General features: G+C 70.3%; 174 protein-coding genes, 3 tRNA genes and 1 pseudogene (1 of these 178 cut by a window edge). 108 read left to right on the forward strand and 70 right to left on the reverse strand.

The window, feature by feature from the left end:
* Positions 1 to 439 carry the beginning of a tannase/feruloyl esterase family alpha/beta hydrolase gene (locus tag WG922_RS13875; protein ID WP_340283288.1) on the reverse strand. It extends 941 nt beyond the left edge of the window, so the window shows 439 of its 1,380 coding nt (coding positions 1-439); the start codon lies at positions 437 to 439; its stop codon lies beyond the left edge, outside the window.
* 143 nt (positions 440 to 582) lie between these two features.
* Here WG922_RS13875 and WG922_RS13880 point away from each other — a divergent pair, with 143 nt between their 5' ends.
* The gene (locus WG922_RS13880; protein ID WP_340283289.1) at positions 583 to 1,041 is read left to right on the forward strand and encodes an SRPBCC domain-containing protein; all 459 of its coding nucleotides are present in this window, start codon (positions 583 to 585) and stop codon (positions 1,039 to 1,041) included.
* Positions 1,042 to 1,184: 143 nt separating this feature from the next.
* Here the strand turns inward: WG922_RS13880 and WG922_RS13885 are convergent, their stop codons facing one another.
* From WG922_RS13885 to WG922_RS13945, 13 genes are all read right to left on the reverse strand, one after another.
* Positions 1,185 to 2,021, reverse strand: a complete 837-nt coding sequence (locus WG922_RS13885) for a class I SAM-dependent methyltransferase (protein WP_340283290.1) — start codon at positions 2,019 to 2,021, stop codon at positions 1,185 to 1,187.
* A 100-nt stretch (positions 2,022 to 2,121) separates the two neighbouring features.
* Positions 2,122 to 3,543 (reverse strand): amidohydrolase family protein, encoded by a 1,422-nt coding sequence (locus tag WG922_RS13890; protein ID WP_340283291.1) that lies wholly within the window; start codon positions 3,541 to 3,543, stop codon positions 2,122 to 2,124.
* Positions 3,540 to 4,589: an aromatic ring-hydroxylating dioxygenase subunit alpha gene (locus WG922_RS13895; protein ID WP_340283292.1), complete on the reverse strand. Its 1,050-nt coding sequence runs from the start codon at positions 4,587 to 4,589 to the stop codon at positions 3,540 to 3,542. Before WG922_RS13895 ends, WG922_RS13890 begins: the two co-directional genes overlap by 4 nt.
* Positions 4,583 to 5,635 carry an aromatic ring-hydroxylating dioxygenase subunit alpha gene (locus WG922_RS13900; RefSeq protein ID WP_340283293.1) on the reverse strand — a complete coding sequence of 351 codons (1,053 nt, stop codon included), beginning with the start codon at positions 5,633 to 5,635 and terminating at the stop codon, positions 4,583 to 4,585. The genes WG922_RS13895 and WG922_RS13900 overlap by 7 nt, the downstream gene beginning before the upstream one ends.
* A gap of 20 nt (positions 5,636 to 5,655) precedes the next feature.
* Positions 5,656 to 6,618 (reverse strand): ABC transporter substrate-binding protein, encoded by a 963-nt coding sequence (locus tag WG922_RS13905; protein WP_340283295.1) that lies wholly within the window; start codon positions 6,616 to 6,618, stop codon positions 5,656 to 5,658.
* Positions 6,619 to 6,723: 105 nt separating this feature from the next.
* Complete coding sequence (locus WG922_RS13910) at positions 6,724 to 7,161, reverse strand: RidA family protein (RefSeq protein ID WP_340283484.1); 438 nt, start codon at positions 7,159 to 7,161, stop codon at positions 6,724 to 6,726.
* A gap of 47 nt (positions 7,162 to 7,208) precedes the next feature.
* Complete coding sequence (locus WG922_RS13915; RefSeq protein WP_340283297.1) at positions 7,209 to 8,576, reverse strand: FAD-binding oxidoreductase; 1,368 nt, start codon at positions 8,574 to 8,576, stop codon at positions 7,209 to 7,211.
* Positions 8,577 to 8,714: 138 nt separating this feature from the next.
* Positions 8,715 to 9,536, reverse strand: a complete 822-nt coding sequence (locus WG922_RS13920; protein WP_340283298.1) for an ABC transporter permease — start codon at positions 9,534 to 9,536, stop codon at positions 8,715 to 8,717.
* On the reverse strand, positions 9,536 to 10,351 hold the full coding sequence (locus WG922_RS13925) for an ABC transporter ATP-binding protein (RefSeq protein ID WP_340283300.1): 816 nt from the start codon (positions 10,349 to 10,351) through the stop codon (positions 9,536 to 9,538). The genes WG922_RS13920 and WG922_RS13925 overlap by 1 nt, the downstream gene beginning before the upstream one ends.
* On the reverse strand, positions 10,351 to 11,334 hold the full coding sequence (locus WG922_RS13930; protein ID WP_340283302.1) for an ABC transporter substrate-binding protein: 984 nt from the start codon (positions 11,332 to 11,334) through the stop codon (positions 10,351 to 10,353). Before WG922_RS13930 ends, WG922_RS13925 begins: the two co-directional genes overlap by 1 nt.
* Before the next feature lie 109 nt (positions 11,335 to 11,443).
* On the reverse strand, positions 11,444 to 12,301 hold the full coding sequence (locus tag WG922_RS13935; protein ID WP_340283303.1) for a creatininase family protein: 858 nt from the start codon (positions 12,299 to 12,301) through the stop codon (positions 11,444 to 11,446).
* Between the two features lie 78 nt (positions 12,302 to 12,379).
* On the reverse strand, positions 12,380 to 13,540 hold the full coding sequence (locus WG922_RS13940; protein ID WP_340283304.1) for a sensor histidine kinase: 1,161 nt from the start codon (positions 13,538 to 13,540) through the stop codon (positions 12,380 to 12,382).
* A 103-nt stretch (positions 13,541 to 13,643) separates the two neighbouring features.
* Complete coding sequence (locus WG922_RS13945; RefSeq protein ID WP_340283305.1) at positions 13,644 to 14,600, reverse strand: hypothetical protein; 957 nt, start codon at positions 14,598 to 14,600, stop codon at positions 13,644 to 13,646.
* Between the two features lie 155 nt (positions 14,601 to 14,755).
* Between WG922_RS13945 and WG922_RS13950 the strand changes: the two genes are divergently transcribed.
* Entirely contained in the window at positions 14,756 to 15,541 is a 786-nt protein-coding gene (locus WG922_RS13950; protein ID WP_340283306.1) for a metallophosphoesterase family protein, read from the forward strand.
* 18 nt (positions 15,542 to 15,559) lie between these two features.
* Here WG922_RS13950 and WG922_RS13955 read toward each other — a convergent pair whose 3' ends face one another.
* Positions 15,560 to 15,919 carry a winged helix-turn-helix domain-containing protein gene (locus tag WG922_RS13955; protein WP_340283307.1) on the reverse strand — a complete coding sequence of 120 codons (360 nt, stop codon included), beginning with the start codon at positions 15,917 to 15,919 and terminating at the stop codon, positions 15,560 to 15,562.
* A 114-nt stretch (positions 15,920 to 16,033) separates the two neighbouring features.
* Here WG922_RS13955 and WG922_RS13960 point away from each other — a divergent pair, with 114 nt between their 5' ends.
* Positions 16,034 to 16,579, forward strand: coding sequence for a hypothetical protein (locus tag WG922_RS13960; protein ID WP_340283308.1), 546 nt, complete (start codon positions 16,034 to 16,036; stop codon positions 16,577 to 16,579).
* 165 nt (positions 16,580 to 16,744) lie between these two features.
* On the opposite strand, the gene WG922_RS13965 is transcribed toward WG922_RS13960, so the two are convergent.
* A complete protein-coding gene (locus WG922_RS13965; RefSeq protein WP_340283309.1) occupies positions 16,745 to 17,584 on the reverse strand; it encodes an IclR family transcriptional regulator in 840 nt (279 codons plus the stop codon).
* Positions 17,585 to 17,813: 229 nt separating this feature from the next.
* Here WG922_RS13965 and WG922_RS13970 point away from each other — a divergent pair, with 229 nt between their 5' ends.
* The 12 genes from WG922_RS13970 (at position 17,814) to WG922_RS14025 (ending at position 31,325) form a co-directional block, all read left to right on the forward strand.
* Positions 17,814 to 19,046: an aromatic ring-hydroxylating oxygenase subunit alpha gene (locus WG922_RS13970; RefSeq protein WP_340283310.1), complete on the forward strand. Its 1,233-nt coding sequence runs from the start codon at positions 17,814 to 17,816 to the stop codon at positions 19,044 to 19,046.
* A gap of 12 nt (positions 19,047 to 19,058) precedes the next feature.
* Entirely contained in the window at positions 19,059 to 19,520 is a 462-nt protein-coding gene (locus WG922_RS13975; RefSeq protein ID WP_340283311.1) for an aromatic-ring-hydroxylating dioxygenase subunit beta, read from the forward strand.
* Entirely contained in the window at positions 19,517 to 20,518 is a 1,002-nt protein-coding gene (locus WG922_RS13980) for a PdxA family dehydrogenase (RefSeq protein WP_340283312.1), read from the forward strand. The genes WG922_RS13975 and WG922_RS13980 overlap by 4 nt, the downstream gene beginning before the upstream one ends.
* Complete coding sequence (locus WG922_RS13985; protein ID WP_340283314.1) at positions 20,515 to 22,149, forward strand: thiamine pyrophosphate-dependent enzyme; 1,635 nt, start codon at positions 20,515 to 20,517, stop codon at positions 22,147 to 22,149. The genes WG922_RS13980 and WG922_RS13985 overlap by 4 nt, the downstream gene beginning before the upstream one ends.
* 212 nt (positions 22,150 to 22,361) lie before the next feature.
* Positions 22,362 to 23,183 carry an enoyl-CoA hydratase/isomerase family protein gene (locus WG922_RS13990; protein WP_340283315.1) on the forward strand — a complete coding sequence of 274 codons (822 nt, stop codon included), beginning with the start codon at positions 22,362 to 22,364 and terminating at the stop codon, positions 23,181 to 23,183.
* Between the two features lie 197 nt (positions 23,184 to 23,380).
* Complete coding sequence (locus WG922_RS13995; protein WP_340283316.1) at positions 23,381 to 24,580, forward strand: thiolase family protein; 1,200 nt, start codon at positions 23,381 to 23,383, stop codon at positions 24,578 to 24,580.
* A complete protein-coding gene (locus tag WG922_RS14000; RefSeq protein WP_340283317.1) occupies positions 24,577 to 25,044 on the forward strand; it encodes a Zn-ribbon domain-containing OB-fold protein in 468 nt (155 codons plus the stop codon). The genes WG922_RS13995 and WG922_RS14000 overlap by 4 nt, the downstream gene beginning before the upstream one ends.
* 75 nt (positions 25,045 to 25,119) lie before the next feature.
* Positions 25,120 to 26,121: a Bug family tripartite tricarboxylate transporter substrate binding protein gene (locus tag WG922_RS14005; protein WP_340283318.1), complete on the forward strand. Its 1,002-nt coding sequence runs from the start codon at positions 25,120 to 25,122 to the stop codon at positions 26,119 to 26,121.
* A 27-nt stretch (positions 26,122 to 26,148) separates the two neighbouring features.
* Positions 26,149 to 27,831, forward strand: coding sequence for a long-chain-fatty-acid--CoA ligase (locus WG922_RS14010; RefSeq protein WP_340283319.1), 1,683 nt, complete (start codon positions 26,149 to 26,151; stop codon positions 27,829 to 27,831).
* A gap of 82 nt (positions 27,832 to 27,913) precedes the next feature.
* On the forward strand, positions 27,914 to 28,681 hold the full coding sequence (locus tag WG922_RS14015) for a class II aldolase/adducin family protein (protein ID WP_340283485.1): 768 nt from the start codon (positions 27,914 to 27,916) through the stop codon (positions 28,679 to 28,681).
* Between the two features lie 4 nt (positions 28,682 to 28,685).
* On the forward strand, positions 28,686 to 29,921 hold the full coding sequence (locus WG922_RS14020) for an NAD(P)/FAD-dependent oxidoreductase (RefSeq protein ID WP_340283321.1): 1,236 nt from the start codon (positions 28,686 to 28,688) through the stop codon (positions 29,919 to 29,921).
* Positions 29,922 to 30,047: 126 nt separating this feature from the next.
* Positions 30,048 to 31,325, forward strand: coding sequence for an MFS transporter (locus tag WG922_RS14025; RefSeq protein ID WP_340283322.1), 1,278 nt, complete (start codon positions 30,048 to 30,050; stop codon positions 31,323 to 31,325).
* Positions 31,326 to 31,355: 30 nt separating this feature from the next.
* Here WG922_RS14025 and serA read toward each other — a convergent pair whose 3' ends face one another.
* Entirely contained in the window at positions 31,356 to 32,591 is a 1,236-nt protein-coding gene (gene serA / locus WG922_RS14030; protein WP_340283324.1) for a phosphoglycerate dehydrogenase, read from the reverse strand.
* Between the two features lie 231 nt (positions 32,592 to 32,822).
* Here serA and WG922_RS14035 point away from each other — a divergent pair, with 231 nt between their 5' ends.
* From WG922_RS14035 to WG922_RS14055, 5 genes are all read left to right on the forward strand, one after another.
* Positions 32,823 to 34,094, forward strand: coding sequence for a Bcr/CflA family efflux MFS transporter (locus WG922_RS14035; protein ID WP_340283325.1), 1,272 nt, complete (start codon positions 32,823 to 32,825; stop codon positions 34,092 to 34,094).
* Positions 34,095 to 34,106: 12 nt separating this feature from the next.
* Entirely contained in the window at positions 34,107 to 34,385 is a 279-nt protein-coding gene (locus WG922_RS14040; protein WP_340283326.1) for a hypothetical protein, read from the forward strand.
* 67 nt (positions 34,386 to 34,452) lie between these two features.
* The gene (locus tag WG922_RS14045) at positions 34,453 to 35,673 is read left to right on the forward strand and encodes an ABC transporter substrate-binding protein (RefSeq protein WP_340283327.1); all 1,221 of its coding nucleotides are present in this window, start codon (positions 34,453 to 34,455) and stop codon (positions 35,671 to 35,673) included.
* Positions 35,649 to 37,373, forward strand: coding sequence for an ABC transporter permease (locus WG922_RS14050; protein ID WP_340283328.1), 1,725 nt, complete (start codon positions 35,649 to 35,651; stop codon positions 37,371 to 37,373). The genes WG922_RS14045 and WG922_RS14050 overlap by 25 nt, the downstream gene beginning before the upstream one ends.
* Before the next feature lie 58 nt (positions 37,374 to 37,431).
* Positions 37,432 to 38,064, forward strand: coding sequence for an ATP-binding cassette domain-containing protein (locus WG922_RS14055; protein ID WP_340283329.1), 633 nt, complete (start codon positions 37,432 to 37,434; stop codon positions 38,062 to 38,064).
* A 17-nt stretch (positions 38,065 to 38,081) separates the two neighbouring features.
* Here WG922_RS14055 and WG922_RS14060 read toward each other — a convergent pair whose 3' ends face one another.
* Both WG922_RS14060 and WG922_RS14065 read right to left on the reverse strand, forming a co-directional pair.
* On the reverse strand, positions 38,082 to 38,621 hold the full coding sequence (locus tag WG922_RS14060; protein ID WP_340283330.1) for a hypothetical protein: 540 nt from the start codon (positions 38,619 to 38,621) through the stop codon (positions 38,082 to 38,084).
* Between the two features lie 59 nt (positions 38,622 to 38,680).
* On the reverse strand, positions 38,681 to 39,301 hold the full coding sequence (locus WG922_RS14065) for a hypothetical protein (protein ID WP_340283332.1): 621 nt from the start codon (positions 39,299 to 39,301) through the stop codon (positions 38,681 to 38,683).
* Between the two features lie 20 nt (positions 39,302 to 39,321).
* Here WG922_RS14065 and WG922_RS14070 point away from each other — a divergent pair, with 20 nt between their 5' ends.
* Entirely contained in the window at positions 39,322 to 40,002 is a 681-nt protein-coding gene (locus WG922_RS14070) for a TIGR04283 family arsenosugar biosynthesis glycosyltransferase (protein WP_340283334.1), read from the forward strand.
* Between the two features lie 8 nt (positions 40,003 to 40,010).
* On the opposite strand, the gene WG922_RS14075 is transcribed toward WG922_RS14070, so the two are convergent.
* The 6 genes from WG922_RS14075 to WG922_RS14100 all read right to left on the reverse strand — a co-directional run bounded on the left by WG922_RS14075 (position 40,011) and on the right by WG922_RS14100 (position 45,981).
* Entirely contained in the window at positions 40,011 to 40,751 is a 741-nt protein-coding gene (locus tag WG922_RS14075; protein WP_340283335.1) for a sterol desaturase family protein, read from the reverse strand.
* A complete protein-coding gene (locus WG922_RS14080) occupies positions 40,748 to 41,299 on the reverse strand; it encodes a vitamin K epoxide reductase family protein (protein WP_340283336.1) in 552 nt (183 codons plus the stop codon). The genes WG922_RS14075 and WG922_RS14080 overlap by 4 nt, the downstream gene beginning before the upstream one ends.
* Positions 41,300 to 41,385: 86 nt before the next feature.
* Entirely contained in the window at positions 41,386 to 42,402 is a 1,017-nt protein-coding gene (locus WG922_RS14085) for an SDR family oxidoreductase (RefSeq protein WP_340283337.1), read from the reverse strand.
* Between the two features lie 170 nt (positions 42,403 to 42,572).
* Entirely contained in the window at positions 42,573 to 43,553 is a 981-nt protein-coding gene (locus tag WG922_RS14090; RefSeq protein ID WP_340283338.1) for a nucleoside hydrolase, read from the reverse strand.
* Positions 43,550 to 44,896 carry a TIGR04283 family arsenosugar biosynthesis glycosyltransferase gene (locus tag WG922_RS14095; protein WP_340283339.1) on the reverse strand — a complete coding sequence of 449 codons (1,347 nt, stop codon included), beginning with the start codon at positions 44,894 to 44,896 and terminating at the stop codon, positions 43,550 to 43,552. The genes WG922_RS14090 and WG922_RS14095 overlap by 4 nt, the downstream gene beginning before the upstream one ends.
* Positions 44,893 to 45,981 carry a phosphotransferase gene (locus WG922_RS14100; protein WP_340283340.1) on the reverse strand — a complete coding sequence of 363 codons (1,089 nt, stop codon included), beginning with the start codon at positions 45,979 to 45,981 and terminating at the stop codon, positions 44,893 to 44,895. Before WG922_RS14100 ends, WG922_RS14095 begins: the two co-directional genes overlap by 4 nt.
* Positions 45,982 to 46,057: 76 nt before the next feature.
* Here WG922_RS14100 and WG922_RS14105 point away from each other — a divergent pair, with 76 nt between their 5' ends.
* From WG922_RS14105 to WG922_RS14120, 4 genes are all read left to right on the forward strand, one after another.
* Entirely contained in the window at positions 46,058 to 48,220 is a 2,163-nt protein-coding gene (locus WG922_RS14105) for an FAD-dependent oxidoreductase (protein ID WP_340283341.1), read from the forward strand.
* 190 nt (positions 48,221 to 48,410) lie between these two features.
* Complete coding sequence (locus tag WG922_RS14110; protein ID WP_340283342.1) at positions 48,411 to 48,566, forward strand: hypothetical protein; 156 nt, start codon at positions 48,411 to 48,413, stop codon at positions 48,564 to 48,566.
* 14 nt (positions 48,567 to 48,580) lie between these two features.
* Positions 48,581 to 49,468 carry an NAD(P)-dependent oxidoreductase gene (locus tag WG922_RS14115; protein ID WP_340283343.1) on the forward strand — a complete coding sequence of 296 codons (888 nt, stop codon included), beginning with the start codon at positions 48,581 to 48,583 and terminating at the stop codon, positions 49,466 to 49,468.
* On the forward strand, positions 49,465 to 50,535 hold the full coding sequence (locus WG922_RS14120; protein ID WP_340283344.1) for a maleylacetate reductase: 1,071 nt from the start codon (positions 49,465 to 49,467) through the stop codon (positions 50,533 to 50,535). Before WG922_RS14115 ends, WG922_RS14120 begins: the two co-directional genes overlap by 4 nt.
* Positions 50,536 to 50,654: 119 nt before the next feature.
* Here WG922_RS14120 and WG922_RS14125 read toward each other — a convergent pair whose 3' ends face one another.
* Together WG922_RS14125 and WG922_RS14130 are read right to left on the reverse strand one after the other, a co-directional pair.
* Positions 50,655 to 52,316 carry an FAD-dependent oxidoreductase gene (locus tag WG922_RS14125; protein WP_340283345.1) on the reverse strand — a complete coding sequence of 554 codons (1,662 nt, stop codon included), beginning with the start codon at positions 52,314 to 52,316 and terminating at the stop codon, positions 50,655 to 50,657.
* Positions 52,306 to 53,244 carry a LysR family transcriptional regulator gene (locus tag WG922_RS14130; protein ID WP_340283346.1) on the reverse strand — a complete coding sequence of 313 codons (939 nt, stop codon included), beginning with the start codon at positions 53,242 to 53,244 and terminating at the stop codon, positions 52,306 to 52,308. Before WG922_RS14130 ends, WG922_RS14125 begins: the two co-directional genes overlap by 11 nt.
* Before the next feature lie 106 nt (positions 53,245 to 53,350).
* Between WG922_RS14130 and WG922_RS14135 the strand changes: the two are divergent.
* From WG922_RS14135 to WG922_RS14150, 4 genes and pseudogenes are all read left to right on the forward strand, one after another.
* Positions 53,351 to 53,599 (forward strand): annotated as a pseudogene (locus WG922_RS14135) (YciI family protein); the annotation flags it as partial.
* Positions 53,600 to 53,650: 51 nt separating this feature from the next.
* Positions 53,651 to 53,953, forward strand: a complete 303-nt coding sequence (locus tag WG922_RS14140; RefSeq protein WP_445322835.1) for a Dabb family protein — start codon at positions 53,651 to 53,653, stop codon at positions 53,951 to 53,953.
* Positions 53,954 to 53,983: 30 nt separating this feature from the next.
* The gene (locus WG922_RS14145) at positions 53,984 to 54,595 is read left to right on the forward strand and encodes a nuclear transport factor 2 family protein (RefSeq protein ID WP_340283347.1); all 612 of its coding nucleotides are present in this window, start codon (positions 53,984 to 53,986) and stop codon (positions 54,593 to 54,595) included.
* A 1-nt stretch (position 54,596) separates the two neighbouring features.
* Positions 54,597 to 55,580: a Bug family tripartite tricarboxylate transporter substrate binding protein gene (locus WG922_RS14150; protein WP_340283348.1), complete on the forward strand. Its 984-nt coding sequence runs from the start codon at positions 54,597 to 54,599 to the stop codon at positions 55,578 to 55,580.
* A 52-nt stretch (positions 55,581 to 55,632) separates the two neighbouring features.
* Here the strand turns inward: WG922_RS14150 and WG922_RS14155 are convergent, their stop codons facing one another.
* Positions 55,633 to 56,517 carry a LysR substrate-binding domain-containing protein gene (locus tag WG922_RS14155; protein ID WP_340283349.1) on the reverse strand — a complete coding sequence of 295 codons (885 nt, stop codon included), beginning with the start codon at positions 56,515 to 56,517 and terminating at the stop codon, positions 55,633 to 55,635.
* Positions 56,518 to 56,641: 124 nt separating this feature from the next.
* Here WG922_RS14155 and WG922_RS14160 point away from each other — a divergent pair, with 124 nt between their 5' ends.
* The 15 genes from WG922_RS14160 (at position 56,642) to WG922_RS14230 (ending at position 72,099) form a co-directional block, all read left to right on the forward strand.
* The gene (locus WG922_RS14160; protein WP_340283350.1) at positions 56,642 to 57,535 is read left to right on the forward strand and encodes an intradiol ring-cleavage dioxygenase; all 894 of its coding nucleotides are present in this window, start codon (positions 56,642 to 56,644) and stop codon (positions 57,533 to 57,535) included.
* A 28-nt stretch (positions 57,536 to 57,563) separates the two neighbouring features.
* Positions 57,564 to 58,382, forward strand: coding sequence for a citryl-CoA lyase (locus WG922_RS14165; protein ID WP_340283352.1), 819 nt, complete (start codon positions 57,564 to 57,566; stop codon positions 58,380 to 58,382).
* Positions 58,379 to 59,536 (forward strand): CaiB/BaiF CoA transferase family protein, encoded by a 1,158-nt coding sequence (locus WG922_RS14170; protein WP_340283353.1) that lies wholly within the window; start codon positions 58,379 to 58,381, stop codon positions 59,534 to 59,536. Before WG922_RS14165 ends, WG922_RS14170 begins: the two co-directional genes overlap by 4 nt.
* The gene (locus WG922_RS14175) at positions 59,533 to 60,522 is read left to right on the forward strand and encodes a Bug family tripartite tricarboxylate transporter substrate binding protein (protein ID WP_340283354.1); all 990 of its coding nucleotides are present in this window, start codon (positions 59,533 to 59,535) and stop codon (positions 60,520 to 60,522) included. Before WG922_RS14170 ends, WG922_RS14175 begins: the two co-directional genes overlap by 4 nt.
* Positions 60,523 to 60,539: 17 nt before the next feature.
* The gene (locus tag WG922_RS14180) at positions 60,540 to 61,532 is read left to right on the forward strand and encodes a Bug family tripartite tricarboxylate transporter substrate binding protein (protein WP_340283355.1); all 993 of its coding nucleotides are present in this window, start codon (positions 60,540 to 60,542) and stop codon (positions 61,530 to 61,532) included.
* Between the two features lie 55 nt (positions 61,533 to 61,587).
* Entirely contained in the window at positions 61,588 to 62,784 is a 1,197-nt protein-coding gene (locus WG922_RS14185) for an amino acid ABC transporter substrate-binding protein (protein ID WP_340283356.1), read from the forward strand.
* 13 nt (positions 62,785 to 62,797) lie between these two features.
* Positions 62,798 to 63,658, forward strand: coding sequence for a branched-chain amino acid ABC transporter permease (locus WG922_RS14190; protein WP_340283357.1), 861 nt, complete (start codon positions 62,798 to 62,800; stop codon positions 63,656 to 63,658).
* Positions 63,659 to 63,667: 9 nt separating this feature from the next.
* Entirely contained in the window at positions 63,668 to 65,461 is a 1,794-nt protein-coding gene (locus WG922_RS14195; protein WP_340283358.1) for a branched-chain amino acid ABC transporter ATP-binding protein/permease, read from the forward strand.
* Entirely contained in the window at positions 65,454 to 66,167 is a 714-nt protein-coding gene (locus WG922_RS14200; RefSeq protein WP_340283359.1) for an ABC transporter ATP-binding protein, read from the forward strand. The genes WG922_RS14195 and WG922_RS14200 overlap by 8 nt, the downstream gene beginning before the upstream one ends.
* Before the next feature lie 145 nt (positions 66,168 to 66,312).
* On the forward strand, positions 66,313 to 66,789 hold the full coding sequence (locus tag WG922_RS14205; RefSeq protein WP_340283360.1) for a YqaA family protein: 477 nt from the start codon (positions 66,313 to 66,315) through the stop codon (positions 66,787 to 66,789).
* Between the two features lie 154 nt (positions 66,790 to 66,943).
* The gene (gene dusB / locus WG922_RS14210; protein ID WP_340283361.1) at positions 66,944 to 68,005 is read left to right on the forward strand and encodes a tRNA dihydrouridine synthase DusB; all 1,062 of its coding nucleotides are present in this window, start codon (positions 66,944 to 66,946) and stop codon (positions 68,003 to 68,005) included.
* A complete protein-coding gene (locus tag WG922_RS14215) occupies positions 68,002 to 68,238 on the forward strand; it encodes a Fis family transcriptional regulator (RefSeq protein ID WP_340283362.1) in 237 nt (78 codons plus the stop codon). The genes dusB and WG922_RS14215 overlap by 4 nt, the downstream gene beginning before the upstream one ends.
* 7 nt (positions 68,239 to 68,245) lie before the next feature.
* On the forward strand, positions 68,246 to 69,832 hold the full coding sequence (gene purH, locus WG922_RS14220) for a bifunctional phosphoribosylaminoimidazolecarboxamide formyltransferase/IMP cyclohydrolase (protein WP_340283363.1): 1,587 nt from the start codon (positions 68,246 to 68,248) through the stop codon (positions 69,830 to 69,832).
* 40 nt (positions 69,833 to 69,872) lie between these two features.
* Positions 69,873 to 70,652 (forward strand): exodeoxyribonuclease III, encoded by a 780-nt coding sequence (locus tag WG922_RS14225; protein ID WP_340283364.1) that lies wholly within the window; start codon positions 69,873 to 69,875, stop codon positions 70,650 to 70,652.
* A 181-nt stretch (positions 70,653 to 70,833) separates the two neighbouring features.
* On the forward strand, positions 70,834 to 72,099 hold the full coding sequence (locus tag WG922_RS14230; RefSeq protein ID WP_340283365.1) for an MFS transporter: 1,266 nt from the start codon (positions 70,834 to 70,836) through the stop codon (positions 72,097 to 72,099).
* Here the strand turns inward: WG922_RS14230 and WG922_RS14235 are convergent.
* Genes WG922_RS14235 through thiD form a run of 3 tightly spaced genes read right to left on the reverse strand, consistent with a single transcriptional unit; the run spans position 72,080 to position 76,758 of the window.
* On the reverse strand, positions 72,080 to 74,479 hold the full coding sequence (locus WG922_RS14235; protein ID WP_340283366.1) for a hybrid sensor histidine kinase/response regulator: 2,400 nt from the start codon (positions 74,477 to 74,479) through the stop codon (positions 72,080 to 72,082). The genes WG922_RS14230 and WG922_RS14235 overlap by 20 nt on opposite strands.
* A gap of 43 nt (positions 74,480 to 74,522) precedes the next feature.
* A complete protein-coding gene (gene hemL / locus WG922_RS14240) occupies positions 74,523 to 75,833 on the reverse strand; it encodes a glutamate-1-semialdehyde 2,1-aminomutase (protein WP_340283367.1) in 1,311 nt (436 codons plus the stop codon).
* Positions 75,817 to 76,758 (reverse strand): bifunctional hydroxymethylpyrimidine kinase/phosphomethylpyrimidine kinase, encoded by a 942-nt coding sequence (thiD, locus tag WG922_RS14245; RefSeq protein WP_340283368.1) that lies wholly within the window; start codon positions 76,756 to 76,758, stop codon positions 75,817 to 75,819. The genes hemL and thiD overlap by 17 nt, the downstream gene beginning before the upstream one ends.
* Before the next feature lie 117 nt (positions 76,759 to 76,875).
* Between thiD and WG922_RS14250 the strand changes: the two genes are divergently transcribed.
* From WG922_RS14250 to WG922_RS14275, 6 genes are read left to right on the forward strand one after another with little or no spacing between them, the layout of a single operon-like run.
* A complete protein-coding gene (locus WG922_RS14250; RefSeq protein WP_340283487.1) occupies positions 76,876 to 77,028 on the forward strand; it encodes a rubredoxin in 153 nt (50 codons plus the stop codon).
* 57 nt (positions 77,029 to 77,085) lie between these two features.
* The gene (locus tag WG922_RS14255; RefSeq protein WP_340283369.1) at positions 77,086 to 77,478 is read left to right on the forward strand and encodes a response regulator; all 393 of its coding nucleotides are present in this window, start codon (positions 77,086 to 77,088) and stop codon (positions 77,476 to 77,478) included.
* Between the two features lie 5 nt (positions 77,479 to 77,483).
* Positions 77,484 to 77,849, forward strand: a complete 366-nt coding sequence (locus WG922_RS14260; protein ID WP_340283370.1) for a response regulator transcription factor — start codon at positions 77,484 to 77,486, stop codon at positions 77,847 to 77,849.
* A gap of 18 nt (positions 77,850 to 77,867) precedes the next feature.
* The gene (locus WG922_RS14265) at positions 77,868 to 78,401 is read left to right on the forward strand and encodes a chemotaxis protein CheW (RefSeq protein WP_340283371.1); all 534 of its coding nucleotides are present in this window, start codon (positions 77,868 to 77,870) and stop codon (positions 78,399 to 78,401) included.
* A gap of 12 nt (positions 78,402 to 78,413) precedes the next feature.
* On the forward strand, positions 78,414 to 80,576 hold the full coding sequence (locus tag WG922_RS14270) for a methyl-accepting chemotaxis protein (protein WP_340283372.1): 2,163 nt from the start codon (positions 78,414 to 78,416) through the stop codon (positions 80,574 to 80,576).
* Between the two features lie 58 nt (positions 80,577 to 80,634).
* Positions 80,635 to 87,447, forward strand: a complete 6,813-nt coding sequence (locus tag WG922_RS14275) for a hybrid sensor histidine kinase/response regulator (protein ID WP_340283373.1) — start codon at positions 80,635 to 80,637, stop codon at positions 87,445 to 87,447.
* Between the two features lie 85 nt (positions 87,448 to 87,532).
* Here WG922_RS14275 and WG922_RS14280 read toward each other — a convergent pair whose 3' ends face one another.
* Positions 87,533 to 89,041: a cryptochrome/photolyase family protein gene (locus WG922_RS14280; RefSeq protein ID WP_340283374.1), complete on the reverse strand. Its 1,509-nt coding sequence runs from the start codon at positions 89,039 to 89,041 to the stop codon at positions 87,533 to 87,535.
* Between the two features lie 48 nt (positions 89,042 to 89,089).
* Here WG922_RS14280 and WG922_RS14285 point away from each other — a divergent pair, with 48 nt between their 5' ends.
* The 6 genes from WG922_RS14285 (at position 89,090) to WG922_RS14310 (ending at position 94,151) form a co-directional block, all read left to right on the forward strand.
* The gene (locus WG922_RS14285) at positions 89,090 to 89,689 is read left to right on the forward strand and encodes a YqgE/AlgH family protein (protein ID WP_340283375.1); all 600 of its coding nucleotides are present in this window, start codon (positions 89,090 to 89,092) and stop codon (positions 89,687 to 89,689) included.
* 214 nt (positions 89,690 to 89,903) lie between these two features.
* Positions 89,904 to 90,344, forward strand: a complete 441-nt coding sequence (ruvX, locus tag WG922_RS14290; protein WP_340283488.1) for a Holliday junction resolvase RuvX — start codon at positions 89,904 to 89,906, stop codon at positions 90,342 to 90,344.
* Positions 90,341 to 90,856 (forward strand): bifunctional pyr operon transcriptional regulator/uracil phosphoribosyltransferase PyrR, encoded by a 516-nt coding sequence (gene pyrR / locus WG922_RS14295; protein ID WP_340283376.1) that lies wholly within the window; start codon positions 90,341 to 90,343, stop codon positions 90,854 to 90,856. Before ruvX ends, pyrR begins: the two co-directional genes overlap by 4 nt.
* Positions 90,857 to 90,858: 2 nt before the next feature.
* Complete coding sequence (locus WG922_RS14300) at positions 90,859 to 91,821, forward strand: aspartate carbamoyltransferase catalytic subunit (RefSeq protein WP_340283377.1); 963 nt, start codon at positions 90,859 to 90,861, stop codon at positions 91,819 to 91,821.
* Positions 91,822 to 91,933: 112 nt separating this feature from the next.
* Positions 91,934 to 93,238, forward strand: coding sequence for a dihydroorotase (locus WG922_RS14305; protein WP_340283378.1), 1,305 nt, complete (start codon positions 91,934 to 91,936; stop codon positions 93,236 to 93,238).
* Between the two features lie 64 nt (positions 93,239 to 93,302).
* Positions 93,303 to 94,151, forward strand: coding sequence for a lysophospholipid acyltransferase family protein (locus WG922_RS14310; RefSeq protein WP_340283379.1), 849 nt, complete (start codon positions 93,303 to 93,305; stop codon positions 94,149 to 94,151).
* A 234-nt stretch (positions 94,152 to 94,385) separates the two neighbouring features.
* Here the strand turns inward: WG922_RS14310 and WG922_RS14315 are convergent, their stop codons facing one another.
* On the reverse strand, positions 94,386 to 95,543 hold the full coding sequence (locus tag WG922_RS14315) for an ABC transporter ATP-binding protein (RefSeq protein WP_340283380.1): 1,158 nt from the start codon (positions 95,541 to 95,543) through the stop codon (positions 94,386 to 94,388).
* Positions 95,544 to 95,608: 65 nt separating this feature from the next.
* On the opposite strand from WG922_RS14315, the gene WG922_RS14320 reads away from it, so the two are divergent.
* The gene (locus WG922_RS14320; protein ID WP_340283381.1) at positions 95,609 to 97,222 is read left to right on the forward strand and encodes an ABC transporter permease; all 1,614 of its coding nucleotides are present in this window, start codon (positions 95,609 to 95,611) and stop codon (positions 97,220 to 97,222) included.
* Positions 97,223 to 97,384: 162 nt separating this feature from the next.
* Here the strand turns inward: WG922_RS14320 and WG922_RS14325 are convergent, their stop codons facing one another.
* The gene (locus WG922_RS14325) at positions 97,385 to 97,612 is read right to left on the reverse strand and encodes a hypothetical protein (RefSeq protein WP_340283382.1); all 228 of its coding nucleotides are present in this window, start codon (positions 97,610 to 97,612) and stop codon (positions 97,385 to 97,387) included.
* Positions 97,613 to 97,909: 297 nt separating this feature from the next.
* Here WG922_RS14325 and WG922_RS14330 point away from each other — a divergent pair, with 297 nt between their 5' ends.
* The 5 genes from WG922_RS14330 to WG922_RS14350 all read left to right on the forward strand — a co-directional run bounded on the left by WG922_RS14330 (position 97,910) and on the right by WG922_RS14350 (position 102,640).
* Positions 97,910 to 99,964 (forward strand): hybrid sensor histidine kinase/response regulator, encoded by a 2,055-nt coding sequence (locus tag WG922_RS14330; RefSeq protein WP_340283383.1) that lies wholly within the window; start codon positions 97,910 to 97,912, stop codon positions 99,962 to 99,964.
* Positions 99,957 to 100,445 carry a Mut7-C RNAse domain-containing protein gene (locus WG922_RS14335; RefSeq protein WP_340283384.1) on the forward strand — a complete coding sequence of 163 codons (489 nt, stop codon included), beginning with the start codon at positions 99,957 to 99,959 and terminating at the stop codon, positions 100,443 to 100,445. The genes WG922_RS14330 and WG922_RS14335 overlap by 8 nt, the downstream gene beginning before the upstream one ends.
* A gap of 287 nt (positions 100,446 to 100,732) precedes the next feature.
* Positions 100,733 to 101,059, forward strand: coding sequence for a BON domain-containing protein (locus WG922_RS14340; protein WP_340283385.1), 327 nt, complete (start codon positions 100,733 to 100,735; stop codon positions 101,057 to 101,059).
* 222 nt (positions 101,060 to 101,281) lie between these two features.
* Positions 101,282 to 102,379: a transporter gene (locus WG922_RS14345; protein WP_340283386.1), complete on the forward strand. Its 1,098-nt coding sequence runs from the start codon at positions 101,282 to 101,284 to the stop codon at positions 102,377 to 102,379.
* Between the two features lie 186 nt (positions 102,380 to 102,565).
* Positions 102,566 to 102,640 (forward strand) — tRNA-Arg (locus WG922_RS14350).
* 85 nt (positions 102,641 to 102,725) lie between these two features.
* On the opposite strand, the gene WG922_RS14355 is transcribed toward WG922_RS14350, so the two are convergent.
* Positions 102,726 to 102,908 carry a hypothetical protein gene (locus WG922_RS14355; RefSeq protein WP_340283387.1) on the reverse strand — a complete coding sequence of 61 codons (183 nt, stop codon included), beginning with the start codon at positions 102,906 to 102,908 and terminating at the stop codon, positions 102,726 to 102,728.
* Between the two features lie 414 nt (positions 102,909 to 103,322).
* Between WG922_RS14355 and WG922_RS14360 the strand changes: the two genes are divergently transcribed.
* Entirely contained in the window at positions 103,323 to 104,501 is a 1,179-nt protein-coding gene (locus WG922_RS14360; protein WP_340283388.1) for a hypothetical protein, read from the forward strand.
* A gap of 499 nt (positions 104,502 to 105,000) precedes the next feature.
* On the opposite strand, the gene WG922_RS14365 is transcribed toward WG922_RS14360, so the two are convergent.
* The 3 genes from WG922_RS14365 to WG922_RS14375 are packed head-to-tail and all read right to left on the reverse strand — an operon-like array spanning position 105,001 to position 107,696.
* Positions 105,001 to 106,191: a vWA domain-containing protein gene (locus tag WG922_RS14365; protein ID WP_340283389.1), complete on the reverse strand. Its 1,191-nt coding sequence runs from the start codon at positions 106,189 to 106,191 to the stop codon at positions 105,001 to 105,003.
* Between the two features lie 16 nt (positions 106,192 to 106,207).
* The gene (locus WG922_RS14370; RefSeq protein ID WP_340283390.1) at positions 106,208 to 106,801 is read right to left on the reverse strand and encodes a GNAT family N-acetyltransferase; all 594 of its coding nucleotides are present in this window, start codon (positions 106,799 to 106,801) and stop codon (positions 106,208 to 106,210) included.
* Between the two features lie 52 nt (positions 106,802 to 106,853).
* Positions 106,854 to 107,696, reverse strand: coding sequence for an AAA family ATPase (locus WG922_RS14375; protein ID WP_340283391.1), 843 nt, complete (start codon positions 107,694 to 107,696; stop codon positions 106,854 to 106,856).
* A 74-nt stretch (positions 107,697 to 107,770) separates the two neighbouring features.
* Between WG922_RS14375 and WG922_RS14380 the strand changes: the two genes are divergently transcribed.
* A complete protein-coding gene (locus tag WG922_RS14380) occupies positions 107,771 to 108,496 on the forward strand; it encodes a c-type cytochrome (RefSeq protein ID WP_340283392.1) in 726 nt (241 codons plus the stop codon).
* A 225-nt stretch (positions 108,497 to 108,721) separates the two neighbouring features.
* Here WG922_RS14380 and WG922_RS14385 read toward each other — a convergent pair whose 3' ends face one another.
* Positions 108,722 to 109,171 (reverse strand): DUF1841 family protein, encoded by a 450-nt coding sequence (locus WG922_RS14385; RefSeq protein ID WP_340283394.1) that lies wholly within the window; start codon positions 109,169 to 109,171, stop codon positions 108,722 to 108,724.
* Positions 109,172 to 109,265: 94 nt separating this feature from the next.
* On the opposite strand from WG922_RS14385, the gene WG922_RS14390 reads away from it, so the two are divergent.
* The 4 genes from WG922_RS14390 to WG922_RS14405 all read left to right on the forward strand — a co-directional run bounded on the left by WG922_RS14390 (position 109,266) and on the right by WG922_RS14405 (position 112,913).
* The gene (locus WG922_RS14390) at positions 109,266 to 109,967 is read left to right on the forward strand and encodes a 3-oxoacid CoA-transferase subunit A (protein WP_340283395.1); all 702 of its coding nucleotides are present in this window, start codon (positions 109,266 to 109,268) and stop codon (positions 109,965 to 109,967) included.
* Positions 109,968 to 109,989: 22 nt separating this feature from the next.
* The gene (locus WG922_RS14395) at positions 109,990 to 110,634 is read left to right on the forward strand and encodes a 3-oxoacid CoA-transferase subunit B (protein ID WP_340283396.1); all 645 of its coding nucleotides are present in this window, start codon (positions 109,990 to 109,992) and stop codon (positions 110,632 to 110,634) included.
* Positions 110,635 to 110,655: 21 nt separating this feature from the next.
* Complete coding sequence (gene pcaF / locus WG922_RS14400) at positions 110,656 to 111,864, forward strand: 3-oxoadipyl-CoA thiolase (RefSeq protein WP_340283397.1); 1,209 nt, start codon at positions 110,656 to 110,658, stop codon at positions 111,862 to 111,864.
* A 290-nt stretch (positions 111,865 to 112,154) separates the two neighbouring features.
* Positions 112,155 to 112,913 (forward strand): sulfite exporter TauE/SafE family protein, encoded by a 759-nt coding sequence (locus tag WG922_RS14405; RefSeq protein ID WP_340283489.1) that lies wholly within the window; start codon positions 112,155 to 112,157, stop codon positions 112,911 to 112,913.
* A gap of 234 nt (positions 112,914 to 113,147) precedes the next feature.
* On the opposite strand, the gene WG922_RS14410 is transcribed toward WG922_RS14405, so the two are convergent.
* The 3 genes from WG922_RS14410 to kefC form a co-directional block, all read right to left on the reverse strand.
* On the reverse strand, positions 113,148 to 113,603 hold the full coding sequence (locus WG922_RS14410) for a universal stress protein (RefSeq protein ID WP_340283398.1): 456 nt from the start codon (positions 113,601 to 113,603) through the stop codon (positions 113,148 to 113,150).
* A 20-nt stretch (positions 113,604 to 113,623) separates the two neighbouring features.
* Positions 113,624 to 114,631 (reverse strand): ribose-phosphate diphosphokinase, encoded by a 1,008-nt coding sequence (locus tag WG922_RS14415; protein WP_340283399.1) that lies wholly within the window; start codon positions 114,629 to 114,631, stop codon positions 113,624 to 113,626.
* Between the two features lie 282 nt (positions 114,632 to 114,913).
* Complete coding sequence (gene kefC, locus WG922_RS14420) at positions 114,914 to 116,764, reverse strand: glutathione-regulated potassium-efflux system protein KefC (RefSeq protein WP_340283490.1); 1,851 nt, start codon at positions 116,762 to 116,764, stop codon at positions 114,914 to 114,916.
* A 99-nt stretch (positions 116,765 to 116,863) separates the two neighbouring features.
* Between kefC and WG922_RS14425 the strand changes: the two genes are divergently transcribed.
* Positions 116,864 to 117,331 (forward strand): MaoC family dehydratase, encoded by a 468-nt coding sequence (locus tag WG922_RS14425; protein WP_340283400.1) that lies wholly within the window; start codon positions 116,864 to 116,866, stop codon positions 117,329 to 117,331.
* A 12-nt stretch (positions 117,332 to 117,343) separates the two neighbouring features.
* Here WG922_RS14425 and WG922_RS14430 read toward each other — a convergent pair whose 3' ends face one another.
* The gene (locus WG922_RS14430; protein ID WP_340283401.1) at positions 117,344 to 117,814 is read right to left on the reverse strand and encodes a tRNA (cytidine(34)-2'-O)-methyltransferase; all 471 of its coding nucleotides are present in this window, start codon (positions 117,812 to 117,814) and stop codon (positions 117,344 to 117,346) included.
* Between the two features lie 81 nt (positions 117,815 to 117,895).
* Complete coding sequence (locus WG922_RS14435) at positions 117,896 to 118,603, reverse strand: ComF family protein (protein WP_340283402.1); 708 nt, start codon at positions 118,601 to 118,603, stop codon at positions 117,896 to 117,898.
* Positions 118,604 to 118,676: 73 nt separating this feature from the next.
* Between WG922_RS14435 and WG922_RS14440 the strand changes: the two genes are divergently transcribed.
* From WG922_RS14440 to WG922_RS14475, 8 genes are all read left to right on the forward strand, one after another.
* Positions 118,677 to 119,576 carry a biotin synthase gene (locus WG922_RS14440; RefSeq protein ID WP_340283403.1) on the forward strand — a complete coding sequence of 300 codons (900 nt, stop codon included), beginning with the start codon at positions 118,677 to 118,679 and terminating at the stop codon, positions 119,574 to 119,576.
* A 140-nt stretch (positions 119,577 to 119,716) separates the two neighbouring features.
* Positions 119,717 to 120,190: a DUF2244 domain-containing protein gene (locus WG922_RS14445; protein ID WP_340283404.1), complete on the forward strand. Its 474-nt coding sequence runs from the start codon at positions 119,717 to 119,719 to the stop codon at positions 120,188 to 120,190.
* A 151-nt stretch (positions 120,191 to 120,341) separates the two neighbouring features.
* The gene (gene coxB / locus WG922_RS14450; RefSeq protein ID WP_340283405.1) at positions 120,342 to 121,502 is read left to right on the forward strand and encodes a cytochrome c oxidase subunit II; all 1,161 of its coding nucleotides are present in this window, start codon (positions 120,342 to 120,344) and stop codon (positions 121,500 to 121,502) included.
* A gap of 18 nt (positions 121,503 to 121,520) precedes the next feature.
* A complete protein-coding gene (gene ctaD, locus WG922_RS14455) occupies positions 121,521 to 123,203 on the forward strand; it encodes a cytochrome c oxidase subunit I (RefSeq protein WP_340283406.1) in 1,683 nt (560 codons plus the stop codon).
* Positions 123,204 to 123,239: 36 nt separating this feature from the next.
* Positions 123,240 to 123,368, forward strand: a complete 129-nt coding sequence (locus WG922_RS14460; protein ID WP_340283407.1) for a cytochrome oxidase small assembly protein — start codon at positions 123,240 to 123,242, stop codon at positions 123,366 to 123,368.
* A gap of 10 nt (positions 123,369 to 123,378) precedes the next feature.
* A complete protein-coding gene (locus WG922_RS14465) occupies positions 123,379 to 123,957 on the forward strand; it encodes a cytochrome c oxidase assembly protein (protein WP_340283408.1) in 579 nt (192 codons plus the stop codon).
* A gap of 11 nt (positions 123,958 to 123,968) precedes the next feature.
* Positions 123,969 to 124,178 (forward strand): DUF2970 domain-containing protein, encoded by a 210-nt coding sequence (locus WG922_RS14470; RefSeq protein WP_340283409.1) that lies wholly within the window; start codon positions 123,969 to 123,971, stop codon positions 124,176 to 124,178.
* A gap of 48 nt (positions 124,179 to 124,226) precedes the next feature.
* A complete protein-coding gene (locus WG922_RS14475) occupies positions 124,227 to 125,108 on the forward strand; it encodes a cytochrome c oxidase subunit 3 (protein WP_340283411.1) in 882 nt (293 codons plus the stop codon).
* Between the two features lie 338 nt (positions 125,109 to 125,446).
* Here WG922_RS14475 and WG922_RS14480 read toward each other — a convergent pair whose 3' ends face one another.
* The gene (locus tag WG922_RS14480; RefSeq protein WP_340283413.1) at positions 125,447 to 125,671 is read right to left on the reverse strand and encodes a twin transmembrane helix small protein; all 225 of its coding nucleotides are present in this window, start codon (positions 125,669 to 125,671) and stop codon (positions 125,447 to 125,449) included.
* Between the two features lie 24 nt (positions 125,672 to 125,695).
* On the opposite strand from WG922_RS14480, the gene WG922_RS14485 reads away from it, so the two are divergent.
* From WG922_RS14485 to WG922_RS14505, 5 genes are read left to right on the forward strand one after another with little or no spacing between them, the layout of a single operon-like run.
* Positions 125,696 to 126,418 carry an SURF1 family protein gene (locus WG922_RS14485; RefSeq protein ID WP_340283491.1) on the forward strand — a complete coding sequence of 241 codons (723 nt, stop codon included), beginning with the start codon at positions 125,696 to 125,698 and terminating at the stop codon, positions 126,416 to 126,418.
* Positions 126,366 to 127,091 (forward strand): SCO family protein, encoded by a 726-nt coding sequence (locus WG922_RS14490; RefSeq protein ID WP_340283414.1) that lies wholly within the window; start codon positions 126,366 to 126,368, stop codon positions 127,089 to 127,091. The genes WG922_RS14485 and WG922_RS14490 overlap by 53 nt, the downstream gene beginning before the upstream one ends.
* Complete coding sequence (locus tag WG922_RS14495) at positions 127,088 to 128,239, forward strand: COX15/CtaA family protein (protein ID WP_340283415.1); 1,152 nt, start codon at positions 127,088 to 127,090, stop codon at positions 128,237 to 128,239. The genes WG922_RS14490 and WG922_RS14495 overlap by 4 nt, the downstream gene beginning before the upstream one ends.
* A complete protein-coding gene (cyoE, locus tag WG922_RS14500; protein WP_340283416.1) occupies positions 128,236 to 129,105 on the forward strand; it encodes a heme o synthase in 870 nt (289 codons plus the stop codon). Before WG922_RS14495 ends, cyoE begins: the two co-directional genes overlap by 4 nt.
* Positions 129,106 to 129,107: 2 nt before the next feature.
* Complete coding sequence (locus WG922_RS14505) at positions 129,108 to 129,698, forward strand: SCO family protein (RefSeq protein ID WP_340283417.1); 591 nt, start codon at positions 129,108 to 129,110, stop codon at positions 129,696 to 129,698.
* 95 nt (positions 129,699 to 129,793) lie between these two features.
* On the opposite strand, the gene WG922_RS14510 is transcribed toward WG922_RS14505, so the two are convergent.
* Complete coding sequence (locus WG922_RS14510; protein ID WP_340283418.1) at positions 129,794 to 131,515, reverse strand: sensor domain-containing diguanylate cyclase; 1,722 nt, start codon at positions 131,513 to 131,515, stop codon at positions 129,794 to 129,796.
* Positions 131,516 to 131,577: 62 nt separating this feature from the next.
* Positions 131,578 to 132,510 carry an RNA polymerase sigma factor RpoH gene (rpoH, locus tag WG922_RS14515; protein WP_340283419.1) on the reverse strand — a complete coding sequence of 311 codons (933 nt, stop codon included), beginning with the start codon at positions 132,508 to 132,510 and terminating at the stop codon, positions 131,578 to 131,580.
* A gap of 158 nt (positions 132,511 to 132,668) precedes the next feature.
* On the opposite strand from rpoH, the gene cutA reads away from it, so the two are divergent.
* Entirely contained in the window at positions 132,669 to 133,046 is a 378-nt protein-coding gene (gene cutA, locus WG922_RS14520) for a divalent-cation tolerance protein CutA (protein WP_340283421.1), read from the forward strand.
* Between the two features lie 40 nt (positions 133,047 to 133,086).
* Here the strand turns inward: cutA and selD are convergent, their stop codons facing one another.
* Together selD and senB are read right to left on the reverse strand one after the other, a co-directional pair.
* Complete coding sequence (selD, locus tag WG922_RS14525) at positions 133,087 to 134,163, reverse strand: selenide, water dikinase SelD (protein WP_340283422.1); 1,077 nt, start codon at positions 134,161 to 134,163, stop codon at positions 133,087 to 133,089.
* Positions 134,160 to 135,158, reverse strand: a complete 999-nt coding sequence (gene senB, locus WG922_RS14530) for a selenoneine biosynthesis selenosugar synthase SenB (RefSeq protein ID WP_340283423.1) — start codon at positions 135,156 to 135,158, stop codon at positions 134,160 to 134,162. The genes selD and senB overlap by 4 nt, the downstream gene beginning before the upstream one ends.
* On the opposite strand from senB, the gene WG922_RS14535 reads away from it, so the two are divergent.
* The 5 genes from WG922_RS14535 (at position 135,143) to phnE (ending at position 139,942) form a co-directional block, all read left to right on the forward strand.
* Positions 135,143 to 136,429, forward strand: coding sequence for an SUMF1/EgtB/PvdO family nonheme iron enzyme (locus WG922_RS14535; RefSeq protein WP_340283424.1), 1,287 nt, complete (start codon positions 135,143 to 135,145; stop codon positions 136,427 to 136,429). The genes senB and WG922_RS14535 overlap by 16 nt on opposite strands.
* A gap of 61 nt (positions 136,430 to 136,490) precedes the next feature.
* Positions 136,491 to 137,366 carry a putative selenate ABC transporter substrate-binding protein gene (locus WG922_RS14540; RefSeq protein WP_340283426.1) on the forward strand — a complete coding sequence of 292 codons (876 nt, stop codon included), beginning with the start codon at positions 136,491 to 136,493 and terminating at the stop codon, positions 137,364 to 137,366.
* 13 nt (positions 137,367 to 137,379) lie between these two features.
* Complete coding sequence (locus WG922_RS14545) at positions 137,380 to 138,219, forward strand: phosphonate ABC transporter ATP-binding protein (RefSeq protein ID WP_340283427.1); 840 nt, start codon at positions 137,380 to 137,382, stop codon at positions 138,217 to 138,219.
* A 15-nt stretch (positions 138,220 to 138,234) separates the two neighbouring features.
* Positions 138,235 to 139,086: a PhnE/PtxC family ABC transporter permease gene (locus WG922_RS14550; RefSeq protein ID WP_340283428.1), complete on the forward strand. Its 852-nt coding sequence runs from the start codon at positions 138,235 to 138,237 to the stop codon at positions 139,084 to 139,086.
* 22 nt (positions 139,087 to 139,108) lie between these two features.
* Positions 139,109 to 139,942, forward strand: coding sequence for a phosphonate ABC transporter, permease protein PhnE (gene phnE / locus WG922_RS14555; RefSeq protein ID WP_340283429.1), 834 nt, complete (start codon positions 139,109 to 139,111; stop codon positions 139,940 to 139,942).
* A gap of 193 nt (positions 139,943 to 140,135) precedes the next feature.
* On the opposite strand, the gene ftsY is transcribed toward phnE, so the two are convergent.
* The gene (gene ftsY, locus WG922_RS14560; RefSeq protein ID WP_445322836.1) at positions 140,136 to 141,560 is read right to left on the reverse strand and encodes a signal recognition particle-docking protein FtsY; all 1,425 of its coding nucleotides are present in this window, start codon (positions 141,558 to 141,560) and stop codon (positions 140,136 to 140,138) included.
* 29 nt (positions 141,561 to 141,589) lie between these two features.
* Here ftsY and WG922_RS14565 point away from each other — a divergent pair, with 29 nt between their 5' ends.
* The 5 genes from WG922_RS14565 to WG922_RS14585 all read left to right on the forward strand — a co-directional run bounded on the left by WG922_RS14565 (position 141,590) and on the right by WG922_RS14585 (position 147,020).
* Positions 141,590 to 143,041, forward strand: a complete 1,452-nt coding sequence (locus WG922_RS14565) for a M16 family metallopeptidase (protein ID WP_340283430.1) — start codon at positions 141,590 to 141,592, stop codon at positions 143,039 to 143,041.
* A gap of 56 nt (positions 143,042 to 143,097) precedes the next feature.
* Positions 143,098 to 144,510: a M16 family metallopeptidase gene (locus WG922_RS14570; RefSeq protein ID WP_340283431.1), complete on the forward strand. Its 1,413-nt coding sequence runs from the start codon at positions 143,098 to 143,100 to the stop codon at positions 144,508 to 144,510.
* Between the two features lie 350 nt (positions 144,511 to 144,860).
* On the forward strand, positions 144,861 to 145,490 hold the full coding sequence (gene rsmD, locus WG922_RS14575; protein ID WP_340283432.1) for a 16S rRNA (guanine(966)-N(2))-methyltransferase RsmD: 630 nt from the start codon (positions 144,861 to 144,863) through the stop codon (positions 145,488 to 145,490).
* A gap of 56 nt (positions 145,491 to 145,546) precedes the next feature.
* A complete protein-coding gene (coaD, locus tag WG922_RS14580) occupies positions 145,547 to 146,053 on the forward strand; it encodes a pantetheine-phosphate adenylyltransferase (protein ID WP_340283433.1) in 507 nt (168 codons plus the stop codon).
* 211 nt (positions 146,054 to 146,264) lie between these two features.
* Positions 146,265 to 147,020, forward strand: coding sequence for a hypothetical protein (locus tag WG922_RS14585; RefSeq protein WP_340283435.1), 756 nt, complete (start codon positions 146,265 to 146,267; stop codon positions 147,018 to 147,020).
* 44 nt (positions 147,021 to 147,064) lie between these two features.
* On the opposite strand, the gene WG922_RS14590 is transcribed toward WG922_RS14585, so the two are convergent.
* The 8 genes from WG922_RS14590 to WG922_RS14625 all read right to left on the reverse strand — a co-directional run bounded on the left by WG922_RS14590 (position 147,065) and on the right by WG922_RS14625 (position 155,933).
* Complete coding sequence (locus tag WG922_RS14590; protein WP_340283436.1) at positions 147,065 to 147,784, reverse strand: alpha/beta fold hydrolase; 720 nt, start codon at positions 147,782 to 147,784, stop codon at positions 147,065 to 147,067.
* Positions 147,781 to 149,112 carry a tetratricopeptide repeat protein gene (locus tag WG922_RS14595; protein WP_340283437.1) on the reverse strand — a complete coding sequence of 444 codons (1,332 nt, stop codon included), beginning with the start codon at positions 149,110 to 149,112 and terminating at the stop codon, positions 147,781 to 147,783. Before WG922_RS14595 ends, WG922_RS14590 begins: the two co-directional genes overlap by 4 nt.
* Positions 149,113 to 149,114: 2 nt before the next feature.
* A complete protein-coding gene (locus WG922_RS14600; protein ID WP_340283439.1) occupies positions 149,115 to 150,518 on the reverse strand; it encodes an amidase in 1,404 nt (467 codons plus the stop codon).
* A 59-nt stretch (positions 150,519 to 150,577) separates the two neighbouring features.
* On the reverse strand, positions 150,578 to 152,068 hold the full coding sequence (locus tag WG922_RS14605) for an ABC transporter substrate-binding protein (protein ID WP_340283441.1): 1,491 nt from the start codon (positions 152,066 to 152,068) through the stop codon (positions 150,578 to 150,580).
* A 114-nt stretch (positions 152,069 to 152,182) separates the two neighbouring features.
* Positions 152,183 to 153,007 carry an ATP-binding cassette domain-containing protein gene (locus tag WG922_RS14610; RefSeq protein ID WP_340283442.1) on the reverse strand — a complete coding sequence of 275 codons (825 nt, stop codon included), beginning with the start codon at positions 153,005 to 153,007 and terminating at the stop codon, positions 152,183 to 152,185.
* A gap of 55 nt (positions 153,008 to 153,062) precedes the next feature.
* The gene (locus tag WG922_RS14615; RefSeq protein ID WP_340283444.1) at positions 153,063 to 154,058 is read right to left on the reverse strand and encodes an ABC transporter ATP-binding protein; all 996 of its coding nucleotides are present in this window, start codon (positions 154,056 to 154,058) and stop codon (positions 153,063 to 153,065) included.
* 1 nt (position 154,059) lies between these two features.
* The gene (locus WG922_RS14620; protein ID WP_340283445.1) at positions 154,060 to 154,986 is read right to left on the reverse strand and encodes an ABC transporter permease; all 927 of its coding nucleotides are present in this window, start codon (positions 154,984 to 154,986) and stop codon (positions 154,060 to 154,062) included.
* Positions 154,983 to 155,933: an ABC transporter permease gene (locus tag WG922_RS14625; protein ID WP_340283446.1), complete on the reverse strand. Its 951-nt coding sequence runs from the start codon at positions 155,931 to 155,933 to the stop codon at positions 154,983 to 154,985. The genes WG922_RS14620 and WG922_RS14625 overlap by 4 nt, the downstream gene beginning before the upstream one ends.
* 43 nt (positions 155,934 to 155,976) lie before the next feature.
* Between WG922_RS14625 and WG922_RS14630 the strand changes: the two genes are divergently transcribed.
* Positions 155,977 to 156,261, forward strand: a complete 285-nt coding sequence (locus WG922_RS14630) for a YfhL family 4Fe-4S dicluster ferredoxin (RefSeq protein WP_340283447.1) — start codon at positions 155,977 to 155,979, stop codon at positions 156,259 to 156,261.
* An 80-nt stretch (positions 156,262 to 156,341) separates the two neighbouring features.
* On the opposite strand, the gene WG922_RS14635 is transcribed toward WG922_RS14630, so the two are convergent.
* From WG922_RS14635 to WG922_RS14675, 9 genes are all read right to left on the reverse strand, one after another.
* A complete protein-coding gene (locus WG922_RS14635; RefSeq protein WP_340283448.1) occupies positions 156,342 to 156,845 on the reverse strand; it encodes a hypothetical protein in 504 nt (167 codons plus the stop codon).
* Between the two features lie 27 nt (positions 156,846 to 156,872).
* Positions 156,873 to 157,316, reverse strand: coding sequence for a hypothetical protein (locus WG922_RS14640; RefSeq protein WP_340283449.1), 444 nt, complete (start codon positions 157,314 to 157,316; stop codon positions 156,873 to 156,875).
* Positions 157,317 to 157,361: 45 nt separating this feature from the next.
* Positions 157,362 to 157,970, reverse strand: a complete 609-nt coding sequence (pth, locus tag WG922_RS14645; protein WP_340283450.1) for an aminoacyl-tRNA hydrolase — start codon at positions 157,968 to 157,970, stop codon at positions 157,362 to 157,364.
* A gap of 184 nt (positions 157,971 to 158,154) precedes the next feature.
* Positions 158,155 to 158,787: a 50S ribosomal protein L25/general stress protein Ctc gene (locus WG922_RS14650; protein ID WP_340283451.1), complete on the reverse strand. Its 633-nt coding sequence runs from the start codon at positions 158,785 to 158,787 to the stop codon at positions 158,155 to 158,157.
* 194 nt (positions 158,788 to 158,981) lie between these two features.
* Positions 158,982 to 159,959 carry a ribose-phosphate pyrophosphokinase gene (locus WG922_RS14655; RefSeq protein WP_340283452.1) on the reverse strand — a complete coding sequence of 326 codons (978 nt, stop codon included), beginning with the start codon at positions 159,957 to 159,959 and terminating at the stop codon, positions 158,982 to 158,984.
* An 80-nt stretch (positions 159,960 to 160,039) separates the two neighbouring features.
* Positions 160,040 to 160,116: transfer RNA gene (locus tag WG922_RS14660), tRNA-Gln, on the reverse strand.
* Positions 160,117 to 160,146: 30 nt separating this feature from the next.
* Positions 160,147 to 160,992: a 4-(cytidine 5'-diphospho)-2-C-methyl-D-erythritol kinase gene (ispE, locus tag WG922_RS14665; RefSeq protein ID WP_340283453.1), complete on the reverse strand. Its 846-nt coding sequence runs from the start codon at positions 160,990 to 160,992 to the stop codon at positions 160,147 to 160,149.
* Positions 160,989 to 161,516: a lipoprotein insertase outer membrane protein LolB gene (locus WG922_RS14670; protein ID WP_340283454.1), complete on the reverse strand. Its 528-nt coding sequence runs from the start codon at positions 161,514 to 161,516 to the stop codon at positions 160,989 to 160,991. The genes ispE and WG922_RS14670 overlap by 4 nt, the downstream gene beginning before the upstream one ends.
* Positions 161,513 to 163,276, reverse strand: a complete 1,764-nt coding sequence (locus WG922_RS14675; RefSeq protein ID WP_340283455.1) for a tetratricopeptide repeat protein — start codon at positions 163,274 to 163,276, stop codon at positions 161,513 to 161,515. Before WG922_RS14675 ends, WG922_RS14670 begins: the two co-directional genes overlap by 4 nt.
* Before the next feature lie 30 nt (positions 163,277 to 163,306).
* On the opposite strand from WG922_RS14675, the gene mutM reads away from it, so the two are divergent.
* The 4 genes from mutM to mutY all read left to right on the forward strand — a co-directional run bounded on the left by mutM (position 163,307) and on the right by mutY (position 167,635).
* Positions 163,307 to 164,119 carry a bifunctional DNA-formamidopyrimidine glycosylase/DNA-(apurinic or apyrimidinic site) lyase gene (gene mutM / locus WG922_RS14680; protein ID WP_340283456.1) on the forward strand — a complete coding sequence of 271 codons (813 nt, stop codon included), beginning with the start codon at positions 163,307 to 163,309 and terminating at the stop codon, positions 164,117 to 164,119.
* Between the two features lie 94 nt (positions 164,120 to 164,213).
* On the forward strand, positions 164,214 to 164,582 hold the full coding sequence (locus tag WG922_RS14685; protein ID WP_340283457.1) for a type III secretion system chaperone: 369 nt from the start codon (positions 164,214 to 164,216) through the stop codon (positions 164,580 to 164,582).
* 45 nt (positions 164,583 to 164,627) lie between these two features.
* Positions 164,628 to 166,595, forward strand: coding sequence for a dynamin family protein (locus tag WG922_RS14690; RefSeq protein ID WP_340283458.1), 1,968 nt, complete (start codon positions 164,628 to 164,630; stop codon positions 166,593 to 166,595).
* The gene (gene mutY, locus WG922_RS14695; protein ID WP_340283459.1) at positions 166,592 to 167,635 is read left to right on the forward strand and encodes an A/G-specific adenine glycosylase; all 1,044 of its coding nucleotides are present in this window, start codon (positions 166,592 to 166,594) and stop codon (positions 167,633 to 167,635) included. Before WG922_RS14690 ends, mutY begins: the two co-directional genes overlap by 4 nt.
* Positions 167,636 to 167,814: 179 nt before the next feature.
* On the opposite strand, the gene rapZ is transcribed toward mutY, so the two are convergent.
* From rapZ to WG922_RS14710, 3 genes are read right to left on the reverse strand one after another with little or no spacing between them, the layout of a single operon-like run.
* Positions 167,815 to 168,708: an RNase adapter RapZ gene (gene rapZ / locus WG922_RS14700; protein ID WP_340283460.1), complete on the reverse strand. Its 894-nt coding sequence runs from the start codon at positions 168,706 to 168,708 to the stop codon at positions 167,815 to 167,817.
* A 22-nt stretch (positions 168,709 to 168,730) separates the two neighbouring features.
* Positions 168,731 to 170,392, reverse strand: a complete 1,662-nt coding sequence (gene recN / locus WG922_RS14705; protein ID WP_340283461.1) for a DNA repair protein RecN — start codon at positions 170,390 to 170,392, stop codon at positions 168,731 to 168,733.
* On the reverse strand, positions 170,389 to 171,285 hold the full coding sequence (locus WG922_RS14710) for an NAD kinase (protein WP_340283462.1): 897 nt from the start codon (positions 171,283 to 171,285) through the stop codon (positions 170,389 to 170,391). The genes recN and WG922_RS14710 overlap by 4 nt, the downstream gene beginning before the upstream one ends.
* A gap of 44 nt (positions 171,286 to 171,329) precedes the next feature.
* On the opposite strand from WG922_RS14710, the gene hrcA reads away from it, so the two are divergent.
* From hrcA to WG922_RS14760, 10 genes are all read left to right on the forward strand, one after another.
* Positions 171,330 to 172,337, forward strand: a complete 1,008-nt coding sequence (hrcA, locus tag WG922_RS14715) for a heat-inducible transcriptional repressor HrcA (RefSeq protein WP_340283463.1) — start codon at positions 171,330 to 171,332, stop codon at positions 172,335 to 172,337.
* A 62-nt stretch (positions 172,338 to 172,399) separates the two neighbouring features.
* Positions 172,400 to 172,476, forward strand: a tRNA-Ile gene (locus tag WG922_RS14720).
* 95 nt (positions 172,477 to 172,571) lie between these two features.
* Complete coding sequence (locus WG922_RS14725) at positions 172,572 to 173,381, forward strand: class I SAM-dependent methyltransferase (protein ID WP_340283464.1); 810 nt, start codon at positions 172,572 to 172,574, stop codon at positions 173,379 to 173,381.
* Between the two features lie 314 nt (positions 173,382 to 173,695).
* The gene (locus WG922_RS14730) at positions 173,696 to 175,318 is read left to right on the forward strand and encodes a hypothetical protein (protein ID WP_340283465.1); all 1,623 of its coding nucleotides are present in this window, start codon (positions 173,696 to 173,698) and stop codon (positions 175,316 to 175,318) included.
* A gap of 407 nt (positions 175,319 to 175,725) precedes the next feature.
* Positions 175,726 to 179,496 carry a hydantoinase B/oxoprolinase family protein gene (locus WG922_RS14735; protein WP_340283466.1) on the forward strand — a complete coding sequence of 1,257 codons (3,771 nt, stop codon included), beginning with the start codon at positions 175,726 to 175,728 and terminating at the stop codon, positions 179,494 to 179,496.
* A 41-nt stretch (positions 179,497 to 179,537) separates the two neighbouring features.
* Positions 179,538 to 180,164, forward strand: a complete 627-nt coding sequence (locus tag WG922_RS14740; protein ID WP_340283467.1) for a GntR family transcriptional regulator — start codon at positions 179,538 to 179,540, stop codon at positions 180,162 to 180,164.
* Between the two features lie 12 nt (positions 180,165 to 180,176).
* Complete coding sequence (locus WG922_RS14745) at positions 180,177 to 181,154, forward strand: Bug family tripartite tricarboxylate transporter substrate binding protein (RefSeq protein WP_340283469.1); 978 nt, start codon at positions 180,177 to 180,179, stop codon at positions 181,152 to 181,154.
* A 13-nt stretch (positions 181,155 to 181,167) separates the two neighbouring features.
* The gene (locus WG922_RS14750; RefSeq protein ID WP_340283471.1) at positions 181,168 to 182,457 is read left to right on the forward strand and encodes an NAD(P)/FAD-dependent oxidoreductase; all 1,290 of its coding nucleotides are present in this window, start codon (positions 181,168 to 181,170) and stop codon (positions 182,455 to 182,457) included.
* Positions 182,458 to 182,689: 232 nt separating this feature from the next.
* The gene (locus WG922_RS14755; protein ID WP_340283473.1) at positions 182,690 to 184,489 is read left to right on the forward strand and encodes a ShlB/FhaC/HecB family hemolysin secretion/activation protein; all 1,800 of its coding nucleotides are present in this window, start codon (positions 182,690 to 182,692) and stop codon (positions 184,487 to 184,489) included.
* A gap of 348 nt (positions 184,490 to 184,837) precedes the next feature.
* The coding region (locus tag WG922_RS14760) for a two-partner secretion domain-containing protein (protein ID WP_340283475.1) at positions 184,838 to 191,158 on the forward strand (6,321 nt) is incomplete at its 3' end.

A 191,158-nucleotide genomic window follows, 5' to 3' on the forward strand; every position in this document is an offset into this window, starting at 1 on the left:
AGTCGCTGATCAGGTAATCGTTGGCGTACTGGCGGCGTACGCCGGGGGCCCCCGTGATCACCAGCTTGCCGTTCCACTGCTCGGGCAGGCGGATGACGAACTGCGCGTCGTGGTTCCAGCCGCGGTAGGTGTTCGCGGTGGAGGTGTCGGGGAAATAGCCGTCGAGCTGGACGCCCGGCACGGCGTCGGGCGGGTTGCGCGTGGCGACCGAGTGCAGCGGCAGCCAGTCGCTCGCGTCGGTGTGGCCGGTCGCCACCAGGTAGCGCGTGGAGAGGTCGGCCAGGCAGGCGGCGACCTGCATCTGTGCGCCCGGCACGCGCAGGGCGTCCATGCCGGCGCATCCGGTGGCCTGCGCAGTCGCGCCGACGGCCGTGCCCGCCAGCATCAGCGCGGCGCCCATGCGGCGCATCCATCGCAGCGTGCAATCCCCTGTGGCCATGGCGTCTCCCTTTGCGTTTCTTGTGTCGGTGCCGCGGTGATACCAGCGGCCGCGGCGTGTCCGCGTCGGTGCCCGGCGCACGAGGAGGTCAGCCGGCGGCGCTAAGCTCGGCCGTCATCACATCCGAAGAGGAAACCAGAACGATGCGGCACGCCCTTCGCACCGAAATCGACGTCGATGCCAGCCCCGCCCGCGTGTGGGAAGTGCTGCTGGACTTCCCGGCTTATCCGGCCTGGAACCCGTTCATCCGCTCGATCAGCGGCGATCCCCGCCCCGGCGCGCGCCTGGAGATCGTGGTGCAGCCGCCCGGGGGCAAGTCGATGGCCTTCAAGCCCCGGGTGCTGGTCGCACGGCCTGCCGCCGAACTGCGCTGGCTGGGCCGCCTCGGCGTCCCCGGCCTGTTCGACGGAGAGCACGCCTTCGAGCTCGCGCCGCTGGGCGGCGACCGCACGCGCCTGGTGCATTCCGAGCGGTTCTCCGGGCTGCTCGTGCCGCTGCTGCGCGCCAGCCTCGATGCAGGCACCCGCGCCGGTTTCGAGGCGATGAACCGGGCGCTTAAGCTGCGGGCCGAAGGCGCGCCAGCCCAGGAAGCGCGCGGCTGAGACCGCTCAGCGCCCGTTGCCCGAGCACCCGCTCAGAACAGCCAGAACAGGCCCAGGAGGGCCAGCGTGAGCAGCAGAGAGACCAGCAGGGAGCCGAGGCAGCCAAGGCGGTTGGAGAAGAACAGGAACATCGTCCCCGCAGGCTAGCGCACCCGTACGGTCACGAGCAGGAAGGTGGCGGGAATCACCGTTTGTTGCGCATCACCGCTGGTGTTCTGCGCCTCGAACAGCGCCTGCAATTCGCGCTGCAGATCCTCGCTGCGGCCCTGCTGCCCGGCCGCCGCGAAGGCGTTCATGGTGGGCCCGTAGTACTCGCGAAAGAGGTCCAGGAAGCTCGACGGCGAACCGGGGTGGCGGAAGGTATACGTGCGGCGCTGCAGCTCGATGTCCTCGCGCGCGACGCCCGCCGCGCCGAAGCGCTCGACGATGTGGCTCTCCACACCCCAGGTCATGGGGCTCACGAAGCCTTCCGGCGGCGGCGGTGAATACGCGGCGCTGATGCGCAGGATCTGCGCCACCAGGGTGGGATCGTTCGGGATCCAGTTGCCCATGTGCACCTGCCCGCCGGGTTTGGTCACGCGCACCATCTCGCGCGCCACGTCGCCCGGGCGCGGCGCGAACATCGCGCCGAAGATGCTCACCACCCGGTCGAAGCGGTCGTTCTCGAGGCCCTCCAGCCGGCTCGCGTCGCCCTCCTGGAACTGCAGCCGGTCGGCCAGGCCGGCCTCCTGCGCACGGCGCTGCCCGGCCGCGACCAGGTTGCCCGCGATATCGACGCCCAGCACCTGCGCACCACGGCGCGCAGCCGGCAGTGCCGTGGTGCCGTCGCCGCAGCCGAGGTCCAGCACCTGCTCGCTGGGGCCGATGCCGAGTTCCTCGACCAGCGCTTCGCCGCTCTCGCGCATGGTCGCGGCGATGCGGGTGAAGTCGCCCTTTTCCCAGAGGGCCTTGTTGGGGTTGGGTGGGGGGGTGGAACTCATGGTGCACTCCTGAGGAACGGAATGCCCATTGCACGGCCGCCGCGCGGCTGCGGGAATGGGAGCTTTGTCCCGGGGCGGCGCCTTCTAGGTAAATGCAGGCTCAGCAGCGCGCCAGCAACGCCTGCACGGCCTCGCGGCTGCTGCGGCCCAGCTCCGCCAGGTCCAGCCCCGGGATGCGCCCCTCGCGCACCACCTCGCGCCCGCCCACCAGCAGCAGGCGCAGGTCGGCGGCGCCGCCGCTGGCGACGGGGCCGATGGCGGGGTCGTGCAGGCCGAAGTAGCGCGGGTCGCGGTCGATGCCGTAGATGGCCAGGTCGGCCGCCATGCCGGGTGCGAGCGTGCCCACGGCATCGAGGCCCAGCACGCCGGCGCCGCCCGCACTGCCCCAGCGCACCACGTCTTCCACCGTGGTCGCGGCGGCGTCGCCCTCGCCGCCCCCGCCGCGGTGCACCGCCAGCGCGTCCTGCCCCGCGCGGGCGCGCTGCATCAGCCAGGCGGCGTGGGTCTCGCTGATCATGTCGGCGGCCTCGTTGGAGGCCGCACCGTCCACGCCGATGGAGACCTGCGCGCCGGCGGCCTCGAGCTGCCGCACCGGCGCGATGCCGCTGCCCAGGCGCCCGTTGCTCTGCGGGCAGTGCGCGATGCCGGTGCGGGTGGCGCCCAGCAGCGCGATCTCGTCCTCGTCGAGCTTGACCAGGTGCGCGAACCAGACGTCCGGGCCCAGCCAGCCGATCGATTCGCAGAAATGCACCGGCTTCATGCCGTGCTGCTGGTGGACCATGTCGTGGTAGTGCACCGTCTCGGACAGGTGCGAGTGCAGGCGCAGGCCGAGCGCGCGGGCGGCCTGGGCGGTCTCGCGCAGCTCCTGCGGCCGCATCGAGTGCGGCGGCGTGGTGGGCGCCGCCACCACCCGGCGCATGGCGTCGGGCGCAGGGTCGTGCCACTCGCGCACCAGCCGCTCCAGGTCGCCCAGGAAACCTTCCAGCGTCTCGGGGCGCGAGGCCGCCGGCAGTCCCTCGGCCGGCGCGCGCGCCAGCGTGCCGCCGCCGCGGCACAGCACGAACCGCAGGCCCAGGCGCTGTGCCTCCTCGAACAGGATGGCCGAGCTGTCGTAGGGCATGTCGGGCCAGTAGTGGTAGTTGTGGTCGGCGACCGTGCTGCAGCCGGACAGCGCAAGTTCCACCAGGCCCACCCGCGCCGCGAGCCGGAACTCGTGCGCGTTCATGCGCGGGCGCAGGCGCATGGGCGTAGCCACCAGCCACGGCGAGAGCGTGGCGTTGAGCCCCTGCGGGTCGCCCTTGAGCAGCGACTGGAACAGGTGGTGGTGGGTGTTGACCCAGCCGGGGTAGACCACGCAGCCGGTCGCATCGAGCTGGCGCTCGCCGGGCTCGGGCGCGAGCGCGCCCAGCGCGGCGATGCGGCCGCCGCGCACCCGCAGGTCGCCGCCGACAGCGCGGCCCGCCGCGCCGGGCAGGCCGGTGAGGATGGCGCTCGCGTTGCGAATGAGCAGGTCCTGTGTCATGCCGTGACCTTTCGCGCGGCGGCCGGTGTTCCGCGGTGCACTTCCTGTTCGCCGTGGGCGCGCAGCAGGTCCATGAGCTGCTTGCGGATCACCAGGCCGGGCCTGTCCGAGGCCATGTGGAACTCGGCGCGCCGCGCGATGTCCACGCAGGCGTCCGGATCGGTTGCCTCCAGGATGTCGCGGTCCTCGGCGGTGATCGCCGCGTCCCAGTCGATCAGCGCCTGGGTACTGCACGCCTCCTCGCTGTCGTTGCGGTAGAGCCACTGCACCAGCATCATGCGGTCGTCGTCGATCGGGGTCGCGCAGTTGTAGATGATGTGGCCGGTGCCGCTTGCGGGGTAGGTGCAGCCGAAGCGCCGCGCGAACGGCAGGTAGTAGCGGTTCACCAGGTGCCGTTCGGTAATGGGCTCGGTGGTGCCGGTGACGGCGTGGCTTTGCGGCGGATTGCGGATCGGCACGGTGGTGATGGCCTCGAAGCCGTAGTCGGTTTCCTCGAAGCTGTAGGGCGCGGGCCTGGGCTGCTCGAGGATGCCGAAGTTCGCCTTGTGCACGAAGGAGAAGTGCGAGTTGTCGAAGGAGTTCTCCATCATGCGCAGCGGGCTGGTCTTCCATTCTTCGTAGAACTGGAAGATGCGGCGCCAGCCGGGCTGGCCGTCTTCCGGGAAGTCGGGGATCGGCCGCAGCGGCTCGTCGAGCGCGACCCAGACATAGCCGTATTTCTCCTGGGCGCGGTAGGCCGGGATCCGGGCGTTGGCAGGCGGCGGCGCGTCGGGGGCCTGCGGGATGCGCACGCAGGCGCCGGTGCAGTCGTAGGTCCAGCCGTGGTAGCCGCACACGATGTTGCCGTTCTCCACGTACCCCTTGGACAGCTTCGCGGTGCGGTGGCAGCAGCGGTCGGCGGTGGCCGCGGGCGTGCCGTCGGCCTGCTTCCAGAGCACGAGGTCCTCGCCCATGAGGCGAAAGGACTTGGGGCCCTGGTCCAGGAAGGACATCGGCATGAGCGCGTACCAGAAGCGGCGCAGCACCTTCTGTCGGGTGGTCAGCATGCGGCGGCCTCCTCGCGGACGTGGCGGATCGGGACCCAGCCGTGCACCTCGCTCTCGCCGTGGGTGCGCAGCAGCGCGAGCAGCCGCTTGCGCATGATCATGCCGGGGCGGTCGCTGGCCATGCTCTGCTCGTCGCGCCGGGCCACGTCGATCGGCGCGTCGGCGTTCACCGACTCGAGGATCTCCTTGTCCTCCAGGACCACGCGGGTGTCCCACGCGTTGAGCAGGTCGGCGGGGCAGTCGGCCTCGCTGTCGTTGCGGTAGAGCCATTGCAGCAGCCGCACGCGGTGGTCGTCGATGGGCGTGGCGCAGGTGTAGATCACGTGCTCCACGCCGCTCGGGTAGGACAGCCCCAGCCGGCGCAGGAAGGGCAGGTGCCACTGGTTCGAGAAGCGCCGCTCGGTGGTCGGCTCGGTGCTGCCGGTGATGCGGTGCGACTCGGGCGGGTTGTTGATCGGAATGACCATGGAGGCCTCGAAGCCGTAGTCGGTCTCGTCGATGCGGAAGTGGCTCGGCTTGGGCTGCTCGCCCTGGCCGAAGGTGCCCTTGTGCACGAAGGCGAAGTGGGCGCTGTCGAAGGAGTTCTCCATCAGCCGCAGCGCGCCGGTGTTCCAGGTCTCGTCGAACTGGTGCACGCGCCTCCAGCCCTGCGCTTCCTCGGCCGGTGCGGGCAGCGGCGTGAGCGGCTCGTCCAGCGCCACCCAGGCGTAGCCGAAGCGCTCCTGGCAGTGGTAGGCCGGCACGCGCGCGCCGGCGGGCACCGGCAGGCCGGGCTGCTGCGGGATCTTCACGCAGGTGCCGGCGCAGTCGTAGGTCCAGCCGTGGTAGCCGCACACGATGTGGCCGTCCTCGACGAAGCCCTTGGAGAGTTTGGCCGTGCGGTGGCAGCAGCGGTCGCGCAGGGCCGCGGGCGTGCCGTCGGCCTGCTTCCACAGCACGATGTCCTCGCCGAGCAGGGTGAAGGGCTGGGGGCCTGCGTCGAGGCGGGCCAGGGGCATGACGGCGTACCAGAAACGCCGCAGCACGGGTTGTTGCGTCACGAGCATTCGGTGGTCCTCGCGCGCGCTCAGGGCATGACCTTCAGGTCCTTGACGAACTGCAGGGTGTAGGCCTGCTGCCACTGCGGATTCGGCTTGAGCTGCCCGCTGGAGACCATGAAATCGTAGGTGGCCTTCCAGCGTGCGTCGGTCATGCTGCCGGCGCCCAGGCGCGCCGCGTCGCCTCCGTCGAAGAACTTCAGCTCCTTCATCTTGCGGTGGGCGTACGCCAGCATCTCGTCGTCCATCTTGGGGTTGTCCTGCTTGATCAGGGCGTTGCCGGCGGCGGGGTTGTCCATGTAGCTCTTCCACCCTTCCAGCGTGGCCTTGACGAAGCGCTGCACCAGTTCGGGCCGGTCCTTCACGGTCTTGTGCATGGTGACGATGGTGTTGCCGTAGGGCGGATAGCCGTCGTCGGCGAACAGGAAGAACTTCACCTTCTGGCCGGCCTTTTCCGCGGTGAACGGCTCGGAGCTCGGGAAACCCTGCTGCGCCATCGTCTTGTCGGCGAAGAAGGGCTGCATGTTGGAGGTGTAGGGCCGCGTCTGGTCGTCCTTGAAGCCGTACTTCAGCTTGAGCCAGGGCCACCAGGTGCTGCGGCCGCTGGTGGCCACCAGGATGGTGCGGTCCTTGAGGTCGGCCAGGCTGTTCACGTCGGGGTGCGTGACCATGCCCTGGGGCTCCTTCTGGAACACGGCGGCCACGGTGGTGAGCGGCACGCCCTGCTCGATGCCGCTGAGCACCTGGAAGTCCTTGCCCATCATGAAGTCGGCCTGGCCGGCGGCCAGCAGCTGCACGCCGTTGATCTGCGGGCCGCCCATCTTCACGGTGACGTCGAGGCCGTGCTTCTTGTAGATGCCGGTGGCGACGGCCTGGTAGTAGCCGCCGTGTTCGGCCTGGGCATACCAGGAGGTGAGGAAGGTGACCTTGTCCTGCGCCTGGGCGAGGGCGGCGATGGCGGTGAGGGTGAGGGCGGTGATTGCGCGTTTCATGGGTTCTCCGGTTCGTGTGGACACCAGAGCAATGACCCGTGGCCGGTGCGGCCACTGCCAGCTTCTACTCTGCGGACAGTGCACCGATCGCGAAAAGCCGCGCCTTCATGCGGGAAGGTGGATCGTGGCTTCCACTTCGATCAGGGCACCGTCTCCAGGCAGGAACCGTGCCACTTCGACGACCGTGCTGGCGGGCGGCTCGCCCGGGTAGAACAGGCCGCGCACGCGGTTGTAGAAGGGGTAGTGGCGCAGGTCGCGGAAGTACTGCACCAGCTTCACCGCCTGCGCCATGTCGGCGCCGTGTTCGCGCGCGATGGTGCGGATGCGATCGAGCACGAACCAGCTCTGGGCCACGGGCGGCGCCTCGAACAGATCGACCGTCATCTGCCCGGTGTCGTAGCCCAGCGTGCGCAGCTGCTCGCGTGCGTGTGCGGGCAGGTCGCCGTAGTCGCGCAGCACGCGCGCGCCCACCGGGTCCACCGCCACCACGCCGCTGACGAACAGCAGGTCGCCGGCGCGCCGGGCGGCGGCGTAGCGGGCCATCGGCTGCCCGATGCCGGCGCCCTGCGTGCCCTGCTCCCCGGGGCGGGTCACGCGTGCACCGTTTGCGCCCACGCGCGCACCTTTCCGGGGTTCAGCAGCCCGAGCGGATCGAAGCGCCGCTTGGCCGCCAGCACGTCGGGCGCAAGCGCACCGCCGGCCTTGCCGTCCTCGACCACGAAGACATGCGGATCGTTGATGCGCACGCCGTGCGCGCGGTGCAGCGCCATGATCTCCTGCAGCCGCTCCTCGGTGCTGAACTTCACGATCTGCAGCGCGCTGCAGGTGACCTGGCCGTCCAGCGTGCGGATGAACTCCGCGTGCATCTGCACCTCGGGATGCAGCAGCGCGTGCATCGCGCGCACCTGCTCCAGGTGGCGCCCGGCTGCGAACGCGCTTTGCAGGTAGGTGATGGACCTGTCCACCTTCAGGGCGACCAGCGTGGTGTGGTTCCAGGTGTACTCGAGCAGCGTGCGGTTGCTGCGCGCGACCTCTTCGGCGGTCTTGGCGTAGGTGAGCTCGCCGCGCCACTGCGCCGCCAGCTCGCGCACCGCGGCGTCGCTGGCCGCCCCGGTCGCGAGGATCACGGCGTGGCAGCCGGCGGGCAGGTGCTCCGCCAGCGGCGTGAGGTAGCCGGGAATGGGGTCGGCCAGCAGCGCGACCTCGCGCTTGTGGATGCCCGGCGCGCAGGCCACCGCATTGCCGAATTCCAGCGCGTCGTCGAAGGAGCCGAACACCACCAGCTGTTCGTGCCAGTCCACGGCCGGCGCCATGGCCAGCTCGACCTCCAGCACCAGTCCGTTGGTGCCCCACAGGTGGTGCATGGCCAGCGCCTCGGGGCCGCGCAGCTCCACCAGGCGCGGCACCTCCTCGACGGTCAGCGCCAGCACGCCCAGCACGTTGCCACGGGCGGCGAGCGGGCCGTGGTTGATCGACCCCACGCCGCCGAAGCCGCCACCGAAGAGGCCGCCGAGCGTGGCGCTGCGAAACGTGGACGGCATGCAGCGCAGCTCCAGGCCGGCGTTCGCGCGCGCCTGCTTCTCGAACTCGGCCAGGCGGATGCCGGCCTGCGCGCGGGCGGCGCCTGCGCGGGCCCACAGGAACTGGTTGAAGCCGCTCATGTCCAGCACCAGGCCGCCGTGCAGCGGAACGCACTGGCCGTAGTTGCCCGTGCCCGCGCCGCGGACGGTGATGGGGATGCGCAGCCGCGCGCACTGCGCCACCACGCGCGTGATCTCGTCGAGGTTGCGGGGCCGTGCGACGGCCTGCGCGGACTTGCCGGCGAGCTGCCGGGAAAGCACCGGGCTGAACCAGGAGAAGTCCTGCGACAGGCGTGCGATGCGGCTGGCCTCGGTGATCCAGTCGATGTCGGGCAGGGCGAGTTGCAGCTGTTCGACGGGGTGGACGGGCGCGTTCAAGGTGTTCCTTTCGAGTGCGGTGCAAGACGGTGCCCATCGACGCCGCGTCGGGCGCGTCGAGGGGTGGCTGGTGAGCCACGCGGGCCGGTGCGGTGCGAGGCGCTGCGGGTGCGCGGCCGCGCACTGGTCCCGCGGCGCTCAGTCGCGCGAGAGTTCGCTCGCGTGCCAGGAGCCCAGCGCCACCTTCGACAGCCAGGCCATCGCCACGAACAGGGCCACGCCGGTGAGCGAGATCAGCAGCAGCGCGGCGAACATGCGCGGGATGTTCAGCTGGTATCCGGCGAAGAGGATCTGGTAGGCCAGCCCCGTGTTGTTGCCGCCGGTGCCGGCGACGAACTCGGCCACCACGGCGCCGATCAGCGCCAGGCCGCTGGAGATGCGCAGTCCGCCGAAGAAGTAGGGCAGCGCACTCGGGATGCGCAGGCGCAGCAGCGTCTGGCCGCGGCTGGCGCGGTTCATCGCGAAATAGCTCTGCAGGTCCGGGTCGATGCTGCGCAGGCCCAGCGTCGTGTTCGAGATGATGGGGAACAGCGCCACGAGCGCGGCGCACAGCACCAGCGAGGCGGTGGGGTCCTTGACCCAGATGATGATCAGCGGGGCCACCGCCACGATGGGCGTGACCTGCAGCAGCACGGCATAGGGGAAGAGCGCGGTCTCGATGGTGCGGCTCTGCACGAACAGGAACGACACCAGCACGCCCACGACGATCGCCACCGCGAACGACAGCAGCGTGATCTTGAGCGTGAAGAGCAGCGCCGACCCGAGCATCTGCCAGTCGGTGACCAGCGTCTCGAACATGAGCACCGGCGAGGGCACCAGGTAGGCCGGCAGCGCGAAGCCGGTGACCGCACCCTGCCAGAGGCCCAGCAGGACGAGCGCGACCAGCGCCGGGTAGAGCACCTTGTCGCGGTGCGGACGCGCGCGGGCGCGGGTGGAAGTGGATGCGGCGGACACGGACATCAGGGGTTCTCCTCGTCGGTGGACACGCTGGCGCGCATCAGGCTGTCCTGCAGGTGCTTGGCATAGGCCGCGAAGCGCGGCGTGACCATGAAGTCGGGGGTGCGCGGGTAGGGCTCGTCGATCGCCACCTCCTCGACGATGCGGCCCGGTCGCGCGGCCATCATGATCACGCGCGTCGAGAGGAACACCGCTTCGTGGATCGAGTGCGTCACGAAGATGACGGTGAGCTTCTTGGCGCGCCACAGGGCGAGCAGGTCCGAGTCGAGCTTGTGGCGGGTGATCTCGTCGAGTGCGCCGAAGGGTTCGTCCATCAGCAACAGGTCGGGCTGCACGACCAGGCTGCGGGCGATCGACACGCGCATCTGCATGCCGCCCGACAGCGCCCGAGGCAGCGCCTTGGCGAATTTCGCGAGCCCGACGAGTGCCAGCGCGTCGAGCACGCGCGTCTCGGCTTCGGCGCGCGGCACGCAGGCCAGGTCCAGCGGCAGTCGCACGTTGTCCGCCACGCTCGCCCACGGCATCAGCGTGGGGGCCTGGAACACGAAAGCCATGCGCTTGCGCGCTTCCTCCAGGCGCGCCACCGGCTTGCGCCACAGCAGCAGCCGGCCGTCGGTGGGCTCCAGCAGGCCGGCGACCATCTTGAGCAAAGTGCTCTTGCCGCAGCCCGAGGGGCCGAGCAGGGTGATGAACTCGCCTTCGGCTACGTGCAGGTCCACCGGCTGCAGGGCCACGGTGCCATCGGGGTAGGTCTTGTGCGCCGACAGGACTTCGACCGCGGGCGCCGGCGGCACCAGCACGTTGGGGGGTTCGCGCATCACGGCAGCACCTTCGTCGATTGGATGAAGTCGAGCTTGAACGCGTCTTCCGGCTTCAGCTTGCCGGCGTCCACCAGCTTGTTCTCCACCAGGAAGGCGAAGTTCTGGCGCACCCGGTTCGCGTCGATGGTGCCGATGCCCTGCGTCTTCGCCTCGCCTGCGGTGACCATGCCCATCTCCTTGAGCTTGCCCACGCTGTAGGCGATCTGCTCGTCGGTCATGTTGGGGTTGTCCTTCTTGATCAGGGCGGCGCCCGGCGCCGGATCGGCGAGGAAGCTTTTCCAGCCTTCCATCGTGGCCTTCACGAAGGCGTCCACTGCCGAGGCGCGCGTCTTCACCGTGTCTTCCATGCAGGAGATGGTGGTGGCGTACGAGGTCCAGCCGTGGTCGGCGAACAGGAAGGTGTTCGCCTTCACGCCGGCCTTCTGGATGGCGAAGGGCTCGGAGGTGAGGTAGCCCTGCTGCACGGTGTTGCGGTCGGCGACGAAGGGCTGGATGTTGAAGGTGTAGGGGCGGGCCTGGCTGTCCTGCAGCCCGTACTTCTTCTTGAGCCACAGCCAGTAGCCTCGCTGGGCGGCCGGAGCGATCAGGATGTTCTTGTCCTTCATGTCCTCGAAGGACTTCACGTGTTCGTGCGCGATGAAGACCTGCGGGTCCTTCTGGAAGATGGCGGCGACGGTGACGACGGGCAGCCCGCCCGCGCGCGCCACCATCATCTGCATGTCGCTCGAACCCATGATGCAGTCGGTCTGGCCCGCGGCCATGAGCTGCAGGATGTTGACCTGCGGTCCGCCCATCCTGATGGTCACGTCCAGGCCGTGCTTTTTGTACAGGCCGGTGGCCACCGCCTGGTAGAAGCCGCCGTGTTCGGCCTGCGCGTACCAGTTGGTCATGTAGGTGAACTTTTCCTGCGCGTGCGCGCCGGAGCCGAGGAGCAGGCCGGCGGCAACGGCGGCCAGGGTGCGGGAAATCGTGCTTGTCATGGGACCTCGCGGGAGGGATGGGGAATGGGCAGGGTGGGCGTCGGTGTGCCGGTCATTGCAAGTTGCGGGCCTGCCGGCGTCCGGCTGCGGGCCCGCGCACGGCGCAGTGCTAGGCGGTGCGGGATTCGATGTGCCCGTGCTGGTGCGCATGGCCCCAGGTCGGCGCATCGCGCACCACCCAGCGCATCTCGAACAGCTCGGTGATCGCCTGGGCCCAGCTCGCGGCGAGGGTGGCGAGGATGTCCTCGCCTTGCGCGCGCGTCGCTCCGCGCGGATCGCCAATGACGCCGCTCGGACCGAAGTCGCGCGCGGTCCAGGCGCAGGCGGGCCGCCCGTCCGGCGACAGCAGCTTCGAGGGAAACACCGGGGGAAAGTTGGGCTCGGCGCGCTCCATGCGCACCGTCTCGGGTGCCAGCGCGAGCATCAGTGCGGTCTCGGAGTGGCCGGCGTGCATGGCCTGGCGCTTCTCCTGCTCGTGGATGTACTTGCCCGACGCATTGGGCAGACGTGAGACGTGGTAGGGCACGACCACGTAGTCGCCATGGCGCAGCCGCAGCTCGCGCGCGGCCATCTCCAGCACCTGGGGCTGGCCGCCATGGCCGTTGGCCAGCAGCAGCTTGCGAAAGCCGGCGCGGTAGACCGACTCGCCCAGCTCGGTGACCACCGCCAGCAGCGTGGGCCCGGTCAGCGTCATGGTGCCGGGGAAGTGCAGGTGCTCGTCGGACTTGCCGTAGGTCAGCGGCGCCAGGCCGAACGCGCGCACCGCCTCGGGCAGCAGTGCCAGCGCGTGGCCCATCACACCCGCGGCGATCACGCTGTCGACGGCGCAGGGCAGGTGCGGCCCGTGCTGCTCGGTCGCGCCGACCGGCAGCACGATCACGGTGTTCTCGCGGTCGGGCAGCGCGTCGATGTCGGTCCAGCTCAGGTAGGGAAGGAAGCGGTGCGGAGGGAAGGTGCCGTGCAGCATGGGGGTGCGCCTCGAATGGCGGGTCGGGTCCGTGGTGGACCGGACTACGCAAATGCCATGCCAGTGGCGCAGCCGCGCCTAGCCTGGGCGCACGGCGCGCGGGTCGAACCCCTCCGTGCCGGGGTCCTGCACGCGCGGGCCCGCCGAGGGCAGCACGATGTCGAAGCGCGTGCCATCGCCGATCCCCCGGCTCAGCGCGCTGACCGAACCACCGTGCAGTTGCACGAGGCGGCGCACCAGGGACAGCCCGAGCCCCAGCCCCTGACCGCCGCTGTGGACCTGCATGAACGTCGCGAAGACGGAGTCGAGCCTGGACGGATCGATCCCCTCGCCCGTGTCGATGACGCTGATGCGCACGCCGGTAGGGCCCGCCGGCGCTGCTTCGAGCCGGATGAGGGATGCCTCGCGCGAAAAGCGCGAGGCATTGGACAGCAGGTTGGTGATCACCTGGTTCATGCGCGCGGGATCGACCATCAGCAGCGGCAGGTCCGGTGGGGCCGACAGCTCGCAGTGCTGCCCCCGGGCGCGCAAGGCCGGTTCGACCGCTTCCAGGGCCGCACTGAGCATGTCTGCCACCGACGTGGGTTCCAGCCGCAACGAAATCTTGCCCTGCTGGATGCGCGCGGCGTCCATCAGGTCTTCGGCCAGGCGGTTCATGTACTCGGTCTGGCGCGCCAGGGTGGCGATCGCACGCCTTCTCGTCTCGGCGCTCGGGTTGTCCGCGTCGAGCAGTGCGGTGGCGGTCTGGACGGCGCTGAGCGGACTTCGCAACTCGTGCGCCAGGGTGGCGAGCAACTCGGACTTCTGGGCATCGGCGGCGGCGAGCCGCTCGATCAGGCGCCTGGCCGCCCTGCGGGACTTGGTGGCGCGGTGGTTCACGTACAGCAGCACGGCAACGAGGAACCAGTAGAAGGTGCCTTGGAGAGCCTTCTCCGCCGAGAGGACGTCTAGCGTGTAGCGCGGCTCGACGAAGAAATAGTCGGCCCACAGAAAGGAGACGAGCGCGCACAGCAGGCCGGCACGCCATGTGCCGTACCAGGCTGCGAATGCGACCGCCGCGAATGCCGGCGTGAACGCCTGCTGCGAGCCCATCAGCGGATCGGCGGCAAACCGGATGGCCATCGCGCCGAGGGAGCAGCCCACTGCGATGCCGGCCTGCGTCCGCAGCGACGGTTCGGGCTCCCGCAGACGCAGGGCCGGTTCCGAGGCAATGGCAGGTGGAGGTGGCGTGCCGGGCACGCCTCACGTTAGCAGAAACACCGTGGCGAGGCGCTGCGACACGCGCGTGCCCCGCGCAGGGCCGGTGGCCTGCACCGTTTAGGTGCGGGCCAGGCGGCGGCGCTCAGGTGGTCGTGCCCGCGGCCCTCGCATCGGCTTTCGCCGATAGCTCGTCGGTATTCGCAGCGTGCGTCGCACGAGCGCGCAGCTCGGCCGATTCAGGCTCGACGGCATCCGGTCCACCCGCGCCCTGCCGCGCAGGAATGGCCTCGGTCCACACGGCCACGTCCTGCGGCGTCATGGTGCTGGCGGGCGTGAGGCGGCCGTCCACGTAGCCCATCCGCTCGACGTCGTGCAGGTACTGCTCGCGCGACAGCAGCGTGCCGGCGCAGACATGCGGGTCCTCCTGCGGCGGCTGGCGGATTTCCGCGTCGAGGCGCTGCATGAGTTCGTCCATGACAGGGATCGGCACCCGATGGCGCTCGCCCGGGTAGATGAATCCGAACAGCGTGAGGTGCGCGAGCAGCACGCGCCAGTGCGGGCCGAAGCGCGCGAGCAGCACGTCCCAGTCGATGCGTTCGGCGTTGGCCTGCAACAGGTGGGCCACGTCGGCGCCGTCATAGCGCTCGCGCTCCATGATGAAGGACTTGGACGTGATCCCGTCCTCCAGGCTCGCCACCTGCACGGGCACGCCGAGCACATCGACGCGCAGGTTGCCCGGGCGGAACCAGCTGTCGTCCACCGGCATCAGGCCGTTGCCCGAGTTGAAGATCAGGTCGATGAAATCGTCGCCGGCGTATACCTTGGCGAGCCAGTGCGGATAGGTGAGTTCGGCGCGCCAGCCGCAATCCCGCATCGACGTGGCGACCCGCTCCCAGTCCGCCCGACGGATGAACAGGTCGAGGTCCTTGGTCGGGCGGCGGATGCCCGTGAAGCAGGCCTGCGCGAAGGCGCCCCCGACCAGGAACGGCACCCCTTCCTCGTTCAGCTTGCACAGCGCGCGGCGGAAGAAGGCGGCGGTTTCCGGCGAGACCTCTTCCGCAATAAGAGGCGCGGTGGCGGTGGAGCAGTCGGTGTTCACGAAGGCTGGCCCATGATCGACGGGAGCGTGAGGGTACGCCCGGGCCATGGCTGCGCGGCGGGAGATTGCGCGCCTCGCAGCGTCGGCGCCGACCTACAGTTCCGGCGGCCGATGGACGATGCGGCACGCCCGCTGCCGGTGGCAGGCTCGGGTGCATGGGCAAGTCCACCAGCACAATCCGCTTCGCCGCCGTCGGCGACCTCCACGTCACCCGCGAATCGGCCGGATCCTTGCGCAGCTTCTTTGCGCAGGCGTCCGAAGCGGCCGATGCCGTGCTCCTGTGCGGAGACCTGACCGACTACGGCACCGCCGAGGAGGCGCAGGTGCTGGCAGACGAACTGGGCGCGGTGTCGGTGCCGATCGTCGCCGTCCTGGGCAACCACGACTTCGAATCGGGCACGCCGCAGGTGGTCGTGGACATCCTGGCCGGCGCCGGCGTGCGCGTGCTCGATGGCGAGGCCTGCGAGGTCGAGGGCGTTGGCATCGCCGGCATCAAAGGCTTCGCCGGAGGTTTCGGTCGCGCGTCCCTGGGGGCCTGGGGCGAGCCGGCAATCAAGCAGTTCGTGCAGGAGGCGCTGCACGAGGCGATGAAGCTGGAGTCGGCGCTGGCGAAGCTGCGCACCCCGCGCCGCATCGCGCTGCTGCACTATGCGCCCGTCGCGGCGACGGTGGAGGGTGAGCCGCCGGAGATCTTTCCCTTCCTGGGCAGCAGCCGGCTGGAGGAGCCGCTGCTGCGCTATCCGGTCGATGCCGTGTTCCACGGCCACGCACACCGCGGCGCGATGGAGGGCCGCACGATGAACGGGGTGCCGGTGTTCAACGTGGCGCGGCCGCTGCTCAAGCGCAGTCGCCCGGACGTGCCGCCCTTCAGGCTGTTCGAGCTGCCGCGGGAGACCGAGCCGCAGCAGTCAGGACAGCGGCCGCAGGGCGCGAGCGCCTGAGGGCCACGCCTGCTCGCTTCAGGAGGCGACGCGGGTGGCCTGGACCATGCACTGCGACAGGCGCGCGAGGTGCTGCAGGGCCGGCTTGGTCAACTCGATCTGCTTGCGCCGCGCGTCTTCGGTGTCGGCCAGCATGATCCAGCCCTTCTCGCGCATGGACTTGAGCCGCCCGTGGATGGTGGCTGGGGCGCCGAGGTCGTCGCGCCGCATCATGTCGCGCACGGAGAGCCTCGCCTGCGCCTGCCGCGCCTGGGCGACGAGGGCGAGGATGCGCTCTTCGAGTGGGTCGAGCGGTGGCAAGGCGGGAAGGCCCCGGATGGCCTCCGACAACTGCAGGAATCGCAGGTACACCTCGGCCCCGGGGCGTGGCTTTTTCAATGCGTCATCCTCTAATTTGAACTGCTCACGGGGTGTGCTAGAACCTTGCCTTCATCGACGATATGCCGACTCTGGCGGCACGCCGCGCATCCTAACAAGAACACGGAGAGACCGGTGATCTGGCCGATCCAAGCTGCATTCATACTCGCCACGTGCCTGCTTTTCCTGGCCGCGCTCGTGGTGAACACCTGGCTGTTCCAGGCCCTGGAGTTCGTTCCTGGCATCAACTGGGTCTACCTGCCGGCCGGCGTGCGCCTGCTGTGCACCTTGCTGTTCGCGGAGGCCGGTGCCATCGGGCTGGTGCTCGTCTCCATCGCCGTGAGCGCGCTGTATTTCTTTCCGCACGACCTCGAGCGCGCGCTCGTCGGTGGGGTGATCGGCGGGCTGGCGCCGTGGCTGGTATACCGCGCGGCGCGGCATTTCGGTGGGCTGTCCAGCTCACTGGCCAACCTGAGTAGCGCGCGTCTGCTGGCCCTGTGCGTCGCCTACGCCTTGGGCAATTCGCTGCTGCACCACGTGTATTTCGCCCTCGACGGGCAGACCGGGCTCGCCGAGGGGTTTGTGGCCATGTTCGTGGGCGACCTGAACGGCAGCCTGCTCGTGCTCTATGGCGTCAAGGCCCTGCTGGTGCTGCTGGCGCCTGCGCCGCGCGGCGCCTAGCCGCTTGACGCTGTCCGTGGCGCCTCGAGAGGCGTTGCGGATCGCTCGCGCCGGCCGGGCGCGGCGTCGCCCCGATCTATCGACGTCCGCGTCATCGGTGCCTCACCCCCGCAACCGCACCGCCAGCAGCCCAGCGACGCGCGCGCCGCGGAACACCGGACGGCATCAGCGCGCGCGGACCCGGGGGCGCGGCTTCTCGACCGCCCAGGCGCTGGACCGCAGTTCGGCAGAGATCGCCGCTGCAGCCCGCTGCACCTGTCGTAGGAGGGCCGCCGGCGGTGGATCGGTGACCAGCGTATGCGAGCCGATCACGCCCACCGAGGCCACGACGCGGTCGCGCTCGTCGAACACCGGGGCCGCGAGCGCCGACACGCCGGGCAGCCGCTCGTTGCTCGCGACGGCCCACCATTCGCACCGCACGGCGTTCAGCAGCTCCCGCAGCCGCCGCCGTGCGCCCGGAGAGCCTGGGGCGGGGTCGTCATCCTCAGGGCTGCCGGCCGCCGCCTCGGGCGCGAAGGCCAGGATGGCGCGCCCCAGCGCCGACGTGGCCGCCGGAATCACCGAGCCCGAACGCACCGTGATCGCCACCGCGCCGGCGCTCTGGATCGCATCGATCACCGCGATGTCCCGGCCCGCCGGTGCGGCCAGCGCCACGGTCTGGCCGCTGTCCTGATGCAGCCGCAGCAGGTGCGGCTGGGCGAGCTTGCGCAGGCCGAAGTTCTCTCCGACGTTGAGGCTCAGGCGCCAGGCACGCCAGCCGAGGCGGTAGGCCGATGACGCGTCCTGCTCGACGAATCCGAGCTCGCGCAGGGTCGCGAGGTGACGGTGCACGCGCGCCTTGGTCTGGTCGAGGCGCCGCGCGAGTTCGCTGGTGCCGACGGCCTCCGCAGACTGCGCGAGCGCCTCCAGTACCTCGAAAGCCATGCCGACCGACTGCACCGCGGCCGCAGGGGGTGCCGCGGCGGAGTCGTCGGTCGAAACAGGAGGCGCGTCGGTGCGGGGCACAGGTGTCGAGGAGCTTGGTGGCGCAGGCGCAGCGCGCGCCTGCCGGGTTTGACATGCAGCGCCGGGGCATCCTATCATTTGTCGCACACCGATACGGACGTATCGTCCTGCGAGACGCCATGTTGCCGCCGACCCCGCTCGCACGCGAGCGAATCATGGGTTTCGACCTGCCGGCTGCGAGCGGCTTGCAGCGCTGCAGGCCCGCACCCCAATCACCTGAAACACAGCCATGCTCCAACCTCCCGTTTCCTGGGCCCCCGACACCGTCAGCCGGGTGCCGTATGCGCTGTTCCAGCGCACCGACGTGCTCGCGCTGGAACAGCAGCGCGTCTTCGAGGGACCGGTCTGGAACTTCCTCGGGCTGGAAGCAGAGATTCCGGCGGCGCACGACTTCAAGACCACGCAGGTCGGGCGCATGCCGGTGGTCGTGACCCGCGATGCCGACGGCGAGCTCTACGCCTTCGAGAACCGCTGCGCGCACCGCGGCGCACTGATCCAGCTGCAGGACTACGGCAATGCGAAGGAGCACACCTGCGTCTACCACGCATGGCGCTACGACCTTGCGGGCAATCTGCAGGGGGTCGCCTTCGAGCAGGGCGTGCAGGGCAAGGGCGGCATGCCCGCGGGCTTCCGGCGCGAAGACCTCGGCCCGCGCAAGCTGCGTGTCACCTCGCTGTGCGGCCTGATCTTCGGAAGCCTCAGCGAGGACGTGCCGCCCATCGAGGAGTACCTCGGCGAGGAAGTCACCGCACGCCTGGAGCGCGTGCTGCGCAAGCCGGTGGAGGTCATCGGGCGGTTCACCCAGGTCCTGCCCAACAACTGGAAGCTGTACGCCGAGAACGTGCGCGACACCTACCACGCGAGCCTGCTGCACACCTTCTTCACCACCTTCGGCATCACCCGCCTCACGCAGGAGGGCGGCGTCTATATCAGCCCCGACGGCGGCCACCACGCGAGCGCCTCGTACAGCCGCGTGGTGCAGGGCACCGAGGCGGCCTACGCCGAGCAGGCGATCCGCACCGACAACCAGGCGCTGCAGATCGGCGACCTGTCCATGCTGCGCAGCGTGGACGAGATTGGCGACGGCATCGTGCTGCAGATGCTCAGCGTGTTCCCCGGCTTCGTGCTCCAGCAGATCCACAACAGCATCGCCGTGCGCCAGGTGGTCCCCACCGCCCCAGGCAGCACCGATCTCGAGTGGACGTACCTCGGCTATGTCGATGACACGCCCGAGCTGCGCTCGCTGCGCCTGAAGCAGTCCAACCTGGTCGGTCCGGCCGGCTTCGTCTCGATGGAGGACGGCGCCGTCGGCGGCTTCGTGCAGCGCGGCATCGAGGCCGCGGGCCACCTGGAGTCGATCATCGAGCTGGGCGGCCACGACACCAAGAGCCAGGACTTCCGCGCCACCGAATCGTCGGTGCGGGGCTTCTGGCGCGCCTACCGCACCCACATGGCTCTCTGAGGTCGCACGCCCATGCTCGACAAGCTCATCGCACTGAACGCCGACTGCGCGGCCGCACTCGACGACGACCGGCTGGAGGACTGGCCGGGGTACTTCACCGAAGACGCCTTCTACCGCGTCACCACCGCCCAGAACCATGCCCGCGGTTTGCCGGCGGGCCTGATCTATGCCGACTCGCGCCAGATGCTGCGCGACCGCGTGCTCTCGCTGCGCAAGGCCAACGTCTACGAGGCGCAGCGCTATCGCCACCTGCTGAGCGTGCCGCGCCTGCGCGGCGAAGCCGGCGGGCGCATGCAGGTCGAGACCGGCTTTGCCGTGCTGCGCATCGTGCGCGGCGGCGCCACCGACATCTTTGCGAGTGGCCGCTACCTCGACGAGGTCGTCGCCGGCCCGGACGGACAGCTGCTGCTGCAGCGGCGCGACGTGGTCTGCGACAGCTCGCGCATCGACACCCTGCTGGCGATCCCGCTGTGACGCGCGTGCAGGCAGGCGACGCGGGCAGCGACGCCCCGGTGATCGGCATCGCGGTCGGCGATCCGCAGGGAATCGGCCCGGAGATCGCGGTGCGGGCGGCGCTCGGCGTGCAGCGCACGCGCGGCGTGCGGACCCTGCTGTTCGCGGACGACTTCGTCGTCACAGCCGTGTGCGACCAGCTGGGCCTCGGGCCGGCCGAGCGCGCCGGACTGCAGGTCCAGCACGTGGGTGCGCTCACGCCATCGCAGTGGCAGCCGGGCCAGGTGGCGGCCCATGCCGGCGCCGCCACGGTGGCGTACGTGCGCGCCGGGGTCGCCGCGGCGCAGGCGGGCCGCATCGCCGCACTGGCCGCTGCCCCGCACAGCGAGACCGCGGTCAATGCGGCGGGCATCCCCTTTTCCGGCTATGGCGGCCTGCTGGCCGATCTCACCGGCACCCCGCGCGACCGCGTGTTCCTGCTGCTGCAGGCGCAGGGCCTGCGGGTGGTGCACTGCACCCTGCACGAGTCCGTGGTCGCAGCCGTGGCGCGCATCACGCCCGAGCTGGTGCAGGCCGCCGCACGCGCCGGCGTGGAGACGCTGCGCCGCATGGGCCTGCGCGAGCCGAGCGTGTGCGTGCTGGGCATCAACCCGCACGCCGGCGAGGGCGGCCTGTTCGGCGACGAGGACGAGCGCGTCACCCGCGTGGCCGTCGCAGCGCTGTCCGCCAGCGGCGTGCAGGTGCACGGCCCGCTGGGCGCCGACCTCGCGCTGTCCGAGCGTCGCCACGACCTGTACGTGGCCATGCTGCACGACCAGGGCCACATCGCCACGAAGATGCTCAGCCCCAAGGGCGCAAGCGCGCTGGTCGCCGGCCTGCCGCTGCTGTTCGCCAGTGTCGGCCACGGGGCCGCCTTCGACATCGCCGGCCGCGGCGTCGCCGATGCCGGCGCGATGCTGGACACCCTCACCCTGCTGGCCGACGCGGCCGCCTCAAACCCTTCCGCAGCATCCGCATGAACGCTCCCTTGCGCAGCACCGCCGAAAACACCGTGGCCGGGCTCATCGCCCACGGCATCGACACCCTCTACTGCCTGCCCGGTGTCCAGAACGACCACCTGTTCAACGCGCTCTACGACGCGCAGGACCGCATCCGCATCGTGCACACGCGCCACGAACAGGGCGCCGCCTACATGGCGCTCGGGCACGCCATGGCGAGCGGGCGGCCCTCGGCTTTCTGCGTGGTGCCCGGCCCGGGGGTGCTCAACACGACTGCTGCGCTGTCCACCGCCTATGCGCTCAACGTGCCGGTGCTGGCCCTCACCGGCCAGATCCCGCAGCGGCACATCGGCCGCGGCTACGGCCTGCTGCACGAGCTACCCGACCAGCTGGGGGTGCTGCGCTCGCTCACCAAATGGGCCGCGCGCATTCCCGATGCGCAGTCGGCCCGCGGCCTGGTGGACGAGGCTTTCCGCCAGCTGCAGGGCGGCCGGCCTCGCCCGGTGGCGCTGGAGTGCGCCATCGATGTGTGGGGCCGGCGCGCGCCCGCCGTGCCGGCGCCCGCGCCCGCCGCCGTGCGGGCTGCGAACGTCGATGAGGCGGTCCTGGAGCGCGCCGTCGATTGCCTGCTGGCGGCGCGGCGGCCGCTGATCCTGCTGGGCGGCGGCGCACAGGACGCCGGAGCCTCGGTACAAGCGATCGCCGAAGCGCTGCAGGCTCCGGTCTCGTCCGCGCGCATGGGTCGCGGCGTACTCGACGTGCGCCACGCGCTGTGCATCACGCCGCCGGTCGCGCACCGCATGTGGCCGCAGGTCGATCTGGTGCTGGCGATCGGCACGCGCATGCAGACGCAGTACATGGTCTGGGGCATGGACTCCGGCATCCGCGTGGTGCGCGTCGAGGTCGATCCCGAGGAAATCGAGCGCCACGGCCCGCCCGAGGTCGCGCTGCAGGGCCGCGCCGAGGAGGTGCTGCCGCAACTGCTGGAGCGGCTGCGGGCGCGCCTCGCAGGGGCCGTGCGCGAAGCGCCCGCAGAGCTTGCGGGCCACCGCCGCGCGGTCGAGGAGCAGGTCGCCACGCTCGGTCCGCAGCTCGAGCTGCTGCGCGCCATCCGCCGCGTGCTGCCCGAAGACGGCATCTTCGTGGAAGACATGACGCAGGTCGGCTACACCGCGCGCTTCGCCTTCCCCGTCTGGCGGCCGCGCACCTACCTGTGCACCGGCTACCAGGGCACGCTGGGCTGGGGCTATGCCACCGCGCTGGGCGCCAAGGTGGCGCGGCCCGAGGCAGCCGTGGTCAGCGTCTGCGGCGACGGCGGCTTCATGTTCAACGTGCAGGAGCTCGCCACCGCGGCGCAGCACGGCATCGGGGTGGTGTCGCTGGTCTTCGACGACGGCGCCTTCGGCAACGTGCGCCGCCTGCAGCAGGCGCAGTTTCCCGGCCGCAACATTGCCGACTCCCTGGCCAACCCCGATTTCGTGCAGCTGGCGCGCTCCTTCGGCATCTCCGCCTGGCGCGCCGACGGCGCGGCGCAGCTCGAAGACATGCTGGGTCAGGCGCTCGCGGCCGGGCGTCCGGCGCTGATCCATGTGCCCGTGGGAGACATGCCCGATCCGTGGCGATTCCTGAACATGCCGCGCCTGCGCGGCTGACCCGGCACTCGCGCGGCAAACGACCGCACTGAAAGCCGGCGGCGGGGACCATGGGTGCTGGTGCTGGTGCTGGTGCTGGTGCTGGTGCTGGTGCCTGGGGCCGTTGCGATGCGGTTGCGGTTGCGGTTGCGGTTGCGTGGCACCAGATCCGGGAGGCTGTTTCCCGAATTCGCGCCTTCCCTTGCATCGGTGCGGGCACTACGCTCACAGCCATGTCAGAACCTCACGCAACGCCGTCTGACGGCACCACCGACATCGTGGTCACCCGGGGCGCGCAGTGGATCGAGATCGAGATCCGCCGCCCGGAGAAATTCAACGCCCTGCGCGAGCAGACCGCCACCGAGATCATGGACGCCATGGCCGAGGCCGAGGCCGACGACAGCGTGGCCGCGGTGCTGCTCGCGGGCGATGCCAAGGCGTTCTGCTCGGGCATCGACACCGTCGAGTTCCAGGTGCCCGAGGGCAAGTACTTCGACTTCTACCGCAAGCGCAAGCGCACCAAGCGCTTCGCGCGGCTGTTCCGCGATCTGCCGCAGTACACCAAGCCGGTCCTCTGCGCGGTGGAAGGCGTGGCCCTGGGGGGCGGCCTCGAGCTCGCGCTGGCCGCGGACATCGTGGTGGCCGGCGCCAACGCCCGCTTCGGTTTTCCCGAGACGGGGATCGGCATCATGCCGGGCGCGGGCGGCACGCAGACCCTGCCGCGGCTGGTCGGCAAGGCGCTGGCGAAGGAGCTGATCTGGACCGGCCGCCGCATCGGTGCCGACGAGGCGCTGGCCATGCGCCTGGTCAACCACGTCGTCGCTGCCGGTGGAGCCCTGGACAAGGCCCGCGAGATCGCGGCCGCCATCGCACGCAACGCGCCCCTGGCCGTGATGCAGAGCAAGGCGGTGATCGAGCGCGGCTTCGACCTGCCGCTGGCCGACGCCATGGCCATGGAGTCCGATGCGGTGTTCATGCTCTATTTCAGCGAAGACCGGCGCGAAGGGCTGCAGGCGTTTCGCGAGAAGCGGCCCGCGCGTTTTCGCGGCGCGTGAGCGGCCGCCGAGCGGCGCGACGGCGAAGCAGCGGGTGCTTGCGCTGCGGGGCGACGCGGCGCAAATCCGGGACGGTGTTTCCCGCTTCTGCGCCTATGCGGGTCCGGGGCCTTCCCCTATCATGAAACCACGACCTCCCGCCGTCGGCGTCGGCGCATGGCGCTACAGCGACGGGGGTGGTCACCACAAGGAGATCCATGGCGACGATCAGCTCCGGCGCATCGGCCCGATCCGCGGACGGGCCGGCCATCGCCGGTTTTGCGGAGATTCCGAACCGACTGCGCACCGGCCGCAGCGCCTACGACCTCGCCGGCGAGGCACTCGCTGCCTTGCTCGAGCGCATGGACCTGCAGCTCGCGGACATCGACGGCCTCGCGGTCACGACCGCGCTCAGCGAAGGCACCAACCCGTTCTACGCGGCCTACATGTGCGAGGCCCTGGGCCTCACGCCCACCTGGCTGCACCTCTCGGGCCTGGGTGGCTGCTCGGCGCTCAGCGGCGTGATGCGCGCCGTGTCGGCAGTGCGCGAAGGCGAGTGCCGCATCGCGGTGGTGCTCTCGGCCGACGCGCCCAGCACCGTCTACCGCGCCGATTTCGGCGCGCAGCGCCCCGAGTTCCAGGAGCCCCAGGCTGCGGCGCGCCCGCCTGCCGCGTTCGGTCTCCTGATGAGCCGCTACGCCCACCAGTGGCACATCGATCCGCGCGCGCTCGGCAAGATCGCACAGGTTCAGCGCACGCACGCCATGCGCAACGAGAACGCCTTGCCCAAGCTGCGCGCGCCGCTCGGCATGGACGACTACCTGGGCTCGCGCATCATCGCCGACCCGCTGCGCCTGCTCGACAGCGTCATGTTCTGCGACGGCGCCAACGCCCTGCTCGTCACCTCGCGCGAGGAGGCGGCCCGACGCGGCTGGCGCCGGCTGGCGGTGCCGGTCTCGTATGCCGAGGCCACCAACCACAACGGTCGCGATCCGCTGGCCGACATCACCGAAACCGGCTTCTCCGCCATCGCCCAGCGCCTGTTCGCCCGCGCCGGCATCGGGCCGCAGCAGGTGCGCATGTTCCAGCCCTACGACGACTTCACCATCGCGGTGCAGATGCAGCTCGAACAGCTCGGCTTCTGCGCGCGCGGCGAGGGCGCCCGCTTCATCCTCGACACCGACCTCTCGTTCGAGGGCACGCTGCCGCTGAACACCGGCGGGGGCCAGATTTCGGCGGGGCAGCCGGGGCTCGCCGGCGGCGCGCTCAACCTGGTCGAAGCCGTGCGGCAGCTGTTCGGCGAGGGCGGCGAGCGCCAGGTGCGCGATCCCCGCAACGCGCTGGTCACCGGCATCGGCGTCATTCCCTACGGCCGCAACTGGTCCACCAGCGCGGCCATGATCCTGGAGCCCGCATGAGCCAAGAGCGTTCGCAGCCGCAGTCGCAGTCGCAGTCGCAGCAGCAGCAGCCCGCGCAGCCGCCACGTCCCGCGCTGCCGCCGGAGAGCGGCTTCACCGACACCGCGCCGTTCTGGCAGGGCACGCGCGACAAGCGCCTGCTGCTGCAGGTGTGCACCGAAACGGGCAGGTTCCAGCACTTCCCCCGTCCGCTCAGCCTTGCCACCGGGCGCCGCACGCTGGGCTGGAAGGAGGCCTCGGGGCTCGGACGCATCTATGCCCACACGGTGCTGCGCACCCCGGGGCTGGGTGCGGACGGCCGGCTGCCCCTGCCGCTGGCCCTGATCGAGCTGGACGAGGGCGTGCGCATCCTGGCCAACCTGCTGAACGTCGAGCCCGCCGGCGTGCGCATCGGCGACCGCGTCCGCCTCGCATGGGACGAGCGCGGCGGCGACGCCCGGTATCCTGCCTTCGAGCCGGCCTAGCGAACAAACGGGATCCCGGTCCCCCGCGCGGCCCGGACAGCACCAGACAGACAACCACAGCAACAGGAGACAAGCATGAGAACACGACGTCACTTCATCGCCACCTCGGCGGCCGCCGCCGTCGCAGCCCTCGGCGCGAGCCCGGGCGCACTCGCGCAGGTCGCCTCGGCGGGCGACTACCCGAGCCGGCCGATCCGCTTCTACGCGGGTTTCCCGCCTGGGGGCGTGGCAGACATCGTCGCGCGCATCATCGCGCAGCCGCTGTCCACGCGGCTGGGCCAGCCCGTGCTGGTGGACAACCGCTCCGGCGCGGGCGGCGCCATCGCCGTCGATACGGTGGCCAAGGCCCCGCCGGACGGCTACACCGTGGGCTTCGGCGTCTCGGGTGCGCTGACCTCCAGCGTCACGCTCAACCCCAAGCTGCCCTACGACCCGCGCCGCGACATCGAGCCGGTCTCCACCGTCGTCATGAACCCCATCGTGCTGGTGGTGCCTGCCGACAGCGGCATCAACAACCTCAAGGAATTCATCGCTGCGGCGAAGTCCTCGCCGACCCGCTTCAACTACGGCACGCCCGGCCCGGGCACGGCCATGAACCTGGCGGGCGAGCTGCTCAAGGAACTGACCGGCATCCAGATGTCGCACGTGCCGTACAAGGGCAGCAGCCCGGCCGCGACCGACCTGCTGGGCGGACACCTGAAGGCGGCCATCATCGACTACACCACGGCCAAGCCGCACATCCAGAGCGGCCGCCTGCGCGCGCTCGGCCAGACCGCGGCGACCCGTTCGGCCGTGGCGCCCGACATTCCCACCATCGCTGAAGCGGGCGTGCCCGGCTACGAGTTCAACTCCTGGTTCGGTCTGGTGATGCCCGCCGGCACGCCGCCAGCGATCCTGGCGCGCGTGCACAAGGAACTCGACGCGGTGCTGCGCGACCCCGCCGTGCGCCAGCAGCTGATCGAAGCCGGCAGCGACCCGGCGCCGAGCACGCCCGAGGCGATGCGCTCGCGCATCGCCCGCGAGATCGGTATGACGGCCAAGCTGATCAAGGATGCCAACATCACCTTGCAACAGTAGCGCGCACCCCGCACGCGTCCCGCAGCCTTGACCACCAGCACCGAACGCCCTGCCGCCTTCTGGCCGCGGCACCTGCCGCGCCAGCTCGACGCGCCCGACAACACGCTGAGCGACAACCTCGCCATCTCCGCGCGCCGTTTCGGGCAGCGGCCCGCCATCGCATCCTTCGGCCGCAATCTCAGCTATGCCGAGCTGGCCGACGAGGTCGACCGCTTCGCCGGCTGGTTGACGCGGCGGGCCGGCGTGCGGCGCGGCGACCGCGTGCTGCTGTACCTGCAGAACAGCGCGCAGTGGGTGATCGCCTACCACGGCATCCTGCGCGCCGACGCCGTGGTGGTGCCGGTCAACCCCATGAACCGCGCAGGCGAGGTCGCGCACTACCTGCGCGACAGCGGCGCCTGCGTGGCCGTGTGCGCACAGGACCTGCTGGGCGAGCTGGAAACGGCGGCGGGGGGCGGCACCGGGCTGCGGGAGGTCGTCGTGGCCACCTACAGCGACTACATCGACCCGGCCACCGACGACCCGCTGCCCGAGTGGATGCGTGCGGCGCGCGCACCCACGGGCGGGCACACGGCCTGGGCCGAGGTGCTGGCCGCCAACGAGCGCCCCGAGCCCGCGCAGGCGCGCCCCGACGACCTCTGCGGGCTGCCCTACACCTCCGGCTCCACGGGCGTGCCGCGTGCGTGCATGCACACGCACCGCAGCTTCATGCACAACACCGCCGGCATGGCGCTGTGGCACTGGACCGCGCCGGCGACGGCTTTCCTGTGCGTCGCGCCGATGTACCACGTGGCGGGCCTGTCGCATTCGCTGCACCTGCCCATCTACGTCGGCGGCACGCTGGTGGTGCTGCCGCGGTGGGACCGCGAGCTGGCCCTGCGCCTGATCGCGCGGCACCGCATCGGCCATGCGGCCATTCCGCCCACGGCCGTGATCGACCTGCTCGGCCACCCCGACCTGGACCGCTACGACCTGCGCTGCCTGCGTCGCATCACGGCCGGCGGCGCCTCCATGCCGCAGGAAGTGTGGAGCCGCTTGCGCGAGCGCCTGGGCCTGGACTTCATCGAGGGCTACGGCATGACCGAGACCGCGGCCACCACGCACAACAACCCCATCGAGCGCCCCAAGCGCCAGTGCCTGGGCGTGCCCTTCTTCGACACCCATTCGCTGGTGGTCGATCCCGCCACGCTGGCACCGCTCGCAGCGGGCGAGCAGGGCGAGATCCTGGTGAGCGGGCCGCAGCTGTTTCGCGGCTACTGGAACCGGCCAGCGGAGACCGAGGCTGCATTCGTCGAGGTACAGGGGCGGCGCTACCTGCGCACCGGCGACATCGGCATGGCCGACGAAGAAGGCTACTTCTTCATGACCGACCGGGCCAAGCGCATGATCAATGCGTCGGGCTACAAGGTGTGGCCCGCTGAAATCGAATCGGTCCTCTACCAGCATCCCGACGTGCGCGAGGTATGCGTGGTCGGAACGCACGACCCGTATCGCGGCGAGACCGTGAAGGCCCTGGTGGTGCTGCAGCCGCAGGCGCGCGGCACGCTGGATGCGCAGGCGCTGATCGCCTGGTCGCGCGAGCGCATGGCGGCCTACAAGTACCCGCGCATCGTCGAATTCACCGACAGCCTGCCCAAGTCGCCCGTGGGCAAGATCCTTTGGCGCGAACTGCAGGACGCCGAGCAGCGGGCGCAGGCGGGATCGGCGTGATGCGCGGGACCTCGCTCCGGTGCGCATCCACCACCCGGGTGGCCGCGTGAGCGCCGCCGCGCAGGGCGGCTCCGACGCCGGCATGCCCGACGCCGAATGGGTGGCGCGCGTCGAGCTCGCCGCCTGCTACCGGCTGGTGGCGCGCGCCGGCATGGACAGCCTGATCTACAACCACATCACCGCGCGCGTGCCGGGCAGCGCGCACCATTTCCTGATCAACCCCTACGGCATGCTGTACGGCGAGATCACGGCCAGCAGCCTGCTCAAGGTGGACCTGGAAGGGCGCGTGCTCACGCAGCCGGACGCGCGCTACGGCATCAACCACGCCGGCTTCATCATCCACAGCGCCATCCATGCGGCGCGCCCCGACGTCGCCTGCGTGCTGCACACCCACACCCGCGCCGGGATCGGCGTCGCCTGCCAGCGCCCCGGCCTGCTGCCGCTCACGCAGAACGCGCTGCGGTTCCTGCACCGGGTGGCCTACCACGACTTCGAGGGGCCGGCGGTCGAGCCGGACGAGCGCACACGACTGGTCGCCGACCTCGGCACGCTCGACGTGCTGGTGCTGCGCAGTCACGGGCTGCTGACCTGCGGCCGCTCGGTGCCCGAGGCCTTCCTGCTGATGCACACGCTGGAGTTCGCCTGCCGGCTGCAGATGGACCTGCTGGCAAGCGGCGCCGAGCTGGTGCCGATCCCGCCCGAGGTGCAGGAGAAGACCGCCCGTGTGCTGGGCGGGCCGGGCGTCGCGCGCAGCGACAACGAGGCCCGCCTGGGCGACTGGAACGGCCGGCGCGAGTGGGAGGCACTGCTGCGCCAGCTCGATCGCGAAGACCCTTCGTACCGGAACTGACGCCATGCACCTCGTCGTCCTCGGCACCGGCATCGTGGGCACCTGCGCGGCCGCCTGGCTGCAGCGCGACGGCCACCGCATCAGCTTCGTCTCGCCGGTGCCGCCGGGCGAGGCCTGCTCCTTCGGCAATGCCGGCTCGCTCTCGCCCAGCGCCTGCCTGCCGGTGGGCATGCCCGGCATGTGGAAGCAGGTGCCGGCCTGGCTGCGCGACCCCGATGGTCCGCTGCGCATCCGGCCCGGCTACCTGCCCCAGGTGGCGCCCTGGCTGCTGCGGTTCCTGCGCGCGTCGCGGCGCAGCGAGGTCGAGCGCATCGCCGCGGCACTGCGCGGGCTGCTGGCGCCCATCTTCGAGAGCTACGCGCCTCTGATCGAGCGCGCCGGTGCGCAGGACCTGGTGCGGCGCAGCGGCTGCCTGTACGTCTACAGCGCGCAGGCGGCCGCGGCGCGCTGGCGCTGGGGCATGGACCTGCGCCGCCGCCTCGGCGTCGATCTGCGCGACGTCGGCGAGGACGAGCTCGCCGCGCTCGAGCCCGACCTGCGCGGGCGCTTCCGCTTCGGCATCCTGGCGCCCGAGAACGGCTCCACGCGCGATCCCTCGGCGCTGGTCAAGGCGCTGCACGCGCAGTGCCTGGCCGACGGTGCCACGCAGCGCATGGCCGCTGCCCGGGGCTTCGTGCGCCAAGGCGATACGGTGCACGGCGTGCGCCTGGACGGCGGCGAGGTGCTGGAGTGCGACGGCGTGGTGGTGGCGGCCGGGGCCTGGTCCAGGCCGCTCGCCGCCGACCTGGGGCTGCGCGTGCCGCTCGAGACCCAGCGTGGCTACCACGTCACCGTAGCCAGCAACAACCTGGCGCTGCGACACACCGTCATGGCGCCCGAGAACAATCTCATGGTCAACCCGATGGCGATGGGCCTGCGGCTGGCCGGCAGCGTCGAATTCGCCGGGCTGCAGGCGCCGCCCGATTACGCCCGCGCCGACGTGCTGCTGGCCAAGGGCCGCGAAATGTTCCCGCACCTCGATGCCTCGCGCACCACACGATGGATGGGCCACCGGCCCTGCCTGCCCGACAGCCTGCCCGTGATCGGGCGCGCGCCGCGGCTGGCCAACGCGTGGCTCGCGTTCGGGCACGGCCATGTGGGCATGTGCGGCGCAGCGAGCACCGGCCGCGAAATCGCGCATCTGGTGGCCGGTCGGCCGACCCAGGTGGACCTGCAGCCGTTCCGGGCGGATCGCTTCTGAGCCCGCACGCCGCCTGCGCCCCGGACGCTCGATCCACCTGCGCGCAGTGGGTTTGTGCGCGCGCCGCGGCCGGCGAGCGGCGGCGCGTCCTATAGTTCCGCGGCCGCCTCACGAGAGCTCCTGTCCATGCAGTCCAGTCACTCCCCTTCGCAAGCCCGACGCGTTCCCGCCTGGGGCTCCTGGTACTACGGCTGGAACATCGTTGCCGTGGCGGGCTTCACGACCCTGCTGTCGGTGGGCATGCGCCTGGCGATCGGTCCGTTTTTCCTGCCCATGTCCGAAGACCTGGGCTTCAGCCGCAGCCTGCTGGCGGGCATCATCGCAGTGGGCATGATCTGCTATGGCCTGGCCATGCCGCTCGCGGGCTGGCTGGTCGAGCGCTGGGGCACCCGCACGGTCCTCAGCATCGGCGTCGTCACCGTTGCGCTGTCGGTCGCCTGGACGGTGCAGTCGCGCGACGCGCTCAATCTGCTGCTGTCCTTCGGCGTGCTGATGTCCTTGGGGCTGGGCTTCGTCAGCCCGGTTGCCTTCACGCCGGTCATCAGCCGCTGGTTCACGCGCCAGCGCGGCATGGCGCTGTTCTTCCTGTCCACCGGCTCGATGGCCGGCATGGCCCTCATGACGCCGGTGCTGACCTGGGCCATCCACCTGTGGGGTTGGCAAGGCGCGCTGGTGGCCTATTCCGTGACGCTGCTGGCCTTCACCCTCCCAGCGGCATGGCTCGTGTTGCGGGACCAGGCGCCCGAGCACACCGATCTGCTGCCCGACGAGGTGGCGCTGCGCAAGGCCCGCCCGGCCGGCGCCACCGTGGCCGCGCCCAGCATGCGCCAGGCCTTGAGCACGGCGCCGTTCTGGAAGGTGTTCCTGGGCCTGTTCGCCTGCGGCTTCAGCATGAACCTGCTGGGCACGCACGGCATGCCCATGCTGATGGACCACGGCTTCAGCCCGGGCTCGAGCTCGCTCGGCATCGGGCTGATCGGCTTCGTTGCCATCTTCGGCACGCTGTTCCTGGGCCGCATGGCCGACCGCCTGCCGCGCCGCAAGCTGCTGGCCTCCATCTACGCGGTGCGCGGCCTGGGCTTCTTCGCCCTGGTCGTGGTGGGTACGCACTGGGAGCTCTACCTCGCCGCGACCATCGGGGGCATCGTCTGGGCCGGCAGCATCGCCTTGTCTTCGGCCATCCTGGCCGACGTCTACGGCGTGCGCCTGGTCGGCGTGCTGTATGGGCTGACCTACGTGGGGCACCAGGTCGGGGGCATGGTGAGCTCGTGGCTGGGCGGCTGGGGCTACGAAGCCTTCGGCACCCACTGGATCGCCTTCGGCTCGGCCGGCGTACTGCTGCTGGCGGCCGCGGTCATCTCGCTGCAGCTGCCCCGTTCGGGCATGCAGCTCCAGCCCGCCTGAGCCGTCCGCCCGGCGCCCGCGTGCGCCGCCTCAGTACAGCACGCGGCAGCGGATGGTGCCCGGGATGCCGCACAGGTGGTCCAGCGCCACCTTGCTCGCTTCGCTATCGACGTCGATCACCACGTAGCCGACCTCGTCGTTGGTGCGCAGGTACTGGGCCGCGATGTTGACGCCGGCCTGCGAGAAGCGCTCGTTGACCTGCGCCATCATCCCCGGCACGTTGTGGTGGATGTGCAGCAGCCGGGAGCGGCCCGCGTGCCCCGGAAGCGAGACCTCGGGGAAGTTCACCGCCGTCACGGTGGAGCCGTTGTCCGAATAGCGCACCAGCTTGGCCGCCACCTCGCGGCCGATGTTCTCCTGCGCCTCGGCGGTGGAGCCGCCGATGTGCGGCGTGAGCAGCACGTTGTCGAAGCGCGCCAGCGGCGATTCGAAGCGTGCGTCGTTGCCCTGCGGCTCGAGCGGAAACACGTCGATGGCGGCGCCGCCCAGGTGGCCGCGCTCCAGTGCCTCGGCCAGCGCGTCGATATCGACCACGGTGCCGCGCGAGGCGTTGATCAGGTGGCCGCCCGGCTTCATGCGGGCCAGCTGCGCTGGGCCGATCATCTTCATGGTCTCGGCCGTCTCGGGCACGTGCAGGCTCACGACGTCGGCCGTCTGCAGCACGGCGTCGAGCGAGGGCAGCTGCCGTGCGTTGCCCAGCGGCAGCTTGGCCTCGATATCGACGAACACCACCTGCATGCCCAGCTGCTCGGCCAGCACGCCGATCTGCGTGCCGATGTGGCCGTAGCCGACGATGCCCAGGGTCTTGCCCCGCACCTCGTAGGAGCCGGCGGCGCTCTTGACCCAGCCATTGCGGTGCAGCACCGCGTTCTTGTGCGGGATGCCCCGCATCAGCATGATGATTTCGGCCAGCACCAGCTCGGCGACGCTGCGGGTGTTCGAGAACGGGGCGTTGAACACGGGCACGCCCCGGCGCATCGCCGCGCGCAGATCGATCTGGTTGGTGCCGATGCAGAAGGCGCCGATGGCGGTGAGCTTGGTCGCGCGGGCCAGCACCTCTTCGGTGAGCTGCGTGCGCGAGCGGATACCCACGAAATGCGCGTCGGCGATGGCCGCGACGAGCTCCTCGCCGGCCAAGGCCTTGAGCGCGGTCACGATCTGGGTGTAGCCGTCGGCCTGCAGCGTGTTCACCGCCGAGGCATGGATGCCCTCGAGGAGGACGAACTTGATCTTTTCCTTGGGGACGGAGAGGCGGGGTGCGTTCATGGCGGCGGGTGGGAAACGGTGGCGCGGTGCCTGCCGGAGCGGCAGGCCAGATGCTGCCCATGATGCCACCCGGCACGGGCCGCGGGGCGGTGCGCCCATCGACGAGCCCGCAGCCGGCGCGGGCATTGGCGCCGAGCCCCCCGAAGATCGAGAGTGCGGTCGCTACACTCGGGCGCTTGCCCGGGCAGGCCGACCCGCCGCCCCCGGGCACCGTGCCCGCACTCCCCCACGATGACCGCTCCCACCGCTGCGCCTGCGCGGCCTCCCTGGCTCACGCTCAACCTCGTCGCGCAGTTCGCGTTCGGCTTGGTGGCCATGACCATCTGCCTGCCTTCCATGCAGGAGTGGCCCGCCATCTTCGGCAGCAGCCAGGCTACGGTGCAGCTCACCTTCAGCGCCTACGTGGCGGCGTACGGCGGCCTGCAGCTTCTCTACGGGCCGCTGTCGGACCGGCGCGGGCGCAAGGTGGTGCTGATGGCCGGCCTGGCGCTGGCCTTCGTCGGCTCGGTGCTGGCGGCGCTGGCCCCCAGCCTCGAACTGCTGATCGCCGCCCGGGCCATCCAGGGCGCGGGCAGCGCAGCCTGCATGGTGATCGGGCGCGCGCTGGTGCAGGACCTGTTCGCCCCCGGCGAGCGCACGCGGGTCATGGCCTTCGTCGGCATGATGCTCGGGCTGTGTCCACCCGCGGCCACGCTGCTGGGCGGACAACTGCACGTGCGCCTCGGCTGGCAGGCCAACTTCGTGCTGATGGCGGTCCTCGCGCTGCTGCTGATGGTCGCCGCCTGGAAGGGGCTGCCCGCCGCGAGCGCCCGCCCCGACCCGCAGCGCAGCGGGGGCGGGTGGTCCGAGCTGGTGTCGGGATACCGGCAGCTGGCCCGCGTGCCCGCCTTCCTGGCCTACGTCGCCATCCTGGGCATGACCACCGCCACCTTCTATACCTTCCTCGCCGGCGCGCCCGTGGTGCTCGGCGGCTACGGCATCCCGCCCGAGCACATCGGCTGGTACATCATGTGCATTCCGCTGGCCTACATCGTGGGCAACGTGCTGACCAGCCGCCTGGTCGGAAGGCTGGGCGAGCGCCGCATCATGCAGGCCGGCCAGGCCCTCACCGTGCTGGGGCTGCTGATCACGCTCGCGGCCGGGCTGGCCGGGCTGCACTCCCCCTGGGCGCTGGCGCTGCCGCTGATGGTGCTGGGCGTCGGGCACGGCCTGCTGGTGCCGCCCACCCTGGTCGGTACCGTCGGGCTCGTGCCGGCACTGGCCGGCTCGGCAGCGGCCGTCGCCGGCCTGATGCAGCAGCTCGGCGGTTCGGTGGCCGGCTTCGTCGTCGGACTGGTCAGCCACCAGGGCTCGGTCAACCTGGCGCTGTTCATGCTGGCGTGGGCGCTTGGCGGGGTCGCCGCGCAGGGCCTGCTGCAGTGGCTCGGCAGCCCCCCGGGCACGCCCGCGCCCGGCGGGCCCGGCCGGGGGCCTGCCGATGCCGGCCGCACCTCCTCCCGCTGAGGCGTGAGCGACATGTCACCAGGCGTCGAGATCGCCGCAGCCATCGCTGTCGCCGTCCTCTTCGTGGCCGCATGGATCGCGCTGGACCGCTGGGCCGACCGCGCGCGCAGCCGCCTGCCCGAAGACCTCCGCGAGCGCGGCCTGCTGCGCTGGATGTGGGGGCGGTGGTTTGCGGGCCGCAAAGACACAAGCGCGGCCGGCGGCAGCCGCAAGCGCGGGGGTGGGGGCGCGCGGCGCCGGCGCGGTGATCGGCGCGAGGGCGGTCCCGGGCGGCATTTCCGGGAGGACTGATCCAGGCGGCGGCCCGGAAAAGAGGGGTGTGCACCACGTAGGGCGCCAACTTGGCGACACTCGCGCCATGCAGCACTTCACGAGAGACCGCCGCCAGGCCTTGCGCATCCTCGCGGCGGCCGCGACTGCACCCCTGCTTTCCGGCGCCCGGGCACAGGCAGCGCCGGCGTCGTGGCCCGACATCGAGGCGCGCGCGCGCGGCCAGAAGGTCTTCTTCAACGCCTGGGGCGGCAGCGAGCGCACCAATGCCTACCTGCAGTGGGCAGCCGACGAGGTGGACCGCCGCTGGGGCATTGCGCTGCAGCACGTGAAGGTGACCGACACCGCGGAGGCGGTGCGGCGGGTGCGCAGTGAAAAGCAGGCCGGCCGCACCAGCGGCGGCAGCGTCGACATGGTGTGGATCAACGGCGAGAACTTCCTCACCATGAAGCGCGAGGGCCTGCTCTTCGGGCCTTTCGCGGAGCGGCTGCCGCACTACCGCTGGGTCGATACACAAGGCAAGCCCACCACCCGCATCGACTTCTCGGAGCCGGTGGAGGGCATGGAAGCGCCCTGGGGCATGGCGCAGTTCACCTTCTTCGCCGATGCGCAGCGCGTTGCGCAGCCGCCCCGCAGCATGGCGGCCCTGCTGGAGTTCGCCCGGTCCCGTCCGGGCCGCGTCACGTATCCGCGTCCGCCCAACTTCCACGGCACCACCTTCCTCAAGCAGGCCCTGCTGGAGGTGGGCGGCGACCGCGCCGTCTTCTCGCGGCCGTATGCGGGCGCGGCCTTCGCCGACGCCACGGCGCCGCTGTGGGCCTGGCTCGATGCGCTGCACCCGCACCTGTGGCGCGCAGGGCGGCAGTTCCCGGCCAACGCGGCCGCGATCCGCCAGATGATGGCCGACGGCGAGCTGCACCTGGCGATGACCTTCAACCCCAACGAGGCCGCCAACGAGATCGCGGCCGGCCGCCTGCCGCGCAGCGTGGTGAGCTGGCAGAACGACGGCGGCAGCGTCGGCAACACCCACTTCCTCGCGATTCCGTTCAACGCGCGCGCTCCCGAGGCGGCGCAGGTGGTGATCGATTTCCTGCTCTCGCCGCAGGCCCAGGCGCGCAAGGCCGACATCGCGGTCTGGGGCGATGGCACGGTGCTCGCGGTCGAGCGACTGCCCGAGCCGGAGCGCTCGCTGTTTGCCGCGGCCCGCGCGCCGGGCCAGGTGGAGCGCCCGGCGCCGGTGCTGCTGGAGCCGCACGGCAGCTGGGTGGAGCCCCTGGAGCGTGAGTGGCTGCGGCGCTACGGCCAGTAAGCACCCCCTGGGGCGCGGGCGCCGACCGGCCGATCGCCCTGCTGCTGGCGGCGCTGCTGCTGGTGCCGCTGCTGTGGGCCGCGGCCAGCGCCGTGTCGGCGGGGTTGCAGCCCCGCGTGTGGGCCGAGCTGGGCGCGCAGCCCCGCCTCGCGCGCGCACTCGCCCTGTCGCTGTTCACCGGGCTGGCCTCCACGCTGCTGTCGGTCGCCATCGCCGCCGCGTTGCTCGGATGCGCGTTCGCGAGCCGGCCCTGGCCCCTGCTCAACCGCGTGCTGGCGCCCATGCTGGCCATGCCGCACGCCGCCTTCGCCATCGGCCTGGCCTTCCTGGTGGCGCCCAGCGGATGGATCCTGCGGGCGCTCTCGCCCTGGGCCACCGGCTTCGAGGCGCCGCCGCCGTGGATCACCACGCAGGATCCCTGGGGACTGGCGCTGGTGGCCGCCCTCGTGGGCAAGGAGCTGCCCTTCCTGCTGTGGGTCGGGGCGACGCAGCTGCAGCGCGCCGACGTGGGCGCGCGCTGGGCGGCCGAGCTGCAGCTGGCCCGCACCCTGGGCTACAGCCGCGCGGCGGCATGGTGGCGGGTGGTCTGGCCCCAGCTGTGGCCCCGGCTGGGCGCGCCGCTCGCGGCGGTGCTGGCCTACAGCCTCACGGTGGTCGATATGGCCCTGGTGATCGGCCCGGCCGCGCCGCCTACCGCCGCGTTGCTGGCCTGGGAATGGCTGCTGGACGCGGACCCGCAGGCCAACGCGCGCGGTGCCGCGCTGGCCTGGCTGCTCGCGCTCGTCGTGGCCGCGCTGGGCGCCTCGGCATGGGCGCTGCGGTCACGGCTCGTGCGGCGCGGCCGCTGGGTGCGCGGCAGCCGCGGCCGCGCCGATCCGCCCGGCTGGACCGGCTGGCTTCCGGTCGGCGCGCTCGCGCTGCTGTACGCGGCGGTGCTGCTGGCGCTGGCGGTGGGCAGCGTCGCGGGCGTCTGGGCCTTCCCGGCGCTGTGGCCGCAGAACCTCAGCTTCTCGGGGTGGCGGTCCGTCGCCTCGAGCGCGCACACGCTGTGGACGTCCCTCAGCCTCGCCACCGCGAGCGCCGCCTGCGCGCTGGCCTGGGCGGTGGCATGGCTGGAGACCGCGCCGCCCGCCTGGGACCGGCCGCTGCGAAGGCTGGTGTTCCTGCCGTTGCTGCTGCCGTCCATCGTCTGGGTGATCGGCGTGCACCGGCTGGCCCTGGCCTGGGAGCTGGACGCCCGCTGGAGCGGCCTGTGGCTGGCGCACACCCTGGCGGCGCTTCCGTATGCCCTGATCGCGCTCAGTCCGTCCTACCTCGGCTTCGACGCGCGCTACGGCCAGCTCGCCGCCAGCCTGGGCCACGGGCGCGTCGCGTTCCTGCTGCGCATCAAGTGGCCGCTGCTGCGCGCCGGCCTGGCGGGCGCCTTCGCAGTGGCCTTCGCGGTCAGCATCGCGCAGTACCTGCCGACCTTGTTCGTCGGCGCGGGGCGCTTCGCCACCGTCACTACCGAGGCGGTCGGACTGGCCAGCGGCGGCCAGCGCTCCCTGCTCGCCGCCTACGCCTGGCTGCAGTGGCTGCTGCCGGCGCTGGTGTTCGCGCTCGCCGCCTGGGCGGGGCGGGCCCGGCGCGTCGGCGTGAGCCCTGGGGCCGCTCCTGCGACGAGGGGCGCCGCGATGCGCAGCACGGAGGCAGTCCGGTGAGCCGCTGGGCCGCTTTCAGGCAGAACGGCCGCGCCCGGCGCGGCGCGGAGGCCCTGCGGTGACGCTGGACGTGCAGATCGACGAGCTGGCCGTGGGCGGGCGCGTCCTGGTGCGGGCGCTCGCGCTGCGGGTCCGGGGGGGCGACGTGCACACGCTCATGGGAGCGAGCGGCTGCGGCAAATCGAGCCTGCTGGCGGTCGTCTGCGGCATCGCGCCCGACGCGGTGCGCTTCGCCGGCACCGTGCACCTGGACGGCACGCGCGTAGACGCGCTGCCCACCCGGCGGCGCGGCATCGGCATCCTGTTCCAGGACGATCTGCTGTTCGCGCACATGACGGTGCGCGAGAACCTGCTGTTCGCCGTGCCGCCCGGTGCGCGCGCGGCACGCGAGCAGGCGGTGGCGCAGGCGCTGGCCGAAGTGGAGATGGCGGACTTCCTGCGCGCGGATCCGGCGACGCTCTCGGGCGGCCAGCGTGCCCGCGTCGCGCTGGCGCGGGCCCTGCTCGCGCGGCCGCGTGCCCTGCTGCTGGACGAGCCCTTCGCCCGGCTCGACGCCGACCTGCGCGGCCGTATGCGCGCGCTGGTCTTCGACACCTTGCGCGCCCGTGGCATCCCCGCGCTGCTGGTCACGCACGACCAGGCCGACGTAGCCGACGCGCAGTGCCTCACGCGTCTTCAGCCGCCCGGGTAGGCCGGGCCGCACCGCCCTCAGCCCACGCGTGCGCGCGGCACGCGGCGGCCGCGCATGCCGATGTACAGCCCGGCGGTCAGCAGGCCGAAGACCATGAATCCGATCGCCATGACCCAGGTGCGCAGGCCCACGAACCAGGGCAGCATGGCCGGCGCGATCAGGTAGAACTGCAGGGCATACAGGGCGACCCCCACCGCCAAGCCGACCAGCAGCGCGGGGCCCAGGTCCATGCGGTGCACGAGCCATCCGATCAGCAGGCCGTACAGGGCCGACAGCGCGAGCTGGATCGCCGCACCCACGATCACGATGGTGCCGGTGGTGGGCGAGGCTGCCGGCAGGGCGCCCGGCCCCATGACGATGACCGCATTGGCGTGCAGGGGCGACCAGAAGCTGATGCCGTAGACGAAGCCCAGCAGGAGCATCTCCAGCACCAGCGCGACTGCGCCGGCGACGAGGCCGGCCAGGGCCGCCGCGCCCCAGCGCGTGCGGGAGGGCACCAGGGTGCCTGCGGGCGTCGCGTCGTCCACGGTGCGGCGGTTCTCGTCGGGATGGGCCATGTCGTACTCCTTGGGAAGTGAAAAAACGCGAGCGGTGTGGTGCCGGGCGATGCGGCGGTTCAGGGCACCTGCGGGTCGGGCGACAGCGCCAGCCGCGTGGCGATGGCCGTCCGGTAGTGCGGCGCATCGCCGGCCAGGCATGCGAGTTCGGCCAGGCCGGCGTCCAGCAGGTCGGCCGCCAGCGCGGTGTAGGCCAGCCGCGCAGGGGCGAGCGCCTGTGCGGGATCGGATACCAGGCGGCCGATCCAGCGTTCGCCGAGCTGGTGGTGCGCGTCTTCCTGGCGCAGCACCAGCAGCCGCAGCGGCACCAGCCGGTCGGCCAGCCGTGCCAGTTCGCCTGGCGGCGGCTCCAGGGCCACGCAGGCCAGCGACTCCAGCACGCCCTGCAGACCGACCAGCGTGCCGGCCAGCTCGGCGCGGTCGAGGTCGCGCTCCAGCCGCACCCGGAAAGCCTGCAGCGCGCGCTCGACGCGCGGCGGACAGCGCGCCCCGCCCGGCAGGGCGGCCGCGGCGGCGCCGAACAGCGTGGCATGGGCGGCCTCCTGCCGTGCCTGCTGCGCGAGAGCGCGCGCCAGCGGCGCCGGTGCGAGCCGCGACTGGCGCAGCGCCACGTCGCGCGAGATCGCCTCGGCCCGCGCGATGGCCGCGAGCAGCGGGCCGAGGTCGCTGGCGCTCAGCATGGCGCTCCTATGATGGCCGCGTGATCAGCGTCGTCGTCCCGGTGCGCAACGAGGCAGCCCTGGTGCAGGGGGCGCTCGCCGCGCTGCGCGCGCAGGCGTGCAGCGTTCCGGTCGAGCTGATCGTGGTGGACGGCGGCAGCACCGACGCGACGGCCGCGCGCGCGGCGCAGGTGCCCGGCGTGCGCTGCCTGCATGCGGCGCCGGGACGGGCGCGCCAGATGAATGCCGGTGCGGCCGCAGCGCGCGGCGAGCTGCTGCTGTTCCTGCATGTGGACACCCGACTCGCGCCCGGCGCCTTGCAGATGCTCGCCGCCGCGACCGCCCAGGGGCTGCGCGCCGGGGCCTTCCGCCACCGCTTCTCCCATCCCGACTGGCGGCTGCGCCTGATCTCCCGGGGCCACAACCTCAAGTGCCGGCTGACCGGCATCTACTACGGCGACCACGGCATGTTCGTCGCGCGTGAGCTGTTCGAGTCGCTGGGCGGCTTCCCCGAAGTGGACATCCTGGAGGACGTGATCTTCTGCGAGCGCCTGCGCCGGCACGCGCGCGGGCGGCTGCTCGAAGCCGAAGCCGTGACCGACGCGCGGCGCTTCCTGCAGCAGGGCATCTGGCGCACCACCGCGCGCGGCCTGCTGATCCTCGCGCGCCACCGCCTCGGGCTCACGCCGGGCGGCCGCGGCTTCTCGCAGGAAGTGCGCTGAGCGCAGCATCAGGGCTGCCGCGCCAGCGCGTGCGCGGCCTCCTCGCGGGGAAGTCCGATGGTCACCCGATCCGGCTGCTCCACGCGCAGGTAGGTGCCGTGCAGCCGGTCCCACACCGTGAGGCCGCTGGAGAGGTTGGCGTGCTGCAGCCGCTCGCGGTCCGCGTGGTGTACCCCGTGCAGCGCCGGCGTGACCACCAGCCAGCCGAGCGCGCGCTCCAGCGGGGGAGCCAGGCGCAGGTTGCTGTGGTGGAACATCACCTCCGCCCCGGTGAGCTGGCTCCACAGCTTCAGCTGGCGGGGCGTGACGCCGATCAGCAGCACCTGCGCTGCGCGCCAGGGCAGCGACCACAGCAGCTCCATGGCATGGAAGCGCAGCGCGGTGGAGGTGTCCAGGTCGCGGTCGGCATGGTGGAACCGGTGCCAGCGCCACAGGGCGCGGTGCAGCAGCACATGCCAGAGGTAGAGCGTGTAGTCGAGCAGCACCAGCGCGAGCAGCGTCGCGCCGGCGGGTGAAAGCCCCAGGCGCGGCACCAGCCCGAGCCGGTGCTTCTCGACCCGAAGCGCCAGCGGCTGTACCAGCGGCGTCTGCGTCACCGCCACCGTCAGCGCCGCGGCGGCGCCCGCCAGCAGGTTGCCCGGCACGCGCGCCGCGTCGGGCTGCACCGGGCGCCGCAGCGGCCGGCGCCGCTCCGCCCACAGCAGCAGCAGGAAGCCGGCGCCGAGCGCGAGCGTGGCGCCGCCTTTCACCGGTTCTCCAGCAGCGGGCGCTTGCCGCTGCTCAGGTGCTTGATGGCTGCCGCACTCTCCGGCAGCGTGAGGGCGACGGTCGCGAAGTGCGTCAGCGCATCGACGATGCAGTAAGGACACCAGGCCTTGTCGATCTTGGGCATCTGCCAGAACAGGTAGCGCGCGGCGGTGACGGCCTGCGCGCCGGCGAAGACGGTGGCCAGCAGCGGCAGCCAGGGGTGCCGCGTGCTGCGCTCGGCTCCGCCCATGGAGGCCAGCACCATGTTCACGCCGTGCGTGGTGATGGCGATCGGGCTGTCGGGGCCGCCGTAGCTGTAGGCCTCCTCGGAGGAGTTGACCTGCTTGGTGTGGAAGTTGCCGCGGCGCGGATCGGGCAGGTTGCGCACCACGCCCGTCTGCAGCAGCGTCGTGGCGGCCATCGCGGCGATGCCGATCAGCGACACGACCACGGCCCCGCGCCGCAGGGTCAGGTGCTCGTCCGAGCCCTCCTGCATGTACTGCCGCAGCGCGGAGGGGTCTTCGCCCAGTAGCTTGCTGATCGATGGCATGGCGTGGATCTCCTTGGGGTGTGGGGGTGTTCTGGGGGCTTCTGGGCCGGCGATAGAGCGACTGCGCGCGCCCTCGTGCGCCGGGCTCAGCGGCGCAGTCCCTTGCGGCCGGCGCCGGCGGCCACGGCGCCGACGGCGAGCAGCGCCGCGGTGGACGCCAGCAGCCAGTTGCGGTGCAGGTTGAGCCACAAGGTGGCGCTGGCGGGCTTGGCCTGCTCGTCGAAGCGCCCGTGGGCGCCCCAGGGGCCGGGAACCGGCTCGAACAGGTTGTCCTTGCGATCGGGCGCGACCCGCTCGCGCATCTGCTGGCCGGGGTAGGCCGTGCGCGCGAGGAAGCGGTCCAGCAGGCGCGGAATCAACTTGTCGCCCCAGATCGCATTGGCGCTGGAGATGGTCACGAACAGCTCGCGCCGGTGGCCTTCGGCGGCGTAGAGCACCGCATCGGCGATCAGCTCCGGCTGGTAGATCGTCCCCATCGGCCGGGGATGGCCGGCCATCCTGGTGCGGCACCACTCGAACTGCGGCGTATTCACCGCCGGCAGCTGCACCATCGCCAGGTGGATGGCGCTGCCTTCCTGGATCAGCTCGCTGCGCAGGGCGTCGGTGAAGCCCAGCATCGCGTGCTTGGCGCCGCAGTAGGCGGCCTGCAGCGGAATCGGGCGGTAGCTGAGCGCCGAGCCCACCTGCACGATGCTGCCGCGGTTGCGCCCGCGCATGCGGCGCAGTGCCGCCATCGTTCCCCACACCGCTCCGTGGTAGGTGACCTCGGTCACCCGCCGCAGCTCCTCGGGCGTGGTCTCGCTGACGGGTGCGACCAGCGTCACCATCGCGTTGTTGACCCAGACGTCGATGGGGCCGAGTTCTCGCTCGATGCGGTCGCAGGCGGCCTCGACCTGCGCTTCGTCGGCCACGTCCGTGGGGATCGCGAGCACCTGCTCGGCGCCCAGTGCCAGCAGGGCGCTGCGGGTCTGCTCCAGGCGCTGCGGCTCGCGGGCGAGCACCGCGACCTTGGCGCCGCGGCGCGCGCACGCGTCCGCGATGGCCCTGCCGACCCCGGCACTGCCGCCGGTCACCACCACCACGGTGCCTGGTCCGATTTTCATGTCCACTGCGTCGTCCTTCTGCTTGCGTGCGGGTCCATGGCACGGCCCGGCCGACCCTGCCTACGCACAAGGCTCCCACACACCCTGTGTAAGGCAGGACCGCAAGCGCGGCGAGCACCGGCAACTTGGGCAACCGGATGTTGTGGCCGCGCTGCCCGGGCGCAGCAACCTCAGCGTTCGAGCCGGCGGAAGAGGTCGTTGAAGATCGCGTCGCGCTCGACGGCCCAGCCCTCGCGCATGAGGTGTCGCGCGGGCGCTGCAATCCAGCGCCGGTCGTCCTGCAGCCGGGGGGCGCGCACCAGCATGCTGGGCACCCAGCGCGGCTCGAGCACCCAGGCGACGCAGATCAGGTCCCAGATCACCCAGCTGTGATGGCCTGTGGGCGCGCCGCCCGAGAGGCACCACAGCGGGTTGTCGCAAAACAGGTTCCACAGCAGCTCGCCGATCGCGCCGCGCCCGGGCAAGGTGCGCTCGGCCTCGGCCCGCGACAGGCGCAGCTGCGCGCCGATGTGATAGCCGGGCAGGTAGACCATCGGCACGCCACTGTCGAACAGCACGCGCGAGGCGTGCAGGTCCTGCTCGAGGTTGAAGGAATCGTTGGGGTGCGGCGCGTGGGTGGGAAAGCCGCTGGTCCAGACCACCACGATACGTTCGGCGATGTCCGGCGCCAGCAGCAGCGCGCTGGCGACGTTGGTGGGACAGCCCAGCACCAGCACGTAGAGCGGCTCGTCCCGCGGCGCCGCGCGCGCCCGCGCCACCAGGTGCCCGGCGGCCGGGCTGTGCAGCGGCACGTTCGCAGCCGGCAGGTACCCGGTGCTGCCGGGGAACACGCGGCCCTGCGCCGGCTCGCCCAGTGCGTCGAGCACGCGCAGGATCTCGTCGTGGCTGCGCTGCATGCCGACCTCGGGTGGCGCGAAGGGCGGGGCGTCCGGCGGTGCGTCGGGCCATGCGGCGCGCCGGTGCGCGAACGAGAAAGGCGCCGCGTACAGCGCCTCGACGCGCAGCCGCTCGGGTGCACGCAGCGCCCAGGCCAGGGCGAACTGGTCATCGATTTCGTTGGCCGTGTCGGTGTCGATCACCACCGGCAGCGGGCCACGGCCGGGCTCGGCCAGGCGCAGGCGGTACCAGTCGTCGTCCCGCGTCGTGTTCATGCGAAGCTGCCTCCGGTGGGGGGCGTGGCGGTGGCGGTGAGTTGCTGCAGGCGTTGCCAGTCCCGCGCGTCGTCGATGTCCCACAGCGCGTCGAGCTCGCACCAGCGCGCACCGCTTGCGCGCAGGCGCTCGCGCGTGCACCGGGCCACCTCGGGGCTGCTCCAGGGCATGCCGGCCGAAAACAGCTGCGGCATCGGACGCGCCAGGCCGAGCAGCACGTAGCCGCCGTCCTCGGCCGGAATCATCACCGCGTCGTGATCTCGCAGGAGCGCCGCCGCGGCCTGGAGATGGCCCGGGGCGAGCACCGCGCAGTCGGTGCCGATGAGAAGCAACGGCAGCTCGGGCCGGTGCAGGAAATGCGATCGCATGGCCGCACCCAGCCGCTCCCCGAGGTCGCCCGGGGGCTGCGCATGCAGCGTTACGCCGCCGTGCCGTGCCAGGGCGCGGAACAGCCGGTGGTGCGCGTCCGGGGCGCACCAGAGCGCCACCGGGCCGAGCGCGGCCGAGCGCACCGCGTGCAGCGCGCCGAGGGTCATGCGCCGCTGCGCCCGGGCCGCCGCCCGGGCTCCGATGGCAGGTGCGAGCCGCGTCTTGGCGAAGCCGGCCACCGGCGCCTTCGCGAGCATCGCCACCACGGCGGACGCAGGGGCCGGCGCGGCGCCATAGCCGTAGCGCCGGGCCAGCCGGTTCGCGTCGGCGCCCAGCGCGAATTGCGCGCGCAGCAGCCACATCAGGCCGACGGTGCGCGCCACGCCGTGGCGCTCCCAGCGGCGCCCCGAGGTCTCCACCGGCTGGCGCAGGCAGGCCGGCGGACCCGCTGCCCGGCACAGGCGCGTGCTCAGCTCGACGTCTTCCATCAGCGCGAGCGGCGCGAAGCCGCCGAGCTTCCGGAACACGTGCGCTGTCACGAACATCGCCTGGTCGCCGGTCGCAATTCCGCTCAGGCGCGAGCGCAGGTTGATGGCGCGCTGCACCACCGGCAGCAGCGGATGGGTGCCGGTGATGCGCAGATCGAAGCGGCCCCAGGAGCGGTCCTGCCCGAGCGCGGCGCGCAGCAGCCGGTCGGCATCCGGCGGCGGCAGGGTGTCGGCGTGCAGGAACAGCAGCGCCTCGCCGCTGAATCCCTCGGCGCCCGCGTTCATCTGGCTGGCCCGGCCCCGCGGGGCCAGCAGCACGCGGTCGGCGTGGGCACAGGCCAGGGCCCAGCTGGTGTCGGTGCTGCCGCCGTCCACCACCACCACTTCGGCGCCGCGCGCGCGCATCGGCGCCAGCGCCCGCAGAAGGGCGGGCAGCCGGCCGGCCTCGTTCAGCACCGGCACGACGATGCGCAGCCAGGCGCTCATCGCAGCGCCTCGTCGAGGGCGTCGAACTCCTCGGTCAGGCGCAGGACGACCTCGGGCGAGAGATAGTGATCGACCCGCTCGCGCACGTGGTCCACCAGCGCCCGCGAACTGCGCTCGGCCGACCAGTCCTCGCCGCTCGGCCGCGGGTCGGGCGCGCGCGCCGAGGCGACCCGCCACTTGGCGCACCAGCTCACCGACCACAGCCACATGGCGCGGCGCAGCAGCGTGTGCCAGGGCCGCGCCGCATCGGCCAGTTCGCATCCGGCGCGCGCCTCCCACTGCCGGTAGAAGGCCAGCACCGCGCCGGGCGCGAGTACCGCACAGCTGTCGCGGTCCCAGGTGGTGGAGGTGTAGAGGGAGGCATGCGCGAGGTCCAGGCCCGGGGTGCCGTAGCGGCACTTCTCCAGATCGACCAGGACCGCGCTGCCGTCGGCGCGCAGCAGGAAGTTGCCCGGATGGGCGTCGAACGCGATCAGCCGCTGGGGCGGTCGCGCCGGCCGCTCCAGCGCCACACGCAGCCGCTCGAGCTGGCGTGCGATGGCGCGACGCGCGGCCGGATCGACGCCGGCGGCGTCGAAGTGCAGGGCTTGCGTGGCGATCTCGTCCCACTGCGCGAGCAGCGCATCGGGGGGGCTGCTCAGCGGGGCGCGCGCCGCGGCCTCGGGCAGCGGCAGCCGGTGCAGCCGGGCCAGCGCATCGGCCAGCGCGGGCAGGTCGGCAGGCAGCCGCGCCGGCTGGCCCGCCACCTCCTCGACCAGCAGGGCGCCGCGCGGCAGTGCAGCCGACACCGGCAGCCAGCCCGCCAGGCGCGGCGTGTGCGCACTGGCGTAGGCGCGCTCGAAGCAGGCGCGCTGATAGCGCAGGTTGCCCTCGGCATCGAGGCCCATCTGGCTTTGCTTGGGGATCCGCGCGAGCAGGCCGGTGCCCTCCAGCCGCACGTGGTCGTGCGCGAGGCCCTTGTCGGGCATCCAGGTGAGCGGCGCGCTGCGCCAGGGCGAGCCTGCCTGCGCCAGGGCGGCGGCGAGCGCGCCCAGCAGCGCGCCGGCGGGCGGGTGGTCGGGGGATCGCGCGGATGCCGTGCTCATGCGGGCCATTGCAGGGGATGTGGCCGAGAGGTTACCCCCTCGCTAAGCTGCGCGGTGTCCACCACGATCGCACCGCATGCCCCCCAAGAAAACCGCTCTCCTGCTGCTGCTCGTTCTCGCGGTGGTGCTGTTCTTCACGTTCGACACGCACCGTCTGCTGAGCCTGGAGGCGCTGCGCGAGCGCCAGCTGCAGCTGCAGCAACTCGCGGCCGAGCGGCCGCTGCGGGTGGGGGCGGCGTACGTGGGCGTGTACCTGCTGGTGACGGGGCTCTCGCTGCCCGGTGCGGCCGTGCTGACGCTTGCCGGCGGCGCATTGTTCGGGCTGGGCTGGGGTACTTTGATCGTCTCTTTCGCCTCCAGCGTCGGCGCGCTGCTGGCTTTCCTCCTTGCCCGCTCCTTGCTGCGGGACAACGTGCGCGCGCGCTTCGGCGCCCGGCTGCGGGAGGTCGATCGTGGCCTGCAGCGCGACGGCGCGCTCTACCTGTTCTCGCTGCGGCTGGTGCCGCTGGTGCCGTTCTTCGTGGTGAACCTGGTGATGGGCCTCACCGGCATGCGCGCGGCCACCTTCTATGCGGTGAGCCAGATCGGGATGCTGCCGGCCACGCTCGTGTACGTGAACGCCGGTACGCAGCTCGCCGCGGTGGATTCGCTGTCGGGGCTGCTGAGCCCCTCGGTGCTGGGCGCCTTCGTGCTGCTGGCGCTGCTGCCCTGGATCGCGCGCGGCATCGCCCGCCTCGCGCAGCGGCGCCGCGTCTACGCGCGCTGGCGCGGTCGGCGCCCGCGCCGCTTCGACCGCAACCTGGTGGTGATCGGCGCCGGCTCGGCCGGGCTGGTGTCGGCCTATCTCGGCGCGGCCTTGCGCGCGAAGGTGACGCTGGTCGAGTCGCACCGCATGGGCGGTGACTGTCTGAACACCGGCTGCGTTCCCAGCAAGGCGCTGATCCGCAGCGCCCGGCTGGCGCACCAGATGCGCCACGCCGCGCGCTGGGGCGGTACCCCCGTGGAACCCGACTTTCCTTTCGCCGAGGTCATGCGCCGCGTGCGCGAGGTGGTGCGCGCCATCGAGCCGCACGACAGCGTCGAGCGTTTCACCGGGCTGGGGGTGGACGTGGTCGCGGGGCACGCCAGGCTGCTCGATCCCTGGACGGTGGAGATCGCACGCAACGACGGCGGCATCCAGCGGCTGACGACCCGCAGCGTGGTCATCGCTGCCGGCGCGCGCCCGATCGTGCCGCCGCTGCCGGGCCTGCAGGAGCTCGGCTGCCTCACCAGCGACACGCTGTGGGACGCGTTCGCGCAGCTCGACACGGCGCCCGCGCGGCTGCTGATCCTGGGAGGCGGTCCGATCGGCTGCGAGCTGGCGCAGGCCTTCGCGCGTCTGGGCTCGCAGGTCACCCAGGTCGAGCTGGCGCCGCGATTGCTGGCGCGCGAGGACGCCGAGGTGTCCGAGCTCGTGCGCGCTTCGCTGGAAGCGGACGGCGTGCGGGTGCTGACCGGCCACGAAGCGCTGCGCTGCGAGCGCGAAGGCGCCGACAAGGTGCTGGTCGCGCGTGCCGACGGTCGCGAGCAGCGCATCGCCTACGACGCGCTGGTCTGCGCCGTGGGCCGGCGCGCCCGCCTGGAAGGCTACGGCCTGGAGGAGCTGGGCATCGTGGCCGAACGCACGGTGGGCACCAACGCCTGGCTGGAGACGCTCTATCCCAACATCTACGCGGCCGGCGACGTGGCCGGGCCGTGGCAGTTCACGCACACCGCCGCGCACCAGGCCTGGTACGCCACGCTGAACGCGCTGTTCGGGACCGTGCGGCGTTTCAAGGTCGATGCCCGCGCCATTCCGTCGGCGACCTTCGTCGATCCCGAGGTGGCGCGCGTCGGCCTGAACGAGCAGGAGGCGCGCGAGCAGGGCATCGACTGCGAGGTCACGTGCTTTCCGCTGCACGAGCTGGACCGCGCCATTGCCGACAGCGACACGCAGGGCTTCGTCAAGGTGCTCACGGTGCCGGGGCGCGACCGCATCCTGGGCGTCACGCTGGTGGGCGAGCAGGCGGCCGAGCTGCTGGCCGAATGGGTGCTGGCCATGCAGCACGGCCTGGGCCTGAGCAAGGTGCTGGGCACGGTGCACACCTATCCCACGCGCGCCGAAGCCAACAAGTACGCGGCCGGGCAGTGGCGCCGCTCCCACCAGCCCGCCTGGGCGCTGGGCCTGCTGGGCCGCTGGCACGCCTGGCGGCGGGGCTGAAGTCGAAGGAGCGCTGCGCACCCCCCATCCGCGCGGACCCTGCTTGTTGCGGGCCGAGGAAAACTGTATTCCCGGTTGGGGGATTGATCCCGCCCGGCCGCAACGCGGACACTGCGCCACGATGCTGCCGCGCCTCGCGGCGTGCGCCGCGATGGAGAGTCCATCGAGAGTTCATCGAGAGGAGCCCCGCATGAGCAACCACGCCGAGTGGATCGGCTTCGGTCCTTCCCGCCTGCTGGCCGAGGACCGTGATCGGCCCAGCCCCGGCCGCCCGCCGCACGCGCGGCCGACCTGGCGCGACGAAGCCGCCCTACGGCGCCGCGCAGGCAGCGCCCGGGCGTGGTGATGCAGGGGCGGCAGATGCGTGTCCACGTCGTCGGCGTCGGGAAGATGGGGCTTCCCATGGCGCGCCACCTGGGCACAGGCGGCCACTCCGTGGGCGTGAGCGACCCCGACCCGCAGCGCCTGGCGCTGGCCGGTGAGGCCGGCCTGGCGCAGCGGCCCTGGAGCGAGGCGGCGCTGGCCGGTGTGGACGTGGTCCTGTCTTCGCTGCCGCACGACCAGGCCTTGCGGCAGGTCGGCGACGCGGTCGCCCGGTGGGGCCGACCGGGGCTGCTCTTCATCGACACCAGCACCGTGTCGCCGCAGGCGTCGGCCGAGGTGGCTCGCAGCTGCGAGGCCGCCGGCGTCGCGCACCTGCGTTGCACCGTCTCGGGCAACAACCAGATGGCCGAGGCGGCGCAGCTGACGGTGATGGGGTCCGGCCCGGCGTCCGCCTGGGAACGCGCCTTGCCGCTGCTGCGGCTGCTCGGGCCGACGCAGCTGTACCTGGGCGAGGGTGAGCAGGCGCGGCTGATGAAGCTGGTGGTGAACCTCATGATCGCGCAGACCAGCGCCATGCTGGCCGAGGCGCTCGCGCTGGGCCGCAAGGGCGGCCTGGAAGGCGAGGCGATGTGGCGCGTGTTCACCGCCAGCGCGGTGGCCTCGCCGATCCTGCGGGCCAAGGCCGATGCCCTGGCCGCGCGCGATTTCACGCCCACCTTCACGGTGCACCAGATGATCAAGGACCTCGACCTGATCCTCGGCGCCGCGCAGGCCCTGCAGGTGCCGCTGGCGCAGACCGCGCTCACGCGCCAGTGGATGTCGGCGGCCGTCGCGCAGGGCGACGGCGGCGAGGACTACGCGGCCATCCTCAAGGTGGTCGAACGCAGCGCCGGGCTCGGCGCGGACGGGACAATCGCGCCATGAAGGACTTCCTCTACATCGGTCGGCCCGCACGCGTCCTCTTCGGCGCCGGCAGCCTCCAGCATCTGCAGCGCGAGATCGACACCATCGGCGCATCCCGCGCACTGGTGCTGTGCACGCCGCAGCAGCGCGAAGCCGGCGAGCAGGTGGCGGCCATCCTGGGTGCGCGCTGTGCCGGCCTGTTCGACCAGGCGGCCATGCACGTTCCCATCGAGACCGCCCGCGAGGCCCGCGAGACGGCGCGCCGGCTGGGTGCGGACTGCGCGGTGGCCATCGGCGGCGGCTCGACCATCGGGCTGGGCAAGGCGATCGCGCTGGAATCGCCCCTGCCGATCCTGGCCATTCCCACCACCTACGCCGGCTCGGAGATGACCACCGTGTTCGGCATCACCGAGGGCGGCGTGAAGAAGACCGGCCGCGACGAGCGCGTGCTGCCGCGCACCGTGATCTACGACCCCGAGCTGAGCGCGGGCCTGCCGCGCGCCATGAGCGTGGCCAGCGGCATGAACGCCATCGCGCACGCCGCCGAAGGTTTCTATTCGGTCAACACCAATCCCATCATCGATTTGCTGGCCGAGGAGGGCATCGCCGCTTTCGGCCGCGCGCTGCCCGTCATCGCGCACGGCGAGGCCGGCAGCGAGGCTTTGCGCCAGGCCCGATACGACGCGCTGTACGGCGCCTGGCTGTGCGGCACCGTGCTGGCCACCGTGGACATGGCGCTGCACCACAAGCTGTGCCACACGCTGGGCGGCAGCTTCGGGCTGCCGCATGCCGAGACGCACACCGTGGTGCTGCCCCAGGCGCTCGCCTACAACGCGCCGGCGGCGCCCGAGGCGATGCGGCGGGTGGCGCGGGCGCTGGGCGGCGCCTCGGCGCCGCGGGCGGTGTTCGACCTGGCGCAGGCCAACGGCGCGCCGACCTCGCTGCGCGAACTGGGGCTGAAGGCGAGCGACCTCGACCGCGCCTGCGATCTCGCCATGAGCAACCAGTACCCGAACCCGCGGCCGCTGGAGCGCGCGGCGATCCGGCAGCTGCTGCAGGACGCGTTCGAGGGAACGCGGCCGGCGTAGGCGCAGTCGATGCGCGCTGCGTGCAGCCTGTTGTGAGCGCAAGGAGCTAGCCGCGCACGCCCCGCGTCACTGCGTCACTGCGTCACTGCGTCACCGCGTCGCGCTCCGCACGGACTGTCTTACCGCTGCGCGCCGCTTGCCTGGCGCAGGATGTCGCGCGCCGCGTGGTCGTCGCGGCCGCGCCAGGCGACGATCTGGTCGGGTCGGATCAGCACCAGCGGCGCGTCGTACAGCGCACGCAAGGAAGGCGTAGCATGGTGGACGACCGCCAGGGACAGCCCGCACGCTGCCGCGGCCTCGGCGAAAGCCGCGCCCTGCGGCGCGTCGGCGCCAAGGCGCAGCAGCGTCCACTCGGGGCCGAAGCTGTCGTAGAGCGATCGGCCGTCTTCCAGCCAGGCGTGCGGCGGCCGCCCGCCCGGGCAGGCGCTGGGCTCGTAGGCGCTGGGCTGGTCGGGCGGAGGGCGGGTGCCGTCCGGCACGATGAGCGGCGAGCCGTCGTAGCGCCCGCCGAAGGTCACGCCGGGGATGTTGAATTCGAGCCGCACGTGCGCATCGAGCGCGGCGCCGGCTCCGGCACGCGCCGCGCGCCCGGCTTCGCTGTCGTCCTCCAGCGCCGGCGACGCGCGCAGCAGGCCGACCGAATCGGCGAACTGCCGCGCATAGCCGGTGTTGCGGATCGCCAGCGGCCGCCGTTCGGCCTCGTAGCTCGCGAGCAGTGCGGGCGCGCTCACCCCGCGCGCCACCTGCGCCAGCTTCCAGCCCAGGTTCACCGCGTCCTCGACCGCGGTGTTGTAGCCCAGGCCGCCGGTCGGGGTGAACAGGTGGGCGGCATCGCCGCCGATCCACACGCGGCCACGCCCGAACGATTGCGCCACCAGCGAGTGGCCGGCGGTCCAGGTGCCGCAGGAGAGCACCTCGATCGGGATCTCCCGGCCCATGGCTTCGGCGAACACGCGACGCGCCTGCGCCTCGCCCCAGGCGTCGGCGGCCTCGCCCTCGTGCACGGCGGCATGGAAGGCGAACTCGCTGCGGCCATCGACGCTCGCCATGAACGCGCGCCGCTGGGCGTTGAACGACACCATCATCCACGCCCGGGCGTGCGGGAAGGCGTCGTAGAAGGTCGGGGCGCGCAGGTAGACGGCGAACATCTGGCCGCCCATGAAATCGCGGCGCACTCCGGTGGCCCCGCCCCAGGGGATGCCCAGCGCCTGGCGCACCGGGCTGCGCGCGCCGTCGGCACCGATCAGCCAGCGTGCGCGCACGGTGCGCGCGGCACCGCCGTCCACCGGCGCGATGCGGGCGGTCACGCCGGTGGCGTCTTCCGCGAAGTCCAGCAGGCGCCAGCCATAGCGCAGCGTGTTGCCGGCGGGCTGGCGCGCGTGGCGCAGCAGCGTGGCTTCGACGAACTTCTGGGACACCCGGTGCGGCAGCTCGGCCGCGCTCCAGGAGCCGCCCAGCGCGCGTACACGCGCCACCGCCTCGGCCGCCGTGGGCAGCGACAGGCGCGCCAGCTCGTGGCCGGTGTAGCGGGTGAAGTAGGCGATGTCGGTGGGGTGGTCGCCGGGCAGCCCCTGCGCGCGGATCTCGTCGGCGAAGCCCAGGCGCCGGAAATGCTCCATGGTGCGCGCCTGGGTGGCATTGGCCTGCGGGTTGAAGGCCGTGCCGGGCTTGGGATCGACGAGCCACAGCGGAACGCCCCGGCGGCCGAGTTCGATGGCGAGCATCAGCCCGAACGGGCCGCCGCCCGCGACCAGCACTTCGGTATCGACGTCAGCTTGCATGGGAGGCGATCCAGCGGCCGGTCCACTTGCGGCTGTAGTCCATGCGCTCGAAGTGCTCGGCCATGAAGTCGATGAAGCTGCGCACCTTGGCCGACAGGTGCTTGCGGCTCGGGTAGGCCATGTTGATGGTCAGACGCGGCAGGTCCCAGTCGTCGAGCACCGGCGTGAGGCGGCCGGCCACGATGTCTTCGTAGAGGATGTAGGTGGGCTGCACCAGGATGCCCATGCCGGCGAGCGCCGCCGCGCGCAGCACCTGGCCGTCGTTGGATTCGAGCAGGCTGCCCACGGTGAGCGCGCGCTGCTCGCCGCCGCGGGTGAAGCGCAGCTCGTGGGGGTTGTTGGCGTGCGTGTAGATCAGCATCTGGTGCTGCTGCAGATCGTCCAGCGTGCCGGGCGTGCCGTGCGCCTGCAGGTAGGCGGGGGAGGCGGCAAGGATGCGCCGCGTCTCGCCGAGGCGGCGGATCGTGACGTTCGAGTCCGGCTCGAACTCGCGGGTGCGGATGGCCACGTCGATGTTGTTGTCGATGATGTCGAAGTAGCGGTTGGCCACCTCGACGTGCACCGCCACGTTGGGATAGCGCCGCGTGTATTCCTTGAGCAGCGGCGCGATGTGCTGCACCGAAAAGGACAGCGAAGCGGTCACCCGAAGGATGCCGGTGGGGTTGAGCGCGGCGGCGTTGACGGTCTCTTCGGCGTCCCGCAGGTCGGCCAGGATGCCGCGCGCGCGGCCGAAGAACTCGCGCCCGGTTTCGGTGAGGAACAGACGGCGCGTGTTGCGCTCGACCAGCCGCACCCCCAGCCGCGCCTCGAGGGCCGCGAGGTGGCGGCTCGCCGCCGCGTTGGACAGGGCCAGCGCCTCCGCGGCGCGGCTCAGGCTGCCGGTCTCGGCCACCTGCACGAACAGCTCGATTTCGGTCCAGCGGTCCACCTGCGTGTGTCTCCTCGTGTCGTTCGCTCTGTCTTTCCGCTGGGCGCAAAACTCATTTGCAGCGGCGCATCTGTTGCCGATTGTGGCCTGCTTCTACAGTGCTCCGATGCTCTACACGCTCCACCTGCTGGACCGCCCGGATGCTGCCGCGCTGCGCGCCGAACTGAGGCCGCGACACAAGGCCTACCTCGCCCAGGTGGCGCAGCGCATCGCCCTGGCCGGGCCCCTGCTGGCCGACGACGGCAGCACCATGGTGGGCAGCCTGCTGGTCATCGATTTCGACTCGCGCGAGGCGGCCGAGCAATGGCTGGCGCAGGAGCCGTTCACGGCCGCCGGGCTCTACGCACAGCGGCACGTCCATGCGTTCAGCAACCTCTGGCCCCAGCAGGCGGGGCATGCGCCCAGCGTGCGCCACATCGTGATGTGGGATGTGCGCGGCGACACGCCCGCCGAGCGCCAGGCCAACCTCGAGCGGCTGCGCAGCAGCTTCGAGAGCCTGCGCGGGCGCATTCCGGGGCTGCTGCGGCTGGAGGTGGGAATCGACACCAGCGGTGTCGATTACGCCTGCCACGCGGTGCTGTTCTCGGAGTTCGCCAGCCAGGACGCGCTCGACGCGTATGCGCAGCATCCCGAGCACCTGCGCGTGAAGCAGGAGCTCGGTGCGTTGCGCATCGCGCGCCACCAGGTCGATTACGCGGTCGCGCCCTGAGGCCCCGCACATTCTTTTTTGCAGCACATCATGAACACTCCCGACTCCCTCGACGACGAACTGCGCATCCGCCGGATGATCGAACGCTGGGCCGTGTGGCGCGATGCCGGCGACTGGGATCGCTTCGCCACCGTGTGGCACCCCGACGGCGTGATGATGGCCACCTGGTTCCAGGGGCCCTGGGCCGACTTCATCCGCGTGACGCGCGAGGGCTGGGACAAGGGCGTGAGCATCCTGCACTTCCTGGGCGGCTCGGCCATCGAGGTGCAGGGCGAGCGCGCCATCGCCCAGACCAAGATGACCATCTCGCAGCGCGGCAATGTCGAGGGCGTGCCCTGCGACGTGGTCTGCACCGGGCGCTTCTACGATTTCGTGCAGAAGCACGAAGGCCAGTGGAAGCTGCTGCACCGCCAGCCCATCTACGAGAAGGACCGCATCGACCCCATCGATCCGGCCGCGCGGCTGGAGCTCGATGCAAGCGCGCTGGCCCAGTTCCCCGACGGCTATCGCCACCTCGCCTACATCCAGACGCGCATCGGCTACCAGGTCAAGCGGGACATGCCGATGCTCAAGGGCGCGGTGGTCGAAGAGCTCTATCGCCGCGGTGCGCGCTGGCTCGCCGGACAACCCCTGGAGCGCTGACATGATCCTCTTGAACCGCCGCAGCTTCGCGGCCGCAACCCTGGGCTGCGTGCTCGCCGTGCCGGCCTGGGCGCAGGCTCCCGCAGCCTGGCCGAACAGGCCGATCAAGGTGGTGGTGCCGCAGCCTCCGGGCGGCGGCTTCGATTTCGTCGGCCGGCTGCTGGCCGATCGGCTGTCCAAGGCAGTGAATCAACCCGTGGTGGTGGAAAACCGGCCCGGCTCGGGCACGCTGGTCGGCACCGACGCGGTGGCCAAGGCGGCGCCCGACGGCTACACGCTGCTGGTGGGGTCGATCTCCAACATCGCGCTCAACCCGGGGCTGTACCGCAACCTGCCGTACGACAGCCTGCGCGACTTCGAGCCGGTGGGGCTGGCGGCGAGCTACAGCTATACGCTGATCGCCCGCAAGGACCTGCCCTTCAAGAACCTGCGGGAGGTGGTGGACTACGCGCGGGCCAACCCCGGCAAGCTCAGCTACGCCTCGGGCGGCAACGGCTCGGGCCAGCACGTGCTGGCCGCCGTGCTGTGGAAGCAGGCCGGCGTGGACGTGACCCACGTGCCCTACCGCGGCGCGCAGGCGGCCTACCAGGACCTGCTGGGCGGGCGGGTCGATCTGTTCTTCGATTTGAGCTCCACGGCCAGGCCGCAGGTCGAGGCCGGCAATGTGCGCGCGCTGGCGGTCTCCGGCGGCGAACGCAGCCCGCTGCACCCGGACGTGCCCACCGTGAAGGAGACCGGGGTCGCCGACGTCGAGCTCGAATCGTGGTTCGGCCTGTTCGCTCCGGCTGCCACGCCGCCCGAGGTGCTGGCGCGGCTGCGCGCCGAGCTGGCGAAGGTGATCGCCTCGCCCGACGTGGTGGAGGCATTCCGCAAGGCGGGCGGCAAGCCCCTGAGCCTGGGCGCGGCCGAGACGCGTGAGCTGGTGCAGCGCGACGTCACGCGGTGGACGCGGCTGGTGCAGGACGCCGGCATCCGGGCCGACTAGGCGCGAGGCAACTGCACGGCACACCGGCGCACCGCACCGCATGCGCTCGCCCTCAACCCGCCTGCCCCACCGCGTCACGAATGATGGTGGCCAGCTGCCGCACGGTGGGCGAGCCGGTGGCCCCGCGCTTCCACAGCAGGCCCGGCGTACGGATGGGGGTGGGGTCCTCCAGCGGAATGCTGCGCAGGTCGGCCGCGGGATGGACAGCGGTCTCCGCAATGATGCCGGCGAGGTCGGTCTGGCGGATCAGCTCGATCATCGGCGCGATGGAGTTGAGCTGCGCCACCACCGTGGGCTGCGCGCCCGCCGCCTCGAAGCAGTCGTCGAGCAGGGCGCGCGTGGCCATGCTGCGCGGCAGCAGCACCATGCGCAGGCGGTGCAGCTCGGCCATGCGCACGCGGCGCCTGCGCGCCAGCGGATGAGTGGCCGCCACCACCAGCCGCAGCTCCTCGTTGTAGAGCGGCTCGAACCAGAGCTCGGCATCGTCGGCCGGCTGGTAGGACACCGCGAGGTCGAGCGAGCCGTCGGCCAGCCCGCGCGCGATGTCGGCGGCCGGGCGCTCCTCCACGGTGAGCTCGTGCCCCGGATGCTGGCTGAGAAAGCGCGAGACGCAGCGCGGGACCATGCGGGTGTTGAAGCTGGCGGTGGTGCCCAGGCGGATGTGCGCGGTGGGCGCGAGGCCGGTGCCGCGCAGCGCCTGCAGACCGCGATCGATCTGTGCGAGCGCCGGCGTCATGTAGCTGCGCAGCATCTCGCCGGCTTCGGTCATGCGCACCTTGCGCCCGCTGCGGTCGAACAGCGCCACGCCCAGCTCGTCCTCCATCTGCCGGATCTGGTGCGACAGCGTCGATTGGGTCACGTGCAGGCGCTGCGCGGCGCGCGTGAAATTGAGCGTTTCCGCAATCGCGTCGAAGTAGCGCACGTGCCGCAATTCCATGGGTTTACCCGCAGTACGAAGTCATCGATGGGATCGATCATATGACTCGAAAAAAGTCACTTTCCATCGGGAAAAGCCCAACCTAGACTGCCCGCGGACAGCACGAAGACAAGGAGACAACGCCATGGCCGAATACGCCGCCCAGGATCTCGCGCAAGCCGTCATCGACCGCATGGCCGATGCGCCCAATCCCCGCTTCAAGGAGGTGATGAGCGCGCTGGTCAAGCATGCCCATGCCTTCGTGCGCGAGGTGCAGCTCACGCCCGACGAATGGATGCAGGGCATCCAGTTCCTCACGCAGGTGGGCCAGATGTGCGACGAGAAGCGCCAGGAGTTCATCCTGCTGTCCGACACGCTGGGCATCTCGATGCTGGTGGTCGCGATCGACCAGGCCCGCGGCGCGGCCGCCCGCACGCCCGCACCCGACGAGCAGCCTCCCACCGAGGCCACGGTGCTGGGCCCGTTCTACTGGGAAGGCGCCCCGGAGCTCGCGGCCGGCGCCGACATCGCCGAAGGCGCGGCCGGCGAGCCCGCCTGGTACCACGGGCGTGTGACCGACACCGCCGGGCGCCCGGTAGCCAACGCGGCGCTCGACGTGTGGTCGGGCGACGCCGAGGGCTTCTACGACCTGCAGAAAGGCGCCGACGCGCCCATGCAGCTGCGCGCGCGCTTTCGCACCGATGCCGACGGCCGCTACAGCTTCTGGTCGATCAAGCCCACCTACTATCCGGTGCCGGCCGACGGCCCGGTGGGCAAGATGCTGCGCGGCATGGGCCGCCACCCGAACCGCCCCGGCCACATGCACACCATGCTGCAGGCCGAGGGCCACCAGACGCTGGTCACGCACCTGTTCGACGCGGACAGCCCCTACATCGATTCCGACGCCGTCTTCGGCGTGCGCAACAGCCTCATCGTCGATTTCGGCAAGCACGCCCCGGGCACCGCGCCCGACGGCCGTGTGCTGAACAAGACCTGGTACGACTGCGCGTACGACTTCCGCCTGGTGCCCGCCGCGTGAGCGGGCCCGTTTCCTCAGGAGCTACTTCATGAAAATCGGCAAGGCGACCGCGCCTCGCTCGGCCATCTGCGCCTCGGACGAAGACCGCATCGTCGTGCGCGGTGCCGACCTGTCCGAAGAGCTGATCGGCAAGATCAACTTCGGCGACTACTTCCACCTGCTGGTCACCGGCCGCCGCGCCGATGCCGCGGCCAGCGAGGTGCTCAATGCCACGCTGGTGGCAATCGCCGAGCACGGCCTGGTGCCCAGCGTGCAGGCCGCGCGCATGACGATGGCGGCTGCGCCCGACGCCATGCAGGGCGCTGTGGCCGCCGGCATCCTCGGTTCGGGTTCGGTGATCCTGGGCGCCTCCGAGACGGCGGGCCGCCTGTACCTCGCCGTCGAAAAGGCGGCCGAGCAGCACGGGGGCGACCTGCGCGCCGCGGCGCACGCGGTCATCAGCGACCTGCGCGCGCGCCGCCAGCCGATCGCCGGCTATGGCCATCCCGAACACAAGAAGCGCGACCCGCGCGTCGGCGCGCTCTTCGACGTGTCGCTGCGCGCGGGCGGTGGTCAGCGGTATGTCGAGATCGCGAAGCTGGTCGAAGAGGTCATCCCCGCCATCGTCGGCAAGGAGCTCAAGCTCAACGTGTCCGGCGCCATTCCGGCCGTGCTGCTGGGCGTGGGCTTTCCGGTGAACGCGCTCAAGGGCGTGCCCATGCTGGCGCGCACCGCCAGCCTCATCGGCCACCTCAACGAAGAGCTGGAGGACCCGATCGGTTTTGCGCTCTCCTACCAGGCGACGCGCGAGTACGAGTACACCGGTCCCATGCCTGCGGCCGCGCCGAAACGGGGGGGCTCCGAATGACGCTGCCCCTGCAGGACGTGCGCGTCGTCGAGCACGGCACCTTCATCACCGGACCGGCGGCCTCCATGCTGCTGGCCGACCTCGGCGCCGACGTCGTCAAGGTCGAACTCCCCGGCTCGGGCGATCCGTTCCGGGCCTTCAAGGGCGGGCTCTACAGCCCGCACTTCCAGACCTACAACCGCAACAAGCGCAGCATCGCGCTGGACACGCGCAAGCCCGAGGACCTCGCGGCATTCGATGCGCTGGTCAAGGACGCGGACGTCTACATCCAGAACTTCCGCCCGGGTTTTGCCGAACAGATCGGCGCGGGTGAAGAGCGGCTGCGCGGCCTCAACGCGCGCCTGATCTACTGCGCCATCAGCGGCTTCGGCCCCGACGGCCCGTATCGCGACCGCCCGAGCTACGACACCGTGGCGCAGGCCGCGAGCGGCTTCCTGCGCCTGCTGGTCAACCCCGAGAACCCGCGCGTGGTGGGCCCGGCGCTGGCCGATGCGCTGACCGGCTTCTACGCGGCCTACGGCGTGCTCGGCGCGCTGCACCAGCGCAATGCCACCGGCGCCGGCAAGCGGGTCGAGGTCTCGATGTTCGAGGCCATGACGCACTTCAACCTCGATGCGTTCACGCACCTGTTCTCCGAGCGCGAGGTGATGGATCCGTACAGCCGCCCGCGCGTGTCGCAGTCGTATGCGCTGGAGTGCGCCGACGGCAAGTGGATCGCGCTGCACATGTCCTCGCCCGAGAAGTTCTGGCAGGGGCTGGCCACGGCCATGGAGCGCAAGGACATCTTCGACGACCCCCGATTCGCCACGCGCATGGCGCGCGTGCAGCACCACGAGGAGCTGATTCCGGTGCTGCAGGAGGTGTTCCGCAGGCACGACCGCGACGAGTGGTCGCGGCGCCTGCTGGCGCAGGACGTGCCGCACGCGCCGATGTACCGCACCGACGAGGTGCCCGAAGACCCGCAGGCGCAGCACCTGCAGCTGTTCGTGGACACCCACCACCCGGTGATGGGCGACTCGCGCACCGTGCGATCGCCCGTGTCCTTCGATGGCCGGCGTTCGCTGCAGGTGGACGCGCCGCCGACGCTCGGCGAACACGACGATCAACTACGCCACGGCTGGACGCCGCGCACCGCACGCAAGGAAGCACCATGAAGAACACCAACACCGCCCGTTCGCGACGCCTGCTGCTGCAGGCCCTGGGGCTGGGCGCCGTGGCGCTGCCGGCCCTCTCCTTTGCCCAGCAGGACTTCCCCAGCCGGCCGCTGCGCATGGTGGTGCCCTTCGGTGCCGGCACCACCACCGACATCGTCAGCCGCGTCATCGCCGAAGGCATGTCGCGCCCGCTCGGGCAGTCGGTGATCGTCGAGAACCGCGCGGGCGCCGGCGGCTCGATCGGCTCGGACCTGATCGCCAAGGGCGCGGCCGACGGCTACGGCATGGTCATGGGTACGGTGGGCACGCACGCGATCAACGCCACCCTGTTCAAGCGGCTGCCCTACGACCCGCTGCGCGACTTTGCGCCCATCGCCTTCGCCGGCTACACGCCGACGCTGCTGGTCGTGCCAGCCAACTCGCCGGCCAAGGACCTCAAGGGGCTCGCCGAGATGGCGCGCACCGGCCAGGTGAGCTTCGCCTCGGCCGGCAACGGCACCTCGGGCCATCTGGCGGGTGAGCTGCTCAAGGCGCGCCTGGGCGGCGAGATGGTGCACGTGCCCTACAAGGAAGGTGGCCTCGCCATGAGCGACGTCATGTCGGGCCAGGTGCAGTTCATGTTCTATCACCCGGCGGCCGTGATGCCCCACATCCGCAGCGGCAAGCTGCGCGCGCTCGGCGTATCCAGCGCGCGGCGCAGCGCCGCCGCGCCGGACGTGCCGACCATCCAGGAGCAGGGCTACGGCGACTTCGACCTCGTCGCCTGGTTCATGCTGTATGCGCACGCGAACACGCCGCCGGCGCAGCTGGCCAAGCTGCGCGACGCGGCCGCCCAGAGCCTGGCCGCGCCCGAGGTGGTGTCCAAGCTCAACGCGCAAGGGCTGGAGCTGCGCACCATGAAGCCCGACGAACTCGCGGCCTTCAACCGCAGCGAGATCGCCAAGTGGGCCGAGCTGGTCAAGCGCTCCGGCGCGCAAGTGGATTGAAACGGGGAGCACACGACATGACGAATCGCAGACACCTCCTGCACGCCGCCGGCGCGCTCGCACTGGCCGCCGCCGCCTTGCCGGCAGCGGCCCAGGCGCCGGCGTCCGGAACCTTCCCGACCAAGCCGATCCGCATCATCGTGCCCTACGCGCCCGGCGGCACCACCGACATCGTCGGACGGCGCATGGGCCAGCGCATGTCCGAGCTGCTCGGGCAGCCCGTGGTGGTCGAGAACCGCTCCGGCGCCAACACCGCCATCGGTGCCGAGGCAGTAGCCAAGGCGCCGGCCGACGGCTACACGCTGCTGTTCACCAACGACGCCACCTTCGTCGCCAACCCGGTGCTCTATCCCAAGCTGCCCTACGACGTGCAGCGCGACTTCACGCCGGTGGCGCCGGTCACCTACGTCGCGCTGGCACTGGTGGTGAACGCCAACGCGCCGGCCAAGGACATGAAGGAGCTCGCCGCGCTGCTGAAGACGCGCAAGGACCTGAGCTACGGCTCCTTCGGCGCCGGCAGCCAGCCGCACCTGATGGGCGAGATGCTCAAGACGCTGACCGGCTCCGACATGGTCCACGTGCCCTACAAGGGCGCAGGCCCGGCGGTGACCGACGTGCTGGGCGGCCAGATCCTGCTCACCTTCCCGGCCTTTCCCACCATCCAGGGCCACGTGAGCTCCGGCAAGCTCAGGGTGCTGGCCGTGAGCGGCGACAAGCGCGTGCCGCTGGTGCCCGACGTGCCGACCTTCACCGAAGCCGGCTTCAAGGAGATGGACATGGGCGCGTGGTACGGCTTCCTGGCGCCGGCGGGCACGCCCGCCGACGTGGTGGCCAAGCTCAATGCCACGGTGAACACCATCCTGGCCGACCGCGAGTTCGTCGAGAAGAACATGACCAGCCAGGGCATGGTCCCGATGACCTCGACACCGCAGCAGATGGCGGCCCTGATGCGCTCGGAGCTGCAGCGCACGGCCGACTACGTCAAGAAGTCCGGCGCCAAGGTGGAGTAGGGCGCGCCGGCCGACGCACGGGTTTTCAGCACAACGATTTCAACAGGAGACAAGCATGAACCACTCTCGTCGCGACCTTCTGGGCCTGGCCGCCGGCACGGCCGCCCTCGCGGTGCTGCCCGCCGCAGCACAGCAGCCGCCGATCCGCATCGGCAGCACCCTGGCGCTCACCGGCCCGCTGTCGCAGACGGCGATGGTCCACAAGCTGGTGGGCGACATCTATGTCGAGCAGCTCAATGCGCGCGGCGGCCTGCTCGGGCGCAAGGTGGAGTGGATCGTGAAGGACGACCAGTCCAAGCCCGACCTGGCCCGCACCTTGTACGAGCAGCTGGTCACCTCGGACAAGGTCGATCTGCTGATGGGTCCCTATGCCACCGGCGCCATCCTGTCCGCCATGGGGGTCGCACAGCGCCACGGCAAGGTGCTGGTGCACCACACGTTCGGCATCCCGTCGATGGCCAAGTACGAGCGGCAGTTTCCCGCCTGGTCGCTGGGGCCGAAGCCGCAGGAGACGGTGCCCAACACCCTGTTCGACGCGCTGGCTGCCTCGCCCAAGCCGCCCAAGACCATCGCCATCGTCACCAGCAAGTTCCCCTCCATCCACTACATGTCCCTGGGCGGGCGCGAGGTGGCCAAGAAGCGCGGGCTGCAGGAGGTGCTGTTCCTCGAGTGGGAGTTCGGCAACCGCGACTTCGGCCCCATCGCCGCGCGCGTGAAGGACGCCAAGCCCGACCTCGTGTGGATGGGCGACATCGGGCTGGAAGGCAACATGCTGCTCGATGCGATGAAGAAGATCGACTACACGCCGCCGCTGCACTTCCACCTCTATCCGGCGCCCGGCCCCATGAGCAAGGCGGCCGATGGCAACAACGCGCTGGCCGTGACCATCTTCGAGGAGCACCCGCCCTTTACCAGCAACCCGACGGCCGCCAACTTCGTCAAGGCGTTCAACGAGCGCGCCACGCAGGCCAAGCTGCCGGAGACCAGCGTCGAGGTGCAGGCCGCGGCCTCGTACTCGGCCTGGCAGATCCTGGAGGCGGGCGTGCGCGGCGCCAACAGCCTGGAGGACAAGGCCATCGCCGACTGGCTGAACAAGAACAAGGTGGACACCATCCAGGGCACCCTGCGCTTCGACGGTCCCGGCAACTACGGCGACGACCTCATGAAGATCAAGCAGGTGCAGGATGGCAAATGGGTCGTGGTCTGGCCCAAGGCCGCCGCCGCTCCCGGTGCCTCGCTGAAGGTCAACTGAGGACGCGCCCCCGATGACCCTGCCCAGCCTGAACCTGCTGCTGCAGTCCATCCTGTCCGGCATCTTCATCGGCAGCCTGTACGGCCTCATCGGCCTCGGGCTGGGCCTGACCTGGGGCCTGCTGCGCCAGATCAACCTGGCGCACTTCGGGCTGCTGTTCCTGGCGGCCTACCTCAGCTACCACATGGCCAGCGCCTGGGGCATCGACCCGCTGGTGGGGCTGCTGGTGCTGCCGCCGCTGTTCTTCGTACTGGGCGCCGGCATGCAGTGGGTGCTCGCGCGCTTCGACATCACGCCGTTCAATTCGCTGCTGGTCACCTTCGGCGTGACGGTGGTCCTCGAGAGCGCCATCCAGGGCGTCTGGACAGCCGATTTCCGCAAGCTGGAGTCGCGCTACGCCGAAATGAAGTTCACCGTCGGCGGCCTCTACGTGCCGGTGCCCGAACTCCTCACGCTGGTGCTGGCCGTGTCGATCTCCCTGGCGGTGTGGGCGGCCATGCGCTACACCGACCTGGGCAAGGCGCTGCGCGCCATGGCCGAAGACCCGCGCATCGCCGCCGCGTACGGCGTCAACGAGCGCGTGCTCTCGCTGATCCTGGCGGGCCTGGTGGCGGCGCTCGCGGCGGTCGCCGGGGTCTGCCTCGCGCTGAGCTTCGCGCTCACGCCTTCGCAGATCTTCGCCTGGGTCGGCGTGGTGTTCGCGGCGGTGATGATCGGCGGGCTGGGCAGTGCGCTGGGCCCGCTGCTCGCGGGCATGCTGATCGGCGTGAGCGAGGCCATCACCATGGCCGTGACCTCCCCCTCGTGGGCGCCGATCGTCTCCTTCTCGCTGCTGATCGCGCTGCTGCTGCTGCGCCCCAACCGCCTGCGCTGAGCCTCGCCGATGTCCGCTTCCACGAACCGTCCGGTCGTCCTGCTGCTCGCCGCCGGCGCGCTACTGGCCACGCTGCCCTGGCTGGGCCTGCCGGCTTTCTACGAGTCGCTGCTCTACCTGGTGTGCCACTGGGTGGTGCTGGCGATGTCCTGGAACATCCTGTCCGGCTACTCGGGCTATTTCTCCTTCGGCCACGGCGCGTTCTTCGGCGTAGGCATGTATACGACCGCGGTGCTGTCGGCCAAGGGCGGATGGCCGTTCCTGGCCACGCTGCCGCTGGCGTTCGCGGTGCCCGCGCTGCTGGGCGTGGCGCTGGGCGCGGTGGTGTTCCGGGTCAAGTCGGTGCGCGGCGAGCTGTTCGCGCTGCTCACACTGGCGGTGACCTTCGTGGTAGCCACCATCATCATCAACACGCCGATCGACGGCGGGCCCGGCGTGTACCTCAACGCGGTGGACGTGCCCGCACTGGGGCCGAACGCCTCCTCCTCGCTGTACCTGCTGGCGCTGGCGGCGGCCGTGGGCACGGCGATCGTCGCGCTGCGCGTGCAGCGCTCCAAGCTGGGCACGGGCCTGTTCGCCATCCACGACGACGAGGACGTAGCCGAAGTGATGGGGGTGCCCACCTACCGGTACAAGCTGCTCGCCGTCGCCATCTCGAGTGGCCTGGCCGGCATCGCCGGCGGCATCCACGCGCTGTTCATCCAGTACGTCACCGTCAGCGAGACCTTCAACATCACGGTGCCGCTCACGGTGGTCCTCATGAGCGTGCTCGGCGGCAGCCGCCACTGGGCGGGGCCGGCACTCGGCGCGGTGTTCATCACCGGGCTGCTGTACTACTTCACCGCGGGCAACAGCCCGCTGCTGGGGAAGGCGGCGGTGGGCGCCATCCTGGTGCTGGTGATCCTGTTCATGCCCAACGGCATCATGGGCGCGGTGGCCAAGCGCTGGCCGGCGCGGCGCTCGCCGATCCCGCAGCAGGCCGCGGCGGTACGCGCGGTGGCGCAGCCGGTGTCGCAGGCAGGCGCGGCTGCCGGTGCGCCGCTGCTGGAGGTCAGCGGCCTGTCCAAGGCCTTCCGCGGCGTCCAGGCCCTCGACGGCGTCACGCTCGAGGTGCGTCGCGGCGAGATCCTGGGCCTGCTGGGCCCGAACGGTTCGGGCAAATCGACTTTCATCAACGTGGTGAGCGGGCATTTCGCGCCCACGGCAGGCGAAGTGAAATTCGAAGGCCGCAGCCTCGCCGGCCTCGACGCGCACCAGATCGCGCGCAGCGGCATCGCCCGCACCTACCAGATCCCGCGGCCCTTCGCGCACATGACGGTGCTGCAGAACGTCGCGCTGGTGGCGCATTTCGGCAGCGCCGGGCTGACGCGCGAGCAGGCCGAGCACGAGGCCTGGACCTGGCTCGAGTTCACCGGGCTCAAGGACAAGGCGCACGCGCTGCCCGACGACATCAACCTGCACCAGCGCAAGTTCCTCGAGCTGGCGCGCGCGCTGGCCGCGCGGCCGCGGCTGGTGCTGCTCGACGAGGTGCTCTCGGGCCTCACGCCCGGCGAGATCAACGAGGCCATCGAGCTGATCCGCCGCATCCGCGACCAGGGCTCCACCATCGTCTTCGTCGAGCACGTCATGCGTGCCGTGATGGCACTGGCCGACCGGGTCGCGGTGTTCAACCACGGCAAGCTGCTGGCCATCGGCGACAAGCAGGCCGTCATGACCGACCCCGAGGTGGTGAAGGCCTATCTCGGGTCCGCGCCGGCCGAATCGCAGGCCGAGGCCGCGGGCGTGGGAGCCGAGCATGCTTGAGGTCAGCCACATTTCGGCGCGCTACGGCGCCGCGGCGGCACTGTGGGACGTGAGCCTGCAGGTGGGGGAAGGGGAGCTGGTCTGCGTCGTGGGCCCGAACGGCGCCGGCAAGACCACGCTGATCAACGCGATCGCCGGCCTGCACCCGGTGCACGAAGGCCGCATCCGCTTCGCCGGGCGGGACATCACCCAGCTGGCGGGCCACCGCTTCTGCGAGGCGGGCATCGCCATCGTGCCGGAGGGGCGGCGCCTGTTCACCGGCATGAGCGTGCGCGACAACCTCGAGCTGGGAAGCTACATCCCGCGCGCCAAGGCCCGTCGCCGCGACACATTCGACCGGGTGCTGGCGCTGTTCCCCGTGCTCGAAGCCAAGCTGCACCAGCAGGCGGGCGCGCTCTCGGGCGGGCAGCAGCAGATGGTGGCGATCGGCCGCGCCCTCATGGCCTGTCCGCAGATGCTGCTGCTGGACGAGCCGTCGCTGGGCCTGTCGCCGCTGGTGGTGCAGGACATGTTCCGTGCGATCCGCGAAGTGAACGCGCAGGGCACCTCCGTCCTGCTGGTCGAGCAGAACGTGCACATGGCCATGTCGCTCGCGCGCCGCGCCTACGTGGTGGAAGAGGGGCGCATCGTCGCGCAGGGGCCGGCTGCCGAACTGCTCGAGCGTCCCGAGATCCAGCGCGCCTACCTGGGGCTGGAAACCCAGTGACGCGTGCGCCTCGGTCCGAGGCTTCCCGGCCGCACGCTGCTGCCTGAATCGCTTCGCTGAGCACACTCGCGGCCTGCGGCCTGCGGCACGCGCCCGCACGGGCAGCGCGCCAACGCGCCCACAGCCGTCCCTATACTGCCGGGCGATGGAAGCGTGGTTGCAAGCAGCGATGGCCTGGCTGGCCCTGCCCCAGTTCGGGCTCAGCACGCTTTTTCTGGTGTCGTTCCTCTCGGCGACGCTGCTGCCCATGGGCTCCGAGCCGGCGCTTTTCGGGCTGCTCAAGCTCAATCCCGATCTGTTCTGGGTGGCGATCCTGGTGGCGACCGCCGGCAACACCCTGGGCGGCATGCTCGACTGGTGGCTCGGCTACGGCACGCACCAGGTGGTCGACAAGTGGAAACATTCGAGCGTGCACGTGCGCGCGCTCGATTGGCTCGAGCGGCTCGGTCCCAAGGCCTGCCTGCTGTCGTGGCTGCCGCTGGTGGGCGATCCGCTGTGCGCGGTGGCCGGCTGGCTCAAGCTGCCGTTCTGGCCGTGCACCTTCTACATGATGGTCGGCAAGTTCCTGCGCTACCTCACGATGACCTGGGTGCTGCTGCAGTTCTTCCCCGGCCAGATCTGAGCCGCCGCCGCCCGCCCCGCGCACGGGCCTGCGAGTCGACCCGCCCATCCGTCGCCAAACAGCGACAAAAGCCGCAGAACATTTCGCGTCCCAAAAAGCGCAGCGCCTACAATCGTGCCTCTTTTTTCAGCAGTGCCAGGCTTCCCCCCACCCCATGCAGATCGGCCCGTACACACTGGCGAACTCCCTGTTCGTGGCCCCCATGGCGGGGGTGACCGACCGGCCCTTCCGGCAGCTGTGCCGCCGCCTCGGAGCGGGCTACGCGGTCAGCGAGATGGTGACTTCCCGGCGCGAGTTGTGGAACAGCCTGAAGACCTCGCGCCGGGCCGACCACGCCGGAGAGCCGGGGCCGATCGCGGTGCAGATCGCCGGCACCGACGCGGCGATGATGGCCGAGGCCGCGGTCTACAACGTGCAGCGCGGCGCCCAGATCATCGACATCAACATGGGCTGCCCGGCCAAGAAGGTCTGCAACAAATGGGCGGGTTCGGCCCTGATGCAGGACGAGGCGCTGGCCGTGTCCATCGCCCGCGCGGTGGTCGAGGCCTGCGCGCCCGAGGGCGTGCCGGTGACGCTGAAGATGCGCACCGGCTGGTGCCGGGCGCAGCGCAACGCCGTCGCGCTGGCCCGCGCGTTCGAGGACGTGGGCATCCGCATGCTCACCGTGCACGGACGCACCCGCGAGCAGGGTTACCGCGGCGAGGCCGAGCACGAGACCGTGGCGGCCGTGAAGGCCGCCGTGCGCATTCCGGTGGTCGCCAACGGCGACATCGATTCGCCGCAGCGCGCGCGCGACGTGCTCGCGGCTACCGGCGCCGACGCGATCATGATCGGCCGCGCGGCGCAGGGGCGCCCCTGGATCTTTCGTGAGATCGGGCATTTCCTGGCCACCGGCACGCTGCTGGCACCCCCACTCGTCGGCGAGGTCAAGCGGCTGCTGCTCGAACACCTGCAGGACCACTACGGCCTGTACGGCGAGTTCACCGGCGTGCGCAGCGCCCGCAAGCACATCGGTTGGTACGTGCGCTCGCTGCCCGGCGGCGAGGAGCTGCGAGAGGCCATCAACCGGGTGGAGGACTGCACCTCCCAGTCGCGCATGGTGGCCGACTACTTCGACCAGCTCGCCCTCGTGACGGACCGCCTGCCCGAACTCGGTCCGCAGGACGAGGGCGACCACGATGAACAACGCGCCCATTCCAGCGCAGAAGACGCATGAGCAAGAAACACATCGAGGAGTGCGTGCGCACCAGCCTGGAGGGCTACTTCCGGGACCTGCGCGGCATCGAGCCCAACGACATGTACGAGATGCTGGTGAAGGTGGTCGAGAAGCCCCTGCTCGAAGTCGTCATGGCCAAGGCCGACCAGAACCAGTCGCGCGCGGCCGAGTGGCTGGGCCTGAACCGCAACACGCTGCGCAAGAAGCTCCTGGAGCACAAGCTCCTGAAATAACAACACCATGAACGCACTCCTTTCCGTCTCCGACAAGACCGGCGTCGTCGATTTCGCGCGCGCACTGCACGCCCTGGGCATCCGCCTCATCTCCACCGGCGGCACGGCGCGCCTGCTGCAGGACGCCGGGTTGCCGGTCACCGAGGTGGCCGAGCTCACGGGCTTCCCGGAGATGCTGGACGGCCGCGTCAAGACCCTGCACCCGAAGGTGCACGGCGGCCTGCTGGCGCGGCGCGACCTGCCGGAGCACCGGGCGGCGCTGCAGGCGCATGGAATCGAAGCCATCGACCTGCTGGTGGTGAACCTGTATCCGTTCGAGGCCACCGTGGCAAAGCCAGGATGCACGCTGGAGGACGCCATCGAGAACATCGACATCGGCGGCCCGGCCATGGTCCGAAGCGCCGCCAAGAACTGGAAGGATGTCGGCGTGCTCACCGATGCGTCGCAGTACGCGCCGGTGCTGCAGGAGCTGCAGACTTCCAGCGCCCTGTCGGACAGGACGCGCTTCGCGCTTTCGGTGGCCGCCTTCAACCGCATCAGCAATTACGACGCCGCGATCAGCGACTATCTCTCCAGTCTGCAGTGGAGCGAAGACGGCAGTGCTGCCACGCGCGCGATGTTCCCGGCCCAGGCCAATGGCCGCTTCGTCAAGCTGCAGGATCTGCGCTATGGCGAGAACCCGCACCAGCAGGCCGCCTACTACCGCGACCTGCACCCGGCTCCGGGCTCGCTGGTCACCGGCGTGCAGCTGCAAGGCAAGGAGCTTTCCTACAACAACATCGCCGACGCCGACGCGGCCTGGGAGTGCGTCAAGGGCTTCGACGTGCCGGCCTGCGTGATCGTCAAGCACGCCAACCCCTGCGGCGTGGCGATCGGCGAGAGCGCCCTGCAGGCCTATGACAAGGCCTTCAAGACCGACCCCACCTCGGCCTTCGGCGGCATCATCGCCTTCAACCGTCCGCTCGACGGCGCGGCAGCGCAGGCCGTGGCCCGGCAGTTCGTCGAGGTGCTGATCGCGACCGACTTCACGCCCGAGGCGCTGGAGGTGTTCAAGGCCAAGGCCAACGTGCGCCTGATGAAGATCGCACTGCCCCCGGGCGGCGCCACCGACTGGGCGCGCGGGCAGAACCTGATGGACATCAAGCGCGTGGGCTCGGGGCTGCTGATGCAGACGGCCGACAATCACGCGCTGCAGCCGTCCGAGCTGAAGGTGGTGAGCCGCGCGCAGCCCACGCCGCAGCAGCTGCAGGACCTGCTCTTCGCATGGAAGGTGGCCAAGTACGTCAAGTCCAACGCCATCGTCTTCTGCAAGGACGGCATGACCATGGGCGTGGGCGCCGGGCAGATGTCGCGGCTCGATTCGGCCCGCATCGCCAGCATCAAGGCGCAGCACGCCGGGCTGTCGCTGCAGGACACGGCGGTGGCGAGCGACGCCTTCTTCCCCTTCCGCGACGGCCTCGACGTGGTGGTGGACGCCGGTGCGCGCTGTGTCATCCAGCCGGGAGGATCGATGCGCGACGCCGAGGTGATCGCCGCGGCCGACGAGCGCGGCGTGGTGATGGTGTTCTCCGGCGTGCGGCACTTCCGCCACTGAACGAGCGCGCAGCGCACCGCGCCCAGCTGCTGCGGCTCGCATGCGCATCGCCACCTGGAACATCAACGACGTCCGGACGCGGCTCGCGTTGCTGCTGGCATGGCTGGAGGCCACGCGGCCCGACGTCGTGGCGCTGCAGGAGATCAAGTGCACCGACGCGCAGTTTCCGCGCGAGGCCCTGCGTGCCGCCGGCTACGGGGCACTGGTGGTGGGCCAGCGCACCTGGCACGGCGTGGCCCTGCTGGCGCGTGGGGCGGAGCCGCTGGAGATCCGCCGCGTCCTGCCCGGCGATCCGGAGGACCGCGAAGCGCGCTATCTCGAAGCCGCGGTGCACGGGATGGTCGTCGCCTCGCTGTATCTGCCCAATGGCAATCCCTGTCCCGGCCCACGCTTCGACTACAAGCTCGCGTGGTTCGAGCGCCTGATCGCGCACGCGCGGAGCCTGTGGCGCAGCGGCCATCCGGTGGTGCTTGCCGGCGACTTCAACGTGGTGCCGACCGATGCCGACATCTACGCGCCCGCGACCTGGCGCGACAACGCGCTGCTGCAGCCGCAGGCGCGGACGGCCTACGCGCGCCTGCTGCGACAGGGCTGGTGGGACGTGCTGCGGCGGCTGCATCCGCAGGGGGCGCCCTTCACCTTCTGGGATTACCGCCGCAACCGGTGGGAGCGCAATGCCGGCCTGCGCATCGACCACCTGCTGGTCAGCCGCGGCCTGCGCGAGCGGCTGGCGGACGCGGGGGTCGATCGCGAGGTGCGCGGCATCGAAGGCGCGAGCGACCATGCGCCGGTGTGGCTCCAGCTGGACGCGCTCGCGTAGGGCGGCCAGTCCGCGCGGCGCCGCCAGCGGCGTTCACCGTTGGCAGGGGAGCACGGCGCGCGTCGAGGGACTGACGATCCGGCCAGATCCCGATCAGCGGACGCACCCCTCCTCGCTGGCGTGGAGGCGCCGCGCCGTGCCTGTCTCCCGGCGCCTCGCCATCGGTGCTTCAATGCGGCCCATGGCTTCCACCGTTCCCCTGGCACTTAGCCACAACGCAACGCGCGGCGTCGAATCCCCTTACGCCTGGCTGCGTCTGTGCGTCTCGCTGCTGCTGATGACCATCGGAGGTGTCGGCATGTACTCGGTGCCGGTGGTGTTGCCGGCCATCGAGGCCGAGTTCGGGCTGGCGCGCGGCACGGCGGCGCTGCCCTACACGCTCACGATGATCGGTTTCGGCCTGGGCGGTGTGCTGATGGGGCGGCTTGCCGATCGATTCGGCGTGATGGTGCCGGTGGCGATCGGCGGGCTGGCGCTGGGCGCCGGGTTCATCGCCGCCGGCCACGCGCCGGGGCTGTGGACCTTCTGTCTCGCGCAGGGGCTGCTGGTGGGGCTTCTGGGCACCTCGGCCACCTTCGCGCCGCTGGTGGCCGACACGTCGCTGTGGTTCGAGCGGCGCCGCGGCATCGCGCTGGCCATCTGCATGAGCGGCAACTATCTCGCCGGCGCGCTGTGGCCGCCGGTGATCCAGCACTTCGTGGAGGGTGCCGGCTGGCGCCAGACCTACGTCGGCATCGGCATCTTCTGCATCGCGGCCGTGCTGCCGCTGGCTTGCTGGCTGCGGCCGCGCCCTCCGGCAGGCGCGGCCGGCGTCGCCGCAGCGCCGGCCACGGTCGGGGCGGGAGCCGCCGGGCTGCGGCCGATGGGTCTGCGGCCGCGCACCGCGCAGGCGCTGCTGTGTGTCGCCGGGGTGTCGTGCTGCGTCGCCATGGCGATGCCGCAGGTCCACATCGTCGCCTACTGCACCGACCTCGGCCTGGGCGCCGCGCGCGGGGCCGAGATGCTGGCCCTGATGCTCGGGATGGGGGTGGTCAGCCGGCTGTTCTTCGGCTGGCTGTCCGACCGCATCGGCGGGCTGCGCACGCTGCTGCTCGGCTCCTTGCTGCAGGGGCTCGCGCTCACCATGTTCCTGCCGTGGGACGGTCTGGTCTCGCTCTACCTCGTATCGGCCCTGTTCGGGCTGTTCCAGGGCGGCATCGTGCCGGCGTACGCCCTGGTCGTGCGGCAGCACTTCGCACCGTCGGAAGCCGGTGCACGGGTGGGCACGGTGCTCATGGCCACCCTGTTCGGCATGGCGCTGGGCGGCTGGATGTCCGGCGCGGTGTTCGACTGGACCGGCTCGTACCGCGCCGCCTTCATCAACGGCATCGCGTGGAACGGGCTGAACCTGGCGGTGGTGCTGTTCCTGCTGCACCGGGTGAGCCGGCTCAGCGCCCGGGCGGCGTGACCGATGCGCCTCGGCTGTCGTGCTCGAGTTCGTGCAAGGTCTGCAGCAGGCGCTCGCGTTCCACCGGCTTGACCAGGAACCGGTCGGCGCCCGCCTGGCGGGCACGCGCCATCGCCTCCTCGGTGTCGTTGCCCGAGAGCATCACCACGCCGCAGCGGGGGAGGGCGTGCACCGCTTCGTGCCTGCGCACCCAGCGCACGGTCTCGATGCCATCCATGACCGGCATCTCCATGTCCAGCAGCAGCAGCTGCGGCCAGTGGCGCAGCATGATCTCGGTGGCGGCCTGGCCGTGCGCCGCCACCTCCACCCGGAAGGGCGGATCGGGCAACAGCTGCCGTGTGACGAAGCGCGAAAACTCGTCGTCGTCCACCAGCAGCACGTGCCGCAGCGGCAGCTCGTCGATGCTCGCCTGCGCCGCCGGCTGGCGGGGCGCCGCCGGCACCCGGGGCGATGGCGCTTCGCGCAGCGCCGGAAGCGTCAGGGTGAAGGTGGTGCCCTCGGCCTCGCCGGTGCGCATCACCAGGTCGCCGCGCTGGGTGCGCGCCATCAGGCGGGCGGAGTAGGCACCCAGACCGGTGCCTGCCCGCTTGCCGGCGGTCACGTACTTCTGGAACATGCGCGCGGCGATGTCGGGCACCACTGCGTCGGGGTTGTGGATCGTCAGGGACACCGGGTCGCCGGCGCCGAAGCTGATGGTCACCCGGCCTGCGGAGTCGGTGGCCTCGATGGCGTTCTTCACCACGTTGGCGACGATGGAGTAGCACAGCAGCTCCTCGCCACGCACCTGCACCGGCGCGCCGGCGCCCTCGCCGTCTTCGACGTGCAGCAGCACGCCCTTGGCCTCGGCGAACGAATGCAGGTCCACCAGCACCCGTGCCACCACGCCCCGCAGATCGACCGCCTCGGGCCGGAACGGATAGGAGCCGGTTTCCATCTTGTACAGGCCCAGCGACAGGTTGACCATCTCGACCATCCGCAGCGCGGCACGCTGCAGCACGCCCACGAGCTCCTGCTGCGGCGGCGACAGGCTCGGGTCGTCGCGCAGCAGGCGGGCGGCTCCGAGGATGCTGTTCAGCGGGGTTTTCAGGTCGTGGCGCGAGATGCGCTCGACGTCTTCGCGCAGTCGCGCGTTCTCCTCGAGGGTGCGGCTGCGTTCTTCGGCGTTGAGCGCGTGGCTCATGCGCCGGGCGATCACCACCGCCGGGGACAGCAGGAACAGCGCGAAGCCCAGCGGACCGAACTTCTGATCGGGATGGGTGCCGTCCAGCAGGAGCAGATCGAGCAACAACGCGGCCACCACCGCCAGCATGCCCGCCAGCAGCGCGCGGGCGTCGGCAGGTGCTCGGCGCTGGGCCCGCAGCATCGCCGTGAGCAGGTAGGCGCCGACCACCACGGCACCCGCCTGACCGGGCAGCACGATGTAGGAGAACCGGGACGTCGGCAGCGCCAGCACCGCCACCGCGGCGGCGACCAGCAGCGCCAGCGCCGCGCGGGTCACCCTGCGCGAGACCTCGTGCGGGAACAGGCCGCGCAGGGTGAGGAGGAACAGGCCCATGCCGACGATCCAGGCGAGGTACTCGGCTCGGGCGAAGGTGCGCCACGGCGTGGTGTCGGTGAAGGGCCGCAGCAGCAGGCGCGCTCCGATGAGGTCGGTATACAGCGCCATCGCAAGGCAGAAAAGTCCGAACACGAGCGGCACCCGCTCGCGCCGGCGCACGGCGAAGAAGATGAGCGCGACGACGCCGGTGAGCAGGTAGGCGGACAGCAGCGCGGCCCGCTCCACCAGGCGCGCCTCTCGCCAGCGCGCCAGCGCATCGGGCGAGCCGGCGGCCAGGGCGCGCACGAAGCCGCCGGCACGGTGGTCGAAGTTGGAGATGTGCAGCGTCAGGCGCAGCGGGCAGGCGAACTCACGGCTGATCGACAAGCGGCTCGGCACCTGCGCGCGGCTGGAGTCGGCCGACGCACCGGCGGTGCCGTGCGCGGCGACCAGCTCGCCGTTGACGTACAGCTGCGAGGCGGTGCGCTGCATCGGCGCCTCGAGCGCCATGGACTGGCCGCTGGGGCAGTTCAGCAGCAGTGCATAGCTGCCCCAGCCTTCCTCGCCCTCGGGCTTGCCGTCGGCGCGCAAGGCGTTCCAGGGCTCGGGCACGGGGGCGAAGCCGCGGGTGGGCAGCTGCTGCCAGCCGGGATCGACGAAGTGCTGCCAGCTGAAGCCCCATTCGCCCAGGAGCAGGACGGGGCCTGCGGTCGGCACGGCCGGCAGTTCCAGCCGCCCCGCGACGGCGCGCGGCGCGGGCGTGTGCTCGGCCGCCACCGGCAGCACCGCCGCCAGCAGCAGCAGCACGAGCGCGATGGCGCGAAAAAACCGGACGAGTTGCATCGAGACGCGTGTGCGCGGCGCCGCCTGGCGGCCCGTGGGCAGGTCAGGCCCGCATCGATGCGAAGACCTCGCGCGCCGCTTCGAGCGTGGTGGCGATGTCGTCGTCGGTGTGGGCCGCGCTCACGAAGCCGGCCTCGTAGAGCGCCGGCGCGATGTACACGCCGCGTTCGAGCAGCCCGTGGAACAGGGCGTTGAAGCGGGCGGCGTCGGTGCGCATCACGCTGCGGTAGTCCTGCGGCAACTCGGGCAACAGGAAGAAGCCGAACATGCCGCCTTCGCAGTCGGCGCTGAACTCGATGCCCTCGGACCGCGCGACGACGGCCAGGCCGTCGGCCAGGGCCCGCGTGCGCGCCGCAAGCGCTTCGTAGAAGCCGGGCCGCGTGACCTGTTCGAGCGTGGCGAGTCCGCAGGCGGTGGCTACCGGGTTTCCCGACAGCGTGCCCGCCTGGTAGACGGGGCCCATCGGCGCGAGCTGCTCCATGACAGCGCGAGGGCCACCGAACGCGGCCAGCGGCATGCCGCCGCCGATCACTTTGCCCAGCACGGTGAGATCGGGGCGGAAGCCGGGGATCTGGCGGGCGTAGAGGCTTTGCGCGCCGCCGAGCGCGACCCGGAAGCCGGTCATCACTTCGTCGAAGACGAGGAGCGCACCGTGCTGGTCGCACAGCTCGCGGCAGCGGCGCATGAAGGGCACGCTCGCGCGCACGAAGTTCATGTTGCCGGCGATGGGCTCGATCATCAGGCAGGCGATGTCGCTGCCGTGCAGCGCGAACGCTTCCTCGAGCTGGCCGATGTGGTTGTATTCGAGCACCACGGTGTGCTGCGCCACTTCGGGCGGCACGCCGGCGCTGGTGGGGTTGCCGAACGTGGCCAAGCCCGAGCCGGCCTTCACCAGCAGCGCGTCGGCGTGGCCGTGGTAGCAGCCCTCGAACTTGATGATGCGTTTGCGGCCGGTGGCGCCTCGCGCGAGGCGCAGGGCGCTCATGGCCGCTTCGGTGCCCGAGCTGACCAGCCGCACCATGTCCATGCTGGGCATCAGGTGCACGATGGCTTCTGCGAGCTGCACCTCGCGCTCGGTGGGCGCGCCGAAGGAGAAGCCGTCCAGCACGGCCTGCTGGACCGCTTCGACCACGGCAGGGTGGCCGTGGCCCAGGATCATGGGACCCCACGAGCCGATGTAGTCGATGTAGCGCTGGCCGTTCGCGTCCCAGAAGTGCGCCCCCTGTGCGCGCTGCACGAAGCGCGGCGTGCCGCCGACCGCGCGGAACGCGCGCACCGGCGAATTCACTCCGCCGGGAATGCGCTGGCGCGCGCGTTCGAAGAGTTCCTCGTTGCGATCAGTGTTTGGTGTCATGTGCGGGCATGTCGAAGACCTGCAGGGCCTGCGCCTCTTCTTCGGTCACGGGTTCGCTTTCACCGCTTTCGGGCAGGGCCCAGAACAGGCGGTCTGGCACCACATGGCCCATGCCGGGGCGGAAGCCGCCGTTCAGGCATTGGTCCAGGTAGGCAAGTGCTTCGCCGAAGGCGCCGGCCAGGTCGGTGCCGTTGGCCAGCAGCGCGGCCAGCGCCGCGCTGAGGGTCTCGCCGGCGCCCGAGAAGACGGCTTCGAAGCGTTCGAAGCGCTGGCTGGCGAGGACCGCCTGCGGGGAGGCGAGCACGTTGTCGATGAACTGGTCCGGCAGCGGAACGCCGGTAACCACGGTGTAGCTCACGCCGCACTCGCCGGCGGCCATGGCGATGTCACGCGCGGTGGGGCTGCGCTCGCCGGTCCAGTCGGGAAGCAACCAGCGCCAGAGCGTGCTGTGGTTTCCCACCAACACGGTTGTCTGCGGCAGCATCAGCTCGCGGAAGGCGTCGAGGTACAGATCGATCTGGGTCTCGTCCCACCAGGACAGGTTGGGCATGTACGCCACCACAGGCACGTCCGCGTAGTCGGAGGCGATCCCGGCGATGGTGCTGATCGCCTCGGGGCTTCCGACGAAACCCACCTTGAACACCTGCACCGGCACGTCTTCCAGGATGACGCGGGCCTGCTCGGCGATCGCTTCCTCGTCGAAGGCGAAGTGCTCGAAGATGTCCGCGGTGTCGCGCGCGTAGGCGCCGCAGGTGACGGGCAGGGCGTGTGCGCCGACCGACACCATCGCGGCCACGTCCGCGCCCAGACCGGCGGCGCCGCTCGCGTCTCCTGCGTTGAAGGTCATCACGCACGGCGGGCCTGCGGCGAGGTCGTCTTCGTCGTCGTCGCTCGTCTCGGGAGGGCTCGGGGGTGTGGGCGTCATCATGGGCCTGCCAGCATCAGGCGTGTGCGCTAGTTGCGTATCGCTCAGAGGCGCATCGATACAATCGTTGCATTCTATTGGAAGCCACTTTAAGCTGTGACTGAAGCAAAAACCTGGATGTGTCTGATCTGCGGATGGATCTACGACGAGGCGGCCGGCGCCCCTGATCACGGTATCGCGCCAGGCACCTTGTGGGCTGATGTCCCGATGAACTGGACCTGCCCCGAATGCGGCGCCCGCAAGGAAGATTTCGAGATGGTCCAGATTTGACGGGGCACGCGTCACGCCTTCGATGATGCGCCCCACGTTTGAGGAGGAGCCGCATCAGTGAGCGACGCGAACGCGCCTTTGAAGGTGCTGGTGATCGATGACAGCAACACCATCCGCCGCAGTGCCGAGATTTTTCTGAAGCAGGGCGGCCATGAAGTGATGCTGGCCGAGGACGGCTTCGACGCGCTGGCCAAGGTCAACGATTACCAGCCCCACCTGATCTTCTGCGACATCCTCATGCCGCGCCTGGACGGCTACCAGACCTGCGCCATCATCAAGCGCAACGCCCGCTTTGCCGGCGTTCCGGTCGTGATGCTCTCGTCCAAGGACGGCGTGTTCGACAAGGCCCGCGGCCGCATGGTCGGCTCGCAGGACTACCTCACCAAGCCTTTCACCAAAGACCAGCTGCTGCAGACCGTGCGCCAGCTCGGTGCCGCCGCTCCGGAGTGATCCCTATGCCCGTCTCCAAAGTCCTCGTCGTGGACGACTCGAAAACCGAGCTGATGTTCATGACCGATCTCCTGCAAAAAAGCGGCTACTCGGTGCGCACGGCCGAGAACGCCGACGACGCGTTCCGGCGCCTGGACGAAGAGCGTCCCGACCTGATCCTGATGGATGTCGTGATGCCCGGCCAGAACGGCTTCCAGCTGACGCGATCGATCACGCGCGACCCTCGCTTCGAAGGCGTGCCGATCATCATGTGCACCAGCAAGAGCCAGGAGACCGACCGCGTCTGGGGCATGCGCCAGGGCGCGCGCGACTACATCACCAAGCCGGTCGATCCCGGTGAGCTGATCGCCAAGATCAAGGCCCTGGGCTGACCCGCAGCGCCGCCCCCCATGGCCAACCGAGACGCACTGCGAGAACTTCAGGCACGACTGGCCGGGCGGCTGCAGGCAGCACGCACCGATGACGTCCAGGCCGCCTGGCTGGCCGTGGTCGCGGCGCAGGCGCACTACCTCTTTCCGCTCGCCCAGTCGGGCGAAATATTCCCCTTCGCCCCGCTGCAGCGGGTGCCGTACACCCAACCCTGGTTCCTGGGCGTAGCCAACCTGCGCGGCGGGCTCTGGGGCGTCGTCGATCTGTGCGGCCTGCTGGGCGGCGAACGCCCGCCGCGTGCAGCGGCAGACGCCAGCCGCGCGCAGTCCCGCCTGGTGGCACTCAACCCGATGCTCGAGGTGAACTGCGCCTTTCTGATCGACCGGCTGGCCGGCTTGCGCAGCCTCGACGCGTTCACCGTTTCGCACCCGCCTGCGCCCGACGCCCCGGCGTGGTTCGGCAGCGTCTACACCGATCCGCAAGGGACGCGCTGGCAGGAGCTGAACCTGCAGGCGCTGTCCCGGCAACCGCAGTTCCTGAGCATCAGCGTCTAAACGAGAGAGTCCATGCCCATCGTCGATCAACTCAAGAACCTGTTCGCCACCCGGCGCGGCGCTTCGCCGGCGGATGCGCAGCCCGCCGTCGAAGCCGTCGGAGAAGGCGACACCGTCTCCATTCCCCTCCTCGGGCGCAAGCCGGTGGAGGTGCACCAGCGGCGCCTGTTCCTGCTGCTTGCGGCTTCGCTTGCGGTGCTGGGCGCGGTGGGTGTGCTCGCGGTGCGGCAGGCCGACCAGGCGGCGCAGCAGGTGGCCGGCACCGGGCAGTCCCTGATGCAGTCGCAGCGCCTTGCCAAGTCGGTGTCCCAGGCGCTGGTGGGCAGTGAACAGGCCTTCCCTGACGTGCGCGAGAGCGCGGACGTCCTGGCCCGCACGGTGCGCGGCCTCCACAGCGGCGACGATGCCTTGCGCCTGCGGCCGGTCGCGGCTGCCTCCGCCGGCGAACTCGCCACCATCCTGCCCTTGATGGAGCGGGCCGAACAGAACGCCGCCGTCGTGATGGCACAGCAGGAGATCCTCACGCGCGTCGGCGCAGCCCTGCGCACGATCAACCGGCAGTCCTCCGACCTCCTGGAGATCGCCGAGACGGTGTCGGCGCTCAAGCTGCAGCAGGGCGCCGCGCCCGCCGAAATCTCCGCCGCGGGGCAGCTGGTCATGCTGACCCAGCGCATCGGCAAGTCGGCCAACGAGTTCCTGACGCTGGAAGGCGTCAGCCCCGAGGCCGTATTCCTGCTGGGCAAGGACCTCAACTCCTTCCGCGCCATCGCCCGTGGCCTGCTCGATGGCAGCCCCGAGTTGCGCCTGCCGGGCACGCGCGACGCGCAGACCCGCGAGCAGCTGCAGGCGCTGCTGGCGCTGTACGACAGCACCCGCAGCGAGGCGGGCGCCATCCTGGGAAACCTGCAGGGTCTGGTCGCTGCGCGCGAGGCGCAGCTGGCCATCGTCGCCGACAGCGAACCCCTGCGCCGCTCGCTCGAGACGCTGCAGCTGCAGCTGTCCGCCCAGACCGGGCTCGGCGCAGCGGCCCTGGCGGCCCTGCTGCTGGCTGCGGCGGGCGCCATCGCCTGCTCGGTGGGGCTGGCGCTGGTGCAGCTGCAGGACAGCCGTCGCCGACAGGCCGTCTCCGAGCAGCAGCGCCTCGAAGCCGAGCGCCAGCAGCAGGAGGCCAAGCGCGTGAACGACGCCAACCAGGCGGCCATCCTGCGGCTGATGAACGAGCTGCAGACCGTCGCGGAAGGCGACCTGACGCAGGAGGCCACCGTCACCGAGGACATCACCGGCGCCATCGCCGACTCGGTCAACTACACCGTCGAGGAGCTGCGCCAGCTGGTGGGCAACGTGCAGACCACGGTCGCGCGCGTGGCCCAGACCACGGCGCTGGTGGAGAACACCTCCACCGAGCTGCTGGCGGCATCGACGGAGCAGCTGCGCGAGATCCGCGAGACCGGCCAGTCCGTGCTCGACATGGCAGGGCGCATCAACCGCGTGTCGGGCCAGGCGCAGGAGTCGGCGCAGGTGGCACGCCAGTCGCTGCAAGCGGCCGAGTCCGGGCTGCAGGCGGTGCAGAACGCGATCGGCGGCATGAACTCCATCCGCGAGCAGATCCAGGAAACCTCCAAGCGCATCAAGCGGCTGGGCGAGTCGTCGCAGGAGATCGGCGAGATCACCGAGCTGATCTCCGACATCACCGAGCAGACCAACGTCCTGGCGCTGAACGCGGCTATCCAGGCGGCCTCGGCCGGCGAAGCCGGGCGAGGCTTCTCGGTGGTGGCCGAGGAGGTGCAGCGACTGGCCGAGCGCTCGGCCGACGCCACCCGCCAGATCGCTGCGCTGGTCAAGACCATCCAGACCGACACCCAGGACGCGGTCGCCGCGATGGAGCGATCGACCCAGGGAGTGGTCGAGGGCGCCAAGCTGTCGGACAACGCCGGCACCGCCCTGACCCAGATCGACCAGGTCTCGCGCCGGCTGGCCGAGCTGATCGAGGAAATCTCCGCCTCGGCCTCCAAGGAAGCCGAATCGGCCAACTTCGTGGCGGGCAACATTCAGCACATCTTCGCCGTGACCGAGCAGACCGGCGAGGGCACGCGCTCGACGGCGCAACAGGTGCGCGAACTCTCCCGCATGGCCGACGAACTGCGCCAGTCGGTCGCCCGGTTCAAGATCGCCTGAGGCCTCCAGCGCCTCCGCCGTCGTCACCGCCCCATCACCGAACGCCGCTTCGCGCTTCATGCACGCCCTAGACCACGACAACGACCTCGTCGTCAACGACCTGGGCCCCCTTGCCTGGGTGCTCGAGGAATTGCGCAAGTCGCTGGACGCGTCCTCCTCCGCGCTGCGCCGCTACCTGCGCGAAGCTGCGGTAGCCGCGGGCGAGGAAGCCGGCCCCGCGGACGACGCGCAACTGCGCATCGGACGCCAGCACCTGCACCAGGCGCTCGGCGCACTGGAAATGGTCGGCCTGAACGGGCCGGCCCAGCTGCTGCGCGCCATGGAGGCTGCGGTGCAGGCATTCGTGCAGCGTCCGCAGTCGTGCGACGAGCTGGCGGCAGGCAAGGTCGAACGCGCCGGATTCGCGCTCCTTGAATTCCTGGAGGCCTTGCTGCAGGGGCAGCGGTTTTCTGCGGTGGCCCTTTTCCCCCAGTACCGCGAAGTGCAGTCGCTCAGCGGTGCCGAGCGCGTGCATCCGGCAGACCTGTGGTCGCGAGACTGGGGCTGGCGCGAGCCGCGCACGCCGGCGCCGACGCAGCCGCTGCCTTACGCACCCGCCGTGCGATCGCGGATGGACCAGGCCGTGCTGCGCATCGTGAAGTCCGGCGACGCGGCCGCGGCGCATGAGCTCAGTCGCATCTGCCACGGCTTGTCCGCCGCCGGTCCGAGCCGGCAGGCTGCAACCTTCTGGCAGGTGTGCGCCGGCACCTTCGAAGCGCTCGCGCTGGGCCTGCTCGCGCCGGACCTGTACGTCAAGCGCGCCGCTTCGCGGGTGCTGGTGCAATACGCGCAGCTGTCCAAGGGCGAGGCGATCATCTCCGAGCGCCTGCTGCACGACCTGGTCTTCTTCTGCGCCCAGGCGCGGCCCGCCCATGCGGCGCAGGCGCCTCTGTTGCAATCGGTGCGCGAGGCATGGGGTCTGCTGCAGTTCGCTGCCATCGACTACCACCGCGAACAGTTCGGGCGCTTCGACCCGGCGCTGCTCATGCAGGTGCGCAAGCGTCTCGCCAGCTGCAAGGACCTGTGGTCGCAGCTGGCCGGCGGTGACGTGGCGCGGCTGCGCAGCTGCGGCGATCATTTCCGCCAGGCCGCCGAGGCCCTCGTGCGCCTGCATCCGGCCACCGCACTGCTCGCGCAGGCGCTGGTGGAGTGCGGCGAAGAGCTCACCCGCGGCGCCGTGCTGCCGCAGCCCGAACTGGCCATGGAAGTGGCCACCGCCATCCTCTACCTCGAAGCCGCCTTCCAGCACCTCGACGCCGACGCCGAGAAGCTCGAGATGCGCTCCCGTCACATGGCGCAGCGCCTGCAGCGGGCCCGTACCCTGGGCGCACCCGAGCCGCTGGAGCCCTGGATGGAGGAGCTGTACCGCCGGGTCAGCGACCGCCAGACCATGGGCAGCGTCGTCGGCGAACTGCGCCAGAGCCTGGCCGAGCTGGAAAAGGACCTGGACAGCTGGGTGCGCAACCCGACCGATCCCCGGCCGCTGCAGGCCTCGCCACCGCGGCTGGGCCAGATGCGCGGGGTGCTGTCGGTCCTGGGGCTGGACCAGGCGGCGCAGGCCGTGCAGCACATGCGCCAGTCCGTCGAGGAGATGGCGACGCGGGTCTCCGACGGCGCTGGCGATACGCCGGCGGTCGAGAGCCTGGGCAACAACCTTGGCGCGCTGGGCTTTCTCATCGACATGCTGAACTACCAGCCCGCGCTGGCCAAGAAGCTGTTCGTGTTCGAGGAGGCCACGGGCGAATTGCGGCCCCTGATGGGCCGGGCCGCGGCCGGGCCGGCAGACGCGCCGGCCGAGAGCGTCAGCGGCGATCTGTCGGCCCCTGAGGCGACCACCGCGTCCGCTGCGCCTTACGCCGGTGCCAACGAGCCGCCGAACACCTCGTTCGCGGGCGCTGCGCCCGTGCATCCTGTAACTGCCGAAGTGCGCTCGCCTGGCGCGCCCGAGGTGCCGGCTTGTGCCGATGCAGCCGATGCAGCCGATGCAGCCGATGCGGCTGGCGAACGCAGCCGCGCCGATGCCGATGCCGACGCCGACGCCGACGCCGACAGTGTGTCCGCCCCCACGGTCGTCCTCGGCCCAGCCTGGGACCGCACCCAACCAGCGCCGACCCGACCCGCGGAAGCGCTCGACATTGCCGCGGATCCGCAAGCACGGCAGTTCGAGCACCACGACGGTCCCGCAGATCTTCCCGACATCGATCTGCGAACCCGCTCCGAAGATGCCGCCATCAAGTCGCTGCCGGAGATTGCCTGGTCGTTCGATGCGGGCGCGCCCGCGGCACCGTCGGTGCAACCGTCTCCGGACGGCCTGCTGGACATGTCGCCGCCGTCGGAGCGAGCGCAGGCGGCGCCAGCCGGCATCGATCTGCTGCAGCCCGACGGGCGATCCGATTTCGAACCGGTCGCCGCCACGACTCCGATGCCCTGGCCTGCCGCCAGCGCTCCCGTGTCTGACGGTGACCCGCAGGACGAACTGCTCGACATCTTCCTGGAGGAGGTCCGCGAGGTGGTGCAGACCGCGCGCGGGGCCCTGGTGGTACTTGCCGCGCAGCCCGGCGACCTGGCCGAGCTCACCACGTTGCGCCGCGCCTTCCACACCCTCAAGGGCAGCTCGCGCATGGTCGGCTTGGTCGAGTTCGGGGAGGCGGCCTGGGCGCTCGAGCAGGTGGTCAACGTCTGGCTGGCGGAAAACCGGCCTGCATCGGACGGCCTCCTGGGCCTGGCCGGGGCTGCGATCGAAGGCTTCGCACGGTGGGCCGAGGACATTTCCCGCGGCGCGGCAATCGCCTGGCACGCCGACCTGTTCCGCCCTGCAGCGCTTGCATTCCGCGCCACGGGCGCGGTGCAGCCGCTGCTCCTGCCGGACGCAGCGCGCGCCGCGCCGCCCGGCCCGAATGCCGGCGAGCCGCGCGACGCTGCCGAAGACCTTGCCGCGCCCTCCGTCGCAGCGTCCGAAGCCGCCGGAACCGTTGCTCTCGCCGGCGATCAAGCCTCCGACGAGGTCGCTGGCGGCACGAACGCTCTTACGCGGAACGCTGTCGCACGCGATGAAGACGGGTTCAGCGCCTGGAGCCCGGCGGGCAAGGATGCCCGGGCTGCTGATGTGACGCTCGATCCGGTGCCGCCTGCAGAGGGCTTGCCGGTGCAAGCACCCGTTGATCGGGCCCATGCTGCCGCCGAAGCCGAAGCCGAAGCAGAAGCAGAAGCAGAAGCAGAAGCAGAAGCAGAAGCCGAAGCCGAAGCCGAGGCAGAAGCAGAAGCAGAAGCAGAAGCAGAAGCAGAAGCAGAAGCAGAAGCAGAAGCAGAAGCCGAGGCAGCAGAAGCAGACGCCGACGCCGCCGACGCTGCCGCTGCCGCTGCCGACGCCGCGCTCGAAGCGAGCGCCGAAGCGCTCCCCGCGCCTGCGATTGCCAGCGACGATTCCTCGGTTCCTGCGGGTGCGGGTAGTGAGGTCGCGGCAAGCGCGCGGCTCGGACAGCCGCTGCCCTTCACCGGGCCGGCAGAGTCGCCGCCAAGCCTGGGGTCGCCACCCTTCGACGGGCAGCACGACGTGCCAGAGGCGGTGTCGCCGCAGGCGGCTGTCGCGTCCGCCGCCGATGCGGCGCCCGAGGCACGTGCGCCGGACGGATCGCCTGGCGACGCGGACCTGGACCTGGTGTCCGCCGCGCCCGATGCGCCGGCACCTGGCGCGGCGCCTTCTCCAGCGGACCTCGCCTGGACGAGCGGTCACTCGCAGCCCGGGCATGCAGCGCCGGCCGAGGCCGTCCAGCCGGCCGTGGACGCCTTCCAGGTTCAGCCCGAAGTGGACGCTTTGCCCCCCGAGCCGCAAGCGGACGACGTCACAGCCCTGCACGAGCAGGACGATCACCTTTCCACCCTCGCGCCCACCGTGGTGTCCTTGCTCGACGCGCCGAAGGCCGAGCGGGACGACGAGCAGGTCCGGATCATCGGCGACCTGCGCATCGGAATACCGCTGTACAACGTCTACCTGAACGAAGCCGACGAATGGTCGCGGCGCCTGCAGGTGGAGCTTTCCGAGTGGGCGCTGGAATTGATCCAGCCGGTCTCGGAAAACGCCGTCGGCTTCGCCCATTCGCTCGCCGGCAGTTCGGCCACCATCGGCTTCGATGCGCTGTCGCGCATCGCCCGCCTGCTCGAAGACGCACTGGTGCGCAGCCAGTCCCTGCCGCAAGCCGGCCTCGCCGAGCACGGCCGGGTCTTCAACGCCGCGGCCGAGGACATCCGCCGCTTGCTTCACCAGTTTGCGGCCGGGTTCCTGAAGGAGCCGGACCCGCGCGTGCTGCAGGCCCTGTCGCAACTGGGCGCGGCCTCAAGCGCGGCTCCCGCTGCGTCCGCTGCGACAGCGCGGCCCCCGGTGCGGGACGCTGCGCCCGACCCTGCCGCACGCGCGCTCCGTACGCCGGTGGCCAGCCTGGACGACATGCGCGAGGGCATCGATGTCCTCGACGCGATCGATGTCGATCTGTTCCCGGTGTTCGAAGAAGAGGCTGCCGAGCTGATGCCGCAACTCGGCGGCGCACTGCGCCAGTGGCACGCGCGTCCCGAGAACGGCAGTGCGCGCGACGCGGTGCTTCGCATGCTGCACACGCTCAAGGGCAGCGCCCGCCTCGCCGGTGCCCTGCGCCTGGGCGAGATGGCGCACCGCATGGAGTCCCTGGTGGAGCAGATCGCGCCACAGGCGCAGGCGGCGATCGAGATCGAGCCGCTGCTGCAGCGTTTCGACCTCATGCAGGCCAGCTGCGAGGCGCTGCGCGCCGGGCTGGACGAAGCTGCGCAGGTGCCCCCTTCGGACAGCGCGCCCACGGGCGCTGCCGATGCTGCCGGGGCAAGTGCCCTCGACGACTCCGCCGAGCGCACCGGCGAGGCGCAACCGCCACGCTCCGAAGCCCCGGCAAGCACTTCCCGGGCGCTGCTCGCCGCGCCCGTGGCGACCAGCTTCGCCGTGCAGCGCGCGGCGGCAGGGCAAGCGGTTCGGGTGCGCTCGCAGCTGCTGGACCGGCTGATGAACCAGGCCGGCGAGGTGATGATCTCGCGCTCGCGCATGGAAGACGAGCTGCGGCAGCTGCGCGGCTCGCTCAAGGACCTCACGGGCAACCTGGAGCGGCTGCGCGGGCAGCTGCGCGACGTCGAGCTGCAGGCCGAAATGCAGATGCAGTCGCGCATGGCACAGACCCGCGACGCGCCCGCCGCCTTCGATCCGCTCGAGTTCGACCGCTTCACGCGCGTGCAGGAGCTCACGCGCATGATGGCCGAGTCGGTGAACGACGTCGCCACCCTGCAGCGCAACCTGCAGCGCACCGTCGATGCCACCGAAGACGAGCTGGCGGCGCAGGCGCGCCAGACGCGTGAGCTGCAGCGCGATCTGCTGCGCACGCGCATGGTCGAATTCGAGGCCATCGCCGACCGCCTCTACCGGGTGGTGCGCCAGGCCTCGAAGGACACCGGTCGCCAGGTCAAGCTCGACATCGAAGGCGGCTCCATCGAGATGGACCGCGGCGTGCTGGACCGGATGACACCGGCGTTCGAGCATCTGCTGCGCAACTGCGTGGCCCACGGGATCGAGGACCCGGCCGTGCGCAGCGCCATGGGCAAGGAGCCGGTCGGCCGCATTCGCGTCGTGCTCGGACACGAGGGCAATGACGTCGTGGTCGAGTTCCGCGACGACGGCGCCGGCCTCGACCTCGCCCGCATCCGCCAGCGCGCCGTACAACTGGGTCTGGTGCGGCCGGGGCACACGCTGACCGACCAGGAGGCGGCAGCCCTGATCTTCACTGCCGGGTTCAGCACGGCGACCCAGGTCACCGACTTTGCCGGCCGGGGCATCGGCATGGACGTGGTGCGCTCCGAGGTGGTCGGCCTCGGCGGACGCATCGAGACCGACACGCTTGCCGGCCGGGGCACCACCTTCCGCCTCGTGCTGCCGCTGACCACCGCGGTCACGCAGGTCGTGATGATCCGAAGCGGCACCCTTTCGGTGGGCGTTCCGGCCCACCTGGTCGAAGTCGTGCGCCGCGCGTCCGCCCGCGACCTTCAGCAGGCCTACAACGCCGGGCAGTTGGAGCACGCGGGTGAACAGGTCCCCTTCTTCTGGTCGGGCGCCCTGCTGCAGTCTTCGCGCCACAGCGACGAGCCGCAGGGACGCTCGTTGCCGGTGGTGGTTTTCCGAAGCGCATCGCAGCGCCTGGCCATGCACGTCGATGAGGTGCTGGGCAGCCGCGAGGTGGTGGTCAAGAACCTCGGCCCGCAACTCGCGCGTCTGCCGGGCCTGGCGGGCATGTCCGTGCTGCCGTCGGGCGCGGTGGTCCTCATCTACAACCCGGTGGCCCTGGCTGCCGTGCACGGCGAGCAGGCCCGCGCGCTCAGCGCAGACCGCGCGCAGCCCGAGATGCTCGGACAGGGCGGCGCGCAGGCGCCGGCCAACGCCGAGCCGCGCGTGCCGCTGGTGCTGGTGGTCGATGACTCCATCACCGTGCGCCGCGTCACGCAGCGCTTGTTGCAGCGCGAGGGCTATCGCGTGGTGCTGGCGGCCGACGGGTTGCAGGCACTGGAACGCATGGCCGAGGAAACTCCCATGCTGGTCCTCTCCGACATCGAGATGCCGCGGATGGACGGGTTCGATCTCGCACGCAACATCCGTGGCGATGCCCGCTGGTCGCAGCTGCCCATCGTCATGATCACCTCGCGCATCGCGCAGAAGCACCGCGACCACGCGCAGCAGCTCGGCGTGAACCACTACCTGGGCAAGCCGTACGTCGATGAGGAGCTGCTGGGGCTGGTGCGCCGCTACTGCACGGTCGCCGCGCAGTGAGCAGCTCCGGGCGCGTGCGCGCCACACGCCGCGTGGCCGGTGCGCAGCAGCTTGCGATCCGGCGCAGTGCGTGAGGCGGGCGGGGTCAGGGCGCCAGTCCCGGTGCTCCCGGTTCCTGTTTGCCGACCACCGCGTAGCGACGCAGCGTGCGATCACGCGCCTGCGCGTGATCGACGACTGGCCGGGGATAGTCGGCGCCCAGGCGCAGCCCCGCCTCGGCCAGCTCCGCGGCGCTGGCGGTCCAGGGGGCGTGCAGGGCTGCGCCGCGCAGGCCCGCGAGCTGCGGCAGGTAGCGCAGGATGAAGCGGCCGTCCGGATCGAAGCGCCGGCTCTGTGTCACGGGATTGAAGATGCGAAACCACGGCTGCGCGTCGCAACCCGACGAACTCGCCCACTGCCAGCCGCCGTTGTTGGCCGACAGGTCGTAGTCGTTGAGCTGCTGCGCGAAGTAGCGCTCGCCGCGGCGCCAGTCGATGCCCAGGTCCTTGCTGAGGAAGCTGGCCGTCACCATGCGCAGTCGGTTGTGCATGTAGCCGGTCCCGTTGAGCTGTGCCATCGCGGCGTCCACCAGGGGGTAGCCGGTGCGACCGGTGCACCAGGCGTCGAACAGGGCGTCGGCATGCGGCCCTGTCTCCCAGGCGATGGCGTCGTACTCGGAGCGAAAGCTCGCCGCCCGGCCTTGCGCATCGGCGACATTCGGATAGTTGGCGAGCACCTGGACGTAGAAGTCGCGCCAGGCCAGTTCGCTGCGCCACACGGCCGCACCCGGGCTGCCGGCTTCGGCGCGGGCATGCGCCTCGCGCATCAGTTCGCGGATGGACACCGTGCCGAAGCGCAGGTGCACGCCGAGATAGCTGGGGCCGCGCTGCGCGGGGAAGTCGCGCGTGTCGGCGTAGCGATCGATGCGCGTCAGGAAGTCGCACAGCAGCGCGTGCCCACCAGCGGTTCCGGGCGGCAGCGCTTGGCGGTCGAGGTTGCTGGGTGCGAAGCCGAGCTCCTGCAGCGTCGGCACGGCGCGCCGGTACTCCGGTGGGCGGTCCGCCAGACTGCCCGCATGCGGCTCTACCGGAAGCGCCGCCAGGTCGGACGGCTCGAGCGCTGCCAGCCACGCGCGCCGGTAGGGGGTGAATACCGCGAAGGGCGTGCCGGCGCGGGTCAGCACTTCGCGCCGCTCGAAGATCGTGTGGTCCTTGCGGGTGTGCAACGCGATGCCCTGGGCCGCCAGTGCGCTGCGCACGCGGGCGTCGCGCTCCAGTGCGGCGGGCTCATCGTCGTGGTTGGCGAACACGGCCTGCACTCCGAGCTCCCGGGCGAGCCGCGGCACGTCGTCTCCAGCGCGGGCGTGGCGCACGATCAGGCCCGCCTCGGCGCGGCCGGCGAGCCGCTGCAGCGTCTCGTCGAGTTCGACCAGCGAGCTGCGGATGAAATCGACCCGGCGATCCTGGCGCGGCAGCGGATCGAGGATGTCGCGGTCGAAGACGAAGACGACATGCACCTGCCTGCAGGCCCGCAGCGCTTCGGAAAGTGCGGCGTTGTCGTGGGCGCGCAGATCGCGCCGCAGCCACATCAGCCCTGCGTCGTAGTGCTTGTGCATGGCTGCAGGGGCGGGCTCATTGGCGGGTCGGTGCGTAAAATCCGCATCATGCCCGCCGATGCAGACGCCATCAATCTCACGCATCACTTCCTGATTGCGATGCCGGGCCTCGAGGACGAACGCTTCGCCCGCAGCGTCATCTATCTGTGCGAGCACAGCGCCCGCGGTGCGCTGGGCATCGTCATCAACAAGCCCAGCGATATCAACCTCAAGCACCTGTTCGACAAGGTCGAGCTGCCGCTGGGACGCGAAGACCTGATGGGTGCGCCGGTGTTCCAGGGCGGACCGATTGCCACCGAGCGCGGCTTCGTGCTGCACGAGGCCGTGGTCGCCCAGGACGCGCCGCCCGAGGAAACCGTCTACGCCTCCACCATGACCATCCCGGGCGGGCTGGAGATGACCACCTCCAAGGACGTTCTGGAAGCCCTGTCCACCGGCGCCGGTCCACGCAAGGTGCTGGTCTCGCTAGGGTATTCGCAGTGGGGCGAAGGCCAGCTGGAGTCGGAGTTGGCCGAAAACAGCTGGCTCACCGTTGGAGCCGATGCTGCGGTCATCTTCGACACGCCGGTGGAAGAGCGCTATGAGCGGGCGCTCGGTCTGCTGGGCCTGCAAAGCTGGATGCTGTCGCGGGACGCGGGGCACGCGTGAGCCGACGGGCCGCTCCCGAGGCGAACAGCGCCGCAGTGCGCAGCACGCAGGCATTCCTGGTGAGCCGACGGGCCGCTCCCGAGGCGAACAGCGCCGCAGTGCGCAGCACGCAGGCATTCCCGGTGAGCCGACGGGCCGCTCCCGAGGCGAACAGCGCCGCAGTGCGCAGCGCAGGGGCCGCATCGTGAGCGGCGCCAACGCGCCGCCCCCGGACGTGCCTGCCGACACCTCCGCGCCCGCTTCGGCAGCTGCGCCGGCGGCCGTGCCGGCGCAGCACCGCAGCTTCCTGGCATTCGATTTCGGCCTCAGGCGCACCGGCGTCGCCGTCGGCAACCGGCTGCTCGGCACCGCCACTGCGCAGCGCACCATCCGCGCGGAGGGTGCGGCGCGGCTGGTGGAGGCCGAGGCGCGGGTGCGCGAGTGGCAGCCCGATGCGCTGGTGGTGGGCGTGCCCTTCCACCCCGATGGGGCGAGCCACGAAAATACCGCGCGCGCGCGCCGCTTCGCGCGCCAGCTGCGCGCGCGCCTCGGGCTGGCGGTGTACGAGGTCGATGAGCGCTACAGCACGACCGAAGCGCGCTCCGGCGGCGCGGCCGACGCCGACGCCGGCGCCGCGTGCGTGATCCTTGAACAGTTCCTGAGGAGTATCGAATGACCGAACCTGGCGCGGGCGCCCTGCTGCTCGACGCGGAGGCCCTCTACCGCGAGCTGCTGCGCGGCGTGCGCGGACTGCTTGCCGGCGATGCGCGGCTGGTGGGCGTCACGTCCGGCGGAGCCTGGCTGGCCGAACGGCTGCAGCAGGACCTCGGCCTGCCCGGCAAGCCCGGCGTGATCTCCTCGGCGATGCACCGCGACGACTTCGCGCGGCGTGGCATGGGGGGCTCAGGGCAGCAGACCCAGCTGCCCTTCGACGTGAACGACGCGCGCATCGTCCTACTCGACGACGTGCTCTACACCGGACGCACGATCCGCGCGGTGCTCAACGAACTGTTCGACTACGGCCGCCCTGCCAGCGTGCAGTTGGCGGTGCTGGTGGATCGGGGCGGGCGCGAGCTGCCGGTGCAGGCGGATTTCGCCGCCGCCCGCATCTCGCTGCCGCAGACGCAGTCGCTGGCCCTCGCACGCGACGAGCAGCAACGCCTGCGCTTCCAGGTGGAGGGCGCCTGAGCATGCGACACCGCCACAACCCGCAGCTCAACGCGCACGGCGAGCTGATCCACCTGCTTTCCACCGAAGGGCTGCCGCGCGAGATCATCACGCAGATCCTCGACACCGCGGCGCAGTTCGTGAGCGTGAGCGACCGCGAGGTCAAGAAGGTGCCGCTGCTGCGCGGCAAGAGCGTCTTCAACCTCTTCTTCGAGAACAGCACGCGCACGCGCACGACCTTCGAGATCGCAGCCACCCGCCTGTCGGCCGACGTGATCAACCTGGACATCGCGCGCTCGTCGGCCGCCAAGGGCGAGTCGCTGCTCGACACCATCGCCAACCTCTCGGCCATGGCCGCCGACATGTTCGTGGTGCGCCACAGCGAGTCGGGCGCGCCCTACCTGATCGCCCAGCATGTCGCGCCGCACGTGCACGTGATCAATGCAGGTGACGGCCGGCACGCGCACCCCACGCAGGGGCTGCTGGACATGTACACCATCCGGCACTACAAGCGCGACTTCTCCAACCTCACCGTGGCCATCGTGGGCGACGTGCTGCACTCGCGCGTGGCCCGCTCGGACATCCATGCCCTCACCACGCTCGGCTGCGCCGAGGTGCGCGTGGTCGGCCCGCGCACGCTGGTGCCCTCTGACATGAGCCAGATGGGGGTGCGGGTCTTCCACAACCTGGAGGAGGGCATCCGCGGCTGCGATGTCGTGATCATGCTGCGCCTGCAGAACGAGCGCATGTCCGGAGCGCTCCTGCCCAGCTCGCAGGAGTTCTTCAAGAGCTTCGGGCTCACGCCCGAGAAGCTGCAGCTCGCCAAGCCCGACGCGATCGTCATGCACCCGGGACCGATCAATCGCGGCGTGGAGATCCACTCGGCCGTCGTCGATGGCCGCCAGAGCGTGATCCTGCCGCAGGTCACCTTCGGCATCGCGGTGCGCATGGCGGTCATGAGCATCGTTGCCGGAAACGAGGCATGAACATGCGCACTCACGCATCGCCCCGCATCGGCCGCGTTCCGCCCGGACAGGCGCGCCGCGGCGTCCGGCAACTTCGGCGGCAACCTATCCAGCCACCCGGAAGCATTTGGGCATGAAGATCCTGATCAAGAACGGGCGCGTCATCGACCCGGCCCGCAATTTCGACGAGACCTGCAACCTGGCCATCGCCGCCGGGCGCATCGTCTCCATCCGCAACGTGCCCGAGGGCTTCACCCCGGCCAAGGTGATCGATGCCAGCGGCTGCATCGTGGCGCCGGGGCTGGTCGATCTGGCCGTGCGACTGCGCGAGCCCGGGCACGAGCACGAGGGCATGCTCGAGAGCGAGATGGCCGCGGCGGTCGCCGGTGGTATCACCAGCCTGGTCTGTCCGCCCGACACCGATCCGGTGCTCGACGAGCCGGGGCTGGTCGAGATGCTCAAGATGCGCGCCGAAAAGCTGCACCAGGCGCGGGTGTTTCCGCTCGGGGCGCTCACGCGCGCTCTGGCGGGCGAGGTGCTCACCGAGATGGCCGAGCTCACCGAAGCCGGCTGCGTAGGCTTCAGCCAGGCCGAGGTGCCACTGGCCAACACGCAGGTGCTGCAACGGGCGCTGCAATACGCCGCGACCTTCGGCTACACGGTCTGGCTGCGGCCGCAGGAGCTGCACCTGGGCAAGGGCGTTGCGGCGAGCGGTCCGCTGGCCACCCGGCTGGGACTGGCCGGGGTGCCCGTGGCAGCCGAGACCATCGCGCTGCACACCATCTTCGAGCTGATGAAGACGACCAACGCGCGGGTGCACCTGTGCCGCATCAGCAGCGCCGCCGGCGTCGAACTGGTGCGCCAGGCCAAGGCGCAGGGCCTGCCGGTCAGCTGCGACGTGAGCATCAACTCGCTGCACCTGATCGACACCGACATCGGCTTCTTCGACAGCCGCGCCCGGCTCAATCCGCCGCTGCGCCAGCAGCGCGACCGCGACGCGCTGCGCGAGGCGCTGGCCGACGGTACCGTGGACGCGCTGGTGTCCGACCACACCCCGGTCGATGAAGACGCCAAGACCCTGCCGTTCGCCGAAGCCGAACCGGGTGCCACCGGGCTGGAGCTTCTGCTGAGCCTGGCCTTGAAATGGGGCCAGGAGAGCGGGGTCGGCCTCACCCGCGCGCTCGGGGTCGTGAGTGCCGAGCCGGCCCGCGTGCTGGGGGCGGCGCTCGGCACGCTGCAGGCAAGCTGCGGTCAGCTGGTCGAGGGTGGCGTGGCCGACGTCTGCGTGCTCGATACGCAGGCCGCCTGGACGGTCGGACGCGACGCCCTGCGCAGCCAGGGGCGCCATACGCCTTTCTCCGGCTACGAGCTTCCCGGCCGGGTGCGCTGGACCCTGGTGGGCGGGCAGGTGGCGTACGAGGCCCGGGATCGCGGGTGAGGACGTCGCGCGCTCGGATGCGGCCCGCCGGGGCCGGACGCTGCCTTCGGCATCGGGAGTGCTGATGCGCGTGCTGCTCGCCTTCGGCAGGCTCGTGGCTGCGTTGTGGCACGCCCTGGCGGGCCTGGCCACCATCGTGTTCATTTTTCCCCGCCTTGACGCGCAACAGCGGCAGCAGCGCGTCCAGGCGTGGGCCCGGCAGATGCTGCGGGTGATGGGCGTCGGGCTGCAGGTGCGCGGCACGGCGGCCGCCGGCCCGGTGCTGATCGTGGCCAACCACATCTCGTGGCTCGACATCCTGGTGCTGCATGCGGCGCACTACTGCCGCTTCGTGTCGAAGTCCGACGTGCGCCGCTGGCCGCTGGTCGGCCGCCTGGCCACCGGCGCGGGCACCCTGTACATCGAGCGGGAATCGCGCCGGGACGCCATGCGGGTGGCGCACCACATGGCCCAGGCGCTGCGCGCGGGCGACGTGCTGGCCATCTTCCCCGAGGGCACCACGAGCGATGGCTCGCAGCTGCTGCCGTTCCATGCCAACTTGCTGCAGGCCGCCATCACGGCGGGCGCGCCGGTGCAGCCGGTGGCACTCGCATTCCGCGACGCAGCGACAGGCGCGCCTTCGCGAACGGCCGCCTACATCGGAGACGACACGCTGGTGGGATCGCTGTGGCGGACGCTGGCGGGCGCGCCCTTCGATGCGGTGGTGTGTTTCGGCGAGCCCGAGCACTGTGCTGGCCGTAATCGCCGTGCCTGGGCGCAGCAGCTGCGCGAGCAGGTGGCGCAGCTGCGGGCGCTGGACGGTGAACCTGGCGGCATGGCGGATGGCGCGGCCGAGCGTGCGCAGGACAGCGCAGCGGGCAGCGCGGTCGGCGGATCGCAGCGTGACCCGCGCGCAGCGGTGCCGCCGAGCTGACCCGTGTACGGTTGGCAGTCACCCTGGTGCTGCAGGTGCTGCTGGCGCTGCTTTCGCGGCGCCGAGGTGTTCGAGCTGACCGGGTGCACGCGGCGCAGGCGCTGCCGATCGTGCGGTCCGGGGCAGCCTCGGGTCCGCCAGGCACGCGGCCGCCTGCCCGCACCACTGCTGATGTTTGCGCGTGCACCGGCCGCCTGCGGTATGCCCGGGCGTGCGCCTGCGCCGCGCCGGCCGTCAGACCAGCTGCGTCGGCGGTGCGAGGGCCGGCTCGCAGTCCCCGCCGGACGCGGTGCACTCCATCTGGCAGAGCGCCCGCCCGCGTGCCGGGCAGGAGCGGTCGAAGGTGACCACGTGGTCCACCTGGGCACGAATGCCGATCCACTCGCCGAGCTTGTGGTCGTGGTGGCTGGGCACGTGCGCCAGCACGGTCTGGCCGCCGGCCAGCCGCAGCGTGTAGAGGAACTCGGAGCCCCGGAAGGCCTTGCGCACGATTTGCGCCTTCACCGGTGCATCGTCGTCGTGCAGGATGTCGTCGGCCCGCAGCAGCACGTCGCAGTCGCCGCCCTCGTAGGCGCAGGGCAGGGGGCATTCGGCGACGTCCTCCAGCAACCCGAGCGGCGTGTCCACCACCACCTTGCCCGCGACGTGGCGGATGGTCGCCGGGGTGAAGACGCCGTGCCCGATGAAGTCGGCCACGAACCGGGTCGCCGGCCGGTGGTAGAGCGAATAGGCGTCGTCCCACTGGTGCAGCCGGCCCTCGTGCATCACCCCGATGGCATCGGCGATGGCAAAGGCCTCCATCTGGTCGTGCGTGACGAACAGCGCGGTCGCGCCGGCTGCCTTCAGGATGGCGCGGATCTCGTGCGCCAGCCGCTCGCGCAGATCGACGTCGAGGTTGGAGAACGGCTCGTCCAGCAGCAGCAGCTGCGGCCTGGGCGCGAGCGCACGGGCCAGCGCGACCCGCTGCTGCTGCCCGCCCGACAGCTCGTGCGGCATGCGGCGCTCGAAGCCCGGCAGGCCCACCAGCGCAAGCACCTCGGAGACCCGCTGCGCGCGATCGGTGCGTGCCATGCGGTCGAGGCCGAAGCCCACGTTGCGGCCGACGTCGAGATGCGGAAAGAGGGCGTAGTCCTGGAACACCATGCCGATGCGCCGCGCTTCGGGGGGCATGTGGGTACCCGCACCGCCGACCACCCGGCCAGAAATGCGGATCTCGCCGGCGCTCGCACGCTCCAGCCCCGCCACGGCCCGCAGCAGCGTCGTCTTGCCGCAGCCCGAGGGGCCGATCAGCACGCCGATCCCACCGGCCGGCAGCCCGAAGGAGACGTCCTCGACCGCAGGGCGGGGACGGCCCGCGTAGTGCACGGACAACTGCGACAACTCGAGGTGCATGCCCCATTCTAGATGCTTACAATTCTCATTTGCATCATCAGGCCGCTGCGCCCACACCACCTTACATGCGCACCCCGCGCCTTGCCGACCTCCTGCTGCTGCTGCTGGGCCTGGTGATCGTCGTGCCGGTCGGCGGCGTGCTCGCCGCCTGGCTGCAGTGGGACGCGGCCAGCGCCGACATCCTGCGCGAGATGGCGGGCACGGTGCTGGGGGGCTATGCGCTGACCAGCCTCGTGCTGTGCCTTGCCGTGGCGCTCGGCGTGGGGCTGGTGGGCACCGCGTGCGCCGCTGCGGTGACGATGTTCGACTTCCCGGGCCGCCGCACGCTCGAGTGGGCGTTGCTGCTGCCGCTGGCCATCCCTGCCTACGTGGTGGCGTACGCGTACACCGACTTCCTCCAGTTCAGCGGGCCACTGCAGAGCGGGCTGCGGGCGGCCTTCGGCCGGGAAGGGCGCGTCTTCCCTGAGGTGCGCAGTTTGCCCGGGGCCGCCTGGGTTTTCGTTTTCTCGCTCTACCCCTACGTCTATCTGCTCGCGCGGGCGGCGTTGGCAGAGCGCGCGGTGCACCTGATGGAAGCGGCACGCCTGCTGGGTGCGCCGCTCGGGCGGCGCATGCGCACCGTGGCGCTGCCGCTGGCGCGGCCGGCGGTCGCCGCCGGCATCGCCCTCGCGCTCATGGAGACGCTGGCCGATTTCGGCGTCTCGAGCTACTTTGGCATCCAGACCTTCAGCGTCGGCATCTACAAGGCCTGGCTGGCCATGGACAACCGCATCGCCGCTGCCCAGCTGGCCACCAGCCTGCTGGTGGTGGTGGCGCTGCTGCTGTTGCTCGAATGGAAGGCGCAGCGGCGGCTGCGCTTCGCCACGACCCGGGGCGGCCGAGCCGGCGGCCTCGACGCCCAGCCAGTGGTCCTGCGCGGCGGCGCCGCGGCCGGGGCTTTCGCGCTGTGCGCCCTGCCGGTGCTGGCCGGCTTCGTGCTGCCGATCGCATTCATGGTCCGGCCGCTGGCGGCCGACTGGTCGGTGCTGCCCTGGGACCGCTTCGTGCAGTGGGCCTTCAACAGCGTGCGCCTGGGCGTGCTGAGCGCCGCGCTGGCGGTCGTGATCGCGCTGCTGCTGTCGTTCCGGCTGCGTCAGCGACCCGACGCCGTGACGCGCACCGTGGTGCAGCTTGCGGGACTGGGCTATGCGGTGCCGGGCGCGGTCATCGTGGTCGGGCTGCTGCTGCCCGTGGGCTGGCTGCAGCAGGCAGCGCCTCAGTTGCCGAGCTCGTATTGGGTCACCGGCACCGTTCTGGGCGTGGTGTGGGCCTATCTGGTGCGCTTCATGTCGGTGGCGCTGCAGTCGGTGCAAAGCGGCTATGCGCGCGTGCCGGCGAGCCTCGACGACTCGGCGCGGATGCTGGGCACCTCGGGCATGGGCCTGCTCGCGCGCGTGCACTGGCCGCTGCTGCGGCGGCCCGCCGCGGCGGCCGCGCTGCTGGTGTTCGTCGATGTGATGAAGGAGTTGCCGGCCACGATGGTGCTGCGGCCGTTCAACACCGACACGCTGGCCGTGGTGGCGTATCAGCTGGCGCGGGACGAGCGTCTGGGCGAGGCCGCGCTGCCCTCGCTTGCTCTCGTGCTGGTCGGCTTGCTGCCGGTTGTCCTGTTGAGCAGAACGTTACGAGACAGGCGTTAACAGCTGGGTTTGCTAGAGGGAGCGCGCCGGCGCCCGGATGGCGATCGACGGAGGATCGCCCGTCTGCGAATTCGGCACCGCGCGAGCGGCGCCGCGTCTGCGACGTTCGCGCGCGGCAGGAGTCGGTACTTGCGCAGGACGCCAGAACGACGGCGCCGTAGCTCAGAAGTCTTCGAGCAGCGCCTCGCGGTCTTCTTTCTTGCGAAAGACGATTTCGCCAGTGGGCACATGCACGACGCGGATCTCGTGGCCGGTGCCGGGCGCGAAGTTCTTCGCGGCCAGCGAGATGGCCAGACCGCGGTCCCCCACCAGCACCTGGCGGCCCCCCATGGGGAGCAGGCGGCCCGCGAGTGGCTGATTGCTCTCGATGCGGTATTCGGCGGATGTCATGGGGGTTCCTCTCTCTGTGCTCTAGTCGTTGTACGTGCAAGAACCGGACCAGCGGTCCGGCAGCGACTACCTGTGTAGTTCGATCGGCATAGGGTAGCGACGGCGGTTCATGTGTATGTAGGACAAATTCGATAGGCCTGGCGCGCCCGCGAAGGTGCTGCGATTCGATGGAAGAGCAGGCGTCGCCTGCCCCGGGAGAGCGCGCGAACGTGCTGCGACGGCCGCAGGAACACATGAACACACGGCGGCCGCCGCGCCCGTGCTATGTTGATTTTCCCTAGGCTCCGTGACCATGCCGTGACCCTGCCGCCCGTTCCGCAGAACGAGGAGGAACGCCTGCAGCGGCTGATGCGGCTGCATGTGCTGGACACCCAGGCCGAGGCCGTCCTGGACGCTTTCACGGCGCTGGCCACCAGCGCTACAGGGCTGCCGATCTCTGCAATCTCCCTCGTGGACGGCCGGCGTGAGTGGTGGAAGTCAGCCGTTGGCCTGCCGCAAGGCGGCGAGTTGCCACGCGACATTTCCTTTTGCGCCCACGCGATCGGCGCTCCCGGGCTCCTGATGGAAGTCGGGGACGCTCGGCAGGACCCGCGCTTCAGGGACAACCCGCTCGTGCTCAACGGCCTCGTCGTGCACTACGCATCCTGCGTGCTGGAGATGCCGCAGGGCGAGCGCGTTGGAACGCTGTTCGTGGTGGGGCGTGAACCGGGGCAGCTGGGTGAGCCGGCACGGGCGCTGCTTGTGGGCTTGGCCCAGGCCGTGGTGCAGGTGCTGCTGCTGCGTGAACAGCAGCAGGAGTTCGACGCGCTGCTGCGTTCGCAGGCGCTGCTGCAGGAGCGCGAGGAGCGCTTCAGAGTGATCGCCAATGGCCTGCCGCAGATGGTGTGGTCGGCCGGCCCCGACGGGCTGGTCGATTTCTACAACGCGCGCTGGCACGAGTTCGTCGGCACAGCAGAGGGCAGCGGACTGGGCGAGGAATGGAAGGCGCCGGTGCATCCCGAAGACCGCCGGATGCTGGTCGAGCGCTGGCTCGCCAGCATCGAACACGGCGCGCCCTTCGAGGCCGAGTGCCGTCTGCGGCACTGCGAGGGCGAGTACCGATGGGTGCTCGCGCGGGCACTTCCCGTGCACAACGGCAGTGCGACGGTGCAGCGCTGGCTGGGGACCTGCACCGACATCGACCGGCAAAAGCAGCTCGAGGAACGCCTGCGCAACGCCGACCAGCGCAAGGACGAATTCCTCGCCATGCTCGCCCACGAACTGCGCAGCCCGCTTGCGCCGATCGCCACGGCGGCCCATACGCTCACGCTGGTGCCGGAGCAGGCCGATCGGGTGTGTCAGAGCGCCGAGCTGATCACGCGGCAGGTGCGCCACATGGGGGCGCTGCTCAAGGACCTGCTCGATGTCTCGCGTGTTACGCGCGGCACCATCAGCCTGGAGCACCAGCTCGTCGATCTCAACTCCGTGGTGCACGAAGCGCTGGAGCAGGTGTGGCCCACGATGGACGAGCATGGCCATCGCGTCGCCCTGCACCTGGATGCGCGCGCGGTGCTGGTGCAGGGCGACCGCACGCGCTTGATCCAGGTGCTGGTGAACCTGCTGAACAACGCAGCGCGCTACACCCCCTCCGACGGCCTGATCACCATTGCCGTGGAGGTGCCGCCTTCGCACCGGCAGCCCCCGCAGCAGAAGCAGATGGCGGTGCTGCGGGTGTCCGACACCGGCTCCGGCATCGAGCCCGAACTGCTGCCGCGCGTCTTCGACCTGTTCGCGCAAGGCGCCCGGACGGCCGACCGTCGCGAGGGCGGGCTCGGGCTCGGGCTGGCCCTGGTCAAAAGCCTGGTCGAGCTGCACGGAGGCAGCGTGCAGGCGCGCAGCGAGGGACCGGGGCGCGGCAGCGAATTCCAGGTGATGCTGCCGCTGGCGCAGGCCGGTGCGGCCGCGGGCGGCTCCTCGCGCAAGCAGCCGCATCGCGCCCGCCGCAGCCTGCGGGTGATGGTGGTCGATGACAACCTCGACGCGGCTCGTTCGCTGGGAGCGTGGTTCGAGGCGCAGGGCCACAGCGTCGTGGTCGAAACCGACCCGCTGCGCGCACTGGAGCGCAATGCGCAGCAGCCCGCGCAGATCTACGTGCTCGACATCGGGCTGCCGGGCATGGACGGCTACGAGCTGGCGCGGCGGCTGCGCAGCCAGCCCGGATCGCACGACGCGACGCTGGTGGCACTGACCGGTTACGGGCAGCCTCAGGACGTCGCGCAGGCGCAGCAGGCCGGCTTCGACCACCACATCGTCAAGCCGCTGGACCCGGAGCAGATGGCGCAGGTGCTGGCGAGGGCGGAGCACGGTGCGTGAGCTGGTGGTGCCGCGCTTCGCGGCCGATGCGATGCTCGGGCGCCTGGCGCGCTGGCTGCGCGTGCTGGGTTATGACACCACGCTCGATGTAGCGGTACATGATGCCGAGCTGGTCGTGTGCGCCGAGCGCGAGGAGCGGGTGCTGCTGACGCGCGACCGCCGCTTGCTTCGTGACCTGCGGCCGGCGCGGGCCCTGGAGTTGCGAGAAGACGCGCCTCTCGCCCAGCTACGGCAGGTGGTACGCGCGCTGGAGTTGCCGTCACCGCATGAGCGCATGTTCACGCGCTGCATGGTGTGCAACGCAGCCTTGTCCCAACCGCTTGCCGCCGAGGACGTGCGGCCGCTTTTGCCACCCGGCTTGCAGCAGCCGCCGCCGCCGGTTCGCCGCTGCGGCGACTGCGGGCGCGTCTACTGGAACGGCTCGCATGTGCGGCGCATGCGCGCAGCGCTCGATGCGGCCCTGCCGGGATGGCTGGAGTAAGAGCAGGCTGTACTTCGCCGCATGGATCAGGCACGCGCTGGGCGCCCATCTCGCCTGCTTCGCCGCAGCCGGGAGACGGGCATGAAGACGAGGACGAGGTGCACGGCGGGCGCGATTGGACGCCACCAAATTGATGGGCACCTGAGCTCCTGCGGACGACCGCCGCGAGGGGGCGCTCCTACAGCTGTCGGACGCCGCCTTGATCGGGACGGTGGCCCTGCCGCACCCACGGCGCCCACCCGCGCATATAGGGTGGCGGCATCGAACAACAGACTGGAGAGATAGTCATGAAGCAACTCGTCAGCGTGTCCCTGGTCGTACTGGGCCTGGCCGGCCTTGCGGGCTGCGCCAACACCGGCGGCGGCTCGCAGCCGCAGGCGGATCGCACCATCGGCCAGGCCGTGGACGACGTGGCCATCGTGACCCGCATGAAGGCCGCGCTCGCCGCCGATCCGGACCTCGCCGCCACGAAGATCAACGTGGACTCGCAGCGCGGTGCGGTCCGCCTCAAGGGCGAAGTCAAGAACATGGCGCTTCGGCGAAAGGCCGAGGACCTCGCGCGGCGCATGGACGGCGTCCGTTCGGTCGATAACCAGTTGATCATCACCGGCTGAGTGCCCGCTGCCGGTGCCGCCCGGCGCAATCGAACAGCAAGCCGTGCGCGTGCCGGCGCTGGGGGCAGTCACCTCGGCTTGCGCCTATCGCCCCGCACGCCCGCACCGGGGGCGATGCCGCGTGTTTCCTCTCGCGCTTGCAGAAGAGCAGGAGTAGCATGGTTCCTGGCCAGGCACCGGGTATCCAGGCTGCCGGCCGCCCGCCACTCCGGGAGGGTCCCCATGCGCTGTTCCGTGAATGCCCTCGGCCTGACCGCCGCAGTCCTCCTCGGTCTCGCCGCGCCGCCCGGCAAGGCGGCCGAAGGGTTCCAGGTCCGCTACAACCTGGCGGGCACTCTGGCCATCGAGATGTTCCGACCCGTGGCCCGACCGGGCTGGGTAGGAGGACTGACCTTTTCCCACGCCGACATCCGCAAGATCACCGGGCCGGGCGGCGACCCGCTCACCCTGGCGGTTCCGGGCGGCACGGTACCCCTGCCGGCGCCGGCACCGCCGGCACTCTATGGAACCTACGGTCCTACCACTGCGCAGGTCCACGCCACGGGCCGGCTGCGCCAGTGGAACCTGATGCTGGGCTATCTCACCGCGGCGCCACCCGAGAGCGGACGCTGGCTGCTGGGCGTGAACCTGCCGTGGGGCGTACGCGATCAGGTGTATCGGCTCAGTAACGGAGCTCCGCCCGTGCAGTGGCAGGCCGCGGTGCCGGCACCCGCGCGCGCAGCCGCCGGCGCACGCTTCAACGCGAGCTACGCAGCCGCCCTGGAGGCGGCCGGCGCGGCCGAAACGGGTGAGGCGACCGGCTTCGGCGACCTGGAGCTGCAGACGATGTGGGTGCGCACCGGCGACCGGCTGCGCATCGCGACCGGCGCGGCGCTCGTGCTGCCCACCGGCAAGTACGACGCCGCCGCGGGGCCGGACATCAGCCTGGGTGACTTCACGACCTTGCGGCCCTCGGTGCAGGCCACCTGGCACGCCTCGGCGGCCGTGGACATCGCCGCCAAGCTGCTGGCGGGCATCAACAGCCGCAACGACGACAGCGGCGTGCGCAGCGGCAACTGGGTCGGGCTGGAGGGCGCCGCCGGCTGGCGTTCGCCCATCGGAGTGCTCGGCGTGCAGGCGGTGCGGCTGCAGCAGGTGCAGGACGACAGCGGCGGGCGCTTCGGCGCGAACCGCTTCCGATCGACCACGGCAGGACTTTTCTACACCGTGCCGGTAGCCGTCATCGACGGCGCCTTCACCGTCCAGTACGCGTCCACCGTGGCTTCACGGAACGCGCGGCACGGCAGCTTCCTGCAGCTGCGGCTGATCAGCGGGTTCTGAGATGGGACCGGCGTTCCGCCTGTGGTATTCGGGCGGTGCCGAAGCGATGCCGTGACGAGGCAGGGGGCCGCGTTGATTCCCACGCAAGCGAGGGCCGCAGCAGCGTCGCCACCCGTCCATCTACGCGCGCGCCGCCTACCGCTGCAGCCCGAGTGCCGGTGCGCACCTTCTAGAATGCGTGTCCCCGCCGCCGTAGTTCAATGGATAGAACGAGCGCCTCCTAAGCGCTAGATGCAGGTTCGATTCCTGCCGGGGGCGCCATTACGCGATTGATTCCGTCGGTTTCTCTTTCGGGCGGCTGCATGCCCGGGCACCAGCTTCTCCAGCGTGCGGCGCAGCAGCTGGTCTACCTGGTCGCGTTCCAGCCCGGCCACAGAAGCTGCGGGGGGTCCAGTTTCATCGGCAGGAACTCCTGGCAGATGTCCGGCCACGGCTTCAGGCGCAGCAGTGCATAGCTCTGGAACGCCTGCTCCGCATCCCAGGTTCCTCGCGCATCATCCGCATCTAGAGAGCGGCCGGATTCCCTCATGAATCCTGCGGCATAGCTGAGCCTGCCTACACGTGTTCTCCGCATGGGTGTTACACGGCCGGTTTGCGGGCTCCTACAGTGCATGCATTGCACTGGCGAGGAGTATCCGCCGTGGCACACACCGCATCCGAGTCGGCGCGCCGTATGGCGCGCTGGGGCGTCCTCACGACCTTGGTGGGCCTTGCGGCCTGCGGCGGCGGAGGTTCGGACAGCAGTACGAGTTCGGATGCATCGGGCATCGGCACGACACCCGCACCCGCACCCGCGCCGGCACCCGCACCCGCGCCGGCACCCGCACCCGCACCCGCACCCGCACCCGCACCCGCACCCGCACCCGCACCCGCACCCGCGCCCGCGCCCGCACCCGCACCCGCACCCGCACCCGCACCCGCACCCGCACCCGCCGCATCCCAGGTGAACACCTCTTCCGCCGGCGCGCAGCAGGCGCCCGCACTCGCCGCGCTCGCGGACGGTGGTTTTGTCGTGGCGTGGCACAGGGACGACGCGCAGGGCAACGGCATCTTCGCGCGCCAGTTCGCCGCCGACGGCTCTGCCATCGGCGCCGAGATTCGCATCGACGAGCCGTCGCCCGATCGCGTAGTCGGCGTCGCCAAGGTGGTGGGGCTGGAGGGCGGCGGCTTCGCTGTGACGTGGCAGTCGCGCTCACCGGAGTTCGACCAGTGGGCGGTGGCCATCCGCCATGTCCGGGCGGACGGAAGCCTGTCGGCCGTGCGGCAGGACGCGGTGACGTTCTTCCGGACCTATGAGCTGGTGAGCCTCGCCGGCGGCGGCTACGGCCGCCTGCTGCAAGGGTCGCCCAACCCGGACAACAGCGGCGTGGAGCTCGTGCTTGACCGGTTCGAGGCGGACGACGTGTTGCGCGACAGGCAGCTGGTGGACAGCGGCGCGGTGTTGCAGACCTCGGCTTTCGCGACGGTGTTGGCCGACGGCGGACGACTCGTGTCCTGGGCGCGCAGCGATGCGGCTCGTGGAGGCGGAGTGGGCCTGTTCTTCCGGTTCATGGCGGCCGACGGCACGCTGGACCCTGTCACCCACGTCGGGGGATCGGTTTCAGGCACCTTCGGCGCCTCGGCCTACCAGTCCGCGGCCCTGCGTGACGGGTCCTTCGTCATCACGGGCACGGACCTGCTCGAAGGCACCGCCAACCAGGCCGCGTTCGCGCAGCGCTTTGGGCGGGACGGCACACCCATCGGCTCGCGCATCCGCATAGACGACGAGGCGGATGTGGCCGCGCTCGGCACGTCCTGTACTTTTGCCGACAGAGGCGGCGTCCACCCATGCCCGTTCCCCTGGCAGAAGAACGCGACGGTGACCGGTACGGCTGATGGGGGCTTCGTCGTCGCCTGGGACACGCCCGACCGCCAGCGCCCCGGCGAATTCGTCTACGCACGCAGGTTCGATGCGCAGGGCAACCACATTGGCGCCCCGAATCGCGTAGATGCCGGCTCGGCGCCCGAGTCGATGCCCGTGGCCCGCAGCGTCGGCGAGGGCTTCGTCATCACGTGGGTCGGCCGCGACGCCGACGATTCCGGGATTTTCGCCCGCCACTTCCGCAGCGGGGCGCTGCAGTGATCGCGCGCATTGCCGGCGCAGATGAACTTTACGCAGGTGCCGCGCGAAGACCCAGCCCCCACCCAGCCCACGTATCTCCGTTGCCATAGTCGTCGGCACTCAGGCCATCGGAGGCCGCTGGCGCACCGGTCCCGGTGACGGCAGGCACGGCGATGCTATTGGGCGCCCGCCTGCGGGCCGCCCGCGGCGAGGTTCGATGAAACAGAGGCGCGGCGTGTCGGCTTAATCAGTGCAGCCTGGGTGGCGCGGGGTTGCCGACGGAGACTGCTACCGCTGGCTTCTATGTGGGGACGATGAGCTCCTAGCCCTCACCGGGCGCGTCCAAATAGAACGTTGATGCGTGGATTGCGCGCCCACGCCGCCCAACCGCTACGCCCGGGCTGGCCGTGAATTCCTCGCCCAGTTCGAGTCAGGCACGTGCTCGCTCGCGTCGTACTTCCTCAATAGCCCGCGGGTCACCTGCCTAGGCACGTGCGCAGCCGCAGCGGCGGCGCTGCGGTCACTTCGACAGCAGCCGCATCGCGTCTTCCAGCCCCTTCACCGTCAGCGGGTACATGCGCTGGTTGACCAGCTGCTGGATGACGCTGATGCTCTGGCGGTATTGCCACACGCCCTGCGGTTCGGGGTTGATCCACACAAACTTCGGGAAAGCGTTGGTCAGGCGCTGGAGCCATTCGGCACCCGGCTCTTCGTTGTTGTATTCGACGCTGCCGCCCGGCTGCAGGATCTCGTACGGGCTCATGGTCGCGTCGCCCACGAAGATCAGCTTGTAGTCCTTGTTGTACTTGCGGATCACGTCCCAGGTGGGGAACTTCTCGGAGAAGCGGCGGCGGTTGTTCTTCCACATGAAGTCGTAGACGCAGTTGTGGAAGTAATAGAAATCGAGGTGCTTGAACTCGGATTTCGCGGCCGAGAACATCTCCTCGACGCGGTGGATGTGCTCGTCCATCGTGCCGCCCACGTCCATCAGCAGCAGCACCTTCACGTTGTTGTGCCGCTCGGGGACCATGCGCAGGTCCAGCCAGCCGGCATTGGCGGCGGTGGAGCGGATGGTGTCGTCGAGATCGAGCTCTTCGTGTGCCCCCTCGCGTGCGAAGCGGCGCAGGCGGCGCAAGGCGATCTTGATGTTGCGCGTGCCCAGCTCCTGGCTGTCGTCGTAGTCCTTGTAGGCGCGCTGGTCCCACACCTTCACGGCGCTCTTGTTGCGGCCCTTGTCCTGTCCGATGCGGATGCCCTGCGGGTTGTATCCGTAGGCGCCGAAGGGCGAGGTGCCGCCGGTGCCGATCATGCGGCTGCCGCCCTCGTGGCGCTCCTTCTGCTCCTCGAAACGCTTCTTGAGCGTCTCCATCAGCTCGTCCCAGCCCATCTTCTCGATGAGGGCCTTGTCCTCGGGGCTGAGCTCGAGCTCGAGGTTCTTGCGCAGCCACTCCAGCGGCAGGTCCTTGCTGAAGTCGGCGATGGTCTCGACTCCCTTGAAGTACGCGGAGAAGGCGCGGTCGAACTTGTCGTAGTGCTTCTCGTCCTTCACCAGGGCCGTGCGCGCGAGGTAGTAGAAGGCGTCCAGCGACCAGCCGTCCTCGCTGCGCGGGCCAGCCACGCCGGCGGACACGGCCTCGAGCAGCGTGAGGTATTCCTTGACGGAGACCGGCAGCTTGGCGCTGCGCAGCGTATAGAAGAAGTCGATCAGCATGGGCAGGCTCCGGCGGTCAGCGCGGCCTGGCGAGCAGGTGTTCGAGGTGGGCCCGCACCTCCGGCCATTCGCCGGCCGACAGGCTGTACATGACGGTGTCGCGCACCGTCCCGTCGCGACGCAGCGCGTGGTGGCGCAGCACGCCGTCCTTTCGCGCGCCCAGCCGCTCGATGGCGCGCTGGCTCGCGAAATTGAAGTTGTCGGTGCGCCAGCCCACGAGGCGGGCGCCGAGCGTGTCGAAGGCGTGCGCGAGCAACAGCAGCTTGGCAGAGGTGTTCACATGGGTGCGTTGCCAGCTGCGCGCGTACCAGGTGTAGCCGATCTCGAGGCGGTCGACGGCGGGAACGATGTCGTGAAAGCGCGTGGTGCCGACGACCGCGCCGCTGGCAGCGTCGCGCACCACGAAGGGCAGCATGTGGCCTTCGGCCTGCCCGCGCAGAGCCGCTGCAATGTAGGCCGCCGTGTCGCCCGGCGCGGGCACCGAGGTCACGCGAATGCTCCAGAGCTGGCCGTCCTGCGCGCAGGCCTCGAGTGCGCCGGCGTGGTCCGCCGTGAGCGGCTCCAGCCGCAGGCGCGGCGACTGCAAGGTGATGGGCGTCGGCGTCTGCATGGAGTGTCTCGGGGGCGGTGTCTCGTGGTCAGGTGTCGCGTGCGACGCGCCCTCAGCGGTTGTGCCGCTGCATGAACACCAGCTTCTCGAAGAGGGTGACGTCCTGCTCGTTCTTCAGCAGCGCCCCCACCAGTGGCGGCACCGCCACCTTGTCGTCCCTGCTTTGCAGCGCCGCCAGCGGAATGTCTTCGGCCACCAGCAGCTTGAGCCAGTCGAGCAGTTCGGAGGTGCTGGGCTTTTTCTTGAGGCCCGGCAGGTTGCGCACGTCGTAGAAGGTCTTCATCGCCGCTGCCAGCAGTTCCTGCTTCAGGCCGGGGAAGTGCACGCCCACGATCTGCCGCATGGTGTCGGGGTCGGGGAACTTGATGTAGTGGAAGAAGCAGCGGCGCAGGAACGCATCGGGCAGTTCCTTCTCGTTGTTGGAGGTGATGAACACCAGCGGCCGATGGCGCGCCTTCACCAGCTCGCGCGTCTCGTATACGTGGAACTCCATGCGGTCGAGTTCGCGCAGCAGGTCATTGGGAAATTCGATGTCGGCCTTGTCGATCTCGTCGATCAGCAGTGCCACGGGCTGTTCGGCCGTGAAGGCCTGCCAGAGCACGCCCTTGACGATGTAGTTGTGGATGTCGCGCACACGCTCGTCGCCCAGCTGCGAATCGCGCAGCCGGCTCACCGCGTCGTATTCGTACAGCCCCTGCTGCGCCTTGGTGGTGGACTTGATGTGCCACTGCAGCAGCGGCAAGCCGACGGCCTGGGCCACCTCCTCGGCCAGCATGGTCTTGCCGGTGCCCGGTTCGCCCTTGACCAGCAGCGGGCGCTTGAGGGTGATGGCGGCGTTCACCGCCAGCATCAGGTCTTGCGTGGCGACGTAGTTCTCTGAGCCTTGGAATTTCATGGGGTGCGGTGGCGACGAAGCCCGTAGGGCCGAGCCATATAATCGCGGGTTGATTTGACGATTGTGATCGGAAAATGACCAAGTTGTTCACCTCGCTCTTTGCCGTCCTTGTCGCTTCCGTGACGAGCGTGGCGAGTGCCCAAGCCCCGGCGCCTGCCCAGGGACAGGGCCAGGCCCCGGCGGCCCCTGCCGCCTCCGCCCAGGCCACTGCGCCCGCCGGGTCGGCCGCGGCGATCGAGTCGAAGGTGGCCATGTGCATCGGCTGCCACGGCATCCCGGGCTACCAGTCCAGCTTCCCCGAGGTGTACCGCGTCCCGATGATCTCCGGCCAGAGCGCCCGGTACATCGCCGCCGCGCTGAATGCCTACAAGACCGGTGACCGCAAGCACCCCAGCATGCGCGGCATCGCCGCCGGACTGTCCGAGGAGGAGATCAACGAGATCGCCGCCTGGTACGAAAAGCGTGGCACCGCCAAGGTCGAGGGCACCACGCCGAGTCGCGAGCCGAGCACCCAGGTCGCGGCCCTGCTGCAGAAGGCCGCTTGCGCCTCCTGCCACGGCGCCACCTACTCCAACCCCATCGACCCCAGCTACCCGAAGATCGCCGGCCAGCACAAGGACTACCTCTACGTCGCGCTGAAGGCCTACAAGATCGACAACAACCCGGTGCAGGGTCGCAACAACGCCATCATGGCGGGCATCGCCAAGCAGTTCACCAACGCCGAACTCAAGGCCATCGCCGACTACGTGGGCGCCCTGGAAGGGGAACTGCAGGTGCAGCCGCAGAGTCGCTTCAAGTGACATCGAAAAGCCCGCCGCGAGCGGGCTTTTTTCATGGGGCACGACGGGTCATGGGCGATGGTCCCGGTTAGTTGACTTGGTTCGTTCGGCAGTCAGAGCGCGTTCCAGCGAACGGCAGACGACTGCCGCTTGCGGCAAAACGGCAAACCCTGACCAGGCAAGGCTAACGGTCACGGCCTCGCCGCCAACCGTCACGCGCCAAGCGCCAACTGCCACGGCGCGCGTCTAGCTCTTGTCTCCCGGCCCCACGGTCGCCCGCCGCTGCACGCATTCGATATAGGCCTGTCCGTCGGGCGGCCGGCCGGCGCGCTGGCTCTCCCACAGCATCTGGCCCAGGCACTCCATGGCCTCATGGTGCGCATCGTGCAGCGATCCGCGACGCGCGGCGAGCAGTTCGACGGCCTGGCGTATGCCGCGCGGCTGGTCGATCGAGCACTGCTCGCTGATGGACAGGTGCATGGCCAGGTGCAAAAACGGGTTCGTCTGGCCGTCGCTGCCGTCGTAGACGCGCGCCACGGCGGCCTCGGCGTCGGCCATGTGCGGGTCGTATTCGGGGTGCTCCAGCAGCCACTGGCTCGCGAGCGTCTGCAGCGCGTCCAGCGGCTGACCGGCCCGGGCCTTTGCGTGCACGTCGCAGAAGAAGCGGCGCACGTCTTCCTGGGAAGGGGTGAACATCCGCGGCAGCGTAGCACGCGCGGCGCGGCGTTCCGGAGCGCGTAAGCTATGCGGTTTCGCGCAACCCCCTCGTTTCGAAGTATGGAGCCTGGACGTGATTGACAAGATCGCCGCAAGCGTGGCCGAGGCGCTGGCCGGCACGCCGGATGGAGCCACCGTGATGGTCGGCGGCTTCGGCACCGCAGGCATTCCCAACGAACTCGTCGATGGGCTCATCGAACACGGCGCCCGCGACCTGACCCTCGTCAACAACAACGCCGGCAACGGCGAGCACGGCCTGGCCGCGCTGCTCAAGGCGGGTCGCGTGCGCAAGGTCATCTGCAGCTTCCCGCGGCAGACGGACAGCCATGTCTTCGATGCGCTGTACCGCGCTGGCAAGGTCGAGCTGGAGCTGGTGCCGCAGGGCAACCTCGCCGAGCGCATCCGCGCTGCCGGTGCCGGCATCGGCGGCTTTTTCACGCGCACCGGCTACGGCACCGACCTCGCGAAAGGCAAGGAGACGCGCGAGATCGAAGGCCAGATGTACGTGCTGGAGCAGCCGATCCACGCCGACCTCGCCCTCATCAAGGCCGAGGTCGGCGACCGCTGGGGCAACCTCGTCTACCGCAAGGCCGCGCGCAACTTCGGTCCGGTGATGGCAATGGCCGCGCGCCGCACCGTGGCCAGCGTGCACGAGGTGGTGGCGCTCGGCGAGCTCGATCCCGAGGCCATCGTCACGCCCGGCATCTTCGTCAGCCGCGTGGTGCGCGTCGAGCGTCGGGCCACGCAGGCCGGGGGCTTCAAGGCGGCCGCCTGAGCACGCAGAAGAAGGAGCATCCATGAGCTACCAGAAACGCAGCAAGGACGAGCTCGCCCGGCGGGTGGCCCACGACATCCACGACGGTGCCTACGTCAACCTCGGCATCGGCATGCCGACCCTCGTGGCCAACCACCTGCCCGAGGGCGTCGAAGTCATCCTGCAAAGCGAGAACGGCATCCTCGGCATGGGTCCGGCGCCCGCAGCGGGCGCGGAGGATTTCGATCTCATCAACGCGGGCAAGCAGCCGGTGACGCTGCTGCCGGGCGGCGCCTACTTCCATCACGCGGACAGCTTCGCGATGATGCGCGGCGGCCATCTCGACATCTGCGTGCTCGGCGCGTTCCAGGTGTCGGCCACCGGCGACCTCGCCAACTGGAGCACCGGCGAGCCCGGCGCGATTCCCGCCGTCGGCGGCGCGATGGACCTTGCCGTGGGCGCCCGCCAGACCTGGGTCATGATGGACCTGCTGACCAAGCAGGGCGCCAGCAAGATCGTCGAGCGCTGCAGCTACCCGCTGACCGGCCTTGCCTGCGTCAAGCGCATCTACACCGACCTGGCCACCTTCGCCTGCACGCGCGAGGGACTGCGCCTGATCGACACCGTGCCCGGGCTCGGGCACGCCGAACTCGAGCGGCTCGTGGGCTTGCCCATCGCGACCGCCTGATCCCGTACCTGGAGACTTCTCATGACCACCCCCTACGCCTTCATCTGTGATGCGGTCCGCACGCCTTTCGGGCGCTACGGCGGCGCGCTGTCCGCCGTGCGCACCGACGACCTGGCCGCGATTCCGCTCAAGGCGCTGATGGCGCGCAATGCGCGCGTCGATTGGCAGGCCGTCACCGACGTGCTGTACGGCTGTGCGAACCAGGCCGGCGAGGACAACCGCAACGTGGCCCGCATGGCCTCGCTGCTGGCGGGCCTGCCGATCGAGGTGCCCGGCGCCACGATCAACCGGCTCTGCGGCTCGAGCCTCGACGCGATCGGTACCGCTGCCCGCGCCATCCGGGCCGGCGAGGCCGAGCTGATGATCGCCGGGGGCGTCGAGAGCATGAGCCGTGCGCCCTTCGTGATGCCCAAGGCCGAGAGCGCGTTCGCCCGGGCCAACGCCGTCTACGACACCACGATCGGCTGGCGCTTCGTCAACAAGCTCATGAAGGAGCAGTACGGCATCGACTCCATGCCCGAGACGGCCGAGAACGTCGCCACCGACTTCAGGATCGAGCGCGAAGCGCAGGACCGCATGGCGCTGGCCTCGCAGCAGCGGGCGGTGGCGGCGCAGAAGGCCGGCTTCTTCGACGCCGAGATCGTGCCGGTCACCATCGCACAGAAGAAGGGCGAGGCGCTGGTCGTGCAGCGCGACGAGCACCCACGCGAGACCAGCCTGGAAGCGCTCGCCAAGCTCAAGGGCGTGGTGCGCCCGGACGGCAGCGTCACCGCCGGCAATGCGAGCGGTGTCAACGACGGCGCGGCCGCCCTCATCCTGGCGAGCGAAGCCGCCGCGGCGCGCCACGGCCTGACGCCGCGGGCGCGCGTGCTCGGCATGGCCACGGCCGGCGTGGCGCCGCGCATCATGGGCATCGGCCCCGCGCCCGCCACGCGCAAGCTGCTGGCGCAGACCGGCATCCGCCTGGAACAGCTCGACCTGATCGAGCTCAACGAAGCCTTCGCCGCCCAGGGGCTGGCGGTGCTGCGCGAACTGGGTCTGCGCGACGACGATCCCCGCGTCAACCCGAACGGCGGCGCCATCGCGCTGGGCCATCCGCTGGGCGCCTCGGGTGCGCGCCTCGCCACCACCGCGGTCAACCAGCTGCACCGCACCGGTGGCCGCTACGCCCTGTGCACCATGTGCATCGGCGTGGGGCAGGGCATCGCGCTGCTGCTCGAACGGGTCTGAGCGCGTGGGCCCCGGTCGCTCGCGCTCGACTTCGCGATCACGATCACGATCGCGATCGCGAGCGTGTGCCGGCGCTGCGCCCCCGCGGTGCGCGGCTGCGGACGCTGCGATTGCCGGCGAAGAACGCGCTGTAGACAGGGTCCGCCCGGATGCGGGCCGTGCGGAAGCGGTCCGTGCACGAACGGTCCGTCCACCAACGACCTGTGCAGACATCGGCCCGGCAGCTGCCGGCCGCGCCGGCGCGAACCGTCTGCCGCCCCTCACGCCCTGAGCGGCGGGAGCCCTCTGCCATTCCGATCACCGACCCCACCTTCTATCTCGTCGCGATCCCGGCGGTGTTCCTGCTCGGGGTGAGCAAGAGCGGCTTCGGCGCCGGCTTCGGTTCGCTCGCCGTGCCGCTGATGGCGCTGGCGGTGCCGGTGCCGCAGGCCGCGGCCATCCTGGTGCCGGTGCTGCTGGTGCTCGACCTCATCGGCCTGCACGCCTGGCGGCGCCACTTCGACTGGACGGTGATCCGGTTCCTGCTGCCCTTCGGTCTGCTCGGCACGGCCATCGGCACGCTGCTGTTCTCGGCGCTCGATGCACGGCTGGTGGCGGGCATCGTGGGTGCGTTCACCTTGCTGTTCCTCGCGCAGCGGTTGCTGTTCCCGCCCCGCGCCGATGCGCCACCGCCTGCGCGCTGGTGGGGCGGCCTGATGACCACCATCGCCGGCTTCACCAGCTTCGTGGCGCACGCCGGCGGACCACCGCTGAACGCCTACATGCTGCCGCTGAAACTGCGCCCGCCCGTCTACACCGCCAGCATCGCCATGTTCTTCTTCACCATCAACGTGGCCAAGTGGGGCCCTTACGCCTGGCTCGGTCTGCTCGATCTGCGCAACATGGCGACCTCGCTCGCCCTGCTGCCGCTGTCGCCGCTCGGTGTCCTGCTGGGCGTGCGCATCGCCCATCGGATCTCGCAGGTGCTGTTCTACCGCCTCATCCACGCCGGCATGCTGCTGACCGGCGCCAAGCTGGTCTGGGACGGCTTTCTGTCCGCGCGCATGTAGCGCATCTCCAGCGCGAGCCGTGGTGCGCGGATCGCGCGCAGGGCGCCGGTCACCGAGTAGGGCAGTCGCCAGGTGAGACTGTCGGGTCGCAGCCGGCTGCCGCAGGGCGGCAGGCAACGCGCAGGCGAACGCGTGGGCACGAGCGTCGGCGACCAGCCCGACTTTCCCGGATGCGGGTTGCGATCGCCTGTACTGCTGGCGTGCGCCGCGGTCGTCGCCCGCCCGCTTCGCGGCTCATGCCGCGCTTGTTTCGCGCGCCACCAGCACCGGCACCGGGGCCTGGCGGATGATGTCCTCGGCGCCGCTGCCCAGCATCAGGCGGCTCAGGCCGCGGCGCCCGTGCGTGCCGACCACGACCAGGTCGGCCGGCCATTCGCGTGCGGCCTTGGCCACCGATTCGGGCAGGCGCTCGCCAAGCTGGTCCACGAACACCGTGTCGGCATCGACTCCGGCGCGCCGGGCGGTTTCGAGCGCCTCCGCGAGGATGCGCGTGCCGCTGTCGCGGGTGGCGCGGAACAGCTCTCCGGCGGCAGCCCCGGTGGGGTCGTAGCCTGCGAGATAGGCGGCGTCCTCCAGCACGTGCACCAGGCGCAGCCGGCCTGCGAAGGCGCGCGCCATGCCGATGGCGACCGTCAGGGCGTGCATCGACGGCGCGCTGCCATCGACCGGAACCAGAATGCGTTGGAACATGGTCACCTCCTTGGGTGCGGTTAGGAAGAACTCGGAAAGGTCCGGGAAGAAGACGACGCCGGTGCAGTGGCGGGCATCGCAGTTGCCGCAATTGCGGCAGTTGCGGCATCGGATGCATTGGCGGCAGGAGCCGGAACGACCGCTTCGGCCAGGAGCTTGTTCAGCGCCGGCGCCAGCAGCGGCGCGAGAGCGATTGCGTTGCTCGGGTGGTGCACGCTGTCGCAGCTCGCCACCCGCGCAATGCCGGCGTGCAGCATGCGCGCCTGTGCATCACCATCGTGCAGCGCGTGCACGCCCACGCACAGGGCGGCTCCCAGTTCGGCGGCCTGCAGCGCCTGCGCAGCGGCGACCAGCGTGTGCCCGGTGGAGATGATGTCGTCCACCAGCACCGGCGTGCGACCGCTCCACTGCGGCTCGCGCGGCGGTGCGACCACCCGCACCTCGCGGTCGCCCTGCCGCGTCTTGCGCATCACCGTCCAGGGCGCGTGTGCCAGGCGGGCGACTTCGCTCACCCACTGCGCGCTTTCCTCGTCCGGACCGACCAGCAGCGGAGCCGGCACCTGGTCGGCGAGCCAGGCGGCGATCGCCGGGGCTGCAGGCACCACCTGCGTACGCAGCGTGTAGATCTGGTCCAGGCTGTGCCAGCGGTGCAGGTGCGGATCGACGGTGAGCAGGAAGTCGAAGCTCGACGACAGCAGCCGCGCGAAGCTGCGCGAGCTGATCGCCTCGCCGGGCTGGAAGCGGGCGTCCTGGCGCATGTAGGCGAGATAGGGCGCGACCAGCCCCACACGACGCGCGCCCAGCTCGCGCGCCGCGTCGGCGGCGAAAACCAGAGGCAGGGTCTTGTCGTGCGGGTGGTCGAGGGTGCAGGCGAACACCACGTCGCGGCCGTCCGGCGCCGCGTCGATTCGCACCAGGGATTCGCCGTCGGGAAAGTGGCGCACCAGAACGCGCGCCGCCTGCCCGCCGCATTCCCGTGCGAGGTCCTGCGCCAGCGCCTCGTTGCCCGGCATCGCCAGGATCAGCATGTCGTGTCCTTCCTCGGGTTCGTGTTCGCGGCCAGCCGCATTGCTGCGCTGGGCGGCCTCCATGGCGCCACTGTAGGCCAGTCGTGCGCTGCAGTGGGCCGCCACGCCCGCGACTTCTGCTGGCGATGCCGCTGCTCGCGGGCTCCCGATGGTTGCTGCTCCGCGCCGCTCGTACGCACGGCTCACGTTCTCACGTTGCCGGTGCGCCGGGTATAGGGTGCCGACCTCACGACCTCACGACCTCACGACCTCGCGACCTCACGACCGCGTCCTCTTCACCGGTCATGGCTTCGAGCCCGCCACGACCGTGGCGTCTTCCGCGTCGGAGGCGGCGGCCTGCGCCTGCGCGGCGGCGCGTTCCTGCGCCATCTGATCCTCGAACTGCGCGCGCCCCTCGCGCGCGACCGCTATAAGCCGGGCGCGGTCGCGGTGGTGCGGGACCATGCGCTCGAACAGGGCGATGTTGTGCTCGCGGTAGCGCGCGGCCTGGCGTTCGGCCACTTCCGGGGTCGCCCCCAGCAGCTCCAGCACGGCTGTGCCGCTGCGCAGACTCGACTCGAAAAGCTCCCGCTCCACCCGCCGAACGCCGCGGTCGCGCAGCGCATACCAGTGCGACACATCGCGTGCACGCACGACCAGTTCCAGGTGCGGAAAATGCTCCCGCGCCACATCGACGATGGCGAGCGACTGCGCCACGTCATCGACCGCCACCACGAGCACCCGCGCCTGCTGCGCACCGGCGGTGCGCAGCAGGTCCAGTCGCCGCGCATCGCCGAAGAACACCTTCGCGCCGAAGACCCGCGCTGCCTCCACCATGTCCGCGTCGTGGTCGAGCAGGGTAGTTGCGATGCCCTGTGCGGCGAGCAGCCGCGACACGATCTGCCCATAGCGTCCGAAGCCGGCGACGATCACCGGCGCGTGCTGCGCCTCGCTGAGCTCCGGCAGCTGGCGCGGGCGGCTCCAGCGGGGCAGCAGCCAGCGGTCTGCGGCAACCAGAAGCAGGGGCCCGAGCAGCATGGAAATGATCACCGCACCGATCAGGAGCGATGCGGTCTCGGGGGGAAAGACCCGTGCGCCGGCGGCAGCCTGGAAAACCACGAAAGCGAACTCCCCGCCCTGAGCGAGCAGCACCGTGAACACCGGACGCTCGCGGCGGTCGATCGCGAGCCGCCCCGCCAGCCACCAGATCAGCGCGGCCTTGATGGCCAGGAAGCCGAGCACGAGCGCCGCCACCAGCGCCGGCGCCCGCGCCAGCGCATCCAGGTCGAGGCTCATCCCCACGGCAATGAAGAACAGGCCGAGCAGCAGGCCCTTGAACGGCTCGATGTCGGTCTCCAGTTCCCGCCGGTATTCGCTATCGGCCAGCAGCACGCCGGCCAGGAAGGCCCCCAGCGCCATGGACAGGCCCATGGAGAACATCAGCGCGGAAGTGGCCACCACCAGCAGCAGCGCCGCCGCCGTGAAGATTTCGGGCGTGCGGCTGCGGGCGATCAGTCGCAGCACCGGTCGCAGCACCAGGCGTCCGCCCAGAATGATGGCGCCGATGGCAGCGACCACCTTGAGTGCCTCGAGCAGGCGGTCGGTGCCGCTCGCGGCCGGCGCATCGAGCGCGGCCATGCCCAGCAACGGCACCAGAGCCAGGATGGGAATGGCCGCGACGTCCTGGAACAGCAGGATGGACAGCCCGGCGCGGCCCGCCGGCGTCGTCATCAGGTTGCGCTCGTTGATCTCCTGCAGTGCGATCGCCGTGGACGAGAGCGCCAGGCCCAGCGCCGCCACCAGGCTCAGCCGCCAGCCCGCCCCGGCGGCGATGCCGGCGGCGAACAGCAGGGCCGTGCAGCCCAGCACCTGCGCCGAGCCCCATCCGAAAATGGGGCGCCGCAGCATCCACAGTCTTCGCGGTTCGAGTTCCAGGCCGATGAGGAACAGCATCAGGACTACGCCGAACTCGGCGAAATGCAGGATCGTCTCGACATCGCTCACGAGTGCCAGCCCCGCGGGGCCGATGACGATGCCGGCCGCCAGGTACCCGAGGACGGATCCGAGGCCGAGCGCACGGGCCAGTGGAACCGCCAGGACGGCCGCGCCGAGATAGAGAAGGCTGCTGGTGAGCCAGGTGGGGGCGTGTTCGATCGGCACGGCTGCGGGCGGTGAATGGACGGGCCGCAGTCTACGCCGCGGCTGTCGCAGGCCCGACACCACGTGCGGCTCGCACGGCCCTACCATGCGTGCATGCGCGTGCTGCAATCTCCGAGCGAACTGCTGGCGCTGGTCGGCCAGGACGTGGCCACCAGCGAGTGGATCACCGTGACCCAGGAACAGGTGCAGCAGTTCGCCGAAGCGACCGGCGACCGGCAATGGATCCACCTCGATGAGGAGCGCGCCCGCAGCGGGCCGTTCGGCAGCACTGTCGCCCACGGCTATCTCACGCTCTCCCTGCTGCCCGCGCTGGTGGCCGGCGCGCTGGAGGTCCGCGGAGTGCACATGGCCATCAATTACGGGCTGAACAAGGTGCGCTTTCCCGCGCCGGTGCCGGTGGGGAGCCGCTTGCGGGCGCAGCTGAAGCTGCTCGGCTGCGACGCGATCGACGCGGGCGGCCTGCAGGTTGCCTGGCTGGCCACGATCGAACGCGAAGGCAGCGACCGTCCCGTGTGCGTGGCCGAGACCCTCGCGCGCCTGTACCCGCAGGCCGATTCGTAGGCGCCGTCTGCCTCAGGCGGCGCCGGCGAACCCGTTCTGTCGCCAAGCCTCGAACACCGTCACCGCGACTGCATTGGACAGGTTGAGGCTGCGCTGGCCCGCCCGCATGGGTAAGCGCAGCTGCCTGTGCGGTGCAAAGCCATCGCGCAGCTGCGGCGGCAGCCCGCGCGATTCGGATCCGAACACCAGCCAGTCCCCGGGCGTGAAATCGACCTCATCCACGCGCCGCGTGGCACGCGTGGTGAGCGCGAACATGCGCTCCTCGGGAGGCCGTGCCGTGGTGACGAGTGCGCTCCAGTCGGCGTGGCGCCGCACCTCGGCCCACTCGTGGTAGTCGAGCCCGGCACGTCGCATGAGCCGGTCTTCCATGGAGAAGCCGAGCGGCTCGACCAGGTGGAGCGTGCAGCCGGTGTTGGCGGCCAGCCGGATCACGTTGCCGGTATTGGGCGGAATTTCGGGGTGGACGAGAACGATGTGGAACATGGCGACGCCGGCCGGTAGGCAGGCTCGAGTATCGCGGCTCGCGTCGTGGTGGCCTCGTGTGCCGCGGCGCGCGTGGGCTGCTCAGGCCGATGCAGTGCGCGCCAGCACCACGGCCGTGACGCCCGCCGCCCCGGCGGCGAGCAGGGCCTGCGCGGCGGCCTGCAGGGTTGCGCCGCTGGTCATCACATCGTCCACCAGCACCACCTGCCGCCCCGCGACGGCCTGTGGTCGCAGCGGGTCGAGGGCAAAGGCGCCGCGCACGTTCGCATGGCGGCGCTCGCGCGCCAGCGACGACTGCGGCACGGTGTCCCGCACCCGCAGCAGCAGCCGGGCCTGCAGCCGCTCGCGCGGCGCCAGCCGCCGCGCGAGTTCGAGCGACTGGTTGAATCCACGCTCGGCGAGCCGCCGCGGCGACAAGGGCATCGGCAGTACCAGGTCGGCCGACGCGAGTGCCTGGGCGATGCCGGGCGCGTTTCGCATGAGGCGCGCCAGCGGCGTCGCCCAACCCGGCTCGTCCTGGAACTTGAAGCGCGCGATCAGGCCCGCCCAGGGGAACGCATAGGGGAGGGCGCAGTGGCAGGCCGCCACCGCGGGCGGCTCGCGCAGGCAGGCGCCGCACTGCGCAACGCCGGCAGGCACCGGCCGGGCGCAGCGCGCACACCGCGCCTGTGCCGCGTGCGCGAAGCGGGCGACGCAACCGTCGCACACCGGCCGCGCCGGCCAGCGATGGCAGATCGCGCAGCGCGCGGGCAGGCGGGACAGGGCGGCGTCGAGCCAGGGCGCAAGCATCGGCTCAATATACTGGCAGCCGCTCCAGCGCCTGGCGGGCACCGCCGGTGCCGCGCGCCGAGGCACCCGCCGCATGCCCGACTCCCTTCCACCCACTATCGATCCGCAGGCCGCCGCGCGCTGGCAAGCCCGTGCGCCGGCACGCCCGCCGTGGTTGCACGAGGAGGTCGGCCGGCGCATGGAGGAGCGGCTGCAATGGATCCGCCTGCAGCCACGCCACTGGATCGATTGGCATCCGATGCGAGGCGGCCTGGAGGTCCACCACCGCGTCGCCGAACGCTACCCGCAGGCGCAGGCGCTGGTGGTAGAGCCGATCGCGACGCAGCGGGCTGCGGCCGAGCGGCAGTTCGCCTTGCCGTGGTGGCAGCGCTGGCGGGCGCAGGGCACTACGGTGGTGGCTTCGGCGCCCGACGGCGCGGCGCAGATGCTCTGGGCCAACATGGCGCTGCACCTGGCACCGGACCCGCAGGCGCTGGTCTCCGCCTGGCACCGTGCCTTGGCTGTGGACGGCTTCCTCATGTTCTCCTGCCTGGGGCCGGACACGCTGCGCGAACTGCGCCCGCTGTACGCGCAGCTGGGCTGGGGGCCCTGTGGTCACGAGTTCACCGACATGCACGACTGGGGCGACATGCTGGTGCACGCCGGCTTCGCCGAGCCCGTCATGGACATGGAGCGGCTTACCCTCACCTGGCCCGATGCGCGAACGATGTTGCGCGAGCTTCGCGAGCTTGGGGCGAACCTGCATCCCCGTCGCTTCGCCGGCCTGCGGGGCCGGCTCTGGCGCAGGCGCCTCGAAGAAGCGTTGACTGCCGGCCTGACCGCGGCCGACGGGCGCTTGGCCCTGAGCTTCGAGATCGTCTATGGACACGCGTTCAAGCCGGCGCCCCGTGCACGGGTCGGCGGCGAGACCGCACTGTCCCTCGACGACATGCGAGCCTTGATCCGAAAGGGTGCAGCGTCGGACGGGGCGTGAGCACCCATGCGGCCGCCCGAAGGCCGCAGCTGGCAGGCGCGCCCGCGTGGGGTTTTCGGGGAAATTCCCGTCGGGGTGCGGCGGCCGCCCCATGGCTGCGCGCTACAATTCCGTGTTGATCTTGTGAGCGGCCACCGTCCATGCGGGGATATCGATTCGCCACGGTACAGGGTCCCCGAATTCAGTGGGCCTTGAAGCGTAACTGCTCGGTATCGCCCGCCCAGCTGGGTTGGTTCTACGCCTCCCTGTGCGTCGTCTCCCTCGGCATCGCCACGGTTTTCTGGCTGCAGGGCGCGACGCTGGTCCTGCCCTTCGCCTGGCTCGAGTTGGCAGCGGTCGGGGTGGCGTTCCTGGTCTATGCCCGGCACGCAACCGACGGCGAGCGCATCAGCCTGCAGGGCGTGCGCCTGGTGGTCGAGCTGGAGCATGGGGGGCGGGTGGAGCGCGCGGAATTCCACCGCGACTGGGTGCGCGTGGAGCCGCGTTCAGACGATCGGTCTCTGATCGAGTTGTCGGGCCGGGGACGTTCGGTGCGGGTCGGTCGCTACACGCGACCCGAGTTTCGGACCGAGCTTGCGCAAGAGATCAGGCGGGCCCTGCGCGAAGCCGCGTGAGGCGCGGAACGAAAGGGCTTTGCGCGGGTGCGCAGGGCATGGACAAGGGCCTCGGGCGACCCCCGCGCGAGGCGACGGACAGGGCGCTGCGGCCGCAGCCGGAGTGCCCTGGAGGCGGCGGATTGTCATTGAGGTGTACGAAGTGAAGATGATGAAGAGCATTTCCCAGAAGCTGGCCGGCTTGCTCGCTGCCGGGGCCGCTGCCGGCGCCGCGCACGCACAGGTGCAGGACCTGCCGGGCGGCCCCGGCGTTCGCCAGCTCAACCTCCATGACGCCGTGACGCGCATTGCCGCCGAACAGGCGTGGCTGCACTGGTTCATGCTCATCACCTGCATCGTCATCTTCGTGCTGGTGTTCTCGGTGATGTTCTATTCCATCTGGAAGCATCGCCGCTCCCGCGGCGCCAAGCCTGCCAACTTCCACGAGTCCGTCACGGTCGAGATCATCTGGACCGCGATCCCCTTCCTCATCGTCATCATCATGGCGCTGCCGGCCACCAAGGTGCTGGTCGCCGCCAAGGACACCAGCAACGCCGACCTGACCATCAAGGCCACCGGATACCAGTGGAAGTGGGGCTACGACTACCTCAACGGCGAGGGCGCCGGCATCTCCTTCCTGTCGGCGCTGGACGCGTCGCACCGCCAGATGTCCGACGCCGGCGCGCGCGGCAACGTGCCCAACGACTACCTGCTCAAGGTCGATAACCCGCTGGTGGTGCCGGTCGGAAAGAAGGTGCGCATCATCACCACCGCCAACGACGTGATCCACGCCTGGGGCGTGCCGGCCTTCGGCGTGAAGCAGGACGCCATCCCCGGGTTCGTGCGCGACACCTGGTTCCGCGCCGAGAAGGTGGGTGACTACTACGGCCAGTGCTACGAGCTGTGCGGCAAGGAGCACGCCTACATGCCGATCCAGGTCCGGGTCGTGTCCGATGCCGACTACACCGCCTGGGTGGGCGCGGAGCAGAAGAAGATGGCCGCGCGCCTGGACGACCCCAGCAAGGTCTGGCAGCTCACCGACATCGTCGCGCGCGGCGAGAAGGTCTACGCCGCCAACTGCGCCGCATGCCACCAGGCCAACGGCAAGGGCGCGGGCCCGATCAAGGCGTTGGACGGCTCGGCGCTGGTGCTCGATGCAGACAAGTCCAAGGCCATCGATATCGTGCTGAACGGCCGGGGCGCCATGCCTGCCTGGAAGCAACTGTCCGATACCGACATCGCCGCCGTCGTCAGCTACAGCAAGAACGCCTGGAGCAACAAGACCGGCCAGGTGGTCCAGCCCGCCGAAGTGCAAGCGCACCGCGCCAAGTAAATCCCGAGGTAACCCAAGATGAGTGCAGTTCTCGACAACCACGCACACGGCGGCGACCACCACGCCCACGACGACCACCACGGCCACCCGGCAGGATGGCGACGTTGGGTCTATGCGACCAACCACAAGGACATCGGCACCCTCTACCTGCTGTTCTCCTTCTTCATGCTGATGGTCGGTGGCGTGCTGGCCCTGGGCATCCGCGCCGAGCTGTTCCAGCCGGGGCTGCAACTGATCAACCCCGAGCTGTTCAACCAGCTCACCACCATGCACGGCCTGATCATGGTGTTCGGCGCGATCATGCCGGCCTTCGTCGGCTTCGCGAACTGGATGATCCCGCTGCAGATCGGCGCGTCCGACATGGCTTTCGCCCGCATGAACAACTTCAGCTTCTGGCTGATGGTGCCGGCCGGCGCGATGCTCGTGGGCTCGTTCTTCATGCCCGGCGGCGCCCCCTCGGCGGGCTGGACGCTCTATGCGCCGCTCACGCTGCAGATGGGCCCGTCCATGGATGCCGGCATCTTCGCCATGCACATCCTGGGCGCCAGCTCCATCATGGGCTCGATCAACATCATCGTGACCATCCTCAACATGCGCGCCCCCGGCATGACGCTCATGAAGATGCCGATGTTCTGCTGGACCTGGCTCATCACCGCCTACCTGCTGATCGCCGTCATGCCCGTGCTGGCCGGGGCGATCACGATGACGCTGACCGACCGCCACTTCGGCACGACGTTCTTCAACCCGGCCGGCGGCGGCGATCCGGTGATGTACCAGCACATCTTCTGGTTCTTCGGCCACCCCGAGGTCTACATCATGATCCTGCCGGCCTTCGGCATCGTGAGCCAGGTCGTGCCCGCCTTCGCCCGCAAGCGGCTGTTCGGATACGCCTCCATGGTGTATGCCACCTCGTCGATCGCCATCCTGTCGTTCATCGTGTGGGCGCACCACATGTTCACGACCGGCATGCCGGTGACCGGCCAGCTGTTCTTCATGTACGCCACCATGCTGATCGCAGTGCCGACGGCGGTGAAGATCTTCAACTGGATCGCCACCATGTGGCAGGGCTCGATGACGTTCGAGACCCCCATGCTGTTCGCCGTGGGCTTCATCTTCGTGTTCACGATGGGCGGCTTCACCGGGCTGATCCTGGCCATGGCTCCGATCGACCTGCTGCTGCAGGACACCTATTACGTCGTTGCCCACTTCCACTACGTGCTGGTGGCCGGCTCGCTCTACGCGCTGTTCGCCGGCTTCTACTACTGGGCGCCGAAATGGACCGGCGTGATGTACAACGAGACGCGCGGCAAGATCCACTTCTGGTGGTCGCTCATCTCCTTCAACGTCACCTTCTTCCCCATGCATTTCCTTGGGCTGGCCGGCATGCCGCGCCGCTACGCCGACTACCCGATGCAGTTCGCCGACTTCAACGCCCTCGCCTCGGTGGGTGCTTTCGCCTTCGGTCTGGCACAGGTGTACTTCTTCATCTTCGTCGTGCTGCCGGTGATGCGTGGCCAGGGTGCACCTGCACCTCAGCGCCCGTGGAACGACGCCGACGGCAAGGGCGCCGAAGGCCTGGAATGGGAAGTGCCGTCGCCGGCGCCGTTCCACACCTTCGAAACCCCGCCGCGCCTCGACGCCACCGCCACCCGTGTGCTGGACGCACGCGTGCAGCCGGACAACCCCGGCACCGTGCACTGAGTTGCGGCCCAATTGACGAGCATCGGCATCAAGACCATGGCACGCACTCCCGGTGACGACAACCGCAGCAGGAAGGGCAACCTGCGCCTGGCGCTGATCCTGGCCTCGGTCGCGGCCGCGTTCCTGCTGGGATTCGTGGCCAAGATGGTTCTCCTGAGCAGCTAGGGGCCCTCTCGTGAGCGTCGCACGCGAAAACCTTCGCATGGTCGGCAAGCTGGTCGTGATCGCGGTCGGCATGTTCGCCTTTGGCTATGCGTTGGTGCCGCTCTACCAGAAGATCTGCGAGGTCACCGGCATCAACATCCTTGCGCTGGGCGAGCGGCAGGTGCCGGGCGCGCCCAAGGGGCTTCCTGCCAACACGCAGATCGATACCAGCCGCACCATCACGGTCGAGTTCGATGCCAACGCGCGGGGTCCCTGGGAGTTCCGGCCGACCCAGCGCTCGGTGCAGGTCCACCCAGGGCAGCTCACGACCGTGATGTACGAGTTCCAGAACGTGCAGAACCGCCGCATGGCCGCCCAGGCGATCCCCAGCTACGCACCGCGCAATTCCGCCGCTCACTTCAACAAGCTGGAGTGCTTCTGCTTCAACCAGTACACGCTGGAGCCGGGCGAGAAGAAGGAGTGGCCTGTGGCGTTCGTGATCGACCCAAGGCTGCCCAAGGACGTGACGACCATCACGCTGTCCTATACCTTCTTCGAAGTCGGCGCGGCCATGCCGCCGGCGCCGACGCTCCCTGGGCCGACGTCGTGACGCGGGGTGCCATGGCCAGGGACGACAAGGGCAGGGGCAGGGGTTCGATTCTTCAGACCACGAAGGCCGTGGCCTGGGCGTTCCTCGGAATCCGCCGCAACAGCGACTACCAGCAGGACATGGGGCGGCTCAACCCCTTTCACGTCGTCGTGGCGGCGCTGGTCGCTGTCGCGTTGTTCGTGGGCGGCCTGATCGGGCTGGTCCACTGGATCGCCGGTTGAATTCGGCAAACCACACACACAAGAACTTATCCGGAAGCAGGAGTTGAGATGAGTACCAGCGCCCACGGCAAGACGCCGTACTACTACGTGCCCCAGCCATCGCGCCACCCGGCGATGATGGCGCTCGGCCTGTTCTTCGTGATCCTGGGCGCGGGCCAGTGGATCAACGGTGTCGAGTGGGGCATGTGGTCCCTGTACTTCGGCCTCGCCTGGGTGGCCGTGGTGTTGTTCCAGTGGTTCCGCGACGCGGTGCACGAGAGCGAGAGCGGGCAGTACGGCCGCAAGATCGATCTCAGCTACCGCTGGAGCATGAGCTGGTTCATCTTTTCCGAAGTGATGTTCTTCGGCGCCTTCTTCACCGCCTTGTGGTGGATGCGCTCGCACTCGGTGCCGAGCCTCGCCGGCGCGGAGAACGCCCTGCTGTGGCCCGACTTCAAGGGCGTCTGGCCCAGCGCCGCCGCCGGCGTGACGGCCTCGCCCGGCGGCATCGTCGAGCCCTTCGACACCATGACGCCGTTCTGGCTGCCGACCATCAACACCGCGTTGCTGCTGACCTCGGGCGTCACGCTCACCATCGCCCACCACGCGCTGCGCGAAAACCACCGCGGCAAGACCCTCGCCTTCATGTGGGCCACCGTGCTGCTGGGCATCGTCTTCCTGTTCGTGCAGGGCTACGAATATGTCCACGCCTACCGCGACTTGAACCTGAAGCTCACCTCGGGCGCTTACGGCTCCACCTTCTTCATGCTCACCGGGTTCCACGGCTTCCATGTCCTGGTCGGCATGCTGATGCTGCTGTTCATCACGCTGCGCCTCATGAAGGGCCACTTCACGCCCGAGCGTCACTTCGGTTTTGAAGGTGCCGCCTGGTACTGGCACTTCGTCGATGTGGTGTGGCTTGGCCTGTACGTGCTGGTCTACTGGTTCTGACAACGCGTCGCCTGTGCGGGGCCGCATGATCGGCTCCGCTGCGACAGGGCCGCCGTGCAGGCGGCCCTTGTCCTTTCCGACGTAGCGTTGTGATGCCGCGCGGCAGCGCGCACGAGAGAACCGGTGAACGGCGCCGCGCCCGAGCGTCAGAGTGGTGTCGAGCTTCGTGCCCGGCCGCTCGCTGTATGACAGGAGCCGGCTCCGGTGTGCAGTGGGCGACGAGCTGCGATGCGCGATGAGAGCGGCGAGCGGCGCACCCCGGGGTGCCGTGCGCGTGCGTCGAGCGAGCCAGCGGACAAGTCCCGCGGCGCCCGGGCGCACAACGGCAATGCCGCCGTTCAGCCCGTCAGCGGGATGCCCGTGGGACGGATGTAGCCGAGTTTCCAGGCCAGCAGGATGCAGAGGAACAGGACGATGGAGAAACCGACCCGAAACGCCAGCGCCCGGGCCATGTGCGCCGACCGGGGCTTGTCTGCGTCGCCCTCGCGCATCATGAAGTACAGCGCCGCCGCGAGGCTCCCGAGAATGGCCAAGAAGGCGAGCGAAACCAGCAGAACTTTCATGCGGGTGATTATCCGGTGACGTCCCTGACCTCACCGCGCTTCTGGGTTGCCACCCTCGCGACGCTCGTGGGCATGGCGCTGACGGCCGCGCTCGGCTTGTGGCAGTGGGATCGGGCCGGCCAGAAGCTGGCGCTCGAAGCATCGATCGAGGCGGCCCAGGCGGCTGCGCCGGTGCCGGCCGAGCGGCTGGTCGATGAGGCCGGCGCGCCCGAACTGCTGCACCGCCGTGTCGAACTGCGCGGGCGCTGGCTGCCCGAGCACACCGTCTTTCTCGACAACCGCCAGATGCAGCAGCGGCCGGGCTTCTACGTCGTGACGCCCCTGCGCCTGTCCGGCAGCGATGCCGTGGTACTGGTACAGCGTGGCTGGGCGCCGCGCAATTTCCAGGCGCGCGAGCAGCTGCCCCCGGTGGCAACGCCTCCCGGGGAGGTGACGGTGCAGGGCCGGATCGCCCCGGCACCGTCCAAGCTATACGCGTTCGACGCGGCCGAGACGGGGCCCATCCGGCAGAATCTCGACCTTGCCGCGTTCCGCAAGGAGACCGGCCTGCCGCTGCTCGAAGGTTCGGTGCAACAGGTCGGCCGCGCGTCCGAAGGCCTGCTGCGTGACTGGCCCGTCGCTGCCAGCGGCGCCAGCAAGAACTACGGTTATGCCTTCCAGTGGTGGGCCCTGTGCGCGGCCCTCTTTGCCTTCTATGTCTGGTTCCAATTCATCCACCCGCGCCGACGAGAATTCCCGCGTGCCTGATCAGCCGCTCGACCTGACGGTGCATTCCCTGCCACGCCCTGGCGACGTGGCCGAGAGCGACGCGCGCCGCACCCGGCGCGGACGCCTGAAGATGCTGGGCGTGCTGCTGGTGTGTGCCGCGCCCGTCATCGCGTCCTACTTCACCTACTACGTCGTGCGACCCGAAGGACGGCGCAACTTCGGCGAACTCATCGAGCCGCAGCGGCCGCTGCCGGACATCGCCGCCACGCCGCTGGAAGGCGGCGCGCCCGTGCCGTTGCGATCGTTGCGCGGACAGTGGCTGCTGGTCAGCGTTGCCGGCGGCGCCTGCGACGCCGGGTGCGAGCAGAACCTCTACCTGCAGCGGCAGCTGCGCGAAGCGCTCGGCAAGAACAAGGACCGGCTCGATCGCGTGTGGCTCATCGACGACGGCGCCGCTGTACGCCCGGAGCTCGGGCCCGCCCTGCAGCAGGCGACTGCGCTGCGGGTGGACCGGAACCAGCTTGCGCAGTGGCTGCAGCCGGCGCAGGGGCAGCCGCACTCGGCGCACCTTTATGTAGTCGATCCCATCGGCAACTGGATGCTCCGGTTCCCGGCCCATCTCGACCGGGAAGGTGCTGCCAAGGCCAAGCGCGACCTCGAGCGCCTGATGCGGGCGTCGGCGTCCTGGGACCAGGCGGGGCGGCCCTCATGACCGACGCCGTCGCGCTGTACGACCTCTCCCCCGCGCTGCGCCTGATGCTGCTTGGCCTGGTGCTGGCGCTCGGGCCACTTGCGTGGATCTGGCTGCGCAATCGCCGCGCGTCCGTGGCGCAGCGGCTCGCGGCGCTGACGCTGCTGACCCTGTTCCTCACCTTCGACCTGGTCCTGTTCGGTGCCTTTACGCGGCTGACCGATTCGGGCCTGGGTTGCCCCGACTGGCCGGGCTGCTATGGCAACGCCAGCCCGCGCGGCGCGCACGCCGAGATCAGCCAGGCGCAGGCGGCCCTGCCGAGCGGACCGGTCACCCACACCAAGGCCTGGATCGAGATGATCCACCGATACCTGGCCACAGGCGTCGGCGTGTTGATCCTGGTGCTTGCCGCGGCCAGCTGGATGCGCCGCCGCGAGCTTCCGGTGCATCCCGGCTGGCCCCTGGCCACGCTGGTCTGGGTATGCCTGCAGGGCGCGTTCGGCGCGCTCACCGTCACGCTCAAGCTCCAGCCCGCCATCGTCACGCTGCATCTGCTGGGCGGGCTGGTCCTGCTGGCGCTGCTGTGCCGCCAGGCGGTGGCGTACGCGCAGGCGCACAGTGCGCGCCATGCGCCGCACACCATCTCTCCTGCGCTGCGGCTCGCGCTGGCGCTCGGCTTCGCCTTGCTCTGGGTCCAGGTGGCCCTGGGCGGCTGGGTCAGCACCAACTACGCCGTGCTCGCCTGCAGCGAGTTCCCCACCTGCCAGGGCGGCTGGTGGCCCCCCATGGATTTCCGCCAGGGCTTCGAGATCTGGCGCGACCTTGGCAAGACCGGCGACGGCGAAAACATCACCTTCGCCGCGCTCACCGCCATCCACTACGCGCACCGCCTGGCGGCGTACCTGCTGCTCCCCGTGTTGCTGGCGCTCGCGTGGGCGCTCGCGCGCGCCGGGCTGGCGCGCCAGGGACGCTGGCTCGCCGTGCTGGCGCTGTGGCAGCTCGTCACCGGCTTGAGCAATGTCGTGCTGGGGTGGCCGCTGGCCGCGGCCGTCGGCCACACCGGGGGCGCGGCCGCGCTTGTCGTCGTCTGCACCTGGGCCTGGTGCGCAAGCCGCAGCGCGAGCCCCGTGCGCCGTGCCCGTGGCCAAGCGCGGGAGGTGCGGGCATGAGCCGCTTCGCGCAGTTCTATGCGCTCACCAAGCCGCGGGTCGTGCAGCTGATCGTTTTTTGCGCGCTGATCGGCATGGTGCTGGCGGTGCCCGGCCTGCCGAGCGCCGCGGACCTGCAGGCGGCCGCGCTTGCCTGCCTGGGCATCTGGCTGGTGGCCGGCGCGGCCGCCGCCTTCAACTGCCTGGTCGAGAAGGGCATCGACGCCAAGATGAAGCGCACGTCGTGGCGGCCCACCGCCAGCGGCGAGCTGTCGGACGTGCAGGCGCTGGCGTTTTCCGCCGTCTTGTGCGGACTCGGATCCTGGGTGCTGTACCAGTGGGTCAATCCGCTGACCATGTGGCTCACCTTCGCCACCTTCGTGGGCTACGCGGTGGTCTACACCGTCATCCTCAAGCCGCTCACCCCGCAGAACATCGTGATCGGCGGCGCCTCCGGTGCCATGCCTCCGGTGCTCGGCTGGACCGCCATGACCGGAGAGGTCGGACCGCAGGCGCTGATCCTGTTTCTCATCATCTTCCTGTGGACGCCGCCACACTTCTGGGCGCTCGCGCTGTACCGCGTCGAGGACTACCGCAAGTCGGGCCTGCCCATGCTGCCGGTGACCCACGGCAACGAGTTCACCCGCCTGCAGATCCTGCTCTACACGCTGGTGCTGTTCGCGGCGTGCCTGCTGCCTTTCGCCTACGGCATGAGCTCGTGGCTGTACCTGCTGGCAGCGGTGGTGCTGAGCGGGTTGTTCTGCGTCTATGCCTATCGCCTCTGGCGCGCCTATTCCGACCAGCTGGCGCGTCGCACCTTCCGCTTTTCCCTTGTCCACCTGAGCGTGCTGTTCGCCGCGCTGCTGCTGGACCACTACCTGTTCTGACCATGCAACGAAGAGCCCTCCTGTCGTCACTCGCCGCAGCGGCCTTGCTGGCTGCCTGCAGCCAGGATGCCAAGCCGCAGTTCAAGGCCGTCGATATCACCGGAGTCGATTACGCCAAGGACTTCCAGCTCACCGACCAGCACGGCCAGGCGCGCAGCCTGAACGATTTCGCCGGCCGGGTGGTGGTGGTGTTCTTCGGCTTTACGCAGTGCCCGGACGTCTGCCCCACCACCTTGAACGAGATCGCGGAAGCCAAACGCCTGCTCGGTGCGGACGGGGACAAGCTGCAGGCGGTCTTCATTACCGTTGATCCCGAGCGCGACACGCCCGAGGTGCTCAAGGCCTACATGGGCAACTTCGACCCACAGTTCGTTGCCCTGCGTGGCACGCCAGAGGAGACCGCGAAGGTCGCGAGCGACTTCAAGGTCTACTTCAAGAAGGTCGATGGCAAGACCCCGGGCAGCTACACCATGGACCATTCGGCGGCGAGCTTCGTCTACGACCCCACCGGCCGGCTGCGGCTCTACACCCGCTACGGCACCGGTCCGCAGGCGCTGGCCGACGACGTGAGGCTGCTGCTGCGCCAGGGCTGATCTTCTTTTCGGAACGCCTCCGATACCGGAGACCACGCGCCGGCACGGCGACGATCTGCGCTCGCGCGTCGCGTCAGGCTGCGGCTGCGGCCATTCTAGAAATTGATCGCGCGGATCGCCCGGCGCGGCTGCGAGCGCATGGCATTGCAGGCTTCTTCGAGCCACTGAAGGCAGCGACGTGCGTCGAGCTCCTGGTCGGGCAGCAGCGTCAGCGCCACATGGAACTTCAGCGTCGTGGACGGGGGCAGCACGGCGGCGTGCTGCAGTCCGTGGGCCACCACCTGCTGCGCGCGGGCCACCGCAGCCTCAGCCGTCGTCGGCCCGTCCAGCAGCAGGATGAAATCGCGCTCGCCCACTCGTGCCGGCAGATCGAGGTCCCTCGCCGCCGAACGCAGGATGGACGCTGCGACTACCAGGGCGCGGTCGGCGACCGCGCGGCCGAACTCGTCGCGCAGTGCTTCGTAGTTCGTCAGTCGTACCCCCAGCACCGCGCACAGGTGGCGCTGGCCGATCGCGCGCATCAGTGCGTCCTCCAGCCGCCGCAGCAGCGTGTCGCGGTCGCACAGGCCCGTGAGCGCGTCGGTGTGGTCCAGGCGCGCGGCGCGCATGTGCGTCTCGCGGCGCTGCAGCGCGCGTCGGCTGAGGGCGTAGTACAGGATGGGCAGCTGCAGCGCGGTGCCGAGCGCGAGGCCGTGGCGCGTGAGCACCGTGTTGGGCAGCAGGTTCAGCGCATACGCGATCGGCAGCAGTGCGGTCAACGCCAGCGGCACGAACGCCAGGGTGATGGTTCCCATGTAGGGGTCGCGGCCCCGCCGCCAGGCCAGCGCCAGCAGCGACGCAGCGATCGGCACGGTGGCCCCGATCAGGACGGCCACCAGCGCGAAGCTCGCACGGGTGGCGATGAACGCGTTGAGGGCCACCGCTGCCAGCAGCGCCGCGACGATGCTCCAGCAGGCCAGGTCGAGCGCGCGGGAAAAGCGCGCCGGCTCGCTGAGGACCTTGACGAACCAGAGGCAGGCCGCGACCGCCATTCCGGGCACGATGCGGCGTGCCAGGCCGCTCCAGTGGGGCGAGTCCACCCACAGGTGCTGGGCCCCCACCCCCAGCACGACCAGCTGGACGGCGCCGACGGCGACCACGTAGGCGAGTAGGGCGGTGAAATTGCGGTCCCGGTGTACGAGGGCACTGACCAGGCTCGCAATGCCGATGAACGCCAGCACCCCGAAGTACGCGCCCAGCAGGAATTGCTCGAAGGCGCGGAACTCGAGCAGCGCCGGCTGGCTGTACAAGTGAATGGGAACGCTGAAATTGGCCCGCTCGTGCTCGATGCGCACCCAGTAGCGCACCACGCCTCGCCCGCCGGGCGCCAGCTCGAAGGTCGGCAGGCGGCCCGGGATCGACCACTGGTCCACGGGCTTGTCCTGGCCGGCCGCCTGCACCACCCAGCGGCCGTCCGCGCCCTGGTAATACAGCTGCATCAGATCCACAGAGGGGTGCATCAGCACCAGGAACCAGCGGCTGTCCGTCGGGACGGCCGCGTCGAAGCGCAGCCACAGCGCGCGCCCGTCGATGCGGTACTGACGGCGCTGCTCGAAAGCAGACCAGGGCAGAGCCGGGGCCTCGGCCGCAACCGCCTCGATGTCCCTGGAGCCGTCCGGATCGATCCAGGCGAGGCTGCTGCCCGCCAGGGCTTTGCCTTCCGTGACCGAGGACAGTTGCACGAGAGCGGGCGGCTGCGGCTGCACATCGCGCGACCAGGCGAGCGTGGCGAAACACCACGCCACCAACGCGACTGCCATGCACCGGAAGAGGTTCACGCCCGCATTGTTGCCGTAAAAAAGCCCGGCTCAGCCGGGCTTGTTGCGGGGAGTGGACGCGCTCAGGCGAATGCGGCCAGCGCCTTTTTCATCTTTTTCATCGCCGCCGACTCGATCTGGCGGATGCGTTCGGCCGAGACGCCGTATTCGGCAGCCAGTTCGTGCAGCGTCATGCCGCCCGAACCGTCGTCGTTCACGCGCAGCCAGCGTTCCTCGACAATGCGGCGGCTGCGCGCATCGAGCTGCTCGAGCGCCGCTGCAATGCCGTCGGTCGCCAGCACATCGCGCTGGTGCGACTCGATCACGGCGGTGGGCTCGTGGCTCGCGTCGGTGAGGTAGGCAATGGGGCCGAAGGCGTCCTCGCCGTCGTCGCCGGGCGTCGGGTCGAGCAGTACGTCGCCACCCGCCATGCGCGTCTCCATCTCGAGGACTTCCTCGCGCTTGACGTTCAGCTCGCGCGCCATCACATCGACCTGTGCGTCGGTCAGGGTGTCGCGGTGGGTCTGCGCATCGGCATCGTCCTTGAAGCCCTGCTTCATCGAGCGCAGGTTGAAGAACAGCTTCCGCTGCGCCTTGGTGGTCGCCACCTTCACCATCCGCCAGTTGCGCAGGATGTATTCGTGAATTTCGGCCTTGATCCAGTGCAGCGCATAGCTCACCAGGCGCACGCCCTGATCGGGGTCGAAGCGCTTGACGGCCTTCATCAGGCCGATGTTGCCTTCCTGAATCAGGTCGCCGTGGGGCAGGCCGTAGCCGAGGTACTTGCGCGAGACCGCCACCACGAGCCGCAGGTGCGACAGCACCAGCTTTCCGGCGGATTCGATGTCGTTGTGGTCGCGCAAGCGGCGCGCGCAGTCCTGCTCCTCCTCCGGAGTCAGCAGCGGCAGCCGGTTGACGGCGGAGATATAAGCGTCCAGGTTGCCCAGGGAGGGAACCATCGCCCACGGGCTGGCCACGGCCAGACCGGTGGTGGAAGCTCCAGCTGAAGTGGACATGCCAGGGGATCCTTTCAAAGTCATCGTCATGTTAGCACTCGATTGGAGGGAGTGCTAAGGCACAAGTTCCGCGCAATCCTGGAACCGGCTCTGCGGGCGAGCTCGCCCGGCTCGGTCCCATTTTGCCCAGAATGCGGGTTCACTCGCGCACTCGCTCCATGTCGCTGTCCCAGCCGCCCACCGTCCTGAGTCTCTCGACCACCGTCGGCTCGCCGGAGGAGGCCCGGCGCCTGGCGCTGGGCCTTCTGGAGCGGCGGCTCGCAGCCTGTGTACAGATCGATGCGGCCGTCGAATCGCATTACCGCTGGCAGGGAAGTGTCCAATCGGACACCGAGGTACGGCTGAGCATCAAAACCCGGCCAGAGGCGCTGGACGCCGTGATCGGCTACCTGTCCGGGCACCACCCCTACGACACGCCGCAGCTGCTGTGGCAGACCCTCGCGGCCAGCCCTGCTTACGCGCAGTGGGTGCGCGCCGAGGTGCCTGTGCCTGCCGAGGGCCCGGAGCAGGACAGCGCACCGCCGGAGGCCGGGTAGCTCGCCCGGAGCAGGGGGTCGAGTCCTCGCCGCGGCGCCCTCAACGCAAGCTCAGCGGTGCCGCACCCGAGGCGCGGGGCCCGACCTCACCGACCACGGCCGCCTCATGAAAGCCATGCCGCCCGAAAGTCGCCAGCACCGCCTCCAGCGCCTCCGGCGAGCAGGACACCAGCAGCCCTCCGCTGGTCTGCGGATCGGACAGCAGGGCCTGATGCACCGGGTCGAACCCGGCGGGCAGCGCGACCTGCTCGCCGTAGCCGGCCCAGTTGCGCCCGGAGGCGCCGGTAACCAGTCCCGCTCGGGCCAATGCCTCGACGCCCGCCAGCAGCGGCACCTTGGCCCAGTCGAGCGAGACGCACAGCCCCGCTCCGCGGGCGAGCTCCAGGGCGTGGCCAGCCAGGCCGAAGCCGGTCACATCGGTCAGCGCGTGCACGCCCGGCAGGCGCGCCAGCTCGGGGCCGGGCGTGTTCAGGCGGGTCGTCGTCTCGATCATGCGGGCATAGCCTTCCGCATCGAGCTCGCCCTTCTTCAGCGCGGCCGACAGCACCCCCACACCCAGCGGCTTGCCCAGTACCAGCAGGTCACCGGCACGCGCGTCGGCGTTGCGCCGCACGTCCTTGGGATGGACCAGCCCGAGCGCCACCAGGCCATAGATCGGCTCGACGGAATCGATGGTGTGGCCCCCGGCGATGGGGATGCCGGCGGCGCGGCACACCGCCTGCCCGCCCTCCAGGATGCGGCCGATGGTCTGCGTGGACAGCACGCTGATCGGCATGCCCACGAGCGCCAGCGCCATGATGGGCTGCCCGCCCATGGCGTACACGTCCGAGATCGCATTCGTGGCGGCGATACGGCCGAAGTCGAACGGGTCATCGACGATCGGCATGAAGAAGTCGGTGGTGGCGATCAGCGCCTGCTCGTCGTTGAGCTGGTAGACGGCGGCGTCGTCGGCGGTTTCGATGCCCACCAGCAGCTGCGGCGGCATCGGCATCGCGGCCGTCCCCCGCAGGATTTCCGACAGGACGCCGGGGGCGATCTTGCAGCCGCAGCCGCCGCCGTGCGACAGCGAGGTCAGGCGCGGCTCGGCCGGCGGGCGGGAGGTGTCGGGAGCGTTCATGGGTGCAGGAGTTCCTCGGTCAGTTGCAGCAGCGCGCCGCGTTCGGCCTCGGCATCGAACAGGGGCGCACGCAAGTCGCATTGTCGGCGCAGCCGCTCCAGCAGCGCTGGCGCCGGGGCATCCGCCGAGGCCTGCTGGCCGTCCCGGCACGTGCGCAGCAGCCGTGCCAGCGCGGCCGCGTCGCCGTGCGGAAAGTAGCCCGCGTAGTCGGCCCCGAGCATGCCGACGTTGCCGCTGACGCGCGACGCCAGCACGGGCGTGCCGCTGCGTACCGCCTCCATGATGACGTGGGCGCCGCCCTCCAGTGCGCTGGCATGCACCAGCACGTGCGCGCGCTGGATGGCGTCGCGGGTGCGCGTGTAAGGCTGGGCGCCGAGCCAGCGGTAGTGCGGGCACTCGGCTTCGGTGGCGCGCGCGCGCTCGGCCCAGCCCGGCTCCGCAGCGTCGCCGATGTGGCGCACCCGGATGCCGGCCGCCGGCGCAAGCAGCCGCGCGGCCGCGAACAGCGTGTCGGGGCTCTTGACCTGCCGCAGGTGCCCCACCATCAGCGCGGTGAGGTGCCGCGGCGTCTTCGCAAGCGGCCGGCGCGCTCCGGTGGACTGGTAGATCACGCGTGCGCGGGCCCGCAACGGCTCGGGCAGCGCAAAGATGCCCTGGTCCTGCAGCACCACCAGGCGGTGCGCCAGGCGCAGCGATTCGCGCGCCTGCGAGCTCGCATCGAGGTCCTGGTAGAGGTCGGTTCCTGTGAGCACGACGGCCAGCGAACCACCCCCGCGCGCCGCGCTCCAGGCGCGCACCGACTCGGCCGAGCGCCGCGCGTGCAGTGCCAGCATGGCGGCGTCGCCGGCCGCCTGCGCGTCGGGCCAGTGCTGCACGATGCGCACCGCATGCGTCGATCCCAGCAGCGCCCGCCAGCGCCGGGCCGTTTGCCAGTTGCCGTTGTTGTCCCTGGCCAGGGCCGGGCTTACGATCACGAGCGATGAACGGGACAGCATGCGCCGGTTATAGCGCCCTACGAGACCGCGCCTGCCGCACGCCGGGTGAGGCCCTGCGGGCGGGCGGCGCAGCCGAGGTGGATGCCGCGTTGCGAGCGCTGCGGGCGGACACGCTGGCCCTGGTGCGGTCCTTCCGCGAGGCGCTCGGGCCGGCGCTGGCCGTACCCCGACGCGACGGGCTGAACCCCCCGCTGTGGGAGCTGGGGCACATCGCCTGGTTCCAGCAGCGGTGGATCATGCGCAACCCACAACGCGGGCGCGGCATGCGCTGCGACCCCGAGGCGCCGCGCGCACCCTCGCAGCTGCCCGAGGCGGACGCGTGGTACGACTCGAGCACCCAGCCCCACGCGCTGCGCTGGGCGCTGCCCTTGCCCGGCCTCGACGCCACCCTCGACTGGCTGAGCGCGACGCTCGAAGAGACCCGCAGCCTGCTCGCGCAAGCAGCCGATCGAGCGGGGAGCGCCCCGACCGACGATGCCCTGTACTTCTTCCGGCTCGTCGCGCTGCACGAGGCCATGCACGTCGAAGCCTGGCGCTACATGGCCCGGGCGCTGGGCATCGACGCCCCGATTGCGCAGCGAAGCTCACAGCCCCTGTCGGCGCCACCGCAGACCGTCCGGCCAGCCACATTGCGACCCGGAGCGCCACCGCAGCAGCAGCGCCACTCCCCGGCCGCCCCCGAGGCGCTGCATGTGCCGCCCTGCACCTGGACCTCCGGCTGGGTCGCTGACCGCGGTTTCGCATTCGACAACGAGGTGCCCCCGCGCAGCGTGCAACTCGGTGATTTCGAGATCGACGCGCAGCCGGTCTCCTGGTCGCGGTTCCAGGCCTTCGTGCAGGCGGGCGGCTACGACACCCCCGAGTGCTGGACGCGCCAAGGCTGGGAATGGCGCCGGAGCATGCGCCCGCCGCAGCCCCGCTTCCCCTCGTCCGAGCTGCCGGCCGTGCACCTCAGCGCCCACGAAGGCGAGGCCTGGTGCCGCTGGGCCGGGCGCCGGTTGCCGACCGAATTCGAGTGGGAGTGCGCGGCGCACACGCACCCCGCCTTCGCCTGGGGCGCCGTCTGGGAATGGACCGCCTCCCCCTTCGCGCCGCACCCGGGTTTCGAAGCGCACCCCTACCGCGACTATTCGGCACCCTGGTTCGGCACCCACCGCGTGCTGCGTGGCGCCAGCTCGGCCACGCCCGACTGCCTCGTGCACCCGCGCTTTCGCAACTTCTTCCTGCCCGGGCGCACCGACATCCTCGCGGGCTTTCGAAGCTGCGCCTGAGGCCTTGCGGCAGTTCGGGTGTAATTCCCGCCTGCCTCCACCAGACCAACCGAGAATTTTCATGACAGAGCACTCCCGCGCACGCCGTGCCGTCCTCGCCGGCGCACTTGCCACCAGCCTCGCCTCCCTCCCGATCGTCGGACGGGCGCAGGCCGGCACCTTGCGCGTCACGGCCATTCCGGACGAGTCGCCGACCGAACTGGCACGCAAGGCCGCGCCGCTGATGCGCTACCTGGAGGAGCGCCTGGCCATGCCGGTGCGCTTCACGCCGGTCACCGACTACGCCGCCGCCGTGGAGGCGCTGGTCAACGGGCAGGTCGATCTGGCCTGGTTCGGCGGCTTCACCTTCGTGCAGGCCCACCACCGCTCGGGCGGCAAGGTAATCCCGCTGGTCCAGCGCGCCGAGGACGAGAGCTTCCGCTCGGTGTTCATCACCGCCGACGCCGGCATCCGTTCCCTTGCCGACCTGAAAGGCCGCACGCTCGCCTTCGGCTCGCCCTCCAGCACCTCCGGCCACCTCATGCCGCGCAGCTTCCTGCTGGCCGCCGGCATCGATCCCGACCGCGACCTGCGGCGGGTGGCGTTTTCCGGCGCCCACGACGCCACGGTCGCCGCCGTTGCCTCGGGCAAGGTCTCGGCGGGGGCACTGAACGCATCGGTGTGGGAGAAGCTGCTGTCCGAGGGCAAGGTCGATCCACAGAAGGTGCGGGTCTTCCACACCACGCCCCCTTACTACGACTACAACTGGTCGGTGCACGCAGACATGCCCGCGGCGCGGCGCGAGGCGCTGGCCCGCGCCTTCACCGAGCTGTCGCCGTCCAGCCCGGCCGGCCGCGAGATCCTGGAGCTGCAGCGCGCGAGCCGCTTCATCCCGACCCGCGCGGAAAACTACAAAGGCATCGAAGCGGCGGCGCGCAGCGCGGGCCTGCTCAAGTGAGCCGGGCGCGACCATGAAGCTGGAGCTGCGCGCGCTTTCGGTGCGCCACCCGGCTGCCGCGCGCGCTGCCGAGCCGGTGCTGCGGGACATCGATCTCGCGCTGGGCAGCGGCGAGCAGGTGGCCGTGATCGGCCCCTCCGGTGCCGGCAAGACCACGCTGCTGCACGTCCTGGCCTGCGCACTGCAGCCGGCGGCGGGGAGACTCGCGCTGGACGGCCGCGATCCCTGGAGCCTGGGCACCCGTGCCCTGCATCGGCTGCGCGGTACGCTGTTCCTCGCGCCGCAGGTGCCGCCCCTGCCGCCGCGGCAGCGCGTCGTTACGGCCGTCCTCGCAGGGCGCCTGCCGCGCATGGGCCTGTGGCAGAGCCTGCGCAGCCTTTTCTACCCGGTGGGCATCGCGGAGGCGGATGCCGCGCTTGCCCGCTTCGATCTCGACGACAAGCTGTTCGCCCGCGTCGATCGTCTCTCCGGCGGCGAGCGGCAGCGGGTCGGGTTGGCGCGCGGGCTGGTGGCGCGGCCCCGCCTGCTGCTGGTCGATGAGCCGTTGTCGGCGCTGGATCCGGCACGGGCGCAGCAGGCGCTTGAATCGCTGACGCAGGCCGCGCGCGAGCAGGGCGCCACCTTGCTGTGCACGCTGCACGATGTGCCGATGGCGGTGCGCCACTTCCCGCGCGTGATCGGCATGCGCGCCGGACACATCGCCTTCGACCTGCCGGCCGGCGAGGTCACTCCGGAGCGCCTGCGCGCCCTGTACGCCGACCGCCTGGCCGAGCTCGAGGCGCGTGGTACGCCGCAAGAGGGTGAGATGCAGCCGCCGCGGCCGTTGCCGCCAGCGTCCATGGTCTGCCGCTGACACCGCGCATCGACCATGGCCACGCTGCTTCCCGCCTCGCTGCCGCTGGCGCGCCCCGTGCCGCGCGATCCCGCCTGGCGCGTGCGCCTGTTCTGGACGCTGGCCGCCGCCGCCGTGCTCTGGCCGCTGTTCGTGCTCTCCGAATTCCGCCCCTGGCAGCTGTTCGCGCCCGACAGCCTGCGCGAAACCGGCCGCTTCCTCGCCGACATGGTTCCGCCGCGGCTCGACGCCGAGTTCCTGGTGCTGGTCGCGCGAGAGACCTGGCGCACCGTCGCCATCGCCACCGCCGGCCTGACGCTCGCGCTGGTGCTGGCCGTGCCGCTGGCGCTGGTGTCCGCCAGGCCGCTGTCGATCTCGGGCCTGGCGGGCCGCATGGGCGCCTGGCCTCGGCTGCTGCGCTGGAGCGTTCGCGGTGTGCTGGTGGTGCTGCGCAGCGTGCCCGAGCTGATCTGGGCGCTGGTCTTCGTGCGCGTCGTCGGCCTCGGCCCCACCGCCGGAGTGCTCGCCATCGCGCTGACCTACGGCGGCATGCTCGGCAAGGTGTACGGCGAAATCCTGGAAAGTGGCGATGCGCAGCCAACCGCCTCGCTGCTGCGCAACGGCGCGGGCCGGCTGCAGGCGTTCTTCTATGGCCTGCTGCCGCAGAACGGCGCCGAACTCACCAGCTACACGGTCTACCGCTGGGAATGCGCGATCCGCTCCTCGGCGGTGCTCGGCTTCGTCGGCGCGGGCGGGCTGGGCCAGCAGCTGGACAACTCCATGAAGATGTTCAACGCCGCCGAGGTGTCCACGCTGCTGCTGGTCTTCGTCCTGCTCGTCGCCGGCACCGACCGGCTGAGCGCCGTGCTGCGGCGCTCCCTCGGCTGACGTCGGCAGGAAGGACATCCGCATGAACGCGCCGCGCCCCTCAGCCGCGAACGAAGTGTTCCGGCTGCCGCCGAAGGTGTTCGACGCGCGCTGCCGCGCCTGCTGGTGCGTGGCCGCGGCAGTGGTCCTGGTGGTCCTGAGCTTCTGGTCGCTGGACCTGCAGTGGGCCCGCTTCTTCTCGGGCGACTCGCTGGCGCGCATGGGGCGCTTCATGGCCGAGCTGGCAGTACCGAATACCGAGTCCGCCTTCCTCGCCCGGCTCGCACCGGCGCTGCTGGAGACGCTCGCGATGTCCGTCGTGGGCACGCTGGTCGCCGCGCTCCTCGGGCTGCTGCTCGCGCTGCCGGCCAGCCGCCTGCACGCGCAGGAGCGGGCACGCTGGCGCGGCCTCTCCCGGCTGCTGCTGAACGCGTTACGCAGCGTGCCGGAGCTGATGTGGGCGGCCCTGCTGCTGATCGCCGCCGGCCTCGGCCCCCTGGCCGGCACGCTGGCGCTGGCACTGCACACCACGGGCGTGCTGGGGCGGCTGTTCGCCGAAGCGCTCGAGAACGCGCCGCCCGAGCCGGGGTTCGCACTGCGCCTGCGCGGCATCGGCAAGGGGCGGGTGGTGCTCTATGCGCTACTGCCGCAGGTGCTCCCGCAGCTGGCCAGCTACACCCTCTACCGGTGGGAGAACAACATCCGCGCTGCGGCCGTGCTGGGCGTCGTCGGCGCGGGCGGGCTGGGCCAGATGCTGGCCTTCCACCTCGGGCTGTTCCAGATGGCCGAGACGGGTGCGGTGCTGGCCGCCATGCTGGCGCTGGTGCTGCTGGTGGATGCCGCGAGCGTCGGGCTGCGCACGCTCATGGCACGCTGAGGGGCTCGGTTCGCATTGCTGCTTGCCAGAGCGTCTGCGGCCAGCCAAACCACGGCCTGCGCAGCGACGTTCGGCAGCGGTACGTCACGACGGCGGCGCTACTGCACACCGCCTCCGCGCACCGATACCGGACACAGCGCATCGCACGGTTCGTCCGTCCGGCGCGCTGCGGTCCAGCGCGCCGGACGGACCTTCAGGACTGCCCCAGCAAGGCGAGGGCGAACTCGCGTGCGCTGAAGGTCTGCAGGTCTTCGAGCTTCTCGCCCACGCCGATGAAATACACCGGCACCGGCTTTTCCTGCGCGATGGCGGCCAGCACCCCGCCCTTGGCGGTGCCGTCCAGCTTGGTGACCACGAGGCCGGTGAGCCCCAGTGCGGCGTCGAAGGCCTTGACCTGCGCCAGCGCGTTCTGCCCGGTATTGCCGTCGATCACCAGCAGCACCTCGTGCGGGCCGCTCGGGTCGGCCTTCTGCACCACCCGCTTGATCTTCTTGAGCTCTTCCATCAGGTGCAGCTGGGTCGGCAGCCGCCCGGCGGTATCGACCAGCACCACGTCCTTGCCGCGCGCTCGCCCGGCGCTGACCGCATCGAAGCTCACGGCCGCCGGGTCGCCCCCTTCCTGGCTCACGATCTCCACCATGTTGCGGTCGGCCCAGACGGCGAGTTGCTCGCGTGCGGCCGCCCTGAAGGTGTCGGCCGCCGCCAGCAGCACCGTGGCGCGCTCGTTGGCGAGGTGGCGGGTCAGCTTGCCGATGGAGGTGGTCTTGCCCGCGCCGTTGACCCCGGCCACCATGATGATGGTGGGCTGGTGCTCACCGATGACCAGCGGCTTTTGCAGAGGCAGCAGCAGCTGGGTCAGCACCTCGGCCAGGATGTTCTTGGCCTGCACCGGCCGCGTGGCGCCGCTGGCCTGCACCTTGCGCCTGACCTGCTCGAGCAGCCACTCGGTGGCCTGCACGCCGGCGTCCGCCATCAGCAGCGCGGCTTCGAGTTCCTCGTACAGGGCATCGTCGATCTGGCCGCCGGTGAACACCTGCGACAGGTTCGAGCCGGTCTTGCGCAGGCCCATGCTGAGCTTGCTGAACCAGCCGCGGCGCTCGGGAGCCACCTCCGGCGCCGTACTTGCCGTGGGGATGTCCATGGCGCGCACCACGGCACTTCCGATCAGGCCTGCGCCGGCCGGAGCAGGCGCCGCCGGCGAGCCAGGCGCGGGGTGGGGCGGGAGGGTCGGCTCGGGCTGCGGTGCCGGCTGCGGCGTCGCCGCAGCCGGTGCGAACGCGGGCGCCAGGGCCGCTGGGGTGGGTGCTGCCGGCTCGGCGTGGGTCTGCTCGATGGCCGGGCGCGCCTGTGCTGCCGGTGCGGCCAGCGGCTGCGGCGGTGCACTCGGCCCAGGTGGTTCTGGCTGGGGCGCAGCTGGCCCGGGCGAAGCCGGCACGGCAGTGCTGGGTGCGCTTGCCGGCTCAGGCGATGGCGAATCCACGGGCGGTGGTGCGCCAACGATCGGGGGCGCCACGACGTCTGGCGCTGGCGGCGGCAGGGGTGGTGACGGTGGCGGCGGCGGCGGTGGCGGCGGCGGCGGCGGTGGCGGTGGCGGTTTTTTCCGGAAGAAACTGAACATCGAGGGCGGTTTGGAACTCACAGGATTCTATGAAACAACCTCTGCAGAGCTTCCTGTTCGGCTGCCTGATCGCCGGCAGCGTCGTCGCTTCGGCCCAGGCGCCGGCTCCGGGAACCGGCGACGGCGTGCCCACAGCCTCGACCACCGCGCCGACCGCCCAGGCGCCCGAGGTGCACCGGCACACCCTGTCCAATGGCATGACCCTCATCATCAAGCCGGACCGCCGCGCTCCCACGGCGGTGCACATGGTCTGGCTGCGCGTCGGGTCTATGGACGAGACCGACGGCGTCAGCGGCGTCGCGCACGTGCTCGAACACATGCTGTTCAAGGGGACGGAGCAGCTCAAGCCCGGCGAGTTTTCGCGGCGCGTGGCGGCGCTCGGCGGGCGCGACAACGCCTTCACGGCGCGCGACTACACCGGCTACCACCAGCAGATCCCGGCCGACCGGCTGGAGGACGTGATGCGGCTCGAGGCCGACCGCTTCGCCAACAACCGCTGGCCCGACGACGAGTTCCGGCGCGAACTGGAAGTGGTGAAGGAAGAGCGCCGGCTGCGGGTGGAAGACCAGCCGCGCTCCCGGCTCTACGAAGTTCTGAACGCCACCACCTTCCTCGCCTCGCCGTACCGGCGACCCATCGTCGGCTGGATGAGCGATCTCGAAGCCCTCAAGCCCGAGGATGCGCGCGCCTTCTACGAGCGCTGGTACGTCCCGGCCAATGCGGCGGTGGTGGTCGCCGGCGACGTCGATCCGGCCGCCGTGCTGCGGCTGGCGGAGAAGCATTACGGCGCGATCCCGGCGCGCCCGGTCCCCGCGCGCAAGCCGCGCGAGGAGCCGCCGCAGCTCGGTGCGCGCCAGGTCGAAATCAAGGCGCCCGCCGAACAGGCCTACACGGCCATGCAGTTCAAGGTGCCGAAGCTGGAATCGTTCGACGCATCGACGAACAATGACGACGCGCTGGCCCTGTCCGTGCTGGCGGCCGTGCTCGACGGCCACCCCGGGGCGCGGTTGAACCGTGCGCTCACCCAGGGCAGCGACCGCGTCGCCGACAGCGTGGGCGCGGCCAACGGCCTCTGGGGCCGCGGGCCGCAGGTGTTCACGCTCGACGGCGTGCCGGCGCCCGGCAAGACCCCCGAACAGGTGCGAGCTGCCTTGCGTGCCGAGGTGGCGCGGGTGGCACGCGAGGGGGTGACCGAGGCCGAGCTGCAGCGCGTCAAGACGCGCTGGCTGGCGGCGGAGGTGTACAAGCTCGACTCGGTTTTCAACCAGGCCCGCGAGCTCGGCGCCTATTGGGTCTACGGCTTGCCGCTGGACGCCGGCGAGCGGCTGATCGAGCGCCTGCGCGGCATCACCGCGGCGCAGGTGCAGTCGGTCGCGGCGCGCTACTTCGGTGACGACCAGCTCACCACCGGCACGCTGGTGCCGCTGCCTCCCGAGGCGGCCAAGCCTCCCCGCGCCGCGCCCGCCGGTGCGCGGCACTGAGGCACCCGGTGTTCCCACCTGTATTCCCGTATCTACCAATCGTGAAGAAAGCTCCGATGTCGCAAGTCCGCGCACCTTCCCATGCCCCGGCCGCCGCGCGCGCCGCCGCCCGCGCACTGCTGCCCTTCCTGCTGGGGCTGCTTGCCAGCGCCTCCGCCCTCGCGGCGCTCCCCGTCCAGCGCTGGGTCCAGGAGAGCGGCGCAACCGTTCACCTCATCGAGTCGCCGGCGCTGCCGATGGTCGATGTGCAGGTCGATTTCGATGCCGGCTCGCGGCGCGATCCGCCCGGACAGGCGGGTCTGGCCAGCGTTACGGCAAATCAGGTCGATAGCGGCACGCTGGCGCGCGATCCGCAGTCCGCAGAGCCCGCGGGCGCCTACGACCGGGCGCTCGACGAGAACGAGATCTCCGAGGCCTGGGCCGACCTGGGCGCCAGCTTCGGCGGTGGCGCCGGCAGCGACCGCATGAGCTTCAGCCTGCGCTCGCTCACCGAGCCCGATCTGCTCGCCAAGGCCGTCGAGCTCGCCTCGCGGCAGTTGAGCGCGCCCGCCTTCCCGCAGACGGTGTGGCAGCGCGATCGTGAGCGCGCCGTGGCGGCGATCCGCGAGGCGAACACCCGGCCAGGCACGGTCGTGGGCAAGGCCTTCCAGGCCGCGGTCTACGGCGGCCATCCCTACGGCTGGGAGGTGACGGAGGGATCGCTCGCGGCCATCTCGGTGGACGACATGCGCAGCTTCTATCGGGGCCACGTGCAGCCGTGCCGCGCCAAGGTAAGCATCGTAGGCGCGGTGGGCCGTCAGCAGGCCGACGACATCGCCCGCAAGATGCTGGCCCGGCTTCCGGCCGCCGCCGGAGGCTGCACGCCGCTGCCCGCGGTGGCCGAGGTGCCGCCCCTCACCAAGCCGGTGCGGCTGGACATCCCGTTCCAGTCGGCCCAGGCCCACGTGCTGTTCGGGCAGCCCGGCTACAAGCGCAGCGACCCGGACTTCTTCCCCTTGCTGGTGGGCACCTACACCCTGGGTGGTGGGGGCTTCGTGTCCCGGCTGTCGACCGAGGTGCGCGAGAAGCGAGGCCTCGCCTACAGCGTCTACAGCTACTTTGCTCCGGGCCTGCATGCCGGCGCCTTCACCGTGGGCTTCCAGACCCGGCCCGACCAGGCTGCAGAGGCTGTGCAGGTGGCCCGCGACGTCGTGACGCAGTTCGTCGCCCAGGGGCCGACCGAGGACGAGCTGCGGGCTGCGAAGGACAACCTGATCGGCGGCTTCGCCTTGCGCATGGACAGCAACCGCAAGCTGCTGGACAACCTGGCCACCATCGCGTGGCACGAGCTGCCGCTGGACTACCTGGACACCTGGACCGAGCGCGTGCGCGCAGTCACTGCAGACCAGGTCCGGGCGGCCTTCCAGCGCAAGCTGCAGCCCGAACGCATGGCCACCGTGACGCTGGGCGCCGCACCTCCCGCGCGCTGAGCGAGCCGGGGCGCGCTGTCAACGATGACAGGGCTGCGCCCCGAAGACTCACCGCGAATTGCCACAATCGCGTCGCTCTGTCACACAAAGGCATTCACGAAGCTCGGGAGAAAAAAGAGAGAGAAGAAGAGCAAAGGGAGAGAGAGGCAGTTCACGACGCGACCGAGGTCGCGTTTTTTTTTGCCGGGGGGGTTTGGTGCTCGCCGGGTGCGCCCATCCACGCGGGGTTGTCTGACGAGCCTCGCACAGCGGTCGGCTCGTGCGCATTGTCCGGAGGGGGAGGATGCTTCGCCTTCGCCTTCGCCTTCGCCTTGGCGCTTGCGCATCTGACATGCGCGTAAGCTCGCGCGATGGCTTCAAGTTCCTCTCGCGGCAGCACACCGGCGCGTGGCCGCGCGGGCGCTGCGCGCGCGCCTAACGAAGTGCGGATCATCGGCGGACAGTGGAAGCGCACCCGCCTGCCGGTGGCCAACCGCCCCGGCCTGCGACCGACTCCCGACCGCGTGCGCGAGACGCTGTTCAACTGGCTCGGCCAGGACCTCAGCGGCTGGCAGGTGGTCGATGCCTTCGCCGGCAGCGGCGCGCTGGGGCTCGAGGCGGCATCGCGCGGCGCCGCCCGCGTGCTGCTGGTGGAGCACGAGGGCGCACAGGTCGATGCGTTGTGGGCGCTGGTCAGGCGCCTCGAAGGCGCCGAGGCGGTTGTCCGCGTCGAGCGCGGCAATGCACTCACCGTGCTGGCGCGCCTGGCGCCGGCCAGCCAGGACCTGATCCTGCTCGATCCGCCTTTCGACGCCGGTGTGCACGAGAAGGCGCTCGCCCACGCCGTGCCGTCGCTTTCCCGGCACGGGTGGCTCTACCTCGAGGCGCCGACGCGGTGGAGCGACGAACTGCTGGCGCCGCACGGGCTGCGCTGCGCCAGGCATCTGAAGGCGGGCGCCGTCCATGCCCACCTGCTCCAGCGCAGTGACGAGCCGTCATAATGCACCGCAACATTTCGTAAGCCGGTCGCTGTGGGCGGCCACCGCAGGAGACTTCCATGAGCCACGACCGCCCCGTGATCGCCGTCTACCCTGGTACGTTCGATCCGATGACCCTGGGCCACGAAGACGTGGTGCGCCGCGCGACGCAGCTGTTCTCCAAAGTGATCGTCGCCGTGGCGGCCGGCCACCACAAGAAGGCCATGTTTACGCTGCAGGAGCGCATCGAGATGGCGCGCGAGGTGGTGCAGGCCTATCCCCAGGTGCACGTCGAGAGCTTCTCTGGCCTGCTGCGTGACTTCGTGGTCGCGCGGGGAGGCAAGGCGATGGTGCGGGGCCTGCGCGCCGTCACCGACTTCGACTACGAATTCCAGCTCGCCGGGATGAACCGCAGCCTCATGCCCGAAGTGGAGACCGTGTTTCTCACGCCCAGCGACAAGTACCAGTTCATCAGCAGCACCTTCGTGCGCGAGATTGCCGTACTCGGAGGCGAGATCGACAAGTTCGTCTCGCCGTCGGTCCAGGCCCGCCTGATGCAGAAGGTGGCGACCCTCGGCCGCGAGTGAATCCGGACGCCCCCTGGATCGCCGAATGTAAATTCGCGCCCCAGCCTTGACGGCAAGGAAGGGGCCTGAGCCTCGGCGGTTTACATATCGCTGCACGTCGCAGGCCCCGCCTTCGCATCATCGAGCTTCGTCCGACGGGCTCGTGCTGGCGCAATCACGTGCCGCACGCCCGCCCCACGTCCAACACTCACACACCTGAGAGGAAGACACCATGAAGTTCAAGTACACCGCACTCGTCGTTTCCCTGGGTCTCGCTGCAGGCGTTGCTTCCGCACAAACCGCCACGGGTGGCGCCTCCGCGGGGACTGCGTCCAGCGGCGCGGCCGCCGCGTCCACAAAACCGGAGGGGGCCGGCAGCGGCGCACCCCTGACTGCCGCCCAGGCGCAGTCCGTAGAGAAGCTGGAGCAGGCTGCGAGCCGGCTGCGCGAAGCCGTGCAGGCGATGGAGAACAAACAGGGCACGGAGCGTGAGGCGGCACTCGAGCAGACGCAGCAAGCCCTGGACCAGACGCAGCAGGCCATGCGCGCGCTCCCGGCCGAGATCCGTAATGCGCCGGGCGCGGCGGTGTCCTCTGAGAACTACAGCGAGGCCGTTCGCAAGATGCTCAGCGCCGCCGATTCGCTGCGCTCGTCCATCCAGTCGATGGCACAGCTGCCCGCGGGCGACGCACGCAACGAGGCGATCCGCAAGGCCAACCAGGCGCTGATCGAAACGCATGGCGCCATGGCGCTCGCCTACACGCCGAGCACCGGCGGAACGCAAGCCATGGGTGCCGCAGGGGCCAGTGGCGGCGCGGCCGGCTCCTCGACGACCTTGAGCACGCCTCCGGGCGCCGTGGATACCCCGAGCGCGGCCGGCAGCGCGTCCGGCAGCAGCACCTCGGGTGCTGAGGGCACGCTGGGCTCCGGCGCCAACATGGGTGCAGGCGCGGCCGGTGGCGCCGCCGACAAGGACAAAGCCAAGTAAAGCCTCGCGGAGCAGACCAGAGCGCCCGCGCCCGCCGCGCGCGCTCAGGCGCGGGCCGGAGCCAGGGGCAGTCCGGCCAACCATTCCAGCAGCCCGGCGTTCACCGCGCCGGGCTGTTCCATGGTCAGCATGTGGCCGCAGCGCGCCAGCACCCGCAGGTCGGCGTGCGGAGCCAATGCGGCGATTTCACGCGAGCACTCCACCGGGGTGAGCTGGTCGTCGGCGCCGCACATCACCAGCACCGGACAGCGCACTGCCCGAAGGTGCTCGCGTGCGTCGGGGCGCCGCATCACCGCGCGGTTCTGGCGCGCCAGCTGCTCGCCTCCGGCACGCAGCACGAACCGGAGGTAGGCATCCATCAGTTCCGGGTCCTGCGCGTGCGCGGGATGAAAGGCGAAGTGTGCGTTGGGCGCGATCACCTCCTCGATGCGGCCTTGCTCGAACAGCACCACAGCGTCTTCGCGCAGCCGGCGCATGTCCTCGGATTCGGGTCGCGCCGTGGTGCCGAGCAGCGCCAGGCCTCGGATGCGGCCGGGCGCCTGCCGAGCCGCTTCCATGGCCACCATGCCCCCCATCGAGGCGCCGCACAGCGCGAGCTCTCCCGGGACTTCGCGCAGCAGCGCCGCGGCCATGGCATCGATGCTGTCATGGTGCATGTGCACCTCGCTCACGCGCGGCTGCCATGCGGCGAGCGCGTTGAGCTGGTCACGCCACATGGTGGCGTCGCCGGCGAGGCCGGGCAGCAGCACCAGCGTGGTGGTCATGGCAGCAGGCGGTCGGCCACCCCGGCCAGGCCGAGGCGGTGGTAGAGGGCGTGTGCCTGGCGGCGCAGCCGGACCGATTCGGGCGCTGACAGGCAGCGCTGCTGCAGCAGGTTCTGGGCGCCAGTCAGGCGGCCCGCGCGCAGCAGCGCGTCGAGGTGGATCTGCTCGAACCAGTCGCGCTGTGCATGGCTGCCGCCGATCTCCAGCATGCGCGGCAGGGCCTGGCCGAGCGCCGACGCCGCGGTGGCTGGGTCCCCCTGCGCATGCGCGAGCAGGCCGCGGGCGGCGGGCAAGGCGACATCGCGCCAGACGCCGCCGTGCGCCGCCGCGTGCGTTTCGATGCGATCCATCAGCACGGCGGCCTCGGGCCGTTGTGCGCGGGACAGGCCGTACACATAGTGCAGGTCGAGAAAGGGCAGCACCTGGTCTGCGGTTCGGCCGGCCAGCCATTGCGCGAGTTCGCGCCACCGTTCCTGGCCGACCGTAACGCCGGCGAGTTCGAGCCGCGACAGCAGGGAGATCGCATTGGCCTGGTCTTGCGTGTAGTCCTTGGCGACGCCCCAGATGCGCTGGTCGTAGAGCGCCAGCACCTCGTCTGGCCGGTCCAGCTCCAGCGCGAAGAGGGCCTGGTGCCACCAGTTGTGCGTGACCATGAAGGAGTTCAGTCCGGTCCAGGTGTCGCTGACCTCCGACAGGAATGCGTGGCCTTCGTGCAGGCGCCCCTGCGTGAGCATCACGTGCGCGAGTGCGTGGTGCGCCCAGGGCTCCTTGCGGCGCAGCGCGATGGCGTGCCGGGCGCACGCTTCGGCTTCGCGCAGGGCGTGGCACTGCTCCCAGCCGAAGGCCAGCATGCCGTGCAGGTAGGGCACATCGCCTGCCTGTGGCAGGGCAGAGAGCGCGAGCCGCAGCATGCGCGGCGAATCGCCGCGATTGAAGGCGTGGTACTGCGCAAGCTTGAGCGATGCAAGGTCGCGCGGGTGCAGCTGCACCTGCTCTTCGAGCAGCGCGAGGGCGCGGTCAGTGTCCCCATCGACCCAGGCGCGGAGCGCCGCGATGTAGCGCTGCTCGCGCGTGGTGGCACGCGCGGCGCCGGCCTGCGCCCGCGCCATGAAGGGCCGGGCATTGGCGGGTGCGTCGCGCGACTCGGCGAACATGTGCACGGTGGCGGCGTAGGCCTGCAGCAGCGGGCTCGCGTCGCGCTCGGCCCAGGCGAGCACCTGGGCCGCCCGCGCCTCGCTGGCGATGAACCCCTCGACGAAATCGTCGATGCCGGCCAGAGCCGACGGATCGTCGAGGCTGACCGCGTTGCCCAGGCAATCGCGCGCCATGGTCAGCCTTCGCGCAGCGGCGTGGGCCAGGGGCGCTGGGCTTCGCGCAGGTGCTCCCAGGCCCGCGCGACCTGCAGTACACCGAGGTCGTCGAAGCGCTTGCCGGCGATCTGCAGCCCGATCGGCAGGCCGGCACTCGTGTAAGCGCAGTTGATCGAGGCTGCGGGCTGCTCGGACATGTTGAACGGCACGGTGAAGCCGATGTGTTCGAGCGGGCGCATCGGGTCGTTCGTCGGGGAGGGCAGCTCGGCGTCGAAGGCGGGCACCGGCGAGGTCGGCGAGAGCACGTAGTCGAACGGCGCGCAGGCCGCCACCGCGGCCACCCGCGTGGCGTGGAACTGGCTGAACGCGCGAAAGACCGCTTCGCCGCCCATGCCCGCGGCGCTGCCGGCCCACTGCTGGATGTAGGGCAGCACCTGGGCGCGTGCCTCGGGGGCGAGCGCCTGCAGGTCGATGTGCGAGCGCATGCGCCAGAAGTGGTCCATGCCGTCGAGCATGGCCTGGCTCATGAACGGCTGCATGGGCGTGACGATGGCCCCCGCGCGTTCGAACACCCGCGCGGCATTCTCGATGGCCGCAACGACCTCGGGTTCCGCGGCCAGCCCGCAGCCGGCTTCGAGCAGCAGCCCGATGCGCAAGCCCTTCACGCGCTCGGGTCCTGCGTCGAAATCGCCCCAGGCAATGTCCTGCCAGGGCAGGCTCATGCTGTCGCGGGTGTCGGGCTGGCTGAGCACCTGCATCATCAGCGCCGCGTCGGCCACGCTGCGCGTCATGGGGCCTGCGCAGCGCCCCATGGTGGGCGGATCGATCGGAATGCGCCCGAGACTGGGCTTGAGGGTGAAGATGCCGCACCAGCCCGCGGGCAGGCGCAGCGAACCGCCGATGTCGGTGCCCACGTGCAGCGGCCCGTAGCCTGCGGCGGCGGCGGCCCCGGCGCCTGCGCTGGATCCGCCGGGCGTCTTGCGCAGGTCCCAGGGGTTGCGCGCGAGGGCATGGAAGCTCGACAGCCCGGAGGACAGCATGCCGTAGTCGGGCATGGTGGTCTTGGCCAGCAGCACGCCGCCGGCTTCGCGCAGGCGCGCCGCCGGCGGGGCGTCGGCCGCGGCCGCGGCCAGCGGCACCGCGCGCGTGCCGAGCGGGGAGGGGTCGCCGCGGGTGGCGATGTTGTCCTTGATCGTCAGCGGCACGCCGTCGATGGGACCGAGGGCCTGGCCGTGCAGCCAGCGGGCCTCGCTGGCGCGGGCCTGCGCCAGCGCTTCCTCGGGCCGCGGCAGGTAGAGCGCCTGCAGCTGCGGCTCCCACCGCTCGATGTGCGCCAGCACGGCACGGGTCACTTCGACCGGCGAGAGCGCGCGGTCACGGTAGGCGGCGACCAGCTCGGTCGCCGACAGGTCATGCAGGGTCATGGGTTGGGCAAGCTGCCCCTCCCGCGCAGGAGAGGCAGCCGTGGGTTGTCGTGGCGGGGTCAGGACCAGGAGATGGAGGAGAGGTCGTTCACGAAGATCGGCATGTCCTTCCACAGGCCCTTGATTCCCTTCTGGGCGACGGTGACCCACTGCGGCTGGTAGAGGAAGGCGTGCACGCTGTCCTCCGCCAGCAGGCGCTGGATGTCGGCCAGCAGCTTGGCGCGGTCCTGGGGGCGGGCCGTGTTCTTGTAGCGGTCGTACAGCTCGTTGAACTTGGGCGACTCGTAGTTCCAGTAGTAGCCCGGCTTGCCGAAGTTGCCCAGGTCGAACGGCTCGACGTGGGAAATGATGGTCATGTCGTAGTTCTTGTTGCCGTAGACGTTGGACAGCCACTGCGCCCACTCGACGTTCTGCAGACGCGCGTTGATGCCTACCTTGGACAGCATGGAGGCGATCACTTCGCCGCCCTGGCGGGCGTAGGGCGGCGGCGGCAGCACGATGGTCAGCTCCAGCGGCGTGGTGACCCCGGCTTCCTTGAGCAGGGCGCGAGCGCGGTCGGGGTTGTAGGGGTTCACGCCGGTGGTGTCGATATAGCCCGGCGCGCTGGGCACGTAGTGGCTGCCGATGGGCGCGCCGTAGCCGTCACCCGCGCCCTGGATCACGGCCTTGCGGTCGATGGCCGAGGCGATGGCGCGGCGCACGCGCACGTCGTCCAGCGGTTTCTTCTTGTTGTTCATGGCCAGGATGGTCTTGGCCCGCGATCCCGACACCTGCACCTGGAAGCGCGGGTTGTTCTGCAGCTGCGGCACGCTGCGCGGTGTCACCCGCGCGAACACATCGACGTCGCCGGCCAGCAGCGCGGCCACCTGGGCCGCGGGGTCGGAGATGAAGCGGAAGGTGGCGCGCTCGATCTTTATGTCCTTGGCGTTGCGGTACTGGTCCCACTTGCGCAGGGTGACCGAGGACCCCTTGACCCAGTTTTCCAGCACGTAGGGGCCGGTTCCCACGGGTTTGGTGGCGTTGCTGTCGACGCTCTTGGGCTCGACCATGATGGCCGTCGCCTGCCCCATGAGGAAGAGGAAGTCGGGGTCGAGCTCCTTGTTGACGATGACCAGCGTCTGGTCGTCCACCGCACGCACCGTCTCCATGGCGGCGAAGGTGCGCTTGTCCTTGTTGGTGCTCTTCTCGGCACCCGCGCGCTCGAAGGAGAACTTGGCGGTCTGGGCGTTGAAGGGCTCACCGTTGTGGAACTTCACGCCCTTGCGCAGCTTGAAGGTATAGGTGCGCAGGTCGGGCGAGACCTCCCAGCTTTCGGCCAGCAAGGGTGTGACCGACCCGTCCGGATTGATCTTGGTGAGCGTCTCGTAGACGTTGTAGAGCGTGATCTCGGCGATCGCGGAGGCGGCGCCGGCCGTGGGGTCCAGGCCGGGAGGCTCCAGCGCCATGGCCAGAGTGAGCGTGTTCTTGCGGCCTTGTGCCAGGACGGCGGGCGGCAGGGCGGCGAGGGCCGCCAGGGAAGCCGAGTGCGTGAGCAGGCTGCGTCGTTTCATGGGAAATGCTCCTCTGGGGGTGCGCTGGGTTGCGAGTCGAAAAATGGAATGCTGCACGGCGTGCGCCGCCGGCATCATCGGCCAGGCCGCCGTGCGCGGGCACTAGGTGTTTCCTCATGCCGTCAGGCCCGCACGCGCGGGGGGCGGCTCGGCGCGCGGCACCGCATCGAGCAGGCTGCGGGTGTAGGGGTGCGCGGCCTCGCGAAAGAGCCGCTCGGGTGGCCCCTGCTCCACGATCTGCCCCTGCCAGAGCACGGCGACGTCGTCGCACAGGTGGTGTACGACGGCGAGGTCGTGGCTGATCAGCAGGTAGGTGACGCCGAACTCCGACTGGAGGTCGCGCATCAGGTTGAGCACCTGCGCCTGCACCGAGACGTCCAGCGCACTTACCGGCTCGTCGGCGACGATCAGCCGGGGGCGCGTGATCAGCGCCCGGGCGATGGCGATGCGCTGGCGCTGCCCGCCCGAGAACTCGTGCGGGTACTTGCCCAGGTCGCTGGCGCGCAGGCCCACCGATTCGACCGCTTCGGCCGCGCGACGATTGCGCGTGCGGCGATCGACTTCGCCCTGCGCGGCGAGCGGCTCGGCAACGATGCGCTCGATGGTCTGGCGCGGATCGAGCGAGCCGTACGGATCCTGGAAGACCATCTGGAAGTCTCGGCGGGCCCGGCGCAGCTGCTCGCGCGGCAGCGCATGCAGATCCTGGCCGAGCAGGCGCACCCGTCCGGCGGTGGGGGTGTCCAGGGCCATCACCAGCCGGGCGAGGGTCGATTTGCCCGAACCCGATTCGCCCACCAGGCCGAAGCTGCGGCCCGCTTCGATCGTGAAGCTCACGTCACGCAGGGCGTGCACGCGCGGTGGCGGCGCGAACAGCTTCTCGCGCGGCAGCACGTAGTCCTTGACCAGGTGCTCGACCTGCAGCAGCGGCGGCGCGCTCATCGCGTGTCCTCGGTGTTCCCGTCGGCAACACGGCGTGCTGGTGCCGGACGGCGCGTCATGCGACCGCCTGCGCGCCGCCGGTGGCGGTGACGGCATCGAGCCGGATGCAGCGCACCGCGTGCGCGGGATCGACTTCGACCGGTGGGGGCACGGTGGCGAAGCAGGCGTCTGCGGTATAGCCGCAGCGGCCGGCGAAGGGGCAACCCGGCGGCAGGTCGGCCAGCTCGGGCACGGTGCCGGGGATGGTGGCGAGGCGGCGCCGCTTGTTCGCGAGCAGTCCGGGGCGCGCGCCGAACAGGCCGAGCGTGTAGGGGTGCATGGGGTGAGCGAACAGGCTTGCGGTAGGCCCGTTTTCGACCACGCTGCCGCCGTACATCACCATGGTGCGCGCCACGTTCTGGGCGATGACGCCCAGGTCGTGCGAGATCAGGATGAGACCCATGCCGCGCTCGGCGACCAGGTCGCGGATCAGGTCGAGGATCTGCTTCTGGATGGTGACGTCCAGCGCGGTGGTGGGTTCGTCGGCGATCAGCAGGTCCGGGTCGCAGGCCAGGGCCATCGCGATGGTGATGCGCTGGCGTTGCCCGCCCGAGAACTGGTGCGGATAGGCGCCCGCGCGGCGCGCGGCGTCGGGGATGCCCACGCGTTCCAACAGGCCGACCGCTGCGCGGCGCGCGTCTGCGGCGCTTATGGCGCGGTGCAGGCGCAGGGGCTCGGCCACCTGGCGCGCGATGGTGTGCACGGGGTTCAGGGCCGTCATCGGCTCCTGGAAGATCATGCCGATGCGATCGCCGCGCAGGCGGGCCATGGCGCGGTCGGGCAGGCCGACGAGCTCCTGGCCGCCCAGGCGGATGCTGCCGCTCACGCGTGCGTTCTCGGGCAGCAGGCCCATCAGCGCCATCGCGGTGATGGACTTGCCGCAGCCGGATTCGCCGACCAGCCCGAGGGTGTCGCCGCGCTCCATGGAGAAGCTGATGTCGCGCACGGCGCGCGCCCGACCGCGCTGCGTCTGCAGTTCGATGGAGAGGTTCTCGACGTGCAGCATCGGCATCTCAGCGCTTGCGCGACAGCCTGGGGTCGAGCAGGTCGCGCAGCCCGTCGCCCAGCAGGTTCAGCCCCATCACGGCGAACGCGATGGCAAGCCCGGGGAACACGGCGAGCAGCGGCGCCTGGAACAGCAGCGTCTGCGCTTCGCTGAGCATGCGGCCCCACGAAGGCTGCGGCGGCTGTGTGCCCAGCCCTAGGTAGGAGAGCGCGGCTTCGGCCAGGATCGCGATGGCGAAGCGGATGGTCGCCTGCACGATCAGCACCGAAGCGATGTTGGGCAGCACGTGCTGCAGCGTGATGCTGAACGGGCCCTTGCCGCAGGCCCGCGCAGCCAGCACGAACTCGCGGGACCACACGGCGTTGGCCGAAGCGCGCGTGATGCGCGCGAACGTGGGGATGTTGTAGATGCCGATGGCGATGATGGCGTTGACCATGCCGGGGCCGAACACCGCCGTGAGCATGATGGCCGAGAGGATCGCGGGAAAGGCGAAGCCGAAGTCGGACAGCCGCATGATGCCTTCCTCGACCCAGCCGCGGCACGCGGAGGCGAGCAGCCCCAGCGCGGTGCCGACGACCAGGCCGATGCCGACGGCGATGACGCCGACGACGATGGAGGCGCGCGCACCCACGAGCAGCAGCGAGGCGACGTCGCGGCCGTAGGGGTCGGTCCCCAGCCAGTGGGCGGCGCCGGGCGCAAGCAGCTTGCGGCCCATGTCGATGTCGTAGGGATCGTGCGGCGTCCACACCAGCGACAGCAGGGCCGCGAGCACCAGCAAGGCGGTGAGCACCAGCCCGATGACGAAGCTGGGATGGCGCATGGCGCGGCGCACGAAGCCGCGTCGCGGCGGCTGCGCCACCGGCACCGGCCGGGACACGGCCAGCTGCCCGGCACCGGCGCCCGCGGCCTCGGCGGTGCGGCTCGTCGGCGTCATATGTCGCTCGCCTTCACGCGCGGGTCGATGGCGGCGTAGAGCAGGTCCACCACGAAGTTCACGATGACCACCATCGCGGCCAGCAGCATCACGCAGTTGCGCACCACGATGAGGTCACGGTTGGAGATGGACTGGAAAATGAGGCGGCCGAGACCCGGAAGATAGAAGACGCTCTCGACCACGATGGTGCCGGCGAGCAGCTCGGCAAACTGGAGTCCCATGACGGTGATCACCGGAATCATCGCGTTGCGCAGCACATGCCCCCAGAGCACCGCCGTCTGCGTCGCGCCCTTGGCGCGTGCGGTGCGCACGAAGTCTTCGCGCAGCACCTCCAGCACCGCCGAGCGCGTGATGCGCGCGAGGATGGCCGACTGCACGACCGCCAGCGACAGCGCGGGCAGCATCAGTGCCTGCACGCCGGCCCAGATGCCTTCGCCCCAGCCCGGGAAGCCCCCGGCGGAGAACCACTGCAGGTGCACCGAGAAAAGCAGGATCAGCAGGATGGCGAACCAGAAATTCGGGATGGCGATGCCGACCTGGGTGAGTCCCATCACGCCCACGTCGCCGAGCCGGTTGTGCCGTGCTGCGGCGTAGATGCCCGCGACCAGCGCCAGCAGGACCGTGAGTGCCATGGCCATCAGGGCGAGCGGCACGGTGAGCAGCAGGCGCTCGAGCACCAGTTCACCGACCGGCGAGCTGTAGGCGTAGCTCAGGCCCAGGTCTCCGGTAAGCATCCCGCCGACCCACTGCACATAGCGGGTGAAGGCGGGCTGGTCGAGGCCGAGCTTGCTGGCCAGCGCAGCCACGGCTTCGGGCGATGCATCGGGGCCCATGAGGATCTGCGCCGCGTTTCCCGGCAGGATCTCGAGCACGAGGAACACCACGACCGAGGTGCCAATCAGTGTCGCCAGCAGGGTGATGAAACGCTTGAACAGGAACAGGCTCATGCAGCGCGGGATAATGCCAGAACTCACTTTGGAGCACGCGCGCATGGCCCTCATGATCACTGACGACTGCATCAACTGCGACGTCTGCGAACCCGAGTGCCCCAACGACGCGATCTCGCTCGGACTCGAGATCTACGAGATCGATCCGCACAAGTGCACCGAGTGCGTAGGCCACTTCGACGAGCCGCAGTGCGTGCAGGTGTGCCCCGTGGCCTGCATTCCGGTCAATCCCGCGCACGTCGAGGACCGCGAAACCCTGTGGGCCAAGTACCAGCGCCTGGTGGGTGCCGCGCGAGCGGCCGCGTCACCGCCCGGCAGCGCTGCGTGAGGGGCGGCTGAGCCGCAGCGGCCGCCCTGTGGCTGTTTGAATGGCCGCCGACCGGACAGACGCATGTCGCTGCGCGGCGCTCATTCGAGCTTGCGGTCTTCCTGCTTGGCCTTCTGCATGGCTTCGGGTTCGAGCTCCTCGGCCGAGCGGTTCAGGTGAATGAAGAGGCCCCAGGCGGCCAGCAGCACGCCTGACGACAACAGCAGCGAAGACGCATACACGAGCCGCGCCATGTCTTCGCGCACGGCCTTGAACGTGGCGACCAGGCCCTCGACAGCCAGCGCAACCACGACGACCACAAAGAACCGCGACAGGAACCGGCGCACCCGGGTCGGGCCGCTGATGTGCATGCCGCGGATGATTTCTTCTTCGGCGATGGTCTGCGAGATCTGCAGTGCCACCACCGCGGCAGCAAGCAGTCCCACGGCCTCGATGATCTCCTGCGCGGTGTCCTTGCCCAGCCCCGTGGAGACCGCCGTCCAGGCGACGCGCGTGGCGATCGTGATGAGCACCAGCGAGCCGGCAGCGAACAGCAGGGCAATCAAGCCGTGTACCAGGGGGAAGATCCGCATGAGGAGCCGCATGCCCCATGCTAGCCCGGCCAGCCGAGTTCAGGGGCGTGCTTGGTGCCTGTTGGCAGGGCGGGTAGCTCCACGCGGCTTGGCGGGTTCTCGCGCGACGAACAGCGGGGACTCAGGTTTTTCGTCGAGATCGAGTTCGTCCCATCCGTCGGTAGAGTTGCCCGGGGCGTGTGCCGCACGCTTCGAGCGCTTCGCGCCCTTCGCGCGTTGGCGATCGGCCTCGGTCTCCTGGCGCAGGCGGGCAGCGGCCAGCTCGTCGGCAAGTCGCGCGTCGCGCCGCAGGACGTGGTCGGCTTGCCTTTGCTGTGCCGGCGTGCGCGGGTCGTCGGCCTGGATGGCCTGCGCGCCGGGACACGGATGCGTGCCGTAGCTGTCGCCGCAGCGGTAGATGGCCTGGGCATGGGCCGATCCCATCAGCACGGTGGCCAGGGTGATGGTGGTGAAGGCGATAGCGCCTGGACCTGCTTTCTTCATTCTTCTTCCTCCCTCTCGTTGTCGTTCTGTCTGTGCCGGACGCCTTCAGCTGCCTTCGGGCCGTGGCGGCTTGGGCCGAGGTGGCTTGTGCGTGTGCACGAGCAGCGTGGCCTTGTCCATCTCTCCGGCGAGCAGCGCGGGTACAGCGTGCAGCGTGCGGGCGATGCAGGCCTGCATCGCTTCGCGCTGCTCGGGTGCGGGCTTGCGCAGCACCCAATCGACCACCTCGGACTTGACGCCCGGGTGCCCGATCCCCAGCCGCAGGCGCCAGTAGTCCCCGGTGCCGAGCTGGGCGTTGATGTCGCGCAGGCCGTTGTGGCCGCCGTGGCCGCCGCCGAACTTGAGCTTGGCCTGGCCGGGCACGACGTCGAGTTCGTCGTGCACCACCAGGATCTCCTGCGGTGCGATCTTGAAGAAGCGTGCCAGTGCCGAGACCGAGCGACCTGAGAGGTTCATGAAGGTCTGCGGCTCGAGCAGCCATACCGGCTGCCCGTGCACGCTGCCGCGGGCCACCAGGCCGTGATAGCTGCGATCGGACGTGAGGTGGAGCTTGAGCTCGCGCGCGAGCGCATCGACCCACCAGAAGCCGGCGTTGTGGCGAGTGGCCTCGTACTCGGGGCCTGGATTGCCGAGACCGACGAACAGCTTGATCATGGGGCGCTATTAGAGAGCAAAGGGACTGCGTTCCACGCGCCGCAGCGTCGAGTCTGGCAAAGGCGCGGCACGTGCAGGGCAAGAAAAAGGCCCGCATCGCGGGCCTGTGGGCGAGCCCGGCTGCGGGCTGCTGGGGAAGGGCGCCTCCCTTTCGGTGGCCTGTTTCCCCGGGAAGGCGCGGGGCTTACTTCTTGCCCTTGCCCTTCTTGGGTTCCGGGGCAGCCGGAGCGGCCTCTGCGGGAGCTGCTTCCTCGGCGGCCTGGGCCACCACGGAGACCAGCACCGGGTTTTTCTTGCCACCCTTGGCGACGGCAGTCACGCCCTTGGGCAGCTTGATGTCGGCGAGGTGCAGCGACATGCCCTTCTTCAGGCCCGAGAGATCCACCTCGATGAACTCCGGCAGGTCGCCCGGCAAGCAGGTGATCTCGAGTTCGGAGATGACGTGGTTCACCACGCAGTGTTCGAGCTTGACGGCGTCGGATTCCTCGGCCTTGACGTAGTGCACCGGCACCTTGTTGGACAGGCGGGTGCGAGCATCGACGCGCTGGAAATCGACGTGCTGCACAAGCTGCTTGAAAGGGTGGTACTGCACGTCGCGCAGCAGCACCTTGGTGCTCTGGCCGTTCAGCTCCATGTCGAGGATGGACGAGTGGAAGGCTTCCTTCTTGAGGGCGTGCCACAGCGCATTGTGATCGAGCTCGATCAGCTGCGGCTGGCCTTCTCCCCCATAGACGATGCCGGGCGTCTTGCCGGTGTTGCGCAGACGGCGGCTCGCACCCGTTCCCTGCTTGGCGCGCTCGAAAGCGACGAAGTTCATGTTGGCTCCTTGGGCAGCGGTTCCCCGCTGCGTGCGCGTCGAGCAGCCATGTTCGCTGCGTCTACGCGGTGCAGCGGTCTCCCGCTGCGTTTCGATGCGCAGCGGACGACCGCTGCGGTGAAAGATCCGGAGCCCACCGCGACCAGTGTGACTCCGGACGGATGGAGCCCGCCTTCACGGCAGGCTCCGCGGCCTCAGAACAGGTTGTCCTGCTCCGAGAACAGACTCATGACCGACTCGCCCTTGGCGATGCGCTGGATCGTTTCGGCGATCAGTGGCGCCACCGTCAGCTGGCGGATCTTGCTGCACGCGCGCGCGCCGTCGCTCAGGGGAATGGTGTTGGTCACGACCACTTCATCGAGCGCCGCACCTTGCGAAATGCGCTCGATGGCCGGGCCCGAGAAGATCGGGTGCGTGCAGTAGGCGTAGACCTTCTTCGCGCCGCGCTCCTTGAGCACTTCTGCGGCCTTCACCAGCGTGCCGGCGGTGTCGATCATGTCGTCCATGATCACGCAGTTGCGCCCGTCGATCTCGCCGATGACGTGCATGACCTCGCTCACGTTGGCCTTCGGGCGGCGCTTGTCGATGATCGCGAGGTCGCAGCCCAGTTGCTTGGCCAGGGCGCGTGCACGAACCACGCCGCCCACGTCGGGCGACACCACGATCAGGTCGGAGTAGTTCTGCTGGCGCAGGTCGGACAGCAGCACGGGCGAGGCGTAGATGTTGTCGACCGGAATGTCGAAGAAGCCCTGGATCTGGTCGGCGTGCAGATCCATGGTGAGCACGCGGGAGACGCCGACGGTCTGCAGCAGGTCCGCCACGACCTTGGCGGAAATCGGCACGCGCGAGGAGCGGGGGCGGCGGTCCTGGCGGGCATAGCCGTAGTAGGGGAGCACCGCGCTGATCCGTTCGGCGGACGCCCGCTTGAGGGCATCGACCATGATCAGCAGTTCCATCAGGCTGTCGTTGGTCGGGGCGCAGGTGGACTGGATCACGAAGACGTCGCGGGCGCGCACGTTGGTGTTGATCTCTACGGTGACCTCGCCGTCCGAGAAGCGCCCCACCGTGGCCGCGCCCAGCGAGATGCCGAGGTGGCGCGCGATCTCCGCAGCAAGGCCAGGATTGGCGTTGCCCGTGAAGACCATGAAATCAGGGGTATGTGCAGCCTGCATGAGCGTAGCCAGCGATCTGGATGGTGTGTGCCTGTACGACGGGCCGTGCAACACGCCGCGTGTTGCCTTGCATGAGCATTTGGCAGGGGAGGAAGGACTCGAACCCTCGCATGCCGGAATCAAAATCCGGTGCCTTGACCAACTTGGCGACTCCCCTACACAGGTTGACGGCCGTTGAGCCGCCCACCTAAATGTCGCTGGATGTCCAACCCGCCAGGGGATGAACCTCCAAATTGCTGCAAACCCTGAACTGCCACCCCGCTGGCGGGGCTGTGGGCGCATGGCCCTCGGGCAACCGCGCGAACACCGCGCTTCCCGAACCGGTCATCCGACCTTGCAACCCTTGCGAACCCAGCCAATCCAAGGCCTGGGTCACACCAGGGCAAAGCCTTTGGGCAACCGGCTGCAGATCGTTGCGACCGAAGTCGTAGGGCGATGCAGCAAAGCCCGAGAGTATAGCAGCGTCGGTGGATCGATTGAGCTGAGCGTCCGAAAAGATCGCGGAGGTCTCGAGCCCCTGAGATGGCCGCACCACCAGGAAGCGGGCCGCAGGCAGCGAGATCGGGCTGATCCTCTCGCCGATGCCTTCCACCCACGCATTGCGCCCACGCAGGAAAAAGGGAACGTCAGCCCCCAGACCCAGCCCGATGCGCTCGAGCGCGGCGCCGCTCAGATCGAGCTTCCAGAGGCGGTTCAGCGCCAGCAGGCAACTCGCCGCATCCGAAGAGCCGCCGCCCATGCCGGCTTGCGCCGGCACGCGCTTGTCGATGGCGATGTGCACGCCCAGTGCGCAACCTGTGGCACTGCGCAGCGCGTGTGCCGCGCGCAGGCAGAGATCGTCCGGAGGGAGGGGAGCGCCCAGATCTTCGCGGCTGACGCCTCCTTCGAGCCGCAAGTCGAAGTGCAGCAGGTCGTGCCAGTCGATCAGCATGAAGGCCGACTGCAGGAGGTGGTAGCCGTCCGGACGGCGTCCGGTGACATGCAGGAAAAGGTTCAGCTTGGCCGGTGCCGGAACGTCGTACAAGGCCTTCACGGCGTATCCAGCACGATGCGCAGCTGTGCGGATGGCCCCGGTTCTCGGCGGCGGGCGAGCAGCCGGCCACGCTCGCGGCCCGACAGGTCCGCCTCCCAGCCGGCGACGCGTGTATCGACGCCGCGCAGCCAGTCGAACAGGGCCTCGATCGGCACGGAAGCGCCCAAGGCATGGCTCACCACCGCCTCGAGCGAGGCGAACCCCTGCGGCGGCCTGCCTTCCTCGCGCAGCACTGCCAGGCCCGGCGCCCAGCTCAGTACCGCGGCCGTGTTGCCAAGCGGTGTGAAGAGCGCGAGCTCGCCCCGTTCGACCGAGCCGCGCAGATCGAACGCGGCAGAAAAGGCCTGCGGTGGATCGGCCTGCACCTGCAGGGCCAGCCGGCCGCTCCAGCGTGGGACGGCACTCTCCTCGTAGCGGCTGGTGCGCGGCAGCGGCGCGCAGCCCGCGAGGGCCGCCAGCACGGCGAGGGCCGCACTGCGCCGGCCCAGGCGCACGCAGGACGCGGGCGACCCGAAACGCATCATGGGGCGACCTGGAAACGCCTGAGCGTCTCCACGAGCGTCGCGTTCTCGCGGTCGAGCAGCAGCCCTTCCTTCCAGATGTCCCGGGCGCGCTGGCGCTGCCCGGTAGACCAGAGCACCTCGCCGAAGTGGGCTGCGATCTCCGCATCCGGCCGCTGGCGATAGGCCTGCTCCAGCAGGCGCAAGGCTTCGGCGCTGTTGCCCATGCGGTACTCGACCCACGCCAGGCTGTCGGTGATGAAGGGGTCTCCGGGCGCCATGTCGAGCGCCTTCTGGATCAGCCGCTTGGCCTCGGGCAGGCGCACGTTGCGCTCGGCCATCGAATAGCCGAGCGCGTTGTAGGCATGGTGGAAGTCGGGCTTGCGCTCGATCACGCGACGCAGCAGGCGCTCGGCTTCGAGGTGATCGCCCTGCTTCTCGGCGATCAGGGCCCAGTCGTACAACAGCTCGGCGTCGTCGGGGTTCTTTGCGCTGGCCTGCTCCAGCAACTGGCGAGCCTGTGGGTAAGCCTTGTTGTCGCGCAGCAGCTGAACCTCGGCCATCAGCTTCATGCGGGCATCCTCCGGGTTGCGCTCGGGCAGCGCCTGCAGCAGTTTGCGACCTTCTTCGAGCTTGCCCTGCTGCGCGAGGATGGACGCGCGCCGGGCCTGTGCGCTCACGAGGTCGCGGGCGTTCTCGATCCGGTCCAGCCACGCAGCCGCCCGCGTGAGATCGCCACGCTTCTCGGCGATCTGCGACAGCGCCAGGAACGCCTGCGAACGCCCGCGGCTGCGGTCGGCAGCGTCACGCCGCTTCTCGATGAGATCGAGATAGCGCAGCAGCGAAGCCTCGCCCGCGGCCAGCCGGTTGTCCTGGACTTGCAGCAGGCCATGCACCAGCCAGGCCTCGGCCAGCTCGGGCTTTTCGGTCGTCACGCGCTGCAGCTGCTCCTGCGCGTCGGCCAGGCGCTGTGCGTCCAGCAGAACGCGGGCGTAGGCCATGCGCAATTCCGGCAGCGGAGCGTCGCCGGCGAGATACCGCCGCACCATCGCCTCGGCCTGCGGCGTGCGTGGCTCGATCAGTTCGAGCGCCAGCAGCGCGGCGGCTTCCGATGCCGGGTTCGCCGCATGCGCGCTCTGCGCAGCCGCCAGCGCGCTTGCCCTGTCGCCGGCGGCCAGGCGCATGCGGCCCACCACCGTCCAGGCGTCGGAGCGGCTCTCGGGCTGTACGAGCGCCTCGGCCAACGCCTGTTCCACCACCTGCGCGGCCTGCTTCTTGTCACTGGCGCGCGCGTACAGGCGCGGAACCGATGCAAGCACCGACTCGCGCTCGGCCGGTGGCGCCATCGCGAGTTCGGCTTTCAGCGGCGCCAGCGTCTCCGCGGTGCGGTTCAGGGCCAGCAGGATCTGCAGCGTGAAGCGGTTTGCCTCGCGGGAGTCGGGGCGGGCCTGCTTCCAGGCGCGAGCGGCCTGCAGTGCCGACTCTCCGGCTCGTGCCTGCAGTGCGATGTCCACTGCGCGGCGGTACAGCTGCGGGTCGTCTGTTTTGCGGGCTGCATCGAGCACCAGGGAAAAGCCCAGGCCGGGGTCATCCGAGCGCGCGCTGAGCTCACCGAGCAGCAGCTGGTAGAAGAGCTCGGCCGACAATCCGGTGTCCGGTCCGCGGTCTGGCGGCTGGGCCGCAGCAGAGGGCCTGCCTGCAGGAGAGCGGGCCTGCGCCACGGCGGCGGGCGCCGTCATGCACAAGGCCAGGGCGAGGGCCGCGACGGGGGCAAGGGAGATCATTCGGGCCATCATAATCGGCCCCCTTCGCCCATGCCCGAGCTCCCCGAAGTCGAAGTCACCCGCCTGAGTTTCGCCGACCGCATCGCCGGCGCGCGCGTCCTCGGGGTGCGCGTCGGCAAACCCTTGCGGTGGGCGCTGGGGTGCGATCCCCAGGTGCTGGTGGGGCGCTCGGTACTCGGCGTGCGCCGGCGCGGGAAATACCTTCTGCTCGATCTGGACGAAGGCGTGCTGCTGCTGCACCTGGGCATGTCGGGCAGCCTCAGTTTCCAGCCGATCCAGCCCGGGCCGGGCCCGCATGATCACTTCGACCTCGATACCAGCCGGGGCGTGCTGCGCCTGAACGACCCCCGCCGCTTCGGCGCGGCCGTCTACGCCGCCTCCGACAGCTCGCCAGAGGCGCACAAGCTGCTCGGGCGATTGGGCGTCGAGCCGCTCGGCGAAGCGTTCGACGTGCACGCGTTCCACCTCGGCTTGCGCCGGCGCCATGCGCCCATCAAGCAGGTGCTGCTGGCCGGCGACGTGGTGGTCGGGGTGGGAAACATCTATGCCTCGGAAGCCCTCTTCATCGCAGGCATCCGCCCGACCACGCGCGCTTCGCGCATCGGCTTCGGGCGGGCGGCGCGGCTGCACGCGGCCGTGCGCGAAGTCCTTGCCCGGGCAGTCCTCAAGGGCGGCAGCACGCTGCGCGACTTCTCCAACGCCCACGGCGAGTCGGGCTACTTCCAGCTGGAGGCGATGGTGTACGACCGTGAAGGCGAGCCGTGCCGCGTGTGCGGCCGCCCGATCCGCATGATCCGGCAAGGCCAGCGGGCCACCTATTTCTGCCCGCAGTGCCAGCGCTGAGCACGCCCGGCGGCTTGCCCCTGCGCCTGCCCGGGTGCTAGATTTGCGCGCATCGCGTAGTCCGAAAGTGCGCATCACGGGACCAGGAGGCGGCATGCAGTTCAACGTGTTGATCCGGCAGCTGGCCGAGCGCCTGAAGTTGCCGGCGCTGGTGGTCGGTCCGGACGGTCGCTGCGCGATTCGCTTCGACGATGTGGTGGTGCGCTTCAGCCACGCGCCCGCGGCCGACGCCTTTGACCTGAGCGCGCGCATCGGCGCGGTCGATCTCGGCGATCCGGAAGTGGTGGATGCGCTCGAAGCGCTGCGCGAGAGCTCTGCGGCTGCATGCTGGGACAGCTCGGGCCAGGTGAGCCTGCGTCAGCGGTTCTGGCTGGCGGCGCTGTCCCTGCCGCACTTCGTGCGCGCCCTCGAGCGTTTCGTCGATCAGACGGAGCACTGGCGCAGGCGCCTGGGTGCTCGCTAGCTCATCAACCCGGTGCTATATTCACCCGCGACCCGAGCAGCACCCGTGGGTACCACCTTTTCCAGCCACCTCGACCAGCACGGCGCATGGCGCCGCGACTTCGCCGCGCGCCTCAAGCAGCTGGCCGACTGGATGCGCGAGCAGGACCTGCTCGACGACTCCCTCGCAGAGCGCCTGCGCAACCTCGAACAGCAGGTCCGCACCGACAAGGTGATGCTGGCCTTCGTCGCCGAGTTCTCGCGCGGCAAGTCCGAGCTGATCAACGCCATCTTCTTCGCCAGCTACAAGCGGCGCATCATGCCGGCCAGCGCCGGGCGCACGACGATGTGCCCGACCGAGCTCGGATGGGACGCGGAACTGCCGGCCTGCCTGCGCCTGCTGCCCATCGAGACGCGGCTGCACCCGCAGGCACTGTCGGAATGGCGGCTGCTGTCCGACGCGTGGGAGCAGTTGCCGCTGGATGCCAAGGATCCGGCGCAGCTGGCCGCGGCGCTGCAGAAGGTGGTCGAGGTGCGCCACGTCACCCAGGACGAGGCCCGTGCCCTCGGTTTCTGGCACGACGACGCACCGCAGGACAACCCCCGCGTGGACGCCGACGGGCTGGTCGAAGTGCCGCGCTGGCGCCACGCGCTCATCAACCTCGCCCATCCGCTGCTCAAGCAGGGGCTGGTGATCCTCGACACCCCCGGCCTGAACGCAATCGGCGCCGAGCCCGAACTCACCGTCAACCTGCTGCCGCAGGCGCATGCGGTGGTGTTCATCCTCGCCGCCGATGCCGGCGTGACCCGCTCCGACCTGGCCATCTGGCGCGAGCATCTCGCCGTGGGCGCCGACGCCAGCGACACGCGGCTGGTGGTCCTGAACAAGATCGACACGCTCTGGGACGCGCTCAGCACGCCCGAGCAGGTGCAGGCCCAGATCGACCGCCAGCGCGCCACGTCGGCCGACATCCTCGGCCTCCCGGCGTCGTGCGTGATCCCCGTGTCCGCGCAGAAGGGCCTGGTCGCCAAGGTCACCAACGACACCGAGCTGCTGATGGCCAGCAACCTGCCAGCTCTCGAGCTGGCGCTGGCCCAGGGCACCCTGAGCCATCGGCAGCGCATCCTGCGCGGCGCGGTGGCCTCCGGCATGGCGGATCTGCGCACTGCCTCTGCGCATGCGCTGCACGCGCGCCGCCGCGAACTGGCCGAGCAGATGGTCGAGCTCAAGGGCCTGCGCGGGAAGAACACCGCCGTCATCCGGCACATGCAGGCGCGCATCGAGCAGGAGCAGCGTGACTTCAGCGCCAGCGCCGCGAGAATCCACGCCATCCGGTCGATCCACCTGAAGCTGCTGCGCGAGCTTCTCGAGGTCCTCGGGTCGGCGCATCTGCGCACCGAGATGGCCGAGCTGACCGCCGCCCTGCGCCAGCCGGGCATCAAGCTGGGTGTGCGTGGCGCCTATGCGCAGACCTTCCAGCGCCTGCGGGCGAACGTCGTGCGCGCGCGCTCCATGGGCGCCGAGATCCACTCCATGCTCGAAAGCGCGTTCCAGCAGTTGAACACCGAGCACGGCTTCTCGCTGCAGGTGCCCAAAGAGCCCGGGCTGGAGCGCTTCGGCGCAGACCTGGATCTGGTCGAGCGCAGCCACATGCAGTACCTGGGCGTGGGCAACGTGCTGCGCATGGCGCAGCCTGCATTCGCCGAGCGTGTGGTGCGGGCTCTCACCGCTCGGCTGCGCGCGCTGCACGAGGGTGCGCTCGGCGAAGTGGAGGCATGGAACAAATCGGCGGCGGCACAGCTCGATGCGCAGCTGCGCGAGCGCCGCCGCAACTTCACCCGTCGTCTCGAAGCCGTCGAGCGCATCGAGCAGGCAGCCGCGGGCCTGGACGAGCGCATCTCCGAAATCGCGGCCCAGGAGACGCGGCTGGAGGCCGTGAGCCGCCGCCTGGCCGAGCTCACGTCCGAGCTGCTGGACAGCTCACGCTCCGCGCATCCCGACGCCGCGCAACAGGCGCTCCAGAAGACCGCATGAGAGCAAGCCTGGCCGGCTTCGCCGGCCGCGTCGTCGAGTGGCAGGCCCGCCATGGCCGCAGCGGGCTGCCTTGGCAGGCCACGCGCGATCCGTACCGCGTGTGGCTCTCCGAAGTCATGCTGCAGCAGACGCAGGTGAGCACCGTGCTCGGCTACTACGAGCGTTTCCTGCAGCGATTCCCGCGCGTCGAAGATCTCGCGGCGGCGCCGCTGGACGACGTGCTCGCACTCTGGAGCGGCCTGGGCTACTACAGCCGTGCGCGCAACCTGCACGCCTGTGCGCAGCAGGTCGCGCGCGAGCACGGCGGCGTCTTCCCGCGCTCTGCCCTGGCATTGCAGGCTCTGCCCGGGATCGGGCGGTCCACGGCGGCGGCCATCGCGGCCTTCTGCTTCGGCGAGCGCGTCGCCATCCTCGACGCAAACGTCAAGCGCGTGCTCACCCGCGTGCTCGCATTCGATGAGGACATCGCAGTGGCGGCCCACGAGCGCCGGCTCTGGGAAGCCGCGCAGCAGATGCTGCCCGGGCGCGGCGACGACATGCCCGGCTATACGCAGGGCCTGATGGACCTCGGAGCCACCGTGTGCAGCGTCCGCCGCCCCGAGTGCCCGCAGTGCCCCGCGCAGGCGCTGTGCGCGGCCCATGCCGCCGCAACCCAGGAGCACTATCCGAAGCGAACGCGCGTGGTGCGCCGGCGCGCCGAGTCGCTGTGGCTGCTGCATGCGCGGCGCGCCGACGGGGCCGTCTGGCTGCACCGCAGGCCCGATCGGGGGGTGTGGGCGGGCCTGTACTGCCTGCCCGCCTTCGCGTCGTTCGACGATCTGCGCCAGGCGGTGACGGGAGACACGGCCGCACTGGAGGAGGGTGCAGCCTTCGTGCATGCGCTCACGCACAAGGAGCTGCACCTGCACCCGGTCAGTCTGCGGGTCGCCGCGGATGCACAGGCCACCCCGGCAGGCGCGGGGCAGTGGTGGGAAGCGGACCGCTGGACCTCTCTCGGTCTGCCGGCGCCGGTGCGGCGTTTTCTGCTCGCCGCGCCCTGAGCACGGCGCCTCGGGTGCTCAAGCCGCCGGGGACGCATGACCCGCACGCGGGAATTTCGATGGGACGGTGACAGGCGGTGCGCGCGGTGGCCGCGATGCCTGCCTTGCCGTGTCGCTGGGCAAGAGCCTGCCGCACGACCTGTACCGCAGCAGGGTGCGGCCCGCATAGCGCTGCCTCGTCAGTGCGACGCCAGTTCGCGGTGCCGCTTGAGGGTGGTCCAGCGGGTGCCGAAGGTGGCGGCGAGTTGTTCGACCAGATAGACCGAGCGGTGCTGCCCGCCGGTGCAGCCTACGGCCACGGTCACGTAGCTGCGCTGGTTCCTGGCGAGCGCCGGAAGCCAGCGCTCAAGGAAACCGCGGATGTGCGCGAGCATCTGCTGCACCTCGTCGCGTGCGGCCAGGTAGTCGATGACGGGCTGGTCGCGGCCGGTCAGCGGCTGCAACTCCGGCTCGTAGTGGGGGTTGGGCAGCATGCGGACGTCGAAGACGTAGTCGGCGTCCACCGGCACGCCGCGCTTGAAGGCGAAGGACTCGAACACCAGGGTGAGCTGGCTGTCGGCGGCCGCAACCAGTGAACGCACGTGCGCCTGCAGCTGTGCCGAGCGGATCGCGCTGGTGTCGATCACCAGCGCCTGCTCGCGCAGATCGGCCAGTAATTCGCGCTCGAGTTCGATGGCTTCCACCAGCGCGTGTTGCACATCAGGGCTGGCCGGCGCGGCGCCGGTGAGGCGCTCGCGCATGCCGGAGAGCGGGTGCCGCCGGCGAGTCTCCGAGAACCGACGCACCAGCGTGTCGGTGGTGGAGTCGAGAAAGATGGAGCGCAGCCCGACCCCGCGCGTGCGCAGCTCCCGCAGCTGCGCCGGCACCTGCGGCAGCGACTGCGCGCTTCGCACGTCCATCGCAATGGCCACGTGCCGCGCCTCGATCTGCTGCTCGAGGGCAACGAAGGACAGCAGCAGCTCGGGCGGCAGGTTATCGACGCAGTAGTACCCGGCGTCTTCCAGCGCGCGCAGCGCCACCGACTTGCCCGAGCCGGACATCCCGGTGATCAGGACCAGCTCCAGGCGGCTCATGGGACGGCCTTCGTGCGCCGATTCATGGCGCCGACCTGGCAGCTTCGCCCAGCATTTCCTTGGCATGGGCGAGCGTGGTCCCGGAGAGCCGCTCGCCCGCGAGCATGCGCGCGACTTCGGCGACCCGCTGCTCGTTCGCGACCGGCGTCACCGAGCTGGCCGTGCCCTGCGCGTCGGCCTTCTTGGCCACCACCAGGTGGTGGTCGGCGCAGGCGGCCACCTGGGGCAGGTGGGTGACGGCGAGCACCTGGCGATCGCGCCCCAGCTGCTTCATGAGCCGGCCGACCGTTTCGGCCACCGCGCCGCCGACGCCGGCATCCACCTCGTCGAAGATCAGCGTCTGCGCACTGCCAAGCTGGCTGGTGGTCACCGCGATCGCCAGCGCGATCCGAGAGAGCTCGCCGCCGGAGGCCACCTTGCCGACCGGACGCGGCGTGCTGCCGGCATGCCCGGCCACGAGAAATGCGACCTCCTCCAGGCCTGAGGCGGCGGGCTGCGCAGCGGCCTCGAGCGCCACCTCGAAGCGGCCGCCCTGCATGCCCATGCCCTGCATGGCCTGGGTGATGGCCTGCGCCAGCTTGGGCGCCGCCTTGGCGCGCGCCTTCGAAACCTGCCGCGCTTGCGTGAGGTAGGCCTGGTGGGCCGCATGGTCGGCGGCCTCCAGGGCCGCGAGGTCGGCCGCGGCGTCCAGGCGGGCGAGTTCGTCCTTCCAGCCTGCCAGCACCTCCGGCAGCTCGGCCGGTGCGCGGCGGAAACGCCGTGCCAGAGACACCCACAGAGACAGGCGCTCGTCCAGCTCGGCCAGCCGCTGCGGATCGAGTTCGGTGCGGCGCAGCCACGCGTGCAGCGAATGCGCTGCGTCCTCGGCCTGCGCCAGGCTGGACGCCACGATGTCGGCGAGCGCCCGGAACTCGGGCTCGAGTTGCTGCTGCGATTCGAGCGTCGATTGCGCGCGGGCCAGCAGGCTGGTGGCGCCGCCTTCCTCGCCCTCAAGGCCCTCCAGCGCCTGCCGCGCGGCGTCTATGAGGCTCTGTGCGTGGGCCAGACGGGTGTGGCTCGTGTTGAGTTCGTCCCACTCGCCGGCGCCCGGGGCCAGCTTCTCGACTTCGGCGATCTGCCAGCTCAGGCGCTCGCGCTCGCGCTGCAGCGAATCCTGTGCGGTGCGGGCGTCGCCCAGCGCCTTCTGTGCGGCACGCCAGGCCTGCCACGCCTGCGCGAGCGGCTGCGCGTCGATGCCGGCATAGCCGTCGAGCAGACCGCGCACCGCCTCGGGCCGGGTGAGGCTCTGCCACGCGTGCTGCCCGTGGATATCGACCAGCCGGTCGCCTACCTCGCGCAACTGGCCCGCGGTGGCTGCGCTGCCGTTGATCCACGCGCGGCTCTTGCCCTGGCTGTCGATCGTGCGACGTAGCAGCAGCGTGTCGGCCTGCTCGAAGCCGGCTTCGTCGAGCCAGGGCTGCAGGCTCGCGGGCAGGTCGAACTCTGCGCTGATCTCGGTGCGCGTGGCGCCTTCGCGCACCGCGCCGGCGTCGGCCCGGGCGCCGAGGACCAGCTGCAACGCATCGATGAGGATGGATTTGCCGGCGCCGGTCTCGCCTGTGAGCACGGTGAAGCCGCCGGCGAAATCGAGTTCGAGTGCGCGCACGATCACGAAGTCGCGCAACGCGATCCTGCGCAGGCTCATGTGCCGCCTCCGTACCAGTGCAGCTTGGCGCGCAGCGTGTCGAAGTAGCTCCAGCCGCGCGGGTGCAGGAAGCGCACCTGGTGCTGCGACCGGCAGACCGTCACGCGGTCGCCGTGCAGCAGCGACGCGAGCGACTGCATGTCGAAGTTGGCGCTGGCGTCGCGCCCCGCCACCAGCTCGATCGTGACCTCGCCGGCGTCGTTGAGCACGATGGGCCGGTTCGACAACGTGTGCGGCGCGATCGGCACGAGCACCCAGCCGGGATTGGACGGGTGCAGCAGCGGCCCGCCCGCAGAGAGCGCGTAGGCGGTGGAGCCGGTGGGTGAGGCCACGATCAAGCCGTCGGAGCGCTGGTTCGCGACGAAGTGGCCATCGACCTCGACGCGCAGCTCGACCATGCCCGAGGTGGCGCCGCGGTTCACGACCACGTCGTTCATGGCCAGCGCCTCGTAGACGCACTCGCCCTCGCGGATCACGCGCGCGTGCATCAGGCGGCGGCAGTCTTCTTCGTGTTCGCCGCGCAACATGGGCGGCAGGACCGCACGCCAGTCGTCCAGCGGAATGTCGGTGATGAAGCCGAGGCGGCCCTGGTTGATGCCGATCAGCGGGATGTTGTAGGCGGCCAGCTGGCGGCCGATGCCCAGCATGGTGCCGTCGCCACCCACCACCAGGCACAGGTCACAGGCGCGGCCGATCGCGGGCACATCCAGGCTGGGGTGGTCGTGCACCCCGGCATGCGCTGCCGTCTCACGCTCGATGGCGACTTCACAGCCTTGCGCCACCAGGAACTGGGCAATATCCTCGAGCGCGGCGCGCGGAGTTCCACTGCCACCACCCGCCACGGACGCGGGGTATTTGCCGATCAGTGCGACGTGGCGGAATAAAGAACTCATTCACAAAGATTACATCATTAAAATTCGGCAGGAACCCGCTGAAGATGCTCGATGACCGTGCCAAGTTGTTGTTGAAAGCCCTGGTCGAGCGCTATATCGCCGAGGGTCAACCCGTGGGCTCGCGCACCCTGTCGCGCGCCTCGGGTCTGGAGCTGTCGCCGGCCACCATCCGCAACGTGATGTCCGACCTGGAGGAGCTGGGGCTGATCGCCAGCCCGCACACCTCCGCCGGTCGGGTGCCCACCGCCCGCGGCTACCGGCTCTTCGTGGACACCATGCTCACCGTCCAGCGCGACCAGCTGCCCGCCGCCAGCCTCGCACCCGACCAGCCGCAGCGGGTGATCACCAACGCGGCCAACCTGCTGTCCAACCTGTCGCACTTCGTGGGCGTCGTCATGGCGCCGCGCCGCACCTCGGTCTTCCGGCACATCGAGTTTCTGCGGCTCTCCGAGCGGCGCTACCTGGTCATCATCGTCTCGCCCGACGGTGACGTGCAGAACCGGGTGGTCTTCACCGAGGTCGATTACAACCAGCAGCAGCTGGTCGAGGCCGCCAACTTCCTCAACGCCCACTACGCCGGCCTTGCCATCGAGCAGGTGCGCGAGCGACTCAAGGGCGAGGTCGATACCCTGCGCGGCGAAATCGCGAAACTGATGCAGACCGCGGTAGACGCCAGTTCCGAAGCCATGAGCCAGGCCCAGGACGAGGTGGTCATCTCCGGCGAGCGCAACCTGCTGTCCGTGAGCGACTTCTCCAGCGACATGAGCCAGCTGCGCCGCGCGTTCGACCTGTTCGAGCAGAAGACGCAGCTCATGCGCCTGCTGGACATCTCCAGCCAGGCCGAGGGCGTGCGCATCTTCATCGGCGGCGAAAGCCAGGTCGTGCCGTTCGAAGAGCTGTCCATCGTCAGCGCACCGTACGAGGTCGATGGCCAGGTGGTCGGCACGCTGGGCGTCATCGGCCCCACCCGCATGCCCTATGACCGCATGATCCACATCGTCGATATCACGTCGAAGCTGGTGAGCAACGCGCTGAGCCACAACAAGCAGTAGCGAGAGAGCTCCCGGGTCGCGGTCCGTCGCGCTCGACGGCGCTGCCTACAATCCGGCTCCAGGGGGCGTTAGCTCAGTTGGTCAGAGCAGGGGACTCATAATCCCTTGGTCGCAGGTTCAAGTCCTGCACGCCCTACCAAGAACATGCTCTGAGACTCGGAGACTCCGGGACTTCGCTCTGGCATCGGCTTGCGCTAACCTGCGATCCACTGGCGACGAAGAGAAGGAAAAGCCGTGGCCGCCTCGTCTACTTTTTTCGCCACAAACGGTGAAGGCTACGAGCTCAACATGGGCCGATGGAGCAGGCGGCTGGCAGGCCCGTTCCTCGACTTCTCGGATGTGGTGCATGCCGAACGCATCCTCGACGTGGGCTGTGGCACCGGCCATCTGTGCGGAGCCGTGTGGGCGTCCCGCGCCGACGCCGAGGTCCACGGTATCGACATCTCGCCCGCCTACGTGGCGTACGCGAGACGCCAATACCCGGCGCCAGCCATCAGGTTCGCCGTGGGTGACGCATGTCGCCTCGACTATTCGGATGCTTTCTTCGACTGCGTGCTTTCGATGCTGGTGCTCCATTTCGTTCCAGATCCGCAGGCTGCGATTGCGGAGATGGTGCGTGTCGCGAGGCCCGGAGCGACGGTTGCCGCCACCGTGTGGGACGTGCGAGGCGGCTTCGTTGCCAACCGCCTCTTCTGGGATACGGCGGCGGTGCTCGATTCGGCGGCCGGCGAACGCCGCGCGCGCAACTACACCCGACCGATGACGAGGCCCGGCGAAATGCAGGCCGCATGGCAGGCCGCGGGGCTGGTGGACGTGCGCGAGTTTGTACTAACCGTTCGGATGGAATTCATTTCGTTCGCGGACTACTGGCAGCCTTACCTGGGCCAGGACGGACCCGGCGCGGAGTACGTGCGCAGCCTCGACGACGCCCGCCGGCAGCGGCTGGAGCAAGCCGTGCGGGCGGCGTACCTGGACGGCGAGATCGATGGTCCGCGATCCTTCGCCGCATTGGCCTGGGCTGTGCGGGGGACGGTAGCCGCTTGACGGCGGCTCCTGGCCCGAAGCGGACCTACGCCACTTCGCCCTCGCTCTCCACTGGACCTACGCTGCGTTGCGAGCGGGCCAGGGGCCGCCCCCGCGATGGCACTGCACAGCACGCCTATTCAAACAAGGCGCTTGCGCCGAATCGATAGCCCGGCGCCCCTCCCGCAGATGCTGGTCGTACGCGTCCAGTAGGGGGCGACAAGGGGGGTGTTCGGGTTTCCCGGCAGTAGCACGGCCAGGCTTGACCGTGAATTCCGGCGAGTTCCTAATCGTTGCCCGCCCGATTCGGGAGGAACGTGCCATAGGAGGCCGTCATGTATGCATCTCTAGTACGAAGCACTGTCGCGCTCGCAGCATTGTGCGTCGCGTATCCGATTCAAACGCAGGCAAGCGACCCGGCGCACGAGTCGCACCATGGCAAGCTGGGAACGGTTCACTTCGAGGTGGCGTGCAACGAGGCCGCTCAGCGGGAGTTCAACCTTGCAATGGCCTACTACCACTCGTTCGTCATGGAGCAGATGAAGGCGCCGCTGGAGCGAACGCTCCAGGCCGATGGCAGCTGCGGCATGGCCCATTGGGCGACCGCGCTCGCATCGCTGGACAACCCATTTGGCTGGCCCGGCAATGTCTCTGCGAAGACGCTCGCCGATGGCGCTGAGCTCATGGAGCGCGCACGCAAGACCGGACTCAAGACGCAGCGGGAGCGCGATTTGGTGGATGCGCTGGCAGTCTTTTTCAAGGACACCGAAAAGCTCAATCACGCCGCCCGCGCCAAGGCGCTCGAAGCCGCGCTGCAGGACGTTGCTGCGCGGTATCCCGACGATTCCGAAGCAACCATCCTGTACAGCCTGGTCCTGTCCGCCAACTTCAACCCGGCCGACAAGCAGTACGGCAATCAGCTCAAGGCTGCGAAGCAGCTGGAAGCGGTTTTCGCGAAGGAACCGGACCATCCCGGCGTGACGCACTACCTGATCCACAGCTACGACTACCCTCCGCTGGCCGCCCACGGACTCGAAGCTGCGCGGCGCTACAGCAAAATCGCGCCCGCCGCTGCGCACGCGCAGCACATGCCTTCGCACATCTTCACGCGCGTGGGCGCATGGGCGGAGTCGGTGGCTTCGAATACAGCATCCGCCAATGCCGACGGCGGCAAGACCTGGAACTCGCCGCATGCATACGACTACATGGTGTACGCCTACCTTCAGATGGGCCAGGACCGTGCGGCTCACCTGGTGAGAGACGGCGCTCTATCGAATCCGACGCCGCCCGATCACTTTGCCGCGGCATTCTCATACGCGTCCATGCCAGCCAGGCTGGCGCTGGAACGCGGCGATTGGGCAGCGGCCGCGAAGCTGCCCCTGACACCTGCAGCGGGCGCCTACCCTTGGGCCAAGTACCCGCAGGCGGAAGCAAACAACGCCTACGCACGCGCGCTGGGTGCAGCGGCATTGCGCGATGCGGAGGGGGTCTCGGCCGAGCTCGCACGGCTACAGGCGCTGCGCGACCGGGCGACGGAACTCAAGCTGGGATACTGGGTCGAGCAGATCGGTATCCAGACGGATGTCGTGCGCGGCTTCTCCGCCGCCAGGTCGGGAGACGTCAAGGCCGGTATTGCCGCATTGCAGGCGGCGGCTGCCCGCGAGGATGCCAGTGAAAAGCACGCGGTCACGCCCGGGCCACTGCTGCCGGCGCGCGAAGTTCTCGCCAAGGTACTCCTGGACAGCGGGGACGCAGCCGGTGCGCTGCGGGAATTCGAGGCCGTTCTCAGTAAGGAGCCGAATCGCCTGCGGGGTATGGCTGGCGCAGCGTTGGCTGCCGAGCGCCGGGACGATGCGGCTAAAGCGCGCGACTACACCGGCAAGATCGCGCGCCAGACGGCGCGGGCCGATGGCGGCGTGGACGGCACCCAGCTCGCGCGCTTGTCCGTGACGCGGTGATGCGCAAGCGTCTCCCGTCGTACCGGGCGCCTAGAGCCTTTCGGCGACAGCGCGCCGGCGCCCCGTCTGGCTCAGGCCGGATGGAGTGATCCGCGCGGCATCCGCGTGCGCTGTACCCCGACGGCCGGAAGGTCTGCTCCTTGCCGATTCTGTGGACTCGCTCCGGTGGCCTCAGCGCATGTTCAGGGGTACTCGACCGACCCTTTCCGGTGGGCCTGTGCTTTCGTGAGCGCCCTTCGGCGGGTCGGTCGCTGCTGATCCTCAAGCGAAGCTGTGCCGTGCATCCGCTGTGCCCACGTTGCCCGCCTGTCCCTGTGCGACCAGGGTAAACCCGGGTCTTGCATGCAGCTGCATGCACGACTAACGTGAGGTCGCTCGCAGCAGGAGTTGCTGCGCATGGAGAAGCAATGGCAATCGGCATCGGCTGCGATATCGGCGGCACGTTCACAGATCTGCTCCTTATCGACGAGAAGACGGGCACCGCCCACGTCGAGAAGGTCCTCACCACACCGGACGATCCCTCGCGCGGAATCGAGGACGGCCTGCGCGGGCTCGAGGCCCTGGCGCCAGGCGCGGTCGCCGAGGCCGGGATGCTCGTACATGGCACCACGCTGGTCATCAATGCGGTGATCGAGCGCAAGGGTGCGCTGACGGGGCTGATCACCACCCGAGGATTTCGCGACGTACTGGAGATCGGCCGCGAGAAGCGCTATGACGGGAACGATCTGCAGATCCGCTTTCCCGAGCCGCTGGTCACGCGGCCCCTGCGCACCGAAGTGGACGAGCGCGTGCATACGTCGGGCCGGGTCCTTGCGCCGCTGGACGAAGCCTCGGTCGAGGCGGCTGTGCGGTCGCTGCTGGCCAGTGGCGCGCAGTCGATCGCGGTGTGCCTGCTGAATTCGTTCGCCAACCCCGCGCACGAAATCCGCATCGGCGAGATCGCCGCGCGGATCGCGCCGAACATCCCCGTGACGCTTTCACACGAGGTGCTGCGCGAACTGAAGGAATACGAGCGCACGACGACCACTGTGGTCAACGCGTATGCAAAGCCCGTGGTGGACCGCTATCTGAAGCGGCTCGACGGGCGCCTCGCCGACGTGAAGTTCGGTGGCGAATTCCTCCTGATGCAGTCGAGCGGCGGACTCAACTCGGCGGCCATGGCACGCCAGTTTCCGGTCCAGATCATCGAATCAGGCCCCGCGGCCGGAATGATCGGCGCGGCGCACTATGCGCGCTTGGCAGGCTTCGACAAGGTGCTGGCGTTCGACATGGGCGGCACGACGGCCAAGATGTGCCTGGTCGCGGACGGTCGGGTCGGGCGGGTCAACGAGCTCGAGGTCGATCGCGTGCACCGCTTCAAGCGTGGCAGCGGAATCCCGGTGCGTGTTCCGGTCGTCGATCTGATGGAAATCGGGGCCGGCGGCGGCAGCATCGCGAAGGTCAGTGCCAAGGGCACGATGGAAGTGGGCCCGGAAAGCGCATCGGCCATGCCCGGCCCGGTCAGCTACGGGCAGGGTGGCACCGAACCCACCGTCTCGGATGCGGACCTGGTGCTGGGCTATCTGAACCCGACCTATTTTCTTGGCGGGCGCATGCCGCTCGATCGCGAGAAAGCGGCAGCCGCGATCGAACTCGAGCTGGGCATTCCGCTAGGCCTTTCCACCGAGAAGGCGGCGTGGGGCATTCACAGCGTGGTGAACGAGAACATGGCAAGCGCCGCGAAGGTCTACGTGGCGGAAAAAGGCGAGAGCCCGAGCAGCTGCGCGATCGTCGCCTTCGGAGGAGCGGGTCCCGTGCATGCCTACGACCTGGCACGACGCATCGGGGCGCACACGGTGGTCATTCCGCCGCGCGCCGGCGTGGCGTCTGCGTTCGGCATGCTGATCGCTCCTGCTTCGTTCGACACGGTCCGCACGTATCGCACGCGGGCGGCGAGTGCAGATGCGGCGAAGCTCGATGCGCTCTACGAAGACATGGAAGCGCAGGCGCGCAACGGTTTGCCGCGAAGCACCGACCCGGCACAGGCTTGGTTCGAGCGCTCGGCCGACGTGCGCTACGTGGGCCAGGGTTACGACGTGGCGGTCCCCATCGCGCCGCAGATGCTGCGAGCCGGCGGCTTCGAGCAGGCGTTGCGCAGCGCGTTCAACGCGGTCTACCAGAAGCTGTATGGCCGCGTGTTCGACGAACTGCAGCTCGAGGTGATGAGCCTGCGCGTGACGGCCTTCGCTCCGGGCAAGACCTTCGCCGATGCTGCGCCTGTTGCCGCGAGCGGGACGGTCACGCGCGCAGGGCGTCGAGACGCCTGGTGTCCCGTTGGCGAGAAGTTCGTGGAACATGCGGTCTACCACCGCGCGGCACTCCCCGCCAGCGCGACCATCGATGGCCCGGCGATCGTCGAAGAGCCCGAGTCCACGACCATCGTTGGCGTCGGGGCTACGTTGACCATCGACAAGAGCGGCAGCCTCATCGTCCGCCTGCCGCGCATGCAGGTCCGCGTCGCCAGCGGCGGCCACATCGACGCGGTCAGCCTGGAGATGCTGTGGCGGCGGCTCGGCTCCTCGGTGGACGAACTCGCCGCCGCGCTCGTTCGCACCTCTTTCTCGTCGGTGATCCGGGACGTGAACGACTACGCCTGCGGCGTGTTCGATGCCCAGGCGCGCTTGCTGGTGCGCTCCACCGACAGCACGCCCGGCATCGCGGGTGGCCTGGCGCCCATGCTCACGCACATGCTGGAGAAGATCGCGCCGGAAACCCTGCGCGAGGGCGATGTGCTGATCGGCAACGACCCGTGGCACGGCAGCGGCCACCACAACGACATCTTCATCGTGACACCAGCCTTCCACGAAGGACGACTGATCGGGTATGGCGCCTGTTCGGCACACCACGTCGATATCGGTGGCCGCCGCGCGACCACGGAGAGCCGCGACAACTACGAAGAAGGCTTGCGCATTCCGGTGTGCAGGCTGTACGAGGCAGGTGAGCCGAACGAGGACGTCTTCAACTTCATCGCGAGCAACGTCCGCCTGGCTGAAACAGTGCTGGGCGACTTGCGCGCCCAATGCGCGGCAAACCACGTCGGTTGCGAGCGCCTGCGCGAACTGTGTGCAGAGCAGGGTTGGCGCGACTTCCAGCCGCTTGCCGACGAGATCATCCGTCGCAGCGAGGAACTTGCGCGCGCGGAGATCGAACGCATCCCCGACGGCGAGTACACGCACGAAGCACCCATCGAGATCATCGACGGCCAGCCGATACGGCTGAAGGTGAAAGTCACCGTCAAGGGCGACGAACTCACGCTCGACTACACCGGCAGTTCGGCGCAGGTGCGGCCCGCGGTGAATTGCACCATCCGCTACACGGCGGCCTATTCGATGTTCGCGGTGCTGGCCCTGCTGAACCTGCCGGTACAGGGCAACGAGGGTTCGATGCGTCCCATCCGCATCGTGGCCGAGGAAGGCAGCGTCGTGAATGCGAGATTCCCCGCGCCGGTTTTCGCCCGCACGAGCATCGGCAACTTCATTCCGGAGACGATCTTCAGTGCCCTTGCGCCGGCGCTGCCGGACCGGGTGGTCGCCGCATCGGGTTCCACGCCGCTGTGGGCGCAGTACATCTTCGGCAAGCGCCGTGACGGCACGAGCTTCGCGCCGCTGAACGCCGCGAACGGCGGCCTCGGCGCGCGGGCCGGCCAGGACGGCGTGTCGTGCCTGACCTTCCCCGTGAACATCGGCAACACGCCGGTGGAGATACTGGAAAGTGATATTCCCGCCCTGGTGAAACGGCGGGAACTGTGGGAGGACTCTGCTGGCGCAGGCCGCTTCCGCGGTGGCTTGGGCCAGCGCTTCGAGATGGTCGTGCTGGAAGGCGACATCGGCCCCGACGGCCCGTTTCTCATCGGCTTTCGCGGGGGGCGCTATCACTTCACCGTGCCGGGCCTCCTGGGCGGCGAGGACGGCCCGAACGGCCGGCTCATCATCAATGGAAAGCAGGCATTCGGTGGCGGCGACGCGAGCGTGCCCCCGGGCGGCACGATGCTGTGCGAAATCCCTGGCGGCGCGGGGCTGGGCGACCCGCGGAAGCGCTCGCGCGCCCTCATCGAACGCGACGTCGCGTACGGCTATGTCTCCGCCGAGAAGGCGCGTGAGATCTACGGCTGGACACCGACTGTCGAGGTCGCGAAGTGACAGGGGAGGAAATTCCGCACCCGCTGCGCAAAGGCTCTCGCGTGGGCGTCGTCTGCGACGCGATCACGAGCGCGATCCGCGACGGCAAGCTGCGCCCAGGCGACCGGCTGCGCGAGCACGAGCTCGCGGAGCGCCTCGGAGTCAGCCGCACGCCAGTGCGCGAGGCGCTCAAGCGGCTCGAGGTGCAGGGGCTCGTGACGCCGGCGGGCGATGGGATGACCGTCACCACCTTGTCGCCGCAGCAGGTCACGGAGCTCTACACCGCGTGGGCGGAACTCGAGGGCGTCGCGGCCGGGCAGGCTGCCCTCCACGCCAGGCCTGCCGACATCCAGATGATGCGAAGCATCTGCGAGCAATGGCGCCCCGACCTCACGCCCGAGCGCCTGGGCACGCTCAACCACCGGCTGCACCAGGCGATCTACGCCGCCTCTTGCAACATGTTTCTGCAGCGGTCGCTCGACGCGATCGAGAACGCCGTCGCCTTGCTGGGGCTGCAAACCTATACGTACGCACAACGTCGGGAAGTCGCTGGCGCGGAGCACATGGCCATCGTCGATGCGATCGCACGCCGCGATCCCGCAGCGGCGGCCGCAGCAGCCAGATCGCACATCGTCGAAGCGGAAAAGATCCGGTTCCTTGTCGTCGGGCAACGCCCACCCACTCTCTGAAAGGCGGTTTCCATGAAAAGACGTCTCGTGCTCCAGGCAGCAACCCTCGTGGCGGGTGCATCCGCAAGCGGCTGGACTGCCGCACAGCAGTATCCGAGCCGGCCTATCAGGCTCGTGGTGCCCTGGCCTCCCGGAGGCGTGACGGACATCGTCGCCCGGGTCGTGGGCGAGAAGCTGCAGGCCGAGCTCGGCCAATCCGTCGTCGTGGAGAACAAGGCCGGCGCCAGCGGGTTCATCGGGACCGAGCACGTCGCCAAGGCGCCGCCCGACGGCTACACGCTGCTCCTGATGACCACGAGCACGCATGTCGTCGCGCCCAACCTGTACCGCAAGCTCCCGTACGACCCCATCAAGGATTTCGCGCCCATCTCGCAGATCACCGCTGCGCCGACGATCATGGTGACCCCGCCGGATTCGCCCCATGCGGACGTGGCTGCACTGATCGCCTATGCCAAGGCCAATCCGAAGAAGCTGAACTACGCCACGTACGGTGCGGGCGGCAGCTCCCAGCTCGCTGCGGCGCTGTTCATGCAGGCCGCGGACATCGAGATGACACCCATCCCCTACAAGGGTTCGGGGCCCGCTCTCATCGGGCTGATGGGCGGCGAGTGCCACGTCTTCTTCGACTCGATCCCCGCGTCGCTCAATCACGTGAAGAACGGCAAGCTCAAGGCCCTTGCCGTGACGAGTTCGAAGCGTGTCGAGGCCGCGCCCGAGATTCCCACCGTGGCGGAAACCTTCCCCGGCTTCGAGTTCATCGTGTGGCAAGGGGTCGAAGCTCCGGCGGGCACGCCCAGGCCGGTGATCGACCGCTTGAGTGCGGCCATCATCAAGGTCATGGACCTGCCCGAAGTCAAGGCGAGAATGAATGGACTTGGCGCCATGGCGGTGAGCAGCCCGACACCGGAGCTCCTCGCGCAGAAGAAGTTGCGCGAGAAGGACAAGATGGGCGAGGTCATCAGGCGCGCCAACATCGGGTACCTCGACTAGGTCGCCGCACCTGGTGCAGCAATACCCCGACTCGTGGTGGGCCGCGTCCGCGCGGCAGCATTGCGCCTTTCCTGCGCTGGCCGAGGACACCGAAGTCGATGTTGCCATCGTCGGCGGAGGTTTCACCGGCCTGTCGGCGGCGCATCACCTGCAACGGGCTGGGCTGCAATGCGCCGTGCTGGAGGCCAACCGCATCGGCTGGGGCGCGAGCGGACGCAACGGCGGCATTGCGGTGCCTCGCTACAAGTGGACCTACCCAGAGCTGGAACGCAAGTACGGTTTCGACGTTGCAGCGCTGATGTACCGCTCGGCGCACGACGCGCTCGATACGCTGGAGAGCATCGTGCGCAGCCGGGGACTCGATTGCGGGTTCGCGCGGACTGGCCACCTTACGCCGGTGGTCAGCGCGAGCGACGTGCCGCGTTTTTCGCAGGACGTGCAGTGGCTTGCGTCGAGACTCGCAGACACGTGGCCTCGCGTGGCAGACGAGGTGGAGGCCGCACAGAAGACAGGCACGTCGTTCTACACGGCCGCCTACCTCGAGCCGCGCGGCGCGGTGATTCATCCGCTCGAGTACTGCATCACGCTGGCCAAGGGCCTGCACGCGGACGGCGTGAAAATCCATTGCGACACGCCGGTGCTGTCGTGGGCGTGTTCGGGCGACGCGGTGGTGATCCAAACCTCGAATGCGCGGGTTCGCGCCAGGCAACTGCTGCTGGCCACCAATGCGTACAGCGACCTCACTCCGGCCGGCAAGGCGCTGGCAAAGCGCGTGGTGCCCGTCGCTTCGGCGGTCATCGCGACCGAGCCGCTGCCCGAGGCGCTGCGCAGCACCATCCTTCCCGACGGCGAAGCGGCGACCGACGCGAAGCGGCTGACCAACTACTACCGCGTGCTGCGCGACGGCAGCTTCTTCTTCGGAGGCCGTGGCGGTGCGTCCAGTCGTGCCTCGCAGCGCATCTACGACAGGCTGCGGCGGGACATGCTGGCGATCTACCCACAGCTGGAGAGTGTCCGCGTTCGGCACCAGTGGTTCGGGCTGGTTGCCGTGACCCTGGACACCGTGCCGCACATCGGCTCGCTGCAAGCGCGTGTTCACTACGGCATGGGCTACAACGGGCGCGGTGTCGCGCTGGCGGCCCTGTTCGGCCGGAAGCTCGCGCAGATGGCGCTCGGGGATATGCCCCAACTCGGACCCATGAGCGAAGGCTCGTTCCAGCCGATCCCTTTTCACGCGTTTCGTGTCCCTGCGAAGCAGGTCGTCATTTCGTGGAAACAGCTGGTGGATTCGCTCGGCGTCTGAGACCAAGGCGCAGGATCACGTTCCTGCACCTCCTGCCAGGCTCGACAGCCCTGACGGACGCTGCGTCCACCTCGCGCAAGTCTCCCACCACCCCGGAAGCTGACAGCTCCCTGCAAGCGCCTGGTTGCCGGCGCCCCTAACCTGCCCGATTTTTCGCCGTGGCGACACCGCCGTCGAGGAAGGCGCGTTCAGGTACTGCCGGCGCGAGAAGAGGGTTGGGGCAATGAGTTCAATGTCTGTGCGTTCATGGCGCCCGTCGGCCACGCGGCGCGCGCGGCACATCCGCCTTTTCGCCACGCGCCCCGCTGCGCCGCGCGAGTGGATTGCAGCGGCCCTGTGCGGCCTGGCCCTGGCCAGCCACGCGCAGGTTCGTCCATCCGCTTCGCCCGCAGCGGCCATCGAGGAAGGTCTGCGCCGGCAGGAAGAGCGCACGCGCGAGCAGGTGCGCTCTGGCGAGCCGAGCGCGAGCGAGCTGCGTCCCCAGGCGGCCCCGCCGACGGCGCGCACCTTGCCGGTGGAGCAGCCATGCTTCGTCGTCGAGGAGGTTGCGCTTACGGGCACCGGATCCACCCGCTTTCGCTGGCTGCTCGACGCGGCCGAGCCCTTCCTGCGCCACTGCGTCGGCGTACAGGGCCTGGGGGTCATCGCCAGCGAACTCGACCGCGCGCTGCGCGAAGCAGGCTATGCCACCACCCGAGTCGCCCTGCCTGCGCAGAACCTGCGCGGCCGCCAGCTGCTGGTGCACGTCGATGTGGGGCGCATCGGAGAGGTCCGGATGGTCGATGCGCAGTCGCCGCCGCTGCAAGAGGAACCCGCATGGGGTACCTGGCACAACGCCTTCCCCACCAGCGCAGGCCGGGTGTTGAACATCCAGGACCTGGAGCAGGGTGTCGAGAACATGAACCGGCTGCCCAGCCAGAGTGTCACCACGCGGCTGGAGCCGGGGGAGCAGCCGGGCACCAGCGACCTCATCATTGAGCGGCAAGCGGCCCCGTTGAGTGGCCGTGTTCGTGCAGGCGCATCGCTGGACAACGGCGGCAGCCACAGCCTGGGCCGCACGCAGCTCGCGATCAACCTGGCGCTGGACAATGCGCTGGGCCTGAGCGACATCGTGTCGTTCAACCTCAATACCAATGTCGAAAAGCTCGCCGCCGACCACCGCAGCCAGAGCGCGGCCCTGAACTACAGCATCCCCCTGGGATACAGCGTGCTGACCTTGTCCGCGGACCAGAGCCGCTTCGTCCAGACGGTGCAGGGCACGACGGCTCGCTTTCTCTCCAGCGGCCGCAGCGAATCGGCGCAGGCGCGGCTGCAGCACACGCTCTGGCGCACGTCCAGCAGCCAGTTCGGGCTGCAGGCGGGGCTGTCCACGCGCCGTGCCGCGAGCTTCCTGGACGACACCGAAATCCTCGTGCAGCGTCGGCGCACCACCACCGTGGAAACCGGTGCGAGCTACAAGCACGTGTTCGAGAAGTCGGTGCTCGACCTGAACATCGCCTATCGGCGAGGCATGCCGTGGCGGCGGGCGCAAGCGGACCTGGAAGGGGCGCAGGAGGGTGGCCCCACCCTGCGTCCGCGCATATGGACGCTGGCGGCCGGCTTGCAGCATGACTTCACGTGGGGCGAGCGCCGCTGGCGCTTCAGCCCCGCATTCAATGCGCAGCACACCACCGACACCACCCTGTCCATCGACCAGATCGCCATCGGCGGACGCTCCAGCGTGCGCGGCTTCGACGGCGCCGCCGTGCTGCTGGCGGAAAACGGCTACCTCCTGCGCAACGAACTCACTACGTCCATGCCCGTCGTCGCCGGCATGGACACGATCCTGGTGCTCGCGCTGGACCACGGGCGGGTGTGGGGCCCCAGCGATGTCTATCTCGTCGGCAACAGCTTGTCGGGGGCGGCCGTGGGAGTGCGCGGGCGGCGCGAGTCGTTGCAATTCGAGGTCATGTTGGCCATACCCGTCCACAAGCCTGACGGTTTCGCCACCAGGCGCGTGAATCCCTACCTCAGGCTGTCGCTCAGTTTCTGAAGCTGAGGCGGTGCACCGCGGCGACTCGCCGCCTCTGCGCCGAACGCAGCGTGTCCCATCTTCACAACGGCGCCTATCGCGAGGCCTTTGGTCATGGCGCCTGCAGCGTCGCCGTTGCGCCGTCACGCGCCTGCTGCATGACGCACGGATGGGCTATCTGCGCTTCCCTTCGTTGCGCCCATGCATGCCAAGCCGCTGCAAGCCGGCTGCAAGCGAAGCGCCGCTAGCCTGCCGCTTCTGCGTTTGCCGGTGCGCCCGATGCGGGTTCATCACCCACCGCGTGCCGCTGGCACACGGGGCCAACGGCGCCGCCACCTCCACCGATCACAAGACCACGAGCACCACCGCATGCTGCTTCATCCGCACTCGCGCCGCGCTGCGCCGGCCCACCCCTGGCGCCGCCGCCTGGCTGCCCTGCTGGCTGCCGTATTCACCGCGCAGACGCTGCTGGCCGGCGCTCCGGCCTACGCGCAAGTGGCCGCCGCCGCCGGCGCCCCGGCCGGCCAGCGCCCGCTGCTGGATGCGGCGACCAACGGCGTGCCGCTGGTCCTCATCGCCCCGCCCAGCGGCGCGGGCGTCAGCCGCAACCGCTACGAGCAGTTCAACGTCGGCCGCGAAGGCCTGATCTTCAACAACAGCGCACACCCCACGAACACGCACCTGGGCGGACGCGTCCAGGGCAACCCGCAGCTCGGTCACACGCCCGCGCGCGTGATCCTCAACGAAGTGTCCGGCGCGCACCCCAGCGCCCTGCGCGGGCCGATGGAAATCGCCGGCACGCGGGCCGACCTGGTGGTCGCCAATCCCAACGGCATCGTGTGCGACGGCTGCGGCTTCATCAACACGTCCCGCGCGACGCTGAGCACCGGCCAGCCCGCGTTCGGCCCCCGAGGCGAACTCACCGGCCTCAGCGTTCGCCAGGGCCTCCTGAGCATCGGGCCGGGCGGCCTGAACGCAGCCGACCAGCAGCGCCTGGACCTGCTCGCGCGCGGCATGCTCGTCGAGGGCGACATCCACGCACGCGAGCTGCGGGCCATCGTCGGCGCCAACCAGGTGGCGTACGACAGCCTGGCGGCCACCGCCCTGGAGGCCACCGATGCGGCCCCGCGCTTTGCGGTGGACGTGCGCCACCTGGGCGGCATGTACGCCGATCAGATCTATCTCATCGCCACCGACAAGGGCCTGGGCGTCAACAGCACCGGGCGCCTGGCCAGCCTGTCCGGCGCGCTGGTGCTGTCGGCCGACGGCGACCTCGCCGTCAAGGACACCACCGCTGCCGGCGACATGGCCCTGACCAGTGCGGGCCAGGTGCACCTCGCGGGCCGGACCCAGAGCGACGGCCGACTTGCCGTCGCTGCTGCACGTGGGCTGGTCACCACCGCGTCGGTGCAGGCACAGACGCTGGTGATCGACGCACCGCGGCTGGACAACAGCGGCAGCCTCTCGCAGCTCGACGCCCGCGTGCCGCTGGGGTTGCGCCTGCCCGAGGGCCTGCGCAACAGCGGCACCATCCATGCGGCCGGTGAGCTGGCGCTGGACGCCCCGCACATCTCCGGCACCGCCGCCGCGCGGGGTGCCTTGCTCTCCGGCGGCGCGCTGAGCCTGCACGGCCAGCGCATCGATCACCAGCAGCTGGCCGCCGACGGCGCGCTCGCGCTGTCGAGCGCTAGCGCACTGCACATCGCGGACAGCACACTCATCGCCGAGCGTGGCATGCAGCTGGAAAGCCGAAGCCTCACGCTCGAGCGCAGCACGCTCGCGACGGCCGACGCGTTGAGCCTGCACGCCACAGGGGCGCTGACCTTGATGGACGCGCAGCTCACGGCAGCCGGCAACGTGCATGCCGCAGCGCAGGGCATCACAGCCCATGGCGCGGTAGTAGAGGCGGCTCGCATCCACGTCGATGCGGGCGCAGGCGTCTTCGACAACCAGCAGCAAAGCCAGTGGCTGGCAAGCGATGTCGGCCTCGATGCGCTCAGCGTGGCCGCCACCGGCATCCACAACAGCACGGGCGAGCTGCGCACCAACGGCGGCTTGCGCATCGATGCGCGTGGCGCGTGGCTGCGCAACACGGGGGAAGGTTTGATCGCCGGCGCCAGCGGCACCTTCGAGCGTCTGGCCGGCCTGCACAACCAGGGCGGCAGGCTCTACAGCGATGGCGCCTTGCACCTCGTCGCGGCCGACATCGACAACCGCGACGGCGCCATCGTCACCGGCGCGGGCTTGTCCATCGATGCAGCGCGCCTGAGCCTGCAGGGCGGCCTGCTGTCCGCGGTGGGCGACCTCACGCTGCGTGCCGACGCCGTGCAGGCCGCCGGCGCCAGCGCGGTCAGCGACCGCCATCTGCGCATCGAGGCGGGCAGCCTCATCGGAGGGGAGTGGCAGGCTGCCGGGGACATCAGCGCCCAGGTGCGCGGCACGCTCGACCTGGGCCAGGGCAAGCTGCTGGCCGGAGGAGACCTCGGCATCGCGGCCGAAGGCATCCGCACCGACGGCGCGCAGCTGGAGGGCCAGCACATCGCATTGGACGCCGGCACCGCTGCCTGGAGCCACCGGGCCGGCCACCTGGTGGGCCGCGCCAGCGTGCAGGCCAGCGCCGCAAGCACCGACAACGCTGGCGGCCTGATCGCGTCCGCGGGCCACATGCAGCTCACCACGTCCGGCGTCCTCATCAACGAAGAGGGCGGGCACATCCAGGCGGATGGTGCCTTGCACCTGCGCGTGGGCGAGCTTCGCAACCGCGCCGGCACCCTGCTCGCCGGTGGCGACCTCACCGTGCGCAGCCCGCCGCCGCACACAGCCGCCGTCGATGACGAAGCCGGCGTCGGCCGAGGCGGCCTGCTCAACGAGGGCGGCCTGATTGCCGGGCGCCAGGTGCGCATCGACGCCGACGTGCACAACGCCGAAGGCGTCATCTCCGCCGACCACGCGCTGCTCATCGCGGGAGCCATCGACAACCGCGCCGGCGTGCTCGAAGCGGGCGACGGGGGCATCCACATCGACACGCTCGGCCAGCGCCTGGTCAACACCGACAGCGGCGCCAAGCGCGGCATCGTCAGCACCGGCGACATCCGCATCGACGCCGGTGCGCTCGACAACCGCGGCGGCTATATCGGTGCCGACGGTGCCCTGGCCGTCGAGCGGTCCAGCTCCATTGCGAACCAGGGCGGCACCCTGGTGGGCGGGGACCACAGCGTTGTGGCCAGCGCCGGCCGCATCGACAACCGCGGCGGCGCGATCCTGAGCCAGGCCGACCTGCTCGTGCAGGCCGCAGCCGTGGACAACAGCGGCCCGCGCAGCGTGGTGTCCGCCGCACGCGACCTCACCATCGACGCTGCCGCGCTGGACAACAGCGGCCCGCGCAGCGTGGTGTTCGCCGCACGCGACCTCACCATCGACGCTGCCGCGCTGGACAACGCCGGCACCCGCGGTGACCCCGCGTCCGCGAGCGCCAGCGCCGGCCTGCTCGCAGGACGGCACGCCAGCGTCACGGCCGGCGCTCTGGACAACACCCAGGGCGCCATCGTCGCCATGGGCGAGGCCACGCTGCGCGTGACCGGCGCCCTCGACAACGCCGGCGGCCACATCGCCGCCGACACCGCAGATGTCCACACCGGGGCAATGCGCAACGACCAGGGCCGCCTGGACGCGCAGCACAGCCTGGCCGTCAAGGCCGGGCAGCTCAGTGGGAATGGCCAGCTCACCTCGCAACGCGCGCTCAGTTTGGAGCTGCAAGGCGACTACACGCACCAGGGGCTGATCGCCGCCGGCACCGACCTGCGCATGCACACCGAAGGGCGCCTGGACAACCACGGCGTGATCAGCGCTCAGCGCAAGCTGCAACTGAGCGCAGGCGCCTTGCACAACGGCCACGAGGGCGTCATCACCGGCCAGGAGACCGCGCTCGACATCGCAGGCGAGCTCACCAACCTCGGCCTCGTCAACGCCAGCGCCGGCCCGGCCACCGTCCGGGCCAAGAGCGTGCGCAATCTCGGTCGCATCTATGGCGACGAGATCGCCATCAGCGCGCAGCGGCTGCACAACGATGCCGCGGGCGTCATCGCCAGCCGCACCGGCGGCATCGTGCTGGAGCTGCCCGAGGGCCTGGAGAACACCGGCGAGGCTCTCGTGCACAGCGCCCAGGACCTCAAGATCGCAGGCCCCGCGCGCAACGACGCGGCCACCCTGAGCGCGCAACGCAATCTGTCGATCACCGGCGCGCTGGACAACCTCAACACCGGCCTGCGCACGGGCACGCACACGCGCCACGAGGCGCTGTCTAGGCTCATCATCACCCCGAACACCCTGCCTGGGAGCTTCGAGCCCGGCGAGCTGGGCTGGAACGACATCAAGAGCGAGGGCGGCAGGTGGGTGGTGCCCAGCACGACCTACCCGTTCGAGACGTTCGGCGATGAGTTCGTAGACGCCGCAATCAGCTGCGTCCCCGACCACGAAGGCATTGGCTCGTGTGGATACGCGTATCGGCCTGACGATCCCGTCTGGGCGCGCTTCGGCGTTCCCAGCCCGGGCGAGCCGCCGGAGATGCCGGCTGCAAGCTGCGTCGATACGGTCACCCACAGCGAGAGCCTCGTCACCGACGTACGTGTGGACCACGGTGCCTGCGGCGCCTACTGGCAGGACTTCAATGCCTATGCCGCCAGCCTGCAGCAGGCCTACGTCTCGCTGGACCAGGCCATCGCAGATTTCAACGACGACCTGCAAGGCCGCAGCTTCCACGACTGGTACGAGACCACGCTCACCGGCCAGCGCATCGAAGAGACCATCGTCACCGACAGCCGCCCGGGCCGCGTGCTCGCCGGCGGCGACATGCACCTGAGCGGGGGACGCAACGTCGATGCCGTCGTCGTCGCGGCCGGCACTATCGACGGCACCGCCCTCGACAACATTGCCAGCCAGGGGACGCGACACACCACGTACGAGGGCACGCGAGTCTTCGATCGGCGTGATCACAGCGGCCGCGGCTTGCGCGACAGCTTCAGCCGCGAGCGATCCGCCCCCCAACCGCTCGCCGACGCCCCCGTCACCAAAACCTTCAGCCTGCCCGTGCTGCAGAACCAGCAGGGCGGCCAGCCCGCCTTGCACGCGGCCGCGGGCAACCGCGCCCCGGCTGCGCCCGCGGCCGCCAGGCCGACCGTTGGTGCCGTGGCGCAGAACACGCCTGCGACACCTGCGACCCAACACCCGCCGGAAGCAACCCCTGGCGCCGAGCCCCCACCCGTCGAAGCGACCCTGCGCGGCAGCGTCATCGCCCCCGACGTACGCGCCGGCCAGCTCGGCGCCGTCACCGCCCCGCAGGCGCTCCTGCGCGTGCTGCCCGCCTACGTGCCGCCGGGCTCGGCACAGGCCCAGGCCAGCGCTTCGCAGCGCGGCGCGCCGCCCCCCATCAAGGCCGCGGGCTATGCCACCGTCGCTTCGCAGGGCGCCGTCCGCGCCCCGGCCAACCAGCTCTTTGCCATCGGCCGCGACCCGCGTGCGCCGCTGGTGCAGACCGACGCCGCCTTCACCGCGGGCCGCTACTACACCTCCAGCCAGGAGTTCCTCGACCAGCTGGGGCTGGACGGCGAGTACGCGCTGCGGCGCTACGGCGACGGCTTCGCCGAGCAACGGCTGATGGACGACCAGGTGCTGGCCCTGACGGGCCGGCGCTTGCTCAGCGGCTACCAGGACAGCGAAGCGCAATACCAGGCGCTGCTCGACGCCGGTGTGCTGGTTGCGCGCCAGTACCAGCTCAGTCCCGGCGTGGCGCTCTCGGCCGAGCAGATGGCGCTGCTGACCACCGACATCGTGTGGCTCGAGATGCGCACCGTCGCCCTACGCGATGGTGGAACCACGCAAGCCTTGGTGCCCACGCTGTACCTGCGCCGCCCCGTCGAAGGCGACCTGCGGCCCGAAGGCGCCCTCATCGCCGGCAGCAATGTAGATCTGCGCACCGCCGGCGACCTCGTCAACAGCGGCACCATCGTCGCCCACCGCCAGGATGCCGACGCCACGGGCCGCAGCAGCGGCGGCCAGCTCGTCCTGCAGGCGCGCAACATCGCCACCAGCGGCACCCTGGCCGGCCACCGCGTCGATGTCGCCGCCGACAACCAACTCGACAGCGGCGGCGGCCACATCCTGGGCCTGGGCGCCAACAGCAGCGTGAGCCTGAACGCGCGCGACATCGTGCTGCGCACCACCACGCAAACCAGCCATGCGCGCATCGACGGTCCGCACGGCACCAGCACCGGCACCACCACCAACGCCGACCGCATCGCCACCGTCATGGCCGATCGCATCAGCATGCAGGCGCTGGGCAACATCGACCTGCTGGGCGCGCGCATCCAGGCAGCGAACGATCTGGATGTCGATGCGCAAGGCGACATCAACGTGCTCGCCGTCGGCATCGGCAGCCAGCGCGACACGCCCGTGGGCGGCCAGGCTTTCGGGCGCACCGGCCACATGCGCGAGCAGACCACCGCCCACCTGGGCAGCCAGCTCAGCGCCGGCGGCAACGCCACCTTGCGTGCCGGCGGCGACTTGCGCGCCATCGGCAGCGACCTGCACGCCGACGAACACCTCACGCTGGCAGGGCGCAACGTCGACATCCGCGCCGCGATCGACAGCCACGCAGTCGATCAGCAGTCGGCCGTGCACGGCAGGGGCTACGAA

This window comes from Ramlibacter sp. AN1015 (assembly GCF_037726105.1).
In the GTDB taxonomy this organism is placed as follows: Bacteria; Pseudomonadota; Gammaproteobacteria; order Burkholderiales; family Burkholderiaceae_C; genus Ramlibacter.

What these genes read in the sequence shown, in the direction of transcription:
- WG922_RS13880 (WP_340283289.1), top strand. Translation starts at nt 583, where the DNA reads ATGCGGCACGCCCTTCGCACCGAAATCGACGTCGATGCCAGCCCCGCC.
- WG922_RS13885 (WP_340283290.1), bottom strand. Translation starts at nt 2,021, where the DNA reads ATGAGTTCCACCCCCCCACCCAACCCCAACAAGGCCCTCTGGGAAAAG.
- WG922_RS13890 (WP_340283291.1), bottom strand. Translation starts at nt 3,543, where the DNA reads ATGACACAGGACCTGCTCATTCGCAACGCGAGCGCCATCCTCACCGGC.
- WG922_RS13895 (WP_340283292.1), bottom strand. Translation starts at nt 4,589, where the DNA reads ATGCTGACCACCCGACAGAAGGTGCTGCGCCGCTTCTGGTACGCGCTC.
- WG922_RS13900 (WP_340283293.1), bottom strand. Translation starts at nt 5,635, where the DNA reads ATGCTCGTGACGCAACAACCCGTGCTGCGGCGTTTCTGGTACGCCGTC.
- WG922_RS13905 (WP_340283295.1), bottom strand. Translation starts at nt 6,618, where the DNA reads ATGAAACGCGCAATCACCGCCCTCACCCTCACCGCCATCGCCGCCCTC.
- WG922_RS13910 (WP_340283484.1), bottom strand. Translation starts at nt 7,161, where the DNA reads ATGGCCCGCTACGCCGCCGCCCGGCGCGCCGGCGACCTGCTGTTCGTC.
- WG922_RS13920 (WP_340283298.1), bottom strand. Translation starts at nt 9,536, where the DNA reads ATGTCCGTGTCCGCCGCATCCACTTCCACCCGCGCCCGCGCGCGTCCG.
- WG922_RS13925 (WP_340283300.1), bottom strand. Translation starts at nt 10,351, where the DNA reads ATGCGCGAACCCCCCAACGTGCTGGTGCCGCCGGCGCCCGCGGTCGAA.
- WG922_RS13930 (WP_340283302.1), bottom strand. Translation starts at nt 11,334, where the DNA reads ATGACAAGCACGATTTCCCGCACCCTGGCCGCCGTTGCCGCCGGCCTG.
- WG922_RS13935 (WP_340283303.1), bottom strand. Translation starts at nt 12,301, where the DNA reads ATGCTGCACGGCACCTTCCCTCCGCACCGCTTCCTTCCCTACCTGAGC.
- WG922_RS13950 (WP_340283306.1), top strand. Translation starts at nt 14,756, where the DNA reads ATGGGCAAGTCCACCAGCACAATCCGCTTCGCCGCCGTCGGCGACCTC.
- WG922_RS13970 (WP_340283310.1), top strand. Translation starts at nt 17,814, where the DNA reads ATGCTCCAACCTCCCGTTTCCTGGGCCCCCGACACCGTCAGCCGGGTG.
- WG922_RS13975 (WP_340283311.1), top strand. Translation starts at nt 19,059, where the DNA reads ATGCTCGACAAGCTCATCGCACTGAACGCCGACTGCGCGGCCGCACTC.
- WG922_RS13985 (WP_340283314.1), top strand. Translation starts at nt 20,515, where the DNA reads ATGAACGCTCCCTTGCGCAGCACCGCCGAAAACACCGTGGCCGGGCTC.
- WG922_RS13990 (WP_340283315.1), top strand. Translation starts at nt 22,362, where the DNA reads ATGTCAGAACCTCACGCAACGCCGTCTGACGGCACCACCGACATCGTG.
- WG922_RS13995 (WP_340283316.1), top strand. Translation starts at nt 23,381, where the DNA reads ATGGCGACGATCAGCTCCGGCGCATCGGCCCGATCCGCGGACGGGCCG.
- WG922_RS14000 (WP_340283317.1), top strand. Translation starts at nt 24,577, where the DNA reads ATGAGCCAAGAGCGTTCGCAGCCGCAGTCGCAGTCGCAGTCGCAGCAG.
- WG922_RS14005 (WP_340283318.1), top strand. Translation starts at nt 25,120, where the DNA reads ATGAGAACACGACGTCACTTCATCGCCACCTCGGCGGCCGCCGCCGTC.
- WG922_RS14015 (WP_340283485.1), top strand. Translation starts at nt 27,914, where the DNA reads ATGCCCGACGCCGAATGGGTGGCGCGCGTCGAGCTCGCCGCCTGCTAC.
- WG922_RS14020 (WP_340283321.1), top strand. Translation starts at nt 28,686, where the DNA reads ATGCACCTCGTCGTCCTCGGCACCGGCATCGTGGGCACCTGCGCGGCC.
- WG922_RS14025 (WP_340283322.1), top strand. Translation starts at nt 30,048, where the DNA reads ATGCAGTCCAGTCACTCCCCTTCGCAAGCCCGACGCGTTCCCGCCTGG.
- serA (WP_340283324.1), bottom strand. Translation starts at nt 32,591, where the DNA reads ATGAACGCACCCCGCCTCTCCGTCCCCAAGGAAAAGATCAAGTTCGTC.
- WG922_RS14035 (WP_340283325.1), top strand. Translation starts at nt 32,823, where the DNA reads ATGACCGCTCCCACCGCTGCGCCTGCGCGGCCTCCCTGGCTCACGCTC.
- WG922_RS14040 (WP_340283326.1), top strand. Translation starts at nt 34,107, where the DNA reads ATGTCACCAGGCGTCGAGATCGCCGCAGCCATCGCTGTCGCCGTCCTC.
- WG922_RS14045 (WP_340283327.1), top strand. Translation starts at nt 34,453, where the DNA reads ATGCAGCACTTCACGAGAGACCGCCGCCAGGCCTTGCGCATCCTCGCG.
- WG922_RS14060 (WP_340283330.1), bottom strand. Translation starts at nt 38,621, where the DNA reads ATGGCCCATCCCGACGAGAACCGCCGCACCGTGGACGACGCGACGCCC.
- WG922_RS14065 (WP_340283332.1), bottom strand. Translation starts at nt 39,301, where the DNA reads ATGCTGAGCGCCAGCGACCTCGGCCCGCTGCTCGCGGCCATCGCGCGG.
- WG922_RS14080 (WP_340283336.1), bottom strand. Translation starts at nt 41,299, where the DNA reads ATGCCATCGATCAGCAAGCTACTGGGCGAAGACCCCTCCGCGCTGCGG.
- WG922_RS14085 (WP_340283337.1), bottom strand. Translation starts at nt 42,402, where the DNA reads ATGAAAATCGGACCAGGCACCGTGGTGGTGGTGACCGGCGGCAGTGCC.
- WG922_RS14090 (WP_340283338.1), bottom strand. Translation starts at nt 43,553, where the DNA reads ATGAACACGACGCGGGACGACGACTGGTACCGCCTGCGCCTGGCCGAG.
- WG922_RS14095 (WP_340283339.1), bottom strand. Translation starts at nt 44,896, where the DNA reads ATGAGCGCCTGGCTGCGCATCGTCGTGCCGGTGCTGAACGAGGCCGGC.
- WG922_RS14100 (WP_340283340.1), bottom strand. Translation starts at nt 45,981, where the DNA reads ATGAGCACGGCATCCGCGCGATCCCCCGACCACCCGCCCGCCGGCGCG.
- WG922_RS14105 (WP_340283341.1), top strand. Translation starts at nt 46,058, where the DNA reads ATGCCCCCCAAGAAAACCGCTCTCCTGCTGCTGCTCGTTCTCGCGGTG.
- WG922_RS14110 (WP_340283342.1), top strand. Translation starts at nt 48,411, where the DNA reads ATGAGCAACCACGCCGAGTGGATCGGCTTCGGTCCTTCCCGCCTGCTG.
- WG922_RS14115 (WP_340283343.1), top strand. Translation starts at nt 48,581, where the DNA reads ATGCGTGTCCACGTCGTCGGCGTCGGGAAGATGGGGCTTCCCATGGCG.
- WG922_RS14120 (WP_340283344.1), top strand. Translation starts at nt 49,465, where the DNA reads ATGAAGGACTTCCTCTACATCGGTCGGCCCGCACGCGTCCTCTTCGGC.
- WG922_RS14125 (WP_340283345.1), bottom strand. Translation starts at nt 52,316, where the DNA reads ATGCAAGCTGACGTCGATACCGAAGTGCTGGTCGCGGGCGGCGGCCCG.
- WG922_RS14145 (WP_340283347.1), top strand. Translation starts at nt 53,984, where the DNA reads ATGAACACTCCCGACTCCCTCGACGACGAACTGCGCATCCGCCGGATG.
- WG922_RS14150 (WP_340283348.1), top strand. Translation starts at nt 54,597, where the DNA reads ATGATCCTCTTGAACCGCCGCAGCTTCGCGGCCGCAACCCTGGGCTGC.
- WG922_RS14155 (WP_340283349.1), bottom strand. Translation starts at nt 56,517, where the DNA reads ATGGAATTGCGGCACGTGCGCTACTTCGACGCGATTGCGGAAACGCTC.
- WG922_RS14160 (WP_340283350.1), top strand. Translation starts at nt 56,642, where the DNA reads ATGGCCGAATACGCCGCCCAGGATCTCGCGCAAGCCGTCATCGACCGC.
- WG922_RS14165 (WP_340283352.1), top strand. Translation starts at nt 57,564, where the DNA reads ATGAAAATCGGCAAGGCGACCGCGCCTCGCTCGGCCATCTGCGCCTCG.
- WG922_RS14170 (WP_340283353.1), top strand. Translation starts at nt 58,379, where the DNA reads ATGACGCTGCCCCTGCAGGACGTGCGCGTCGTCGAGCACGGCACCTTC.
- WG922_RS14175 (WP_340283354.1), top strand. Translation starts at nt 59,533, where the DNA reads ATGAAGAACACCAACACCGCCCGTTCGCGACGCCTGCTGCTGCAGGCC.
- WG922_RS14180 (WP_340283355.1), top strand. Translation starts at nt 60,540, where the DNA reads ATGACGAATCGCAGACACCTCCTGCACGCCGCCGGCGCGCTCGCACTG.
- WG922_RS14185 (WP_340283356.1), top strand. Translation starts at nt 61,588, where the DNA reads ATGAACCACTCTCGTCGCGACCTTCTGGGCCTGGCCGCCGGCACGGCC.
- WG922_RS14190 (WP_340283357.1), top strand. Translation starts at nt 62,798, where the DNA reads ATGACCCTGCCCAGCCTGAACCTGCTGCTGCAGTCCATCCTGTCCGGC.
- WG922_RS14195 (WP_340283358.1), top strand. Translation starts at nt 63,668, where the DNA reads ATGTCCGCTTCCACGAACCGTCCGGTCGTCCTGCTGCTCGCCGCCGGC.
- WG922_RS14200 (WP_340283359.1), top strand. Translation starts at nt 65,454, where the DNA reads ATGCTTGAGGTCAGCCACATTTCGGCGCGCTACGGCGCCGCGGCGGCA.
- WG922_RS14205 (WP_340283360.1), top strand. Translation starts at nt 66,313, where the DNA reads ATGGAAGCGTGGTTGCAAGCAGCGATGGCCTGGCTGGCCCTGCCCCAG.
- dusB (WP_340283361.1), top strand. Translation starts at nt 66,944, where the DNA reads ATGCAGATCGGCCCGTACACACTGGCGAACTCCCTGTTCGTGGCCCCC.
- WG922_RS14215 (WP_340283362.1), top strand. Translation starts at nt 68,002, where the DNA reads ATGAGCAAGAAACACATCGAGGAGTGCGTGCGCACCAGCCTGGAGGGC.
- purH (WP_340283363.1), top strand. Translation starts at nt 68,246, where the DNA reads ATGAACGCACTCCTTTCCGTCTCCGACAAGACCGGCGTCGTCGATTTC.
- WG922_RS14225 (WP_340283364.1), top strand. Translation starts at nt 69,873, where the DNA reads ATGCGCATCGCCACCTGGAACATCAACGACGTCCGGACGCGGCTCGCG.
- WG922_RS14230 (WP_340283365.1), top strand. Translation starts at nt 70,834, where the DNA reads ATGGCTTCCACCGTTCCCCTGGCACTTAGCCACAACGCAACGCGCGGC.
- WG922_RS14235 (WP_340283366.1), bottom strand. Translation starts at nt 74,479, where the DNA reads ATGCAACTCGTCCGGTTTTTTCGCGCCATCGCGCTCGTGCTGCTGCTG.
- hemL (WP_340283367.1), bottom strand. Translation starts at nt 75,833, where the DNA reads ATGACACCAAACACTGATCGCAACGAGGAACTCTTCGAACGCGCGCGC.
- thiD (WP_340283368.1), bottom strand. Translation starts at nt 76,758, where the DNA reads ATGACGCCCACACCCCCGAGCCCTCCCGAGACGAGCGACGACGACGAA.
- WG922_RS14250 (WP_340283487.1), top strand. Translation starts at nt 76,876, where the DNA reads ATGTGTCTGATCTGCGGATGGATCTACGACGAGGCGGCCGGCGCCCCT.
- WG922_RS14260 (WP_340283370.1), top strand. Translation starts at nt 77,484, where the DNA reads ATGCCCGTCTCCAAAGTCCTCGTCGTGGACGACTCGAAAACCGAGCTG.
- WG922_RS14265 (WP_340283371.1), top strand. Translation starts at nt 77,868, where the DNA reads ATGGCCAACCGAGACGCACTGCGAGAACTTCAGGCACGACTGGCCGGG.
- WG922_RS14270 (WP_340283372.1), top strand. Translation starts at nt 78,414, where the DNA reads ATGCCCATCGTCGATCAACTCAAGAACCTGTTCGCCACCCGGCGCGGC.
- WG922_RS14275 (WP_340283373.1), top strand. Translation starts at nt 80,635, where the DNA reads ATGCACGCCCTAGACCACGACAACGACCTCGTCGTCAACGACCTGGGC.
- WG922_RS14280 (WP_340283374.1), bottom strand. Translation starts at nt 89,041, where the DNA reads ATGCACAAGCACTACGACGCAGGGCTGATGTGGCTGCGGCGCGATCTG.
- WG922_RS14285 (WP_340283375.1), top strand. Translation starts at nt 89,090, where the DNA reads ATGCCCGCCGATGCAGACGCCATCAATCTCACGCATCACTTCCTGATT.
- pyrR (WP_340283376.1), top strand. Translation starts at nt 90,341, where the DNA reads ATGACCGAACCTGGCGCGGGCGCCCTGCTGCTCGACGCGGAGGCCCTC.
- WG922_RS14300 (WP_340283377.1), top strand. Translation starts at nt 90,859, where the DNA reads ATGCGACACCGCCACAACCCGCAGCTCAACGCGCACGGCGAGCTGATC.
- WG922_RS14305 (WP_340283378.1), top strand. Translation starts at nt 91,934, where the DNA reads ATGAAGATCCTGATCAAGAACGGGCGCGTCATCGACCCGGCCCGCAAT.
- WG922_RS14310 (WP_340283379.1), top strand. Translation starts at nt 93,303, where the DNA reads ATGCGCGTGCTGCTCGCCTTCGGCAGGCTCGTGGCTGCGTTGTGGCAC.
- WG922_RS14315 (WP_340283380.1), bottom strand. Translation starts at nt 95,543, where the DNA reads ATGCACCTCGAGTTGTCGCAGTTGTCCGTGCACTACGCGGGCCGTCCC.
- WG922_RS14320 (WP_340283381.1), top strand. Translation starts at nt 95,609, where the DNA reads ATGCGCACCCCGCGCCTTGCCGACCTCCTGCTGCTGCTGCTGGGCCTG.
- WG922_RS14325 (WP_340283382.1), bottom strand. Translation starts at nt 97,612, where the DNA reads ATGACATCCGCCGAATACCGCATCGAGAGCAATCAGCCACTCGCGGGC.
- WG922_RS14340 (WP_340283385.1), top strand. Translation starts at nt 100,733, where the DNA reads ATGAAGCAACTCGTCAGCGTGTCCCTGGTCGTACTGGGCCTGGCCGGC.
- WG922_RS14345 (WP_340283386.1), top strand. Translation starts at nt 101,282, where the DNA reads ATGCGCTGTTCCGTGAATGCCCTCGGCCTGACCGCCGCAGTCCTCCTC.
- WG922_RS14355 (WP_340283387.1), bottom strand. Translation starts at nt 102,908, where the DNA reads ATGAGGGAATCCGGCCGCTCTCTAGATGCGGATGATGCGCGAGGAACC.
- WG922_RS14365 (WP_340283389.1), bottom strand. Translation starts at nt 106,191, where the DNA reads ATGCTGATCGACTTCTTCTATACGCTGCGCAGCGCCAAGCTGCCGGTC.
- WG922_RS14370 (WP_340283390.1), bottom strand. Translation starts at nt 106,801, where the DNA reads ATGCAGACGCCGACGCCCATCACCTTGCAGTCGCCGCGCCTGCGGCTG.
- WG922_RS14375 (WP_340283391.1), bottom strand. Translation starts at nt 107,696, where the DNA reads ATGAAATTCCAAGGCTCAGAGAACTACGTCGCCACGCAAGACCTGATG.
- WG922_RS14380 (WP_340283392.1), top strand. Translation starts at nt 107,771, where the DNA reads ATGACCAAGTTGTTCACCTCGCTCTTTGCCGTCCTTGTCGCTTCCGTG.
- WG922_RS14385 (WP_340283394.1), bottom strand. Translation starts at nt 109,171, where the DNA reads ATGTTCACCCCTTCCCAGGAAGACGTGCGCCGCTTCTTCTGCGACGTG.
- WG922_RS14395 (WP_340283396.1), top strand. Translation starts at nt 109,990, where the DNA reads ATGAGCTACCAGAAACGCAGCAAGGACGAGCTCGCCCGGCGGGTGGCC.
- pcaF (WP_340283397.1), top strand. Translation starts at nt 110,656, where the DNA reads ATGACCACCCCCTACGCCTTCATCTGTGATGCGGTCCGCACGCCTTTC.
- WG922_RS14410 (WP_340283398.1), bottom strand. Translation starts at nt 113,603, where the DNA reads ATGTTCCAACGCATTCTGGTTCCGGTCGATGGCAGCGCGCCGTCGATG.
- WG922_RS14415 (WP_340283399.1), bottom strand. Translation starts at nt 114,631, where the DNA reads ATGCTGATCCTGGCGATGCCGGGCAACGAGGCGCTGGCGCAGGACCTC.
- WG922_RS14425 (WP_340283400.1), top strand. Translation starts at nt 116,864, where the DNA reads ATGCGCGTGCTGCAATCTCCGAGCGAACTGCTGGCGCTGGTCGGCCAG.
- WG922_RS14430 (WP_340283401.1), bottom strand. Translation starts at nt 117,814, where the DNA reads ATGTTCCACATCGTTCTCGTCCACCCCGAAATTCCGCCCAATACCGGC.
- WG922_RS14435 (WP_340283402.1), bottom strand. Translation starts at nt 118,603, where the DNA reads ATGCTTGCGCCCTGGCTCGACGCCGCCCTGTCCCGCCTGCCCGCGCGC.
- WG922_RS14440 (WP_340283403.1), top strand. Translation starts at nt 118,677, where the DNA reads ATGCCCGACTCCCTTCCACCCACTATCGATCCGCAGGCCGCCGCGCGC.
- WG922_RS14445 (WP_340283404.1), top strand. Translation starts at nt 119,717, where the DNA reads ATGCGGGGATATCGATTCGCCACGGTACAGGGTCCCCGAATTCAGTGG.
- coxB (WP_340283405.1), top strand. Translation starts at nt 120,342, where the DNA reads ATGAAGAGCATTTCCCAGAAGCTGGCCGGCTTGCTCGCTGCCGGGGCC.
- ctaD (WP_340283406.1), top strand. Translation starts at nt 121,521, where the DNA reads ATGAGTGCAGTTCTCGACAACCACGCACACGGCGGCGACCACCACGCC.
- WG922_RS14460 (WP_340283407.1), top strand. Translation starts at nt 123,240, where the DNA reads ATGGCACGCACTCCCGGTGACGACAACCGCAGCAGGAAGGGCAACCTG.
- WG922_RS14470 (WP_340283409.1), top strand. Translation starts at nt 123,969, where the DNA reads ATGGCCAGGGACGACAAGGGCAGGGGCAGGGGTTCGATTCTTCAGACC.
- WG922_RS14475 (WP_340283411.1), top strand. Translation starts at nt 124,227, where the DNA reads ATGAGTACCAGCGCCCACGGCAAGACGCCGTACTACTACGTGCCCCAG.
- WG922_RS14480 (WP_340283413.1), bottom strand. Translation starts at nt 125,671, where the DNA reads ATGAAAGTTCTGCTGGTTTCGCTCGCCTTCTTGGCCATTCTCGGGAGC.
- WG922_RS14490 (WP_340283414.1), top strand. Translation starts at nt 126,366, where the DNA reads ATGTCTGGTTCCAATTCATCCACCCGCGCCGACGAGAATTCCCGCGTG.
- WG922_RS14495 (WP_340283415.1), top strand. Translation starts at nt 127,088, where the DNA reads ATGACCGACGCCGTCGCGCTGTACGACCTCTCCCCCGCGCTGCGCCTG.
- cyoE (WP_340283416.1), top strand. Translation starts at nt 128,236, where the DNA reads ATGAGCCGCTTCGCGCAGTTCTATGCGCTCACCAAGCCGCGGGTCGTG.
- WG922_RS14505 (WP_340283417.1), top strand. Translation starts at nt 129,108, where the DNA reads ATGCAACGAAGAGCCCTCCTGTCGTCACTCGCCGCAGCGGCCTTGCTG.
- rpoH (WP_340283419.1), bottom strand. Translation starts at nt 132,510, where the DNA reads ATGTCCACTTCAGCTGGAGCTTCCACCACCGGTCTGGCCGTGGCCAGC.
- cutA (WP_340283421.1), top strand. Translation starts at nt 132,669, where the DNA reads ATGTCGCTGTCCCAGCCGCCCACCGTCCTGAGTCTCTCGACCACCGTC.
- selD (WP_340283422.1), bottom strand. Translation starts at nt 134,163, where the DNA reads ATGAACGCTCCCGACACCTCCCGCCCGCCGGCCGAGCCGCGCCTGACC.
- WG922_RS14535 (WP_340283424.1), top strand. Translation starts at nt 135,143, where the DNA reads ATGAACGGGACAGCATGCGCCGGTTATAGCGCCCTACGAGACCGCGCC.
- senB (WP_340283423.1), bottom strand. Translation starts at nt 135,158, where the DNA reads ATGCTGTCCCGTTCATCGCTCGTGATCGTAAGCCCGGCCCTGGCCAGG.
- WG922_RS14540 (WP_340283426.1), top strand. Translation starts at nt 136,491, where the DNA reads ATGACAGAGCACTCCCGCGCACGCCGTGCCGTCCTCGCCGGCGCACTT.
- WG922_RS14545 (WP_340283427.1), top strand. Translation starts at nt 137,380, where the DNA reads ATGAAGCTGGAGCTGCGCGCGCTTTCGGTGCGCCACCCGGCTGCCGCG.
- WG922_RS14550 (WP_340283428.1), top strand. Translation starts at nt 138,235, where the DNA reads ATGGCCACGCTGCTTCCCGCCTCGCTGCCGCTGGCGCGCCCCGTGCCG.
- phnE (WP_340283429.1), top strand. Translation starts at nt 139,109, where the DNA reads ATGAACGCGCCGCGCCCCTCAGCCGCGAACGAAGTGTTCCGGCTGCCG.
- ftsY (WP_445322836.1), bottom strand. Translation starts at nt 141,560, where the DNA reads ATGTTCAGTTTCTTCCGGAAAAAACCGCCACCGCCACCGCCGCCGCCG.
- WG922_RS14565 (WP_340283430.1), top strand. Translation starts at nt 141,590, where the DNA reads ATGAAACAACCTCTGCAGAGCTTCCTGTTCGGCTGCCTGATCGCCGGC.
- WG922_RS14570 (WP_340283431.1), top strand. Translation starts at nt 143,098, where the DNA reads ATGTCGCAAGTCCGCGCACCTTCCCATGCCCCGGCCGCCGCGCGCGCC.
- rsmD (WP_340283432.1), top strand. Translation starts at nt 144,861, where the DNA reads ATGGCTTCAAGTTCCTCTCGCGGCAGCACACCGGCGCGTGGCCGCGCG.
- coaD (WP_340283433.1), top strand. Translation starts at nt 145,547, where the DNA reads ATGAGCCACGACCGCCCCGTGATCGCCGTCTACCCTGGTACGTTCGAT.
- WG922_RS14585 (WP_340283435.1), top strand. Translation starts at nt 146,265, where the DNA reads ATGAAGTTCAAGTACACCGCACTCGTCGTTTCCCTGGGTCTCGCTGCA.
- WG922_RS14590 (WP_340283436.1), bottom strand. Translation starts at nt 147,784, where the DNA reads ATGACCACCACGCTGGTGCTGCTGCCCGGCCTCGCCGGCGACGCCACC.
- WG922_RS14595 (WP_340283437.1), bottom strand. Translation starts at nt 149,112, where the DNA reads ATGGCGCGCGATTGCCTGGGCAACGCGGTCAGCCTCGACGATCCGTCG.
- WG922_RS14600 (WP_340283439.1), bottom strand. Translation starts at nt 150,518, where the DNA reads ATGACCCTGCATGACCTGTCGGCGACCGAGCTGGTCGCCGCCTACCGT.
- WG922_RS14605 (WP_340283441.1), bottom strand. Translation starts at nt 152,068, where the DNA reads ATGAAACGACGCAGCCTGCTCACGCACTCGGCTTCCCTGGCGGCCCTC.
- WG922_RS14610 (WP_340283442.1), bottom strand. Translation starts at nt 153,007, where the DNA reads ATGAGCGCGCCGCCGCTGCTGCAGGTCGAGCACCTGGTCAAGGACTAC.
- WG922_RS14615 (WP_340283444.1), bottom strand. Translation starts at nt 154,058, where the DNA reads ATGCCGATGCTGCACGTCGAGAACCTCTCCATCGAACTGCAGACGCAG.
- WG922_RS14620 (WP_340283445.1), bottom strand. Translation starts at nt 154,986, where the DNA reads ATGACGCCGACGAGCCGCACCGCCGAGGCCGCGGGCGCCGGTGCCGGG.
- WG922_RS14625 (WP_340283446.1), bottom strand. Translation starts at nt 155,933, where the DNA reads ATGAGCCTGTTCCTGTTCAAGCGTTTCATCACCCTGCTGGCGACACTG.
- WG922_RS14630 (WP_340283447.1), top strand. Translation starts at nt 155,977, where the DNA reads ATGGCCCTCATGATCACTGACGACTGCATCAACTGCGACGTCTGCGAA.
- WG922_RS14635 (WP_340283448.1), bottom strand. Translation starts at nt 156,845, where the DNA reads ATGCGGCTCCTCATGCGGATCTTCCCCCTGGTACACGGCTTGATTGCC.
- WG922_RS14640 (WP_340283449.1), bottom strand. Translation starts at nt 157,316, where the DNA reads ATGAAGAAAGCAGGTCCAGGCGCTATCGCCTTCACCACCATCACCCTG.
- pth (WP_340283450.1), bottom strand. Translation starts at nt 157,970, where the DNA reads ATGATCAAGCTGTTCGTCGGTCTCGGCAATCCAGGCCCCGAGTACGAG.
- WG922_RS14650 (WP_340283451.1), bottom strand. Translation starts at nt 158,787, where the DNA reads ATGAACTTCGTCGCTTTCGAGCGCGCCAAGCAGGGAACGGGTGCGAGC.
- WG922_RS14655 (WP_340283452.1), bottom strand. Translation starts at nt 159,959, where the DNA reads ATGCAGGCTGCACATACCCCTGATTTCATGGTCTTCACGGGCAACGCC.
- WG922_RS14670 (WP_340283454.1), bottom strand. Translation starts at nt 161,516, where the DNA reads ATGATGCGTTTCGGGTCGCCCGCGTCCTGCGTGCGCCTGGGCCGGCGC.
- WG922_RS14675 (WP_340283455.1), bottom strand. Translation starts at nt 163,276, where the DNA reads ATGATCTCCCTTGCCCCCGTCGCGGCCCTCGCCCTGGCCTTGTGCATG.
- mutM (WP_340283456.1), top strand. Translation starts at nt 163,307, where the DNA reads ATGCCCGAGCTCCCCGAAGTCGAAGTCACCCGCCTGAGTTTCGCCGAC.
- WG922_RS14685 (WP_340283457.1), top strand. Translation starts at nt 164,214, where the DNA reads ATGCAGTTCAACGTGTTGATCCGGCAGCTGGCCGAGCGCCTGAAGTTG.
- mutY (WP_340283459.1), top strand. Translation starts at nt 166,592, where the DNA reads ATGAGAGCAAGCCTGGCCGGCTTCGCCGGCCGCGTCGTCGAGTGGCAG.
- rapZ (WP_340283460.1), bottom strand. Translation starts at nt 168,708, where the DNA reads ATGAGCCGCCTGGAGCTGGTCCTGATCACCGGGATGTCCGGCTCGGGC.
- recN (WP_340283461.1), bottom strand. Translation starts at nt 170,392, where the DNA reads ATGAGCCTGCGCAGGATCGCGTTGCGCGACTTCGTGATCGTGCGCGCA.
- WG922_RS14710 (WP_340283462.1), bottom strand. Translation starts at nt 171,285, where the DNA reads ATGAGTTCTTTATTCCGCCACGTCGCACTGATCGGCAAATACCCCGCG.
- hrcA (WP_340283463.1), top strand. Translation starts at nt 171,330, where the DNA reads ATGCTCGATGACCGTGCCAAGTTGTTGTTGAAAGCCCTGGTCGAGCGC.
- WG922_RS14730 (WP_340283465.1), top strand. Translation starts at nt 173,696, where the DNA reads ATGTATGCATCTCTAGTACGAAGCACTGTCGCGCTCGCAGCATTGTGC.
- WG922_RS14735 (WP_340283466.1), top strand. Translation starts at nt 175,726, where the DNA reads ATGGCAATCGGCATCGGCTGCGATATCGGCGGCACGTTCACAGATCTG.
- WG922_RS14745 (WP_340283469.1), top strand. Translation starts at nt 180,177, where the DNA reads ATGAAAAGACGTCTCGTGCTCCAGGCAGCAACCCTCGTGGCGGGTGCA.
- WG922_RS14755 (WP_340283473.1), top strand. Translation starts at nt 182,690, where the DNA reads ATGTCTGTGCGTTCATGGCGCCCGTCGGCCACGCGGCGCGCGCGGCAC.